Here is a 229,639-nt window from a genome sequence, read left to right on the forward strand (position 1 = left end):
CGTCTTCTCGAGCGCGGTGAGGTGCTCGGTGACCTCGCCCGCCATGCCCTCCGGCTCGTGCCCCCCGGCGAGATAGGCCCGGCAGGCCTCCGTCGTGATCGTGAACCCCGGGGGCACCGGCAGCCCCAGGTTCGTCATCTCCGCGAGGTTGGCGCCCTTGCCGCCCAGCAGGTCCTTCTGGTCCTTGTCGCCCTCGGCGAAGTCGTAGACGAACTTCGTCATGGTCACCGTCCCCTGGTTCCCCTGCCGCCCCTGCCGACGGCACCCGACGACGCTGGCACCTTCCGGCACGAGACACCATGGCCGAACGGACCAGTCCCGGCCGACCTACTCGATCCAGAAGCCGGGGGAACCCTCACACGGGTGGGGCGGGAGTGGCGTCCTTGGGCAGGAGGACCTCGCCCTCGAGCCCGTCCGGGTCGCGGAAGAACATGCTGTACGCGCCGCCGAAGTCGTTCACCGTGCCGTCGGAGGCACCGTGCGCGACGAGCCGCTCCCGGATCGTCGAGAACGCCTCGGCCGAGGCCGCGTGCAGCCCGAAGTGGTCCAACCGGCCGCGGTGCCACATCGGCGTCTGGCGGTCCGCCCCGTCGCTCGAGGGCACGGTGAACACGTTCAGCTCGGTGTGCGGGCCGATGCGGAAGACGGTCATCGTCTCCTCCCCGTGCATGCCGTGCGGGACGGTCTCGCCGATCTCCGCCTCGAACACGTCCCGGTAGAAGGCCCCGAGGCGCGCGGCGTCGTGGCTGAGGGTCGCGATGTGGTTGACGCCGTCGAGCAGCACGCCGACGAGGGTCCCGCCGCCGCACCGGTGTGGCAAGCGATTGCGCGAGCGGCCCGACGACGGCGTGGGCACCTTCCGTCGCGGAGGTCCAGACGGCAGGGTGGAACTCCCCGCATCACGCGCCGCGACGACGCGGACCTGAGCCCAGGAGGGTGCTGCATGGTCGACGACCGGGACGACACGGACCCCGACCCCGCCGGCACCGAGGAGTGGCGGGAGGCGCTCGAGTCGGTCCTGGCGGTCGAGGGCCCGCAGCGTGCGCACGACCTGCTCGACGAGCTGATCGGCCAGGCCCGGAGCGCGGGCGCGCCGGTGCCCTACTCGGCGACCACGCCGTACGTGAACACCATCCCGGTCGACGCCGAGCCGCCGCACCCGGGGGACCGGGCGATCGAGCACCGCATCCGGTCGGCGATCCGCTGGAACGCGGTGGCGACGGTGCTGCGCGCGAACAAGGAATCGTCCGAGCTCGGCGGGCACATCGCGAGCTTCCAGTCGGCGGCGACGCTCTACGACACCGGGTTCCAGCACTTCTGGCACGCGCCGTCGGAGGATCACGGCGGCGACCTGGTGATGATGCAGGGCCACTCCTCGCCGGGGATCTACGCGCGGGCGTTCCTCGAGGGGCGGCTGACCGAGGAGCAGATGGACTCCTTCCGGCAGGAGACCGGGAGCCAGAAAAAGGGACACAGCGGGCTCTCGTCGTACCCGCACCCGTGGTTGATGCCGGAGTTCTGGCAGTTCCCGACGGTGTCCATGGGGCTCGGCCCGCTGATGGCGATCTACCAGGCGCGGTTCCTGAAGTACCTGCACGGCCGCGGGCTCGCCGACACCGCGAACCGGCACGTGTGGGCGTTCCTCGGCGACGGCGAGATGGACGAGCCGGAGTCGCTGGGTGCGATCTCGCTGGCCGGGCGCGAGCACCTGGACAACCTGATCTTCGTCGTGAACTGCAACCTGCAGCGCCTCGACGGCCCGGTCCGCGGCAACGGCAAGATCATCCAGGAGCTGGAGGGGATCTTCCGGGGTGCGGGCTGGAACGTCGTCAAGGTCATCTGGGGCAGCCGGTGGGACGAGCTGCTCAAGCGCGACTCGACCGGCCGGCTGCACCAGCTCATGGAGGAGTGCGTCGACGGCGAGTACCAGACGTTCAAGTCCAAGGACGGCGCGTACGTCCGCGAGCACTTCTTCGGGAAGTACCCGGAGACCGCGGCGATGGTCGAGGACTGGACCGACGCCGAGATCTGGGCGTTGACCCGCGGCGGGCACGACCCGTCGAAGATCTACGCGGCGTACTCCGCGGCGGTCAACGAGCCGGACCACCCGACGGTGATCCTCGCCAAGACCGTCAAGGGCTACGGGATGGGCGAGGCCGGCGAGGGCCAGAACATCTCGCATCAGCAGAAGAAGATGGCGGGCGAGCAGCTCAAGATCTTCCGGGACCGCTTCGACCTGCCGATCGGCGACGACGGCATCGACGCGCTGCCCTACCTGCGGCTCGGGGCCGAGGAGGCGGAGTACCTGCACCGCCACCGCGAGGCGCTGGGCGGGTCGCTGCCCGCGCGGCGGCGGCGCTCGGAGTCGCTGGAGGTCCCGGACGTCTCGGCGTTCGGGGCGCAGCTCGCCGGCTCCGGGGAGCGTCGGATCTCGACGACGATGGCGTTCGTCCGGGTGCTGAACACGCTGCTGCGGGACAAGAAGATCGGCAAGCGGGTGGTGCCGATCGTCCCCGACGAGTCCCGGACCTTCGGCATGGAGGGCATGTTCCGGCAGTTCGGGATCTACTCCCGCGTCGGTCAGCTCTACACGCCCGAGGACGAGGGCCAGCTGATGTCCTACCGGGAGGCCCAGAACGGGCAGATGCTGCAGGAGGGCATCAACGAGCTGGGCGCGATGTCGTCGTGGATCGCGGCGGCCACGTCGTACTCGACCAGCGACTGCCCGATGATCCCGTTCTACATCTACTACTCGATGTTCGGGTTCCAGCGGGTCGGTGACCTGGCCTGGGCGGCGGGCGACCTGCGGGCCCGCGGGTTCCTGCTGGGCGGCACGGCGGGGCGCACGACGCTCAACGGCGAGGGCCTGCAGCACGAGGACGGGCACTCGCACGTGTTCTCGTCGGTGATCCCGAACTGCGTGTCCTACGACCCGACCTTCGCCCACGAGGTCGCGGTGATCGTCGCGGACGGCCTGCGGCGGATGTACGTCGAGCAGGAGGACGTCTTCTACTACCTGACCCTGATGAACGAGAACTACGAGCACCCGCCGATGCCCGAGGGGGCCGAGGAGGGGATCGTCCGGGGTCTCTACCTGCTCGATGAGGGCTCGCCGGCGGTGAAGGCCGGGGCCCGGAAGTCGCGGTCGAAGGCGGCGGCCAAGCCGCGGGTGCAGCTGATGGGGTCGGGGACGATCCTGCGCGAGGTCCAGGCCGCCGCGGAGCTGCTCGCGTCCGACTGGGGCGTCGTCGCCGACGTCTGGAGCGCGCCGAGCTTCACCGAGCTGCGCCGCGACGGCCTCGACGTCGAGCGCTGGAACATGCTCCACCCGACGTCGGAACCCCGACGGTCGTGGGTGGAGCAGCAGCTCGCGACCCGTCCCGACGGGCCGGTGGTGGCCGCGACGGACTACGTGCGCGCGTTCCCCGACCAGATCCGGCAGTGGGTGGTCGGGCGCCGCTACGAGGTGCTCGGCACCGACGGCTTCGGCCGCTCGGACTACCGCCGGGCGCTGCGCGACTTCTTCGAGGTCGACCGCCGCTACGTCACCGTCGCCGCGCTCTCGGCGCTGGCCCGGGACGGCGTCGTCGAGCCCTCGGTGGTCGCCGACGCGATCGCGCGCTACGACATCGACCCCGAGCGGCCCGCGCCGGCCCACGCCTGAGACCCGATCGGAGACCACCCAGAGATGTCGGCCCCCGCCGCTACGCAGGTCACCGTCCCCGACATCGGGGACTTCTCGGACGTCCCGATCATCGAGGTCCACGTCTCGCCCGGGGACGTGATCGCCGTCGACGACCCGTTGCTCACCCTGGAGTCCGACAAGGCGACGATGGACGTGCCGTCGTCGCACGCCGGGCTCGTCACCGAGGTTTTGGTCGCGGTGGGCGATGCGGTCAGCAAGGGCACGCCCGTCGTCGTGCTCGACGCGGGGGAGGGCGAGGCGGCCGAGGACGCCCCGTCCGCCCCGGCCCCGGCTCGCGGACGCGAGGTCGCCGACGCGGAGGTGGCCGCGCAGGAGCCGCCGACGGAGACCGCGCCCGCCCCGTCGCCGACGGCGTCACCGGCTCCGTCCGCGAACGGCACCTCGGAGCTGCCGCCGCACGCCGGGCCGAGCGTGCGCAAGCTGGCCCGCGAGTTCGGCGTCGACCTCGCGACGGTCCCCGCCTCCGGGCCGAAGGGGCGGATCACGAAGAACGATCTGCTCTCGTTCGTGCGAGGGGCGAGCGGAGCGACGGGGCAAGGTCAACACAGTGGGGACGGAGCGGTCGCGCCCGCCGCACCGGCGCCGTCGGGAGGCATGGGGATCCCGGAGGTGCCGGCGCAGGACTTCTCGGTGTTCGGCCCCGTCGAGACCCAGCCGCTCTCGCGGATCACCCGCATCTCCGGACCGTTCCTGCACCGGTCGTGGCTGAACGTCCCGCACGTCACCCACAACGACGACGCCGACATCACCGACACCGACCGCTACCGCAAGGAGCTCGACACCGCGGCCAAGGACGAGGGCTACCGGGTCACGCTGCTGGCGTTCCTGATGAAGGCGAGCGTGTCGGCGCTCAAGGCCTTCCCGACGGTGAACGCGTCGCTCACGCCCGAGAAGGACGCGCTGATCCTCAAGCGCTACTACCACCTCGGGGTCGCCGTCGACACGCCCGGCGGGCTCGTCGTGCCGGTCGTCCGCGACGTCGACCGCAAGGGCCTGGTCGAGCTGTCGCGCGAGCTCGGCGAGGTCTCCGCCCGCGCCCGCGACGGCAAGCTCACCGCCGACGACATGCGCGGCGCCACGTTCACGATCTCCTCCCTCGGCGGGATCGGCGGCACCGCGTTCACCCCGATCGTCAACGCCCCGGAGGTCGCGATCCTCGGCGTGGTGCGCTCGCGCGTGGCGCCGGTGTGGGACGGCGAGGCGTTCCAGCCGCGCACCCTGCTGCCGCTGTGCTTCTCCTACGACCACCGCGTCATCGACGGCGCCCTGGCCGCCCGGTTCACCCGCCACGTCGCGCACGTGATGGGTGACGAGCGCCGTCTGCTCCTGTAGGTGCGGTTTCGCGCTCGTGAGCACTGATCCGTGCCAGAGCACGGATCAGTGCTCACAAGGCCGAAGGCCACCTACCGACCGAAAGGACATCTGGCTATGGCCGGCGAGATCGTCGTCGAGGTCCCCGACATCGGGGAGTTCTCCGACGTCCCCGTGATCGAGGTCCACGTGACGGCGGGCAGCGAGATCACGCTCGACGAGCCGCTGCTGACCCTGGAGTCGGACAAGGCGACGATGGACGTGCCGGCCGAGGTCGCCGGCACCGTCACCGAGGTCCGCGTCGCGGTGGGGGACCGGGTCTCGCGGGGCACGCCGGTCCTCGTCCTCACCCCCACGGACGCGGACGCGTCCCCGACACCGCCGCCGACGCAGAAGAGCACCACGAGCCGGAAGCCGGCGGCCGCCCCCTCGACTCCGGCCCCGGGAGCGAGCGCCGACGGCGCCGAGGACCGCCACGTCGGGCTGCTCGTGCTCGGCGCCGGCCCGGGCGGCTACACCGCGGCGTTCCGCGCCGCCGACCTCGGCCTCGACGTCATGATCGTCGACGCCCGCGACACCCTCGGCGGGGTCTGCCTCAACGTCGGCTGCATCCCGTCGAAGGCGCTGCTGCACGCGGCGAAGGTCATCGCCGAGACCAAGGAGATGTCCGAGCACGGGCTGAGCTTCGCGGCCCCGACCATCGACCTCGACAAGCTGCGGTCCTGGAAGGACGGCGTCGTCGGCAAGCTCGTCGGCGGGCTGGCGGGGCTCGCCAAGCAGCGCACGGTCGCGACGCTTCAGGGCACCGGCCGGTTCCTCTCGCCGCACCGGGTCGAGGTCTCCGGCGCCGACGGGACGACGACGGTGGTCGGGTTCGACCAGGTCATCGTCGCGTCCGGGTCCGAGCCGGTGCGGCTGCCGTTCGTCCCGCACGACGACCCGCGGGTCCTCGACTCCACCTCCGCGCTCGACCTGGCGGGCGTGCCGGAGCGGCTGCTCGTGCTCGGCGGCGGGATCATCGGGCTGGAGATGGCCACGGTGTACGCCGAGCTCGGCTCGAAGATCACCGTCGTGGAGCTGATGGACCAGCTCATCCCCGGCGCCGACCCCGACGTCGTCAAGCCGCTGGCCCGCCACATCGGCCGCCGCTACGAGAACGTGTACCTCTCCACCAAGGTCACCGACGTCCAGGCCCGCGACGACGGCCTCGTCGTCAGCTTCGCGGGGGCGAAGGCGCCGGCCACCGACACGTTCGACGCCGTGCTCGTCGCCGTCGGGCGGGTGCCGAACGGCTCGGGGATCGGTCTCGACGCGGCCGGGGTCGCGGTGACCGACCGCGGCTTCGTCCCGGTCGACGAGCAGCTGCGCACGAATGTCTCCCACGTGTTCGCGATCGGCGACGTCGTCGGCCAGCCGATGCTCGCGCACAAGGCGGTCCACGAGGCCAAGGTGGCCGCCGAGGTCGCGGCCGGGAAGCCGAGCGCGTTCGACGCCCGGGTCATCCCGTCGGTGGCCTACACCGACCCCGAGGTCGCCTGGGTCGGGGTCACCGAGACCGAGGCCAAGGCCCAGGGCCTGTCCTACGGCAGTGGCACCTTCCCGTGGGCAGCGTCCGGTCGCTCGCTGTCGCTCGGCCGCTCCGAGGGCTCCACCAAGGTCCTCTTCGACACCGAGACCGACCGCATCATCGGCGCCGGGATCGTCGGACCCGCGGCGGGCGACCTCATCGCCGAGGCCGCCCTGGCGATCGAGATGGGCGCCGACGCCACCGACATCGGGCTGACCATCCACCCGCACCCGACCCTCTCCGAGACGATCGGGATGGCGGCCGAGGCGTTCGAGGGCACCCTGACCGATCTCTACCTGCCGAAGAAGAAGCCCGCGCGGTCTTGACGGCCGTTCGCCCTGCCGAGGTGATGGTCTCCCTGCGTCGGATGGAGTAGGACTTCCCGGGTGAGCGGAGCGGTGGCGCGCGGGAAGGGCCGGACGGTGACGTGGCTCGTCGTGGCGCTCCTGCTCGTCACGGTCGCGGCGGCCTGCGGGACGAGCCCGGCTCCGCCGCCGTCGGGCGCCGTCCGGGCCGACGTCGTCGGGCCGCCGCAGATCACCGCGAACAGCGCGACCGCGGCGCTGCCCGCGGGGACCCCGGGAGCGGGGAAGCCAGCCGTCGTGATCGGGACGAAGGACTTCTCGGAGCAGTTCCTGCTCGGCGACCTCTACACCCTGGCGCTGCGCGCGAAGGGCTTCACCGTGAACCTCGACCAGAACGTGGGCGACACCGAGATCATCGACTCGGCGTTCGCCGCGAACCAGATCAGCATGTATCCCGAGTACCTCGGGGAGATCGCCTCCGGGCTGGCGAAGGCGCCGGCCGGGGCGTCGGCGCTGGAGACCTACCAGCAGGCCGCGCAGTTCGAGCAGTCCCAACGGTCCGCGACGCTCCTGCTGCAGACGCCGTACCAGAACACCGACGTCCTCGTCGTCCGTCGGGATCTCGCCGACCGCTACGGCCTGCGGTCGGTCCCGGACCTCGCGAAGATCGGGCCCGGCGGCGAGGGCGTCCGGGTCGCCGCGCAACCGCCGTTCCGGACGCGGCAGAACGGCCTCGTCGGGATGGCGCAGGTGTACGGGCTGAACAACGTGCAGTTCCTGGCCGTGGGACCCGACGAGACCTACGGCGCGCTGGAGGCCGGCCAGGCCCAGGTGGCCGACGGCTTCAGCACCGACGCCCAGCTCACCTCGGGCGACTTCGTCGAGCTCGACGACCCGCAGAACATCTTCGGGTTCCAGTACGTGGCTCCGGTGGTGAAGCAGGCGACGCTCGCCGCGGAGGGTCCGGCGTTCGCCGAGACCTGCAACTGGGTCAGCGCGCAGCTCACCGTCTCCGAGATCCGCGCGATGAACCAGCAGATCCAGCTCGGCGGCGCCGACGAGGCGACGGTGGCGGCCCAGTTCCTGGCCCGGCACGGTCTGCGATGACCGCGGTGCTCGGGCCGGACCCGACGACGGAGCAGCGGGGGCCGTCCCGGTGGCGCAGGTTCGTCGCGGGCGGCACGACCCCGGGGCGCCTCTGGCGGTGGGGCGTCGCGCTGGTGCTGGCCTGTCTGCTCACGGCGACGGTCAGTGCCTTCTCCGGCTCGACGCGGACGAACGCGGCCGGTGACGACGGCATCCGGCTGGCCTCGCTGGACTACGACACCGCCGAGCTCTACGAGGCGCTCGAGGGCGCCAACGCGTCGGCGGCGACCGGGATCGGCGCGGACCGGACCACCTCGCCGACGGCGCTCGCGAGCTACGGCAGCTACGTCACCAGCGCCTACCTGCGCCTCGACCACGCCAGGGGGCAGCTCGAGGCGGACGGGCCGGGAGCGGCCGACGCCGAGTCGATCGCCTACGCGCTGCCCCGCTACACCGCGGGGGTCGACGCGGCGCAGGCCCTGCGCACTCTCGATCCCACCCAGGCGCAGCTCGACCTGGCCACCGCCAGCCAGCTCATGAGCTCCACGATCCTGCCCACCGCGGACGATCTCCAGCGGATGCAGCGGGACGCCCTGGCGGCGGACTACCGGCAGGCCGGTGGGTTCCCGGTCGCGCTGACCGTGCTGGGCGTCCTGACCCTGGTCGGGCTCGTCGTCGTGTCGGTCCGGGAGGCCCGGCGCACCCGGCGGGTGCTGAACCTCGGACTCGTCGTGGCCGTGGTCGCGACGGCGGTGGCCCTGCTCTGGTGGGCGACGGCGTCCGTGGTCGCGACCGGGCACGTCGACGACGCCGCCGAGCACAACGCGACCGCCAGCGCGCTCGCCCAGGCCCGCATCGTCATGCTGCAGACCCGCGGCACCGAGACGGCCGCGCTGCAGGCCGGCACCCCCTCCGCAGCGGTGACGGCGAGCGCCACGGCACAGTTCGCCACCGACTTCGACCAGGTGCTGCGGCCCGGGGGGCTGCTCGACGCGGCGCAGTCGAGCCCCGACGTCGGCGCGATCCGGAACGCGGTGACCGCGTGGCAGACCGCGCTGCGGGTCCAGGGCGCGGGCACCGACGGTTCCCGGGTCGCGTTCACGCAGGTCACGTCGGTGCTCGGCGACGCGATCGACTCCGAGCGCGGCGAGCGCACCGACGCCCTCGCCGCCGCCTCGACCGCGCTCACCGGGCTGGCCGCCGGCCCGGCCGCGCTGCTGGTGCTCGCCGCGCTCGGGACGGCGCTGGGGATCCGGGTGCGGCTCCTGGAGTACCAGGGTCCGCGCGGGTCCCGGGCGGCCCGCGCCACCTAGATCCCGCGGCAGCGCCACCGGTGCGTCGGGCGCCCGATTCGTGCTGAACTGCATCCCGTGATCGACGACCCCCCGCGACCCGCCGAGCGACGGCTGGTCCACGTGCTGTTCGTCGACCTGGTCGGGTTCACCTCGCTGGTCGAGGATCTCGACGCCGAGGACGTCGCGCTGCTGCAGGAGCACTACTTCACCCAGGTCGCCGGGCTCGTCGCGGCGGCCGGCGGGCAGGTCGAGAAGTACATCGGCGACGCCGTGCTGGCGACGTTCGGGCTGCCGGTGCTCCGCCCCGACGACGCCGGGGCCGCGGTCCGGGCCGGCCTCGCCGTCGTGGAGTCCCTCGCCGCGGTCGAGGCACGGCTCGGGCTGCCCGTCGGGACGCTGCGGGCGCGGGTCGGGGTGCACACCGGGGAGGTCGTGGTCACCTGGGCGGCCGACGGGACCTGGCGGCTCTCCGGCGACGTCGTGAACACCGCCGCCCGCCTCCAGACGGCGGCCGAGCCGGGCACCGTCGTCGTCGGGCCGGACACCGCGCTCGCCGTCGAGGGCACGCTCGAGCTCGTGCCGCTCGGGGACGTCCCGCTGAAGGGGAAGGCGGAGCGGGTCGGCGCCTGGCGGGTCGCGGGCCGGCGTACCGGGCCGGTGCACGACGGCGGGCCCTTCCGCGGCCGGGCCGCCGACCTCGCGGCCCTCGGCGCCGCCCACCGCGGGGCCCGCGGCGCGGAGCGGATCACCGTCCTCGCACCACCCGGCGTCGGGCGCAGCCGCCTCGTCGAGGAGTTCGCCGCGCGGGCCGCCGGGCCGGCGTGGCTGGTGCGGGTGCGGGCCGACGAGCCCGGCTACGCCCCGGTCGCCGGCCTGCTGCGGGCCGCCGGCGCCGACCCCGCCCGGCTCGCCGACCGCCTCGCCCGCCACGGCCACACCGGGCCCCGGGCGGCGGTCTCGGCCCGGCACACCGCCGCGCTGCTGGCGGGCGAGGAGCCGTCCGGGACCCCGCAGGAGCTGTGGGCGTCGTGGACCGCCGTGCTCGACGCCCACGGCGACCCCGGCGGGCCGACCCCGGTGTGGATCCTCGACGACGTCCACCTGGCCTCCGCCGACCTGCGGGCCTTCCTCGAGCACGCGATCGCCGCCCCGCACCGCACTCCCCGCCTCCTGGTGACCACCGCGCGCCCGGGTGAGCAGGCGCCCACCGGAGCGGTGCTCACCCTCGACCCGCTCACCGACGACGACGTGGCCGACCTCGTCGCGGATCGCGTCGGCCGCGGGGTCCTGCCGACAACCGTGCTCGCCGCCCTGCAGACGGCCGCGGGCGGCAACCCGCTGTTCGTCGTCGAGCTGCTGCGCGTGTGGGAGCGCACGGGCGCGCTGACCGGCGACGGCGACCCGACCGCGCTCACCGTGCCCAGCACCGTCCGGGCCATCTACCTCGGCCAGCTCGACGCCCTCGCCCGCCCGGTGCGCGAGGTCCTCGGCCGCGCCTCGGTCACCGGCACGACGCTGCCCGCGTCGGCGCTCCCGGAGCTCGGTGCTCCGGAGCCCGACGCGCCGCTGCGCGACCTCACCGGCGCCGGGCTGCTCGTCGGGCCCCGACCGGAGCCGCTCGACCCGTCGTCGTACACCTACCGCCACGCGCTCGTGCGCGACACCGCGTACGCGACGCTGCCGCGCGTCCGGCGGGCCGCGCTGCACCTGCGCTTCGCCGACTGGATCGACGCCCGCCGCCCGGAGCGCGGCGCCGAACAGGCCGGCCGGCACCTGGCGGCGGCGTGGGAGGAGGCGCCCGCGCTGGGCGGACCGGTCGACGGCCGGCTCACCCGCGTCGACCTCGCGGACCGGGCGGCGCAGCGGCTGACCGAGGCGGGGGAGGCGGCGCTCGGGGCGGAGCCGCTGCACGCCGCGGAGCTCTTCGAGCGCGCCCGCGATCTCGGGGTGGCCGCCGATCCCGGTCCGTCGGAGGAGCGGGCCCACCGGACGCTGCGGATGGCCGAGGCGCTGCGGCGGGCCGGTCGGCTGCCCGCGGCGATGGACGCGTTCGCGCAGGTCACCGACGCCGCCGCCCCCCTGACGTTCGCCTCGCGCGCCGCCGCCGCGCTCGGGTACGAGGACGCCCTGTTCGACAGCCGGCTGCCCCGCGAGACCTGGGGCGCCCGCGCGCTGGGACTGCTCGACGACGCGCTCGGCCTCGTACCCTCCGCCGCGCCGGCCGTGCGGTCCCGGCTGCTGGCGGCCGCGGCCCGCGCCCACGGCTACGGCGGCGAGATCACCACCGCGACCACCCTGGGCGACGAGGCCGTCGCGACCGCGCGCCGCGCCGACGACCCGGGCGCCCTCGCGTACGCGCTGCTCGCCCTCCGGCCGCTGCTGGCCGCGCCGGCCCGGCTGCCGGAGCGGCTGCGGGCCGACGACGACCTGATCGCCGCCACCCGGGCCGCCGGCGACCCGGAGCGGGAGTTCGAGGCGCTGCGGCTGCGGATGGTCGACCTGCTCGAGGCGGGGGAGACGCCGGCCGCCGAGGCTCTCGCCGACGAGGCCGGAGCCCTCGCGCTGCGCCTCGGCCGGCCGCTGCACCTCTGGTACCCCGCGATGTGGCGGGCGATGATGCTGCTCCACCACGGCGACCTCGACGCCGCCGCCGACGCGGTCGAGCACTTCCGCCGCGAGGGCGAGCGCTGGCACTACGGCGACGCCGGGCAGGTCCACAGCGTCCAGCTGCTGACACTGCACACCGCCGCGGGCACCCCGGAGCTGGCGCTGCCGACGCTGCACCGGGTGGCCCGCGAGGTCGGTGGGCGCACGTGGATCCACACCGCGGTCGGGCTGGCCCGCGCCGGCCGGCTCGACGAGGCGGCGTCCCTGCTGACCGAGGCGGCGGCGGGGGAGTTCGCGGTCGTCGGGAACGACGGGGCGCGCTGCTTCCTGCTGGGGGAGGCGGCCGAGACCGCGGACGCGGTCGGCGATCCCGCGTCCGGTGCCGTGCTCCACGGCCTGCTCGCGCCGTGGGAGGGGCTCGTGACGGTGGTCGGGTCCGGGGCGCTCTGCCTGGGCGCGGCCGACCACGGGCTGGGCCTCGCGGCCCGCGCCGCCGGCGACCACGAGGCCGCCGTCGCCCACCTCGCGAACGCGATCCGGCTCAACGACGCCACCGGTGCCGTCCGCGCCGCCGCCCGCTCGCGAGCCGCGCTGGCCCGCACCGATCACATCGAGGAAGGACGTTCGCGATGCTGACCGCCGAACAGGCCCGGACCGCCGTCGCCCGGGACTGGGCCCGCACCCTGGCGGTCCTCGACGAGCTGGGCGACGCGGGCGACGCCACCCCGACCCGCTGCGCCGGCTGGACCCTCACCGACCTCGCCCGCCACGGCGCGTGGGGCACCTCGATGGAGGCCGACGCGCTGCGCCGGGCCCGTACCGGTACACCGGGCACCGCCGAGGGCCGGGAACCGGACGGCGGCGCGGCGGCGGTGACCGCGGCCCTGCGGGCGTCGGTGGCCGACCTGGACGCCGAGCTCGCCCAGGCCGGAGACATCGCCGAGGGCACCTCGCTCGAGCTCCCCTTCGGCCCCGTCCCGGCGGCGTTCGGGCTCGCGGTCTTCACCATGGAGGCCGGGTTCCACGCCGACGACGCCGTGGCCGCGGCCGGCCGGGACGAGGCGCTCGGCGAGGACGTGGTGGGTGCGACGACGACCGTGCTCCCGCTGGTGCTCCCGGTGCTCGCGGCGGCCGCCGGGTCGGCCCCGCCGGCCGAGGGCACCGTCCTCGCGCTGCGCGGCCCGGCGGTGGAGCTGCGCTTCGCCGTGGTCGACGGTGCCTGGGCGGCCGCCGCCGAGGCGAGCCCCGCGGGCACCGTCACCGGCACCGACGACACCGCGGTGCTGCGCTTCGCCCTCGGCCGGGCGGGCACGGACGACCCACGGCTGACCGTGGACGGCCTCGCGGCCGAGTTCAAGGCGTGGTTCCCGGGACCGTGAACCGGTCGTCAGTGCCTCGTTGTGTCGCATCGGTGACACTGCGGGGGTCGGCGGTGAGGCGGACATCGGGACGGAACCGGGCGAAGGTCCTCCCATGGAGCACACGATGGACGCCCACGCCCTCGCCGAGGCGGTCTTCGGCCGGCGTCTCTCCCCGCTCGAGCGCGGGGAGCTCGACCGCTTCTGGCGCACCGACTTCTCGACCCACCGGCTCGTCCTCGACGACGACGCGGACCGCTCCCTCGCCGCCACGGCGATCGCCTTCGGCACCCCGGTCCTGCACGGCAGCGGCCCGGGCTACGCGCTGACCTGCCACCCCGACCGCGAGGTGGTGCGCGCGGTGCGTCTCGGCCTCGGCCGCCCGGAGTCCTGGGTCCCGGCGGTCACGACGACGCGCTCGGCGCTGCGCTCCGTCGTCGACACCGAGCTGCTGGACCCCGCCGCGCTGGACGAGCGCCTCGCCCGCGGGCCGGTGGCGCTCACCCTTCCGGCAGCGCCCGACGTCCCGGCGCACCTGACCACGCGGGTCGACGGGGTCGCGAGCCTCGAGGTCGTCGTGCCCGGTACCCGCTGCCCGTCGGCCGGCCTCGTCGCCGCGGCCCTCGACCGCGCCGGGACCAGCCTCCTCGCCACCACCCGCCCCTACGCGACCTGCGCGACGACGGGTCGGCGCGGCCCGGTGCTGGACCGGGTCGCCGACGTGCAACGCACCTTCGGGCGGATGCGGCCCGGCGCGGTCGTGCTGGCGCACCGCAGCGAGTGGCGCGCCCGGCGGCGCCACGCCCCGCTGCACGGGGGCGCCTGAGCTCACCCGACCCCGGTGGGCTCCCACCAGGGGTCGACGTGGTCGGGCGTCGGGAGCAGGCCGGCGTCGTAGGCGGCCACCACGGCCCCGCGGCGGTCGCCGACCCCGAGCTTGGCGTAGATCGCGCCGACCTGGGTCTTCACCGTGTTGACCGAGACCTCGAGCTCGCCCGCGATCTCGCTCATCGTCGCCAGCGAGGGCAGCAGGCGCAGGACGGCGGTCTCCCGCTCGCTGAGGGCGTCGACCGGTCCGGCCCGCCGCCCGGAGGGCCCGGCCGCCAGCGCCCGGCGGACGAAACCGTCGGTGTCGCCGAAGGTGCCGACCTGGTGGGCCATGAGGCGCCGGACCGGCCCGGGGGAGTGGGCGAACGGGCGCACGAGGCCGAGGGGCGCGGCCCGGTCGAGCGCGCCGCGCAGCGACGCCCGCGCGCCCGCCGGGTCGGCGACGACCTGCCCCGCGCCGATCTGGCGCAGCCGGGCCTCGATCTCGCTCTCGGCCAGCAGGGTCAGGACCGAGCCGTCCACGAGCGGGCGCAGCGAGGACCCCGTCGACGGTTCGGCGAGGGCCGCCATGAGGAGCACGTCGCCGGTGGTCCCGACCCGGCCGGTGATCCACCGGCGGACCGCGCGGGCCTGCTCGGGTCGCCCCGCGGCGACGGCCATCTGGTGCTCCAGCGTCGCGACCAGGATGGCCTCCCGGCGCGCGAGCGGACGGTCCGAGAAGGCGGCCCGCGCCTGCCGGGCCTCCTCGAGGCCCTCGACCGGCCGCCCGCCGTCGGCCTCGGCGGCGCCGTGGACGGTGTGCAGGAGCAGCCGCGCCGCCGGATGGGCGGTCTCCCCGGCCGCCGTCAGGCCCTCGGCCGCGTGGTGGCGGGCGTCGTCGGGCCGGGCCCGGAGCAGCGCGGCGTACGCGAGCACGACCCGCGCCGAGACCGCCGCGGCGCTGCGGCGGTCGCCCTCGGCCGCGGCGTCGACGGCCAGCGCGGCGTGACGCTCCATGCCCGCGGTGTCGGAGTCCACCAGGTCGGCCGCGGCGAGGAGCGCCGCGCAGCGCATCGTGAGAGACGACCATCCCCACGCCCGGGCGGTCGCCAGCGCGTCCTGCAGCGGGCCGCGGGCCGCTGCGGGGTCCCCGCGCAGGAGCAGCACCCGCGCGCCCTCGCACGCCGCGACCATCGCCTCGACCGCGGCGGCCCGGACCTCCGGGACGGGCTCGAGCCCGGCCACCGCGGCGTCGTCGCCCGGCCGGATCGCCCGGATACGGTCCCGGAGCGCGCGCAGGCCGGCCATCTCGCCGTCCGGGTCGCCCATGCCGCCCCCGTCCGCGGTCCCGGCCGCCGCGAGCAGCTCGCCCGCGGCACGCAGCCGCCGGTCCCGGGCGACGGCCGCCGTCCCGAGCCGGCGGAGCCCGGCGCGCAGGTCCCCGTGGTGCCCGGTCAGGACCAGCGGGATCGCCCAGCCGCGGACGAGGTCGGCGACGAGGTCGCGGTCGTCGGTCTGGCGGGCGTGCTCGAGGGCCCGGACGGGATCGCCGGCCGTGGCGAACCACCGTGCGGCACGCCCGTGCAGCGCGGCGGCGCGGGTGGGGTGGCGGCGCGCCATGTCGGCCCGCAGGTGGCGGCGCACCAGCGGCTGGATGTGGTGCCGACCGGGCTCCGGGCCGTCGGTGACGAGCCCGAGGACCCGCAACCGCGCCAGCACGGACGGCGCGTCGTCGCGGCCGGAGAGCTCGACGGCGAGGTCGGTCGGGACCGGGTCGGCGATGCTGACCGCGGCCAGGAAGGACCGGTCGCCCTCCGGCAGCCGCTCGAGCAGCCCGCGGGCGAGGCGCCCAGCACCCGGGCCGTCCGCCCCGGCGAGCATGGCGAGGACGTCCTCCAGCCCGATCGGTCCGCCGGCGGCCGTGTCGGTGGCCAGGCGCAGCGCCGTCGCCCAGCCGGCGGTGAGGTGGTGCAGCCGGTCGACCTCCTCGGGCCGGACGGGCAGCCCTGCCCCGGCCACGAACGCCGCCGTCTCCTCGCGGGTGAAGGTGAGCGCGTCGCCGTCGATGTCGACCAGGTCGCCCTGCACACGCAGGCGCGCGAGCGGGAGCGGCGGCTCGGTCCGCGACGAGAGGACCAGGCGCAGCCGGCTCGGGCGGTAGCGGATCAGGGTGCGGAGCTCGTCGAGCACCGCCGGGTCGGTCAGCTCGTGCAGGTCGTCGAGGACGAGGCGGACCTCGTGTGGCAGCCGGTCGAGCACGGCGATCACGCCGCCCGCGGTGATCGGCTCGACCCGCCGCCCGGACGGCAGGCTGAGGTCGGCGGCGAGTCGGGGGACGCTGTGGGCCACGGCCGCGGCGACCACGGCCCAGAACCGGTCCGGCCGCCGGATCGTCGCGTCGAGTGACAGCCACGCGGTCGTCGCCGTGCGGGCCCAGTCGGCGAGCATCACGGTCCGCCCCTGCCCGGGCTCGGCGCGGAGCAGCGTGATCGCCGCCCGCCGGGTGCTCGCGTCGAGCAGCGACCGGAGCCGGGGCCGGCGGACGAGGCCGTCGGGGACGCGCGGGGCCACGGTCGCTTCCCCGGCTGCGGGGCCGGGGATGACGCACGTCGACACTGGGGGCCTCCTCGGGCGGACATCGCCGATCTCGGGGGGCCGGGAGATCATGTCGGGCCGGGGGGACCGTCGGCCGACGACGTCGACGCTAGCCGCGTCCCGGGCGCGGTCCAGCCCCCGAGCGGGGCAACCCGGCCTCAGAGGTCAGCGCCTGCGTGCGAAGGGAGCAACCCGCGCGTCCGGGCCGTCTCGACCGCGGCCCGGCGGTTCGCGACCGCCAGCTTCGCGTAGATCATCCGGACGTGGGTCTTCACGGTGCTCACCGAGACGCTCAGGGCCGCGGCGATGTCGTCGGAGGACATCAGGGACGGGAGCAGCGCGAGGACGGCGAGCTCGCGCTCGCTGAGCAGCGGGTTCGCGGCCGGGTCCTGGATCCGCCGGTAGGCGTCGAGCGCCCGGGCGGCGAACGTCGCGGCCGGCTCCGGGCGCGGCGGGAGCTCGGCCAGCAGCGCGCCCACCTCCGGCCCGCCCAGCGCGAACGGCCGCAGCAGGTCGAGGTCCTCGGCGGCGGCGAGGGCGGCACCCAGCGCCCGCCGGCCCGCCTCCGGGTCGCCGGCGCGGACCGCGAGCGTCACCGCCACGAGGTGGGCCTCGACGAGGGTGTGGGGCATGACCGCGGTCGCGGTCCCGCGCAGCACCGGCCGGATGCGGTGGCTCGCGGCGTCGAGGTGGCCACTGCCGAGCTCGGCCCACGCGGCCATCAGCGCCGCCTCGCCGGGGGCGTCGAGCCGGTCGGCGAGCTCGCGGGCGGCCTGCGCGGCCCCCACCGAGTCCCCGAGCCGCAGCGCGGCCCGGTTCTCGAACAGCGCCGCCGCGGCCGCCTGGTCGGCGACCACCGGCAGCCCCTCCAGCTCGGTCCGGGCCCGGCGCATCTCCGCGAGCCCGGTCGCGCGGTCACCGAGATCGCCGAGCGCCGCGCCGCGCACGATCCGCAGGGCGTGGCGCAGCCGTGGGTCGTCCCGCTCGGGTGCCCGGTCGAGGGCCTCGAGCGCCTCGGTGGCCTCGGCGCGCGCCTGTCCGGGCTCGGCGCGGTACAGCGCCGCGTAGGCCCGCAGGGTGCGACCGAGCGTCGACCAGGCCGACGGCTCCCACCGGTGCTCGATCATCGTCGACACCGCCTCGTCGGCGCGGGCGACCACCGTCCGGAAGTCACCCCGGACGGCGGCCACCGCGGCGAGGACGACCTGGGCCTGCATCGCGACGAAGTCGTACCCGTGGTCGCGGGCGAGCTCCAGGGCTCCCTCGAGCTCCCCGATCGCGGTGTCCGGATCGAATCCGGACACCAGGCCGTCGACCCCGCGGCCGAGGGCCCGCAGCGCGCGGACGGCGGGTCCCTCGTCCGGGCCGGGCGCCGGCAGCGCCCGGATCGCCTCGTGCAGGGCCGCGACGTCGCCGCCGACCCGGGCGAGCGCGGTGCCGACCGTCGCGGAGAGCCCGGCCGTCACACCGGTGACCGGCAGCGCGCGCCGGAGCGGGGCGTGCTCGCCCGCGAGGGCGAGGCGCAGCCCGAAGCGGTCGGCCAGCCGCGCGGTGATGCCCTCGTCCGCGGCCCGCGCGGCGTTCTCCAGGGCCGCCGCCGGCTGGTCCTGGTCGGCCCACCAGAGAGCGGCCCGCCCGTGGAGCTCGGCGGCCAGCGTGGGCCGGTGCCGGTGCAGGTCGGCCGCCAGGTAGGTCCGCAGCAGCTCGAGAAGACGGTACTCCCGCGCGCCGGTCCTGCGGTCGACGAGCAGACCACTGACCAGGGAGGTCTCGCGCTCGACCCGGTCGAGCACCGCCGCCGCGTCGGTCCGGCCGGTGAGCAGCACCGCGAGCTCCGCCGGCAGCGGGTCGCCGATGCTGGCGAGGGTGAGGAACTCCAGGAGGTCGTCGGGCAGCGTGGCCAGGACCTCGCCGACCAGGTAGTCGGCGACGGCGCGGTCCTCCCCGGAGAACTCGGTGAGGAACGTCGACGGGTCGGCCCCGCCGCGCATCGCCTGGACCGCCAGCCGCAGCCCGGCCGGCCAGCCGCCGGTGCGCCGGTGCAGCTCGCCGGTCTGCTCGGTCAGGAGCGCGAGCCCGGCCTGCCGCGCGAGCACCTCGGTCTCGGTCCGGGTGAAGGCCAGCCGGTCCGCCCGCAGTTCCCACAGCTCCTGCCGGTCCCGCAGCGGGGAGAGGACCACCGGGGGGTCGAAGCGGCTCGCCAGGATCACCCGCAGGCCCTCCGGGCGGTGGTCGAGCAGCGCCCGCACCTCGCCGAGGGCGGCGGGGTCGTCGAGCTCGTGGAGGTCGTCGAGGACCAGCGTGAGCGGGGCGGTCCGCGTGCCCAGCCCGTCGCGGAACCGGCTGAGGAACGCCAGCCCGCCCGGCTCGTAGGGCGCCGTCAGCTCCCGCAGCCCGCTCCCGGGCGGGAGCGCGGGGCAGCGCGTCAGCGCGGCGAGGATCGCGGTCCAGAGCCGTCCGGGGTCGTCGCTGCGGTCCACGGTCACCCACGCGGTGCCCGGGTCGCGCGCCGCGTGGTCGGCCAGCAGCAGGGTCTTGCCGAACCCGGCCGGGGCGACGACGAGGCCCACCGCGGGACCGGGCAGCTCAACCCGGGCCGCGAGGGCCGGGCGCGCGACCAGGTCGACCGGCACCTCCGGCGGGGTCACCTTGCCCCGCGGGATCCGATCCAGCGTGATCCACCTCCTCGAGTCCGGACACAGTCGTCACCACAGTCCGGACGCCCGGCGGCCCCGGGCATCACCCGGAGCGGATGAGTGGCCGTCCGTCGGCGCGCGGACACCGGGAGACACCGTCCTCACGGGGTGATGACCGGGCCCCTCCCGGTCGGGAAGCGTGCGCGCCCGTGAGTGTGGACGTCCTCGTCCTGGGCCTGGCCAGCGTCGTGCGCCCGACGTCGGTGGCCGCGGTCTACGCGTTCCTCAGTGCGCGGTCGCCGACGCCGCTGCTGGTCGCCTACCTCGTCGCCGGGCTGGCCCTGAGCCTGTCCGTGGGGGTGGCCGCGGTGGCGGTCGTCCACATCACCCCGCCCCCGGCGCCCGTGACCACCACCGGCCGCGACATCGCCGACGTCGTGCTCGGTGTCCTCGCGCTCGGGGCGGCCGTCTGGTACGGACTGCGGACACCGCCGGACCGGCCCGCGCCGCAGCGCCCGGCGCGGGAAGCGCTCCGGCGCCGGCTCAGCCAGCCCACCGTCCGCCACGCCGCGGTGGCCGGGGTGGCGACCCACCTGCCCGGGGTCTTCTACCTCGGTGCCCTCGCCGCGATCGTGGCGAGCCGGCCCGGCCTCGTCGGGGGTCTGCTCCAGGTCGCGCTGTACAACCTGTTCTGGTTCGCGATCCCGCTCGCCGCGCTGGCGTCCTGGACCTTCCACCCGGAGACGACGCGCGACAGCGCGGCCCGGCTCACCGCCCTGGTCCAGTCCCACAAGAAGAACATCGTCGTCGTGGTGTTCGTGCTGGTCGGCCTCTACCTCCTCGGCGTCGGCCTGTACGACCTGCTGACCGGGTGAGTGCCGGGGGCGATTCATCCTCCACGAGTGAGGCGTCCGGTCCCGGGGCCCCGCACGCTTCCCCGGTGACCGCACCGCTGGAATCCGCCGCGTCCGCCGAGGGCCCCCGACCGGCCGTCGTGACGCCGTCGGGCAACGGGACCTCCCGTCGGCCGACCATGCCGACCGCCCGGGGCGGGATGCCCCGTGCCCTGATCCTGCTCTTCGGGGCCGCGGCCTCCGTGATCACGGTCGCGGGGATGATGGCGACGGCGTGGCTGATCGGACCCGTGTTCCTGGCGCTCATCATCGTCATCGCCGCCCACCCGGTGCAGCGGTGGCTGCGGGCCCGGGGCTGGCCGATCTGGGCCGCCAGCCTCGCGCTGCTGCTGGTCGTCTACGTCGGTCTGCTCGCGCTGGCGCTGATCCTGGCGGTCTCGGTCGGTCAGCTGGCGACGACGCTGCCGCAGTACTCGGCCCAGTTCGACGCCCTCATCGCGTCGGTGCAGCACACGCTCGCCGGGTTCGGCATCGGGCCGACCCAGATCCAACAGGCCACGCAGTCGGTCAGCCTCAGCTCGGTGGCCGGCGCCGTCGGGGGCATCGTGTCCGGGGTCTCCGGGACCGCGACCGTCATCGTCCTGATCCTCGCGCTGCTGCTGTTCTTCATCGCCGACGCGGCCACCTTCGGCAAGCGCCTGGAGAGCATCGCGGCCGAGCGTCCGCACATCGTCAGCGCCCTCGAGAGCTTCGCGAGCGGTACCCGTAACTACCTCGTGGTGACCACGGTGTTCGGCTTCATCGTCGCCGTGCTCGACGGCATCGCGCTGGGGATCCTCGGGGTGCCGCTCGCGGTGCTGTGGGCGGTCCTCGCGTTCATCACCAACTACATCCCGAACATCGGGTTCATCTTCGGCCTGGTGCCCCCCGCGCTGCTCGCGCTGCTGACCGGGGGTTGGCAGCTGCTCGTCATCGTGGTGGTCGTCTACTGCGTCCTGAACCTGGTGATCCAGTCGCTGATCCAGCCCCGCTTCATCGGCAACTCGGTCGGCCTCTCGGCCACCGTCACGTTCGTGACGCTGCTGTTCTGGGCCTGGGTGCTCGGTGCCCTGGGAGCCCTGCTGGCGATCCCGCTGACCCTGCTGGCCAAGGCGCTGCTCGTCGACATCGACCCGCAGGCCCGCTGGGCCGACGCGCTGCTGCGCACCGACGCGGAGGACCCGGCGATCTCCGCCCCGGAGCCGGAGCCGGAGCCGGACCCCGACCTCGATCCCGACCCGGAGGCGACGACCGTCGACGAGGCGACGGCGGGGGCGCCCGGCCAGCACCGGGCGCTGTCGTGACCGCCGTCGTGGCCCGCGGGGGATGAGCCGCCTGCGCCGCTGGCCCGGGCCGTCCGACGACGGGCACTACGGGGTTGTGCTCGCCATGCTGGTGGCCGGCTACCTGGGGACCGCGCTGGCGGCGAGCACCCTGGTCAGCGTGCTCACGGTGCTGCTCTACGCGGGCGCGCTGGTCCTCGCGATCCAGGCGGCGCGGCTCGCGGGCAGCCGGGTGTGGGCCCTGCGGGCCGCGCTGACCATCGGGTCGCTCGTGACCGTGGTCGCGCTCGTCGTGGGCGGCGGGAACATCGTCCGCGGGGTGGCGTCGATGTGGCTCGCGCTGGTGCTCGGCGCCACCGTCGTCCTCGTCGTCCGGCACATCCTGCGCCACCCCGTCGTCACGCTGCAGACGATCGCCGGGGCACTGAGCGCCTACCTGCTGATCGGGCTGATGTTCGCCGAGATCTTCACGGCGATGTCGCGGCTGGACCCGCAGCCGTTCTTCGCCGGCGGCCAGCTCGCGGACCCCGCGACGGTGCAGTACTTCAGCTTCACCACGCTCACCACCCTCGGGTACGGCGACTTCACCGCCGGCCACGACGCCGGGCGCGCGGTCGCCGTCCTGGAGGCCCTCCTCGGTCAGATCTTCCTGGTCACCCTCGTCGCGCGGCTGGTCTCGAACTTCTCCGGCCGGACCCCGACGCCCGACGAGGAGCGCGAGCCCTGAGGAGGGCCGATTCATCCGCGCGGGGTGACGTGCCCGCGGCCGGGGCGCACGAGCATCGCCGACACCCGGCACCTCGGTCGGGCAGCGGGACACCCGACGAGCCGGAGGAACGAGACGATGACGGACGACGCCCCGGAGATGGGTCCGGTCGACTACCTGGTGATGGAGTTCGCGACCGAGCGGATGACCGGCGAGAGCCTGCCGATGCTGGTCGACCTCGTCGAGGCGGGGACCATCCGCGTCCTCGACCTGGCCTTCGTGCGCCGGGAGCTCGACGGGACGGTGGCCGGCCTGACGATCGACGAGGTCGACGCGGAGGAGGGACTCGACCTGACCGTCTTCGAGGGCGCCGGGTCGGGGCTGGTCGACCGCGACGACCTGGACGAGGCGGGCCGGGTCCTCGAGCCGGGCCGGGCGGCGGTGCTCGTGGTCTACGAGAACACCTGGGCCGCGCCGCTCGTCGGGGCGCTGCGGCGCAGCGGGGCCCAGGTCGTGGCCGGGGGCAGGATCCCCCACGACCTCCTCCTCGACGCGATCACCGCCGCCGAGATGCCGGCCTGACCGGACCACACGAGAGAGAGGACCTTCCGACCATGCCCGGTCTGCTCCGCGGGATCGCCCGCACCGCCGTCGTCGCCGGCACCGCGACCGCCGTCTCCAACCGCGTCTCCCGCCGCCAGGCGGGCCGTTGGGCCCGGGAGGACGAGCAGCAGATGCCGTCCGCCCCGCCGCCGGCCGCAGGGGGCGACGACGTGATCGCCCAGCTCAAGGACCTCGGGGACCTCAAGGCCCAGGGCGTCCTGTCCGAGGCCGAGTTCGAGGCCCAGAAGCGCCGCATCCTCGGCTGAGGAGTCACCTCACGACGGCGGCGCCTCGCGCGTCGTCGGGTCCACCGGGTCGGCGACGACCCGGTGGAACGAGGTCACCTCGAGCCCGAGGGAACGGCACAGCGCGAGCAGGCCGTGCAGGTCGGCCTCGTCGACGGCCTCCCCGGAGATCACCGTCTCGGTGGGCGCGATGTCCACCGTCATCGTCGGGAACGCCCCGCGGGCCCGGTCCGAGAGTCGTCCGGCCACCCGCAGCTCGTACCGGTACCCCGACATCGGACCGCCTCCTCGAGCGTGCGGCCCTCAGGCCGGATCCTGGCGGAGGGCCGCCGCCACGACGGTCGCCCGCTTCTTCACCTCGTACCGGACGAGGATCTCGCCGATCACCCCGACGAGCAGTCCCCACGAGGCCACCACGAACAGCCACGTGCCCGCCCGGGTCAGCGCCGGGCTCAGGAAGAACAGGCTCCCGATGACGAACGCGAGGTTCCCGACCAGCGCCACGCCCAGGTGCACCCACGGGACGTCGTGCGCGAAGCGCCGGATGTGCCGGACGTAGATGAAGAGCAGCATCTCCTCGCCTCTCTCTCGGGCCCGCGGCCTGTCGTCAGGTCCCGGGCTCGTCCTCGTCCGGGCGCAGGACGGCCGGGACCCACCGGGACGGCTGCCACCCGAAGGCGAGCAGGAACCCGATCCCCACCATCACCACGAGCAGGGCCTGCCCGGGGAGCTCCAGCCACAGCAGCCCGACGACCAGGACGACCATCACCACCGTGACGGCGACCCGCCGCCCGCGTCCGTCTCCTCGTCCCCAGCCCCGCTGCATCCGCCGCACCAGCTGGGGATCGTCGCGGGCCAGGTCCCGCGCGGTCTCCTCGAGCACCGTGCGTTCGTCGTCGTCGAGCATCGTGGTGTCCTCTCCCGGACCGCTGCCGGGCCTCGTCCCCGCCACGCCCGGCGCACCTGCGAGGGTCGTCCCCGCCGCCGCGGCGCGGCTCACCCCGGCGGGATGATTCAGGTCGACGGCGGCGCCGGGTCGGGCAGCCGCAGCGTGAGCACGTAGGACACCACCACCCCGACGATCACCAGCGGGATCACCGCGAGACCGGTGCTGCCCAGGAAGAGCGTGGCGAGCAGCACCGAGGTCATCGGCAGCCGCAGCATCCCGACGGTCATGGCGCCCATCCCGATCGCCGCGCCGGAGAGCGCGTCGATCCCGGGCAGGTGGGCCAGGGCGGTGCCCCCGACCGCCCCGATGAACATCGCCGGGAACGTCGGCCCGCCGCGGAAGGCGGCCAGGGCACCCGCGTAGGAGAGGCCCTTGGCCACGATGAGCAGGAGCAGCGCCCCGACGCCGTAGACGGCCGGGTCCCGCAGCAGCGGGGCCAGGGCGTCCTGTCCGGAGAACAGCACCTCGCTGACCGAGTGCCCGGTCAGCGCCGCGTAGCCGATGGCGAGCGCCGCGATCACCAGCCCGACGACGGGCGTGAGCAGCACCGCCCGGCGGGCCACCACCGGACGGATCCGCAGCGCGACCGCGCGGATCGCCCAGCAGAGCAGCGCCGAGGCGACCCCGGCGGCCACCGCCCAGCCGAACGACGCGATCGTCGGCGTCCCGACGGCGGGCAGGTTCGAGACGGCCAGGGAGAAGGTGCCGTGCCCGGTCCAGGAGTCGAGCCCGAGGAAGACCAGGGACCCGATCCCGGCGCCCAGGAGCCCGGGCACGAGCACCATCGTCGCCGTCGCGCCGCCGAGCCCGGAGGCCTCCATCATGAGGAAGGCGCCGGCCAGCGGGGACCCGAAGAGGGTGCTGACGGCGGCGAAGCTGCCGGTGGCCGCGACCACCGACGCCACGCTCGCGGGCACGGCGCCGCGCCGGGCGAGGCGGACGGCGAGCACCGCCAGCCCCCCGCCCAGCGCGATCAGCGGCGCCTCCGGGCCGACGACGACGCCGAGCCCGATGGCGGCGACGGCCGCGAGCGCGATCCCGCCCAGCTCGGTCGTCCCCGGGTAGCCGCCGGCGTGGAAGCCGTCGACCGGCGATTCGCCGCCGCGCCCGGGGACATACCGGACGACGAGGCCGACGACCACGCCGGCCACCCCGAGCGGGATCAGCGGCCACCACAACGGCGGGGTGGCGAACCCGAGACCGGCCGGGATCGAGGTGAACGTCCACCGCTGCATCGCGCTGACCAGGGCGAGGAACCAGTAGGCGATCGCCGAGATCGGCACGCCGAGCACCGCGGCGAGCGCCAGCATCCCCAGGTACTTCCTCGACCGCAGCACGGTCATCGGGTCGGCGGGCCCGTCGGCGGCCTGCTTCGGTGCGACGTCGGTGGTCACGATCCTGCGCCCCGGGGTGGTACGGGCCTCAGACCGCGTGGGCCTCGTCGAACACCTCGCGGAGCTGCTTCTCCTGGTCGGCGGACAGGTTGGTGTGCAGCACCTCGCCCTCGACACCCTTGAAGGCCTCGGCGATCTTGTCCGGCACCCCGTCGGAGGTCAGCGCGAACAGGGCCGACGTGCCGGGGGTGACCTTCTCGCGCACCTCCTTGATGAAGTCGTCGTCGATGCCCGCGTCGGCCATCGACGCGGTCGCGGCGCCCACGGCCGCGCCCACGAGCAGGCCGAGGATCGGGACGAAGAAGATGAGGCCGAACAGCAGCCCCCAGAAACCGCCGCCGAGCGCACCCGCCCCGGCCAGGTGGTGCAGCTGGCGGGTCTTGGGCTTCTTCGCGCCGTCGGGCCAGGAGACGATCGCCCCGTCGTGCACGGTGATCGAGCCCTCGCGCTGCAGCTTCTCCAGGATCTGCAGGGCCGCGTCGGCCCCCGACGGGCTCGGGAACTTCACCGCACTCAGTGTCGCCATCGGTCGTCACTCCTCGTGATCCGTGCGTGCGCGGCGCTCCGGGCGTCGCCGTCCGATGGACTCTCACCCGGGGCGGGGGCGGCGGACATCACCTGCCCGGGATGAGTCGTGGACCTTCAGGCCCGGGCCGCGACCGGCAGCGTGTGCGCGGTCGAGGCCGCGGCGGCCGCGTAGTCGACGGCGTCCGGCTTCGGCGGGCGCCGCCGGGCGAGGACGGCGAGGGCGATCCCGGCCGCGGAGAAGATCGCGAGGGCGATCGACGCGTGGGACAGCCCCGCGGCGAGGGCGTCGGCGGCGGCGCCCCCGGTGGCCTGCAGACCCACGTTCGTCGAGGCGTAGATGCCGGCGACGACCGCCGTCATCACCGCGCCGCCGACGTAACGGGCCATGTTCGAGATGCCCGACGCGGCGCCCACCTGGTCCACCGTCACCGACGCCGTCGCGATCGACGACGCCGGGCCGTTGGACAGCCCCAGCCCGAGCGCGATCGCGATCAGCGCGGGCAGGAACGCCGGGTACGACCAGGACGGGCTGACCAGGGCGAGCAGGACGAAGCCCGCGGTGAGCAGCACGAAGCCCGCGAGGATGACGGGACGCGCCCCGAAGCGGGACGCCAGCGGGGTGACCGCCGGGGCGACCGCGATGACGAGCGCCGCCACCGGCAGGGTGGCGAGTCCGGCCTGCAGGCTGCTCATCCCGAACACCGCCGGGTCCTGGAAGTACAGGCTCAGCAGGAACCCCACTCCCGCGATGGCGCCCGCCCCGATGAGGATCGCGGCGGTCGAGCCCACGAGCAGCCCGTTGCGCAGCAGCCGCAGATCCACCAGCGGGGCGGCGACGCGGCGCTCGACGGCCACGAAGCCGACCGCGGCGAGGACGGACACCACCAGGCAGGTGATCGTCGGGACCGAGAGCCAGCCCAGCTTCGAGCCGGTGGTCATCGCGAAGACGAACGGGGCGAGGACGGCCGCGACCAGGACCGTCCCGGCGAGGTCGATGGAGCGCGGCCGGTCGGGGTCCCGGGACTCCGGCACCGTGCGCAGCGCCCACGGGACGCAGACCAGGGCGATCGCCGCGTCGATCCAGAACAGCCCCTGCCACCCGGTGGCGTCGTTCAGCACCCCACCGACCAGCGGCCCGGCGGCGGCGCCCGCCGCGGACGCCGCGCCCCACAGCGCCACCGCGCGCATCTGGGCCGCTCCGGTCATCGCGACCGAGAGCAGGCTCAGGCCGGACGCGAGGATCGTCGCGCCCGCCGCGCCCTGGATGATCCGGCCCGCCACGACCATCCCGCCCGTCGTGGCGAGCGCGATCAGCACGCACGAGGCGATGAAGAGCACCAGGCCCCAGACGAACAGCTTCCGGCGGCCGAACACGTCACCGAGTGCCCCCGAGGTGACGATGACGGCGGCGCCCACCAGCAGGTACCCCGTCACCGCCCACTGGAGCAGGTCGAGCGAGGCGTCGAGGTCGATCGAGATCGACGGGAGCAGGATGCTCACCGCCGAGGTGTTGGCGTTGACCACGAAGGTCGAGACACAGCTCGTGCCGAGCACGCCGCCGGTCGCGACACCCGCGGCGGCCCTCGAGGTCGTCATGCCGATCAGCGTCCGAGGCGCCCGCCGGACCCGCATCGTCCATTGCGGATGAGCCGGGCCTCCAGTCATCCGCCGCGGGTGACGCGACCGGGCAGCGGTCGGCCAAGACTTGGCCGCGGCCCCGCCGTCCGGGCGGGGTCGAACGCGGCGCACCCTGCCGCCGAGCGCCGAGGAGACCGACGTGACCGAGACCGGACGTACGCCCGCCATGGGGGCACAGGCGGCCTACATCATGGAGCCGCAGCACTACGGCAGTGACGACCCGGACGACCGGAAGAGCGGCTGGATCTCGTTCGCCGGGATCATGATGATCCTGCTCGGCGCCTTCCAGATCATCGAGGGCCTGGTGGCCCTCTTCCGCCCCGACTACTACCTGGTCGGCAGCCGCGGGCTCGTGGTGTCGCTGTCCTACACCGGCTGGGGCTGGTTCCACCTGATCCTCGGCATCGTCGTGCTCGCCGCGGGGTTCGGGGTGATGGCCGGCGCGGCCTGGGCCCGGGTCGTCGGGGTCGTGCTCGCGCTGCTCAGCGCGATCGCGAACCTGGCGTTCATCGCGGCCTACCCGTTGTGGTCGATCGTCGTGATCCTGGTCGACTGCGCCGTGATCTGGGCGCTGACCAGCGGGTATCCGCGGGTACGGGCCGTCTGACCCCGGGCGCCGGACCCGGGCCCGCGATGCGCGGACCCGGGGCCGTCGCGCGCCCGTCAGGACACCGGCACCCCGGCACCGTCGGTCGAGGTCTGCCGCGGGATCGACGGTGCCGCTCCGGCGGGCAGCGGGTCGCGCCAGGCGCCCAGGCCCGCCGACCTCGCGGTCTGGGCGGCGCCGTAGGCGTGCCGGGCCAGCTGGGCCGGCGTCATCTCGGTGCGCTGCTGCCACCGCCGACCGGCGCCGATCACCGCCGCGCTCACGCACGCGAGCCCGGCCGCGGCGAGCGTGCCGCCGACGCCGGTGAGCACGGCACCGCTCAGGAGCAGGCGGGTGTTGACGGGCCGATCCGACTGGGTCGAGGACATGGGGGCCTCCGGTGGGTGCGGGAGCGACCACCGTCGGCCGGTGCGGGCCACAGGCGCATCACCCGCATCAGATGACCGTCACCGGCGGCGCCACACGCGCCCGAGGCTCGCGAGGCGTGGCGGTCGCGCGGCGTCCTGCCCGAGCCGCCGCGCCTCCCACCGTCCGACCCATGCGGGCATGTGGGCGGCCAGCAGTGCCTCGGCCTCCACGTCCCGGCCGAGGCGGAGGGTGTCGGCCAGCGCGCGGTCGGCGCCGAGGAGCGCGGCGAGGGCGCGCGGCGGCACGTCGGACCGGTGCACCGCGACGCCGTAGCGGCGGGCCAGCGCGGCCCGCTGCTCGGCGGCGATCCCTGGCCCGGTGACGAGGAGCCGCGGGTACCCGCGCGAGGCGCGCCACCCGCGGGTGCCCTCGACGACCTGTCCCCACAGGGCGACCACGCCGAGCACCTCGTGGTCGGACGGCCCCCACTCGAGGACCGCCGGGTCGGCCACGGCGTAGAGCCCGCACGGGCAGGTGTCGCCGGGCGGGGTGTGGCTGCGCGACCCGCACGAGGCGATCAACGGCCGGGCGGCGGGCCACGGGGTGCCCGCGAGCGGCGCGATCAGTTCGGTGCGCCGCTGCGCCCGTCGGCCCACCCGCCACGTCCGCCAGCCCAGGACGGCGTCGGGGACGTCCGGGACGCCCGCGGCCGTGGTGTCGGCGGCCCCGTCGCGAGCCGGGACGGTCACGGGTGGTCGGACCGCCCGCTCGTCGTCGGGATCGCGTCCTGTTCGGCGGCGACGGGCTCGCGCTCGAGAGCCGACGGCTCGTGCACCGACTCGGCCTCGCCGGGTACGGGCGAGCCGGCCGGCTCGGCGGTGAAGCGCCGGCGGACGGGACCGATCTCCATGGGAGGTCACGCTGCCACGTCGGGGGTCGCCGGACCAGCGTCCGTGGCCGACGGATCGGCCCCCGAGATCAGAACGGGACCTCCTGGGCGAGCAGGCCCTCACCCGGCAGCCGGCCCGCGAGGGTCCGGCAGAACCCGACGGCGTCGAGGGTGAGCTCCGGCCCGTCGTCGCCGTGGGTGAACTCGCCGCCGGCCGGCCCGGTCAGGTGCAGCCGGAACGGCTGCCCGTGCCGCCGGGCCCATTCCGCGACGACGTCGGCGACGATGCGGCCGTCGTGGTCGGACGTGAGCTCGAGCGGCCGTCCCGTCGCCGTCGCGACGTCGACGCGGTGCATCCAGGTGTCGCGGGTGAGGATCACGTCGAGGAGGAACGCGAACCGCCAGGTCTCGGTGGTGCCGTCGTGCAGCTCGTTGGGCAGCGGCATCCGGCGCAGCAGCCGCCTGCTCCCGCGCCACCGTGCCTGGGACGGTCCGGCCGCGCCCATCCGGCTGATCAGCTCGCCGGTCGTGAGCGACGCGTTCGCCCGCACCTGGCGGGCCGTCAGGGTGTCGATGAACGTCGTCCCGCGCTGCTGGGCGCGGCCTGCGCCGATCATCGTCCGGGCCATGACCGGCAGGCCCGTGAACGTCTCGGTCATGCCGAGGACGTGGCCGGCCAGCGCCCGCACGTCCCACTCGGAGCAGTCCGTTCCGAGCCCCCATTCCGGGGGCCGCAGGTCGCGGAGCAGGGCCACCATCCGGGAGGTCTCGGCGCGGGCGAGCTCCACGGTCTCCGGGCGCTCGAGCGGCCGGAGCTCCCCGACCCGCGTCACGACGGGATCGTCCTCCCGCGCGCTCACACCGCGCTCCCGACGGCCAGCCGGGCCTCGTAGGCGTCGGCGAGATCGCGCAGCGCGCCCGCGCAGTCACCGGCGAACGCCGGACCGTGCATGAGCGCGAGGGTGCGGGGCTCGAGGTCGGCCAGGCGGCGCAGCGTCGGCGCGGTCGAGGCGGTCAGGGCGGTCGCCCCGAACATGTCCTCGGTCGCCATCGCCGGCCCGATCAGGTCGGCGTCGTGGACCATGGCGGGCCCGTCGCCGAGCTGGGTGAACAGGTCGCCGCAGAACAGGGTGCGGGTGGTCTCGTCGAAGAGCACCTGCGCGTCCCACCCGTGTGGCACGTGCGGGGTCAGCAGGGCCCGCATGTGGTGCCCGCCCAGCTCGTAGGTCCCGTCGTCGATCATGTTCCGCGGCGGCCGGTCGGCCAGGTCGGCGACCGAGACCTGGCACCCGAGCTCGTTGAACACCACCTCCGCACCGGGCACGGCGTCGAGCCAGGAGTTCATGGCGCCGCACTCGTCGGACTCGACGTGGCCGAAGGAGAGCCACCGCAGCCGCTCGATCGGCAGGACCTTCCCGACCGCCTCCGCGACCAGCGGGAACATCCGCCGGGGACCGAGGTGGAAGAGCAGAGGCTCGTCGGCGTCGATCAGGTACTGGTTGAAGGTCAGGCCGCCGGGAGCGGCCTCGGGGACACACGTCGAGAGGCGATGGACGCCCTCGGCGATCTCGTGGACCGATGTCTGCATGTGACGAGCGTGGGTCCGGCGGGCGCCGGGCGGATCGGGCCGGGCACCCCCAATCAACACCGGGCCGTCACCCATCCACGACGCCGTGGGTCCGGGCGAGGTCCCCCAGGGCCCCGCGGTTCCGGACCCCGGTCCGGTCGAACAGGCTGCTCAGGTGGCGCTCGACGGTCTTCGTCGAGAGCTGCAGCGACGCCCCGATCTCCCGGGTCGACCGGCCCTGCGCGACCAGGCGCAGCACGTCGAGCTCCCGCCCGGTGACCCCGAGCGCCCGCAACCCGACGGGGACGTCCGACGTCCCGGGACCGCGGCGCGGCACCGGCGCCCCGGTGGCACCGAGCAGCGCCCGGCAGCGTCGCGCGGTGCGCTCGTGGCCGCTCGCGGTGAAGAACGCCTCGCACTCCCGCAGCCACGTGGCCGGCTCGCCCCAGCCGTCGCGGGCGGCGGCCCGCGCGACGAGGAGCTGTTGGGCGTGGACGAGGCCGGAGCCCAGCGGGGCGGTCCGGAGGCCGGCGTGCGCGGGGGCCATCAGCGCGGCGGCCCCGTCGGCGTCGCCCCGCCGGCCCCGGGCGATCGCCTCGACGACGTCGAGGGCCTGCGTGAACAGCGGCACCCCGAGCGCCGGGGCCGTCTCGGCGAACTCGGCGCGGGCCGCGGCACCGAGGTCGTCGTCGGAGATCGCGTGCACCGTCACCCACAGCGCCCGGCCGGGGTAGATCGACTTCCGGGGCGGGGCGACACGGACGTGCTCCATCATCGTGTCGAGCACCCCGGGCAGGGCGTCCAGGTCGTCGGCCACGAACGCCCGCGTCGCCAGCACCCGGCCGTAGAGATCGCCGAGGATGCGGGGGTCGTGCGGATCGCGGGCCAGGGCGTCGTCGACGGACGCCTGCATGGCCGCGTCGTCACCGGCGAGTGCATACGCGCCGGCGAGCCAGAGGTGGGCGACCGGCCCGGTGGCGAGCCCGTACCGCTCGCTCGCCGCGGCGCAGGAGCGGGCGGCGGTCAGGGCCCCCTCGCGGTCGAAGTTCGACAGCGCGACGTCGGCGAGGCTGAGGTCCATCACCGCCGTGGTGATCAGCGCGCCGTACCGCTGGGCCAGATCGCGGGTTTCCCGCAGCGGCGCGAGCTCGCCGCGTCCCCACCGGGCCAGCGCGATCTCCTGCCGGGCCCGCAGGTGCCGGTCCGCCAGCCCGTGGCGCTCGGCCACGTCGGAGGCCCGCTGCAGCCAGGGGATCGCGGCGTCGGGCCCCCGGGCGGCGGCCACCCGCCCCAGCACCTCGAGGGCCTCGCACTCGACGGCGGGCTGGGCGGTGTCGGCCGCCGCGTCGACCGCGGCGCGGGCCAGGGCGGCGGCGTCGCCCGGCCGGTCGTCGTCCAGCGCGACGTGGGCGGCCACCGCGTCGATCCGGGCTCCGAGCGCCTCGTCGAGGTCGCCGGCGGAGGCGGTCCGGGCGGCGTCGACCTGCGCGACGGCGGCCGCGGTGTCGCCCGCGGCGAGCGCGGCCCGCGTGAGCACGACGAGGAGGTCGGCCCGCCGGTCGGGATCGTCGGCGAGCAGACCCGCCAGCTCGTGCCCGACGGCGAGCGCATCGCCGGGCTTCCCGGCAGCCACCAGGACATGGAGCAGCATCTCGTCGGCGGCCAGCGCCACCGGACTGTCGTCCGGCGCGAGCCGGCGGGCGCGCCGGGCCGTCGCCTCCGCGGTGACCAGGGCGCCGGAGCTCAGCGCGCGCCGGGCGCTCTCGACGAGGCGGTCGGCGGCCTCCTCCGGGGCGCCCGCGGCCTCGGCGAGCTCGGCCGCCTGCTCGCAGACGGCGCCGGACAGGCCGGGATGCGCCCGCTCGATCGCGGGCCAGGCCCGTCGGGACAGGTGCATCCGGTCGGGCGGGAGGACCTCGGCGAGCACCGCCTCGCGGGTCAGGGCGTGGCGGAAGGCGAACCCGGTGCCCTCGACCTCGATGAGCTGCTCGGCGAGCGCGGCCCGCAGCCCGTCGACCACGTCGCGGCCGTCGACCTCGGCGATCCCCGGCAGCAGCTGCCAGTCGAAGCGCCGTCCCAGCAACGCGGCGGCGTCGACCACCCGCCGCGTCGTCGGGTCGAGCGCGGCCAGCCGCCGCCGGATCGACTCGCGCAGGCTCCCGGGCACGGTCGGGACCAGCTCGCCGCTGCTGGACCAGCGGCCGTCGTCGAACGCGAGGGTGCCCGAGGCGACGAGCCCCGCGAGGAGCTCCTCGACGAGGAACGGGATGCCCTCGCTGTGGGTGCGGACGAAAGCCTCCAGCCCCGACGGTGCCGCGACCGTGTGCAGGCAGGCGGACACCATCCGGTCGACGTCGTCGGGTGGCAGGGCGGACACCGGGATCGTCGAGTCCGGGTCCCGCCGGGTGAGCCGCTCGACGAGGCCGGACGCGGCACCGTCGGGCCGGGCGGTGGCGAGACACAGCACGGGGGAGTCGTGCAGCGCGTCGGCGAGATGGTCCACGGCGTCGAGGGTCTCCGGGTCGGACCAGTGCAGGTCCTCGAGGACGAGCAGGCAGCCCCGATCCCGGCCGAGCACGGTGAGCAGCCGCGCCACGCCCTCGCCGAGCAGGACCGGCGAGTCGTCGAGGCCGGTGGACGCGGTGTGCCAGGCGGGCACCAGCCGCCCCAGATGACCGTGGAAGCCCGCGAGCTCGGGGGAGTCGAGAGCGACGCCGGTGCGCGACGCCGCGAGCAGCGCCTCGGCGAGCGGCCGGTAGGCGACCGGGTGGGCACCGGGCACGGCCCGGCCGGACAGCACCGTCGCGCCCACGTCCCGCGCGGCCGTTGTTGCCTCGCGGACCAGCCGGGACTTCCCTGCTCCGGCGTCCCCGACGAGGACGACCACCCCGCCCGTGCCTGCCGCGGTCGCCGCGAGCCGACGGCGCAGGACGGCGGCCTCGGCGTCGCGCCCGATGAGCTCCGCGCAGACGAGCGACGGCCCGGCGGGCACGAACGACGTCCGACCCTCGTGCGGCACGTCGACCATCGGACCCCCACCCACCGACGGGGGTGGAGTCTAGCCCGGTCGGGCCGGATTCCCGTCTCAGCGCGACGGGGCGATGACCTCGTCGGCGACCCAGCGCGCGACGTCGGCGGGCCACGGTGCGGGAAGCCCGAGGACGACGTGGGTGAAGCCGCCGTCGAGGGCCTCGGCGATCGCCTTGCGCGTGGAGCCGGGGTCCTCGTAGGAGACACCCAGGTGGATCGAGCGGGTGATCGCGGCCGGGTCGCGTCCGATCTCGGCGCAGTAGCGGTCCAGCATCGCGCTGCGGGCGACGACGTCGTCGATGTCCCCGCCGGGGATGTTCCACAGGTCGGCGTGCTCGGCGACGATCCGCAGCGTCGCGGCCGCGCGGCCGCCGATCATGATCGGCGGGTGCGGGCGCTGGACCGGCTTGGGGTTCCCGAACGCGCCCGAGAGCTGCACCTGGGAGCCGGCGAAGTCGAAGGGCTCGTCCTCGGTCCAGAGGCGCTTGATCACCGTGCACGCCTCGGCGAGGCCGGCCACGGCGTCCGCGGTGTCGAGGTAGGGGAGACCGTGCGCCTCGTACTCGCGGCGGGCGATCGGGTGGCTGGGGCGGGAGCCGACGCCGATCCCGAGGTCGAGCCGCCCGTCGGACACGATGTCGACGGTCGTGGCGATCTTGGCGAGCACGGCCGGCGGCCGGAAGCGGTTGCTGGTCACGAGGACGCCGACCCGCAGCCGCCGGGTCTGCGCGGCGAGGGCCGAGAGCAGCGTCCAGCCCTCGAAGATGGGGCCGTCCGGGGCGCCGAAGATCGGCAGCAGGTGGTCGAACAGCCAGGCGTGCTCGATCTCCGGGACGGTGTCGGCCTCCCGCCAGACCCGCTGGAGGTCGGGGTAGTCGACCTGCTGCGGGGCGGTGGCGATCCCGAAGCTGGGGGCGGGGGTGTGCGACATGGCGGTGTCGCCTCTCTCGGGCGTATCTAGCGGAACCTTGTTCCGAAAAAGATACGGAACAGGGTTCCGCTAGGCAAGCGCCGACCCCCGCGGGACCGCTCAGTTGTGGGCGGCGATCGGGTTGCTGCAGCTGCCGGTGTTCGCGCTCGAGTTGCCGCCGCCGCCGTGTGAGTCGCCGGCCTTCGAGAGGATCGGCAGGTTCAGCCCGAGGTCCTGCAGCGGCACCTGGACGCCCGCGGCGTTGACCGGGACGTCGTTGCCGCACAGGTCGCCGGTGGTGTTGGGGGCGAAACCGCTGACGTTGACCAGCCCCTCCTGGACCGTCTTCCCGTGGCCGCCGTCGCCGCCGTGCTCGGTGGCCATGGCCATGCCGGCGGTGGAGACCAGGCCGGTCGAGATCATCGCCGTGGCGAGGACGGTCTTGCGCAGGGTCGCCATGAGTGGCGGGTCCTTCCTGGGGGGAGCTCGGCCGCCCGGATCAGGCGCGGACGACCGTTGGATGACGTGTCGACAACACCGGCGGCCGTGCTCCGGTCACGGGGTGGGGCGCGCGTTCATCGCTTCGGGTGACGGCCCGGGGTCATCCGATCGCGAGTTCGACGCAGTCGGCCCCGCACGCGCCCCCGCCCGCCACGTCGTGGTCGTTGCCCGGACCGCGCCGGTGCAGGACGGCCCGTTCGGGCCGGACGAGGCACCCGTCGTCGTCGGGGATCCCCGGGCCGTCGACGATCAGCGTGTGGTCGTCGGGGTCGCCGGTGGACCAGACGACGGTGACCGCGCTGCCGGCCGTCAGGTTCGCCCGGGTGCGGCGCCCGACGTCGGCGATCTCGACGATGCCGCCGTGCCCGACGACGGCGGTCGTCGGCGCGACGTGGGCCCGCCCGTCGGCGCCGACGGTCACCACGTAGACCGAGCAGCCCGCGGGCACGGCCTGGGACAGCGGGCGGGTCACGCCTGCTCACCCTGCCCGCTCGCGGCGGCCGGCGGAACCGCCCGGGCGGCGAGCATCGACGACACCCACGACACCCTCGGATGCGCGTCGACCAGCAGCGCCTTGACCAGCAGCGTCAACGGCACCGCCAGCACCGCGCCGAGCGGCCCGAGCATCCACGCCCAGAACCCGAGCGACAGGAACACCACCGTCAGCGAGAGCCCGACCGCGTCGCCGATGTAGCGGGGCTGCACCAACGAGCAGAGCACGAAGTTGACGACGACGTAGATGACGACCACGAGCACGAACCGCGTCCAGCCGCCCTCGAGCAGGGCCAGCACCGCCGGCGGGACGATCCCGATGAAGAACCCGACGTACGGGATGTAGTTGGTGATGAACGCCAGCACGCCCCACAGCAGGGCCAGCGGTATCCCGAGGGCCAGCAGGGCGACGGTGTCCACGACCGCGGTGAGCAGACCGAAGATCGTCGTGACGACGAGGAAGCGCCGGGTGTTGACGGCGAACGCCTCCAGGGCGGCCGCGGTGGCCGGCCGCGCCTCGGCGAGGACCGCGAGCTTGGCGCGGAAGCCGCCGGACTCGATGGTCAGGAACAGCATCACCGACAGCAGGAACACCACGTTCCCGGTGAGCCCGACGACCCCGCCCAGCACGGTCGCCAGCACGCCCGCGACGCGCCCGAGGTCGAGCGAGGCGGCGATCTCGGCGAGCGGTACCGGCCCGATGCCGTGCTCGCGCAGCAGGGCGAACACCGAGCCCAGCAGCTCGTAGGCCTCCGCGCGATACCCCGGGAGCAGGGTGATCAGGCGCGCCACCGACGCGACGATCCCGCCCGCCAGCACGACGATCACCGCGTAGACCAGCACCAGCAGCACCAGGCCGGCCGCCCAGCGGGGGAGCCCGCGTCGGTGCAGCCAGCCGTGGACGGGCCGCACCGTGATCACGACGACGAGCGCGAGCATGACGGGGGCGATCAGCCACCCCACCGCCCGCACCCCGGTCGCCAGGATCACCGCGGCCGCGCCGCCGACGAGCAGCACCACGATCGACCCCGTGCCGCCGCGCCGTGGCGCCGGGTCCGCTGCGGAAGTCACCACTGCACCCCTCTCGAGAGCCCCCACCAGAACCCCCGAGCGGTGTGCCGGGTCGCTACCTTATCGCCGGACGAGACGATGATCGACGGATTCCGGCCTCGCCCGGGTCGTCGTCACCGAGGATCGCCGGGAGGCCGGGATGAGCACGGAGGCCGCGCTGCTCGGCGTCATCAGCGCCTTCCGCGCGACCCCGTTGGCCGTGATCTACGGCCTGCTGCTCGCCCCGAGGCCGGCGCGGCTGCTCCTCGCCTACACCCTCGCCGGCCTTTTCGTGAGCCTGGCGGTCGGGATCGCGGTGGTGGCGGGCTTCCACGAGAGCGCGCCGAGCCGGGACGCCGGCACGACGCGCATGGTGATCGACCTCGTGCTCGGCGTCGTCGCGCTGGGCTACGCGGCGGGACGTGCCGCGGGCCGTTTCGCGGGCGACCCGACGAGCTCGCGGGACCCGCTCGGGGGAGCGCTCGGCGCCCGGTTGCGCCGGCCCTCGACGCTGGTCGCCGGGGCGGCGGGCGGGCTGACCAACCTCCCGGGCCTGTTCTACATCGCGGGCCTCGTCGCGATCCTGCAGACCGAGCCGAGCGGGCCGAACGGCGTCGTGCAGGTCCTGATCTACAACGTGCTGCGGTTCGCGGTGCCCCTCGCCGCCCTGGTCGCGGCCTCGGTGAACCCGGCCCGGACCCGGGAGCTGACCGACGCGCTGCACGCGTGGGGCACCCGGCACAGCGGTCGGCTCGTGGTGGGCGTGTGCGCGGTCGCCGGTCTGTTCCTCGCCGTGAAGGGGCTGACCGGCCTGCTGGGCTAGAACCCGGCGGACCCGCGGTGGGCCAGCCCGGCCGCATCGAGCACCACGATGCGCCCGCGCCGCAGTTCGAGCAGGCCGTCGGCGGCGACCGAGCGCAGCACCCGGTTCACGGTCGCGCGGCTGGCTCCGGCGAGCGAGGCCAGCTCGTCCTGGGTCAGCGGGATCTGGGTGGGCGCCGCGCCGGAGCGGTACTGGCGCTCGAGGTCGGTCAGCCGCCGCAGCACCCGGGTCTCGACCGGCAGGTGCAGCGCCTCCACGAGCAGGCCGGACAGGCGCCGGACGTCCGCGGCGAGCGTCTGCAGGACGAACGCGTCGGCGCCGGCGTTGGTCCGCCGCAGCCGGTGGAACGTCTCGGCGGTGAACGACCACGCCTCGGTGGCCTCCAGCGCGATCACCGATGCACTGCGCCGCGCGCCGCTCTCGATCAGGGCGAGCTCCCCGACGACCTCGCCCGGACCGACCACCGCGAACGTCACCGAGTCGCCCAGCGGCGTCGCGGCGCGCACCGCCATCCGTCCGACGTCGACCAGCAGGAACGTGTCCGCCGGATCGCCCTCGTGGAACACCACCTCCCGGGGCGCGAACCGCCGCCGGCGTCCGCTGGCGAGCACCTGGCGCCGGTCCTCGGCCGACATGCCCGCGAGCAGCTCCACGGAGCGGAACAGTAGTCGGGACGAACTGTCGCGGGGGTGACAGACGCACCGTCACCGGCGGGACGGACATCCCGGCGGACCGGGGCGATTCTTCACGGGTCGATGCCGACCGATCCCCGGAGCGTGAGTCCCATGACCGTCACCAGCCCCACCACCCCCGGCGCCCGCCACCAGCTCGCCCCCGAGACGTCAGCGGAGTCCGGCACCGAGTCGTCCCCACCGGGCCGGGTGTACCCCCTGGCCGCGAGGGGTGCCGCGATCGTGCTGCCGCTCGGGGCGGTCCTCGCCGCGGTGAGCACGGTGTTCGACCCGCACTCGACCGAGCCCGAGCCGCGCGGCATGTACGTCGCCTACGGCGCCGACCCCGCGGGCGCCGATGTCGCGGCGACGGTGCTGCACTACGGGTTCCTCTCCCTCGCCGTCGGGCTGCTGCTCGCCGGGTTGGCGCTCACGTCCCGACGGGGCCGGGCTCTCGCCGTGGTCGGTGGGTTCCTGGGCTTCCTCGGCTTCGCGAACCTGTCCGGCGCCGTGACCGAGGACTGGTTCGACGCGCAGATGGCCGCCGCGCTCGGTCCGGACACCGCGATGGCGCTCAGTCAGAAGGCACTCGCGATGCCGGCGCTGACCGCGGGCTGGATGGTCCCGATGATGCTCGGCTTCTCGCTCGGCCCGGTGCTGCTCGTCGCCGGCCTGGCCCGCGCGCGGGTGGTGCGCTGGTGGGTGCTGGTCCTGCCGGTGGCCTGCACGGTCATGTTCACCGTCGGCGACGGGCTCGGCCCGGTCGGCTTCCTCGCCACGCTCGCCGCGTGGGCGGTCTTCGGCCTGATCCTCGGGCGGGCGTTCTGGACGGCGCCCGCCCGGGACTGAGGGCTCAGGCGGCCGGGACCTCGACGGTCGTGGCCAACAGGGCGCCCTCGCGGGCCGCGCGACGGTTGTGCTCCAGGAAGTCCGGCGCCGCGCACAGGTAGAGCGTCCGGCCGTCGGAGCCGCCGAGCCCGCACGCGAACACGCCGGTGCCGGGGGAGACCTCGTCGACGATCTCGCCGCCCTCCCGGACCCGCAGGGCCCGGCCGCCGAGGGCGTCGGCGATCCAGAGGCAGCCCTCGGCATCGAGCGTGCACCCGTCGGGCGCGACCGACAGCTCGGCGAGGGCCTTCTCCTGAGCGGTCTCGGTGGGCACCGGGCCGAACGACGCCCACGTCCGGCGCCGGCCCAGCCCGCCGTCGTCGGCGATGTCGAACGCGGAGACGCGGTTGCCCAGGGTCTCGTCGACGAGCAGCGTCTTCCCGCCCCCGGTCACGACGCTGCCGTTCGGGAACCACAGGTCGCTCGCCGCCAGATGGACGCTGCCGTCGGGGTCGACCCGGTGGAGCGCGGTCGTCGCGATGGCTGCCCCGCCCATGAGGTCGAAGCCGAAGTTCCCCACCCAGGCCCGGCCGGTCGTGTCCACGACCATGTCGTTGAGCTGCGAGGACACAACGTGGGACAGATCGGCGTGGGTGGCCAGCGTGCCGTCCGCCTCCCGGCGCAGGATCCGCTGGTCGCGCTGCGAGACGACGAGCAGCCGGCCGTCGGGCAGCCAGCCCAGGCCCGAGGGCTGCTGCTCGACCTCGGCCTCGGTGCGCAGGTCGCCGCCGTCCTCGGTGACCGAGAGGACGCGCGCGGTGTAGAAGTCGACGAACCAGAGGCGCCCGTCGTGCCATCGCGGGCACTCGGTGAAGGTCAGCCCGTCGATCACGGTCCTGATGTCGCGGCTCATCCCGGCCTCCGGTGTCGTCGGGGCCACCCCGGTGCGGCCCGGGGCACCCTAACGTCGGGGTCGGGCCGTCAGAACCGGCGCGGTCCGAAGCGCCCGGCGAGCAGGAACACGATCGGGAAGAACGCCAGGCCGGCGGGCTGACCGCCCACCACGACGAGCAGCACGATGCCGATCACGGCCAGCAGCGGCAGGAGCGCCATCGCGGTGTGACGGTGGCCCAGCGGATGGCGGTCGGGTGCCTTCTCGGGGACCGCCGGCGGGCCCGCGGCCGGGGAGAACTCCGGGTGCGGCGCCGGGAGATCGGTGAACAGTTCCTCGAGCTCGTGGCGGTGGGTCGCGGTCCCGGCCACCCCGGAGCGCTCGCCGTACTCGGTCACGTCGAGGCGGCCGGCCTCGAAGTGGGTGTCGAGTGCGCGCATGGCCGCCGCCCGCTCCTCGTGGCCGACCCGGAGATCCGGGGGCTCGGCCGGTACCCGGCCCGCGTCCTCACTCATCACCCCATGGTGCGCCTTCCGCGGCGAAGCGGTGGTGAGAAGCGGGCCGTGGGATGCGGATCAGCCCGGCACGATCCCGGCCGCGCCGTAGACGCCGACCGGGGCCGCCGCCCCCGGCGCGGGCCACTCGGCGACGTCCACGAGCCCCGGCGGCACCAGGTCGAGCCCGGCGAAGAACGCGGCCAGCTCGGCGCGGGTGCGCAGGGTGAGCTCGGTGGCGCTCCCGCGCATCGCCTCGGCGACGCCGTGCAGTGCCGCCGCGAGGGCCGGGTCGTCCTGGTCCTCGCTGTTGTGGCTCATCGCGACGACGCTGCCCGGTGCGAGCGCGTCGCGGTAGCGCCCGACCAGCGCGGCGGCGTCGTCGGTCACGAAGTGCAGGAGCGCCACCATGAGCACCCCGATCGGCCGCGCGAGATCGAGCAGGCCGGCGACCCCGGGGCGGCGAACACCGACTCCGGGTCGCGGACGTCGGCCCGGGTCACGGTGACCGAGGGCAGGTCGGCGGTGATCTCCTGGGCGTGCGCGACCGCGACCGGCTCGAAGTCGACGTAGGCGATCCGCACGCCCGGGTCGATCGCGTGGGCGATCTCGTGGACGTTCCCGACCGTCGGGACCCCGGAGCCCAGGTCGAGGAACTGGTCGATGCCGCGCTCGAGGCACCAGCGCACGACCGACCCGAGGAACGCGCGGTTCGCCTGGGCCGAGCGCGTGATGTCGGGGTAGGCGGCCATGGTGCGGGCCGCCTGCTCGCGGTCCACGGCGAAGTTGTGCGATCCGCCGAGGATGTAGTCGTAGATCCGGGCGGCGTTCGCCCGCTCGAAATCGATCCCGGCCTCCAGGAAGTCGTCCCCCACGGCGCAACGCTAGCGACGACGTCCGCGCCGCTCCCGCCCCCGTAGAGTGACACCCCGGTCACATCGGGAGGTGTGCGTGCCCGGAGGTCCGGCGCGGCGAGGCCGCTACCACCACGGCGACCTCGCGGCGACGCTCGTCGACGCGGGCCTTGCGCAGCTCGCGGAGACCGGGGTCGCGGCGTTCTCGGTGTCCGAGGTGGCGCGCCGGGTCGGCGTCAGCACGGCCGCGCCCTACCGGCACTTCGCCGACCGCGACCGCTTCCTGGCCGCCGTCGTCACCCGGGCCGCCGACGCGCTCGCCGCCGGGATCGCCCGCGCGCTCGACGAGGCCGGGCCGGACCCGCGGGAGCGGCTCGCCGCGGCGGCCGGGGCGTACACCGAGACGGTGTCCGTGCACCGCGTCGGCTTCGACGTGATCTTCGCGCCCGGGCTGCGGGAGCTGCGCGACGAGGAGCTGGCGCGCGCGGGGCGCGAGCTGACCGGCCTGCTGTTTCCTCCGGCGCTCGACCTGGCCGGTCCCGACGGGGCGCTGCGGCTGGTCGAGCAGGTCGTCGTGCTCGCGCACGGGTACGCGACGCTCGACGCCGACGGGTTCCTCTCGTCCGACCGCGTCACCGACGAACCCACGGCGGTGCGGGCCCGTCGGGCGGCAGCCGCGCTCATCGACGGTGCCGTCGGGCGTGGTTGACCCAGCGTCACCGTCCGCTGGTTCGTGGTTGCCCCGGAAGCACCAGGACGACCGTTGAATCGCGTGGCAGTGCTCACTTACAGTCGCACCATCGACCCTCGACGAGACGAGGACACATGGCCGACGACGACCCACGCGCCGACGCCATCGGACGGCTCAAGCACCGGCAGAGCTTCCAGCAGAACGCACTCATCTTCGCCGGCGTGGCGGTGCTGCTCGTCGTGATCTGGGCGATCAGCGGCGCCGGGTACTTCTGGCCGGTGTTCCCGATCGTCGGCCTGGCGATCGCGCTCGGCGCCCAGGCCTTCCAGCTCTACGGGCAGCGGCCGATCTCCGAGGACGACATCCAGCGCGAGATGCGGCGGCGGCCGACCGACGCCTAGGCCACGTGCCGGATCCGGGCCACGACGGCGGGCAGGTCGACCAGGTCGCCGACCGCCTGGCCGGTCGCGGCGGCGTGGTCGGGGTTCGTGACCCGTCCGCGGTAGGTCGACTCCACCAGGCTCTCCATGCGCCACGACGGCCCGGTGAAGGCGCCGGTGATCGCGTCGTCGTCGATCTGCGGGCCGAATCCGGGGCCGCGGGTCGACAGTGCGAGGACCACGACCTGTCCGCCGGGGACGACGGCGCCCGTCAGCGCCTCGGCGTAGCGGGCCCGGTCCTCGGCGTCGAAGACGTGGAACAGCGCGCTGTCGAGCACCGTGGCGTACCGCCCGAGCTCACCCGGGTCCATGGCGTCCGCGACGGCGAACTCCGCGGGCACCCCGGCGGCCTCCGCCCGGGCGCGCGCCCGCTCGACGGCGGCCGGGGCGGAGTCCGCGCCGAGCACGCGGTACCCGAGGCGGCTGAGCAGGATCGTGTGCTCGCCCGTGCCGCAGCCGAGGTCCAGGACCGGCCCGGTGATCCCGCCGGCCCGCTCCAGTTCCACGACGGCGGGTTGCGGCTCGCCGATCACCCACGGCGGCTCACCGGTGCGGTAGAACTCCTCGAACCTGTTCGGCGAGGTCATGGTGTCCCCCGGCTACTCGAAGTGAATGTTCTGTCCTGATTGGCGAATGGTGTTCGGCCATCAGAGCGAGCGATGCTGCCGATCACTGGGGCGAGCGTGACATTCTGTCATGTCCAGCGACAGAGGAGTCGTCCATGAGCGTCGTCATCACGGTCAAGTTCCCCGTCAGTGCGGACACGATGGAGCGGGTCGTCACCGCGAACGCCGACACGATGCAGGCCATCGCCGCCGACGGTCGGCGTCACGGGACCATCCACCACCAGTTCACCGCCGACCCGGACGGGAATGCGGTGGTGATCGACGAATGGCCGGACGAGGATTCCTTCCACCGCTTCTTCGACGCGCAGGACGACATCAAGAAGGTCATGGCGGAGGCCGGCGTGACGGGTCCGCCCGAGGTCACCGTGTACCGCACCCTCGACACGCCGGACCGTTTCTGACCCCGGAGGTCATTCGGCCGCGGTGGCGCGGCTGCGATGCGCGCGCACGCGGCGGCGCACCCCGCAGATCGCGGCCGAGCACCACCGGCGCCGCCCGCTGACGTCGTCGAAGAGCATGCCGCAGTCGTGGTCGTCGCAGGTCCGCAGGCGCGCGGCCGTCGGTCCGGCGAGGTGCTCCGCGGCCTGGCGCGCGATCCGGCCGAGCGCGGCCGTCGTCGTCGGCGGTCGGTGGTGTGGCGGGGCTGCACCAGGCCGCGGTGGCCGGGGTCGCCCTGGCCGCGGTCGGGGTGGGGCTGGTGAGTCGTTCCGAGCGCCGGGCATGACGAAGGGCGCCCCCCTGGTCGGGGGCGCCCTCGTCGTGTCGGGGTCAGACCGACGCGGCCTCCGGGGTCGGCGTGACCTCGAGCTGGTGCACGACGCGCTCCGTGGTCACCTCGTGGGCGACCAGGTCGGCGACGCCGAGCACGACCGCGGCCACCGCGCCGGCCACGATCAGCCAGCTCAGCGTGGCCCCGGTGAAGACCAGGGTCGCGACGAGCGACCAGATGCCCACCGCGGCGAGCAGGCCGTGGGTGAGGTATCCGGTGGCGTGGTGGTCGAGGATGACGCCGAGACCGCCCAGGGCGATCAGGCCGATGAAGATCCCGAAGGCGATCCAGGTCGATACCGGTGCGGCGAACGCGAAGACGGCGGTCGACAGGAAGGCTCCGGCGATCAGCGCGGTGGTGTCGATCGCGAAACGGCTGGTGAGTGCCATGACGGGCGCTCCTCTCATCGATGTGATGTCGAGAAGCGAGTCGGGCGAGGCGCGGCTCGGGAGGCCGGGTCGTGCTCTGCGGCTCGCCGACGGTGTCCGGGGGCACTGCCTCCGTCGCCGTCATACGGATCAAACACCCGACGGTCGTGGCCTGTGCCGTTCTGTGGGTCACACCCCGCGGTCAGCCGGCGGCGCGCCCCGGTCCCTCCAGCTCGGCCCGGACGCCGGCCAGGGTGAGCCCGCGGGCGCGCAGGAGATCGCCCGCCGCACCGGTCTGCGGATGCAGGAAGCCGAGCAGCAGGTGCTCGGTGCCGACGTGGCCGTCGCCCCGGCGGATCGCCTCGCGCAGGGCGAGCTCGAGAGTCTTCTTGGCGTCGGCGGTGAACCGCAGGTGGCCCCACGCCCGACGGCGGGCGCGGCGGCCGGCCGCGCGGGTGCCCTCCAGGGCGCCCGGCCCGAAGGTCTCCTCCACGCGGCGGCGGATCTCGTCGAGGTCGATGCCGAGGTCGGCGAGCGCCTCGGCGTCGGGGAGACGTGACGCCGCTCCCGCCGTGCGGGCGGCGGTCCGGGCGTCGTCGCCGGTGATCCCGTGCGCGGCGAGCAGCGTCGCGGCCGGGCCGTCGGTCTCGCACGCCCCGACGAGCATGTGGATCGACCCCACCTCCTCGGCGCCGAGCATGCGGGCATGCTCCTGGGCGAGCACCACCACGGCGCGGGCGGGCTGGGTGAATCGTTCGAACACGGGCATGTCCCCTCAGATCAGTCCCCGGTGCTTCTTGTGCACCGCCTGCCGGCTGACGCCGAGGGCGTCGGCGATCTGCTGCCAGGACCAGCCCAGTCGTCGGGCCCGCCCCACCTGCAGCTCCTCGAGTGATTCGGTGAGCGTCCGCAGGGACGCCACCGCCGCCAGTCCGACCGCCGGGTCCGTCGAGGACGCCGACGTCGCCATCGCCACAGCATCAGCCACGAGTGTCAACCTAGGCTGACAGGCTTGACGGTGTCAACCTGCATTGACACGCGCGGGCAGGTGAGGGGCACGCGGAATCAAGAGTCCGGCCGCGACGTTGACACCGTCACAGTTGAAGCGACAACTGAAGAGGGAGGACCCGATGACCACCGACCGCCGCTGGGACGTGGCCACGTACCACGCCGAGCTGGGGCAGTGGATCGAGGCGGCGCAGGTGCTGGTCGACCTCGTCGACGAGGAGCTCGACGCCTCGGCTGCCCGCCTCCTGCTCGCCCGCGCCTACTTCCACTCCGCCCAGCTCGGGCGCGCGGAGGAGCAGGCCCGCGCGCTCGTCGAGGCCAACCCGGCCGACGGGTACGCCCAGCTGCTGCTCGGCCGCGCACTGTCGAGGCAGAGCCGGCACGACGAGGCCGCCGCCCCGCTGAAGCTGGCCGCCGCCCTCGGGGTCAGCTGACCGTCCAGTCGAGGGTCGTGGTGTCGAGCGAGTCCAGCAGGTCGAACTGCGGGCCCGTCCGCGGCAGCTCGAAGCGGAAGAAGTACCGGGCGGCGGCGCGCTTGCCCTCGGCGAACGCGCCGCCGCCGTCGGCCCCGTCGCGGGCGTCGACCGCGAGGAGCTGCTCGAGCCAGATCCACGCCACGACGACGTGCCCGACCGCCTCCAGGTAGACGCTCGCGTTGGCCAGCGTGACGTCGGGATCGCCGGCCGCGTGCAGCGTCGTCGTGGTCTTCTCGACCCGGACCAGCGCCGACTCCAGCGCGGCGGCGTACTCCGGATAGGCATCGGCGCGCCCCACGGTCGCGCGGATCGTCGCGAGCAGCAGCTCCAGCCCGGCGCCGCCGCGCATCACCGCCTTGCGCCCGAGCAGGTCGATGGCCTGGATGCCGTGGGTGCCCTCGTGGATCGGGTTGAGCCGGTTGTCCCGGTAGAACTGCTCGACCGGGAAGTCGCGCGTGTAGCCCGACCCGCCGAGCACCTGGATCGCGAGGTCGTTCGCGGTGAGGCACCACTGCGACGGCCAGCTCTTGGCGATCGGGGTGAGGACGTCGAGCAGGAGCGCGGCTCGGGCCCGATCGTCGTCGGAAGGAGCGGTGTCCTTCTCGTCGACCAGCCGCGAGCAGTAGAGCCCGAGCGCCATCCCGGCCTCGGCGTAGGCCTTCTGCGCGAGCAGCATCCGCTTGACGTCGGGGTGCTCGGCGATCGGGATCATCGGGGTGGTGACGTCCCGCCCGCCGACCGGACGGCCCTGCGTGCGAGTGCGCGCGTACTCGAGCGAGTGCAGGTAGCCGGTGACGCCCAGCGCGGCCGCGCCCATCCCGACCCCGACCCGCGCCTCGTTCATCATGTGGAACATCGCCGCGAGCCCGCCGTGCTCGGCGCCGACGAGCCACCCGACGGCGCCGCCGGATTCCCCGAAGTTGAGCAGCGTGTTGACGGTTCCCCGGTAGCCCATCTTGTGGTTCACGCCCGCGAGCACGACGTCGTTGCGCGCGCCGTCGGAGAGGAACCGCGGCACCGCGATCAGGCTGATGCCCTTCACCCCGGCCGGACCGCCGGGGATCTTCGCGAGGACCAGGTGGACGATGTTCGGGGTCAGCTCGTGCTCGCCGCCGGAGATCCACATCTTGGTCCCGACGACGCGGTAGGTCCCGTCGGGCTGCGGCTCGGCCCGCGTCGTGATGTCGGCCAGCGACGACCCCGCCTGCGGCTCGGAGAGGCACATCGTCCCGGAGGCGCGGCCGTCGAGCATCGGCGGCACCCACGCCTCGATCTGCTCGGGCGTGCCGTGGGCGAGCAGCAGGTTGGCCGCGCCCGTCGTCAGGAACGGGTAGGACGCGGTCCCGATGTTCGCGGCCTGGAACCACGCCAGGGCCGCCCGCGCGACGGTGAACGGCAGGCCCGTCCCGCCCTGCTCGGCCGGGACCGACGCGCCGATGAAGCCGGCCCCGGCGAACGCGGCGATCGCCTCGCGCACGCCGTCGACGACGACCACATGACCGTCCGGGCCGACGTGCGGCTCGGCGACGTCGGCCGCCCGGTTGTGCGGGGCGAACCGCTCGGTGGCGATCTGCTCGGCCAGCTCGAGGACGGCGTCGACGGTGTCGCGGTCGTGCTCGGCGAACTCCGGACGGCCGAGGAGATCGTCCACCCCGAGCCAGTCGTGGAGCAGGAAGTCCAGGTCGGCGCGAGAGAGGATCCGCTGCTCGGTCACCTCCCCAGGGTGGCACGGTCGCCGTTCCCCGCCGGGCAACAGAGCACTGGAACGCCCGGGACCTCACGCGGCAGGCTGAGCGGCGTGGCCGGACCCGATGGACCCGAGACGCGCGTCGTGCTCCTGCGGCACGGGGAGACCCACGGCTACTTCGACGACGTCGGGCTCACCGACCTCGGCGAGTCCCAGGCGCGCGAGGCGGGGCGGGCGCTCGGGAAGGATCTCGCCGCGACGACGGCGCCCGGGGAGCGGGTCCGCCTCCCGCACGCACCGACCGCCCGCGGGACCGCCACGGCCGTCACCCTCCGCGCGAGCCTGGTCGCGACCCTCGACGAGGAGCTCGGCGACGGGCACGGCATCGTCGTCGGCGACCTCGAGCCCGACGCGCACTTCGACAGCCTGCAGTTCCTGTACGACGGCGAGGCCCGCGAGTCCTCCGTCGTCGCGGCCCGCCGCCTCGCGCTCGACCCCGACCGGCCCGCCCCGGACTGGGCACGCGAGTACGACCGCTTCGACGCCAACTACGGCGAGGCCTCCAAGACCGGCGGCCCGATCGACCGGTGGCTGACGACCACGACGCGGTACTTCGAGCCGCCGCAGATCGCGGTCTACCGGCTGTGGGCGGGTATCCAGGTGCTCGCGGCGGAGCCCGAACGCGGCCGGGTCGCGGTGGTCAGCTCGCACTCCGGGCCGATGCGCGCCTTCGCCGCGGCCGCGATCGGCCACGATCCCGGGGAGCCCGCGAACCTCGAACAGGTCGACGTGCGCGTCGCCGGCGACACCGCGACGGTCGGCTTCCGCGAGCACCGGGTCGCCGTCGTGCTGCCCACCGTGATCCCCCCGTGGATCGACCCGGCCTACCTGCACGGCAACCGGAACGCGCAGCAGAACGGGCGGTGACCGGTAGCCTCGCGGTCGCGGGAGGTGAGCGTCCGATGATCGTCACGAGGTCCTCGGCCCTGCTCGCGTGCCTCCTGGCCCTCCCGACGCTGCTCGGCGTCCTCCCCGGGCTGGTCACCGGACCCGACCCGGCCGCCGTCGTGGGAGCCGTCCTCGCCCTGACCGTCGCGGCGGTCGCCGTGGCCGCGGTCGCCGTCTCCGTCGCGGACCCGGCCGCGCGGGCCGTCGTCGGGATCAGTGGCCGGCAGGCCCGGGAGCAGGGGCGCCGGGGCGCGTTCCGTCGTCAGACGGCGCCCACCACCGACGGCCGCCCCCGGCCGAGAGCACCCGGGCGGGCCTGACCCGCGCCGACGTCCCCCTCTGTACAGGGCCGGCGCGGGCTGCTGCCCGTCCAGCAGCCGTGCCGCGGTGACGCCTACCCGTGCGCGGCTCCCTCCGGCCCGATCCGAGGTCACCCGTGCTCGCCTGGTTCCACCTGCCCGTCTCCTATCTCCTCGCCGCCTGGCACGAGGCCGCCGCGCTGCTCACCGGACCCGCTTCCGGTCTCGGCTGGGCGCTCGCCGTCGTCGGGCTCGTCGTCACCGTCCGCGCGATCCTGCTCTGGCCCGCGGTCGCGCAGATGCGCACCGGCCGGGCCGTGGCCCGCCTGCAGCCGGAGCTCGCCGCGCTGCGCGAGCGCCATCGCGACGACCCGATGGCCCTCGCCCGGGCCACCACCGACCTGCAGCGCGCCCACGGCGTCCGTCCGTTCGCCACGCTCGGACCGCTGCTCCTGCAGATCCCGATCATGCTCGGCGCGGTCGGCGTGCTGCACGGCTTCGTGCCCGGGGCGACGTCGAACGGCCTCTTCGGCGCCGCCGACGTCGCGTCGTTCCTGCACGCCCGCCTCGGCGGGGCCGGCCTGGTGCAGACGGTCCTCGGCGGTGACGTCCAGGGCTTCGCGATCCTCGGCCACTGGTCGTTCTCGCCCGCGGTGCTCGCGGTGGCGGCCCCGGTCGCACTGGTCGCGGCTCTGGCGACGCACCTGACGGCGCGGCTGGCGCGACGACGTCAGGCGCCCGACGGCTCCGGTCTCGCGACCGCGATCGGGATGTGGCTGATCCCGGTCGGCACGGTGCTGGGGGCGCTGGTGCTGCCGCTGGTCACGGAGGTCTACGTGCTGGCCCACAGCGTCTGGACGCTGGGCCAGCAGTACCTCGTCGGGCGGTACCTGGACGCCCACTGAGTCAGGTGAGGCCCATGGTCCGGGCGGCCATCCCGGCGAGCGCCGGCTCGACTGCGGCCCGCGCCGCGGCGGGGTCGTCGGCCGCGGCGATCGTCAGGGCGGCCTCGATGACCGAGGCGAACAGCAGCGGGGCGAGGACGGAGGCCGGCGCGGGCAGGGCGACCCCGGCCTGCCCGGCCGCCTCGAGCCGGTCGACGATCACCCCGAGCGCGTAGGCGTTCTCGATCTCCCGCCAGGTCTGCCAGCCGAGGACCGCGGGCGCCTCGACGAGCCCGATGCGACGCACCTCGGGGCGCTCGCAGATGTCGAGGAACCAGCCGACCGCGCCGACCAGCGCGACGATCGGGTCCTCGACGGTGTCGAGCCGGCCGACGAGCTCGTCGCGCAGGTCGGCCTCCATCCGCTCGTAGACCGCGCGGAAGAGGTCCTGCTTGTTGGCGAAGTGGTGGTAGAGCGCGCCGCGGGTGACCCCGGCCGCCGTCACCAGCTCCTCGGCCGAGACACCGTCCACCCCGCGCTCGGCGAAGAGTGTCCGGCCGGCCTCGAGCAGCGCCTCGCGGGTCGTCTCACGACGCTGGGCCTGGCTGCGTCGCGCGGCTCGGGTCCCGTCGGGCGGCTGGCTCGTCACGCACGAACTCCCGGATCAGCTCGGCCAGGCGGTCGGGTCGATCCTGCGGCACGAAGCAGAAGCTGTCCTCGACGGGGGCGATCCGCGCGTTCGGCAGGCGCGCGGCGATGCGGTGGGCGAGCGAGATCGGGAACACCCGGTCCTCGACCGCCCAGGCCAGGAGTACCGGGAGATCGACCTCGCCGAACCGGTCCGCCGCGGCGAGCGTGTGGCGGCGGTCGACCCCGCGCAGGAACCGGCCGGCGTCGGCCCGGATGCGCCGATCGGTGGCGGTCGGGGTCATCCAGCGGCGCAGCCGGTCGTCGCCCAGCGGGTGCTTCGCGAGCGCGGAGAACCCGACCGGGAGCCGGTTGATCGCCGGGAAGCGAGCCGCGGGTTTCGCGAACGACGCCAGCGCCCCGGGAATGTGCGCGAGCAGCGGCAGGAAGGCGAACCGCGGCGGGAAGAAGGCCTCGAACGAGTCCGACGGGGTCAGCACCACTCGACCGACGCGCTCCCGGGGCGTCGTCGCCAGCAGGATCTGGACCAGCCCGCCACCCGTGTCGTTGCCGACCACCGTCACGTCGTGCAGGTCGAGTGTCCCGAGGAACTCGTCGATCACCGCGGCGACCCCGGGTGGACTGAGATCCATGTGCGGCACGGGGACGCGGTGGGCGCCGAGCGGCCAGGTCGGCGTGATGCAGCGCAGGCCGGCGTCGACCAGCACCGGCACGACGCGTGCCCACAGCGTGGCGTCCACCAGCGCGCCGTGGACGAACACGACGACGGGCCCTGACCCGGCGTCGTGATAGCGGATCGTCCCGTCGCGCAGGGCGACCTCGCGTTCCGGTCCGAGCTCGTCGTCGTCGGCGTTCATATCGACATACATACAGTACGTATGTCGATGCCTCAACGGATGCACAACTCCGTCGCGCGCCATTGACCGCTGGGTGTGCGCGCCGTCACAGTGGGTCCAGATCACCACCACGGCGGAGGGCGAGCACCACCATGAGCGGCGAATCCCTGTACGAGCGTCTGGGCGGCACCTACGCGATCGCGGGGGCGGTGGACGTCCTCGTCGACCGGCTCTTCGTGAACGCGGAGGTGAACGCGAACGAGGGGGTGCACGCCCACCACGGCGACCCGGCGAACGCGCCCGGCTACAAGTTCCTGGTCACCGCGTGGTCGATCGAGGCCGCCGGTGGGCCGAAGTGCTATCCCGGCCTCAGCATGGTCGAGGCGCACGACACGCTGGCGATCACGAACGACCAGTTCGACTCGGTCGCCTACGAGATTCGCGGGACGCTCAAGTACCTGGGGGTCCCGACCGCGGAGCAGGACGAGTTCATGGAGATCATCGAGCACTACCGTCCGGAGGTCATCGAGCAGACCCCGGTCGCCCAGGAGGGGACGCTGGAGCCCGCGGTGGCGCAGGCCTGACGGGTCACGCCATCAGGTCGCGGACGGCCCGCTCCAGCAGGTCGACGCCCGGCCCGAGCACCGACTCGTCGAGGTCGAAGCCCGGGGTGTGGTGCGGCCCGGCGAGGTCGGAGCCGACCGCGAGGTAGGTGGCCCGGCCGCCGCGGGACTGGACGCGGCGCATGAACGCGGTCGCGTCGTCGCTGGCCACGCCGAGCTCGGCGGTGGGCGTGACGACGTCGAGCCCGGTGGCGCGGGCGGCGGCGGCGACGGCGGTGGCGATCTCCGGGTCGCCGGTCGCCGTCGTCACCGCCCCGGTCCGCTCGATCTCGACCGTTCCGCCATAGGTGGCGGCGGCGCCCTCGAGGGCCGCCCGGACGCGGGCCTCGATCTCCTCGTTGACCTCGCCCTCGTCGGCGCGGGTCTCGAGGAGCATCGTCGCGCGGTCCGGGACGATGTTGCTCACCGTCCCGCCGTGCAGGGCCCCGACGGCGACCCGCGTCTCGTGCCCGGGGAACGGCGGCATGGTGTGGACGGCGAGGGTGGCCGCCGCGGCCGCGAGCAGCGCGGAACGGCCCTCGTGCGGGGCCATCGCCGCGTGGGCGGCGCGGCCGTGGAAGATCGCGCGGAGCTTGGTGTTGGCGAGCAGCCCGTCGACGGCGGCCGCGACGGTGCGGCTCTCGAGGCCGATCCCGAGGTGCGCGGCGAGCAGCACGTCGACGTCGTCGACGACGCCGGCGGGCACCATCGCGGCCGCGCCGCGCCCGCCCTCCTCGGCGGGCTGGAGCAGGATCGTCACGCGCCCGTCCGGCGGGTCGGCGCTCAGCCGTTCGGCGAGCTCGATCGCCATCCCGACGTGGCCGTCGTGCCCGCAGGCGTGCATCTCGCCCTCGCGGGTGGAGCGGAACCCCTGCTCGTGCGGCACGTGGCCCGCGGCGGTCGACTCCACGATCGGCAGCGCGTCCATGTCGGCGCGCAGCGCGACGTGCCGGCCGGGCCGCCCGATGTCCAGGGTCGCGACGACGGCGGTGCGTCCCCCGCGCATCGGGGGGAGGAAGCGGTCGTCGCCGGCCCGATCGGTGTCGCCGGCTGCCGCGGTGAAGGCCCGGTCGAGGGCCTCGTCGTCGGGCACTCCGAGCCGCGCGCCCGGGTCCAGCGCGGCGGTGCCGGTGCGGATGTCCCAGCCGAGGTCGGCGAGCCGACCCGCCACCCGGGACGCCGTCCGGAACTCGGTGAACCCGACCTCGGGGTGGGCGTGGAGGTCGCGGCGCCAGGCGGTCGCGGTCCTGCCGGTGCTCGGGGTGGCCACCTCCCCCATGATGCCCGCCCACCTGTCATCCCGACCGGCGTCAACGTCGCGTCAATGTCGGGCTCCGGCGGCGCCGCGCTGACGACGGGTGAGGGTGTCCGGGGCCAGGATGGGGGACGTGGAGAGCGAGCGGGACGAGCCGCGGCGCGGTGAGCTGCGCGTCCACCTGGGCGCGGCCCCCGGGGTCGGCAAGACCTACGCCGCGCTCTGCGAGGCGCGGCGACGGCTCGACCGGGGCACCGACGTCGTCGTCGGGCTCGTCGAGACGCACGGGCGGGCCCGCACCGCGGAGCTGCTCGCCGGCCTCGAGATCCTCCCGCGCCGGACCGTGACCCACCGCGGCACGACGTTGCACGAGCTCGACGTCGACGCCGTGCTCGCCCGGGCGCCGCAGGTCGTCGTCGTGGACGAGCTGGCCCACTCCAACGCCCCGGGCAGTCAGCACGCGCGGCGCTACGAGGACGTGGAGGAGCTCCTCGCGGCGGGCATCGACGTCATCTCGACGGTGAACGTGCAGCACCTGGAGTCGCTGCACGACGTCGTCGAGCGCATCACCGGCACCCGCCAGCAGGAGACGGTGCCCGACGAGGTCGTCCGCGCGGCCGAGCAGGTGGAGCTGGTCGACATCACCCCGGAGGCGCTGCGCCGACGCCTCGCGCACGGCAACGTCTACCCGGCCGAGCGGATCGACGCCTCCCTCGCGCACTACTTCCGGACCGGGAACCTCATCGCGCTGCGCGAGCTGGCCCTGCTCTGGGTGGCCGACCAGGTCGACGTCGCGCTGCGCCGCTACCGCACCGACGAGGCGATCGACGAGGTGTGGGAGGCCCGCGAGCGGGTCGTCGTGGCCGTCACCGGTGGTCCGGAGAGCCGCACCGTGCTCCGTCGGGCCGCGCGGATCGCGCGCCGGGCCGGGGCGGCGGACCTGCTGTGCGTGCACGTCCTGCGTGGCGACGGGGTCGTGACCCGCAGCGGCGGCCGAGGGTCCGGACGGGAGCTGCGCCAGCTCGCGAAGGAGGTCGGGGCCTCGTTCCACACCGTGGTCGGGGACGACGTCGCCGCCGCCCTGCTCGACTTCGCCCGCGGCGCGAACGCCACGCAGCTGGTGCTGGGGACGTCGCGGCGCTCGCGGCTGGCCCGGCTGGTCGAGCCCGGGATCGGGGCGCGGGCCGTCGCCGCGGCGGGGTCGATCGACGTGCACCTCGTGCCGCACACCGAGACCGAGGAGTCGGCCCCGGACGACGGCCGTCGTCGTCGGGTCGGGTCCGTCCTCGGGCGTCGGTGGGCCCTGGGGCTGCCCACGGCGGTCGTGCTCCCGGTCCTCGCCACCGTCGGGGGTCTCGCCCTGCCCGGCGGGCTGTCCACCCACACCGTGGTGTTCTTCCTGGCCACCGTGCTGACCGCGCTCGTCGGTGGCCTGCTGCCCGCCGTCGTCGCCGCGCTGTTCGGCGGGATGCTGCTCAACTACTTCTTCACCCCGCCGCTGCACACGCTGACGATCGCCCGCGCCGAGGACCTCGTGGCGGTCGTGACGATGCTGGTGGTGGCGGTCCTCGTCGCGGCGGTGGTCGACCGGGCGGACCGCCGGGCCGCCCAGGCGGCGCAGGCGCGGGCCGAGGCGACGCTGCTCGCGTCGTTCGCGCGGGTGGTCATCGCGCGCTCCGACCCGCTGCCGCGGCTGCTCGAGCGGGTGCGCGAGGCGTTCGGGTTCAGCGCGGTCGCCGTGCTCGAACGGGGGCCGAAGGCGTCGTGGACGGTCACCGACCAGGTGCCGGCGGACGCGTCGCTGGTGGCGTCGTCGGTCCCGTCGGCCGTCGAGCCCGGTGAGGCCGATGCCGACGTCGAGATCGACGAGGGGTCGCACCTGGTCGGGTACGGGCGCACCCTGGCCGCGGCCGAGGCCCGGTTGTTCGCCGCCGTCGGTGGCCCGGCGATGCTGGCGCTGCGCAACCGCCGGATCAGCGCCGAGGCCGTGGACGCCGCCCGTCGTGCGGAGGCTTCCGGGTTGCGGACGGCGCTGCTCTCGGCGGTCGGGCACGACCTGCGGACCCCGCTCTCCGCGATCAAGGCCGCGGTGTCGAGCCTGCGCGACCCCGGGCTGGCGCTCGCTCCCGACGACCGCGAGGACCTGCTCGCGACGGTCGAGGAGTCGGGCGATCGCCTGGTCGCGCTGGTCGACAACCTCCTCGACTCCTCCCGGCTGGCCACGGGGGCGGTCACTCCGCACCGGACGACGGCGAGCCTCGTGGAGATCGCCGAGGCCGCGGTGGCGGCGGTGCCCCGTGCGGAGGACCGGGCGCGGGTGTGTCTCGTGCTCGGGACGCCCGTCGATCCCGACGACGACCTGGGCGCTGCTGCCGACGGCGCTGCTCCCGACGTTGCTGCTCCTGACGAGGTGCCCGCTGACGAGGTGTCGGCCGACCCGGGCCTGGCTGAGCGGATCGTCGCGAACCTCATCGACAACGCGCTGCGCCACGGCGGCGACGGGCGGGTCGCGATCCGGACGAGCGCCCACGGGGACCGGGTCGAGCTGCGGGTGGTCGACACCGGGCCCGGCGTCGGTCGGGACGCCGAGCTGTTCACCGCCTTCCAGCGGCTCGGCGAGCACGACTCGGCACCGGGCGGACTGGGCCTCGGTCTGCACGTGGCGCGAGGGTTCGCCCAGGCCATGGGCGGGACGCTCGACGCGGAGGAGACCCCGGGCGGCGGGCTGACCATGGTGCTCTCGCTGCCTCGCGCAGCGGTCCCTGACCCCGTGGCCACCGTCCCGGCGGTCGCGCGATGAGCCGGGTCCTGGTCGTGGACGACGACCCCCACCTGCTGCGCACCCTGCGGATCAACCTCACCGCCCACGGGCACACCGTCGTGCCGGTCGCGACCGGGGGCGGGGCGCTGCGGGCGGCCGCCGACCGGCCCGCACCCGACGTCGTCGTGCTCGACCTCGGACTGCCCGACGTCAGCGGCCTCGAGGTCCTGGAGGGCATCCGGGGGTGGAGCGCGATGCCGGTGATCGTGCTCTCCGCGCGAACCGACGCCGGGGACAAGGTGGCCGCGCTCGACGGCGGCGCGGACGACTACGTGACGAAGCCCTTCGGCATGCCCGAGCTGCTCGCCCGCATCCGGGCAGCGGTGCGGCGCGGCGTGACGGTGCCGTCGGAGGGGGAGCCGCGGGTGACGACCCCGGACTTCGAGGTCGACCTGGTCGCCAAGAAGGTGGTCCGGGACGGCGTCGAGGTGCATCTCTCGCCGACCGAGTGGGGCGTGCTCGAGCACCTGGTGCGCCACCCCGGGATGCTCGTGACCCAGCAGCAGCTGCTCCAGGAGGTGTGGGGCCCGGCGTACGGGACCGAGGGTCACTACCTGCGCGTCTATCTCGGTCACCTGCGCCGCAAGCTGGAGCCCGAGCCGTCCCGTCCGCGCTACCTGGTCACCGAGCCGGGGCGCGGGTACCGGTTCGAGCCGCAGGGCTGAGCCCGCTCCGGTCCGTGCGGCGACGGAAGGCGAGCACGGGGTCGGGCGTGCTCGTCGACGAACCGGTCCGGGCCCGCCGTCATGTGCAGCCACCAGACCGTGATCACGGCGTCGACGGTGCGCGGGCCGAGCGGTAGGTCGTTCTCGGCGTCGGCTCGGACGACGCGGCCGGGGAGATGACCGGCGGCGGCCGTCGTGAAGGCGGGGGCGTGGTCGAGAGCGACGACCGTGCCGCTCAGGTGCCGGGCGACCGAACCTGGCCCGGCGGCGAGGTCGAGGACGCGCCGGTCCTGTCCCAGGTGCTCGTCGAGCAGGGCGTCGAGGGCGGCCGCGGCGTCGCGTGCTCGGACTGGGCCGCCATGCGCGTCGTCGTAGTCGTGAGCCGCCTGCTCGGCGTCGGTCATGTGTCGATCGTGCCGGTGCAGCTGCCGGAGTCATCTCAGAAGTCGGGGTCGTGGTTGTAGCGGCTGGGTGGGTGTTCTTGCTGGTGGCGGTTGGTGAGGGCGAGGCGGGTGGCGGTGTCTCGGGCTTCGGGGGTGATGCGGCCGTCGCGGGTGCGTCGGGGTGTCCAGTCCTCGCGGGCGGGCTTGTGCGCGGTGGTCGGGGTGATGGCGTGGCCGGGTGTCAGGGGCGCCGGGCGGGGGTGGGTGATGCGGCTGGTGATGTGGTGGCGGGTGCCGGTGGGGTCGGTGATGACGAAGCGGCCGGGTTGGGGTTGGTCGTAGTGCCAGCCGGCTTGGTGTTTGGCGCGGTGGTCGTGGCGGCAGAGCGCTTCGAGGTCGCCGGCTTCGGTGGTGCCGCCGTGGAGCCAGTCGAGGGTGTGGTCGAGGTCGCAGCCGTCGACGGGGCGGGTGCAGGTGGGGACGACGCAGGTCTGGTCGCGGGCGCGGACGTATTCGGCGAGCCGGGTGCTGGGGAAGCGGCGGTCGCGTTCGCGGGTGGTGGTGGCCGGGTGGTCGTCGGGGTGGGCGGTGTCGGCGCGGATCAGGGCGTCGCGGGCGCGGGCGAGCCATTGAGTGATCTGGGCGTCGAGCAGCACCGGGCGCGCCCCGGCGAGGGCGTCGGCGTCGGTGGTGGCGTCCGGGTCGAGGGCGTGGAGCAGCGCCGCCGGGGCGGTGAGCTGCACGGTTTGGCGGCGGTAGCGCGGATCTCGGGCGGCGTCCGGCGGGGCGCGCAGCGTCAGCAGATGCTGGAGGTGGCCGTGCTCGTCGTGGACGAGGATCTTCCACCCGGCCGCGCCACGTGCGAGGGCGGCGGTGCGGGCTGCCTCGCTGGGTACCGGGCCGATGTCCGACAGGGCGCCGGGGGCGTCGTCGAGGCCGAGCAGGGTCGACAGCGTCAGGCGCACGCCGATCCCGGGCGCGAACACCACGCATCGCCCGGCCGCGCCGGACTCGGTGGGTGGTTGCTCGGGGCTCGGGTCGCTCGCCGGACCTGGGTGGGGCTCGCCGTCGGCTGCCGGTCCCTGCGGATCGTCGTAGTCGGCTGATCCGCGCTCGTCGGTCTGCTCGTCACCGGCGGGGACCTCGCCGCCGAGGCCCGGCATCCCGCCCGGGGAAGCTCCAGGCCCGCCGTCGTCCCCGTGGGGACTGGAGCCGGGCCCGCGGTCGTCGTTGCCGGGCCCGAGCTCGTGGTCGCCGAGGCGGTCCGGTTCGTCGCGGCCGCCGTCAGGGCCGCGCTCGGGGCTGTCGCCGGGCGAATTGGGTCCACCGTCGCCGGGCGAGTCCGGCCCGCCGTCGCCGGGCCAGTCCGGGCCGCCGTTGTCGTCGGGGCCGGGGCCGCCGCTCGGGTGGGGTCCACCGCCGTCGTCGCCGCTCGGGCCGGGCCCGTCGTCGCCACCCGGGGAGTCCGGGCCGTCGTCGGGGGTGTCGGGCCCGTCGTCGGTGGGGTTGGTGCCGGTGTCGTCGGTGGCGGTGAGTTCGCCGGTGACCGCGTCGATGACCGCGGTGTCGTCGGCGGCGCCGGCCTGGGTGCCGTCCATGAGCCGGATGAACACCCGCGCCTCGACGAACCCCAACGCCACCTTCCGCCCCGAGGCCCGCAGCCGGGCCCGGACCGCCAGCGCCAGCGCGCGCAGCCGCAGCTTCGCGGCCTGGGCCAGGTTCGGGTCGAGATCCCGGCCGCACAGATCCACCGCCCCCGACGGCGCGGTCTCGGCGCTGACCCGGGCCCGGGCGGTCGCCGCCGCCAACCGGGCCGCGGCCCACACCGGGTCGACGGCGTAGGCGGCATCGAGGATGCGTTCCCGCAGCGCGGAGAGCCCCAGCGCGGCGATGTCGGGCAGCACCGCGTCCACGACCCGGCGGGCCTGCTCGTCGGACAGGCCCTCCAGCCCGGTCACGAACGCCGACGCTTCCCCTACCTCCAGCTTCCCGGCCCGCATCGCCGCACCGAGCGCGGGCATCCGCTCCAGCACGCCGTGGGCCAGGTGCAGCCGGGCAGCGGCCATGGTCGCGGTCCAGCCCAGTGACGCCGCGGGGATCTTCGGGGTGAACTCGTCGGGGTCGGCGCGCACCGTGGTCCCGGCCCGGGCACCACTGGCTTCGCGCAGCGTGACCAGCAGGAGCCAGTCGGCGTGGTTGCGGACCCGGAACGCGCCGCGCAGCCACGCCGCGGCCACCTCACCGACCAACGACGCGGGGTCGACCGCCTCCAGCGCAGCCGCCAGCTCCGGTCCGGCCGGCAGGTCGTCGAACCCGCCGGCGCTCTCCACCGTCACCGCCGCTGTCATGGATCGAACACTAGTTCGACCCCCTGACAATCACGGCCGGAATCGGACACCTAGACTAGACCGGACGAGTGAACTTCCGCGCTACCTCACCACGCGAGCCAGCAGGAACCCGTCCCAGCCCTTCGCCCCGACCGTCTGCATCGCCGTGGCCTCCAGCCGGGGCTCGGCGGCGATCAGCTCGGTGACGTTTCGCGACCCGACCACCGCCGCCGAGTCGTCACCGAGGTCGGCGACCGCCCCGTGACGAACCACGTTGTCCACGACGATCACCGTCCCCGGGTGGGAGAGCCGCAGCGCCTCGCGGACGTAGGTCGCGTTGGAGGGCTTGTCGGCGTCGACGAAGACCAGGTCGAACGGCCCACCGAGCCGGGTCATCGTCTCCGCCGCGGTCCCGACCACGACCTCGACCCGATCGGCGACGCCCGCGTCCTCGAACACGCCCCGTGCCACGTCCGCATGATGCTGGTCCACCTCGAGGGTGACCAGAGACCGGTCAGAAGGGAGCGCACGGGCGATCACGGTGCCCGAGTAACCGCCCAACGTCCCGACCTCGAGCACCCGCCGGGCCCCGACCATCTGTACGAGCAGCGCCAGGAACTCGCCCTGCAGTGGCGAGACGGCGATCTCCGGCAGTCCCTCGGCCCGCGCCCGCTCCAGGGCCCGGGTCAGGACGTCGTCGCCGATCCCCAGCGTCGTCTCGAAGTACGCGTCGACCTCGCTCTCGTTCGCCATGTCCTCATGGTGCCTGCGGGAGGCCCGTGCCCGGTCGATCTTGGCCACGGCCACCCGCCGATCCGCTTGGGCCGCTTCGGCGCGAACGTCCGGACCTTCGACGTCCTCAGCCCCGAGCGCACCAACGACTCCGCCACCGTCACCGCCGCGGGCACGCCGTCCACCACCGGCACGCCCGTCCGGTCCCGGACCGCCTCCGCGAGCCCGGCCATCCCGCCGCAGCCGAGCACGATCACCTCGGCCCCGCCGTCGGAGACCGCCGCCGACGCCTGTCCCGCGATCATCTCGCCGGCCGCAGCAGGCGCGGCCTCCAGCTCGAGCACCCCCGATCCCGACGCCCGCACCGAGGCGCATCGCGCCGAGAGCCCGGCCAGCATCAGCCGGTCCTCGATCAACGGCACCGTCCGGTCCGGCGACGTCACCACCCCGTAGCGGCGCCCAGGAACATCGCCGTCGACGCCGCCGCATCCGTGATGTCCACGACCGGCACCACGAGCGCCTCCTGCAGCGCCTCGCGGCCGTGCTCCCCGAAACCCGCCTGGATCACCGCGCGTAGGTACCGCAGCACCGCATCGAGCACCCCGACCGCGGACAGATGGCTCTCGACGTTGCCCTCGGTGGACTCCGCCCCGAACCGGGGCGTCACCCCGACGATCTCGGTCCCCGGCAGGGCGACGGCCGCCGCCTTGGCCGCGATCGCGTCGGTGACGGCGGCGGTGGTGTTGACGTTGACGACGAGGATCCGCACGGGGTCACCGTGGGACGCGGATGAGCACCTCGCCGTGGGGGATCGAGAACCAGCCGTCAGGATGCTCCGCCCACGCGCGCCAGGCGTCGGCGATGTCGGCGAGCTCGTCCGGGGTCGCGAAGCCGCCGGCCACGGCCCGCTCGGCGATCGTGGAGTCGACGATCCGCTCGGCCCACTGCCCGCCCCACCAGGCCCGCTCCTCGGGGGTGGCGAACGACCAGATGGACGCACTGGCCGTCACGTCGGTCGCGCCGGCGGCGTGTGACCACGCGAGTTCCCGACGGCCGGCGTCGGGCTCGGTCCCGTGCGCGTGGGCGACGGCCCGGTAGATCTCCAGCCAACGGTCGAGCCGCGCGTCGTGGGGGTGGTGGACGATCCCGGCGTAGTCGCAGTCCCGGGTCGCGACGACGCCGCCGGGTCGCGTCACGCGGATCATCTCCCGCAGCGCGGCGACCGGGTCGACCAGGTGCAGCAGCACCTGGTGGGCGTGCACGACGTCGAAGGGCGCGCCGGCGTCGGAAAGATCCAGTGCATCCCCGACGACGAAGCGCACCCCCTCGGCGTTCGTCCGCGCCCGCTCCAGCACCCCCGCGTCCGGGTCGACGCCCACGACCTCACCCGGCGCCACCCGACGGGCCAGGTCCGCGGTGATCGTCCCCGGACCACACCCGACGTCGAGCACCCGCATCCCGGGCGCCAGGTGCGGCGCGAGGTAGGCGGCGGAGTTCTCGACGGTGCGCCACGTCTGCGAGCGCAGCACGCTCGCGGCATGACCCTGGCTGTACGCGGTCACGGTGATTCCCATCATGTGAGACGATTAATCCGGATGTTGGGAAGCATGCTAACGCGGCAGGTAGCGTCGGGGTCGTGAGTACGGCACTCGGAACCCCGACGCTCGAGGACACCTACGCCCAGGCGGTGCCCGACCTCGTCGTGCCCTGGGCGGCCGCACCCGTCCGGGACCCGCAGGTGGTCGTCCTCGACGAGGAGCTCGCCGCCGAGCTGGGCCTCGACCCGGAGACGCTGCGGACCTCCGGACTGCTCGTCGGACGGGTGCCGGAGGGTGTCCGGACCGTGGCGCAGGCCTACTCGGGGCACCAGTTCGGCATGTTCCAACCACGCCTCGGCGACGGGCGGGCGGTCCTCCTCGGCGAGATCGTCGCCCCCGACGGCACCCGGCACGACCTGCACCTCAAGGGCTCCGGCCGCACCCCCTTCGCACGCGGCGGCGACGGCAAGGCGGCGCTCGGCCCGATGTTGCGCGAGTACGCCATGGGCGCGGCGATGCACGCGCTCGGCGTCCCCACCAGCCGCGGCCTGGCCGTGAGCACCACCGGCGAGAAGGTCGACCGCGACGGCGGCGCGCTGCCCGGCGCCATCCTCGCCCGGGTCGCGTCAAGCCACCTGCGGGTCGGCACCTTCCAGTACGCCGCCGCCCACGAGGAGCCCACGCCGGTCCGCGCGCTGGCCGACCACGCCATCGCCCGCCACTACCCGCACGCCGCCGATGCGGACGAGCCCTACCTGGAGCTCTACCGCTGCGTGGTCGACGCCCAGGCCTCGCTCGTCGCGCAGTGGTTGCTCGTCGGGTTCGTGCACGGCGTCATGAACACCGACAACACCACGATCTCCGGCGAGACCATCGACTACGGGCCCTGCGCCTTCATCGACGGCTACGACCCGACGACGGTGTTCAGCTCCATCGACCACGCCGGCCGCTATGCGTTCGGCCACCAGCCGATGATCGCCCGCTGGAACCTGGCGCGGCTCGGCGAGTGCCTGCTGCCGCTGATCGACGCCGACAGCGACACCGCGATCGAGAAGGCGACGACGGTCGTGCAGTCCTTCACCCAGAGCTACGACGGGTACTTCGCCGACGGCATGGCGGCCAAGATCGGCCTCGCCGAGCCGGACTACCAGCTGATCGCCGACCTGCTGGCGCTGCTCGGGACGGAGAAGACCGACTGGACGACGTTCTTCCGGGCCCTCTCCCAGGGCACCGCGCGCGACCTGTTCCTCGACCGCGAGGCCTTCGACTCCTGGGCGGCCCGGCGGGATGCGCTCACCGACCCCGCCGCGGTGGCGGCGATGGACCGGGTCAACCCCGTCTACATCCCGCGCAACCACCTCGTCGACGAGGCCCTGACCGCCGCCGAGGCCGGTGACCTCGCGCCGTTCCACGAGCTGCTCGACGTCGTGCGCCGTCCCTTCGACGAGCGGCCCGGCCTGGAGCGCTGGACGGAGCCGGGCACCGGGCCGTTCGTCACCTACTGCGGGACCTGATGACCACCGTCGAGCGGGTGGTCGCGCGCCCGGTCCTCGCCCCACTCGACCCGCCGCTGCAGACGGCGAGCGGCGAGGTGCCGACGGCGCCGCTGGTGCTGATCGACATCACCACCGACGACGGCATCACCGGCCACGGCTACCTGTTCTGCTACACGCCGATGGTGCTGGCCGCGCTGACCAGCCTGGTGACCGAGCTGGGCGAGGCCGTCGTCGGGACGTCCGCCGCACCGCGCGCCGTCGAGGCGACGCTGCGGGCCCGGTTGCGGCTGCTGCGCCCGCAGGGACTCGGGACGATGGCGATCTCCGGGATCGACATGGCGCTCTGGGACGCGCTGGCCCGGCGCGCGCAGCTCCCTCTGGTGCGCGTGCTCGGCGGCGAGCCCCTCCCGGTCCGCGCCTACGGGAGCCTCCGGTCGATGGCCCCCGACGACGTGCGGACCGAGGCCACCCGCCTCGCCGACCAGGGCTTCGACGCCTACAAGGTCAAGGTCGGCGCCGCCGGGCTCGCCCGCGACCGCGAGGTCATCCACGCGCTGCGCGCCGCCGTCGGGCCCGATGCCGACATCGCGATCGACTACAACCAGACGCTGCCCGTCCCCGAGGCGATCCGGCGTATCAACGCCCTGGCCGACGAGCACCTGCTCTGGGTCGAGGAGCCGACCCGCGCCGACGACGCGGCCGGGCACGCCCGCATCCGGACGTCGGTGTCGACGCCGATCCAGCTGGGTGAGAGCTGGTGGGGGGCCGACGAGATGACCGCGAGCATCACCGCCGGCGCGGGTGACCACGCGATGCTCGACGTCGCTCGCATCGGTGGCGTCACCGGCTGGCTGCGGGCCGCGCCGCTCGCCCGCGCCGCCGGGTTGCCGGTCTCCAGCCACTTCTGGCCGGAGATCAGCGCCGCGCTGCTCACCGTCTCCCCGGGCGCGTTCCTGCTCGAGTACCTCGACGTGGCCGCCGGGGTGCTGCAGGAACCGGCCCGCGTCGTCGACGGCGCGGTGGTGCTGCCCGACGAGCCGGGTAGCGGCGTCGCCTGGGACGAGGACGCCGTCGCGCGCTACCGGGCCTGACGGACCAGGCCCTCGCTACCGGGCCTGGCGCACCAGGCCGAGGCCGACGACGGCGCTCAGCACACCCGCCGTCGCCAGCAGCGCCGGCAGGCCGAGCGCCGGTGTCAGACCCCCGACGGCGACGGGCGCGAGGATCGCCCCGACCGCGCCCACCACCATCGTCGCGGTGAGCGCCCGGCCGGGGTCGGTGGGAGCGACGGCGGACGTCCACACCGCGAGCGTCGCGGCGCCGATCATGTACACCGGCGCGAAGACCGCGGCGGCCAGCAGCGCCAGCGCGGGCGACCGGTCGCCGACGGCGAAGAGCGCCAACGCCACGCCGAGGACCAGCAGACAGCCGGCCGCGACACGACCCGGACCGAGCCGGGCGGACAGCGCCCCCGTCGCCAGACCAGCGAGTCCCAGCACCCCGATGATCACGAACAGCACCGGCCTGGCGTCGGCGTCGAGGCCCGTCGTGCGGGCGACGTCGGCGGCGTAGGTGAACCCGAGCGCGGTCGCCGCCTGGTAGACGACCGCGTACCCGGCGGGTGCGACGAGGGCCGGCCACGGCAGCCGCCGGGTCTCGCCACCGGAACGGGCCGGGAGCGTCGGGACCCACGCGAGGTTCAGCAGCGCCGCGGCCACCGAGGCCAGCGCCGTCGCCGCCCACACCGCCCGCCAGTGCTCCCCGGCGATGATCGCCACCACCCCGGTGAGGACCAGCCCGCCCGAGGTCCCGGTGCTGATTGCCGAGAGCAGGCCCGGCCGGACGACGGGTCGGGCGAGGGCCTCGACGATGTCGGAGTAGGGCGCCCAGACCCAGCCGGCGGCGCTCCCGGCGAGGACCGCGCCTGCCGCGAGCTCGCCGGGGGAGCCGGCCAGCACGACGAGCAGCGCGCCCACCGCCCCGCAGACCCCGCCGACGGTGGTCGGCGCCCGCGGCCCCCGTCGGGCGGCCAGCAGCGGTGCCCCGACGATGCCGGCGAGGAACCCCGCGAAGGTGCCGCCCGCGATGAGCCCGAGGAGTGGGTCGGGCAGACCGGTGGCCGAGAGCGAGGGATCGTCGCGCAGACCGGGCAGGGTGAGGCCGAACGTGAAGCGCCCCATGCCGAAGGCCACCCCGACGACGGCGGCCCCGGCCGCCCCGACCCGCCACTCCGCCGCCCGCACCGCCCGATCATGAGGGCGCGGACCCTCGGCCGCTCGCCACCCGCCGTCGTACCGGCATCGCACCCGACCGCACGACGACCGCCGCCAGGAGTGTCGTCACCGGCACCGCCGCGACGATGCCGATCGAGCCGACCAGCGTGCGCAGCACCTCCTGGGCCACGTCCTCGGCGGTCAGCAGGTCGCCGAGCCCCCGTCCGGAGAGCGAGAACAGCAGCAGCAACGGCAGCGCCGCGCCCGCGTAGGCCAGCACGAGGGTGTTCACGGCCGACGCCACGTGGTCGCGGCCCACCCGCATCGCGGCGGCGTAGAGGGTGCGCGTCGGGGTCCTCGGGTCGGCGCGGTGGAGTTCCCACACGGTCGACGTCTGGGTGACGGTGACGTCGTCGAGGACACCCAGCGCGCCGATGATCACCCCGGCGAGCAGCAGGCCCCGCGCGTCTACCCCTGCCCCGAGCACGCCGACCAGCTCCGAGGCCTGGTCGTCGAGCCCGGACAGCTCGGTCGCGGCTCCGAAGAGCACCGCGAGCAGCCCGATCAGCCCGAGGCTCACGAGCGTCCCGAGTGCGGCCGCGGCGGTGCGCGCCGAGAACCCGTGCGTGGTCGGGAACACCGCGGCGACGACCAGCCCGGCCGCCACCAGCGCGACCGGGACCGGGGCCGATCCGGTGAGCAGCGCCGGCAGCAGGAACACCCCGAGCACGGCGAGCGTGATGCCGAGGGCGCCGAGCGCGGCCAGTCCCCGCCACCGGCCCAGCGCGACGACGGCCGCCGCGAACACCCCCGCGAGCAGCCACAACGCACCGCTGCGCTGCCGGTCGACGACCTGGTACGAGCCGGCGTCGGCCGGGTCCCCGCCGGAGAACGCCACGACGACGGCGTCGGCCTCGTCGAACCGCGGTGCCGCCGGCCCGGCCGGGACGAGCGTCTCGATCTCCCGGCCGGGCGCGGGTCCCTCGTCCAGGCGCACCCGCAGCGGATAGCAGCCGCTGCCGGGCTCGGAGGCCGCGAGCGCGGCGTCCGAGCAGTCCGCCTCGGCGCCGGCGCGCGTGACGGTGCCGTCGAGGGGTGTGGTCGCGGCCGCGGCTGCTGCGCCCGACCCGGATGACGCCGCGGCGTGGCTGCCGTCGAGCACCGCCCGGTACTCCGCGGGGGAGGGGGCGAGGAGGACGACGCCGACGATCACGGCGAGGGCGCACGGGACGAGCACCGCGACGAGCACGCGGCGCACCCGCGGGTCGACCGGAGGTGCGGCGCCGTGCCCGTGCCCGGGAGGCACCACCAGGGGAGTGGTCGCCGGCTCCGTGCCGCGCGCCCGGGCGCGGCGGCGCCCGGTCACGACGCCGGGTCGACCCGGTAGCGGATCAGCCGCGACGAGTTCCCGACGACGGCGACCGACGAGGCGTTGTGCAGGATCGCCGCGGCCACCGGGGAGAGCGCCCCACCGGCCGAGACGACCAGCCCGACGGCGTTCACCGCGATCGACATCCCGTAGTTCTGCCGGATGACGCCGACCCCGCGGCGGCCGAGATCACGCAGGTCGAGCAGCGCGGAGAGCCGGTCCCCGGCCAGCGCGACGTCCGCGGTCTCGACGGCGACGTCGGTGCCCGCCACGCCCATCGCGATCCCGAGGTCGGCGAGGGCGAGCGCGGGCGCGTCGTTGGTGCCGTCGCCGACCATCGCGACGACGTGGCCCTCGGCCTGCAGGTCGCGGACCACGTCCTGCTTGTCGGCGGGCATCACCTCGGCGCGCCATTCGTCGATGCCGAGCTCGGCGGCGACCGCGGCGGCGACGTCGGGATGGTCGCCGGAGAGCATGACGATCCGGCGGACCCCGTCGGCGCGCAGCGCGGCGAGCACGTCGGCGGCCTCGGGGCGCACGGTGTCGCGCAGGCTGACCAGCCCGGTGAGCGTCCCGTCGACCGCGAGCAGCAGCGGGGTCTCGGCCTGGCGCTGCAGCCGACGGACCCAGTCGTGGGCCTTGCGGGAGACGGCGACCTTCTGCTCGCGCAGGAACGCCCGCGAGCCCAGCAGCAGCGTCCGGCCGTCGGCCTGCACCCGCATGCCCTGCCCGAGCAGCACCTCGCACTCCTCGTGCGGCGGGATCTCGATGCGGCGCTCCTCGGTGGAGCGGATCACGGCCTGCGCGAGCGGGTGCCGGGAATGGATCTCCGAGGACGCGGCGAGCGCGAGGACCTGCTCGGGGGAGCAGGCGTCGTCGAAGGACACCACGTTCGTGACGACGGGCCGTCCGGCGGTCACCGTGCCGGTCTTGTCGACGACGACGGCGTCCACCCGACCCGCCGTCTCCAGATGCGAGCCGCCCTTGATCAGGATGCCGCGCCGGGCCCCGTTGCCGATCGCCGCCGAGATCGCGGTGGGTGTGGACAGCCCGACCGCGCACGGGCAGGCGACCAGCAGCATCGTCATGGCCCGGCGCAGGTCGCGGGTGACGACGAGCGTCGCGGCCGAGAGCGCGAACGACAGCGGGACGAAGCGGCGGCTGAAGTTCTCCCCGACGGTCTGGATCGGGGCGCGGTCGGCCTCCGCGGCCTCCACCCGCTCGAGGATGCGGCCGACGGCGGTGTCGGCGCCGACGGCGGTCGCGCGGACCACGAGCCGGCCGCGCAGCAGCACCGATCCGGCGTGCAGGTGGTCGCCGACGTCGACCTGGACGGGCAGGTTCTCCCCGGTGATCGCGGCCTGGTCGACGAGGCACCCCTCGGCGGCGGTCTCGACGACCTGGCCGTCGACCGGCAGCACGACGTGCTCGTGCACGACGACCTCGTCGTCGACCCGGACCCGCTCGATCGGCACCTCGATCTCGACGGCCTCGCCGGCCGGGTCGGCGGCCGCGACCCGCATCCACGTCGTCGTCCGCGCGCCGGTCAGCAGGTCGGAGATCGCGCGCCGGCTGCGGCGCAGGGTGAGGTCCTGCAGGTACTCGCCGATGTTGAGCAGCCAGAGCACGGTCAGCGCCACGACGTTCTCGCGCAGCACCAGCGAGGCGATCGTCGCCGCCGAGACCAGCGCGTCGGTGCCCGCGCCGCGCCCGCCGGTCAGGGAGCGGACGGCCCCGCGCAGGAAGGGGTAGCCGGTGATGATCGTGACGCCGGTGGCGACGGTGCGGCCGCCCGGCCCGAGCACCGGCGGACGGCGCAGCACCCACCGGCGCCCGCCGAGCAGGAGCAGGGCGACGCCGCCGAGGGCCATGCGCAGCAGGTCGCCGTTGCCGACCTCCGCCGACCGCGGCACCCGGGCGGGCCGCTCGCCGGGAGACGTCGTCGCCAGGGCGCTCCGATAGGCCGCGACGAGGTCGGCCGAGCCGCAGACCGCCCGGTCGTACCAGACGACCAGCGCCCCGGTGCGGGGGAACGCGTGGACCTGGCGGACGCCCTCGACGTCGTCGAGCGCCTCCTCGACGCCGACCGCACGACCCGGTTCCGCCCGGAGATCGGGCGCGTCGAAGCGCACCCGGCCCGCGGCGTCGGATACGACGCGCAGCGGCGGGGCCTCGGCGTCGGGCAGCGTCACGCGGTCAGCGCTCGTGATCGTGCTGCTCGACGGTCCCGGGCGCCGGGGCCTGCTCGCCGAGGCGGTCGCGGGCCTCCGCGACGACGTCGGCGGTGCCCAGCCGCACCTTCTCCGCGCCGGCCTCGGCCGCGCGGGCACCACGCAGCCCGAGCGTGGTGACGGCGACCGCCGCCTCGTGGGCGGCGCGGCCGCCGGACAGCTTCTTCGCGCCCTCGACGACCGCGACACCGGCGACGCCGCTCGCCACGGCCCCGGCCGCCTTCGTCACCAGCGCACCCCACGCCACCATCGTTCGTGGTCCTCCCGTTCTTGCGCCCGACGTGGTGTCGGGCGGTGATCGACACTAACCGAGGGTGAGAGATCCGGACCCGGAGCGGGACCGGCGTCACTCTGATTGAAAACGATTCCCGTGTTCGGGTATACCGTGCACCCGAACGGGGGGCGGCGGAACCCGTTCGGGGGCGATGGGCCACGATCTGCACGTGGAACCGGACACCCGGAACGGCGCGGACTCCGACGTCGTCGCCGACGAGGTCCGGTCCGCCCCGAGCGACGAGCCGGCTCCGGAGCCGGGTGCGGTCGCGACGCTGGAGCCCGCCTCCGACCCGGCGTTGCCCGCTTCGGACCCGGCCCCGCCGGCCACGGTGGCGGAGCGGTTCGACCTCGGCGAGCGACTCGGCCGGGGTGCCGCGGCCAGCGTCTACCGCGCCCGGGACCGGCTGCTCGGGCGCGAGGTCGCCGTCAAGCTCTACGCCCCGGGTATCGGGACGCTCGAGTCGGCCTCCGTGCGACGGGAGATGCAGGCGACCGCCCAGGTCGCCCACCCCGGGGTGCTCGAGGTCTTCGACGTCGGCGAGGTCGACGACCGCGTCTTCCTCGTCACCCGGCTGGTGCGCGGCGGGTCGCTCGCCGACGCGCTGGAACGCGGGCCGCTGCCGGTGGACGTCGTGGTCGGGCTCGCGGGCGAACTGCTCGCCGCGCTCGCGCACGTCCACGCGCTCGGGATCGTCCACCGCGACGTCAAGCCGGGGAACGTGCTGCTCGATCCCGACGACGTCGAGGACCCGGCGGACCCCGACGACCCCGGCCCGGCGCGTGTCCACCCGGTGCTCGCCGACTTCGGGGTCGCGGCGATGGCGACCGCGACCACCGTGCACGGGCAGGTCACCGGGACCGCGGCATACCTGGCGCCGGAGCAGGTGCGCGGTGAGGACGTCGCCTCGCCCGCGGACGTCTACGCGCTCGGGCTGGTCCTGCTCGAGTGCCTGACGGGGAAGCGGGAGTACCCGGGCGGGCCGGTCGAGTCGTCGGTGGCGCGCCTGCATCGCGACCCCGTCGTGCCGGACGATCTGCCCGAGTCGCTGCGGGTGCTCCTCGCGGGGATGACGGCCGCGGCGCCCGTCGACCGGCCGAGCGCCCAGGAGGCGCGGGATCTGCTGCGGGCGCTGGCCGAGCCGTTGGGGCTGGACGAGGAGACGCTCGCGGTCCCGGCCGCGGTCCTGGCGGCGGACGCGGCGCCGGCCGCCCGGTCATCGATCGTGCTGGGCGCGGCGCCGGCGCCTCCCGTCCCGCCCGCTCCGGTCGAACCGCCGACCGGCCCGGTCGGGACGCAGACCCCGCCGCCCCGGTCGAGCACCCTGCGCCGCGGGCTCCTGGTCGGCGTCGTCGCGCTCGTCCTCGCGGGCGGCGTCGTCGGCGGGGTGGCGCTGACCAGCGGATCCGCCCCGCTCACCGCCGGACCCAACACCCCGCTGCCCAGCGCTCCGGCCGCCCGACCACCGGCGCCGCTCCCGCCACCGCCATCCGGCACGAGCCCGGCAGCCGGACCGCAGGCCGACCCGGGCACCGTCGCGCCCGCTCCGGCGGCGCCGGCCGACCCCGAGGATCCCGACGGCGGCGACGCCCCCCTGCCGGTGCCGCCCGCACCCGCGCCGAGCACTCCCGGCACGCCGCCCGCCCCGGCACCGTGCCGCAGCGTGGTGTCCTCGTCGGCCGGGACCGGCGCGACCGCGCGGATCGTCTTCACCAACCGCGGCGACGCCGCCTGCACCCTGGTGGGCTTCCCGGCGGTGCGCTGGGTCGGCGCCGGGGGCAAGGCCGTCGGCGACCCGGCCACCCACGCCGGCACGCGCGGTCCGACCCTCACCCTCGCGCCCGGGGGGTCGGTCGCGGCGACCCTGCGCATCGTGCCGGTCACCGAGTTCGACCCGACGAACTGCGCCGCCGTCGCCGTCCGCGGGCTGACGGTCCGGGCGCCGGGCACCACGACGGCGGCCACGCTGCCCCGCGCCGGGAAGGCCTGCTCGGGGAACATCGCGAAGCCGCAGCTGGCGGTCAGTCCGGTCGCGGCGCTGTGACGTCCGGCCCGTTCTGACCCCGCGCCCGGGCACGCCGGGCGACGGACGCCATGGCGTTGACCACGAGGCCGAGCACGAGCAGGTCGGCGACGATCTGAGCGGTCACGAGGTCGCGCGCGGGATCGGAGACCGCGGTGATGTCCCCGAACCCGACCGTGGCGAACGTCGTCACCGTGAAATACAGCGCGGTCGACCGGTCCAGGTGCTCGGAGAACGCCGCCGGGTCGGCCTCCGACCAGCGCAGGTACGTCGCGGCGAAGAGCAGCAGGAAGAGTGGGATCGCCACGGCCAGTGCCTCGCCGGCGCGCAGCCCCGGGTGTGGGGACCGGTCGATCGCGACGAACTGGCTGACCACGAGGGCGATGAACAGCAGGAGCCCGATGATCAGCGCGGCCAGCGCCACGGCCGGCGACGCCGCCGTCAGCGGCAGCGTCTCGTAGAGCAAGAGCAGCACCGCGATCGCGAGGATCGACCGCGCCGTACAGGCCGCCACCGTGCGCCACGGCGACGGCCCGTTCGCGGGCGGACCCGACGTCACGCGCTCTCGGCGCCGTCGAGGGCGGCGGCCACGATCCCGTCGGCGTCGATGCCGTGCAGGGCGTAGGCGCTCGCGAGATCCGAGGACTGCCCGAAGGTGGTCACCCCGAGGTGGCGGGCATGGACGCGGTGCACGCCCGCCAGGAACGCCAGGGTGTGCGGGTGACCGTCGAGGACGGTGACCAGCGGGGCGGCGCGGTCGGCGGGGAACGCGGTGTCCAGGGCCCACCGGTCGCCGCCCTGGACGGCGCGGAAGAGCCGGTCGGGGCTGGTCACGACGACGACGTCGGCGGGCACTCCCAGCGCGTCGAGCCGGTCGGCGGCGGCGAGCGCGGCGGGCACCGTGGCGCCCATGGCGGCGAGGGTCACCCGCGGGGTGGTCGAGGCGCGGCGCAGCAGGTAGGCGCCCCCGACCACGCCCCGACGACGGCGGGCGCGGGCGGCGGGGTCGGTGGGCACGGCGGCCAGCGACTGGTCGACCGGAGCGGTCGAGAGGCGCAGGTAGGTCGACGAGCCGTCGGGACGGCCGAGACGGCCGAGCCCGTCGAGCAGGCACCAGGTCACCTCGACCGCGAACGCCGGCTCGAATGCCACGCAGCCGGGCTGCTCGAGCCCGATCGACGGCGTGGTGATCGACTGGTGCGCGCCGCCCTCGGGCGCCAGCGACACCCCGGACGGGGTCCCGACCAGGATCGACTGGCCGCCCGCGTACATCCCGAACGCCCAGGGCTCGAGGGCGCGGGCGACGAACGGGTCGTAGAGCACCCCGATCGGCAGCAGCGGCTCGCCCCACCGTGACCAGGTCGCGCCGAGCTCGCCGAGCAGCCCGACGAGGTTGGTCTCGGCGATCCCGAGCTCGATGTGGCGCCCGGACGGGCGTTCGCGCCAGTGCAGGATCGTCTCGGCGTCGTCGTCGAACCAGTCGCGGCGCTCCCGGACCGACCAGGTCCCGACCTTGTTCAGCCAGCCGCCGAGGTTGGTCGAGGACGCCACGTCCGGGGCGACGGTGACGACGCGGGCGGCCACGTCGGGGGCCTCACGGGTGAGGTCGAGCAGGGCCCGGCCCAGGGCCTGCTGGGTGGTGCCTGTGCCCGAAGGGGTGCGCCCGGCGTCGGACGGCACGACGGGGGCCGACTCGGCACCGTTCGTCGGATCCCGTTCGAGGCGGGCGGCGGTCTCGGCGCACAGCCGGGCGGCGTCGGAGTCCGGGGGCAGCGGGCGCCACGGGTCGTCGAGGTCCGCGCCGACGTGCTCGGCGAGCTCGCGCATCTGCGTCTCGGACAGCAGCGACGAGTGGTTCTGCGGGTGCCCCTGGCTGGCCAGGCCGTAGCCCTTCACGGTATAGGCGAAGATCACCGTCGGGCGGGTGTCGTCGATGGCGTCGAAGGCGTCGAGCAGCGCACCCAGGTCGTGGCCGCCGAGGTTGCGGATGGCGGCGTGGACGGCGTCGTCGTCGATCGTCTCGAGCAGCGAGGAGATCTTCCCGGGGTCGTCGGGGTGCTCGCTCGATCCCTCCCCGGGGACCCGTTCACGGAGCTGGGCCGGGGTGCAGCGCAGCAGCCGTTGGTACTCGGGGTTGGTCATCCCGTCGATGCGGCGCCGCAGCGCGGACCCGCCGTCGCGCGCGTAGAGGTCTTCGAGCAGCCGGCCGTACTTCACCGTGACGACCTGCCAGCCCGCCGCCTCGAACAGCCCGTGCAGGCGGGTCACCGAGATGTCCGGGACGACCCGGTCCAGCGACTGCCGGTTGAAGTCGACGACCCAGCAGACCTCGCCGAGCTCGCGGACCATCGGGTCGAGGACGGCCTCCCACACGGCGCCCTCGTCGAGCTCGGCGTCGCCGACCAGCGAGAACTGCCGCCCGAGGATGCCGCGGCTGTTGGCGCGGGCCCCGACCCCGTGGGCGTAGCGCCGCGCGATCGCACCCCAGATCGGGGCGGTCGCGCCGATGCCGACCGAGCCGGTGGAGTAGTCGACCGGGTCGGGATCCTTCGAGCGCGACGGGTAGGACTGCAGCCCGCCCTTCTCGCGCAGCGTGGTCAGGTAGCGGGCGTCGAGGCGGCCCAGCAGGTGGTTGATCGCGTGCAGCACCGGGCTCGCGTGCGGCTTGACCGACACCCGGTCCTCCGGGCGCAGCGCCCCGAACCACAGCGCCGTCATGATCGAGGTGATCGACGCCGACGACGCCTGGTGCCCGCCCACCTTCAGCCCGCCCGGGTTCGGGCGCACCCGGTTGGCGTGGTCGATGATCGCGGTCGAGAGCCACAGCACCCGGTCCTCCACCGCGCGCAGTGCCTCCAGGTCCGCCGCCCCGGTCGGGGCGGGGGCGGGCATCGTCGTCGACATCGGGTCCCCTCGATCGGCTGGCGACCAGTCTCGCCCGGCGGCGCGTTCGCGGCTACGCCGCACGTGCGTGCGTTTCCGTGCTCCAGCACGGAAACGCACGCACAAGGGCGAAGCCCTAAGGTGCGGTCCGATGCGCGCCCTCGCCCACCACGCCCCGTCCGGACCGTTCACCGAGATCGAGCTGCCGGAGCCGACACCCGGACCCCGCGACCTGATCGTCGACGTGCGGGCGGTCTCGGTGAACCCCGTCGACACCAAGGTCCACGCCGGCGACCCGGAGGGCGGTCCGAAGGTCCTCGGGTACGACGCGGCCGGCGTCGTCACCGCCGTCGGGGAGGCGGTGTCGCTGTTCTCGGTCGGCGACGAGGTCTACCACTCCGGCTCCATCGCCCGGCAGGGCACGAACGCGCAGCTCCACGCCGTGGACGAGCGCATCGTCGGGCCGAAGCCGCGGACGCTGTCGTTCGCCGAGGCCGCCGCGCTGCCGCTGACGACGATCACCGCGTGGGAATCGCTGTTCGACCGGTTCCGGGTGGCCCCCGACGACACCGGGACGCTGCTGGTCATGGGCGCGGCGGGCGGCGTCGGGTCGATGATCATCCAGCTGGCGCGGGCGCTCACCGGCCTGACCTTGATCGGGACGGCGTCGCGCGAGGAGTCCCGGGCCTGGGCGACCGACCTGGGCGCCCACCACGTCATCGGCCACCACGACCTGGTCGCCGACACCCGGGCGATCGCTCCGAACGGCGTGGACCGGATCTTCTCGCCGTTCACCGCCGGCATGATCGAGACCTACGCCGAGGTGATGAGCACCGGCGGTGGCATCGTGGCCATCGACGAGCCGGAGGGCCTCGACACCCTGCCGCTCAAGGACCGGAGCCAGTCCCTGCACTGGGAGCTGATGTTCACGCGGCCGCTGTTCGAGCCGCCGGACATGGTCGTCCAGCACGACCTGCTCGCCCGCACCGCCGAGCTCGTCGACGCGGGGGCCGTGCGCACCACGCTGACCGAGCGCCTCGACGGCCTCACCCCGGAGAACCTGGCGCGGGCGCACGAGCAGGTCGCCGACGGGCACATGGTCGGCAAGGTCGTGATCACGGCCTGACGGGCGGGCGTGGCGCCGTTGCGGTCGGCCCGTACGCTGCGACGACGTCGGTCTGACCGGGTGACGAGAGGCGATCGTGGCGACGCTGTCGGTGACGGATCGTGAGCAGGCGGAGAGCCCCGGTGCGGGCGAGCCCGTGGCGCGGTGGCCGGTCCTGTCGCCGCGGGCCGGCCGGTGGCTCGCCGCCGGGCTGGGTGGCCTCGCCGGCGCGGTGCTCTTCTACGCCGCGCACCGGGGCATGCCCGACGACTCGTACATCACGCTCGACTACGCCCGGAACCTCGCCCTGCACGGCCACTGGGGCCTGACCGAGTTCCGCAACTCGAACACGGCGACCTCGCCGCTCAACGTCTGGCTGCTCGCCGCGGGGATCCTCGCGACGGGCGGTCGTCCCGTGGTGGCGGCCGGGCTCGTGCTCGTACTGGCCACGGCCCTGGCGGGCGGGTGGTCCGCGGCGCTCGCCGACATCCTGGGGCGCCGGCGCTCGGTGGTGGCCGGCCTCGTCGTCGGGCTGCTCGTGACCTCTCCGATCTTCGCGAGCGTGGTCGGGATGGAGTCGTTCCTCGGCGCCGCACTGATGGTGGGTGTGGCGCGCTACGCCGCGCAGCGGCGCGCGGTCGCGGCGGGCGTCGTCACCGGTCTCGCGGTGCTGTGCCGGCCCGACCTCGCGGTGCCCGCCGTCGTCGTGCTGGCCGTGCTGTTCGTGGGGGTCGCGCCGCGCGCCCCCCGCCGGATGTTCCTCGCTGGGGGCGTCGCCGCCGTGGTCGTGCTGCCCTGGCACGTCTGGTCGTGGTTCGTGCTGGGCGGCTTCGTGCCCGACACGCTCGTGATCAAGACCGGGGGAGCGTTCCCGAACGGCGAGGTCTTCGGCAACGGGCCGCTGTTCTTCGTCGACCGGTGGCCGGTGGCGATGGCGCTGATCTCCGCGGTCGTCGTGGCCGGGCTCGGGGCGCTGGTCGCATCGGTCCTCGCGTGGGCGCGCGGCTCGGGGCGGCTCGCCGACCGCGTCGTCGTCGCCTGCGGGGTGGCCGGGCTCGCGCACTACGCGGTCTACGCGGCGATGGGCGTCTCGTCCTACCTCTGGTACTACGCCCCGTCGCTGGGGCTGATCACGGTGTGCGCCGCGCTCGGCGCCGCCGAACTGAGCTCCCGCCGGATCGGTGCGCTCACGGCCGCGCTCGCCGTCGTCGCCGGCGCAGGCATCGGGCTGCAGACCGCGCTCGGTGTGCCCTGGGCGCAGCCGGCCCTGTTCGGCAACTGGGCGACGTCGGGTCAGTACCTCGCGGCGGGCGAGCAGCTCGGTCGGACGGTGCCACCGGGGCGATCGGTGCTGGCCCCCGGCGAGATCGGTGCCCTCGCGTACGGCTGCGGCTGCGACATCGTCGACGGGTTCTCGGACCACGACCGACTGATGGCCCTCGTCGCCCAGCGCGAGGCGACGTCCGGCCCGGTCGGGCGCTTCCTGCTTCGCCTCGACACCCTGCACGCCGACCGGTCGCCGGTGCGGCGTACCGACCACGTGCTGCGTTACGTGGCGGGCACCGGGCCCGGCTGGCCGACCGACGTGCCCGGGCGCGGTCCGGGCCGGCTGGTGCTCGACCCGCCGGGCGCCGACGCGGCGGCGGTGTCCCTCAACGGGGAGTGAGGCCTGCGGCCTCGTGCGTGGATGTGGTCGCCCCGACGACCAATTCCACTCACGTGGCGCGGAGCGCCTCGATGGCGTCGTGCACATACTGCGCGAGCCCCGGCTCGAGGTCATCGTAGTACGCCGTGAACCGCTCGTCGGCGACGTACATCCGCGCCAGGCAGAGGTGCATCTCGGGGGAGAGGTCGTAGAAGCGGTCGTGGATGTGCCGGCCGTGCGCGTCCGCCGCCGCGAGCCCGGCCTCGGAGTCCGGGGCCGCCCCGGAGCGCTTGGCCGCGACGAACGCGTCGTTGACGGCGTCGGTCTCGGCCTTGATCGCCTCCCAGTCGGCCTTCGTGTACTGCGCCGTCCGGGCCTGGGACTGCTTCCACTCCTCGGTGTCGCCCCAGCGCTCCCGCGCCTCGGCCTGGTACTCCTCGGAGAAACCGTCGCCGAAGAGTTCCTGCTGCTCCTCGCGCGTCAGTCGTATTCCGGACATCTCGGCCTCCAGGGCTCGGTCGATGGCCACGACGAGGCCGGAGAGCTCGTCGAGCCGGGACATGACCGCGTCCCGCTGGCGCCGCAGGTGCGATGCCACGTCGGCGTCGGGGTCGTCGAGGACCTCGGCGATCTCGTCGAGGGCGAACCCGAGCCGGCGGTAGACGATGACGTGCTGCAGCCGGGTGACGTCGGCGTCGGTGTAGAGGCGGTAGCCGGCCGCGGTGCGACGGCTCGGGCGCAGCAGCCCGATCTCGTCGTAGTGGTGCAGGGTCCGCACCGTCACCGCGAAGCGCTCCGCCACCTGGCCGACCGTCATTCCTGCTTCCGTCACCCCGGTCATGGTGAATCAGCCTGCGACCTCACGCGGCGTGAGAGTCAAGTCCTTACGCTGGGTCGATGACCTGGGAGATCCGGGACGCGGAACCCGCGGACCTCGACGTCCTGGTCGACGTGTGGCGGCGCGCGGTCGAGTCGACCCATCACTTCCTCCGTCCGGGCGAGGTGGCCGAGCTCGAGCCGCAGGCCCGCGCCGAGATCGCGCGCGCGGCCGTCCGCGTGGCGACGGGGCCCGACGGGCCGGTCGGCTTCCTCGGCGGGAGCGGTGGCGTGGTGGACATGCTCTTCGTGGACCCGTCCGTGCACGGGCGCGGCGCCGGGAGCGCGCTCGTCGACGAGGCCGCCGCCCACCACCGGGTGCTGACCGTGGACGTCAACGAACAGAACACGGCCGCGAGTGCCTGGTACGCGCGCCGGGGGTTCGTGCAGACCGGCCGTTCGGAGACCGACACCGAGGGCCGGCCGTACCCGTTACTGCACCTGCGCCGGGTGACCCCGCCGAGCCCGGCCACGCGTCCGACGCTCCAGAATGACGGTACGAGGGCCCAGCGGGGGGAGCGGGCGCCTCGGGTGAGGGGGCAGGGAACGACATGAGCAACATCGTGACCGCCGATCTGACGCCGCCACGGGCGTTCGACCAGGCCTGCCACATGGTGGTCGACTACCTGGCGGGGTCGCTGCCGATGGGGGCCTGGGCCGTGACACGCGTGGCGGGGGAGCGGCAGACCGTCCTGGTGAGCGACGACCACGGGTTCGGGCTGGAGCCGGGCGTCGAAGGCAAGTGGACGATGTCGATCTGCCGGACCATGGTCTCCGGTGAGACCCCGCGCGTCGTCCCGGACACCGGCTCCGAACCCGCGCTGTGCGACGTCGTCGCGACGGCCGCCGAGAACGGCATGCCGGTCGCGGCCTACGTCGGCACCCCGATCCTGTTCCCCGACGGCGACCTCTTCGGCACCGTCATCGGGATCAACCCGGAGCCCCTCGACGCCGGGTTCGTGACGAACGAGAGCCTGCTCGACCTGCTCTCCAGCCTGCTCTCCAGCGTCCTCGAGGCGGACACGAACGCGGTGCAGTCCGCCCGCGAGCTCGAGCGCGCGGTGTCCGACTCCGAGACGGACTCGCTGACCGGGCTGCTCAACCGGCGCGGCTGGGAGCGCTGGCTCTCCCGCGAGGAGGAGCGGTTCCGCCGCTTCGGCGACCCGGCCTGCGTGGTGATGATGGACCTCGACGGGCTCAAACGGGTCAACGACACCGAGGGCCACGACGCCGGCGACGTCTACCTGCGCCGCACCGCCGAGACGCTGCGCTCGGTCACCCGCCGGGGCGACCCGCTCGCCCGGCTCGGCGGGGACGAGTTCGCAATGGTGGCGACGGTGGGGCCCGAAGACGCCGGCCCGCTCGTGGCGCGCCTGCAGGAGGCGCTCGACGCGGCGGGGACCCCGTGCTCGGCGGGGGTCGCCCACGTCGGCATCGCCAGCGGGTTCGCCGAGGCCGTCGCGGAGGCCGACGCCAGGATGTACGACGACAAGCGGGCTCGTCGCGTCAGTCGGTGATCGGTGCTCGGCGGGCATCGCCGGCGCATGATCAGGAGCACTGGAGGCAGCTTTCGTCCCAGCTGGGTCTGCGTGGAGTGCTCCTCGTCGCAGCGCTCAGCAGCCGCCGCTCAGTCCGCCGCGGAGAGCTCCAGCAGGTAGGCCGCGTCGGGGTCGACGTCCGCCTGCTCGGGGAGGCGCTCGATGCTGTGCGGGTCGTCGCCGTCCCCGACACAGCGAACCTGCCCGACCCGCCACACCTGCCGGCCCGCGGGCACGGCGCGGGCCAGCGCGCCCCCGGCCGCCCACAGGTAGGGCTCCGCCGTGAGCCAGCCGGAGGCGACGACGCACTCACCCGCGCTGAGCGGGCTGGCCGCGAACGGCACCACCGCCCAGGCGCCGGAGCAGAGCACGGTGCCGACCCGCGCACCGTCGGGGTCCTGCGGGCACTCCACCCGACCGGTGACCGTGGTGAAGCCCGGCTGCTCGTCGGACTGTTCGAGGCCGACCGTCGCGGCCGGTGCCACGGTCGCGTCGATGACGGCGAGCGCGAGCCCCGTCGTCACCCGCTGGCCCACCGCCAGCCCGACGTACGCACCGTCCGCCAGCATCCACGCGGGCACGATCGCGACCACCTGCACGGGCGCCAGGATAGTGTGGATCACAGTCTCGCCGCGTCAATCGACCAGCGGAAACGTCCCCGTGTCGTGGGTACTCAGCGGGAGCAGGCGGGCGACGAGGACGGCGTCGGCGGGCGGCGGGTCGGGTACTGCGGGGATCTCGACGGGCGGGCCCGGTGACCACCCGCCGCGTGGTGCGCGCAGGAGCGCGGTGACGCGGTAGCGCTCGCGGCACAGCGCCACGACCTCGCCGTGCTCGGTGCCCGCCGCGAGATCGGGGTCGAGGTACAGCGCGCCCCCGATGCCGGTGCGGCCCTCGACCGGCGGGGCGGTCGACCAGTACAGCGGGAAGAGTCGCCCGCCCGCGTCGAGCACGCTCACCGGCCCGGCATCGCCCTCCTCGGTCCCGCCGGGCAGCGACGTCAGCACGGTGCCCACCGCGTCGACGATCCCGAGGTCGTCGACCGACCACCCCTGCGGACCCGGCGGGGAAGGGCTGACGGCCGCGACGAAGATCGCGGGCGCCACCTCGATCTCCTCGCCCACCACGAGCCGGGGCAGCGAGCCGCTCTCCAGGAACGGCGGCGGGAGCTGGACGGTGAGCTCGCCGTCGGGGTGCTCGGTGAGGCGGGTGGCCTCGCGGGCGGCGTGCAGCGCCGCCTCCCACCGGCGCCGGTCGGCCTGCTCGAGGCTCCCGGCGACCCGCACCGGGCGTCGTCGGGGACCCGTCCGCCGTGCCCGCCTCACACCGGCTCCAGGTCGACGACGTAGCGGGCGGCCGGGTCGGCGTCGTCGCGCGAGGGGAGCGTGGCCAGCGGGACCCCGGCGCGACCGGGGGCGTAGCGCCGCCAGCTCCGCACCCGCCACGTCCGGGACAGCTGCGCGGCGCGATCCCCGCCCGTCACATCGAGGGTGCCCGCGACCTCGATGCGGGTGCCGGGGCGGGCGTCGACGCCCTCGGTGAGGGCCCACCGCCGTCCCAGGACCTCCATCGCCCCGGGGGAACAGGCGGGGCCGACCCGGACGAAGGTGCCCCGGGCGTCGAGCCGGCCCCGTTCGTCGGTGCGCCACCGGTCGGCGCCGACGAACGCCGGCACGACCTCGCGGTCGAGGATCGCCAGGGCCAGCTCGGCGACGTCCCCGCGGCGCAACCGGCGCAGCGTGGTCATCGCGCCCGGCTCGACGCGGGCCGTCACGCCGAGGCCGTCCCATCCGGGCAGCGGGAGGGGGTACCGGCTCGGGCCGAGAGCCGGCTCCGCGGGCTCGCGGGCCGTCGCGGTGCGGGTGGTCGTCATGAACGCCTCCGGGGAAGGGTGCCTGCACTCCCTTGGAGGCCCCCGGGGCCCGATCGGTTCCCTCTCAGGCGCGCCGGATCGTCGCGCCCCGCAGCCGCAGGCCGCCCGGCCCCTGACTGGCGGGCCCGGTCACGACGACCTCCTGGCCGAGCAGTCGCGCGACGGCGGCCGGATCGGGGTCGGAGCCGAACAGCGCCGGGTCGGAACCGGCGACGACCCCCTCGACCAGGACGTCGTGCCCCGCGTCGTCGAGCACCCGCACGATCCCGCGCCGCAGGTCCACCCGGTCCAGCGTGCCCCGCACCGTCCGGGCGTCCCCGTACGTGCGGGGCGGGTCGGCGCGCGGCCACCGGGTGCGCGAGAGGTCGCCGGGCCGGAAGCTCGCGTCGCGGAAGCGGCTGCCGCCGAGGGTGGCGGTGCGGGAGGTCCGGGCCAGGGCGTCGAGCAGGTCGACGCACGCGTCCCCGAGCAGCGACGTGGTCCAGGCGGGCGGCGCCTCGTTCCAGAGGCCGCGGACCAGTTCGAACACCGCATCGGTGATCTCGTGCTCGAGCCCTTCCCCGAGCATGTCGTCCTCGCCGACCGCGAAGCGCAGCACCGTCGCGCCCGCGTCGAGACCGACCAGGCGCAGCCGCGCGGCACGCTCCACGACCCCGGCGCTGCGCCCCGGCCGGGCCTGCTCGACGAGGTGGCGGGCGACGCGCGTCGCCAGCAGCTGCAGGGCCGCGACGAGCGCGACGAGGCCGTCGGCGTCGATCTCCCCGTCGCGGTCGGGCCCGCCGTGGAGGCAGACGACGAGATCATCGGCCACGGCGGCGGTCCCGGCTTGCCAGCACGGCCTGCCCGCGCGGGGACAGCTCGTAGCCGACCGGCAGGGAGTGGGTCAGTCCGAGCGCCTTGAGCTTGCGGACGTCGGCCTTGAACGGCGCCGTCTCGCGCCCGAACGCCGCGGCGAGGTCCGGGGCGCGACGACCCGGCTCGGCGGCGATCGCGCGCAGCGTCGCCCAGGCCCACGGACCGTGTCCGCTGCGCCGGTCCATGGCGTCCAGCTTCACGGCCACGTCGCCCGCCTCCGACGACGACGGCGGGGTCGCGGCCAGGGTGCTGCGGGGATCGGGCTCGTCGAGGCGGTGGAACCGCACCCGGAAGAGCGGCGTGCCGTCCTGCGCGTGCCGGCCGGCCTCGGTGAGCAGCGCGTCGACGGTGTCGAACCCGGCGCGGCGGGCCTCGTCTGGGGTGATCCGCTCGGGCGCGACCTCGTCCACCTCGTCGACCTCGAGACGACCCACGAGCGTGCGGTACGGCCGGCCGGGGCGCACCTGGGGCCGCTTCCAGCGCCGGAACGTCAGGTCGACCTCGCCGCGGGCGATCGGCTCGGCGAAGCGCTGGGCGAACAGCACACGACCATCATCGCGCACCTACGCTGGATCCCGTGGCACGGACGGGAGACGTCGGCGCCCGGACACCGGACGTCGTCTGGAACCGGCTGGCCCGGCAGCGAGGTGAGCTGTTCAGCCGTGAGCTCGCGCCCGAGCGGCACGCCTACTGGTGGGCCCGGCGTCACGACGGGGCCCTGGGTCGGCTCAACCGCTGGGTCGACCGCCTCCGCGACACGACCCTCGAGAACGTCCCGTACGTCGACCCGACGGCGGCCGGCGAGGGCGCCCGGGTCCTGCTGCTGCTCCACGAGCCCGCGGGCGACGCCGAGGACGGCTGCGGGTTCGTCAGCCGCTACGCCAACGACGCGACCTCGGCGAACCTCTACCGCGCCGCCGACCGGGCCGGGCTGGAGCACGAGGTCACCCTGCACTGGCACCTCGTCCCCTGGTGGATCAGCAACCCCGGCCACGAGCCCCGCCGACTCGCGGGGGAGGCGGTGCGCGCGTCGCCCCGGCTCGGGGAGTTCCTCGACCTGCTCGGCCCGTCGCCCCGCGAGGTGGTGCTGCTCGGCGCGCCGGCGGCGAAGGCCTGGGAGGTCCTGACCCGGCGCGGCCGCGTCCCGTGGCAGCTGAGCACGGCGACCGTGTCCCGCGCGCCGCACCCGAACCCGCTGGTCAACGACCGGACCGACCCCGTCTCCGGACGCCGCAACGGTGATCGGCTGGCGGAGGTCCTCCGGGACGCCGCCCGGCGCGCCCGCGGCGAGCTGGTGCGCCCGGCGCGGGTCCCGGGTGTCGGGCGACGGCCGTTCTGAGCTACCGGGCCCGCGAACGGTCCGCGGCGGGGTCACGCTCGGCGACCAGCCGGACCACCTCGTGGGCGGTGCCCCAGCACAGCGAGAGCCCACTGCCGCCGTGCCCGTAGTTGTGCACGACGAGGCCGTCGCCGCGGTGTTCGGCCTCGACCCGGGTCGTCGGGCGCGACGGCAGGATTCCGGTGTCGATGCGCAGCACCCGGGCGTCGCGCAGCCGGGGTTCCGCCTCGCGGCAGCGGTGGAGGATCTCGCGGGCCTCCTCCCGGTCCGGGGTGGCGTCGGTGCGCCCCGGCACGCGGACACCACCGAGGTGGACCCGGTCGTCGTGCGGGATGATCGACGTCCAGCGGCGGGAGTCGGAGATCTCCACGAGGAGCTGCGTGATCCCCGGGTTGTCGGTGACCACGTACTGGGAGAACAGCGGCCGGACCGTCGGGTCGTCGGCGAGCTCGCGCGAGCCCAGCCCGGCGGCGACCACCACGACGTCGGCCTGCCCGAGCGGCTCGTCGACCGACTCGACGTGCCGCGTCTCGACCTTCCCGCCCAGCTCGGTCAGCCGGTCGACCAGCCACCCGACGTGGCGGGGGAGATCGACGATCGGCGACCGGTGACGCAGCCCCCGGTCGAACCCCGCCGGGAGCTCGGCCGGTGGTTCGGGGCTCAGGGCGGGCAGCAGGCGCAGCTGGGCCGGGAGGGCGTCGCGGTCGGGGACCTCCCCGACGGTGACCGAGTCGACCATCCGTACCCCGGTCCCGGGCAACGCCGCGAGCCGGAGGTACTCCTCGAGCGAGCGGGCGGCCCGGGCGAGCGATCCGGCGAGCGGAGCCTGGTACGTGGGCTTCCAGACCCCGCCGGCGTGCGCCGAGGTCGTCGCCGTCGGGTCGTCCGCGGACCAGACCCGCACCCGGTGACCCGCCTCGGCGAGGGTGAGGGCGCTGGTCAGCCCGGCGATGCCCGCGCCGAGGACCACGACATCCGCCGGCGAGGCGGTCGGATCCTGTTCGGGCACGTGCGGACGGTAACCGCCGTGGTCATCAGGCGCGGACTGGTCGGAAACGCATCACCCGAACAGACCTGCGCGAGCCGGTGGCGGCGTCTGGGCGTGACATCCGCACGGTCCGGGTGCGCCGTGACCGTACGACGACGGCGCCCGGGCCCGAGTGGGCCGCGGGCGCCGTCGCGGGCAGCGAGGGATCAGGACTTGAAGGCGTCCTTGATCTTCTCGCCCGCCTGCTTGACGGAGCCCTTGGTCTGGTCGGCCTTGCCCTCGGCCTCGAGGGACTCGTTGCCGACCGCGCTGCCGGCGGCCTCCTTGGCCTTGCCCTTGAGCTCCTCGCTCTTGTTCTCGACCTTGTCCGCGTCGCTCACGGCGTTCCCCTCTCGGACGGTGTCCGCGGGTCCGGTACGACCCGCTCGTCCCGTGGGTTGCCGATCACCGGCCCGGGCCAACCGTGGGATCTCGTGCCGCGGCTCACGATCCGCCCGGGCGTCGCCGGGTGCGCTCCCACACGCCTCCAGGGCGCCCGCGGAAGGCACCCGCTCCCCGGAGAACCACGCCGGCTCGGTGCCCTCGTCCTGCCAGGTCCCCACGATCCGGCCGCCGTGGACGACCACGCGGCGACCTCGTGCGGCGTGCCCGCCGGCGGACCGGCCAGGAAATGACGTCGGTACGCCGCGCCAGGACACGGCGCCACGTGGTCGACGACGGAGGCACGAGGTCAGCTCACCACGACGCCGGGCCGGGCCTCCACCGGCGACGCGCGGGCGTCAGCGCTGGTCGAACCCGGTGTGGCCCTCCGCAGGGCGCTCCTGGACGTCGACGTGGGTGACCTCCGCGCGGCTCGGCCCGCGGCCCGCCCACTCCAGCATCCGGTCCACCGCCCCGTCGTCCCCCTCGAGGACGAGCTCCACGGTGCCGTCCGGCAGGTTGCGGACCCAGCCCGCCACCCCGAGGCGCGCCGCCTCCTGCTCCGCGCTCGCGCGGTAGAACACTCCCTGGACCCGGCCGTGGACGACGGCATGCCTCGCGCTCATGCCCGGACCGGTACCCGCCGGAGCTCGCGTACCCACCCGGTGGTCCGGGACTTGCCGATCGTTCGAACGTGTGTTCGACTCTACTGCATGACAGCCGTGTTCACCCCCTCCTTGTTCGACGTCGACCCCGAGGAGTCCGACGTCGGGTCCGGCGGGGCAGCGGAGGTCTCCTGGACGGGGGCGCACCGGACGCAGCTCGACGAGCGCTCGTGGGCCGACGTCGTGCCCGGCTGGCTGCCGCGCTCGGACGGGTGGTTCTCGGAGCTGGTCGGCACCGTGGCGTGGAACCAGCGCCGCCGTCGGATGTTCACCCAGGTGATCGTCGAGCCGCGGCTCACCTGCGGGTGGGGGCTGGCCGAGGCGCCGTCACCGAGCGAGCACCTCGCGGCGGAGCTGGTGGCTCGCTACCGGGTGCCGTTCGATCGCGTGTCGGCGAACTTCTACCGCGACGGGGCGGACTCGGTCGCCTGGCACGGGGACCGGGTGCGGTTCGTCCATCCCGCGCCGGTGGTCGCGATCGTCTCGCTCGGGGCACCGCGGCGCTTCGGGCTGCGGCCGCTCGCGGGCGGCGGGACACGCTGGCTGACGCTGTGCGGTGGAGACCTGCTCGTGATGGGCGGGCGCTGCCAGCACGAGTGGCAGCACACGGTGCCCAAGGAGCCGGGTGCGGGCCCGCGGATCAGCGTGACGTTCCGTCACGGCGACCCCGGCCCGGTCGCGGCCCGGTCGGAGCGGGCACGGGACGTTCCCGAGTGGGCGCTGCGCTGAGCCCGCCCGGGTGGAGCCGCCTCAGATCGGGATCTCGGACTCGTCGCCCTCGGCGCGGGGACCGTGGATGCGGCGCTGCGAGGCGTCGATGCGCAGGTCGTTGATGCTGGCCTCGCGGCGGCGCATGAGCCCGTTCTCCGCGAACTCCCAGTTCTCGTTGCCGTAGCAGCGCCACCACTGGCCGTCGGCGTCGTGGCACTCGTACTGGAAGCGCACCGCGATCCGGTTGCCGGCGTACGTCCACAGGGCCTTGCGCAGCGCGTAGTCCAGCTCGCGCTCCCACTTCGCGGTGAGGAAGGCGACGACCTCCTCGCGGCCGCTGACCCACTGGTCCCGGTTCCGCCAGACGGTGTCGGCGGTGTAGGCGAGCGAGACCTTCTGCGGGTCGCGCGTGTTCCAGGCGTTCTCGGCCGCGCGGACCTTCTTCGCGGCCGACTCGGCGTCGAAGGGCGGGAACGGGGGCCGAGGCTCCTCGGCGGGCTGCGGGGTGCTCATGACGATCAGCTCACCACGTCCGCCGAGGTGGTGGCGCGTCGCCGTCCGGGAGCGGTCGGGCCGGTCGGTAGCGTGCCCGCCATGCGCGTGCTGGGAGTGGACCCGGGGCTGACGCGGTGCGGTCTCGGGGTCGTCGAGGGCACGGGCGGGCGCTCGGTCCGCGCCGTCGCCGTCGACGTGGTGCGCACCCCGCCCGACGACGAGGTCGCCGCGCGCCTCGCCGCCGTCGCCGACGCCGTCGAGCAGTGGATCGCCGAGCACCGACCCGACGTCGTCGCCGTCGAGCGGGTCTTCAGTCAGCACAACGTCCGTTCGGTGATCGGCACGGCGCAGGCGGGCGGGGTCGTCGCCCTGATCGCCGGCCGCGCCGGGCTCCCGGTCGCGTTCCACACGCCGTCCGAGGTCAAGGCCGCGGTCACCGGCTCCGGGCGCGCCGACAAGGCGCAGGTGACCGCGATGGTGCGCCGGGTCCTCGCGCTGGAGTCCGCCCCCCGCCCGGCCGACGCGGCCGACGCCCTCGCGCTCGCGGTGTGCCACTGCTGGCGGGCCCCGATGGCGGCCCGCATGGCCGAGGCCGAGGCGCGCGCCGCGGAGGTCGCCCGCACCCACGCCTCCCGCCTCGCGGCCGCGCGCAAGGCCTCCAAGGCGGCGGCGACGAAGGCCGCCGCCCAGGCCGCGGCACAGGCGGCGGCCCGGCAGGCGGAAGGGCCCGGCACCGAGGGGAGAGCGGCCGGGAAGGCAGCCGGGAAGGTCGTCCGGCCGTCCCGCGCCCCCCGTCGCTGACGCGCGATCGGGGCTCCGGGGGTCCCGGTCGGCGTGGCACCGGGGAGACCGTCGGACCCTCGCGGTAGCGTCGCGGATCGAACAGGTGTTCGCCGGGAACGCCGTCGGTAGGGGAGGTGCGTCGTGATCTCGTCCGTGCGCGGTGAGGTCCTCTCGGTCGGTCTGGACCACGCGGTGATCGAGGTCGGCGGCGTGGGGATGGCGGTCCAGGCCACGCCCACCACGCTCGCGGGGCTGCGCCGCGGTCAGAGTGCACGGCTCGAGACGGCGCTGGTGGTGCGGGAGGACTCGCTGACCCTGTTCGGCTTCGCGGACGCCGCCGAGCGGGAGCTGTTCGGCCTGCTCCAGACCGTGAACGGCGTGGGGCCGCGGGTCGCGCTGTCGACGCTCGCGGTGCTCGACCCGACGGCGCTGAGCCGCGCACTGGCCGACGGGAACCTGACCACCCTGATGAGCGTGCCGGGCATCGGGCGCAAGGGCGCCGAGCGGCTCGTCGTCGAACTGCGGGACAAGGTGGCGCCGCCGGAGACGTCCGGCACGCAGGTCGAGGACGCGGCCGTTCCGTCGGTCGTCGCGAGCGGCACGATGCGGGACCAGGTCGTCGAGGCGCTCGTGGGCCTCGGCTTCGCGGCCAAGCCGGCGGAGAAGGCGGTGGACGAGACGGTGGGCGACCTCGGCGAGGGCGCGGGCTCCTCGGCCGTCCTGCGGGCCGCGCTGCACCGGCTGGGTCCCGCCCGATGACGGCCGGGGGAGTTCCGTGAGCGGCGGCGACGAGCTCTCGGCCGACCTGGAGCGGGCACTCGCGGCCACGCGGGAGGTCGGCGAGTCGGACCTCGAGAACCGCCTGCGTCCGGCCCGGCTGGCGGAGTTCATCGGTCAGCCCCGGGTCCGCGAGCAGCTCGACCTCGTGCTGCAGGGCGCGCTGCGCCGGGGCCGGCCGCCGGACCACGTGCTGCTGTCCGGGCCGCCCGGCCTGGGCAAGACGAGCCTCGCGATGATCATCGGGACCGAGCTCGGCAGCGCCGTGCGGATCACCAGCGGCCCGGCGCTGGAGCGGGCGGGCGATCTCGCGGCGATGCTGTCGAACCTCGTCGAGGGCGACGTGCTGTTCATCGACGAGATCCACCGCATGGCCCGGCCGGCCGAGGAGATGCTCTACCTCGCGATGGAGGACTTCCGGGTCGACATCATCGTCGGCAAGGGCCCGGGCGCCACGTCCATCCCGCTCGACGTCGCGCCGTTCACGCTGGTCGGCGCCACGACGCGGGCCGGGTCGCTCACCGGGCCGCTGCGGGACCGGTTCGGGTTCACCGGGCACATGGAGTTCTACGACCCCGAGGATCTCGAGCTCGTCGTGGCCCGCAGCGCCGAGATCCTGGAGGTCGACCTGCGGCCCGACGGCGGCCGGGAGATCGCGCACCGCTCCCGGGGCACCCCGCGCATCGCCAACCGCCTGCTGCGCCGGGTGCGGGACTACGCGGAGGTGCGCGCGGACGGCTCGGTCACCCGGGAGGTCGCGCGCGCGGCGCTCGCGGTGTACGACGTCGACGAGCTCGGCCTGGACCGGCTGGACCGGGCCGTGCTCGGAGCGCTCGTGCGTTCCTTCGGCGGCGGGCCGGTCGGGGTGTCCACGCTCGCGGTCGCCGTCGGCGAGGAACCGGGCACCGTGGAGGAGGTCTGCGAGCCCTACCTGGTGCGAGCGGGGATGCTCGCGCGTACGCCACGAGGACGAGTCGCTACCCCCGCCGCGTGGCGTCATCTGGGTGAGAAACCCCCGGATCGACAGAATCCGGACGAAGAAGACGAGCAGGGCCCGCCGACGCTGTTCGGATGAGCTGGCAGACTCGAGGTGAGTACGTACGACGGATCGCGGGTAGTGCGGTCGGTCGGACCGCACGGATCCGAACGGAGCGAGATGGACTTCCTCTTCCCTCTGCTGATCATCTTCATGATCGGCATGATCTTCTTCTCGAACCGGCAGCGGAAGAAGCAGCAGAACCAGCAGGAGAGCCTGCAGAACTCGATCGTCGTCGGTGACGTCGTCGTCATGACCTGCGGGGTCAGCGGCACGGTCGTCGACACCGACGACGAGAAGACCATCGACCTGGAGATCGCCCCCGAGGTGATCACCACGTGGCTGCGCGCCGCGGTCCGCGAGAAGCTCTCGACCGACGCCGACACCGCGTTCGCCGACGGCCCCGAGGGTCACGAGGAGCTCCCGGGCGACGTCCCGGAGCACTCGACCACGGCGACGGCGTCCGAGGCCCCCACGGTGTCGACCCCGGAGCCGAAGGACAGCCCGCGGGCGTCCGCGTCCGAGGCCGACGGCGGGTTCTCCGACCCGACGGCCGCCCCGAGCAGCAACGGCGTCTCGGCCGGTTCGAGCACCCCCGGGGACACCCGCCCCCCGTCCTGACGGCGTTCCCACGCCCGAGCCGACGCTGCCTCGGCGCTCGTCCTGAGCGCCGGGGCAGCTCTGCGCGGGGTGGGGGCCGTGCCGGTGGCGTCCTACCGCATGGTGCCGGGCGGATCGTGACGGGCCGGGTGCGTCCGTGCTCAGGGCGTCGGCCTACCCTGCGATCTGGTCCTCGGCGCGCGCCGCCCGCTGTCTCTCAGGGGCGCGGCACCGGCGACTCCGGCGTCCTCAGTGGCACCGGCGTCGTGGTTCCGTCGCCGGAGCGCAGTCCGGGCGTCTGCGGCGAGGACCTCCTCCGAGGACCCGACCGTCGCCCGACCCTGGAGTACGCAGCGTGGCCCCTCCCACCGTCCGGTTCCGGCCGGGCCGCTATCTCGCCGCCTTCGCGGCGATCGTGGTGGTCCTCTACGGGCTGGTCTTCCTCACCGGGGACCGCTCGCCGACCCCGAAGCTCGGGATCGACCTGCAGGGCGGGACCCAGGTCACGCTGACCGCCCGCACCGAGAGCGGCGCCGCGCCCACGCCCGACCAGCTCAACCTGGCCCGGCAGATCATCGAGCAGCGCGTGAACGGGCTCGGCGTCTCCGGCGCGGAGGTCGTGCAGAACGGCAACAACCTGGTCATCACGGTGCCCGGGCAGGCCGGGGACCAGGCGCGCAGCCTCGGCCAGACGGCGCGGCTGTACTTCCGCCCGGTCATCGCTGGCCCGCTGGCCGCGCAACAGCCGACCCAGGCCCCGCCCGGGCAGAGCCAGCCGGGCCAGACCGGGGGCGGCGCCGGCGGCGGCACCCCCGGCAAGGCTCCCGCCGGTCAGAGCGTGCAACTGCCCACCCAGGCCCCGACCCCGCCCGCGCCGCCCGGCGGCAACGGCGGCGCTCCGGCCGGCGGAGGGACCTCGCAGGATCCGCGCCAGGTGGCGGCGATCGCGGAGGCCAAGGCGACCCGCCAGAGCACCGACCAGGCCGTCCAGGCCAAGGCGGTCCAGTCGCTGAACTGTGCCGCCGAGGATCCGCTGCGCGGGTACGACGACCCGACGAAGCCGCTGGTCGCCTGTGACCGCAACGGTCAGGCCAAGTACGTCCTCGGCCCGTCGATCCTGTCCGGCACGGAGGTGGCGAACGCGACCGCGTCCCCGAACCAGCAGGGTGCGGGCTTCGTCATCAACGTCGACTTCAAGTCGACCGGTGCCGGGATCTGGGGCCAGTACACCGGGGCGAACATCGGCAAGGCCGTGGCGTTCGCGCTCGACTCGCAGGTGGTATCGGCCCCGACCATCCAGGCCGCCCAGCCCGGCGGCAACTCGCAGATCAGCGGCAACTTCAACCAGCAGTCGGCGACCGACCTGGCCAACGTGCTGAAGTACGGCTCGCTGCCGCTGTCGTTCGACACCTCGGACGCCCAGACGATCTCGGCCACCCTCGGCCTCGCCTCGCTCGAGGCAGGCCTGATCGCCGGCGTGATCGGCCTGGCGCTGGTGTTCGTCTACTCGCTCTTCTACTACCGCGCCCTGGGCGTGCTGACGATCCTCTCGCTGATCCTCTCGGGACTGATCGTCTACGCGGTCCTGGTCCTGCTCGGTCGAGGCATCGGGTTCACCCTCGATCTCTCGGGCGTCGCGGGCTTCATCGTGGCGATCGGCATCACCGCGGATTCGTTCGTGATCTTCTTCGAGCGGATCAAGGACGAGATGCGCGAGGGCCGAAGTTTCCGCTCCGCGGTTCCACGCGGATGGGTCCGCGCCAGACGCACGATCCTCTCCGGCGACGCCGTGAGCTTCCTCGCCGCGGTCGTGCTCTACGTGCTCGCCGTCGGCCAGGTGCGTGGCTTCGCGTTCACCCTCGGCATGTCGACGGTCCTCGACCTCGTCGTGGTGTTCCTGGTGACCCATCCGCTGCTCTCGATGGCCTCCAACTCGCAGCTGTTCGCGAGCCCGGCCTGGTCCGGGCTCGGCAAGGTCGCCTCGCAGACCACCACCCGCACCGGCCCCGGTGGTCGCGGCGGCGGGACCGGCACCACGCCCCGCCCCGGCGCCCGTCCGAGCCAGACCCGCCGTCCCGCCGCGAGCAGCGGCCGGTCGCAGCGCAGCGGCTCCGGCCGCGGAGGTACCCGATGACCCGCCCCACCCGCCGCGCCGGACGCCCCGCGAGCCGCCGCGACGACCCCGAGCCCGAGGACCTCGAGGACGACCTCGCACCGGGCGAGATCGACGACGAGGACGAGACCGACGTCGACGCGCCGGACGCCGACCCCGCGCCCCGGGGCTCCGCCCGGGTGAAGCGCAGTCGGCTCGACAAGCTCTACGAGGGCAACGGCGGCATCGACATCGTCGGCCGGTCGCGCACCTGGTACGCGGTCTTCGGCGTCATCGTGCTGATCTGCCTGCTCTCGATGGTCCTGCGCGGGTTCAACTTCTCGATCGACTTCGAGGGCGGGACCTCGGTGCAGTTCCCGGCCCGCGGGGCGACCGGCGTCGCGAGCACCAGCCAGGTCGAGCAGGCCTTCGACAAGGCCGTGGGCCGTCCGGCCGAGTCGGTGCAGACCGCGGGCACCGGCAACTCCGCGACCATCGTCATCAAGTCCGAGTCGCTCTCGCAGTCCGAGCAGTTCGCGCTGAACCAGGCCCTGTTCCAGCAGTTCCAGCCGCTGGGCAGTTCCGGCCAGCCCGACCAGGAGGCGATCAGCGACAGCGCCGTCAGCGCGAGCTGGGGCGGGGAGATCACCCGTCAGGCGATGATCGCCCTGGCGGTCTTCCTCGTGCTGGTGACCGCCTACCTGGCGTTCTACTTCGAACGCCGGATGGCCGTCGGGGCGATCATCGCCCTGATCAACGACATCATCGTGACGGCCGGCGTCTACTCGTTGGTCGGCTTCGAGGTCTCACCCGCGACCGTGATCGGGCTGCTGACGATCCTCGGGTTCTCCCTCTACGACACGGTCGTCGTGTTCGACAAGGTCCGGGAGAACACCCGCGGGCTGAAGGGGCTCACCCGCCGCACCTACGCGGAGGCGGCGAACCTTGCGGTCAACCAGACCCTGATGCGCTCGCTCAACACCTCGCTGATCGCGGCGCTGCCACTCATCGGCCTGTTCGTGGTCGGCGTGATCCTGCTCGGCGTCGGTGTGCTCGGCGACCTCGCGCTCGTCCAGCTCGTCGGGACGATCATCGGTGCCGCGTCCTCGATCCTGCTCGCGACCCCGATCGTCGTCGACCTGGCGATGCGCGACCGCGTGTGGGCCCAGCAGGCGCAGCGCGTGGCCGCGCGGCGGGAGAAGAACGCCCGGCGCGCCCAGGCCCAGGACGGCGGGACGGCGACGGGGGAGTCGACCGACGTCCTCGACACCCACGCGGTGGCCGCGGCCGCGGGCGGACCTGGCACGGCTCCGGCCACCCGGCCCGCGCCGCCCTCCGACCGGACCGGCGCCGCGCCGCGTCCCGGTGCCCGGCCGGCGGGCAAGTCCGGTCGCCCGAGCGGGAAGCGACGCCGGTGACCGCTGCCGGCCCGGAGGCGGACCGCGCCCTCGTCGCGGACCTGCTGCGCGCGGTCCCCGACTTCCCGAAGCCGGGCATCCGGTTCTGGGACCTCACGACGGTGCTCGCGGACGCGCGCGGGCTGGCCGCGACCACGCGGCTGCTCGGCGCGTCGCTCGCGGACGGTCCGGCGGACGTCGTCGTCGGGATCGAGGCCCGCGGCTTCCTGCTCGGCGCCGCCGTCGCCCAGGAGCTCGGGCTCGGCATCGTCCCCGTCCGCAAGCAGGGGAAGCTGCCCGCGGTCGCGGCGTCACGCTCCTACGAGCTCGAGTACGGCTCGGCGACGCTCGAGCTGCCCGCCGGCGTCCTCGAGCCGGGGGCGCGGGCGCTGCTCGTCGACGACGTCCTCGCCACCGGCGGCACGGCGGAGGCCGCGTGCGGGCTGGTCGAGGAGAGCGGGGCCACGGTCGCCTCACTGGCGGTGGTCCTCGAGCTGCCCGAGCTCGACGGGCGCGGCCGGCTCGCCGGACGCCCGCTGCACACCGTGCTGCAGCGCTGAGCGCGGTCCCCGACGCCCGGGACCGTGACCCCGGCGAGGGACTGCGGAATCCGCCACATCTCGCTCTCCGGAACTGGTTCGTCCCCCGACCGATGGTTCGCACAGCTAACATCATCGGTGGCGAACCAGAGGGAGGACGATGACTGTCACGTCGACCGAACGGCGTCAGGGCAGCAGACCCGTCGAGCGGAACGACCACGCCCAGGTCGTCATCCACGGCGGGACCCCGGGGGAGCGCGGCACGGTCGCCCGCATCTCCTGGCGTGACCGGCTCCTCGCCTCCGACCCCGGCAACGTCCGGATCGCGCTCGCGACGCGGGCGGCGCTCTCGCTCGCCGTCGCGCTCGGCGTGGCCGCCCTCCTCGCGAACGGCCTCGGCCTGCAGGGCATCGCCGCGATGATCGTCCTCGTCCTGGGCGCCGTCCTGACGATGATGACGACGTTCACCGCGTCCGACCCGACCACCGGCGGCCGCGCGATCACCCAGCTCTGCCTGCCGGTGGCGCTGCTGGCCGGGATCACGCTGAGCACGCTCGTCGACAAGCACCGGGTGCTGTCGCTGTCGCTGTTCGTCGTCGTGATGTTCGTGGTGGTCTGGGTCCGCCGCTTCGGCCCCCGCGCGTTCGCCTGCGGGATGGTCGTCTGGATGGGCTACTTCATGGCCCTGTTCCTCCAGCTCAGCTTTGCGCAGCTGCCGGTGGTGCTGCTCGCGGTCGCCAGCTCAACCGTCCTCCTGCTGATCATCGGGCTGGTCGTCGCCCCGCAGCGCCCGGCCCGGCGGACGCGCCGGATGGTCGACGCGTTCGCCGCCCGGGTGCGGATCGCCGCTGCCGAGCACCGCGACGCCGAGGCCCGCTCGCCCTGGCAGCGCTGGACCGGGCGGATCGGCACCGCGGACCGCGCGCTGCTGCGGGTGAACGAGGTCGCGGTGCTGCTCGACGGGCAGCTCGCCGTGCCCCACGCGGTCGCCGATCCACGCCACGCGCCGCAGGCCCGGGCGGCGATCCTGCGCACTGAGAGCGCGCTCGCCCGCCTGCTCGACACCACCCCCGACGAGGTCGTCCCGGCCGACGTCGACGCGGTGGAGCGGGCCCTGGACCAGCTCCGCGGAGTCCTCGCCGACGACCGCGCCGGCACCGACGATCCCCGCGACGCGACCGGCGAGGCCGGCGAGGCCGGCGTTGCCGGGCCCGCCTTCACGCCCGCCGCCGAGCTGTTCGCGGGCTTCCTGCCCGGCAGCGCCGTCACCGTCGGCCCCATGGTCGCTCCCGAGGGCGCGGCGAAGCTGCTGCTCACCACGCGACAGGCGCTGCAGATCGCGCTGGCCGGCGGGCTGTCGATCGCGCTCGGGGACGCGCTGTCCGGTCAGCGCTGGTACTGGGCGGTCCTCGCCTGCTTCCTCGCCTTCACCGGTACCGCGACCGCGGCGGAGACCATCCGCAAGGGGATGCAGCGCACCGTCGGGACCGTCGTCGGGGTGGTGGTCGCCCTCGTCGTCGTGCCGCTGCTCGGGCACTCGACGGTGATCTCGCTCGTCGTCATCCTCCTGGCGATCTTCGTCGGCTTCTACCTGTTCCGGGTCTCCTACACGTGCCTCGCGTTCGCGATCACGATCATGATCGCGGAGCTGTACGAGCTGCTGGGGACCTACAGCGAGGGGCTGCTCGCGCTGCGGGTCGGGGAGACCGCGCTGGGTGCCGTGATCGGCGGGGTCGTCGCGGTGTCGTTCCTGCCCACCTCCGCGACGTGCGCCCTCGAGGCGGCGCGCGCCCGGCTGGCCGAGGAGCTGCGGGCGGCGACCGTGGACGTGGCGGCGGTGCTGCACGGCCGCGGGGCCACGGCGGGGGAGGACGGCGGGCCCGTCGACCTGCACGCCCGGGTCCGGTCGCTGGACTTCGCGATCCACCAGCTCGCGCTGATCGGTGTCCCGCTCTCGCTGCGCACCGCCCCGGGCTCCGGGGCGCGCAAGGACGCGGTGAGCGGCCGGCTGTCGGCGTGGGTGCGCTGTGCCGCCCGGGTGCGGGCCGTGATCCACGCGGTGGAGGATTCGCGCTCGCACCGCCACGAGGCCGTCCAGGGCGCGATGACCGCGGTCGGGGGGCTCGTCGACGCCCTCGCCGAGGGCCGCAGCCCGGGTCGGCACGCGGACCGTCCCGACACCGACCCGGACAGCCCGGAGACGCTGCTCGCGGAGCTGTCCTCGCTGCACGGTGCGCTCATCGCGCTGCACGAGATCGACCCGACCGCGCCGATCCCCGAGGACGCGAGTGCCTCCGAGGCCGCCGTCGCCGCCGACCCCGCCGCCACGACGTGTACCGCGGTCCGCGGCCGGGTGACCGAGGGCGGGGGCCGCGGTCTCGACGCCGTCGTGACGGCGGTCGACCCGCACGGGCGCCAGCTCGGCCGGGTCCGGACGGACGCGGGCGCCGGTGGCAGCTTCGCCGTCGCGGTCGGGGCGGGCACCGGACCGTGGCTGGTCGTCGTCGCGGCCGCGGGCTTCGCGCCGCACGCCGGGCGGGCGTCGGCCGGTCCGGAGCACCACGTCGTGCTGGAGCCCGCCCGCCAGACCGCCACCATCCCCCTGTGAGGGACCGTTCACCGACGGCCGGACCGGCCCGCCGCGCGATCATCACGGGCGGGCGACGGCTGATGACCTCTCGTCCCGTCCGACGCCGCGGAACCCGACACCGCCGCAACCGGTGACCTAAGCTGGAAGGATTCCGGATCCGGACCAGTTCCGGGTCCCGCGACGAGACGCGAGGCGCGCGGCGGCTCGACCTGCGGAGGTGCTCAGTGAGCCAGGACCTGGGGCCGGCCACCGACACGGCCGAGCGCGCCGAGTCGGACTCGGACGGGGCGCCGACCCTGGGGTCGAGCGAGCCGCGCGAGGCGCAGCGACTCGAGCACGGCTCGACCGACGCCGGCGGCACACAGAGCGGACGGCCGCGTTCGGCGACCCGGCGGGTCCGCGCCCGGATCGCCCGGCGGATCACCGCCCAGCGCACGGGGCCGGTCAAGCCGGTCCTGGAGCCGCTCGCCACGGTGCACCGCGAGCTGCACCCGAGCGCCGACCTCTCCACGCTGCAGCACGCCTACGACACCGCGGAGGCCTTCCACGAGGGCCAGATGCGCAAGTCGGGCGACCCGTACATCACCCACCCGCTCGCCGTCGCGACGATCCTCGCCGAGCTGGGCATGGACACGACGACGCTGGTCGCGGCGCTGCTGCACGACACCGTCGAGGACACCGACTACTCGCTGGAGAAGCTCTCCACCGACTTCGGCGCCGAGGTCGCGCACCTCGTCGACGGCGTCACCAAGCTCGACAAGGTCCAGCTCGGGGCGGCGGCCGAGGCGGAGACGATCCGCAAGATGGTCGTCGCGATGGCCCGCGACCCCCGCGTGCTGGTCATCAAGCTCTCCGACCGGCTGCACAACATGCGCACCATGCGCTTCCTCAAGCCGGAGAAGCAGGCCAAGAAGGCCCGCGAGACCCTCGAGGTGCTCGCCCCGCTGGCCCACCGGCTGGGGATGTCCACGGTCAAGTGGGAGCTCGAGGACCTCGCGTTCGCGATCCTGCACCCCAAGCGCTACGACGAGATCGTCCGCCTGGTGGCCGACCGGGCACCGTCGCGCGACACCTACCTGCGCACCGTGATCGACGAGGTGTCCGGCCAGCTCGAGGCCGCGCGGGTCAAGGCCGAGGTGCTCGGCCGCCCGAAGCACTACTACTCGATCTACCAGAAGATGATCGTCAAGGGTAAGGACTTCGACGACATCCACGACCTGGTGGGCGTGCGCATCCTCGTCGAGGACGTCCGCGACTGCTACGCCGCGATGGGCATGGTCCACGCGCTCTGGCAGCCGATGCCCGGGCGCTTCAAGGACTACATCGCGCAGCCCCGGTTCGGGGTCTACCAGTCGCTGCACACCACGGTGATCGGGCCGGACGGGCAGCCCCTCGAGGTGCAGATCCGCACCCACGAGATGCACCGCACCGCCGAGTACGGCATCGCCGCTCACTGGCGGTACAAGGAGACCAAGGGCTCCAACGGGACCGGCAGCCTCGAGCTCGACGAGATGGCCTGGATGCGCCAGCTCCTCGACTGGCAGCGGGAGGCGGCCGACCCGGGCGAGTTCCTGGAGTCCCTGCGCTACGACCTCGCCACCCGCGAGATCTTCGTGTTCACGCCCAAGGGCGACGTGATCACGCTGCCGCACGGGTCGACGCCGGTCGACTTCGCCTACGCGGTGCACACCGAGGTCGGCAACAAGTGCATCGGGTCGCGGGTCAACGGCCGGCTCGTCGCGCTGGAGCGCCAGCTCGAGAACGGCGAGGTCGTCGAGATCTTCACCTCGAAGGCCGAGGGCGCGGGGCCGTCGCGGGACTGGCTCGGCTTCGTCTCCTCGCCGCGGGCCAAGCAGAAGATCAAGCAGTGGTTCGCCAAGGAACGGCGCGAGGACGCGATCGAGGGCGGCAAGGACGCCATCACCCGCGAGGCCCGCCGGACCGGCCTGCCGCTGCAGCGCCTGGTCAGCGCCGACTCCATGGGCGCGCTCGCCCGCGAACTGCGCTACGCCGACGTCTCGGCGCTCTACGCCGCCGTCGGGGAGCACCACGTCTCCGCGCGCCACGTCGTGCAACGGCTCGTCGCCCTGCTCGGCGGGGTGGAGCAGAACGAGGACGAGCTCGCCGAGCGCGCCACCCCGTCGACCGCCCAGCGGCGCCGGGGCACCGGGGACGTCGGGGTCGTCGTCAACGGCATGGGCAACGACGACGGCGAGTCGTCGGATCTCTGGATCAAGCTCGCCCGGTGCTGCACGCCGGTGCCCGGCGACGAGATCCTCGGCTTCGTGACCCGTGGTGGCGGCGTCAGCGTCCACCGCACCGACTGCACGAACGCCGACGACCTGCGCTCCGAGCCGGAGCGGCTGGTCGACGTCAGCTGGGCGTCGTCGTCGACGGCGGTCTTCCTCGTCGCGATCCAGGTGGAGGCGCTCGACCGGCACCGGCTGCTCTCCGACATCACGAAGGCGCTCGCGGACGAGAAGGTCAACATCCTGTCGGCGTCGGTGACGACCTCGCGCGACCGCGTCGCGGTGAGCCGATTCAGCTTCGAGATGGGCGACCCGAAGCACCTCGGGCACGTGCTGCGCGTGGTGCGCAACGTCGAGGGCGTCTACGACGTGTACCGGGTCACCTCGGCGAGCTGATCAGTCCTTCGGCGGGGCCATCCGCACGACGGGTCCGGCGAACTCGGGGCGCGCCGAGCGGGGGTCGAGCGGGTTCACCGACGCCGGGTCGACGTCGGCCTCGGAGGACCGGGTCAGCGAGCGGACGCCGTTGTCGAGCACCGTGACCAGCGGGACGGCGAGCAGCGCGCCCGGGATCCCGGCGACGACGAGCCCGCAGGCGATCGGCAGGACGACCGCGAGCGGGTGCAGCTTGATCGACTTGCCCAGGAACAGCGGCTGGAGGATGTAGCCCTCCAGGTTCTGCACGGCCAGCAGCAGCGCGACGACCAGCAGCATGTCGGTCACCCCGCCGCTGACGAGCGCGACCAGCGCGGCGACGGCCCCGGAGACCACCGCGCCGACCGTCGGGACGAACGCCCCGAAGAAGATCAGCGCCGCGAGCGGGACCGCCAGCGGCACCCCGATCGCCCACAGGCCCAGGCCCGCGGTCACGGCGTCGATGAACGCGACGACGACGATCGCGCGGGTGTAGCCGACGAGCGACGCGAACGCGCGCCGCCCGGCGAGGTCGGCGCGGGGCCGCGCCCGCCGCGGGACCGCCTGCAGCAGGAACCGCCAGATCGTCCCGCCGTCGTGCACCAGGAAGATCACGGTGAACAGGGCGAGCAGGCCTTCGGTGACCAGTTCGCCCACGGTGCTCACGGCGCCGAGGGCGCTGCTCGCGATCGTGGCCTGGCTCTGCTGCACGCCGGTGAGGATCTGGTCGCCGATGGCGGTGAACTGCTGGTTGTTCAGCCCGAGCGGGCCGGAGCGCACCCAGTTCTGGATCTCGGAGAGGCTGTTCGTGAGCTGGCTGGTCAGCTGCGGGAGGCCGGAGATGAACGCGAACACGACGCCGGTGAAGACGCCGCCGACCACCGCGAGACCCCCGACGACCACGATCGCCGTCGCCACCGCGTGCGGCAGCCACCGCACCCGCGTGCTCATCAGGTGCGCCTCGGGCGCCAGCAGCGAGGCGGCGATCAGCGCGAGGACGACCGGGATGAGGACGACCGAGAACGTGCCCGCGAGGTAGATCACGACGAACGCGGCGGCGGCGATCAGGAGCAGCCGCCACGCGAGCCCCGCCGCGACGTCGAGCCCGCGCGGGATCTCCCAGGGGTCGGGAGTCTCGGGCGTGTCCGGTGGCGGGTCGGGTGAGGGGAGCGCGTCGCCCGGAGCCGTGGGCCCCGTGTCCGTCTGGTCGTGCCGTGCCCCCACGACGGCCACCGTAGTCGGAGTGTCCGACCCGGCCCGGCGGTCGGGCCCGGCGGCCGGAACCGGCGGAACCCCAGAGGTGTGTCCCGGCCCTCCTGGATCGGTGCAGCCCGCCGTACGATGGAGCCGTGAGCCGTCGCGCCAAGATCGTCTGCACCCTGGGCCCGTCGACGTCGTCCCCGGAGCGGATCCGGGCCCTGGTCCGGGCCGGGATGGACGTCGCCCGGCTCAACTTCTCGCACGGGGAGCACGCGCAGCATGCCGAGGTCTACGAGCGGGTGCGTGCGGCCGCGGACGCCGAGGGGCGCGCCGTCGGCATCCTCGCCGACCTGCAGGGCCCGAAGATCCGGCTGGGGACGTTCGCCGACGGGCCGCAGACATGGGCGACGGGCGAGACCGTCCGGATCACCACCGACGACGTCGAGGGCACCCACGACCGTGTGTCGACCACCTACGCCGGCCTCGCCGACGACGTCCGGCCGGGGGAGTCGCTGCTCATCGACGACGGCAACGTCGCGATCGAGGTCACCGACGTCGAGGGTAGTGACGTGGTGTGCCGCGTCGTCGAGGGCGGCCGGGTCTCGGACCACAAGGGGATCTCGCTGCCCGGCACCGTCGTGTCGGTGCCCGCGATGAGCGAGAAGGACGAGGCGGACCTGCGGTTCGCGCTCGGCCTGCGCGTCGACATGATCGCGCTCTCGTTCGTGCGCTCGCCGGCCGACGCCGAGCTCGTCCACAAGATCATGGCGGAGTACGACGCCCACCTGCCGGTGATCGCCAAGCTCGAGAAGCCCGAGGCGGTCGACGCGCTCGAGGCGATCGTGCTCGCCTTCGACGCGGTCATGGTGGCCCGCGGTGACCTCGGCGTGGAGCTGGCCCTCGAGGACGTCCCGCTGGTGCAGAAGCGCGCGGTGCAGATCGCGCGGGAGAACGCCAAGCCGGTGATCGTCGCGACGCAGATGCTCGAGTCGATGATCCACAACTTCCGGCCGACGCGGGCCGAGGCGAGCGACGTCGCGAACGCCGTTCTCGACGGCGCCGATGCCGTGATGCTCTCCGGGGAGACCTCGGTCGGCGACTACCCGATCGAGACGGTGCAGACGATGTCGCGCATCGTCGAGGCCGTGGAGAGCGGCCCGGCGTCGGTGCCCGCGATCCAGCACGTGCCGCGCACCCAGCGGGGCGTGGTGACGACGGCGGCCCGCGACATCGGGGAGCGCCTCAACGCCCGCGCGCTGGTGGCGTTCACGCGCTCCGGGGACACCGTGCGGCGGCTGGCGCGGCTGCACACCCGGCTGCCGGTGCTGGCGTTCACCCCGATGCCCGAGATCCGGTCCCAGCTCGCGCTCTCCTGGGGCGTGGAGACCTTCCTCGTGCCGTGGGAGGAGACGACCGACGCGATGATCCACCGGGTCGATGAGTCGATCCTGGCGATCGGGCGCTTCGCGCCGGGCGAGCTCGTCGTCATCGTCTCCGGCTCGCCGCCCGGGACCGCGGGGAAGACCAACCTGCTGCGCGTGCACAAGCTGGGCGAGGACACCCGCTAGTCGGCCCGCTCGTCCGGAGCACCCTGCCCCGATCGGAGCACCCTGCCCCGATCGGAGCACCCTGCCCCGATCGGGAGCCCTGCCCCGAACGGCACGAACGGCGCGTTCGTGACGCTTGATGGCGACGAACGCGCCGTTCGTCCGGTATGGAGCTGGGCCGGACGGGCCGCAAGGGTGTGATCATGGGGGCATGGCGCATCCCTTCGACTCGCTGACCGCCGACGCGATGCGGGCGGGCGGCAGCTGGAAGTGGTCGACCCCCGGCACCGACGCGCACGGCCGCGGACTGATCGGCGCGTTCGTCGCCGAGATGGACTTCCCGCCGGCGCCCGCGGTCGCCGAGGCGGTGCGGGCCTGCGCCGACGGCAACCGGTTCGGCTATCTCTCGGACGCGTGGGTGGCCGAGATGGCGGACGCATGCGCCGCGTTCTGGTCTGACCGCTTCGGCTACGCGGTCGACCCGGCGTGGATCCGGCCGCTGCCCGACGTGCTCACCGCGCTCACGTCCGTCGTCGAGCACTTCACCCCGCCCGGGTCCCCGGTCCTGCTGCCGACCCCGGCCTACATGCCGTTCCTGACGGTGCCCGGGATGCTCGGCCGGGAGCTGGTGCGGGTGCCGATGGCCCACGACGGCGGGTCCTGGTCGCTCGACCTGGACGTTCTCGACGCGGCGTTCGCCAGCTCGGGGTCGAAGCTGCTGGTGCTCACGAACCCGCACAACCCCACCGGCCGGGTCCTCACCGAGGCCGAGCTGGCCGCGGTGACGGCGGTCGTCGGGCGCCACGGCGCGCGGGTGTTCGCCGACGAGATCCACGCGCCGCTGACGTTCGACGGCCGCGTGCACCGGCCCTACGCCGCGTCGTCCGAGACCGCGGCGGCCCACACCCTGACGGCGACCTCGGCGTCCAAGGCCTGGAACCTGCCCGGGCTCAAGTGCGGGCAGCTGATCCTGTCGAACTCCGCGGACGCGGCGCGCTGGACCGAGGTCGGCTACCTGGCCGAGCACGGCACCGCGACGCCGGGCGTGCTCGCGTCGACGGCCGCGTACCGGGACGGCCGGGAGTGGCTCGACGACGTGCTCGGCTATCTCGACGGGAACCGGGCGCTGCTGCGCGGCACCGACCTGCCGGGGCTGTCGGTGACCGTGCCCGAGGGGACCTACCTGGCCTGGTTGGACGCGACCGGTCTCGGGCTCGACGAGCCGCCGTCGGCCTTCTTCGCCCGCGAGGCCGGGGTCGTGATGACCGACGGCGCGGCGTGCGCGGGGCCGGGCGGGATGCGGCTGAACCTGGCGATGGCGCGCCCGGTGCTCGCGGACGCACTGGAGCGGATCTCGGCGGCGCTCGCGTGAGTGTCAGCGATGCGGCGTCGCTGACGTTCAGTGTCCGTAGCTCCACATCCTCGACGCGGCGTCGCTAGGGTCTGCACCCATGGGCCTGGAGTTCTCCGAGGAGCCCGAGGCCGGCCTCGTGGCGGTGACGCTGACGAACGACGACGGCGAGGTCGTCCAGACACGCGTCGTGGCGGCTGACGAGCTGGCGCGGATCGCGGCCGCGGCCCGGCGGGCCAGCGCGCGGGCGGCCGAGCGCGGTGAGCCACTGTTCGTCACGCTCGATGAGCTGATCGACGGACCGCCGGACTAGGTGCGCTCCGCGCCTGTGAGCAGTAACTGAGGCCAGAGCCTCAATTACTGCTCACGGGCGCGACAGCGCACCTGGCTGGGCACCCTCGAGATCGTGAGCGACGACGTCTACGACCCGCCCGCCGACCTCGCGGCCCGCGCCAACGTCACGGCCGCCGACGACGAGCGGCTGCGCGCCGAGGCGAACGCCGACCTGGACGGGTTCTGGCTCGCCCGCGCGCGGGAGCTGGACTGGGAGCGCGAGCCCACGGTGGGCTACGACGGCACCGAGCACCCGTTCGTCACGTGGTTCGCGGACGGTCGGCTCAACGTCGCGCACAACTGCGTCGACCGGCACGTCGCGAACGGCCTCGGGGACAAGCCCGCGCTGCTCTGGGAGGGTGAGCCCGGTGACGAGCGCCGCCTCACCTACGCGGATCTCCAGCATCAGGTGGCGCAGACCGCCCACGCCCTGACCGCGCTCGGTGTCGAGCGGGGCGACGTCGTCGTCGTGTATCTGCCGGTGCTGGTCGAGACCGTCGTCGTCATGCTCGCGTGTGCCCGGATCGGCGCGCTGCACAGCCTGGTCTTCGGCGGGTTCTCGGCGGAGGCGCTGCGCTACCGGGTCACCGACGGGCGGGCGAAGCTCGTCGTCACCACCGACGGGCAGTACCGGCGCGGCCGGGCGGTGCCGGTCAAGGAGAACGCCGACAGCGCCGTCGAGGGCCTCGACCACGTCGAGCACGTCCTCGTGGTGCGCCGCACCGGCCAGGACGTGCCGTGGACCGAGGGCCGCGACGTCTGGTGGCACGACGCCGTCGCGGGCCGACCCACCCACCACGACGCCGAGGCCTTCGACGCCGAGACGCCGCTCTTCCTCATCTACACCTCGGGGACCACCGGCAAGCCCAAGGGCCTCGTGCACACCATGGGCGGCTACCTCACCCAGACCGCCTGGACCGCGTGGGCCTGCTTCGACCACCGCCCCGACGACGTCTACTGGTGCCAGGCCGACCTCGCCTGGGTCACCGCCCACACCTACGAGGTCTACGGGCCGCTCGCCAACGGCGTCACCCAGGTGCTCTACGAGGGCACCCCGGACACCCCGCACCGGGGCCGCCACTTCGAGATCCTCGCGAAGTACGGCGTGACCGTCTACTACACGGCGCCCACGCTCGTGCGCACCTTCATGATCTGGGACTCTGACGACGAGCCCCTGACGGCGGGTCACGACCTGTCGTCGCTCCGGCTCCTGGGCAGCGTCGGCGAGGCGATCAACCCGGAGGCGTGGCGCTGGCTGCACGCCCACGTCGGCGGCGGGCGCTGCCCGATCGTCGACACCTGGTGGCAGTCCGAGACCGGCGCCGCGATGGTCGCGCCGCTGCCGGGGGTGACCCCGCTGAAGCCCGGCTCGGCGACCCTCCCGCTCCCCGGCATCAGTGTCAGGGTGGTCCGCGAGGACGGGACCGACGCGGACCCCGACGAGGGTGGCCTCCTCGTCGTCGACCGCCCGTGGCCCGGCCAGGCCCGCACCGTGTGGGGCGACCAGGACCGCTACGTCTCGAGCTACTTCCAGAAGTTCCGCTCGCGGCGCTGGTACACCGCCGGCGACGGTGCCCGCGTCGACGCCGACGGCTACGTCTGGCTGCAGGGCCGCGTCGACGACGTCATGAACGTCTCGGGGCACCGGCTCTCCAGCATCGAGCTCGAGTCGGCGCTGATCAGCCATCCTCGGGTGGGGGAGGCGGGCGTCATCGGTTCCCCGGACCCGACGACGGGTCAGGCGATCGTCGCGTTCGTCGTGCTGCGGGGCGACGACGACCACGACACCGACCTCACCGCCGACCTGCGCGCCCACGTCGGGCAGGTGCTCGGGCCGGTCGCGCGCCCGAGCGCGGTCCACGTCGTGTCGGTGCTGCCGAAGACCCGCTCCGGCAAGATCATGCGCCGCCTGCTGCTCGACCTCGCGTCCGGCCGCGAGCCCGGCGACACGACGAGCCTGGTCGACCCGACGGCGTTGGCCGAGGCCAGAGGTGCGCTCTCGCGCCTGTGAGCACAAATTGACGCCCTGGCATCAATTACTGCTCACGAGCCGGAGGCACCTATGCGGACCCGCCCGGTCAGAGCCGTCGACCCCGGCACCCGCCGCAGCACGTCCGCGATCACCACGGACCCGACCACGGTGCCCAGGTAGAGCGCCGCCAGAGTCAGCCCGGACCCGACCGCGTCCACCCACCCGCCGGAGATCGTCAGCAGGCCGGCCAGCACCAGCGGATGCGCCAGGAAGATCCCGAACGACCGGTCCGACGCGTACGCGAGCACCCGCCGGGCCGGCCCCCCGGGACGCCAGCCGGCCGTGGCGACCAGGCTGAACGTGTACAGCCCGAGCACCGCCACCAGGAACCACGCGATCGTCGTCGGCTCGAACACCGCGGACGCGACCACGGCCGCGGTCCCGCCGTCGACCCGCAGCACGTAGACGACCTCGCTGGCCACGACCGCCACGACCACGAGCCCCGCGATCCACCACCGGAAGCGCAGGACCGCCGCCTGCACCTGGTCGAGGTGCAGCGCCGCGACCGCGCCGAGGACCGGGTACAGCAGGTAGGAGGGCAGCAGGGCGAAGCCGTGCGCCGTCACGAACGCCCCGAACCCGTTCGCGGGCGGGTTGCTGATCAGCACGCACACCGCGATCTGCAGGGCCAGCGCGACCCCGAGCACGACCAGGTGCCCGGTCCGGCCCAGCCGCCGCAGGCCCGCGACCAGCACGGGGAAGACCAGGTAGAGCTGCAGCGTGACGAGCAGGAAGTACAGGTGGTACCAGGCCGTGCCCTCGAGGGCGTTCCACCCCATGGTCGCCAGCTCCTGCGACACCGTCGGCTCCGCCGTGCCCGGCGCCCGGGTCCACACCGCGAGCAGCGAGTAGACGACGGTCCACGTGAGGTAGGGCGTGAGCACGAGCGGGATTCGCTTGCGCCAGAACGGCAGCGGGCGCTGCGGGCGGCGCAGCATCTGGAACGTCAGGACGAACCCGGTGAGGGTGAAGAAGGCCTCACGGGTGAAGTGCAGGAGCAGCTGTCCACCGTTCGAGGGGACGTCGTCGGCCGTGGTCGCGGCGGAGAGCACGTGCACGCCGATGACCGAGGCGAAGGTGAGCAGCCGGAAGAGATCGACCTCGTGCAGGTGCCGCCGGTCGGACGCGGGGGCGGGCCCCGCCGTCGTCGTCGCCACCTCCACCGTGGGTCGCACCGGGCCAGGTTCCTCCCCGTTCCTGGGAGTCGACTGTGCGGGGGGTCAGGACGGCGTCAGGTGCCCGGACGGGTGGGGGGCCGGTGGGGCGGGCGGCGTCCCGGAGCACGTCCCGGGGCCGGCGACGCCCGCCTGCGTGAGCCCGTCGAGCACGTGGCCGGCGAGGAGTCGCTGGCCCACCGCGGTGGGGTGCAGGCCGTCCCCGACCCGGGGGAACGACCAGCCCTGGACCAGCGGGTCGAGCACGATGACCTGGGGGTCCGCCCGCCGCGCCGCGTCGACGATGGTGGCGTCGGTGGAGCGCGCCTCGGCGGTCGGGACGCCGACGTGGGCGAACACCGTGATCAGCGCGAGCGGCGTGCCCGGCACCTGGTGGCCGACGTCCTGGACCGCGGTCGTGACGGCCGCGCGGAGCTTCGGCTCCGGCGCGCCGATGTCGTTGTGACCCGCCTGCAGGACGACCAGCGACGGGTGGAGCCGGGCGAGATCGGCCTCGCGGAGCAGCCGCGCGACCGGGCCGCGCTGGCCGCGCCCGGGCGTGACGTAGCCGCTGCCGGGTACGGCCCCGACGACGACCCGGCGTCCCAGGCAGCGTCCGACCAGTTCCGGCCAGGCCTGCTCCGGGCTGCTGCCGGTGCCGGCCGAGATGGAGGCCCCGAGCACGACGATCGGGTTGTCGGCGGGCCCGGGGCCGACGGCCGGGGCGATCGCCGGGGGAGCGGGCACCGGTGCCGCGGTGGTGGTCCCGACCACCAGCAGCCCGACGACGACGGCGGTCGCGAGCCCGACCGTCAGGGCGATGAGCACCCGGCGGCCCTGCAGCCGCCGGAGGGTGTCGACCACGGCGCGCCTCACCCGACGCGGACGACGGCGAACGACTCCGGGGCCAGGGTCACGGCAGCTTCCGAGACGCCCGCCCCGAGCGGTGCGGCGAGGCATTCGTGGGCGCCGTCGACGGCGACCGTGCGCTCCGCGGCGGCGAGGTTGACCACCAGGCGGACGTTACCCCGGTGCAGGACCAGCGTCCGTGAACCGGGATCGGCGTCGCAGTGCACCCGGTCGAGCCGGGGGTCGGCGAGCTCCGGCTCGGCGCGGCGCAGCGCGATGAGCGAGCGGTACACCTCGAGCAGCCAGGCGTGCTGGCCCTCGTCGGGCTCGGACCAGTCGAGGCGGGACCGTTCGAAGGTCCGCGGATCGGTCGGGTCGGGCACCTCGGCCGCGCCCCAGCCGTGCTCGGCGAACTCCTCGGCCCGCCCGGTCCGCACCGCCTCCGCGAGCACCGGGTCGTCGAACCCGACGAAGAACGCCCACGGCGTCGACGCGCCCCACTCCTCGCCCATGAACAGCATCGGCGTGAACGGGGAGCAGAGCACCAGCGCCGCGCCGCAGGCCAGCAGCTCGGGGGAGCAGGTCGCGGAGAGCCGGTCGCCGGCGGCACGGTTGCCGACCTGGTCGTGGTCCTGCAGGTAGGCGAGGAACCGGTACCCGGGCGTCCGCGCGAGGTCGACCGGCCGTCCGTGCGTGCGGCCGCGGAAGCTCGACCAGGTCCCGGCGTGCACGAACGCCTCCCGCAGCACCGCCGCGAGGGTGTCGAGCCCGCCGAAGTCGACGTAGTAGCCCTGGGTCTCGCCGGTGAGCGTCGAGTGCAGCGAGTGGTGGACGTCGTCGCACCACTGCGCGTCGAGCCCGTAGCCGCCCGCCGCGCGGGGGGTGACCAGCCGCGGGTCGTTGAGGTCGGACTCCGCGATGAGCGTGCACGGCCGCCCCAGGCCGACCGCCAGCCCGTCGGCGGTCACCGCCATCTCCTCGAGCAGGTGCGTCGCGCGGGAGTCGCGCAGCGCGTGGACGGCGTCGAGGCGCAGCGCGTCCACGCCGAAGTCGGTGAACCACATCGCGAGGTTCTCGAGGATGTAGGCGCGCACGGTGTCGGATCCGGCGCCGTCGAGGTTGAGCGACGGGCCCCAGACGTTCGTCCCGAGGAAGTACGGCCCGAACCGGTCGAGGTAGGCCCCGGACGGGCCGAGGTGGTTGTAGACGACGTCGAGGACGACGGCCAGCCCCCGCTCGTGGCAGGCCGCGACGAAGCGCCGGAACCCGTCCGGGCCGCCGTAGTTCTCGGTGACCGCGAACCACAGCACGCCGTCGTAGCCCCAGCCGCGGGTGCCGTCGAACGCGTTGACCGGCAGCACCTCGACGTGGGTGATCCCCAGCTCGGCGAGGTGGTCCAGGCGCTCGGCGGCGGCGTCGAAGGTGCCGCCGGGGGTGAACGTCCCGACGTGCAGCTCGTAGATCACCGCGCCCGGCAGGCCCCGGCCGGTCCAGGCGGAGTCGTGGTGGGCCGGCGCGGTCGCCGGGTCCCACACCCGCGACGCCGCGTGGACCCCGGCGGGCTGCCACCGCGAGCGCGGGTCGGGCAGCGGGTCGGCGCCGTCGAGGGCGTAGGCGTAGTCGCTGCCGTGGCCGGCGCCGTCGACGTGGGCACGCCACCAGCCGGTGTCCTCCCTGGTCATCGGGTGCGCCGTCCCGTCGACGACGACCGCCACCGAGCCCGCCGCGGGTGCCCACACCGCGAACGTCCCGTCCGTGCCCAGCCCGCCGGAGCCCGCCGTCGTCATGCTCCGGATCATCCCGTCGTGGGCCCGACACCGCGAACGCGCTGCACCGGCGCGCCGCCGGGTAGCGTCTCCTCCACGCTCAGGGAGCTCGACAGCAGCCGGCCGAACGGAAGTCCCGATGTCGCAGACGGGAGATGCGCCGATCCCGGACGGCGTGGACCCGATCTTCGCGGGCCGGGGCGGGGTCGCCCGCGACATGGCGGCCGTCGACTGGGCCGCGACCCCGATCGGCCCGCCGTCGCAGTGGCCCCAGCCGCTGCGCGACGTGGTGCGCGTGCTGCTGACCTCGCGCTTCGCCATGTGGATGGCGTGGGGCCCCGAGCTGACGATGTTCTACAACGACGCCTACCGGCACGCCACGCTCCGGCGGAAGCATCCCTGGGCCCTGGGGCGGCCGTTCGACGAGGTCTGGGCCGAGGTCCGGGACGAGGTCGGCCCGCAGGTCCGCTCGGTGCTCGAGGACGGCGAGGCCACGTGGAACGAGGACCTGCTCCTCTTCCTGGAGCGCGACGGCTGGCCCGAGGAGAGCTACCACACCTTCTCCTACAGCCCCCTCCACGACGAGGACGGCCGGGTGAAGGGCCTGCTCTGCGTGGTCGCCGAGACCACCGAGCGGGTGCTCGCCGAGCGCCGGATGGCCTTCCTGCGCGACCTGGCGACGGCGATGACCTCCGCCCGCTCGATCGAGGACGTCGCCGGTGCGGCCCGCGAGGTGCTCGGCGGCGGCATCCGGGACCTGCCGTTCGGCCTGGTGTACCTGCTCGACGGGGGAGCGGGCCGGACCGCGCGGCTCACCGCGGCGGTCGGGGTCGACCCCGACGGGCCCGCCGCGCCGACGACCCTCGAGCTCGGCCTCGCCGCCGACGCGTGGCCCGCGACGGGGGTCCTCCCGACGACGACGGTGCTGCCGCTCGACGACTCCGCCGCGCTCGAGGACTGCGACCGGGTCGCCGTCGTCCCGCTCTCCCCGGCCACGACCTCCGGGGAGGAGATCGGGCTGCTGGTGGTCGGGCTCTCGCGCTACCTGGCCTTCGACGAGCGCTACCGCGACTTCGTCGACCTCGTGGCCGGCCAGGTCACCGCCGGGGTGATCGACGCGCGTGCCGCCGAGGCCGACCGTCGGCGGGCGGAGGGGCTCGCCGAGGTCGACCGGGCCCGCCGGCGGTTCTTCGCCGACGCCAGCCATGAGCTGCGCACCCCGTTGACACTCGTCGCGGGCCCGGTCGACGACCTGCTCGCCGACGGCGAGGTCGACCCGGTGCGCTGGCGGGCCGAGCTCGAGGTCGTCGCCCGCAACACCCGGCGGCTCGCCCGCGTCGTCAACGACCTGCTGGAGGTCTCCCGACTGCAGGCGGGCGGGGTCGAACAGCACGGCGAGGTGGTCGATCTCGCGCGGCTGACCAGCGAGGTCGCGGGGATGGTGGCCTCGGCGATCGAACGGGCCGGGCTGGAGTACGTCGTCCGGGCGCCGTCCGAGCCCCTCCCGGTGGCCATCGGCCGGGACGGCTGGGAGCGCATCGTCCTCAACCTCGTCGTCAACGCCCTGAAGTACACCCGCGAGGGCCGGGTCGAGGTGCTGCTGCACCGCGACGGGGACCGGGCGGTGCTCACCGTGTCCGACACCGGGATCGGGATCGCCGCGCAGGAGCTGCCCAAGCTGTTCGACCGGTTCCACCGGGTCGACGGCGGGTGGGCCCGGTCGGCGGAGGGCAGCGGCATCGGGCTCGCCCTGGTCCACGAGATCACGACCCACCACGGCGGCGAGGCCGCGGTGACCAGCGAGCCCGGCGTCGGCACCACGTTCACCGTCGAGCTGCCCGTGGCGGCCCAGGCCCCGGAGCAGGCCGCCGGGCCCGCGGAGCCCGGGGGCCGGACCCGGGCGCTCATGGACGAGGCGTCGCGCTGGGTCCCCGAGGAGGCCTCGGCGGCGGCGGAGGCCCCGTCGCGCCCCGAGGTGCCCCACGACGGCGAGGTGGCCGGCCGGGTGCTCGTCGCCGACGACAACGCCGACATGCGCGCCTACGTCGCCCGGCTGCTCGAGCCGCGGTGCACCGTGATCACGGTCGCCGACGGCGGGGCGGCGCTGGCGAGAGCCCTGGCCGACCCGCCGGACATGGTCGTCACCGACGTCGTCATGCCGGGGCGCAGCGGCCTCGAGCTGCTCGCCGCCCTGCGGGCCGACCCCCGCACCGCGCGGATCCCGGTGCTGCTGCTCTCCGCGCGCGCCGGGGAGGAGGACGCCGTCGAGGGGCTCGCCGCGCAGGCCGACGACTACCTCGTGAAGCCGTTCTCCGCCGCCGAGCTGCAGGCGCGGGTCGCGGCCCATCTCCAGCTCGGGCGCGCCCGGCGCGAGGCGGAGGCCCGCTTCAGCGCGGTGGCCGACCTGGCGCCGGTGATGATCTGGGTGGCCGGCCCGGACGGGTCGCGGCTGTTCCTCAACGCCGGGTGGTCCCGGTTCACCGGTCTCGACCCCGCCGACGAGCTGGGCCACGGCTGGTTCGACGGCGTCCACCCCGACGACCGCGCGACCTACCGCACGACCGCCGAGCGCGGCCGCGGCCGGCGCGAGGGCTGGGAGGTCGACTACCGGCTCCGGCACGCCGACGGCACGTACCATCGGGTCGTCGAGCAGGCCGTCCCGGTTCCCGGGCCCGGCGGCGACGACGGCGGGGGCGTGGCCTCCGGCTGGGTCGGCAGCTGCGTGGACGTGCACGCCCGGCTGCGCGACGCCGACCGCGCGAAACTGCTCGCCGCGGTCGGCGAGGCGATGGAGGGCTCGGAGACCGTCCCGGAGCGGCTGGCCGAGCTGGTGCGGGTGCTGCGCGACGCCCGGCTGGGCGACCACGTGAGCGTCGCCGATCCCGGACCCGGCGTCCGCCGGGAGGACGGCACCCACCGGATCCGGCGGCCGCTGGTGGTCCGGGGCCGGACGGTGGCGGTCCTCGAGATCGAGCGGGACCCGTCGTCAGAGCCGTGGTCGTCGGACGACCGCACCCTGGCCGACGAGGTCGTCGTGCGGACGATGCCCGCGCTCGAGAACGCTCTGCTGCGGACCGAGGAGCGCGTCGCCGGCCAGCGCCTGGCCCTCGTGCACCACGCGACGGCGGCGTTCTCCGCGGCGGCCACCCCGTCGGAGGTGGCCGAGGTGGCCGCGACCCACGTGGAGCAGCTGCTGGGACCCGCGCTGGAGTGCGGTGTCTTCGAGTACGACGAGGCCACCCGGCAGCTCTCGGTGCTCACCCGCCGGCCCCCCGAGCGCGATCCGCGCTCGAGCGGGGACGTGCAGTCGGTCGACGTCGACTCGATCCTGACCCGGGCGGTCCGCGACGCGCACGCCGTCTGGGTCCACGAGCCCGTGCCCGGGGAGTCGCCCGACGAGCAGGACGCCTCGCTGGTGGCCCTGCTGCGTGCGCGGGGGATGACGAAGGCCGTGTCGCTGCCGCTGATCGCGGCGGGTCGGGTCATCGGGGCGCTGGGCGTCGGGTTCACCGGCCGCGGCCGCCTCGACGACGGCGAGCGGACGACGCTGCAGGCGCTGGCCGAGCCCTGCGGGGTGGCGCTCGACCGGGCCCGGCTCTACCGCGCCGAGCACGAGATCGCCCAGACGCTGCAGCGATCGCTGCTGCCCCAGGCGCTCCCCGAGGTCGCGCGGCTGCCGATCGCGGTGCGCTACGTGCCCGGCGCGGTCGGCACCTCGGCGGGCGGCGACTGGTACGACGTCGTCGAGGTCGACGACACCCACGTGGCCGTCGTCGTCGGCGACGTCGTGGGCCAGGGCACTGCCGCGGCGGCCGTCATGGGGCAGCTGCGGACCGCGCTGTCGGGCTACCTGCTCGCCGGGCACGGGCCGGGGCCCGCCCTCGACCTGCTCGACGGGCTCGTCGCCCGCGTCCCCGGGGCCCGGGCGTCCACCGCGGTGTGCCTCGTCGTGGACACCGTGACCGGGGACGTGCGCTGGTCGCGGGCGGGCCACCTCCCGGCGCTGCTCGTGCCCACGGACGGCGAGCCGCGACTGCTGACCGACCCCGCCGGGCACGGCCCGCTGCTCGGACTCGCCCACACCCGCTCCGACCCCCGCACCGAGGGCACGACGACGATCACCCCCGGGGCCTCGCTGGTGCTCTACACCGACGGCCTCGTGGAGCGCCGGCGCGAGTCGCTCGACGAGGGACTGGACCGGCTGGTCGCGGTGACCGCGGCGTGCGAGGACCGGACGCCCGAGGGCATGGCCTCCGCGCTGCTCGCCGGGCTCGCCCCCGCCGAGGCCATCGACGACGTGGCGGTCGTCGTCGTCCGGCTGGCCCCGGCGCCGCTGGAGATCCGGTTGGCCGCCGACCCCGCCCGGCTCGGGCCGCTGCGCCGGACCGTGCGGTCGTGGGCGCGGGAGGCCGGGGTCGGCGAGGACGTCCTCGAGGACCTGCAGCTGGCGCTCGGGGAGGCGGCCACCAACGCCGTCGAGCACGCCTACGGGCCGGTCCCGCCCCGGGGATCCGAGGTGGTCGTGCGGATCGCGACCCGGGCCGACGGCGGTGTCGCCGTCCGCGTCCGCGACCGCGGCTCGTGGCGGCGGGCCGCCCCCGACCCGGGCCACCGGGGCCGGGGCCTGATGCTCATCCGGGCGCTCGCCACCGACGTCGTCGTGCAGGGCGGGTCCGACGGCACCGTGGTCATGTTCACGGTCCCGGCGGCGCGCAACGGTCGCGCCGACGGCGAGCCGGTGGGGCAGGAGGCCCCGGTCGAGCGCACGGTGCGGATGGAGACGGTCGCCGACCCGGACGGACTCGTCGTGCGGCTGACGGGCGACCTCGACCTCGCCGGCGCCGACGAGGCCCGGCGCCTGGTCGAGCAGCGCCCGCCGGACGGGCCGTGGACCCTCGACGTCACCGGGGTCGGGTACCTCGCGAGCGCCGGGGTCGGCCTGCTGCTCGAGGCGGCCGAGCGCGGCGCCGAGCTGGTCCTGCCCGAGAGCGGGCCCGCGGCCCGGGTGCTGGCGCTCAGCGGACTGGCGGCGGCGCCCCGCGTGACCGGGCAGGCCTGACGGTCCTGTTCCGGACGGTCGTGCAGTGGGCACCCGGCACCCATGGAGTACCGCCAGCTCGGCCGGTCGGGACTGAAGGTCTCGACGATGACCATGGGGACGATGACCTTCGGCGGCGAGGGAGGCTTCGCCAACGTCGGGAACACCGACATCGACGAGGCACGCCGGCTCATCGACGTCTGCCTGGAGCGCGGGGTCAACCTGATCGACACCGCCGACATCTACTCGCAGGGCACCTCGGAGCGGATCGTCGGCGAGGCCGTGAAGGGCCGCCGCGACGACACCCTGATCGCCACCAAGGTCCGGATGCCGATGGGCGACGGGCCGAACGACGCCGGGCTCTCCCGCGAGCACATCGTGCGCGGGTGCGAGGACTCGTTGCGCCGCCTCGGCGTCGACCACATCGACCTGTACCAGGTGCACGCCTGGGACGGCGTGACCCCGCTCGAGGAGACCCTCGAGGCGCTGGACACACTGGTCCGCAAGGGCAAGGTCCGCTACATCGGCTGCTCGAACTACTCGGCCTGGCACCTGATGAAGGCGCTCGGCGTGTCGGCGCTGACCGAGACCCAGCGGTTCGTCTCCCAGCAGATCCACTACACGCTGCAGGCCCGCGAGGCCGAGTACGAGCTGATCCCGGCGACGATCGACCAGGGCCTCGGCGTGCTCGTCTGGTCGCCGCTGGCCGGTGGGCTGCTCTCCGGCAAGTTCCGCCGCGGCAAGGACGCCCCGGAGACCTCCCGCCACCTCACGCAGTGGGACGAGCCGCCGGTGCGCGACCAGGAGAAGCTCTACGACATCGTCGAGACCGCGGTGCAGATCGGCGAGGCGCACGGCGTGTCCGCGGCCCAGGTCTCGCTCGCGTGGCTGCTGGCGAAGCCGGGGGTGACGTCGCTGGTGGTCGGCGCCCGCAACGAGGACCAGCTGGCCGACAACCTGGCCGCGGCGGAGCTCTCGCTGTCCGACGACGAGGTGGCCCGGCTCGACGAGGTGTCCGCGCCGCCGCTGCTCTACCCCTACTGGCACCAGCGCAAGACGGCGGCCGACCGCCTCTCGCCGGCCGATCGGACGCTCCTGGGTGGCTGACGGCTCATGAGCACTCATTGACGCCATGGCGTCAGTGAGTGCTCACGGGCGCGGAGCGTCCGACCCCTGCGACGTCACACCGTTCTCATCCGTCATCCTGGGGACGGCGACGTCGGTGGAGGTGACGTGGTGGCAGCCGGGCCCGGGACACGCGCCCCGTCGGCGCGTGCGACGCAGAAGCGGGCGCAGCACGAGACGAACAAGCGGCTCATCGTCGAGACGACGGCGTGGATCACGGCGATCGCCGCCGCGTTGACCGTCGGTCTCATGGCCGGGATCTCGGCGACCGCCACCGCACCGGACGTCCCCCGCGTCACACCCGTCGAGTACCAGTACTCCCGCTGACACCGTGCTCCAGCTCTGGTTCGTCTCCCGTGCCCTCGGCGCGATGGCGCTGCTGCTGCTCAGCCTCGTCATCGTGCTGGGCATCCTGCACAACACCTCGGTCGTCAAGAACGCCGAGCTCGGGCTGCCCCGGTTCGTGCTGGTGGCGCTGCACCGCAACCTGTCGCTGATCAGCGTCGTCTTCATCGCGCTGCACGTGATCACGGTGATCGTCACCGACTACGTGCACCTGCGCGTGGTCGACGTGTTCGTCCCCGGCATCGCGGCATTCAACCCGGTCGCCGCCGCGTTCGGCACCGTCGCGACCGACCTGACCCTCGCGATCGTGCTCACGTCGATGCTGCGCTCGCGGTTGTCGCGGCGGGTGTGGTTCTGGGTGCACTGGACGTCGTACCTGTGCTGGCCGATCACGGTGGTGCACGCGGTGCTCAACGCGTCCTTCCGCGGGACGACCTGGTGGACGCTCGCGGTCCCGCTGATCTCGATGGTCGCGATCATCGTCGCCCTGGTCTACCGGCGCCGGGACCGCCGTCGGGTGGGGGTGCCGGTCGCCGAGCGCGGGAAGGTCACCGACGTGGCCATCAAGCAGGTGACGGGCGAGCTCCCGATCGCCCGGCCCGCCCCCCGCGCCGAGGACCTCGAGGCGGCGACGGAGGTCATGGCCCCCGCGTCGCCGGTATCTGCCCATCCGGTGCCTGCCCCGGGCCGGCACCAGGCAGGCCCGGGTCCCGGTGCGCTGCCGGCCGGTGCTGACGCGAGCCACGGTGGTCGGCATCGGCCGGCGGACGACGCCCTCGACGCGGAGACCGAGACGATCCGCGCCGTCGAGCGCCGTCCCTCCCCGGGGGTCGTGCCGCTCGAGCCACGGTCGACTCGCCGCTGAGCGGCCGGCTGCCCCGTTCTGAGCGAAGGGCACCTTCGCTCAGTACGGGACAGGGCGGGGCAGCGCCGGGTCAGGCCGGCCGGACGAGCAGCGCCACGGGGTAGCGGGCGAGCAGGTCGGACAACCGCGGCGCCGACCCCTCGACCGGGGTACCGGTGACCATGTCGGTCCAGTCGGCGGCGCCGCCGGGCAGCGGGAGCACGGTGTCCCGCCAGCCCCCGTCCGCCTCGAGCCCCGCCGGCAGCCGGGTCGCCACGGCCACCATGTGCTCGCGCCCCGCGGGCCCGCCGCGCGCGAACGCCACCGCGTGCTCGGCGGCCGGGCCGGAGACGGGCACCGGGGCGTACCCCCAGAACAGCTCGGGCCGGAACCGCCGCAGCCGCAGGCCCGCCGCCGTGACGAGCAGCTTGGTGCCGCGGACGTCGTCGGATTCCGGGTCGTCGCTCTCGCCGGGCAGCCAGCCCCCGTCGAGCCGCGCCAGCAGTTCCCGACGGCGGGTGAAGTCGACCGGGCGGCGGTTGTCCGGGTCGACGAGCGAGTACTCGAACAGCTCGGTGCCCTGGTAGACGTCCGGCACCCCGGGCCCGGCGAGCTGCAGCAGCTTCTGACCGAGGGCGTTGGACCGGCCGAAGCGGTCGATCAGCCGCACGAACGCCTCGATGTCGGCGACGGTCTCCCGGGATCCGAGCACCGCCGCGGGCCACGCGGCGATCGCCTCGTCGACCTCCGGCACCGGATCGACGTGCGAGGTGACGAGCTTGGCCTCCTTCGCCGCCTTCGTCAGGTAGCCGCCCAGCCGCTCCGCGGTCAGCGGCCACGCGCCCACCACGGACTGCCACGCCAGCAGCTCCAGCGACGGTGACGGCAGCGGGTGCCGGGCCGAGAGCTTGCGCAGGAACGCGCCCCACTCCGCGGTGAGCTCCGAGAGCACCGCGAGGCGGGCCCGCACGTCCTCGGAGCGCTTGGTGTCGTGGGTGGAGAGCGTGGTCATCGCGGCCGGCGACGACGCGTCGCGGCGGGCGTTCGCGGCGTGGAACTCCGCGGGCGTCACGCCGAAGCGGTCGGGTGCCCCGCCGACCTCGTTGAGCGCGACGAACCGGTTCCACCGGTAGAAGGTGGTGTCCTCGACGCCCTTGGCGGTGACCATCCCGCTGGTCTGCTCGACGCGGCGGGTCAACTCGCGGTCCGGGTCGGCCAGCATCGCGGTGCGGATCCGCCGGATCACGTCCGCGAGCTCGGGGCGGGCGGCCGACGCCGTGTCCACCGCCCGCTCGAGGTCGGCCCGGCCCTCGGGCAGGTAGGAGCGGTACACCGGGTAGGCACCCAGCAGCTCGGCCACGGCATCACGGACGACCTCGGGCTCGTCGCCCGCCGCGGGCACGAGGGCCGCGATCCGCCGGACCTCCGCGACCAGGATCTCGTCGGTGACCAGCCGCTTCGCCGCGTGCTCGGCCACCGACAGCCGCTCCCGCGTGCCGGTGTGCTCGGCCGCCACCTGCTCGACCAGCGACTCCCCGCGCGGATCCACGAAGAGCCCGCACAGCTCGCGGAGCGCGTCGTAGCCGGTGGTGCCGTCGGTGGGCCAGGACGCGGGGAGTGCCTCGGTGGTCCCGTCGGCGCGCTGCGAGGTGATCTTCTCGACGAGCAGCCACGCCTCCTCGCCCAGACCGGTCTCCGCCAGCCGGGCGCGCAGCCGCCGCAGGTACGCCCCGGGCGCGGTGAGCCCGTCCGGATGGTCGATGCGCAGCCCACTGATCACGTCCGGGTCGGCCGCGACCCAGCGCAGCACCTCGGCGTGCGTGGCGTCGAAGACCGCCGGGTCGTCGACGCGGACGGCCGCGAGGTCGGAGACGTCGAAGAACCGCCGGTAGGTCAGCTCGGCGTTGCCGCGGCGCCAGTGCACGAGCCGGTAGTGCTGCCGCTCGTGCACCTCCTGCGCGGTGCCCTCGCCCGTGCCGGGCGCCACCGGGAAGCGGTGCTCGTAGTAGCGCAGCTCGCTGCGGTCCTCGGACAGCGACAGCTGGGCCACGTCCTCGGGCGAGCCCAGCACCGGGACGAGGAGGGGGACGCCGAGGTCGACGTCGTACCAGGACGCGTACGCCGACCCGCTCCCGTCGCGGAGCAGGGACCACCACGACGGGTTGGCGGCGGGCACCGCGACGCCCATGTGGTTCGGCACCAGGTCGAGCAGCGCCCGCATCCCGGCCTCGCGCAGCGCGGCGACCAGGGCGACCCGCCCGGGCTCGCCGCCGATCTCGTCGTTCGCGTGGGTCGGGTCGACGACGTCGTACCCGTGCGTCGACCCCGGCGCGGGCTGCAGCAGCGGCGAGCAGTACAGGGCGCCGACCCCGAGCTCGGCCAGGTAGGGCACCAGCTCGGTCGCCGCCGCGAGGTCCTGGGCCGGAGAGAGTTGCAGTCGGTAGGTGGAGGCAGGAACGCGCAGCGAAGCGGAGCCGGACCCGACAGGTGAGTTCACGATCAGGCGTCCGTGCGCTGCAGGAGGAGCATCGAGCGGGCGGTGACGGTGAGCGTCTCGCCCCCGCCGAGGGTCTCGAGACTCTCGGGGAGCTCGTCCACCGTGGTCACCGCCGAGGTCCGGGCCGTCCCGACGACGACGCTGCCGGTCACGGTGTCGAGCACCGTGCCCCACCGGTCGGCCACCCCCGAGCCGGGCAGCGTGACCTTCACGTCCTCGTAGTGGGCGTTGAAGACCAGCAGGAACGAGTCGTCGACGACCCGCTGGCCCCGCTGGTCGGACTCCGCGATGCCCTCGCCGTTGAGGAACACGGTCACGACGGAGGCCGCGCCGCCCTCCCAGTCCTCGTCGCCCATCTCCTCGCCGGAGGAGGTGAACCACGCGATGTCGCGCTGGTAGTCGTCGTCGGTCCCGGCCTGGCCGGGGGCCGCGGGCCGGATGGTGCGGCCGTTGAAGAAGCGGCGTCGTCGGAAGACCGGATGCGCCGCGCGCAGCGCCGACACCAGCCCGGTGTAGGCCATCAGGTCCTGGTCGGCCTTCTCCGGCGTCCACTCCATCCAGGAGATCTCGGAGTCCTGGCAGTAGCCGTTGTTGTTGCCGCCCTGGGTACGGCCCATCTCGTCGCCGTGCAGCAGCATCGGGACGCCCTGCGAGAGGAACAGCGTGGCGAGGAAGTTGCGCCGCTGCCGCTGCCGGAGCGTCAGGACGGCCTCGTCGTCGGTGGGGCCCTCGACGCCGCAGTTCCAGGAGTTGTTGTCGTCGGCGCCGTCGTGGCCGCCCTCGCCGTTGGCCTCGTTGTGCTTCTCGTTGTAGGAGACGAGGTCGGCCAGGGTGAACCCGTCGTGCGCGGTGACGAAGTTGATCGACGCGTACGGCCGGCGCCCGTCGTCCTGGTAGAGGTCGCTCGATCCCGTCAGCCGCGACCCGAACTCGCCGAGCGTGCCGGGGGTGCCGCGCCAGAAGTCGCGCACGGTGTCGCGGTACTTGCCGTTCCACTCGGTCCACCCGGGCGGGAAGTTGCCCACCTGGTAGCCGCCCGGCCCGACGTCCCACGGCTCGGCGATGAGCTTGACCTGCGAGATCACCGGGTCCTGCTGGACGAGGTCGAAGAACGTGGACAGCCGGTCGACGTCGTAGAACTCCCGGGCTAGCGTCGAGGCGAGGTCGAACCGGAAGCCGTCGACGTGCATCTCGGTGACCCAGTACCGCAGCGAGTCCATGATCAGCTGCAGGGTGTGGGGCTGCCGGACGTTGAGCGAGTTCCCGGTGCCGGTGTAGTCCATGTAGTACTGCGGGTCGTCGTCGACCAGCCGGTAGTACGCCTGGTTGTCGATGCCGCGCATGGACAGCGTCGGGCCCTGGTGGTTGCCCTCGGCGGTGTGGTTGTAGACGACGTCGAGGATCACCTCGATGCCCGCGGCGTGCAGGTCGCGCACCATCGCCTTGAACTCCTGCACCTGGGCGCCGGGCGCGGGTGCCCCCGTCGGCCCCGGGCTCGCGTAGCCGAAGTGCGGCGCGAAGAACGCGATCGTGTTGTAGCCCCAGTAGTTGCGCAGCCCGCGCTCGATCAGCGCGTCGTCGTGCACGAACTGGTGCACCGGCATGAGCTCGATCGCGGTGACCCCGAGCCGCTGCAGGTGCGAGACCGTCGCCGGGTGCGCGACCGCCGAGTAGGTGCCGCGCATCTCCTCCGGGATGTCCGGGTGCAGGTACGTCAGGCCCTTGACGTGGGCCTCGTAGATCACCGTCTCGTGGTACGGCGTGCGGGGCGGCCGGTCGTCATGCCAGTCGAAGAACGGGTTGACGACGACGGCCTTGGGCAGGTGCTGCGCCGAGTCGTCGTGGTTGACCTCGTCGGCGTTCTCGAAGTGGTAGCCGAACAGCGACTCGTCCCACCCGTAGGTGATGCCGAGCGACCCGTCGACCGCCTTGGCGTAGGGGTCGATGAGCAGCTTGTGCGGGTTGCAGCGCAGGCCCTGCTCGGGCTCGAGGGGCCCGTCGACGCGGTAGCCGTAGCGCTGACCGGGCACGACGCCGGGCAGGTAGCCGTGCCAGACGAAGCCGTCGCGCTCCGGCAGGGCGACGGCGTGCTCGGTGCCGTCGGCGTCGAAGAGGCAGAGCGTGACCGCGGACGCCACCTCGCTGAACAGCGCGAAGTTCGTCCCGGCGCCGTCGTACGTCGCGCCGAGGGGGTAGGACGTGCCCGGCCAGGGCTGCATCGATTCTCCTATTCCGATGGTCCGGCTCCGCTTCGCTGCGCGTCCTGTCGTGACCGCGGTCCGGCGGGATCACACGCTACCGGCCGCCCCTGACAGCGCCGGGTCGTTAGGGTGACCGCGTGGCGACGGTCTTCACCAAGATCATCAACGGCGAGATCCCCGGACGGTTCGTCTGGTCGGACGACCAGGTCGTCGGGTTCCTCTCGATCAACCCGCTCGGTCCGGGGCACACGCTCGTGGTGCCCCGCGAGGAGGTTGACCAGTGGCTCGACGCGCCAACCGGCCTCTTCGAGCACGCGATGACGACGGCCCGCGCGATCGGCTCCGTGGTCCGTGACCTCTGGCAGCCGCCGCGGGTCGCGCTGATGATCGCCGGCTTCGAGGTGCCGCACCTGCACGTGCACGTGCACCCGGCCTGGGGCCTGGAGGCGTTCGACTTCTCGCAGGCCGCGACCGACCCCGACCCGGCCGAGATGGACGACGCCGCGCGCCGCATCCGGGAGGGCCTCACGGCCGCCGGGCACGGCGCGTCGGTCCCGGCGAGCTGAGCGCGCCTCGATGCAGCTCCTCCTCGTCCGCCACGGCGAGCCCCTGGCGGTCACCGACCAGGCGGGCGGCGCCGACCCGGAGCTCTCCCCACAGGGCCACACCCAGGCCGCCGCGCTCGGCGCCTGGGCCGCGGGCCTGACCGGCGAGAAGGTCGTCGAGGTCGTCGTCTCCGGGATGCGCCGCGCGCAGGAGACGGCGGCCCCCGCCGCCGCCGCGCTCGGCCTCGAGCCGGTCGTCGACCCCGATCTGGCCGAGTTCGACGTCGGGCGGCCCTCCTACCGGCCGGTCCACGAGCGGCTCGGCTCCGAGGATCCCGACTGGCAGCGGATCACCGCGGGGTACCTCCCCGAGTTCGTCGACGCCGAGGCCTTCACCGCGCGGGTCCGGGGCGCGTTCGGGCGGATCGTGGAGCGCCACCGCGACGCCGGACGCGAGTCGGTGCTCGTGGTCTGCCACGCCGGGGTGATCAACACCTACCTGGCGCTGCAGCTGGGGCTCGACAAGCCGCTGTACTTCCCCCTCGACCACGCCGGGCTCTCCCGCGTGCTCGTCTCCCGGGGCGGGCGGGTGCGGGTGCGCTCGGTCAACGAGACCGGCCACGTGACGGAGGTGCTGTGACCGGCGCCGGGCCGAGCGGCGCCAAGCCCGAGGACCGCCTGCCGCGGGCCGAGCGCATGGTCGCGTTCACCGACGCCGCGGTGGCGATCGCGCTGACGCTGCTGGTCCTGCCGCTGGTCGAGCTGGTGCCCGAGGCCGTCCACGCGAACGAGCCGGCCAGCTCGGTCGTCACTCACAACCTGGTGGCGATCGGCAGCTTCCTGCTCAGCTTCGTGGTGATCGCGCGGTTCTGGACGGTGCACCACCGGCTCTTCGGCTTCTCGGTCCGGCTGACGCCCGGCCTGGTGCGGCTGAACCTGCTGTGGGTGCTGACCATCGCGGTGCTGCCGTTCCCGACCGAGATGATCTCGTCGTTCGAGAGCGACCACTTCGCGCCGCCCTTCTACCTCTCGGTGCTGCTGGTCTGCAGTGCCACGTTGTCGGCGATGACGATCGTCATGCAGCGCACCGCCGCCCGTGACGGTGACGAGGACGGCGTGCCCGAGAGCTTCGTCGTCGGCTCGCTGGCCTCGACGTCGACGATGGTCGCCGCCCTCGTCGTCGTCCTGATCTTCCCGGACCTCGGGGCGTGGGCGTTCCTGGTCCTCATCGCGGACCCGGTGTTCGAGCCGGTCATCCGCCGGCTCCGCGGCGACCGGAAGAAGCCCCGGGGCGTCTCCGGCTGAGTGCCCGGCGACGGGCCGCACTGTGCTGTCCGGGTGACGTTCGGGCGCCGGAAGGATGACGTTTCGTCCGATTCCGCCGCGTCCGGTGGACCATCGCCGGCCAGGGAGCGGGGTCGGGGCATGGGATCAGCGGTGGTCGCGCGGGGCGGCGAGTGGCTGGACCTCGTCGCGGACCTGATGGGGCGCCCGCTGTCCCGATGGCCCGCCGAGCCGGTGATGCGGCAGCTCACGACGACCTTCGACGCCCCGGCCGGTGCGTTCGACGACCGCGGGCCGGGCCGGGTGACCAGGCAGGAGATCTGGCCGCCGGACTTCCACGGCCGGGACCTCGCCGAGGTCGTGCGCTGGAGCCGCGAGCGGGCGCCGGAGGAGCACCCGCTGCTGCGGTACTACCTGGCCATCGGCCGGGCCGACGTCATGCAGGTGGCCGAGGTGCCGGACCGGGTCGCGGATCGGCGGGTCCGCCAGCGGTGGCACGCAGTCTGCGAGGACCTGCTCGGCCCCGAGATCGTGTCCCAGATCTCGCTGCCCCTGGGGCCGTGGACGAACCGGGCGTTCCTCGTCGGGCGCGCGGAGGCCTTCTCGGCGGAGGAGATGGTGCTGGCACGACGGGTGCGGGCCGTGCTCGCCGGCCTGGACCGGCAGATCGCGGCCCACGCGCGATGGTCCGGGCGCAGCGGGATGCTCGCGGTCGCCACGGCGGGGGACGTGGGTCTGACCCCGCGGGAGAGCGCCGTGCTCGACCTGCTCGCCTCGGGAGCCACCGCCCGCGTCATCGCCCGACGCCTCGCCGTCGGGGAGCGCACGGTGCAGAAGCACCTCCAGCGCGTCTACGCGAAGCTCGGCGTGGCGGACCGCCTCGGAGCGGTGCAGCGCGCGCAGTGCCTCGGGGTGATCCCGTCGCCGCGTGAGATGCGTACGTAGTTCCCGGCCCTGTCGGGATCCTCGCCCCTGGGTGCGAATGGGGGCACGCGACCGGGTTGTCCGGGTCGCGGACCACCACGACAGGGGAGACACCATGCTCGCGACCACCGACATCGACAGCAGGCTCGGCGAGGTGAAGGCCACGACCGAGGCGGCGCTGCGTGCCAGCGAGGCCGACCCGGGCGCCTCGCCCGTGACGGTCGCCGTGGTCCGGGAGTTCGACACCAAGGCGGCCAAGGCCGGGCGTCACGCCGACGACGCCGTGTCCGCGCGCGACTCGGTGATCGAGCTCGAACAGGCCGGCGACAGCGCGAAGGCGGCCGCCGCGGCCGACGCGTCGCTCGGCGCATCCGCGCGGGAGGCCGTCGAGGCCGCGCACCTGGCCATCTGCATCCTCAAGACCGAGGTGTGACGGCCCGGGGCGCGCTCAGGTCACGTCCACCCGTCCGTCGGCGACCCGGACCGCCCGGGGTGTCAGTCCCCGTTCCGCCGGCCCCTGCGCGACGCTGCCGTCGGCCAGGTGGAACCGGCTGCCGTGGCAGGGGCAGTTGATGGTGCCGTCCGCGACGGCGTTCACCGCGCAGCCCTGGTGCGGGCAGGTGGTGCCGAACGCGGTGAACGTGCCGGCGACCGGCTGGGCGACCACCGCGCCCTGGCCGGCGAGGACGACGCCACCACCCACGGGCACATCCGATGTCGCGACGCTCACCGGCAAGGTCGGTGCCGGCGCCGCCGCCCCGTTGCCGTACTCCGCGCACCCGGCGAGCCCGAGGGCCGCCAGTCCCGCGCAGCCGGTCAGGAGGACGGTGCGCCTGCCCGGCGTGAAGGGCGCCTCCCCGGCCGTCACAGGTGCACGCCCTGGTCGGTGAAGAGCCAGAGTGCAGCCGTCAACCACAGCACGATCAGCGCGCCGAAGACGAGCCCGCCGACGACGGGCAGCGTCCACCCCGGCAGCCCGCGACGGGGCAGACAGAGCATCTTGGTCACGAAGGCGCCGTAGAACAGGCACCCGGCCACCGAGTGCAGGAGGACCCGGGTGCGGTCGTACTCGAAGCCGAGGGCGTAGAGGCAGTGGACGACGACCGGCACGGTGAGCAGCACCGCCGCCCGCCCGGCCCAGCGGTGCACGGACGGGGCCCACGCCGGCGACCAGTTCCCCAGCCGTCCGTACATCGCCTGCGCCGTCAGCAGCTGCACGACGGCGAGCAGCGCGGCCGCCGTCGTCAGCCACGCCTTCACGTACGCCGGGCCGGAGAAGCCGGCGACGTCGACCGCGATCGCGCCCGGCTCGTGGAGCCGGCCGTAGACGCCGAGCGCCACGGCGACCCCGACGCCGGCCACGACCGGCACCAGGAGCCCCGCGCGCCCAGTGGCGACGGCGGCGGCGGGGAAGGGGCCCACGGGACCGGTCGGCGGCTCGTCGTCGGCGGTCGCGCCGGCGGACCCGGGCTCGGTGGTGCTCATCGGGGCTCCTCGGGTTCCGCTGGTCAGGACGTGGCGAGCACGTCGGTGGACCCGTCCACGGGCACGACCCCGGCCGGGAGCGGGCCGTCGAGCGGGAGCGGGGGCGCCGGGCTGACCGCGCCGGTCCCGTCGTGGCTCAGCCCCACCTGGCCGCCGTCGCCGCGCACGATCCATCCGGTGGTCCGGCCGTTGCCGCCCGACCGGTAGATGCCGGCCTGCGTACCGGTGGCGGGTGCGGCCGTGAACGACGCGTCCGGCCGTCCGGCGAGCGAGACCGTGCCGGTGAGCCGGCCGCCGTCGAGACGGCCGGTCATGTGGTTGCCGTGACGGCCGGTGCCGTCGACCGCGTCCGTCGTGGCGCCGCCCTGCAACCACGCCTCGGTCTGATGGCCGTCGCAGACGTAGGCCTTGCTCCGGTCACCGTCGACGGTGACCGCGATCGGGATGCTGGCGCCCTGGGACGTCACGTCCCCGACGTAGCGCACCCGCCCGGCCGGGAAGCTCTCCGGGGCCGGGGCGGCGGCCGGTGCCGGAGCGGCGCTCACCGCGGGGACCGCGGCCGGGGGCGCCGGCGGTGCGGCCGGGTGCTGGACGGCCATGTCCACGCCGACCAGCACCAGTCCGAGCACGACGACGGCCGCGAGCGTGACGAAGGGTGAGCGGACCATGGTCCCTCCCGAGGCCGCCGGAATCTGTCCGGAGACATTGTTCGAGCGCCGGAGCCGGGGCACCCGAGTAGTCGCTACTCGGTTGCCGGTCGAGGACTACTCGATCTCGGAATGGGATCAGAAACGGACGTTCGAGCCCGAACAGGTCGTATCAGCATTCATTCGGACAATTCCCATGAGCATATTTACGTAGTCGACTACGGTCGACCTGACGCCTTTCCTGCGCCACTGTGTGCCTCCGGAGTCGGTCGGCTCGACCAGGACCGGTTCCCAACCACCCGTGCGGGGGCTGTGGTGGTTCCTACCGCCGTAGCCCGGGGAGCAGGGGATGGGTCGACAGTGGCCGTTCGTGGGCCGCGAGCGGGAGCTGGCCGCGGTGCGCAAGGCGCTCGACGACGCCCATCTCACCGGCGTCGTTCTCGTCGGCCCGCCCGGGGTGGGGAAGACCCGCCTGGCCCGCGCCGTCGCCGACCGCGCGGAGGCGGGGGGCGCCGCGGTGCGGTGGGTGATGGCCACCCGTTCCGCGTCCGGCATCCCGCTCGGCGCGATGGCCCAGCTGCTGGCGAGCTGGGAGGGCCCGGGCGCCCACGCCGTCCACCTGCTGCCCCACACCGCGCGGCACCTCGTCGAGGGCGCCGGCGGGCGCCGGCTGCTGCTGGCCGTCGACGACGCCCATCTCCTGGACTCGACGTCGACCGCCCTGATCCACCACATGGCCGTGACGGGGGCGGCCACCGTCGTCGTGACCGCCCGCACCGGCGTGACCGTGCCCGACCCGATCTTCGCGCTCTGGAAGGAAGGGCTGGCCGAGCGCATCGACATCCACGGGCTCGCGCGCACGCAGGCCGACGAGCTGGTGCGTCAGGTGCTCGGGGGCCAGGTCGACGGCGCCACCCTGCACCACCTCTGGGAGCTCAGCCTGGGCAACACCCTGTTCCTGCGCGAGCTCGTCGAGGGCGGGCTCTCCAGCGGCGCGCTCGCGCTCGACGACGTCTGGCGCTGGAACGGGCCGCTGGTCCCGTCGCCCCGGTTGACCGAGGTCATCGACGCCCGGATGGGCTCGCTCGAGCCCGACGAGCAGACCGTCCTGGAGCTGCTGGCGTTCGGTGAGCCGCTCGGGTCGGACACCCTGGAGCGCCTCGTCGGCTCCGAGGCGCTGTCCGCGGTGGAGCGCAAGGGCCTGATCGTCTCCGAGCGTCTCGACCGCCGGGTGGAGCTGCGCCTGGCCCACCCGCTCTACGGGGAGGTGCTGCGTCAGCGCACCTCGCCCCGGCGCGAGAAGTCCCTCTACCGGCAGCTGGCCGAGTCGCTCGAGGAGTCGGGGGTGCGCCGCTCCGGGGACCGCCTCCGCGCGGTGACCTGGCGGCTGGCTGCGGGGCTCCCCACCGACGCGGAGATGCTGCGGGTCGCCGCGGAGCACACCATGAAGGTCGACTTCCGGGCGGCCGAGCGGCTCAGCCGCGCCGCGGTGGAACAGGGCGGCGGCTATCCGGCGTCGGTCGTCCTCGGGCAGGTACTCATCGGCCTGGGTCGCTCGGCCGAGGCGGAGGACCTCTTCGCCGGGCTGTGGTTCCGCGCCGACACCCCGGAGCGCCGCACCCAGCTGGCCGTCACCCGGGTGGCCAACCTCTACTGGGGCCTGGGGCGGCCGGGACGGGCGGCCACGGTGCTGCGCGACCTCGGATCGGATCTCACCGAGGAGCCCTCGGCGCCCGAGCTGGTCACGCTCGAGTCCGCCCTCTCCCCGCCCTACGACGGCGCCGAGCAGGCCCTCGACCTGGCCGGGAACCTGCTGGGCCCCGACGGCGCGGTCGACGCCACGGCGCTGCAGGCGGTCGCCGTCGCGTCCGACGCCCTGCGCCGGGCCGCCCGCTACGACACCAGCGAACGGGTGGCCGAGCGGGCCCGCGAGGCGATCGAGGGTGCCTCGACACCGCTCGCCGCGGCGCGGGCGCTGCTGCAGCTCGACACCGGCCGGTGCGAGTCCCACGTGTTCACCGGCCGGCTCGACGAGGCCGAGCGGCTGGCCCGGGCCGGGTACCAGAGCGCGGTCGCCGACGGCCGCGCGACGGCGAAGGCCCTCTACGCCGGCTGGCTCGGCGTGACGGCGGGCCTGCGCGGCACGATGCGCACCTCGCTGCACTGGCTGCGCGACGCCACGGCCGGTCTACGTCCCGACGCCCTTCCCCTGCTCGCCGTGATGTGGTGCGGGATCCTCCAGTCGGCGGTGGCGACCGGCGACCTCGAGGCCGCGTCGGGCGCGTCACGGCAGCTGCAGCGGGTGCTCAGCGAGGGCGGGAACGCCTACGCCCCGTGGGCCGGGCTGGCCCCGGTGTGGATGGCGGTGGCGGGCGGCCGGCTCCAGGAGGCCGAGCGGGCGTGCCTGGCCGCCGCGGACCACGCCGAGCGCGACGGCTTGCTGCCCGCCCATCTCGAGGCGCTGCACACCGCGGTCCGGCTCGGCACGACGGTGCCGCTGGCGGACCGGCTGGAGTCGGCGGCCTCCGGGGCCGAGGGCGAGCTGGTCGTCGCGTACGTCGACCATGCCCGGGCCCACGCCAAGGGCGACGCCGAGGCCCTGGACGAGGTCGCGAGCCGGTTCGCCGGCCTCGGCACCCACCTGCTGGCCGCCGAGGCGGCGGCCCAGGCGTGCCAGCTGCACCGGGCGCGCGGGGGCCGTGGCGCCGGGAACGCCGCCGCCCTGCGCGCCCGCGGGTGGGCCGAGGAGTGCGAAGGCGCGCGCACCCCGGCCATCGCGGACCTCGACTCCGCCTCGGAACTGACGCGGCGCGAGCACGAGATCGCCGCACTCGCGGCCTCGGGACTGACCAGCCGGGCCATCGCGGAGCAGCTCGTGGTCTCGGTGCGCACCGTCGACAACGTGCTGCACGTGGTCTACAGCAAGCTCGGACTGAGCGGTCGTCGCGACCTCGCATCCGTGGTCAGCAGGGGGAGTAGGGAGTTCTCCGAGTAGTTCCCGGACGCGCTCGGGGTGAAAGCCGAGTAGCGCGCTACTCAGGACTCCCGGCGCCGGACCGCCAACACTTCTCGTCAGGACGGCGTCGGCGCGAGCGTCGATGAGGGATTCGCACCATCGAGGCCGGCCTGACACGCAGTTCCAGCAGGACCCGAGGGACCTCTCGGCGCGACCAGGTGTCGCTGCGCGAGGTCCCGACCAGGCGGACACAGGGTCCGCCCGACGCACTTCGAAGACCCGGCCTCGCCGGGAGGGAACGACAACCAGGCCGGCGAGGCCGGCGGACAAGGAGAAGGAACCGTGAACGTGGACGGTCGGATCGTGGACCAGCACAACGGCGGCGGTGCCGGCGGTGGCGGGGACATCAACCAGGGCGGAGACGTCTTCGGCGACGAGGGCGGCGCCGGCAACATCGACGGCCGCATCGTGGACCAGCACAACGGCGGGCTCGGTGGTGGCGGGGACGTGAACCAGGGTGGGGACGTCTTCGGTGGTGAGGGCGGGGTCGGCAACGTCGACGGCCGCATCATCGACCAGCACAACGGTGGTCTCGGCGGTGGCGGCGGCGACGTGAACCAGGGCGGCGACGTCTTCGGTGGTGGCCGCGGGGTCGGGAACGTGGACGGCCGGATCGTGGACCAGCACAACGGCGGGCTCGGTGGTGGCGGTGACGTCAACCAGGGCGGGGACGTCTTCGGTGGTGAGGGCGGGGTCGGCAACGTCGACGGCCGCATCATCGACCAGCACAACGGCGGGGCCGGCGGCGGCGGGGACATCAACCAGGGTGGCGACGTGTTCGGCGCCGGTCGTGGGACGAACGTCGATGGCCGGATCGTGGATCAGCACAACGGTGGTCTCGGTGGTGGCGGCGGTGACGTGAACCAGGGTGGCGACGTGTTCGGCGCGGGCCGTGGGACGAACGTCGACGGTCGGATCGTGGATCAGCACAACGGTGGTGCCGGTGGTGGCGGTGACGTCAACCAGGGCGGGGACGTCTTCGGTGGTGGCCGCGGCGCGGGCAACATCGATGGCCGCATCGTCGACCAGCACAACGGCGGCGCCGGTGGCGGTGGCGACATCAACCAGGGTGGCGACGTGTTCGGCGCCGGCCGTGGGACCAATGTCGACGGTCGGATCGTGGATCAGCACAACGGTGGTGCCGGTGGCGGCGGGGACGTCAACCAGGGCGGGGACGTCTTCGGTGGTGGCCGCGGCGCGGGCAACATCGACGGCCGCATCGTCGACCAGCACAACGGCGGCGCCGGTGGCGGCGGGGACGTCAACCAGGGCGGGGACGTCTTCGGTGGTGGCCGCGGCGCGGGCAACATCGACGGCCGGATCGTCGACCAGCACAACGGCGGCGCCGGTGGCGGTGGCGACATCAACCAGGGTGGCGACGTGTTCGGCGCCGGCCGTGGGACCAATGTCGACGGCCGCATCGTCGACCAGCACAACGGTGGTGCCGGTGGCGGCGGGGACATCAACCAGGGTGGCGACGTGTTCGGCGCCGGCCGTGGGACCAATGTCGACGGTCGCATCGTCGACCAGCACAACGGCGGTGGCGCCGGCGGTGGCGGCGACGTCAACCAGGGCGGCGACGTCTTCGGTGGCGGTCGCGGCACCAACGTCGACGGACGTATCACCGACCAGCACAACGGCGGCGCCGGCGGCGGTGGCGACGTCAACCAGGGCGGCGACGTCTTCCGGGCGGCGCCGCAGCACCAGGGCGGCGGCGGGGGCCACTTCCAGGGCCCGCCGAAGCACCAGGAGCACCAGCAGCACGACGGCGGTCACCACGACGGCGGCGGGCACGAGCAGCTCAACGTCGACCACCGGATCACCGACCAGCACAACGGCGGGCACGACGGCGGCCACCAGGAGCAGCAGCACCACGAGGAGCCGGTGTTCCACGAGCACGAGGCGGCCCACGCCGACCACGGTGGCGACCACGGTGACCACCACGCCCCGGTGGACCACGGCCACCACGGCTGATCAGGCCCGCTTCGGGCAGCACGGCTGAAAGACCGGAAGAAGGAGCAGCAGGTGTCGGGTACCGGTGTCCAGTTCGCGGCAGAGACCCTCGACCTCGCGGTCAAGGGAGCCACCGCCTACGAGCGGGAGGACCTCGTCCAACGACTGACCGGTGCCCGGCACCTGCTGTCCGACAACGCCGTCACGGTGTACGTCGTCGGGGAGTTCAAACAGGGGAAGAGCTCGTTGATCAACGGGCTGCTGACCGCACCGGTCTGCCCGGTGGACGACGACATCGCCACGGCGGTCCCCACGAAGGTCGGTTACTCGCAGCAGGTGCGTGCGGTGGCGAGCTTCGAGTCCGCGGCCGGGAACGAGGCCTCCCCCTGGCAGGAGGAGGTCCCGGTCGCGGAGATCGCCTCGTACGTGACCGAGCGCGGGAACCCCGGCAACCACCGGCGCCTGCGCTCGGTCACCGTCGGCATCGACCGCCCGCTGCTCGCCTCCGGGCTGACCCTCGTCGACACCCCCGGTGTCGGCGGGCTGGGATCGGTCCACAACGCCGTGACCGTCGGCTCCCTGCCGCAGGCCCACGCCGTCGTGTTCGTCTCGGACGCCTCGCAGGAGCTGACGGCGGCCGAGATCCGGTTCCTGCGGACGGTCAAGGAACTGTGCCCGACGATCGTCTTCGTCCTCACCAAGACCGACCTGTACCCGGAATGGAAGCGCATCCGGGACATCGACGTCGAGCACCTGGCGCGGGCCGGCCTCTCGGTCGACGTGCTCGAGGTGTCCTCCGAGCTCCGCAACACCGCGGCCGCCGCGGGCGACCAGGAGCTCAACGTCGAGTCCGGCTTCCCCCCGCTGGTCCAGCGCCTCCAGGACATCGTGCGCGACGCCGAGCGCGTCGCGCTCCGCTCCGTCGGCAGCCACGTCCTCTCGGTGGTCGGCCAGCTCGAACCGGCGTTGCAGTCGCGCGCCGCCTCCCTGACGACCCCGCAGCGGTCCGCGGCCCTCGTCGCCGATCTCACCCGGGCCCGGGAGCGCGCCGAAGCGCTGCGCGAGCGGTCGTCGCACTGGCAGCAGGTGCTCTTCGACGGGTTCGCCGACATCAGCTCCGACATCGACTTCGACCTGCGCCAGCGTTCCCGCGAGGTGCTCCACGACGCCGAGAAGGCGATCGACGAGGGCGACCCGGCCAAGGACTGGCCGGGTTTCGAGCAGTGGATGCGCCAGCGGCTGGCCGGGGAGGCCCTCGAGAACTACGGCCAGTTCGCGCGCCGGGCCCGGGAGCTCGCCGAGCGGGTCGCCGAGCAGTTCGACCTCGCCGCCGACCAGGCGGTCGCGCCCGTCGGGATCGCGGCGCCGGTCGAGGTGATCGAGGAGATCGACATCGACTCGTCGTTCAGCATCGCGCCGAAGAAGTTCGCCGGCGGGATGGCCGGCTTCCAGAAGGCCTACGGCGGCTTCATGATGTTCACGCTGCTGACCCACATGGCGGCCATCGCGCTGCCGGGCCCCGTGGGTCTGGGGCTCGGCCTGCTCATGGGCAAGTCCGGTCTGGGCGAGGAGCGCAAGCGCCAGCTGGAGAAGCGCCGGGCCGGTGCCAAGGCGGCCGTGCGCCGGTTCGTCGACGAGTTCAACCTGCAGGTCGGCAAGGACTCCCGGGACGCCCTGCGGCGCATCCAGCGCGAGATGCGCGACGCCTACACCCGCCGGGCCGAGGAGCTGCAGCGCTCGACCAAGGACGCGCTCGCCGCGGCCCAGAAGGCGGTCACCAGCAGCGAGGCCGAGACCGACGAGCTCGCGCGGCTGCAGTCGGACCTCGAGTCGTTCGCCATGGTCCGCGACCGCGCCCGGGAGGTCCTCGCGCACGCGAGCCGGCCCGCGGTGACCTCGGCGGGCAGCCGATGAGCCCGGAGGCGACCGGGGTCGTCCCCGCTGTGGGTGCGCTGCTCGCCGAGGCGGTCCGCGTCTACGCCGGCAGCCCGGCCGAGCGGGAGCTGCGCGCCGTCGCCGCCCGGATCCGCGAGCCGCTGCGCGTCGCGATCGCGGGGCGGGTCAAGGCGGGCAAGTCGACGCTGCTCAACGCGCTCGTGGGCCAGGAGCTGGCCGCGACGGACGCGGGGGAGTGCACCCGGCTCGTGACCTGGTACGTGGACGGCACCGCCTACCGCGTCGACCTCCAGCCCTACCGCGGGGCTCCCCGGCAGCTGCCGTTCCGGCAGCGCCACGGCTCCCTCGACATCGACCTCGGGGACGTCCGTGCCGAGCAGGTCGAGCGCCTGATCGTCACCTGGCCCTCGCCCATGCTGCGGCGGACCACGCTGATCGACACCCCAGGCATCGGGTCGGTGAACACCGAGGTCTCGGACCGCAGCGAGCGCGTCCTGGCCCCCGAGGACGGCGAGGTGACGGCCGCCGACGCCGTCGTCTACCTGATGCGCCACGCGCACGGCGACGACGTCCGGTTCCTCGAGGCCTTCCGCGACGGCGCGGTCGACCGCCGCACCGTCAACACCATCGCGGTGCTCTCGCGCTGCGACGAGATCGGGCACGCGCGCCCGGACGCGCTCACCACCGCGGCGCGGATCGCGGACCGCTACCGGCTCGACCCGCGGGTCCGCGCCCTCTGCCAGACCGTCGTCCCGGTCGCCGGGCTGCTGGCCTCCTCCGCCGCGTCGTTGCGCGAGGCGGAGTACCGCGCGGTCGTCGCGCTCGCGGCCGCCGAGGACACCGACCGGATGCTGCTGTCCGCGGCGCGCTTCGAGAGCGCCGACTCGGACACGGTCTCGACCACCGAGCGGACCACCCTCCTCGCGCGCTACGGCATGTTCGGCGTGCGCACCGCGATCCGGCTGGTCCGCGAGGGCGGGGTCACCAACGCCACCGACCTGGCGCGGGAGCTCACCAAGGCCAGCGGCATGCGCGAGCTGCAGCACCTGCTCGCCACGCAGTTCGGCGCCCGGGCCGACGTCCTCAAGGCACGCTCGGCACTCTCGGCCCTCGACGGCGTGATCCGGCGCCATCCCGTCCCCGCGGCGCGCGGGCTCGTGCACCAGGTGGAGCGGGTCCAGTCCGGCGCGCACGAGTTCGCCGAGATCGCCCTGATCGACGACCTCCGCAGCCGGCGCGTGCTCCTGCCGGAGTCCGAACTGCACGACGCCGAGCGCCTGCTCGGTGGCGAGGGCATGGACGCCGCCACCCGCCTGGGCCTGGACGCCCAGGCCGACGGGGAGACCGTGCGACGCGTGGCGGCCGAGCAGCACCTGCGCTGGCAGCGCCGGGCGGAGAACCCCGCGGCCACCCGTGAGCGCGCTCAGGCGGCACGCGTGCTCGTCCGGACGTGCGAGGGGATTCTCAGCCGGCGACCCGCTGAGTACTCCGCCGCGGCGCCCGCCCCAGGGGGAGTAGGGCGCTACTCATGACTTCCCGCCCCGCTGATCGCAGGGTGGAACCGTGAGCGAACAGGGAGGTGACGGCCCCGCCGACCGGGCCATCCGGGCGGTGGAGGGCGTGCGCGCCGTCGAGGCCGCGACCGAGGGTGGCGCGACGCCGCCGACCCGGTGGCAGGCCCACGCGCCGCTGCTCAAGCTCGCGGGCGCCGTCGGAGCCGCCGCGTACGCCGCCGGAGTGGGGTACGGCCTGTCCGAGGGGACCGCATCGGCCGAGCTGGTCGACCACCAGACCCCGCTCGGCCCGGGCGACGGCCCCGCCGCGGGAGCGGACGGCCCCGGGCCGGCCGGAGGCGGACCGGGCGACCCGGGCGGTCCCGGGCCGGGGGCGCCGGGTGCACCGGGCGGCGCCGAGGGCGGCGGTCACGTCACGGTCGAGCAGGAGGTCGGCGGGGCGGGGGTGACCCCGGACCACGTCTCGAGCTCGGTCGGGCACGGCGCCGACGGCTCCGTCGTCGCGAGCGTCTCCAGCAGCTACCACGTCGGCGGCTCCGGAGGCGCGCAGCACGGCGGGGGCGGCCCGACCGGTCGCGGCCACGAGGGCGGCGGACAGTCCGGGGCCGGCCAGCAGGGCGGGCACGACGACGGCGGGATTCTCGTCCAGCAGTACGAGACGGTCGTCGTCAAGGAGGACGCCGCGGGGAACTTCGTCGTCGACAGCCACCTCGTCGTCGTCGTGCACTACGGCGGGCACGAGTACAGCTACGACGGCCACGACGTCTACACCGTGAGCCCCTCCGAGCACGCCGACCTGGTGGTGCACCAGCACGAGGACGTCGTCGTCCACGAGCGGCCGGACGGCAGCTACTCGGTCGCCGTCGACGCCCACACGACGGTCGCCGTCGTCCCCGACACCGACGGCCACTTCGACGCGAACGTCACCCAGGAGGAGTCGACCACCGCCGACGGCGGGCACGGCCACGGGCAGGGCCACGGCGACGGGCACCTGACCACCGACCAGTACGAGGGCGCGGACGACCGCGGCGGGCACGGCACGATCACCCAGATCGAGCACACCGACGGCCACGGCACGCAGACCGAGGACGCGGACGGCCGCGGCACCGGGGACGTCACCCAGGACCAGGACGGCGGCGACGGCGTCGACCAGACCCAGAACGCCGACACCCGCGACGGCGGGCACACCACCCAGAACCAGTCCGGCGGCAAGGGCTCGCACCAGGAGCAGAACGACGACGGCCGCGGTGGGCGGGGGAGCTCGCAGAACCAGAGCGGCGGCAAGGGTTCGCACCAGACCCAGAACGCCGACGACCGCGGCGGCGGCCGCTCGACCCAGAACCAGTCCGGCGGCAAGGGCTCGCAGCAGGAGCAGAACGCGGACGACCGCGACGGCGCGGGGAGCTCCCAGAGCCAGGCCGCCGGGCGGGGCTCGCACCAGGAGCAGAACGCCGACGACCGCGGCGGCGGCGCGGGCACCCAGAGCCAGACCGCCGGGGCCGGGTCGCAGCAGTCGCACCGCCTCGACGAGCGCGACCTCCCGACCGGGACCCCCGGCGGCACCCCGGTCCCGACGACGACGGGTGCGGCTCCCGTCGGCGCGGCCGGCGCCGGGGCGCCGGTGGAGGCCGCGAACGGAGCGGTCGCCGCGGCCGCGACCGGGCTGGACACGGCCGGAACCGGCGCGGCGGCCCACGCCGGCACCACGCTCCCGGAACTGCAGAGCTTCGCGCGTGTAGCGGACACCTCCGGCACGGCAGGTGGTCAGGGGACCGGTCAGGCGGCGAGCGACGCCCTGCACGCCCCGCCGCCGCGCGGGCTCGACGACGGCCCCCTGGTCGGCGTCCCGTCCCACGGCCCCGATGGGACCCCGGTCGTCGGGACCCCGCCGACGGCCGCCGGGGCCGGCGTGCCGACCACGCCGACGGGTGTCGACCCGCCCGCGCAGACCGGGCACTTCGGCGCCGCCGGGGATCCCGCCCCGACCACACCCTTCGGGGAGCATCCCGCCACGGGGGGCACCGCGACGCGGGCCGGGGACACGCCGGCGACCCACCCCACCGAGGACGGGAGCGCCGCCCACGACACCCACACCGCGGCCACCACCCCCGAGCACCCGACGCCGACGCACGACACCACGAGCGCCGACACCGCGACCGACACGCACGAGGCCCAGCACGCGCACGACGCCCAGGACGGGCACGACGCGTCGGCCCACCCCGCCCCCGACCACGCCCTCGCACACCATGCGTAGCTGGAGCAGACGATGACCTTCGGACTCGGCGTCGACCTGGGGACGACGTTCACGGCGGCCGCCGTCTCCCGGGCCGAGGGCCTCGACATGGTGACCCTGGGGGACCGTTCCGCGGCCATCCCCTCGGTGGTCCTGGTCCGCGACGGCGACACCGCGCTCGTCGGCGACGCGGCGAACCGTCGCGCGGCGGCCGAGCCGGCTCGGGTCGCGCGCGAGGTGAAGCGCCGGCTCGGCGACCCCACCCCGCTCATCCTGGGCGGCGAGCCCCACTCGGCGGCCCAGATCATGTCCCGGCTGCTGCGCTCCGTCGTGGACTCGGTCGCCAAGCGCGAGGGCGGCCGCCCGGACGCGCTCGTGCTCACCCACCCCGCGAACTGGGGCCCCTACAAGCGGGAGCTGTTCGCATCGGTGCCGCGGCTCGCCGACCTCAGCGCGGTCACGATGGTCACCGAGCCGGAGGCCGCCGCCGCCCACTACGCGTCCACCGCGCGGGTCCCCGAGGGGTCGCTCGTCGCGGTCTACGACCTCGGCGGCGGCACGTTCGACGCCACCGTGCTGCGCCAGCTCGAGGACGGGTTCGAGTTCCTCGGGCCGCCGGAGGGCATCGAGGGGCTCGGCGGGATCGACTTCGACGAGGCGGTGTTCGCGCACGTCGACCGCAGCGTGGACGGCGCCCTGTCCGAGCTCGACCTCGACGACCCGCAGGCCGCGGCGAGCCTGGTCCGGGTGCGCCAGGACTGCGTGCTGGCCAAGGAGGCGCTCTCCGCCGACACCGAGACGTCCGTGCCGGTGATGCTCCCCGGCCTGCACACCGAGGTGCGTCTGACCCGGGCCGAGTTCGAGGAGATGATCCGGGCACCGATCGAGGCCACGGTGTCGGCGCTGCGTCGTGCGCTGGCGGCCGCCGAGGTCACCCCGGAGGATCTCAGCAACGTCCTGCTGGTCGGCGGGTCCTCCCGCATCCCGATCGTCTCGCAGATGCTCTCCGCCGAGCTCGGGCGGCCGACCGCGGTGGACACCCACCCCAAGCACGCGGTCGCGCTGGGCGCGGCGCTGCTGGCCGGGCGCCGGCGCGCGGCCCGGCGGCCCGCGGGCCCGGGGACGCCGTCGCGGGGGCGCCCGGCCGGGCCGCCGCCCGGGTCGACCCGCGGGCGCAGCGGTGCGCCCGCCCCGTCCGCTCCGTCGTCGACGCCGCCGGGCGGGATCCGTACCCCGGGGCGCGGTCCCGGGGTCCCGGCCGCGGCCGCCGGGGCGGCGGGGGCCGGGGCGGCCGCTGCAGCAGGGGCGGCCGCGCTCGGAGGCGGGAAGGCGGCGGACTCCACCGAGACCGTGGTGTCCTCGCCGTCGCGCACGGGCAGCCGGTCGAGCTCGGACTCCACCGAGACCGTCGTCGCCTCCCCGTCGCGACCGAAGGAGCGGCCGAGCACGGGGTCGGGTCCCCACTCCGGGCTCCTGCCGGTCGTCGGGCCCTCGTCGAGCGGGGTGCCGGTGACGCGGCCGTCGAGCGGTGCCGTGCCGATGCCGGCACCGTCGCGGCCCTTCCGCGCGACGCCCCCGACCGGTCCGGGCCCGTCCCAGGGGAGCCCCGGCGGTCCGGGTGGCCCGGGCGGTCCGGGTGGTCCGTCGCGGCCGAACGGGATGAACGGGGTGCCGGAGCCGTCCGGCGCCTCGGCGGCCGGCAGCGCTCCGCCCACCCTCGGGAAGCACGATCAGGCCGGCGCCGAGACCCGTCGTCGCCGGATCCGGATCGCCGTGATCTGCGCGGCGGTCGCGGTGGTGCTCGGGGTCGGCGGTGTCGCCACCGCGGCGGCGCTCACCGACAAGAGCGGACTCTCCTCGACGGTCCCGCCTCCCTCGCCCGCCGTGGCGACGCCGACCGTGACCAGCACGGCGGCGCCCGACAGCGGCGGCGGCGCGGCCCCCGTGGCGCACGCGCCGGCGGAGCAGCCGGCCGACACCCCGGGGCACGCGGCGACGCACAGCCGGGAGCACCCGACGACGACGGCACCGCCCACGACGACCTCGAAGGCGAGCTCGTCGGGCGGGGGCAGCACGAACGGCGGGGGCCAGGGCGGCGGCTGACCGCGGTCAGGGGTGGGCGGCGCCGAGGGCGTGGAGGCTCACGGCATATCCGCCGCCGTCGTAGGGCTCGGTGGCGTCCCAGTCCGCGGTCCGGGTGCGCAGGGTGAGCCCGGCGCCGACGCAGGCGGTGTCGTAGGCGACGAGGTCGGGGAACGCGACGCCGTCGGGGAGTGTGAACGGCACGTGCGCGGCGTCCAGTCCGAAGCCGAGCAGCAGCAGGCCGCCCGGGCGCAGGTGCGCGGCCAACCGCGCGATCACCCGCGCGTGGGTGCCCGGCGTCAGGAGCGGCCAGAGGTTGCCCGCGCCGACCACGAGGTCGAAGCGGCGGCCGAGGTCGAGCCGCGCGAGGTCGGCGAGGTGCCAGTCCAGCTCGGGGCGCGCCCGGCGGGCCTCGGCGAGCATCGATGCGTCGAGGTCCGTGCCGACGACGTGGTGGCCCAGGTCGGCCAGGTGGGCGGCGACCCGGCCGGTGCCGCACCCGGCGTCGAGCACGTCGCCCGGGTGGCGCCCCGCGGCGGTCAGGAGCCGGTCGACGCGCCGGGCCTCACCGTGCAGGTCGGCGCCCTCGGCGGCGAGGGCCTCGAAGCGGGCGGCGTAGCCGGGGCCGGCGGTGCCGCCGGTGACGGCGAGCCAGGGGTTCTGCTGGGTCACGGACCCGGACCCTACGTCCGGAGGCGCCGGTAGACGCGCTGCTCCGGCGGGTCGACGGGGTTGTCGGGCTCGACCCGCGCGACGGTGACGAACACGAACCCCGCCTTCTCGAGCACCCGCTGCGAGGCGACGTTGCCCGCGGCGACCGGGACGAGGAGCTGCCCGCAGGTCGGGTGGCCGGCGAGGGTGTCGTCGGCGAGCGCCCGGACGAGCGCGGAGCCGCGGCCGCGCCCGACGTCGGCGGGGTCCCCGACGAGGTAGTCGATGGTCATGGCGTCCGGCGGGACCAGCAGGAACGGGGCGAACTCGGCGACCTCGTCCGGATAGGAGGCCCAGAACGAGCGCTGGCAGAGGCCGAGCGGCCGGCCGTCGTCGAGGGCGATCAGGTCCTCGTTGGGCTCCTCGCCGCGCACCGTGGGACCGAAGTCGCGCTCCACCGCCTCCGGGCCGGTCTCGTGCGCCCACCACCGGGCCACGTGCGCCTGGGCGAGCCAGTGCCCGATCAGCCCGAAGTCGTCCCTGGTGACGGGGCGGAAGGTGATCCCCACGGGCGTCCACGCTAGTCCGGCGCGGCCCGGCACCGTGGAACGATCGCTGCCCGCCGGTTCCTGGAGCACGACGACGTCGGCCCCGTCCCCGTGCTGGGGGCGGGGCCGACGTTCCGCGAGGATCTACTTCCGGCAGCCGCAGTGGCCGTCGTCGCCCTGGTCCTCGTCGCCCCAGCTCCCGCCGTGTCCGTGGTCGTCGCCGGAATGACCGTCGCCGCCCCACTGCCCGCCGCCGTGTTCACCGGGGGTCCCGGGGTGGGTGGTGGGAGTGCTCGGCGACGTGGGCGGCTCGGTGACCGGCGGGACGATCACCGGCTTCGTCAGCTCGAAGTCGTACGTCGTGCTCGGCGTGGTGATGAGGTCGACCGCCGACTCGAGGCCCGGGTTACCCGAGCCCTGGTTGACGTAGACCGCGTTCACGATGATGTCCGGGTCCGCCGCGATGTAGTCCGAGAGCGGCTTCGCGCCGTCGTTCGAGCACGAGCGCTGGTCCTCGGTGATGACGCCCGGGATGGCACGCGTCGAGCACCACTTGCCCGCCCCCGCCTGGTAGCGGTGCCATTCGCCCGGTGTGAGGCTGTCGCCGGTGTTGTAGACCGGCTCGTAGGTGAGTGTCGAGAAGCCACCGTCGGCCGCGCCGTTGTAGTCGACGACGAGCTGGAGGCTCGGGAACTGCTGGGCCTGGTCGGCCTCGCCCTGGTAGGCGGAGTAGGCCGCGGCGGGGATCCAGTCGGCGAGCGGGGTCCCGGCGTCCTCGGTCGTGTAGTAGTTGACCTTGTCGGACGCGCCCGGCGTGGACAGGCGCAGCGCCGCCTTGCCGCCGCCGGTCGGTGCGCCGTACTCGTCGGACACCTCGGCCTTGCCCGCCCCGCGGTTGTCGTCGGCCTTGAACGGCGCCAGATCCGGCAGCACCGTCGTCGTGGTGGTCCCGGCCGTCAGGGCGTCGAGGACGTCCGCGTTGCCGGTACCGATCATCGTCGCGGTCGCGCCACCGATCACGAGCGCCCCGGCCGCCGCGAGCGCCGCGATCCCCCGGCGCCCGAGCGTCACCCTGTGCTTGGCCATATGTGTCCCGCCCTTCCCCCATGGAGTGGCGGAGCTCTCCTCCGGCCACGGGGGAGTAACGAGGAGGACTCGACTGGGTGACGTCGGCTTTACCCTCGACTGGAGGAATCGGCGCCAGGTCTCCGGCGTCATGATCGCCAGGATGACGAGGATTTGGACGCCCAGGCCTCAGGAGCTCGTCATCTTGGTGATCATGGTCGGGTGGCCGGGGTCCCGGTGTTCATGGCCCGGGTGACGGCCCCGGGCGGCCGACCGTGACACGCGACCCTCGCGATTCCACATGCGCATCCGTGCATGTATGGTCGCGCCCATGGGGCAGGGAGGCCACGACGCGCACGGCCACGGACACGGCGGTCATGCGGGCCACGCCCACGGGGCCGACGCCGACGGCCGACGACTCACCGTCGCGCTCGTCATCACCGCGCTGGTCCTGCTCAGCGGGGCGGTCGGCGCCTGGGTCACCGGGTCGCTGTCGCTGCTCGCCGACCTCGGTCACCAGGTCACCGACGTCGCCGCGCTGCTGACCGCCGTCGTGGCCGCGCGGCTCGCGCAGCGGCCCCCGAGCGCGCAGCGGACGTTCGGGCTCGGGCGGTCGGAGGTGCTCGGCGCCGCGGTCAACGCGCTCCTGCTGCTGGCGGTGACCGTCTGGGTCGCGGTCGAGGCCGTCGAACGGCTGCTCGCGGACACCCCACCCGAGATCCCGGGCCTCGCGCTGCTGCTCTTCGGCGCGGTCGGCCTCGTCGGGAACCTGATCTCGCTGGCGGTGCTCTCCGGGGGCGATCGGGGCAACCTCAACGTCCGCGGCGCCGCTCTGCACGTGCTGGGCGATGCGCTGGGCTCGGTCGCGGTCATGGTGGCCGCCGGGGCGGTGCTGCTGACCGGCTGGCCCTACGCAGATGTCGTCGCGTCCCTCGTCATCGTCCTCATCCTGCTGCCGCGCACGCTGGCGCTGTTGCGGGCGACCGCGCACGTGCTGCTCGAGGGCGCGCCGCCCGGGATGGACGTGGAGGAGGTCCGCGCCGCCCTCGCCGAGGTCCCCGGCGTGCGCGAGGTGCACGACCTGCACGTGTGGGTGATCAGCGACCGGGTCCCCGCGGCGTCGGCCCACCTCGTCGTCGAGGACCACGCGACACCGCACTGCGAGGGGCGCGCCGCCGGCGGGAGCGTGCTCGACTGCGCCGCCGAAGCGCTGCGCGAGCGCTTCGGGCTCGAGCACTCGACGCTGCAGATCGAGACGGTCGACCACGCCGACCACGAGGAGCACTGTGCTCCTCCGGCGGTCGTCCAGAGTCCGTTCCGGTGATCGCGGGCCGATCCAACGGCTCTGACTCCACGCGTTAACGAAGCGGTGACATCGCGGCAAACGCCTTCACCGACTGCTCACGCAGGATGCCTGGGTGGTTGCCCCGGACGGGGTGCCGACCCGGTCCAGGGCGTGGAGGAACACCAGCGTGTCACAGGATGTGGAGCCCGCGGCGGCGCAGTCCGCGCCGCCGACCGGCACACGGACGAAGGCCAACGAGACCCTCGAGGACTACACCCTCCGGTTCGCGCCGCGCAGCTACCGGAAGTGGTCGGTGGGGGTCGTCGCGACCTCGGCGCTCGGCGGCATCGCCTACCTCGCCGACTTCGCGATCGGCGCGAACATCGGCATCTCCTACGGCACGGTGAACGCACTGTGGGGAATCCTCGTGTTCGCCGTCGTGATCTTCCTGTCGGGCTTCCCGCTCGCCTACTACGCGGCGCGCTACAACCTCGACCTCGACCTGATCACCCGCGGCAGCGGCTTCGGCTACTACGGCTCGGTGGTCACGAACGTCATCTTCGCGACGTTCACGTTCATCTTCTTCGCGCTCGAGGGCTCGATCATGGCCCAGGGCCTGGAGCTCGGGCTCGGGATCCCGCTCTGGATCGGCTACGCGGTCTCGACGATCATCATCTTCCCGCTGGTCGTCTACGGGATGAGCCTGCTCTCCACACTGCAGCTCTGGACGACGCCGATCTGGCTGATCCTGATGGTGCTGCCGTTCGTCTACCTGCTCATCAGCCACCCGGACTCGGTCTCCACCTTCTTCGCCTACCAGGGTGAGAAGGGCCAGGGCTCAGCGAGCCTCGGGTCGGTCATGCTCGCCGCGGGCGTCTGCCTCTCGCTCATCGCGCAGATCGCCGAGCAGATCGACTACCTGCGCTTCATGCCGCCGCGGACGCCGGAGAACTCGCGGCGCTGGTGGTGCGCGATGGTCCTCGCTGGGCCCGGCTGGGTGATCTTCGGGGCCGCGAAGCAGGTCATCGGCCTGTTCCTCGCCGTCTACCTGATCGCGAACGTCGCGGGCGGCGCCGGCTTCGCCAACGAGCCGGTGCAGCAGTTCTTGATCACCTACACGAACATCATGCCCGCGTGGCTGGCGCTGACCCTCGCGGTGATCCTCGTCGTGATCAGCCAGATCAAGATCAACGTCACCAACGCCTACTCCGGCTCGCTGGCCTGGACGAACTCGTTCACGCGGATCACCAAGCACTACCCGGGCAGGCTGGTGTTCCTCGGCGTGAACCTGGTGATCGCGCTGATCCTCATGGAAGCGAACATGTTCGACTTCCTGAACACGATCCTCGGCTTCTACGCGAACTGCGGCATGGCGTGGGTCGTCGTCGTGGCCTCGGACATCGTCATCAACAAGTACGTGCTCGGCCTCTCGCCGAAGCAGCCCGAGTTCCGGCGCGGGATGCTCTACGCGGTCAACCCGGTCGGGTTCGGCTCGATGATCATTGCCGCGGGTGTCTCGATCCTGGCGTTCTTCGGGGTGCTGGGCGAGACGCTCGCGTCGTACTCCCCGCTCGTCGCGATCGTGCTGGCGTTCGTGTTCCCGCCGATCATCGCGCTGGCCACCGGGGGTAAGTACTACCTGCGGCGCACCGACGACGGCATCGAGCACGCGATGCACGACGAGTACGGCAACCCCTCGGGCGAGACGTTGCGCTGCGAGGCCTGTGAGCAGGACTTCGAGCGCCCGGACATGACCGCCTCGGGGACCGGGGCCGGGTACGTCTGCTCGCTGTGCCTGTCCACCGACCGCGCCGGGGCGCACGTCCTCCCGGAGCAGACCGCTGCGCCGTAGTTTGTCTGGCCGACATGTGCGTGCGTTTCCGTGCTGGGGCACGGAAACGCACGCACGAGGCGAAGCCGAAGGAGTCGACACCGGTGCTGCTCTCGCCGCACGAACAGGAGAAGCTGCTGCTGCACGTGGCGGCGAACCTGGCCCGGGAACGCCGGGGCCGGGGGCTGCGCCTCAACCATCCCGAGGCGGTCGCCCTGATCAGCTCCTGGATCCTCGAGGGCGCCCGGGACGGTCGCACCGTGGGGGAGCTCATGGACGGCGGTCAGCACGTGCTGACCCGTGACGACGTCATGGATGGCGTGCCCGAGATGCTGCCGAGCGTCGCGGTGGAGGCGACCTTCCCGGACGGCACGAAGCTCATCACCGTGCACGAGCCGATCCAGTGAGCGCGCCCGGACCTGGTGCCTTCCTCCCCGGCGACGGCGGCGACGTCGTCGCGGGGGAGGGGGCCGCCGTCCTCACCCTCACCGTCACGAACACCGGCGACCGGCCGATCCAGGTCGGCTCGCACATGCACTTCGCGTCCACCAACCAGGCGCTCGACTTCGACCGCGAGGCCGCGACCGGGATGCGCCTCGCGATCCAGGCCGGGACCTCGGTGCGCTTCGAGCCAGGCGTGGAGTCCGACGTGACGCTCGTGGCGCTGGGCGGGCACGGGGTGGTGCCCGGCGGGCGACTCGACGTGCCCGACCCGGCCGGTGCCTCGTCGGGAACACCCGGCAGCGGCTGGACGGTGGGCCGCGAGGCGTACGCGGCACTGTTCGGCCCGACGACGGGTGACCGGGTCCGGCTGGCCGACACCGACCTGACGATCCGCGTCGAGGAGGACCGCAGTCGCGGTCCGCGGGGCGGCGACGAGGCGGTGTTCGGCGGCGGGAAGGTCATCCGCGAGTCGATGGGCCAGTCGCGGGCCACCCGCGCGGAGGGCGCGGCGGACCTGGTGATCACCGGCGCGCTGGTCCTCGACCACTGGGGCGTCGTCAAGGCCGACGTCGGGGTGCGCGACGGGCGCATCGTCGGGCTGGGCAAGGCGGGGAACCCGGACACGATGGACGGGGTCTCGCCTGAGCTCGTCATCGGGCCGTCGACGGAGATCCTCGCCGGGAACGGCCTGATCCTCACCGCCGGCGGGGTCGACTGCCACGTCCACCTGATCAGCCCGCAGCAGCTGCCGGAGGCCATCGGTTCCGGGGTCACGACGATGATCGCCGGCGGCACCGGGCCCGCGGAGGGCACCAAGGCGACGACGGTGACGCCCGGGTCCTGGTGGCTCGCGCGAATGTTCGAGGCGCTGGACTCGTCGCCGCTGAACTTCTCGCTGCTGGGCAAGGGCAACACCGTCGGCGCCGACGCGCTGCGCGAGCAGGTCCTCGCCGGCGCGTCGGGGTTCAAGGTGCACGAGGACTGGGGCGCGACGCCGGCCGCGATCGACGCCGCGCTGCGGGTGGCCGACGAGACCGGGGTGCAGGTCGCGCTGCACACCGACACGCTCAACGAGGCGGGCTACGTCGACTCGACCCTCGCCGCCATCGCCGGCCGCTCCATCCACGCGTACCACACCGAGGGGGCCGGCGGCGGGCACGCGCCGGACATCATCACCGTCGCCGGGCAGCCGCACGTGCTGCCGTCGTCGACGAACCCCACGCGGCCGCACACCGGCAACACCGTCGACGAGCACCTCGACATGCTCATGGTCTGCCACCACCTCTCGCCGTCGATCCCCGAGGACCTGGCGTTCGCGGAGTCCCGGATCCGGGCCGCGACGATCGCCGCCGAGGACCTGCTGCACGACCTCGGTGCGATCTCGATGATCGGCTCGGACTCGCAGGCGATGGGCCGGGTCGGGGAGGTCGTGCTGCGGACGTGGCAGACCGCCCACGCGGCCCGACGGCGGGTGACGGGCTCCGGGGTGTCGGTCGACGGCGACGACAACGACCGCGCCCGGCGCTATGTCGCGAAGTACACGATCTGCCCGGCGATCGCGCACGGGCTCGACGGCGAGGTCGGGTCGGTCGAGGTCGGGAAGCTCGCCGACCTGGTGCTCTGGGACCCCGCGTTCTTCGGCGTCCGGCCGAACACCGTCCTCAAGGGCGGGATGATCGCGTGGGCCCGGATGGGCGACGCCAACGCGTCCATCCCGACGCCGCAGCCCGAGCTCTCCCGGCCGATGTTCGGGGCCGCTCCGGCCGCGGCCTCCTCGTCGTCGCTGTTCTTCGCGACGCAGTCCGCGCTCGACGCCGGGCTCGCGGGCTCGGTGGACGTGCGCCGCCGGTTCGCGCCGGTGCGCTCGCCGCGCGAGGTCCGGAAGGTCGACATGCCGCAGAACGCGGCGACCCCGGACATCACCGTGGATCCGGACACGTTCACGGTGCGGATCGACGGGAGCGTGGTCGACCCCGACCCGGTGCGCGAGCTGCCCATGGCCCAGCGCTACTTCCTGTTCTGAGTGTCGGTGGGTTCTGCGAGGGTGCCTGGTGTGACGACGACACATTCGGTGTGTAGCCATTCCGTGCACGACAGCCCGCTCGGCCCGCTGACGCTCCGCGCGCGGGACGGCGTGCTCGACGGGCTCTACATGGTCGAGCATCGGCACGGGCCGGCGGCAGAGCAGCTCGGGGAGCGGGTGGCCGATGCGGTGCCCGCCGCCCGGGAGCAGCTCGCCGCCTACTTCGCGGGCGAGCTGCGCGAGTTCTCGCTCGAGGTCGCACTGCGGGGCACCGAGTTCCAGCAGCGGGTGTGGGCGGCGCTGCGCGAGATCCCCTTCGGTGAGACGTGCAGCTACGCCGAGCTCGCGGTGGCGATCGGGCAGCCGACCGCGGTGCGCGCGGTGGGGCTCGCGAACGGGAAGAACCCGGTGAGCATCGTGGTGCCGTGCCACCGGGTGGTCGGGTCGAACGGCTCGCTCACCGGCTACGGCGGCGGGACGGACCGCAAGCGGGCGCTGCTCGAGCTGGAGGGGGCGGGCGTCGTGTGTGGTGAGCCCGCGCTGTTCGCCACGTGAGCGGACTCTGGCTGCTCGCCGACTCCCGGCTGCCCACCGGAGGGCACGCCCACTCCGGTGGGATCGAAGCCGCGGTGCGCCGGGGTCTGGTGAGCGCGCCGGACGACGTCGCGGGCTGGCTCGGCGGCCGGGTCCCGACGGCGGGTCTGGTCACCGCGGCGCCGTCGGCGGCGGCGTGCGCGCTGGCCGCCGCCGCCCCCGCCCCCGCCCGCGCACTTTCGGCACGAGGGGAACCCTCGGACGCTCTAGTCGATCGAACCTTCCCCTCGCGTACGGGGGTCTCGGAGCGAGGGGAGGAATCCGCCGCTCTAGCAGGCCGAGGGTTCCCCTCGTGCGGTGAGCTGCGGAGCCCGGACTGGGCGCGCTGGGACGCCGCGATCTCGGCGCGCACCCCGGTCGCGGCGCTGCGGGAGGTCTCGCGGACCCAGGGGCGCGCGATGCTGCGGACCGTCCGCTCGGCCTGGCCGGACGCCGCGATCGACGGTCTGGGTGCTCGTCCGCATCAGGCGCTCGTGCTCGGGGTCGCCACGGCCGCAGCCAACGGGTCACCCCACGACGCGGCCGCTCTCGCCGTCCACCACCTCGTCGGCCAGGTGTGCTCGGCCGCCGTCCGCCTGCTGGGGCTCGACCCGCTCGCGCTCGCCGGCGTCCACGCCCGCGCCCTCGACGAGCACCGCGACGTCATCGACCGGGCCGCCGACGCCGGGACCGATGCGGCCGCGCTGGACGACCCGGACCACCTGCCCTCCGCGACGACGCCGTTGCCCGAGGTGCTCGCCGTCCTGCACGCCCGATCCGAGGGGGCCCTCTTTGCTTCATAGACTCGACGATCAGGACCTCGGCGGCGGGGCGCACGATCATCCGCCGCACCGGGGGCGGGCCGTCCGGATCGGGATCGGCGGGCCGGTGGGGTGCGGCAAGACCGCGCTGGTCGCCGCGCTGTGCCGGGCGCTGCGCGACGAGCTCTCGGTCGCCGTCGTCACCAACGACATCTACACCACCGAGGACGCCGACTTCCTGCGCCGCGAGGCGGTGCTCCCGACCGAGCGGATCGTCGCCGTGCGGACCGGGTGCTGCCCGCACACCGCGATCCGCGACGACATCACCGCCAACCTCGACGCGGTCGAGGATCTCGTGGACCAGTTCGACCCGGACGTGGTGCTCGTCGAGTCCGGCGGCGACAACCTCACCGCCACGTTCAGCTACGGGCTGGTCGACCGGCAGATCTTCGTCGTCGACACGGCGGGTGGCGACGACGTGCCGCGCAAGGGCGGTCCGGGCGTCGCGGGCGCCGACCTCCTGGTGATCAACAAGGTGGACCTGGGCCCGCTGGTCGGGGCCGACACCGAGCGCATGGCCGCCGATGCGGAGCGGGTCCGCGACGGCAAGCCGACCGCGCTGACCTCGGTGCGGACCCAGCCGATCACCGAGGTCGTCGACTGGGTGCGCGCGCAGGTGCCGGTGGCGGCGTGACGCCGGTGGTCGGCGGCCCGGCGGCCGGCAGGTCGGCGGCCGAGAGCTCGCCGGCCGTCGACACCACAGCCGGCTCAGCGGTCGGGGGAGGGGCCGTCGAGGCGACCGCCCGGCTGCGGCTCGTCGACGGCCGCCTGACCTGGGCCTCGGCCCCGCCGATCGTGCTCCGGCGGACCGGGCATCGCCGGGTGCACCTGGTCGCGGTCGGTGGAGGGCCACTCGGCGGGGACCGGCTCCGGCTGGAGGTGGAGCTCGGGCCCGGCGAGCGGTTGTCGCTGCACAGTGCCGCCGCGACAGTGGTCCAGCCGGGCCGGGATCCCGGGCGGACCGCGTCGATGGCGGTGACGGCCTCGCTGGCGACCGGGTCCGCGCTCGACTGGCGCCCCGAGCCGACCGTGGTGTGCGACGCCGCGGCCTGGGAGCCGTCGGTGCGGCTCGACCTGGCCGACGGCGCCCGGGCGCGGGTGGTCGAGCAGCTGGTGCTCGGCCGCAGCGGGCAGGTCGGTGGCCGGTGTGCCTCGACGATGAGGGCGGCGGTCGGCGGCACGCCGATCCTCGCGACGACGACCGTGCTCGACGGCGCGGACGCCGCCCTGATCGGCCTCGGCGGCACCGGGGGCGCTCGCTCGGTGGGCTCGGTGCTCGTCGTCGGGACCGACTCCGACCGGTGCGACGAGGACGCCGGCGAGGACGGCGAGGTCACCTGGGCGCGCAGCCCGCTCGCCGGGCCCGGTGCCCTGACCACGGCGGTCGGCAGCACCCGGGCGGTCGCGGCCCTGCTCGCCCGGGAGGGTGGAGCTCAGCCGCCCTGGTGGTGACCGTTCGACGGCGGCTCCTCGCGGGCCTCCTCGGGACGGTCGAAGCCGCCGTCACCGCTGCCGGTCACCGGCTCGAACCACCCCGCGACCTGCGCCTTCGCCCGGTTCACGACACCGGAGCGCTCCGCGGGATCGGGCTCGCCCGCCTCGGACCCGGACGCCGGCGCTTCGGACGCGGGCGCCTCGGACGTCTCGGAGGCGCTCGTGGGGGTGCCGCCGACCCCCTCCTCGGCGACCGGGGTCCCGGCCGCCCGGGACACCGTGGAGGCGATCTCGCCGGTGTCCGGGCGGGGCGTGCCGAGGCCGTTGCCCGGGGGTGTCGTGGGTGTGCCGGCCGGTACCGCAGCAGGTCCGCCGGCCGAGGTGGCGGCCGGTGCAGCGTGGGACGGTCCGCCGGGCCGGGTGGCGCCCGGCGCTGTCGGTGACGCGCCGGCCGACTCCGCGGTCGGGCCGGTGGGCGCCGCGGAGGCGGGTCGGAAGAGATCGTCGCCCGGAGCCGCACTCTGGGCCGTGGCGCCCGCCTGCCGGTCGGACCGGGCCGCGTCCGGAGCACGGACCGAGGAGTCGCCTGCCGGGAGATCGTCGTCGGCCGCCGCGTGCCTGCTCGGGTCGTGCGCGTCGGAGCCCTCGCCGGGCTCGTCGGCGGCGTGGGTCGGCACCCCGCCGAGTGCTCCCTCGTCGACGCTCACCGGGCTCGGGTCCGGGGGCGGGTCGGCCGCCACCGCGGGCGTACCGCCGACCGCCGCCTCGTCGACGCCCGCAGCACCGGGCTCCGATGCCTGCTCGGTCACCGCCGGAGTGGGGCCGGGCGCCGTCGCACCGGGCCGGTGCAGGGTCTCGGTCGCGGCGTCGTCGTCGGCGGCGCGGCCCGCGGGACCGGAGCCGGCTCGCGTCGGGTCCCGGGTCTCCTCGGGATCGTGACCGGCCGGGGTTCCCCCCACCGCCGCGTCCGCGGCCCCGGAGCCGGCGACGGCGGCCGCGCCCGTCAGACCGGCCGCTCCAGCGGCGCCGGCGATTCCGGCCGCTCCGGCCAGGGCTCCATGCCCGGGACCCGACCCGGCTCCGGCCGAGCCCGCCGTCGGCACTCCGGTCGATCCCGGCGCCGAGCCTGCCGCCGACGCCGACCCCGCGGCCGGCGCGGACTCTGCCGCCGGACCCTCGGCCTCCGTGCTCGCGCCGGTGGGCACCCCGCCCACGGCCGCCTCGGCGACGCCCGCCGGGCCGTCCTCGGCGACCGGCACCGCCTCGTCGTCGGGAGCAGCATCGCCGGGAACAGCATCGCCGGCAACAGCGGCGTCGGAGCCCGTCGTGGTGCGCGGGTGACCGATGATCGGCACCGCCTCGGTCGGCATCTCCTCGGCGTGCCCAGCATGGTCGGAGTCGCCCTCGCCGGACGCGGCGAGCCCACCCGCCACGCCGGCGGCCGCGGCCCCGCCGCCGATCGCGGTCGCCCGCGGGGACAGGCGGACCCCTTCCTGCGCGACGACCTGCTGGCCGCGTTCGTCGAGCAGGGCGTGCCGCCCGGTCGGGGCGTCGTCGCCGGGCGGCTGCTGCCAGGCCGGCGCAGCGGGGGCGGGCGGCGCGGGCGTCCCGGCGGCCGGGGTGGGCGCGGACACCGCCGTGGGCGCCGTGGCCGGCAGCCGCCGGAACAGCGCCATGAGCAGCAGCACCCAGCCGAGCACGTTGAGGAGAGCCGTGAGGATCCCGATCAGGCTGGAGGCGGTGTACACGGTCTCGGGGGTGGACCCACTGCTCAGCAGGGCGGGCAGGACCACGACCGTCGACGCGCTGAGCAGCACCGCGACCAGCAGCAGGGCGAGGCCCCCGATGGCGGGCGTCGACACCGCGGGCAGCACGCGGCGGCGCTGGACGGCCAGCACGAGGCCGACCACGATCGCCACTCCCGCCGGGAGGAAGGCGAAGGCGAAGCGGAGACCCGAGTCGAGCATGCGCCGAACCTAACGAATCACCCCGACACCCCGAACCACGTGCCACCGATCACCGCACTCCGGACGGCCGACCCGGCCCCTCGGAGAGGGCCGAACGGGTGAGAGCCACGTCCCGGAGGAGCGTCCGGGACGATGGATACATGGCCGGCGACCTCACCATCGGGATCGACGACGTCGTGGCCCTCGAGGGCTTCTTCGGGCTGGCCACCGGCCCGGCCGAGGGCGCCGACCCGTCGTGGCGGCCGTTCCACCAGTTCACCGGTGCGCCCCTCGACCAGCGCATCGACCAGGTCGCCGAGCAGCTCGGCGGGGTGCCGCGGCGGATCGCGGGGTCGCTGCTCTCGCTGTCGGTGTCCGCGCGGATCACCGCCCTCGTCCTCGGGACCGGCGCCCTGTACCGCACCGTCCCGCGGCTGCACGACCGGCTGCACTGGCGACCCTGGTCCGGCGGCCCGGCGCCGATGTGGATCGAGCGTCCGGAGGCCGTCCCGCACGACGACGATCTCCCCGCCGCCGCGGCCCGCGAGCTCGACGCCACGCTGCGCCCGGTGCTCGACGCGGTCGGCGCCCAGGCCTCGGTCTCGAGCCAGGTGACCTGGGGAAACGTCGCGTCCTCGCTCGGCGGGGCCCTCCGGATGCTGCTGACCCAGCGCCCGGACTCGTCGTCGGAAGCCCTGGCCCTCGCCGTCGGGATGACCGAGGAGCCGCCGCTCGCCGGGCTCGGCGGGTTCGTCCACGAGCCGTCCCATCCCACCGGTGTCGGGTTCGCCCGGAGGACCTGCTGCCTGTTCTACCGGGTCCCCGGCGGCGGGACCTGCGGCGACTGCGTCCTGGGCCGCTGAGACCCCGACATCTCAGCTCAACGGGGGCCAGGACAGCAGCAGGTTCCCGGAGATGATCAGCGAGATCACGCCGATCAGCGAGTACAACGCGATGAAGATCCCCGCCGGGACGCCGGTGAGCCGTTCGAGCTGGTCGGGGTCGGAGTCCGCGGCGCGGCGCCCGGCGCGCTTGCGCTGCACCTCGAGCACCGTCTTGAGCCCGCCGACGATGAGGAACCACGTGACGAAGCAGGCGAAGCCGTACTGCACCGTCGGGGTGCCGTAGGCGATCACCACGGCGACGACGGCGCCCGTCAGGACCACCGACGCGACGCCGTAGACGTTGCGGATGAGGACGAGCGTGCCGAGCAGCACCATGATCGTCAGGCCGAGCATCGTCTGCACGGCGCCGCCCGCCACCAGCGCGCCGGCCCCGAGGCCCAGCAGCGGCGGCGTGGCGTAGCCCGCGAACGCCGTCGCGGCCATCCCCGGCCCGTCCCGGCGGCCCTTGGAGACCGTGACGCCCGAGGTGTCGGAGTGCAGCAGGATGCGCGTCAGCGTCCGGCCGGAGGCGATCGCGACCAGCGCGTGCCCGCCTTCGTGGGCGATCGTCACGACGTTGCGCGCGACCCGCCACGTGGCCCCGCCCGCGATGACGGACAGCGCGACGAGTCCCGCGGCGATCACGAGCGCGACCTGGGTCTGGGCGGCGGTCAGGTCGCCCACGGGTTGGATCTGGACAGGCGTGGTCGAGGTGAGGGCGGCGATGCGGCGAACCGTAGCGCGCGGGTGTGGGCCTGCCGTCATGCTGGGCGGTGTGAGCAGCGAGGAGCCGGGGCAGGGCGCCGCGGATCTGCGGTTGGGGTCGCCGGCGGGCCGGTGGGTCCTGGCGACGACGGTGCTGGGTTCGGGTCTGGCGATGCTCGACTCGACCGTGGTGAACGTGGCCCTCGAACGCATCGGGGCCGACTTCGGGGCGTCCTTCGCCGGCCTGCAGTGGACGATCAACGCGTACACGCTGACCCTGGCCGGGTTCATCCTGCTGGGCGGTTCGCTGGGGGACCGGTTCGGCCGCCGGCGGATCTTCCTGGTGGGCGTGGTGTGGTTCGCGCTCGCCTCGGCGCTCTGCGGGTTCGCGCCGTCGATCGAGGTGCTGATCGCGGCGCGGGCGCTGCAGGGGATCGGCGGCGCGCTGCTCACGCCCGGCTCGCTCGCGCTGATCTCGGCGTCGTTCCACGGTGACGACCGCGCGGCGGCCATCGGGGCGTGGTCGGGTCTCGCGGGCGTCGCCGGTGCGGTCGGGCCGTTCGTCGGGGGCTGGCTCGTGGAGTGGAACTGGCGGGCGGTGTTCCTGATCAACCTGCCGGTGGCCGCCGTCGTGGTGGCCGCGGCGCTGCGCCATGTGCCGGAGTCGCGCGACCCGCAGGCCGTCCCACACCTCGACATCCCGGGCACCGCGCTGGCCCTGCTCGGGCTCGGGACGCTGACGTGGTCGCTGACCGAGGCCGGGACGTCGGGGGCGTCGGTGGGAGTCGTCGCGACCGGGGTGGCCGGGGTGGCCGCGCTCGTGGCGTTCGCGTTCGTCGAGCGGCGGTCCCGCTCCCCGCTGGTCCCGACCGACCTGTTCGCCAACCCCCGCTTCACCGCGCTCAACGTGGTGACGCTGCTGGTCTACGCCGCGCTCGGGGTGCTCTTCGTACTGCTGGTGCTCCAGTTGCAGGTGGTTGCGGGGTTCTCCCCGTTGGCGGCGGGGGTGTCGACGCTGCCGATCACGGTGATCATGCTGCTGCTCTCCGCCCGTGCCGGACGGCTCGCCACGAAGATCGGGCCGCGGATCCCCATGACCGTCGGCCTCGTCACGGCGGCCGCCGGCATGCTCCTGCTGCTGCGGGTCGGCGTCGGGGCGTCGTACCTGTTCGACGTGCTGCCCGCGGTGCTGCTGTTCGGCCTGGGCCTCGCCGCCACGGTGGCACCCCTGACGGCGACGGTCCTCGACGCCGCCGACGACCGCCACGCCGGCGTCGCCTCGGGCGTCAACAACGCGGTGGCCCGGGCGGCCGGGCTCCTCGCGGTGGCGGTGATCCCGGCGGCGGCGGGGATCGCGGGCGCGGACTACACGAACCCGGTCGCGTTCTCGGCGGGCTACCACCGCGCCGTCGTGATCGCCGCGTGCCTGCTGCTCGGCGGCGCGCTGCTCTCCGGGCTGCTGCTGCGTCCGCTGCGGCCGCGTCCTCCTGGCGAGGTGAACGTGTCCGAGTGCGCCCACTGCGGCGTCAGCAGTCCGCAGCAGTCACCGCGGTCGTGAGCTCCTCGGGGGAGTCGGACCTGGCGGTGCTGCTGGCCGGGATGACCCCGCGGTTGCGTCCCGGCCGGTACCTGTACGCCGCGGTTCCCGACGGAGGCCCGGTGCCGTCGGGCGCGGTGGTGACGGTCGCCGAGGACGAGGGGACCACCGTCGTCGTGCGGGACTCCGAGGCGGCCGGGCTCGAGGCCGAGTACCCGTGCGCGTGGATCACGCTCGAGGTGCGGTCGTCGCTGGCGGCGGTCGGGTTCCTCGCGGCGGTGTGCGCGCGGCTGGCCGAGGCCGGGATCAGCGTGAACCCGGTGAGCGGGTTCCACCACGACCACCTGTTCGTCCCGTGGGAGCGACGGGACGAGGCGCTCGCCGTGCTCGAGCGGCGGGCGACCGGTCCATGATCACGACGGGTGCGGCGGTACGCGTCAGATCTGCGCTGTTCCGCCGCGCGGAAGTCGATCAGGGCCGGGCCCAGGGGCTGACGGCGTCGTCGGGCACCCCCTCCGATGTCAGCGAAGGGCCGTCGCTGACGTCGGCCGGGCCGTCCTGCCGACCGACCAGCCAGCACAACGGCACCGCGATCAGCGGCCCGGCCGCGAGCGTCACGAACACCGCCGGGAACGATCCGCCGCTCGCCGCGAACACCACCCCGACGGCGGCCGGCGCGAGCACGCTCCCGACCTGCCACACCCCGTTCGCCAGCCCGGCCGCCGCCCCGACCATCGCGTCCGGCATCACCTCGGTGACCATCGAGTTCATCAGCGGGCTGTAGCCGAACGCCACGACCCCGAGCAGCGGGGCCGCGACGAAGAACGCGCCCGGCGTCGTCAGGAACCCGAACCCGACCAGCCCAGCCGTGAACAGCGCCAGGATCACGACCATCGGGACGACGCGGGCGGCCCCGAGCCGGTCGCACACCGCACCGATGATCGGCTTGGCCACCACCGCGCCCAGCCCGAACGCCGAGACCACCAGCCCGGCACGCGAGGGGCTCAGGCCGTGGCCGAGGACCATGAGGTTCTGCATCCAGGTCGTCGTGCCCCAGGTCCCCCACAGCGCGCCGAATCCGCCGAGGGCGAGCAGCAGCCAGCGCGGCGACCGGGTCAGGGTCGGGAGCGCCGCACGCCAGGCGGGCCGCTCCACGTCAGCCGCGGCGGCCACGTCGGCCGCAGCGGCCACGTCCGTCACGACGACCCGCACGGCGACCGCCACCAGCAGCGTGACCGCCCCGAACACGACGAACACCCACGTCCACGAGCCGAGCCCGGTCAGCGGCGCCGCCACCAGCCCGACGACGAGCACGCCGGCCGACGACGCCATCATCAGCACGCCGGTCGCGCTCGCCCGGCGGGCGCGCTCGAAGCGTTCCGCGAGCAGCCGCATGCAGGCCGCGAAGTCGACGCCCGCCGCGAGCCCCATGAGCAGCTGGATCGCCGCGCCCGCGGCCGCCGACCGGACGAATCCGAACCCGATCGTCAGCAGCCCCAGCGGCACGAGCGCCGCGACCAGCGTCCGCCGCGCGCCGAACCGGTCGACCACGAACCCGCCCAGCAGGCTCGACAGCAGATACCCGACGAAGAACAGCGAGGTGAAGACGCCGAGCGTGGCGACGGGCAGCCCGAAGTCGTCGGCCGCCGTCGTCGCGACCCCGGACCATCCGAGCCGGTCGAGGAACGAGACGAGGTACGCGAGGGTGGCCACGACGACCACCACCCAACGGCCGCGGTCGGTGCGCATGCGAAGCACCCTGACACGGCTGCGTGCTTGGCGCCGTTCGCTCCCCGGACGACAGCGACGCGCCCGTGCTGACACCCGGTGGGCGACGTGTCATCGCGCCCGCGAAGGGGCAGGCTGGGCCCCGTGACCGACACCCCGCCGACCGTCTTCGTGCTCTTCGGCGCCAGCGGCGACCTCGCGGCCCGGCTCGTGCTGCCCGCGTTCTACCGGCTGGCCCAGGAGCGTCTGCTGCCCCCGCGATGGGTGCTGGTCGGCAGCGGGCGTCGACGGCTGTCCGACGACGAGTTCCGCGAGCACGTCCACGGCGTGCTCGACCAGTTCGGCCCGAAGCCGGCCGAGGGCCCCTGGGAGGAGTTCGCCCCGCGGCTGCGCTTCGCCGGCGACGGGTTCTCGGTCGACGACCCCGGGCAGCTCCTGGACCGGGTCGGGGAGGCCGAGGACGAGATCGGCGACGGCGACCGCACCGCGGTCCAGCGGGTGCACTACCTCGGTGTGCCCCCCACCGCGTTCGAGCCGATCACGAACGCCCTCGGTGCGCACGGCCTCGCCGAGCGCTCCCGGGTGGTCTACGAGAAGCCGTTCGGCACCTCGCTCGCGGCGTTCCGCACGCTCGACGTGGCCGTGCACCGGGTCTTCGACGAGTCGGTGATCTACCGGATCGACCACTTCCTGGGCAAGGAGGCCACCCAGCAGCTGCGGGCGCTGCGCTTCGCCAACGGCCTGTTCGGGTCCGCGTGGGACCGGAACCACGTGGCGGCGGTCCAGATCGACGTCCCGGAGACCCTCGACGTCGCCGACCGCGCCTCGTTCTACGACGGCACCGGCGCCGTGCTCGACATGCTGGTCACCCACCTGTTCCAGGTCGCCGCCGAGATCGCCATGGAGCCCCCGCGCAGTCTCGGCGCGGACGACATCGCGCAGGCCCGCGCGGACGCGGTCAAGGCATTCCGGCGGCTCGCCCCCGACGAGGTCGTCCGCGGCCAGTTCGCGGGCTACCGCGACATCGACGGCATCGCCGACGACTCGGACACCGAGACCTTCGTGGCCGCGAAGATGTTCGTCGACTCGGAGCGCTGGCGCGACGTCCCGTTCCTCATGCGGACCGGCAAGATGATGGCCGAGAGCCACCAGAAGGTCACCCTGGTCATGCGCGATCCCGACGACGGGCCCTACCGGGCCGCCGGTGGGTCGGGCGGCGGCGCCGACATCCCGGTGCGCGGCAACGTGGTGTGCTTCGACCTCGCCGGCGACGGCGCGCTGGCGATCTCGATGAACATCGAGGTCCCGGGCAGCCAGTCGGAGCTCACGACGCAGTGGACCCAGATCACGCTGCACGACGTCGACGGCGGCGATCCGCTCCCGCCCTACGTGCGGCTGATCCACGACATCCTGCTCGGCGACCGCGCCCTGTTCACCCGGCCGGACGGCCTCGAGGAGGTCTGGCACGCTGCCGGCGCCGCCCTCGACCGCTCCGGCGCGCTGTACCCGTACCAGCCCGGCACGTGGGGCCCGGCCGAGGCGCTGCGCCTGGCCGAGCCGGTGGGGTGGGCCCTGGGTGGCTGACGCCTTGTGAGCAGAAATTGACGCCAGGACGTCAATTTCTGCTCACAGGCGCGACAGCGCACCCAGCAAGAGCTCCACGTCGGCCTCGGTGTTGTGCAGGTGGAACGCCACGCGGGTCGCGCCCGCCCGGGGCGCGCAGTGGATGCCCGCGGCGGCCAGGCGGTCCCCGGCGTCCGGCTGCGGGACGGAGACGATCGGCGACGCCGAGGGCGGCAGGTCGAGGCCCTTGCGGACGAGCGCGGCCAGCCCGACGCCGTGGTCGTGGACGGCGGCGCGGTCGAGCGACGCGTGCCAGCCCAGCGAGGCCGCGGCGCCCACGAAGGACCCCCACGCGGGCGAGACGTCGAGCCGCCGCGCCCCGGATGCGAGCCCGAGCGGGAGGCCGTAGCAGCGCTGCCAGCGGTCGTCGCCCGCGTACCAGCCGGCGTTGCTCGGGGTGACGCGCTCGAGCAACCGACCCGAGCACGCCAGCCACGACGCGCCGCGCGGAGCGAGCAGCCACTTGTAGCCGCCCGCGACGACGGCGTCGGCCCACGAGAGGTCCGCGGTCGACCAGCCGATCGACTGGGTGCCGTCGAGCACGACGAACGCCGCGCCGGCCGAGGTCCGCAGCGCCTCCAGATCGACCAGCGCCCCGTCCGCGGACTGCGCGACGCTCACCGCGACGACGTCGTACTCCCCGGCCCGCGCCGGGACCTCGCCGAGCGGGACCTCGTCCACGACGTGCCCGCACGCGGCGAACGGCCAGCTCACGCTGGTGAACTCCCGCTCCGCGGTGAGCACCCGGGTCCCGGGCGGGAACGCCGCCGCGATCGGTCCGAGCAGCCCGGAGACCGACGCGCCGACCGCCACGTCGTCGGGACCGAACCCGGTGAGCTCCGCGAATGCGGCCCGGGTGGCGTCCACGGGGGCGTCCATGGCGACCGCGGAGATGCCGCCGTGCGCCCAGTCGTCGACCCACCCGCGCACCGCCTCGACGACATGGCGTGGCGGGATGCCGACCGAGGCGGTGTTGAGGTACCCGGGCTCGACGTCGAACGACGCCCCGAACGCTGCGACGGTCATGCCCCGATGCTGCCCGCGATCACCCCGCGAACGCGACCAGGATCCCGCCCGCCACCGAGGCCACGGCCAGCACGACGGCGACCACGGCGGCGCGGGCCCGCAGCGGATCCCGGAGCACGGGGTCGCCGGGCGAGAACACCGGGACGATCCAGCGCAGGTAGTAGACGAGGCTCGCGACCGAGTTCAGCACCGCGACGGCCGCCAGCCACGTCATGCCGCCGTCGACGGCCGCGGTGAACCCCGCGAGCTTGCCGGCGAACACCACCGTCGGCGGCGTCCCGACCAGTCCCAGCAGCCCGACGACGAGGGCCACCGCGAGCGCCGGGTGACGCCGGCCGAGGCCGCGCTGATCGGCGATCTCGAGCGCCTGCGGACGGGCCGCGACGACCGCGAACACGGCCAGGTTGGTCACCGCGTACGCCGCCAGGTAGCCGAGCAGCGCCGGCAGCGCGAGCGGGGTCCGGGCGGCGACGGCGACCGGGACCAGCAGGTAACCGACCTGGCTGATCGTGGAGTACGCGAGCAGGCGCCGCAGCGAGGTCTGCGCGAACGCCGCGAGGTTCCCGAGCGTCATCGAGCCCACCGCGAGCACCGCCACCAGCAGCGGCCAGGGCACGGCCGCCGTCGGGACCGCGACCAGCAGCCGCCACGCCGCGACCAGGCCGCCGACCTTCGCCGTCGTCGTGAGCACCGCCCCGGTGACCGGTGACGTGCCGTCGACGGCGTCCGGCACCCAGAAGTGGGCGGGGACGCCGCCGATGGTCATGAGCAGACCGGCCAGCACGAGGAGGACGGCGACGGCTGCCGGGAGCGGCGTGGTCACGCGGCTCAGGTCGGAGTACGACGTGGCCCCGGTCAGGCCCAGCAGCACCGTCACCCCGGTCAGCAGGACCAGCCCGAACAGCGCCGAGGACAGGAAGTACTTGAGCGCCGCCTCGGTGGACCGCCCGTCGCGCACGAGCCCGGCGAGCGCCGCCAGCGGCAGGCCGGCGAGCAGGACGGCGGCGGCGAGCACCAGCAGGTCCGACGCACCGCCGAGCACCATCGCGCCGACCGCGGCGAGCTGGACGAGCACGGCGAACGCGGTCTGGGTGCGATGTGAGGATGGCGCCGTTCTGACGTCTGCTGTCAGCGAAGGACCATCGCTGACGGGGCGGTCGCCCGCCAGCACCATGATCACCACGACGGCCAGCGCGACGACGACCCGCACCGTCGTCGTCGCCGCGTCGACGGTGAACGTCCCCCCGAACGCCGTCGGCTCGCCCCGCACGGTCAGCGCCACGACGGCCGACCCCAGTCCCGCGACGATCCCCACCCCGCGCACCGCACCCTCACGTCCCGGCGGCAGGAACGAGCCGACGCACAGCCCGACCACCGCCCCGAGCGCGAGCACGATCTCCGGCAGTAGCGCGAGGGCGTCGGCGGTCATCGGCTCACCAGGGACACCACCTGCGCGGCGGCCGGGGCGATCGTCGTCGTGAGCAGGGCCGGCGCCACGCCGATCGCGACCGAGCACGCCAGCAGCAGCCCCACCGCCGTCGTCTCGGCGACCCGCAGGTCCGGCGACGACGGCGCCCGGAACCGGGAGAGCCGGGCGCGGGGCGTGGGCGGGCGCTCGGCCGCGGGCGGGAGGTGCCGGTCGCCCAGCAGCATCGACTGCAGCGCGCGCAGGAAGAGCGCCGCGGTGATCGCCAGACCGAGCGCCGCGAGCACCGTCGCCACCGGGACCGCCGGCAGCGACCCGGCCAGCAGCGAGAACTCCCCGACGAAGCCCGAGAGCCCCGGCAACCCGAGCGAGGCGAACGCGGCGAGCGCGAACGTCCACGAGAACCGGGGCATCGGCCCCGCGACGCCCGACCACGACGCGATCTCCGAGGTGCCCCCGCGGTCGCGCAGCACCCCGGCGAGCAGGAACAGCGCCGCGGTGACGAGCCCGTGGCTGACCATCTGCACGGTCGCGCCGGTGACGGCGAGGGTGCGCGCCTCCGGCCCGGCGGCGACGATCCCGGCCGCGCCGACGGCGAGCACGACGTAGCCGAGGTGCGTCACCGAGGTGTAGGCGATCATCCGCTTGAGGTCGCGCTGCGCCAGGGCCACGAGCGCACCCCAGAGGACGGACACGACGCCGAGCACCACGAACACCAGCGCCGCCGAGCGCCACGGCCCCGGCAGCAGCGGCATCGCGATCCGGACGAACCCGTACGTGCCCATCTTCAGCAGCACGGCGGCGAGCACCGCCGACCCGGCCGCGGGCGCGTCGGTGTGCGCGGGCGGCAGCCAGGTGTGGACGGGCCAGACCGGGGTCTTGATCGCCAGCCCGATCCCGATCGCGACCAGGGCGAGCACCCCGGCCGGACCGCTGCCGGCGAGTGGGTCCCGGGCGGCCAGCGTCGGGATGTCGAAGGTGATCCCACCCCGCCCGCCCACCGCGAGCACCAGGAACCCGAGCAGCATCACCACCGAGCCGAGGAACGTGTACAGGAAGAACTGCAGCGCCGACGCCGCCCGCGAACCGGACCCCCACCCGGCGATCACGAAGTACATCAGCACGATCGACAGGTCGAAGAAGACGAAGAAGAGCACCAGGTCCAGCGCGAGGAACACCCCGACACACACCGCCTCGAGCGCGAGGAAGAGCACCACGAACGCCCGGGTGCGCCCCGCGTCCTCGTCGGTCGGGCGTCGCAGCGAGTACAGCGCCACGGCCAGGAACACCACCGTCGTCATCGCGACCAGCGGCGCCGAGAACCCGTCCGCGCCCAGGTGGTACCCGACCCCGAACGCCGGGATCCACGGCAAGGACACCTCGTCGGCGAACCCACCCGCACGAGGCACCGCCGTCCACACCACGACGGCCCCGGCGACCTCGACCACCGCGAGCACCACCCAGAGCCCCAGCACCACCTCCCGCCGCGCGGCCGGGATCGCCGCCACCACCGCGGCGACCAGCAGCGGCGCGACCCACAGCGCGGTCAGCATCAGCGCACCCCCGTGACCACGAGGACCGCCACCAGCGCCGCCAGCGTCCCCAGAGCCACCAGCCCCTGCGCGTAGTACTGGTGCTGCTGCCCGGTCTGCGGTCGCCGCGCCAGGTCTCCGAGGCGCCGCACGCTCGACCCGAACCCGACGACGGCGGCCGCGAGCGGGCGTTCGCCGCGCTCGGCCAGCATCCGGGCCAGCCGGGGCACCGTCGCCGCCGCCCGCGGGAGGGCGGTCCCGAGGGCCCCGTCGGCACGATCCAGCGCCCGGGCGAGTGCCAGGACCGGACGCACGACGACGGCGCGGGTCGCCGCCTCGAGCCCCAGCCAGCCGCGGGCCGCCGACGCCAGGCGGGGGAGCACGGAGGAACGTAGCCGGATCGGGTGGGTGTGCAGCGCCCAGGTCGCGACGACGGCGAACAGGGCCACCACCCCCGTCGTCACCAGCTCCCCGACGTCGGCCCGCGGCACCAGCCCGGTGAGCACCCCGACCCCGCCGACGGCCGCGGCCGGCACCGCGAGCACCACCAGCGCGACGGTGATCGCCAGCGGGACGTGGCGCCGCGGCCGGTCGCTGCCCCGGCGGATCGACGGCGAGCGGGTGGGCCGCCACACGAACCACGCGGCGCGGGTGGCGTAGACGGCGGCCACCGCCGTGGCGAGCAGCCCGGCCACCGTGAGCAGACCCGCTCCTCTGAGATCCGGGCTACCCAACGGCACCCCGTCGAGCACCGCGTCCTTGGGCCACCAGATCGACAGCGGCGGCAGCCCGGCCAGCGCCGCCGCGCCGACGGTGAACGTCACCCCGACCACCGGATGACGCCGGGCCGCCCCGCGCAGCACCGGCAACGACCGCGTCCGGAGCACCAGCAGCCACCCGCCGGCGGCGAGGAAGAGCAGCGCCTTCACCGCCGCGTGCGCGACGAGCAGCCCGGCCGCACCCGCCGTCGCGCCCACCCCGGCGCCCAGCACCATGAGCCCGACCTGCGCGCACGTCGACGCGGCCAGCAGCTGCTTGAGGTCGCGCTGGGTCGCGGCGATCACCCCGAGCACGACGGCGGTGAGCGCGCCGACCCAGGCGACGACGCCGGCCGCCCAGCCCGTGGCCGCGAGCAGCGGGGCGACGCGGATCAGCAGCACGGCGCCCGCGGCCACCATCGTCGCCGAGTGCAGCAGCGCCGAGACCGGGCTCGGCCCGACCATCGCGCTCGACAGCCAGGGTGAGAACGGCAGCTGGGCCGACTTGCCGAGCGCGGCGACCACCAGTCCGGCGGCGATGAGCGAGCGCCAGCCCTCCCCGGCCTGAGCGGTGGCGCCGAGCGCGAGGCCGGGTACCCCCGCGGCCAGCGCGGCACCGGTGGCGACGTAGAGCCCGACGTCGGCGGTGCGCGTCGTCAGGAACGCGCGGGTGGCGGCCGGGCCGACGACGCGGTCGCGGCGGTCGAAAGCGATGAGCACCCAGCTCGCGGCGCCCATCACCTCCCACGGAGCGAGCAGCGCGGGCAGCGTCGCGGCGGTGACCGTCCCGAGCATCGCGGCCAGGAAGATCAGCATCGACCCGACGAACCGGCCCTCCCGCAGCCGGGGCTCCGCCGCGGCGGCGAGCAGCACCAGGGCACCGATCACCGTGACCGTCACCGCGAGCACCGCCCCGAGACCGTCGACGGTGTACCGGAAGGTGATCTCGCCGAGCAGCGGCACGACGAGCGTCGGGGCCACCGGCGCGCGGGTCACGACCGCGGCGAGCTGGGCGGCCAGCACCGCGGTGACCACGGCGGCGACCAGCCCGGCGGCGACCACCCGCGCCCCGCCGGCCCGGGGGAAGCCGGTGACGAGCACGAGCCCGGTGAGCAGGGGGAGGGCGAGCAGCAGCGCGAGGAGCAGGGTCATTACCGCGCCAGCTCCGCGGCGTCGTCGGTGAGGTCGACGCGGCGGGCGCGGTAGAGCGCGAGCGCCACCGCGAACCCCATCGCCATCTCGACGGCCATCACGGTCACCAGGACGACGACGAGCACAGACGCGTTGCCCGGGTGCCCGCCGGACCACCAGATTCCGCCGGCCGCGAGGATCAGCCCGTTCACGACGAGCTCCAGCCCCATCATGATCATCACGATCGACTGCTGGGACAGCGCGCCGTAGACCCCGGTCGCGACGAGCGCGGCGGCGACGACGAGCACCACCCGCAGTGTCACCTCGGTCATCGCCGGCTCCCCGGGGAGACCGACAGCGCCACCGTCCCGACGATCGTCGCCAGCAGTGCCAGCCCGAGCACCGTCATGGTCAGCATCTGCGGGCCCATGAGGTCGGCGCCGAGGGCCGTCGTCGGGTCGCCGGGTGCCGCGGGCCGCGTCGGCCAGGGGACCAGCAGGGCACCGGCGGCCAGGACGACGAACACGGCCAGCGCGATCACCCGCGACCCGGCCCGGTTGTGGACCATCGTCATCGGCTCCAGGCCGGCCGGGTTCATCATCAGCATGACCATGAAGACCACCATGATCATCATTTCGATCGTCATCATGAGCACGACGACGATCCCGAGGTAGGCCAGCCCGAACGCCAGCAGCAGGACCGCGACCGCGACGAACGACGCGAGCAGCAGGAACGTCGCCCGCGCCATCGAGTCGACGACGAACACCGCGATCCCGGTGACGACGGCGACCGCGCCGAGCGCCGCGGCCATGATCAGCAGCGTCATACGAGCACCACCACGGTGACCACCAGCGCCTGCGCCACGGCGAGCGGGATCAGCACGACCCAGGCGAGCGTCGCGAACCGCTCCATCCGCAGCACCGGCATCACCCGCCGCAGCCCGAGCAGCAGCGCCAGGACCACGAGCAGCTTGATCGCGAACCACGACCACGCCGGGCCGCTGAACGGATCGGGCCCGGTGATCGGCGGGGGAGCACCGCCCCCGAGGAACAGCGGCACCGCCATCGCGGCCGCGGCGACCAGCAGCATCCACCGGCCCGCGTGCAGCAGGAGCCGGTCGAGCCCGGCGTGCTCCGCTCCTGCCCCGCCCGCGAGGTCGCGGCCCAGCGGCGCGGCGAAGGGTCCCCAGAACGCCATCGCCGCCGTCGAGACCAGGTACAGCAGGAACGCCACCGGCATCCACACGGCGTACCAGAGTCCGTGCTGGGCGGCGGAGATCCTCGCCGGGTCGAGGGAGCCCGCGGCGATCGCCGGGGTGATGATCGCGAGCATGTGCGGCAGCTCGTAGGCCAGCCCGAGCGGCAGCGTCCGGTAGCCGCCGACCAGCGCGGTGACGGCGTTCGGTCCCCACCCCGCCGTCCACACCGCGAACCAGGCCAGGACCTCCATCGCGTTGAACCAGACGACCCCGACCTCGAGATCCACCGGCGCGCCCGTGCCCGGCAGGCCGACCGGGACGACGGCGAGCGCGAGGACCGCCGCGACCGGGAGCACCGTGAGCCCGATCCGGGCGAGCAGCGGATCGTCGGCCGGCGTCCGCCGCCGTTGCTTCGTCAGGAGCCGGAGGGTCTCGACGACGGGTGCCGTGGCCCGGTCCCCGCTGGTCACCGCACCTCCCGCGGCGGCGAGACCCGCGACGACGACGAGGGCGGGGGCGAGCAGGAGGAGCGGGAGGAGGGTCGCCGGGTCAGCCATGGTGCTCGTGGTGATGGTGCTCGTGTCTCTCCGCGGGGCGGAACGGCTCGACCGGACCGGCGCCGAGCGCGGTGTCGGGATCCATCGCGGCCAGGGCGAGCCGCGCGGCGCCGAGCTCGAGTCCGACGAGCGCCGCCGCGGCGCGGTGCGGGGCGGGCCGCACGGGCGGGGCGAGGCTGCCACCGAGGCCGGCCGCGAGTGCCCGGACGCGGGCCTCGACCGTCGGCTCCGGGACGGCGACGTGGTCGGTCGCCGCGAGCGGGATCCCGCCCAGGGTCCAGGCGAGCGTGCGGGACCGGGCGAGGCGGTGGCCGAAGGCGGCGAGCTCACCGGGCGCGGGCTCGCCGTCGCGCAGGGCACGGGCCCGTGCGGCGGCCCGGTCGGCGCCGGCGAGGCCGAGGACGCGGACGAGCGAGTCGAGGCGGACGTGGTCGGGTGTGTACGCGTCGCGGCGGCGGGTGACCTCGCGGGGGCCGGGGACGTCGAGGACCTCGGCGCGGGCGTCCGTGACGAGGTCGCCGGCGAGGAGGGCGTGCACGACGAGCGCGGCCGGCCAGTGGGGGAGGACCGGCCCGAGCGCGACGTGCAGTGCGTCGAGGGCGAGCCCGTCGCGGTCGTCGTCGGCGAGCCCGGCCATCACGGGCGCACCGGCCCCGCCCATGATCACCCCGGGTGGACCGTCGTTGTCGTCCGTGAGATCGACATCGGCACTGCGGGCCCACTCGACGCGATCACGGTCCGAGGAATCACCCCCGCGTGCGAGCCGCTCCTGAGCGCTGTCCAGCCCCGGCCCCAGCTCGCCGGCCGACCGGACCGTCACGAGCACCCGCGGCCGCGGCACCGTCGCCCACACGGAGCGCACCAGCGCCGTCATGCGCCGGCCCAGCCCACCGGCCACGAGCACCACGTCGGCGTCGGCCGGGGAGTCGGCGACCGGCCAGCCACGGCGCGCGATCTCGGACTCGGCCGCGAGCCGGACGGCGAGGAGGTCGTCGGTGACGGGGGCGGGCGCGATCGTGAGGACGTGCGGGCGCCGGGCGGCGATCCGCGGCAGCACGCTCACGACCACCGGAACGCCCCCTCCCGCCACGCGTAGAGGACTCCCACGAGCAGCACCCCGAGGAACGCGAACATCTCGACCGCGGCGCTCGGCCCGCTGCGCGCCAGCACGAGCGTCCACGGGTACATGAAGATCATCTCCATGTCGAAGGCGAGGAAGACCAGCGCGATCGTGGACCACCGCACGTGGAAGCGCGAGACCGCGTGCTCCACCGGGGGGAATCCACCCGAGTGCGGCCACGCGACCAGCGGCCGCCGAGACACCCGTACCAGCCATGACGCCGCGACGACCAGCCCGACCCCGACGACCGCCGCTCCGGCGACGACCGCGAGGCCGAGCAGGGCGGTCACGCGCGGGCCTGCGGGGCGAACCGGCGCAGCCGCAGGCTGTTGCCGACGACGAACACGCTCGAGAACGCCATCGCGGCGCCCGCGACCATGGGGTTGAGCAGGCCGGACGCGGCGAGCGGGATCGCGGCGACGTTGTAGGCGAACGCCCAGAACAGGTTGCTCTTGATCGTCGCCAGGGTGCGTCGCGCCAGCCGCAGGGCATCGGGAACGGCGCTGAGGTCCTCCCGGACCAGCGTCACGTCGCCGGCCTCGATCGCCGCGTCGGTGCCCGCGCCCATGGCCAGCCCGAGGTCGGCGCGGGCGAGCGCCGCGGCGTCGTTGACCCCGTCGCCCACCATCGCGACGACGTGCCCGTCGGCCTGCAGCGCCGCGATCGCGTCGGCCTTCTGCTCGGGCAGCACCCCAGCGTGCACCTCGTCGATCCCTGCCCGGGTCGCCATGGCGCGGGCGACGGCCTCGTGGTCGCCGGTGAGCAGCACCGGCCGCACCCCGAGAGCGCGCAGCGACGCGACCGCGCCCGGCGCCGACCCGCGCAGCGTGTCGGTCACGGCCAGGACCTCGCGGGCCTCACCGCCCCACCCGACGACGACGGCCGTCGCCCCACCGGCGCGAGCCGCCTCGATCCGCGCCGAGAGCTCCGCCGGCACCGGCATCCCGCGCTCGGCCAGCAGGGCGGGGCGACCGACGACGACGTCGTGCGCCGCCTCGCCGTCGTGCACCGTCCCGGTCACGCCGAGCCCGTCGACGGTGCGCGCGCCGGTCACGGGGGGCAACGCCCCGGATCCCCGGGCGGCCTCGGTGATCGCCCGCGCGATCGGGTGGGTCGATCCGTCCTCGACCGCTCCGGCCAGCCGCAGCGCCGTCGGGTCGACCCGGTCGGGCTCGGCGAGGCGCATCACGCCGGTCGTGAGCGTGCCGGTCTTGTCGAGCACCACGGTGTCGACCCGGCGGGTGGACTCCAGCACCTCCGGGCCCCGCAGCAGGATCCCCAGCTGGGCGCCGCGTCCGGTGCCGACCATGAGCGCGGTCGGCGTCGCGAGACCGAGCGCGCACGGGCAGGCGATCACCAGGACCGCGACGGCGGCGGTGAACGCGGCGGTCAGCCCGCCGCCGAGCAGCACCCACCCGGCGAAGGTGAGCACCGCGATCACCACGACGACCGGCACGAACACCGCCGACACCCGGTCCGCGAGCCGCTGGACCTGCGCCTTGCCGTTCTGCGCCTCGGCCACCCGGCGGGCGATCCGCGCGAGCTGGGTGTCGGCACCGACCCGCCTCGCGCGCACCACCAGCCGCGACCCGACGGCCACCGTCGCCCCCACGACCTCGTCGCCGGGCGCCACCTCCACCGGCACCGACTCGCCGGTCACCGTGCTCGCGTCGACCGCGCCGACCCCGTCGACGACGACGCCGTCGGTCGCCACCCGCTCCCCGGGCCGCACCACGAACTCGTCGCCGACGACGAGCTCGTCGACCGGGACCCGGTGCTCGAGACCGTCGCGCAGCACCGCCACGTCCTTCGCCCCGAGGTCCAGCAGCGCGCGCAGGGCGGCGCCGGCGCGGCGTTTGGCCCGGGCCTCGGCGTAGCGCCCGGCGAGCACGAACGTCGTCACCGCGGCCGCGGTCTCGAGGTAGATCGCGTCGCCCGAGGTCGGCGCAAACGTGAACGGGTGCCGCATCCCGATCATTCCGGCGTCGCCGAACACCAGCGCCCAGACCGACCAGGCGAGCGCGGCGAGCGTGCCGAGCGAGATCAGCGTGTCCATCGTCGCCGCGCCGTGGCGCAGGTTCACCGCGGCCGCCCGGTGGAACCGCGCACCGCCCAGCAGGACCACCGGGGCCGCCAGGACCAGCGAGACCCACTGCCACGCGGGGAACTGCCAGGCGGGGACCATCGCCAGCGCGACGACCGGGACGGACAGCACCAGGCTCATGACGAGCCGGGTGCGCAGGACGTCGGTGTCCTCCTCGTCGTCCGCGTCGTCGGCGGCCGGCCGGGCGGCGCCGTAGCCGAGGTGCTCGACCGTGCCCACGAGGTCGTCGACCGCCACCGAACCGGGGTGGGAGACGTGGGCGTGGGCGGTCGCGTAGTTGACGGTCGCGGTCACGCCGTCGAGCCGATTGAGCTTCTTCTCGATGCGGGCCGCGCAGGACGCACACGTCATCCCGGTGATCGCCAGCTCGGTGGTGCTGCGCCCGTCGGTGGGCACCGCGGCCGTCGTCATCGTCGCTCCCTCCGGTGAACCGCACCAGGAATACCCCGAGGGGGTACCGACGTCAACGCCCGGAGGGATACCCCACCTGGGTATGATGGCAAGCGTGACCGAGACACCGGACGAGGCCCCCGCCCCGCCGCACGGCTACTCCCCGCACAAGGAGGCGCACCTGCGGCGCCTCAAGCGGGTCGAGGGCCAGGTCCGCGGGATCGCACGGATGATCGAGGACGACAAGTACTGCATCGACGTGCTCACCCAGGTCTCCGCGGTGAACGGCGCGCTGCAGACCCTCGCACTCTCGCTGCTCGAGGAGCACATGGGATCGTGCGTGGTCGACGCCGCGAAGGCGGGCGACGAGCAGGCCAAGGAGAAGGTCGCGGAGGCCTCGGCCGCGATCGCGCGGCTGGTGCGCTCCTAGGAGGTCAGAGCGTCGACCCGGGTGCGCAACTGGGCCGCCAGGTTCTCGACCCCGCCGAAGCGCCGGTCGACGACGAACTGGCCCAGGCACCCGAGCAGCACCGCCGGCCAGTCCATCAGGCCGACGAGGCCCGCGCCCACGAAGAGCCCGTAGAGCAGCAGGCTCTCCGGCTCGGGGGTGTGGGCGACGATCCAGGCGCGGACCGCCTCGTCGTCCCCGGCGTCCAGCGCGGCGAGCAGGTCCGGGGCCGTCTCCGGCGCACCGTGCCGCTCCGGGGGCAGGGCGGGGGCGGCGTCGGCCTCGGCCGCCCAGGCGGCCGTCCCGGTCGGGACACTCGTCAGCGCGCGGTCGGCCATGCGGTCCTCCGGAAGGTCGGTGGATCAACCACGCTACCCGGCGTCCACCTCCGATGTCCCTGCTCGAACCCGCGATGTCACCGGGCCGTCACGTGGCCGGGTCCCACACCTCGCGCAGCGCCGCGCGGCGCTCGGGGCGGTCCCGGCCGCGCAGGTCGGCGACGCCGTGCTCGGTGACCATGACGTCGACGTCGTGGCTCGCCGTCGTCACCGGGCGGGAGAGGTGCTCGACCAGGGTCGGGACGCCGCGGTGGGTGCTGGCGAGCGCCACCACTGACAGGCCGCGCCGCGAGCGGGTGGCGGCCGCGGCGTAGTCCGGGTGCCCGCCGACGCCCCCGACGACCGCCCGCGCGGTGCCCTCCACGTTGATCTGCCCGTCGAGGTCCACCTCGACGGCGGTGTTCACCGCGACCAGGGGAGGGTCGGCGGCCAGCCGGACCGGGTCGTGGGTGTGCTCGACACCGTGCAGGACCGGGTGCCCGGCGCGGCCGCGGGCATCGGCCCAGTCGTAGAGCCGACGGGTGCCGACGAGGTAGGTGGCGACGGCGTCGGAGGCCAGCAGTCCCGCGTCGTCGAGGTCGACCACGCCGTCGCCGAGCAGGCCCGAGTCGACGTGCACCGGCCGGCCGCGCTCGAGGACCGCGCCGACCACGGCCTGTCCGAGCTGGCCCGGCGCCCACTGCAGCCGCGCGCCGTCGGGGAGGAGTCGGGCGACGTGGCGCCCGATCGCCCGGTGCTCGTCGCTCGGCTCCCCGGCGGCCGGGACCTCGTTCGGGCCGAGCCGGGCATGCCCGATCACGTGGGTGTGGTCGTCGGGCAACGGTGACCCGGCGGCAGCGCGGGGGAGTGCCTCGTCGACGACCGCCGCGATCGGTACGCCCGCCTCGATCACCGCGCGTACCCACGACACCTCGCTGCCGAGCACCAGCCCGCGGGGGTCGGGCGCCGCGCCGACGAGCAGCAGGTCGGGGCGCAGCGGACCGGTGACCAGCGCGGGCGTGGCCGAGAGGCGTGCCGGGACGGAGCGCACGTGGCCGTCCGCGACCCCGTGGCGCAGGCCCCACCCGGGCATCACGGTGCGTACGTCGGCGAATGCGGCGAGGTCCAGCCCCTCGGGGAACGCGGGCATCCACCCGAGGAGCAGCCGCAGATCACCCCGGTCCCGGGCCAACGCCGACAGGGCGGCGAAGGCGGCGCGGGGCGTCCCGCAGCCGTCGGCGATCGCGATGCGGGCGCCGGGACGCACCAGCGCCGCGAGCGCGGCGGCGTCGATGGTTCCGGGCGAGGACGGTTCGGTCACGGACGAGTGCTCCGGAAAGGTGTGATGGGGCGGGACATCGGCGCACCGTGATCATGCCGGACGGGTGCCGTACTGCTCGGGTGGTCCGTGGGACACCTGTGAGTGAGAGTGCGTGGCGCGACGCCGCCATGTCCGATTCGGTTCCTAGCGTGCGCCCACATGGGGGTTCAAACTCGTCCGAACGGGCGCACCCGGCGTCGCCCGCTGCTGGTGCTCGCCGTCGCGACCGCCGCAGCCATCGTCTTCGCGGTCGGCACGGCCGCGCTGGCGGCCCCCGCACCGGTCGTCCCGACGACGGGTTCGTCGGGCTCCGGTCCCCGGGCGGCGGGTGCCGGCGGGCGGGTCCCGTCCTCGCTGCCCGTCGCCGTGGCGCGCTCGGCGACCGCGAAGGTCGCGGATCTCGTCGGGACGGGATCCGCGAACGACACGGGCCGACGGTACGGCGTCGAGGGCACCGACCTCGGGCACATGTTCATGGTCGGGTCCCGGATGGCGATGGTCTTCGGCGACACCTACGGCGGCCCGCCCGCCCAGAACTTCTACTCGGTTCGCCACGGCGACTGGCGGTCCAACGCGATCGCTTCCATCGACCCGCCCGCGACCCCCACCGGCGGCCTGCCCTTCCGCGGGATGATCACCGACCGCCCCGGGCACGCCAAGGAGCTGATCCCCTCCCGGAAGGTCAAGGGCGTCCAGGAGACCGTGATCCCCACCTACGGGATCGCGACCGGCCCGAAGAACGCGACGATGGCCCTGCAGTACATGTCGGTGCAGTCGTTCGACGGGCCCGGCCGCTGGCGGCTCACCGGCTCGGGCATCACCACCTCGAACGACGGCGGCGTCACGTGGGTGGACCAGCCGACCGCCCGGTGGCCCGCGACCTCGAAGTTCGGCCAGGTCGCCTACGTCCGCCCTGGTGGTCCGGACGACCCGAGCTCACCCGTCCCCGACGGGTCGTCGCCCGGCGGCACGGTCTACGTCTACGGCATCCCCGGCGGGCGCTACGGGGATCTGTCCCTGGCGAAGGTCCCGGCCGCCCAGCTCACCGACGCCTCGGCCTACCGCTACTGGAACGGCTCGGACTGGGCGGCGGGCGAGGCGAACGCGACGCCGGTGGTCAAGGGACCGGTCGGCGAGCTGTCCGTGCGCTGGTCGTCGTACTACCAGCGCTGGATCATGATGTACCTCGTCGACGACACCGGCGAGATCGTCCTGCGCACGGCGCCGTCGCCCACCGGACCGTGGGGGCCGGCGCAGACGGTCACGACGACCAAGGACTTCCCGATGGCCTACGCGCCCTACCTGACGCCGCGCTGGACCGACGGGCCCGACATCTGGTTCACGATGTCGCAGTACACGAGCTACCGGGTGGAGCTGATGAAGACCCGGCTCTCGCCGCTGACGGCCGGTGGGTCGGCGCCCGCGTCGGTGCTGCCGCAGTCGTTGCCCGCGCGGTCGGGGTCGCTCTCGGCGCCGCCGGTGCCCGTGACGACCGTGCCGACGAGGTCGCCGGCGACCTCGCCGACCCGGAACCCGCCGCGGTCGACGCCGTCGAGCGCGGCACCGACCTCGACCGGCTGATCCCGGGGGCCGGTCAGCCGTCGGTCGCGTCCGCGTCCGGGTCGGGGGTGACCGTGACCGTCGGGAGCGCCGGCCGGGTCACCGGGGCCGTCGCGGCGGGCGCGGGCGTGGCCACCAGGGGCTTGGTGACCGGGGCCTTGGTGACCGGGGGCTTGACGACGCTCGTGCGGCTGCGCTTGTGGGCGGTGGGTCCCGGGTGGTGCACCGCGGTCGGGTCGCCGGACTTCACGACGACGGGCGCCTTCGTCGTGGGCTGAGCGCCGGTGCCGGTGCCGGCGGTGTTGCTGCTGCCGCCAGCGCCGGTGCCGGCGTTGCTGTTGCTCGTGCCGGTGCCGGCGTTGCTGTTGCTCGTGCCGGCGCCGCCGGTGTTGTTGCCGGTGCCGTTGTCGGTGACGGGGGCCTTCGTCCCGGTCCGGGTGACGCTGCCGGTCCCGGAGCCGCCCGTCGCCGCGCGCGAGCGGGCCGAGCCGGTGGCGGGAGAGGTCTTGTTGTTCCGCGTCGCCGTCCTGTCCACGGCCGTCCCGTCCGTGGTCGTCCGGTCCCGGACGGTCGAGCTCCCGGACCCCGATGTCTCGCGCACGGAGACGTCGCGCGTCTCCCGCGACGGCGTGACCGTGCGGCTGGAGGCGGCGGCCACCGCCTCGGTCCGCGGCGCGGGCGTGACCGTGCTCCTCACCCGGGTCGCCTCGGTCCGCTGCTCCAGCAGGGCCTGGCGGACCATCGGCGGGATCAGCAGGGGCAGCGGCCCGGGCAGGTCCGGATCGGCGGACGAGGTCGCCACCGTGGCGCCACCCGCGACGGACTCCGGAGCGGCGTCCGAGGGATGCACGAGGAACGTCCCGAGGGCGAGCGCCGCGGCGACGGCGAGCCCGCCGAGCGCCGCGATGGTCGGGGCCGCCCGCTCGGTCGCACGGGGGCGCCGCAGGACGACCACCCGCTGGCCGGTGGGGGCCGGCGACGGCGGGTTGGTCGGCGCCCCCAGCAGCCGCAGCACCTCCTCGGTGGAGGGGCGGTCGGCCGGGTCGTCGGCGCGCATCCGCCGCAGCAGCGCGACCAGCGGGTCGGACCGGGGCAACGGTTCGGCGGCCTCCGCGAGCAGTTCCCCGAGCGCGAAGACGTCCGTGGCCGGGGAGATCTCCCGCTCGGCCAGCTGCTCGGGCGCGGGGTGGCGCGGATGGTCCTCGACCTGGGCCCAGTGCGCGAGCCACTCGCCCACGCCGAGCCCGGCCACCGTCACGCGCTCCGGTCCGAGGACCACCGTGTCGGCCTCGAGGGCGCCGTGCGTCCAGCCCCGGCGGTGGGCGGGCAGGAGGGCGCGGGCGATCCCGGCCCCGAGCTCGCGGACCTCGTCGGCGCTCAGGTGGTGCCGGTCCAGTTCGTCGGCGAGCGTCCCGGCCTCGGGAGGCTGGGTGATCAGGTACAGCGTGCCGTGGTCGTCCCCGCCGTCGTAGATCTCGCCGAGTCCGGGGCCGTGCCCGTGCTGCGCGCTCGTGGGCAGCGGGAGCGTCGTCGGGATCGCGATGCCGTGCTGCGGCGTCGCGAGGGTCACGCTCACCGCGCGTCGCAGGAGGGCGTCGTGGCCCTCGTGGATGCAGCACCGTCCGTCGGTCCGGACGAGGGAGCCGACGCGGTAGCGCCCACCCGCCAGGTCGGCGCCGTGCGCGCACGTTCGATGGAGGGCGGGGGCGGGCCGTTGGCCTCGCTCCCGGGCGCCGCTGACCATGCCGACCCCCTGACTGCGACACACCGACGAGACTCGCCGAGGTCCAGGGCGCCTTTCTGCTCCCCACGTTACCGCCGTGACGGTGCTCCGCGCACCGACGGAACGGTTGCCGGTTCCACGGACGCGCGGCTAACGTGGCCGCCGAATCCCCCGACGGCAGCCCCAGCCCCCGGTGACCGCGGGTCACGGAACGACATGGCTGGAGCACCGGGGACATGACCGCCCAACACGTCGCCGTGGGCGCCGGCCCCGGTTCATGTCGTGCGGCGGCCCCGTACCGCACCGCGCGTCGGTGACTCCGCACGCGCGTCGGTGACGGAGCACCCGTCGGTGACGATCGTCGGCGGGGGATCGATGAGACCGGCGGCGGCCACACGTCGGCCGTCGCGGCCAGGGGGAGGGGGTGTGGGCGCGCAGGGGGCGGGCGTCCACACCCCCGGGCCGGCCGGCCCGGGGGTGGAGATCGGCTGTCCGCCCCCGCGGATCACGCCTACGAACCGGTCAACGGATCCGTCGGGACGGAGCCGTCGACGACGCCCCGGGCGAGTCCCGTCAGCTGGGTCCGGGTCCGCCGCGCGTAGCCGCGCAGGATCACGAACGCCTCGTCGACGGAGATCCCGGCCCGCTCGGCGACGACCCCCTTGGCCTGCTCGATGACGATGCGACTCGTCAGCGCGGACTGCAGTTGTTCGGTCAGCAGCTCGCGTTCCCGGGCGCTGCGGTCGGAGAGGATGGCGATCGTGGCGACGTCGGCCAGCGCCTGGCCGACGCCGAGCTCGCTCGACTGCATCGCGTGCGGCCGGCGGTGGAACAGGTTCAGCGCCCCGATCGTCTCGCCCCGCAGCCGCATCGGGAGGGCGTGCACCGCGGCGAACCCCTCCTCGACCGCGCGCCGGGCGAAGAGCGGCCAGCGGCCGTCCCCGTCGAGGTCGCTCGACCGGACCTGGGTGCTCGTGCGGAAGCACTCGAGGCACGGACCCTGGTCGGCCTGCAGCGCGAAGAGTTCGACGAGGTGCGCCTGTTCGGTGGAGGCCGAGACGACCTGCAGGCTCCCGCGCTGGTCGGAGATCAGGAGCCCGGCGGCGTCCGCGCCGAGCAGGTCGACGCAGTCCGTGCACAGCCCCTGGAAGAGATCGATGACGTCGAAGTCGGTCACCAGGGTGTCCGCGAGGCGGACGAACGCCTCGAGGAGAGCCTGTTCGGAGCTCGCGGCAGGTGTGGTCATGGATCCCCCTTGCTCGACGCCGGCCCGGCCGGGTCCTCGTGATCCGGCAGGCCGATGCCCCTGTCGCCCGTGCCGGTCGTGTCGTCGGTGGTACTGGCCTCGCCGTCCTCCCCGCCCAGCCAGATCCCGTCGGGATCGAGCCGGAGCCGGCGGGCGAGGACGTCGCCGGCGATCGCGGTGATGGGTCGTTCCTGGGTGAACGCGGCCGCCCGCAGCCGCGCCAGCGCGGCCGGGGGTGGCACGCCGGCCTGGGCGCAGAGCATCCCGGTCGCCTGGTGGACCTCCGCCCGGGCCAGTCCGTGGCCGGCGAACCAGCCCTCGGCGCCCTCGTTCCCGGCCGTTCCGTCGTCCGCGTCGGTGCCCCGTTCGCCCTGGTCCAGCAGGGTCCACACCGCGGCGTCGGCGGCGCGCAGCGCCCCGGCGAGCTCGTCGACCGCCAGCGGTCCCGGCGTGTTCCGGTAGCAGTCCAGGACCCCGATCCTGGACGCGCCGACATGCAGCGGGAACACGTACAACCCGCGGGCCCCGGCGGCGGACGCCGCGGCCGCGAACATCGGCCACCGGCCCTCCGCCGGCGCGGCGATGTCGTCCACGAGCACGGCGCGCCCGGTCGTGAACGACTCCACGCACGGGCCGTCACCGAGGCTGAACTGCAGCTCGTCGATGCGCGCCGCGCCCGGATCGGTGGCGCACACCGGCTCCTGGGCTCCCTGCAGCTCGGACATGATGGTGATCGCGACGCCGGTCATCGGCAGCCAGCTCACGCACGCCCGGCACACCTTCAGCGACGAGTCGGGAGTCCCGGCCCGGACCGCGGCGACGAGAGCCCGGTCGAGCCGGTCGAGATCAACCACGCGGACCGCCGCTCGCCTCACCGACCCGCGTCATGGCGGCTGCTCCGGTGCGAGCGGACACGGCCTGCCTCTCCCGTGGGTGGATGGTGCGAATGGCTGGTCCACGCCCGACAGGGTCTGGGTCGAGCACCCGCGGACCCGGGATCACGCCCGGGTGCACGGACGGGCGAACCGTACACCCGGACGGCGTTCCGGTAGGGGTTCCGCGGCCACACCGTGTCCGTTTCTCCGCGATTGCGCCAGGATCGTCGTCGACCTGATCGACCACACGACGGGGCAGCCGCATGCGCTACGACGACGACGCCCAGCTCGACACCTCCGAGGTGACCGACACCCGGGGCGAGGGCGGCGGCGGGCCGGTCGGCCTGGGCGGGGGAGGGCTGGGCGGCGGGCTCCTGCCGCTGCTCATCGGCTTCCTGTTCCGCGGGCGCAGCGGGAAGGCGAGCTGGGTGGTCATCCTCGTGGCGGTCGTCGGCTTCGTCGCGGTGCAGTACCTCGGTGGCGGTACCGGGTCGTCGTCCTCGGTGGCCGGCGGGTTCGGGGCTCCGGGCGGACCGGGGCGCGCGGGCGCCTCCGACCTCGCGAGTGAGTGCCGCACCGGCGCGGACGCCAACGCCAAGCTCGACTGCGCGATCGTCGCCGACATCAACTCCATCCAGGCCTACTGGTCGGGCGGCGGGTACGCCCAGATCGCGCCGACGGTGCGCGGGGCGGCGCCGCGCTACCAGAACGTCGACACGGTCTTCTTCTCCAACTCCGTGAACACCCGCTGCGGCAGCGCGAACTCCAGCGCCGGCCCGTTCTACTGCCCGGGCGACCACCTCGTCTACATCGACCTGAGCTTCTACGACCAGCTGAAGTCGCAGTTCGGGGCCGAGGGCGGGCCGCTGGTGAACGCCTACGTCCTCGCCCACGAGTACGGCCACCACGTGCAGGACCTGCTCGGGACCGAGGCGAAGCTCCAGACGCTGAAGGGTGCCTCGTCGGACTCGGTGCGCCTCGAGCTCCAGGCCGACTGCTTCGCGGGAGTCTGGATGAACCACGCGTCCCAGCCGGTCGGTGGGAAGCCCGCGCTGATCAGCGACATCACGCAGGCCGACCTGAACAGCACCGTGGACGCCGCTCAGCGCATCGGCGACGACTACATCCAGGGCAAGCTCGGCGGCGGGACGGTCAACCCCGACTCGTTCACGCACGGGTCCTCCGCCCAGCGCAAGAAGTGGCTGACCACGGGGTTCACCACCGGCGACGCCCGGCGCTGCGACACGTTCAGCACGAACAACCTGGGCTGACCCGCTCAATGATCACACCGGGAGGACCGGCATTGCGGATGTGGATCACCATACCGACAACGCCCGTCCTCTCGACGCGATCAGGGACGCCAGCCACGAGCCCGGAGCTCGGCGAGTGCTCGCGCCGCCACCCCGTCGAGATCACGCATCTGGTCGGCCATCACGCGCAGGACGAGCCAGCCCATCGCGCGCAGGCGATCATCGCGGTCGATGTCGCGCGCTCGCCGTTCCCGGCTCAGGTGGACCTCGCCGTCGTACTCCAGCGCGAGCCGGAACTCCCGCCATGCGAGGTCCGGACGGGCGATCACCACCCGCCGACGGTCGAGGACCCGGAGCTGAACGGTCGGTTCGGGCACCCCGCGCAGGACCAGGCCGACACGGAGCCTCGATTCGGGGAGGGACTCCGCTCCGGGGCGAACCAGACGGGCGACCTCGAAGACCCGACGAACGCCACGCACGCCCGGATGCGCCCACCCGAGGTCACGCAGCCCCGCGCCGGTGACGGGATGCCACCGCCCCAGGGCGTCCGCCATGGCCACGCCGTCGACGACGGCGAGGCGACGCGCCAGATCGAAGGCCGTCCGCTCCGGTGACGTCACGAGGACACCGTCGACCTCGCAGACCTCGCCCGGGGCCAATGCGTCCCGACGGACCCGGACCGACGGATGCCGGAGGCGACGGTCCGGCCGGACGACGACCTCGACGAGCTCGTCCACGGTCGGGGCGCCGTACGCGTCCGCGGCGAGCGCGCCGCCCACGACGGCGTCCGGGCCGAGCCACTCCCGCAGCGCGAGGCGCCGCACCGCCAGGGTGACCAGCGCGAGCGAGCCGACGTAGGTGTCCGGGTAGAGCGGGACGAAGCTCGGCCCTCGGAGCGCTCCGAGCGTCACCCGGCCCTCGCGGCGGGCGTGGGAGCCCCGGAAGGGGACGGCGGTGCTCGCGTCGAGGGACGTCACGGGGCATGGACGTGGCCCGCCCGCGCGTCGGTTCCCCGTGCCGGTAGGTGATCGTGCCGAGAGGACCGGCATTGCGGATGTGGATCACCACACCGACAACGCCGGTCCGCTCGACGCGATCATGCAGGCTGGGCTGACCCGCTACCGCACCCCGCGCATCGCCCGGCGCACCCACGGCGCCAGCAGCACGAGGACCCCGGCCAGCACGAGGGCCACGATCCCCAGCGTGGAGAAGTAGGTGCCCTCGACCGAGGGGTCGTAGTAGTCGGCCAGCGTCCCGGCGAGCGCGGACCCGAGCGATACGGAGAGGTAGTACAGCGCGATCGTCTGCGAGCGGAAGAGCTCCGGGCCGATACGGGTCGAGAGCGACAGGCCGACCGGCGACAGGTTGAGCTCCGCCAGCGCGAACACCAGCATGATCAGGACGATCGCGAGCACCGGCGTCGTCGGGCCCGATCCGCCGGCCCACGGCAGGAACAGCAGGAACGCGACGCCCATCCCGCCGGCGCCGAGCGCGAACTTGATCGGCGTCGACGGCGCCCGGGTCCCGAGCTTGGTCCACATCAGCGCGAACAGGGGCGCCAGCACGATCACGAAGAACGGCTCGAGGGAGTTCACCCACTCCGTCGGCATCTCCCAACCGCCGAGCACCCGGTTCAGCCGCTCGTCCGCGTAGAGCTCGACGACCGTGAACTGCTGCTGGAAGAGCGACCAGAACACCACACTCGCCAGCCACAGCGGGATGAACGACCGGACCCGGCTGCGCTCGTCGGCGGTCACCCGCCCGTTGGTGAGCAGCAGGACGAAGAGCCCGAGGGCGATGAGGGCGACGACGATCGCGACGGCCGTCGACAGGTTGTCCGGGGTGAGCACGCCGAACACGAACAGCAGCACGACGACGACCGCCGCGACCACGACGCCGACCACCGGACGGATCCAGGCGCCGGGCGTCAGCGGGTTGGGCACCGTCGACGCGGTGACCGGGAGGTTCCGCCGCCCGGTCACGTAGATCCCGAGCCCGATCGCCATCCCGACCGCGGCCAGCCCGAACGCGAAGTGGAAGCCCAGCGTCTGCCGGGTGAGCCCGGTGAGCAGCGGGCCGACCAGCGCGCCGATGTTGACGCCCATGTAGAAGATCGAGAAGCCGGCGTCGGCGCGGGGGTCGTCGCGACGGTAGAGCGACCCGACGACGGCGGTCGCCGCGGTCTTCACCCCGCCGGAGCCGAACGCGACCAGCACGAGGCCGACCGCGACGCCCCCGAGACCCGGGATCAGCGCCAGCGCGATGTGCCCGAGCATGACGGTGCACGCCGCGAAGAAGAGCGTGCGCTCGGCGCCGAGCACCCGGTCGGCGATCCAGGCGCCCGCGACGCACGCCAGGTACACCATCCCGCCGTAGGCGCCGATGATGCTGGTGGCCTCGCCCTTGTCGAGCGCGAGTCCGCCCTGGGTGACGCTGTAGTAAAGGTACAGCGTCATCACGGCCTGCATGCCGTAGAAGCTGAAGCGCTCCCACAGCTCGACCGAGAACAGGTTGGCCAGCGCGAGCGGGTGGCCGAAGAAGCGGCGATCGGCGGAGAAGTCCTCGCCGGCGTGCGGGGTGCTGGTCGCGACGGAGCCGTCGGCGGGGTCGTCCGCCGTGGGGCCGTCCGGGGAACCGGGGGTCGTGGTCACGGGCGCACAGCGTGGCCCATCCGAGAGGTCCGCACCAGTGGTCGTCACCGAAATGTCACTGCGCGTGGGTGGACGGGACCGCCGTGTCACGCCGTCGGGGTCGTCTCGGCCAGCGGAACGCGGCTCGACGTGGCCGGGTGCCTCCGTCAGGATGCGGCACGCGTCACATTCGTCACCGACCGAAGTCGCGACGACACGGAGGGCTCCATGTACGTCCAGCAGTACGCGCCGGTACTGGGTTCGCTCGGCTGGAGCTCACTGGTCGCGGCGTTGCCGCTCCTGGTGCTGTTCGTGCTCCTCGGCGGCCTGCGGGTGCGGGCGTGGCTGGCATCGCTGATCGGCCTCGCGGTGTCGTTGCTGGTCGCGGTGCTCGTGTACCGCATGCCGGTGGGACAGGCCGTCCTGTCCGGCACCGAGGGCGCCGCGTTCGGCGTCTTCCCGATCCTCTGGATCGTCGTCAACGCCCTGTGGATCTACCGCATGACGGTGCGGAGCGGCCACTTCGACGTGCTGCGCCGCTCGTTCGGTTCGGTGTCGGACGACCAGCGGGTCCAGGCGGTCATCATCGCCTTCTCCTTCGGCGCGCTGCTCGAGGCGCTCGCCGGGTTCGGGGCGCCGGTCGCGATCTGCACGATCATGCTCATCGGGCTGCGCTTCGCCCCGCTCAAGGCGGCGGTGGTGGCCCTCGTCGCGAACACCGCGCCGGTCGCGTTCGGTGCGATCGCGGTGCCGATCACCACGTTGGCGCAGGTCACCGGCCTGCCGGAGGACGCTCTCGGCGCGGTGATCGGGCGCCAGACCCCGGTGCTCGCGGTCTTCGTGCCGTTCGTGCTGATCGCCCTCGTGGACGGGACGCGCGGGCTGCGGCAGGCGTGGCCGGCGGCGCTCGTCGGTGGGCTGTCCTTCGCCATCGCGCAGTTCCTGGTGTCGAACTACCTGTCCGTGCCGCTGACCGACATCGTCGCCGCACTGGTCTCGGCGGGCGCCGTCGTCCTGCTGGTCCGGGTCACGACGACGACCGCCCCGGCGCCGGTGACGGTGCCCGCTGGCGCCGACGGCGCCGTCGTCGGGAACGCCGCCGTCGGGAGCGGTGGCGGCGGGACCGGTGACGTCGGGAGCGCTCGCGGCGGGAGCGGTGGCGACGGCCCCGTCGTCGGGGACGACCTCGACCGGCACGACGACGACGTTCTGGACCGGCCGGCGCGCGACTCGCGCCGCGACGTGCTCCTCGCCTACCTCCCGTACGTGATCATCATCGTGCTGTTCTCGGTGCAGCAGATCCCGGCCGTGACGAAGGCCCTCGGCGCCGTGACGGTGAAGTTCGGCTGGCCCGGGCTGGACGTCCGCACGCCGTCGGGCTCGCAGGCGTCGTCGGTGGCGTTCTCCTTCAACTGGCTCGCCGCGGCCGGGACGATCCTGCTGATCGCGGGGGTGCTCACCGCGCTCGCCCTGCGGGTGCGGGGCGGCGACGCGGTCCGCGCGTACGGGGAGACCCTGCGTGAGCTCCGGGCCGCGATCGTGACCGTGATGGCGGTGCTGGCGCTGGCCTACGTCATGAACCTGTCCGGCCAGACGATCACCATCGGGCAGTGGCTCGCGGCGACCGGAGGGTTCTTCGCGGTGCTCTCCCCGGTGCTGGGGTGGTTGGGCACCGCGGTCACCGGATCCGACACGTCCGCGAACTCGCTGTTCGGCGCGCTGCAGACCGCCGCCGCACAGCGCTCCGGCCTCGACCCGGTCCTGCTGGCGTCCGCGAACTCGTCGGGCGGGGTGCTCGGCAAGATGATCTCGCCGCAGAACCTCGCGATCGCCGCGGCGGCCGTCGGGATGGCCGGGAAGGAAGGCGAGATCTTCCGACGGGTGCTCCCGTGGAGCGTGATCTTCCTGGCCGGGATGTGCGTGCTGGTGTTCCTGCAGTCCACGCCGGTGCTGGGCTGGATGCTCCCGGGGTGAGCTCGTCAGGGCGTGCCGACGCGGTGCAGCGCCAGCATCCCGTCGGCCGGCCCGGTCGGGGCCCAGGCCCCGGAGGCCGCCGTCCACGTCTGGCCGTCGTAGGTCACCCGGTCCAGGGCCAGCCGCGTGGAGTGCCCGACCAGCCACGACGCGATCGACCACCCCGCGGCCGGCTCCTGGCGCCCGGAGAGGCGGGCGTTGCCCAGCTCGGAGCTCGCCAGCTTGACCACGGACTCCTGCGGCGGCGCGGAGAGGCTCAGCGCCGAGCAGGTCAGCGCGCCCGGCGCCTGCCCGAGGAACGCGAGGGCGAGGGTCCGCGCCTCGGGTTCGTGGTCGGCGTAGGCCTCGGGGTAGCCGCTGCGCTGCACCTGCTGCGCGGCCTGGGTGACGTCCATGGTCGACCAGCCCGGGATGGCGAGCAGGGCGTCGTAGAACTTCGTCGTCGCCGTGACGGTGTCGGTGAGCTGCGCGACGGTGCCCCAGCCCTGGCTCGGCCGCTGCTGGAAGAGCCCGACCGAGTCGCGGTCCCCGCCCGAGAGGTTCGCGAGCCCGGACTCCTGGATCGCCGTCGAGAGCGCGATGGTGATCGCACGATCGGGCGCGCCGAGCTTGCGGCCGACCCCGGCGATGGTCGCCGCGTTGTCCATCTGCTCGGGCGAACCGCTCCACGACGCCCGCAGCCCGGGGGAGTTGGGCGGCGCGGTGACGGTGCACTGCGGGCTCGCGATGACTCCGGACACCCCGTTCACGACCGCGACGATGATCCCGACGATCGCGAGGACCACCACGACGCCCAGCGCGACCGGGAGGAGCCACCGCGGCCGGCGGGCCCACAGGTCGCCGGGTCGCGTCGTTCCGGTCACTGTCGGCCCCCGGGTCGTCCTCGCACTCGGTGATCCGCAGTCTGTCATCCTCGCCGGTTCTGTCCGTGCGAGGCGGGGCCGTCGGGGCCGCCCGGCACCGTTCATCGCACGGCGGACGGCCCAACGACCACTCGCCGAACGGCCCACACCGTGCTCCCACACCACTCGGCGTCCGCACAGGGTGCGCACAGCGAACGCCCAGCCCGCGGTGATGTGCCCCCCTGATGGTCGGGGCCCGTGACCACCTCCGTGATCCACGCGCCGCCCGTCGACCCGGCGTCCCCGCAGCAGTCCCGGGCCACCGCCCGATGGTTCCGACCAGGGTTCGCCGGCGTCCTGGTGCTCGCCGGCCTCGTCGACCTGTGGGACCTCGGCGCCAACGGCGACGCGAACACCTTCTACGCCGCCGCGGTGCAGGCCTCGACCCGCAACCCGGTGGCCTGGCTGTTCGCCGCGGTCGACGCTCCCGGGTTCATCACCGTCGACAAGCCGCCGGCCGACAACTGGTGGATGGGCCTGTGGGCGAACCTGCTCGGGTTCTCACCGTGGTCGATGCTGCTGCCGCAGGCGGTGCTCGGGATCGCCTCGGTGGCGCTGCTGGTGCTCACGGTGCGCCGCTGGTCGGGCCCGGGCGCGGCGCTGACGGCGGGCGTCGTGCTGGCGCTCACCCCCGTCGCGGTGATCATGTTCCGGTTCGACGACCCGGAGCCGATGCTGACGTTCCTGCTGGTCGCGGCCGCCTACGCGCTCGTGCGGGCGGTCGATGCCGCGGACCGCGCGGCCGGGACCTGGTGGCTCGTCGGCTGCGGGGCGCTCATCGGGCTCGGGTTCCTGGCCAAGATGGGCGTGGCGATGCTGGTGGTGCCGGCGTTCGCGCTGGTGCACCTCGTCGCGTCCGGGGTGTCCTGGCGGCGCCGCATCGGGCAGCTCGCCGCCGGCCTCGCAGGCATCGTCGTGGGCGCCGGGTGGTTCCTGGCGCTCGTCGACCTCTGGCCTGCCTCCTCGCGCCCCTGGATCGGCGGTTCGACCGACAACTCCCTGCTCCAGCTCGCGGTCGGCTACAACGGCCTGGCGCGCATCGTCGGGCGCTCGGGCGGCGGTCCTGGTGGGGGCGGAGGTCCCGGCCGGGGTGGTCCCCCCGAGGGGTTCGGTGGCTTCGGCGGTCAGGCCGGCCTCGGCCGGATGTTCTCCGCGGAGTTCGGCGGTCAGATCGCGTGGCTGCTGCCCGCGGCGCTGCTGGCGCTGGTCGCACTGCTCTGGGTGACCCGCCGGGCCCCCGCGTCCGACCGGCTGCGCGCCGCCGCCGTCCTGTGGGGCGGGTGGCTCGTCGTCAGCACCGCGGTCTTCTCCTTCATGGAGGGGATCGTCCACTCCTACTACACGATCGTCATGGCGCCCGCGATCGCCGCGCTCGTCGCGATCGGGGCCCGGGAGGCCTGGCAGCGGCGTGAGGACACGGTGGCCCGCGCGGTGCTGGCCGTCGGGATCCTCGGTACGGCCGTGTGGTCGGCCGTCCTGCTGTGGCGCAGCCCGACGTTCCTGCCCTGGCTGCCCGCGGCGGTCCTCGTGGCCGGCGTGCTCGCCGCGGCCGTCGTCGTGCTCCCGACGGTGCTCGCGCGCCGCGCCGGGATCGTCGCGGCGGTGGTGCTCGGCCTCGTCGCAACCCTCGGCGGGGCGAGCGCCTACGCCGTCGAGACCGTCGTGACCCCGCACGCCGGCGCCGAGGCGAGCGCCGGGCCGACGGTGCGCGACTCCCGCACGGCCCGTTTCGCGGCGATGATGCGGGGCGGTCAGCCGGGCCAGCCGGGTCACGGCGGCGGCTTCGGTGGGTTCCGCCAGGCCGACCCGCAGGTGGCGTCGCTGCTGCGCGGCACGACCACCGAGTGGTCCGCGGCGACCCCGACGACCATGGCCGCGGCCGGGCTCGAGCTCGGCAGCAACACGTCGGTCATGGGCCTCGGCGGGTTCTCCGGCTCCGACCCGACGCCGACGCTGCAGCAGTTCCAGGCCGACGTCGCCTCCCACCAGGTGCGCTACTACGTGGCGCCGGCGGCGAACGGTCGCGGTGGTCGCGGCGGGTTCGGCGGGTTCGGTGGCCGCGGCGCCGCGGTCGCGCCGATCCAGTCGTGGGTGCAGGCGCACTGGGCCGGCCGCCCGGTCGGCGCCGACACCGTCTACGACCTGGCGGTGGCGCCTCATTAGGTGCGCTGTCGCGCTCGTGAGCAGTAATTGACGCCAGAGCATCAATTACTGCTCACGAGCGCGGAGCGCACCTACGGCATGATCGGGAGGTGACGCTCGCCCGGATCGCGCTCGGCACGATCGGGGCCGCCGGTGGGGTGGCGCTGCTCGTCGTCGTGGTGGGGACGTTCCTGCCGCGCATCCCGGTGATCGGGTTCCTGGGGTCGTTCGTCTCCGGCCAGTACCCGGTGCACGTCGTCGCGGCGGCGTGCGCCGGGGTCGGGGTGGGCCTCGGGCTGATCGCGCTGGACGTGCCGCGGCTCGGGGTGGTCGTGGCCGTCGTCGCCGGGATGGCCCTGGTCGGCGGGCTCGTCGTGCTCGGCGCGCTGCAGGCGACGGCCCGGGCCGAGGGGGTGCGGATCCACTGGCTCGAGGCCCTCACGGCGGTCGACCAGTCCGGCGCGGCCCCCGACGCCACGGTGCGCTACCGGCCCGGTCTCGACCTCGACGTCACGCTGCCGCCCGGCCCGGGCCCGCATCCGGTGATGGTGTGGGTGCACGGCGGCAGCTGGGTGCGCGGCGAGCGGACCGACCGCGAGCGCAGCAACCGCTGGTACGCCGACCACGGCCTGGCGGTGGTCTCGGTGCAGTACCGGCTGCCCGGCGATCCCGGACTGCCCGGCGCCACCCTCGGCGAGGCCCAGCGCGACGACGTGGCCGCGGCGCTCGCGTGGGTCCGCGGTCCGGGTCAGGAGTACGGGCTCGATCCGGCGGCCGTGACGTTGGCGGGTCAGTCGGCCGGGGCCACGCTGGCGCTGTCGACGGCGGCGGCGCTGGTCGGGGTGCCCGGCGCGACCCTCCCGACGTCGGCCCCGCCGCAGCCGCCCGCCGCCGTCGTCGCCTTCTACCCGGTCGTCGACATGCGGCTGATCGCGCCCGGACTGCAGGACGCCGTCTTCGGCGGGCCGGCGGGGTCCGTGCCCGCGCTGACCCGGGCCGCGTCGCCCACCGACCTCGTCGCCGGGAACCTGCCGCCGACGATGCTCGTCGTGGGGGCCGCGGACAACTTCATCCGCGCCGACCTCGTCCGCGGCCTCGACGCCGACCTGCGCGCCGCGGGCGTTCCCGGCCGGCTGCTGCAGATCCCGTACGCCGACCACGTCTTCGACCATCCCTACGGCTCGCCGGGCGGCCAGATCGCCCGCCCCGCAGTGATCGCGTTCGCCAGGAGGTGCGCTCCGCGCCTGTGAGCAGAAATTGATGCCATAGCGTCAATGTGTGCTCACGAGCGCGCAGCGCACCTACGTCGAGACCTCAGGAGGAAACCGCATGACCAGCCCCGTCCTCGTCACCGGTGCCCGCGGCACGGTCGGCTCCGGCGTCGTCGCGGGCCTGCGCGCCGCCGGGGTCGCGGTCCGCGCCGCGGGCCGCGACCCCGAGCAGCTCGAGGTGCCCGACGACGTGGCCCGGGTCCGGCTCGACCTCGCCGACCCGACGTCGTTCGGCCCGGCGCTCGACGGCGTCCGCGCGGTGTTCTGTTACGTGACCGGGGAGCTCGACGGCTTCGCCGCGGCGGCCGCCCGGGCGGGGGTCGAGCACGTCGTCCTGCTGTCCTCGGAGTCGGTGCTCACCGAGACCGACCCGGTCCCCGGCGGGCTCGCCGCCCATCACGCCGACGCGGAGGTCGCGCTGCGGGGCGCGGGGCTCCCGACGACGGCGCTGCGCCCGGGCGCGTTCGACCGCAACACCTTTCAGTGGTGGTCCGGGATCCAGGCCGGCGTGGTGGAGCTGCCCTACCCGCACGCGTCGACGTCCCCGATCGACGAGCGCGACATCGCCGACGTCGCCGTGGCGGCCCTGCTCGGCCCGCCCGCGGACGAGTCGCCGCACCTGACCGGGCCGGAGTCGATGACCTTCGCGGAGCAGGTCGGGATCGTCGCGACCCACCTCGGCCGGGCGGTCGAGGTCCGGGACGAGGGCCCGACGGCGGCCCGGCAGCGGATGACCGCGTTCGTACCCGGGCCGGTGGTCGACTCGCTGCTCCGCTACTGGGCGGAGTTCGCCGACGGCCCCGCTCCGATCACCACCGAGGTCGCCGAACGCACCGGTCACCCGGGCAGGAGCTACGCCTCCTGGGTCGCCGACACGCTGTGATCGCGACGCGCCGGACCGCTCACGTTCACTATCCGGTAACCCTTGACGCTGTCCGGCCAACGAGTAGTGTCGGCCCGGTCGATGTGGTCCCGATCACATGGTTTGAGCCGATACCGAGAGTCCGTGGATCGACCGCAGAGGCTGGCCGAGAGCCCCGACGAGGAGGCAGGTGATCCATTGATCGCAGGGACCATCCCGTACCGGACCGGCCAGTCACGCTCGTCGGAGCCAGACCGCCCGTAGCCCCCGAGGCACGGAAGCGGCACGCCCACGAGAGCGCAACCCCACGAGCGGTGGGCCGGTGACCTGGAACGGGTCCCGAATCCGAACGTTCCTCCGAGAACGGGACGGCGTCACCCCGACACGGGGAGGCGCCGTCCCGGCATGTCCGGGGTCGTTCGCCTCAGTAGTGCACGACGCCGGGCTGCCCGCCCCCGGCGCCGATCGAGTCGCCGTTGACCGCGACCGAGCGCGGCGAGGCCAGGAACGTCACGACGTCGGCCACTTCCTCCGCGGTGATCAACCGCTTCAGGCTCGTCGAGGCCGCGAGCCCACTCCGCACCTCGTCCTCCGAGACCCCCCGTGCGGCCGCCTGGTCGGCCAGCAGCTGCGGGATGCGCTCGGTCTCGGTCATCCCCGGGTGCACGCAGGTCGCGCGGACGCCGTGCGGGCCGAGCTCGTCGGCGAGGTTGGCGGTGAGCGCGGCGACCGCGACGTTGCGGATGGTCCCGGCGATCGACCCGGTCCGGCGCGCGTTGAGCCCGCTGATGTTCACGATGTGCCCCGCGCCCTGGGCGATCATCGAGGGGGCGACGGCGCGGGCGGTCCGCAGGTAGCCCATCACCTTCGTGTCGAACTCGGAGGTCACGGCGTCGTCGGAGAGCTCGGTTAGCGGCGGGATCGGGCCGCCACCCGCCGGGCGCGCCGCTGCGTTGACCAGCACGTCCACGCCGCCCCACTCGCCGACCACCCGCGCGACCATCGCCCGCACCGCCGCATCGTCGGTCGTGTCCGCGACGGCGGTCAGCGTGGTGCCGTCCACCGACGCGGCCGCCGTCGCGAGATCGTCCGCCGAGCGGGCGACGAGCGCGACCGACGCGCCCTCCGCGGCGAGCGTCCGGGCGCACGCCAGCCCGATCCCGCGCGACGCTCCCGAGACGATCGCCCGTGCACCAGCCAGTCCGAGGTCCATGCGCCCCGCCTTCCCCGGCGGGGCCCGTCTCACGCCCCGACGATCGTGCCCTCGCCCGGATCCTCGTCGGCGACCTCGCTCGCGGGCAGCAGGAGCGTGACGGTGGTGGGCGCCGACGATCGCAGTCGCAGCCGCCCGCCCTGGGCCTCGGCCAGCCGGCGGGCCAGCGCCAGCCCGATGCCGTGGCCGTCCGAGTCGCCGGACCGGTTCGCGAACAGCGCGGTCTCGTCCTCGGCGAGCGAGCCCTCGTCGGCGACGTCCACCGCGACCGCCGGGCCCGCGTCCCGGACGGTCACCGTCACCTGGCCCGATCCGTGGGTCAGGGCGTTCTCCATCAGGACCGCGAGGATCTGACGGACGGCGGCCGTCGAGGCGCGGGCGCGCAGGTCCGGGTCCTCCGCGGCCGCCGCGATCGAACGGCCGTCCGGGACGCCGTCCGCGCGAACCTCGGCGGCCACCCGCTCCACCAGGTCCTGGACGTCGAGCTCCTCGGGCGGCGTCCCGGCCGGTTCGCGGGCCAGGCGCAGGAGCTCCTCGACGGTGCGGTCCAGCCGGTCGGCGGCATCGAGCGCGCCGTCGACGGCGGCCGCCACCTGCGGGGAGCCGGGCGGGAGGCTGGCCGCCTCCTCGAGACGCAGTCGCAGTCCCGCGAGCGGGGTGCGCAGCTGGTGCGACGTCTCGGCGGAGAACGCGCGCTCGCGGGTGAGCAGCTCGTCGAGACGGGTCGCGGTGACGGCGAGGGAGTGGTGCACCGCCGCGATCTCCGGGACCGGGTCGCGCCGGCCCGCCGGGACCGGCTCGGACACGGTGAAGTCGCCGTCACCGAGGCGCGCGGCGTCGGCGGCGAGCACCTCGAGCGGCGCGGAGAGCCGGACGGCGAGACGCCGCGCCACCAGGCGGGAGCCGCCGACCGCCGCGGCCGCGAGGACGACCATCACGCCCCACGTGACGGCGGTGCGCTCCTCGGCCTGGTTCTCCTCGTGGGACGCGCGCAGCACGCCCACGCGCCGGTCGCCGACGAGGATCGGGACGGCCACGACGTACTCGCCGCCGGCGCTCGCGCGGACCACCCGCCCGTTCAGCGCCCCGGCGAGCGCCGGGGCGAGCCGGTCCGGCCCGTCCCCGGTGATCTTGTGTCCGTCGAGTCCGTACACCGCGCCCGGGCTGTCGGCCGAGACGGGGGAGACGTTCAGTGGGACATTGCCCGCCGCGAGCAGCGGCGCGACGCCGTCGGCCGCGGCCTGGGCGTCGTCCTCGAGCCCGCTCTGCTCGTCGACGACGTAGTACCGCGCCGCGCCGATGGCCAGCGGCAGTCCGAACACCGCGATCGCGACGAGCGAGACCACCATGGCGAACCGGATGATCCGCGCCTGCACCTCAGCCCCCCGGCCGCTCGAGGCGGTACCCGTGCCCGCGCACGGTCGCGATCGTCGGCTGAGGACCGAGCTTGCGGCGCAGCGCCGCGATGTGGACGTCGAGGGTCTTCGTCGACCCCGCCCAGTGCTCGTCCCACACGTCGCTCATCAGCGTCTCCCGGGTGACCACGGCACCCGCCTCGGCGGCGAGCCGCGCGAGGAGGTCGAACTCCTTGGCCCGCAGTCCCAGCTCGGCGCCCTCACGGGTGACGGTGCGGGCGGCCACGTCGATGATCAGATCGTCGAGCACGATCCGCCCGCCGCGGGCGGATCCCTCGGGCAGCGCCGCACCCGCCCGCCGCAGGTGCGCGCGCAGCCGGGCGGTCAGCTCGGTGTAGCGGACCGGCTTGGTGAGGTAGTCGTCGGCGCCCGCCTCGAGGGCCACGACGACGTCCATCTCGTCGGCGCGCGCGGTGAGCACCACGATCACGGTCTCCGGGTGGGCGAGGCGTAGCCGGCGACACACCTCGGCGCCCTCCAGGTCGGGGAGCCCGAGGTCGAGCAGCACCAGATCCGGGCCCGGGAGGGAGCGGTCCAGGGACGAGCCGCCGTCCGCGAAGGAGCGCACCCGGTGTCCCTCGGCCTCGAACCGGGACGCCAGTACCCCGCGGATGGTCTCGTCGTCCTCGACGACCCACAGCTCGGCCACAGCGGACCACCGTACGGTCGCGGGTCGTCTTGCCGACCGTTAACCCGGCCCCGGCCACGATCTCGCCGTGATGTCCCGACGACCGGCGCGGTTGCCCCTGCGGGCCCGCGCCGCGGTTGCCCTTGCCCGGCTGGTGGGAGGGCTGGCGCGCTCCGCGGGCCGCCACGGGGCGGTGATCGGCGGCCGGGTCGCGACGATGCTCGACCGTCGCGTGCTCGCCCGCCTCGCGGCCGGTCGGACCGTGGTCCTGGTCACGGGCACGAACGGCAAGACCACCACCACCTCGATGATCGCCCGGGTGCTCGGCGGCGCGGGCCGCGAGCTCGCCACCAACCACCTCGGCGCCAACATGCCCGACGGCATCACCACCGCGCTGCTCGACACCTTCTCGGCCGTCGACGCCGGGCCCTCACCGGTGGCCGTCATGGAGGTCGACGAGTCCTACCTCGGCGAGGTGGCCGCGGCGACCGACCCCCGCGTGATCGTCCTGCTCAACTTCAGCCGCGACCAGCTCGACCGCGTCGGCGAGGTGCGCACCGTGGCCCGCCGCGTCGGCGACGCGGTCGAGGCCCAGCCGGGAGCGCGGGTCGTCGCGTTCGCCGACGACGTGCTGTGCGCCGGCGCCGGGCTGCGCGCGGCCGCCCCGCTCTGGGTGTCCTCGCCGACCCGCTGGACCGGCGACGCCGGGGTGTGCCCCCACTGCGACGGCGCGGTCACCCACACCGGGACGCGCTGGGCGTGCTCGTCGTGCGGGCTCGCCCGCCCGGACGGCGACTGGACGCTCGTCGAGGACGACGGCGGCGTCGCCACCGTGCACGGGCCCGACGGCGACGCCACCTCGCTCGACCTGCAGCTGCCCGGCCACGCGAACCGGCTCAACGCGGTGTTCGCGCTGGCGGTCGGCGCCGAGCTCGGCGTCACCCCGGCGGTCGCCGCCGCCCGGCTCCGCGGCCTCGAGCAGGTCGGCGGGCGCTACCGCACCGTCACCCGGCCCGGCGGCACCACGCGGCTGCTGCTGGCCAAGAACCCGGCCGGGTGGGCGCAGGTCCTGGACCTGCTCGACGAGGGTCCGCCCCGACCCGTCGTCGTCGCCGTCAACTCCCGCGAGGCGGACGGGCGCGACGTGTCCTGGCTCTGGGACGTGCCCTTCGAGCGGCTGGAACGCCATCCGCTGGTGGCCGCGGGCGAGCGGGCCGCCGACGTGTCGGTGCGCCTGGCCTACGCCGGGGTCGGTCACCGGATGGCCGACGACGCGGTCGCCGCGACGCGGGACACCGTCGGCGAGGTCGACCTCGTCGGCAACTACACGGCCTTCCACGACGCCGCCCGGGCCCTCACGTGAGCGCCCCGGTCACCGTCGTCCTGCTGCTGCCCGAGGTGCTGGGCACCTACGGCGACGCCGGCAACGCGGAGGTCCTCGCCACCCGGCTGCGCTGGCGCGGCATCGAGGGGCGCGTGCTCACCGTGGGCTGGACCGACGCGGTCCCCTCGGGCGGCGACGTCTACGTGCTCGGCGGGGGAGAGGACGCGGCCCAGGTCCTCGCCTGCGACCGGCTGCGCGACTCCATCGGCCTGCGCCGCGCCCTGGACCGCGGCGCGCCGACCCTCGCGGTGTGCGCGGGGCTGCAGATCCTCGGCACGGCGTTCACGATCGCCGACGGGACCCGGGTGCCCGGGGTGGGCGTGCTCGACGTCGAGACCCGGCCCGGTGGCGGACCGCGCCGGATCGGCGACGTCGTCGCGGACCCGCTGGTCGACGGGCTGGACGTCCCGCTGGAGGGGTTCGAGAACCACGGCGGGATCACCGAGCTCGGGCCGGACGCGGCGCCGCTGGCCCGGGTGCGAGAGGTCGGGCGCGGTCCCGGCGGCGCGGGCAACGGGACCGGCGACCGGCTGGAGGGCGCGGTCTCCGACCGGGGCCGCGGCACCGTCGTCGGGACCTACCTGCACGGTCCCGTCCTCGCCCGGAACCCGGCGCTGGCGGACCTGTTGCTCACCAAGGCGGTCGGCGAGCTGCCCCCGCTGGAGCTCCCGGAGGGCATGCCGGCGGCCACGGCGGCGCGGCTGCGCGGCACCGGCGACGACCTCGGCGTCAGGACAGGCGCTCGGCGACGTGCGGGGGCATGAGGACGGCGCTGCGGGCCAGGAGGGCCACGAAGCGTGACGTGAGGGTGTCGGGCTCGGCACCCGTCGTCGCCGCCAGCTCCCGCTCGACCGCGGGGACCGGGCGCGCGATCCGCCCGCTGAACGAGGACGGCACGATGCCCGCGGGCACCAGCGCGGGCCCGATCCCGGCGTCCACGAGCTGCGGGGCCATGGCGGTCTGCTCGGTGCGCACCGCGACCTTCGGCCGGAACCCGGCCGCCTGGGCCGCGGCGTCCAGCTCCGCGGAGAGCTCGTGGCCCGCGCCGTACTGCACCCATGCCACGTCGGCGAGGCGCTGCAGCGCGATCTCGTGGCCCCGGATGTCCGGCGGCCCCTGCGCGGGGAGGAGCACGACGAGCTCCTCGGCGCCCAGGACGCGGACCCGGCCGCGCCATCCGGTCGGTGTCGGACCGATTCCGACGTCGGCCTGCCCGCCCTGCATCGCGGCGGTGAGGGTCTCGGCGGTCCGGTGCTCGAGCAGCCGGACCCCGACCCCGGGGTGGTCGGCGCGCCACCGGGTGAGCACCCCGGGCAGCAGGCCGAGCCCCACCGAGTAGACCGCCGCGATCCGGAGCTCGCCGGCCGACGTGCCGGCGACCGAGCGCGCCGCCGTCGTCGCGCGGGCGGCCGCGTCCACCGAAGCCCGGGCGTGGGGGAGCAGCGCGCGGCCGGTCGGGGTGAGGCTCACCGAGCGGGGCAGCCGGCTGAACAACGAGGCCCCCAGCTCGCGCTCCAGGGCCGCGACCTGCTGCGACAGCCCCGGCTGGGAGACCCCGAGCTGTTGCGCGGCGCGTGTGAACGAGCCCTCGTCGACGACCGTGAGGTAGGCCTCGAACTGGCGGAGCGTCGGCATCTGACCAGTGTGGATCAGCCCAGCTTATGAACTCAACGCCTGAGGTTCTTCGACTTATGGCTCGCAGCGTCGAACCATGGTCCACAGCGTTGCTGGATCGATCCCGAAAGGACCTGCCGTGCTCCCCTCCCACCTCGTCGACGCGCTCCGGCCCGGTGGTGACCGCACTCGTCTCCCCGTGGGCCTGTCGCTGTTCGCCCTCGCCGTCGGCACGTTCGGCATCGGCACCACCGAGTTCGTGATCATGGGACTGCTGCCCCAGGTCGCTGCCGGGCTCGGTGTCACCGTGACCGAGGCCGGCCACCTGATCTCGGCCTACGCGCTCGGCGTCGTCGTCGGCGCGCCGCTGCTCGCGGGCGCCACGGTGTCCTTCTCCCGCCGCACCCTGCTCATCGCGCTGATGGGCACGTTCGCGGTCGGCAACCTGCTCTCCGCGCTCGCCCCGGAGATGGGCTCGCTGCTGCTCATCCGCTTCCTCACCGGGCTGCCGCACGGCGCGTTCTTCGGCGCCGCGTCGGTGGCCGGGGCGTCGATGGTGACGCGGTCGCACCGGGCGCGGGCCGTCTCGAAGGTCTTCCTCGGCCTGACCATCGCGAACGTGGCCGGCGTCCCGCTCGGCACGCTGATCGGCCAGGTGGCCGGGTGGCGCGCGACGTTCGCGCTGATCGGCGTGATCGGGCTGCTCGCGGTCGCCGCGGTGTGGGCGTTCGTGCCCGACGCCGCCCCGGTCGAGGGCGGCCGTGCCGCGCTGAAGAGCGAGCTCGGCGCGATGCGGAACCCGCAGGTGCTGCTCGCGCTCGGCGCCGTCGTGTTCGGGTTCGGCGCGATGTTCGCCTGCTACTCCTACGTGACCCCGATGCTCACCCAGGTCGGCGGCTTCTCCCCGTCGATCGTCACGGTGCTGCTGGCCGTCGTCGGGCTGGGCATGACCGCCGGCTCGGTGCTCGGCGGGCGGTTCTCCGACCGGGCGCCGCTGAAGACGCTGTGCGGCTGCCTGGTCGCGCTCGCCGTGGTGCTCGCGACGTTCCCGCTCACCGTCGGCACGCCGTGGCTGGCCGTCCTGTCGCTGTTCGGGGCCGGGATGTTCTCGCTCGCCCTCGGCCCGGCCATCCAGACCCGGATCATGGACATCGTGGGCGAGGCCCCGACCATGGCCTCGGCGGCGATCCAGTCGGCGTCCAACGTGGCCAACTCGCTCGGCGCCTGGCTCGGCGGCATGGTGATCGCGGCCGGGTTCGGGCTGCTGGCGCCCGCGCTGGTCGGGGCGGCACTCGCCGTCGTCGGGCTCGCCGTGCTCATGGTCAGCGGCGGACTGCAGGTGCACGCCCGGCGGGTGCGGCGCCGTGAGGCGGGGGTCGGCGCCGTGACGCTCGCGGCGGCCTGACCTCCCGGCACGTTCTGAGCGAAGGGCACCTTCGGTCGATCTGGTCGACCGAAGGTGCCCTTCGCTCGTGTCCGGGCGGGGACCGCGTTCTGGCGAGGGGCGCCCCTGGCCCATCTATTCGACCGAAGGTGCCCTTCGCTCAGAACGGGGTGAACGGGGTGAGCGGGCTCGGCGGAGATCCACTCACGACGCCGTCCACCCCGACCAACGCTCGACGCTCACCTCGATCACCGGGCCCTCCGGCGGGTCGGCCACGTGCTGGGGGTACCGCGATCCCAGCGCCGACCGTGCCTCGGCCAGCGCCTCGTCGTCGTCACGCACCACCGCGGTGCCGTCGACCCGGACCCACCACAGCTCCGACCAGTCCTCGTCGTACTCGTCGGCGAGCAGGCACACGGCGGGGTTGTCGGTGATGTTCGCGAGGCGGCGCAGGGCCCGCGTGCGCTTGGGCTTGCCGTCGATCGCGACGAGCACCCGGTGGTCCACCACCGCGAACACCACGGGCACGAGGTGCGGCACGCCGGCGCCCGAGACGGTGGCCAGCCGGGCGACGCGCGCCGCGGCGAACCGCGCCCGCGCGTCGTCCCGCTGCATGGTCGGCACCTGGACTCAGCTCCGCACCAGCGGCGCGAGCTCGTCGAGCTCCTTGAGCACGGTGTCGCGGTCGGACGAGCTGACCCCGTAGATCACGCGGTCCATCCCGACCCGGTGGTACCCCTCGATCGCCTCCTTCGAGGTCTCCCCACCGAAGAGCGACATCGGGATTCGGCCGCGCCCGGCGTCGGCGGCGCGCTGCTGCAGGGTGTCCGCGCGCTGAGCGAACTCGTCGATGTTGTCCGGTCCGACCCGCTGGGGCATCCACTCGTCGCCGTAGTCGAGGATGCGGTCCTCGACGCCGGGGCCCATGCCGCCGATCAGCACCGGCGGGTGCGGCGCCGTGACCGGCTTGGGCCACGACCACGAGCGCGAGAAGTCCACGAACTCGCCGTGGAACTCGGCCTCGTCCTGGGTCCAGAGCTCCTTCATGGCCTTGACCTGCTCGGCCATCAGCCGCATGCGGGTCTTCGGGTCGGTGCCGTGGTCGGCCATCTCCTCACGGTTCCACCCGGCGCCGATCCCGAACAGGAAGCGCCCGCCGGAGAGCCGGTCCAGCGACGCGACCTCCTTGGCGGTGTGGATCGTGTCGCGCTGGATGACCAGGCAGATGCCGGTCCCGACCTTGAGCGTCGTCGTCGCGCCCGCCGCGGCCATGAGGCCGACGAAGGGGTCGTAGGTGTGCACGTACATCCGGGGCAGGTCGCCGCCACCGGGGTACGGGGACGTCCGCGCGACCGGGATGTGCGAGTGCTCGGGGAACCACAGCGAGTCGAAGCCGCGGTCCTCCACCTCCTGGGCGAGGCTCGCCGGGTCGATCGCGTCGTCCGTCGGAAACATCATGATGCCGTGATCCACGCCGGGGGAGTTCCCCGCGCGGGCCTCCGGCCACACGGAACGCGGCGTCGTGGTCCATCATGCGCGCGTGGCCTGGGACGAGACGCTCACCGAGCAGGAGGCGCGACGCGCGCGCGAGCAGCTCGAGCAGCTGCTGGAACGTCAGGCGCGGATGGGGACGGCCGACGTCGTCACCTACCACCCGCCGGAGGCGATCTCGCAGCGCGACCTGTTCGCGCTGGCCGGCACGCATGTCGACGGCACCCAGTGGACCGTCGGCGACTGTGACCACCGCTTCCCGCTCCAGTCGATCTCCAAGGTGTTCACCTACGCGCTGGCCCTGGAGGACAACGGCCGCGAGGCGACCCTGTCGCGCGTCGGGGTCGAGCCCTCCGGCGACCCGTTCAACTCGCTGGCCTTCGACGAGGTGAACCGCCGCCCGCACAACCCGATGGTCAACGCGGGGGCGCTCGTCGCGGCGGACATCGTCGGCGGGGCGGACGTGGAGGAGCGGGTCGGGCGGCTGCTGGAGCGGATGCGGCTCTACACCGGGAATCCCGATCTCGAGGTCGACCAGGAACTGCTCGACGCCCAGCTCGCCGACGCCGACCGCAACCTCGGCATCAGCTACTACATGCGCTCGCTGGGGATGCTCGTCGGCGAGGTCGCCGAGATCCTGGCGGTGTACCTCTCGGCCTGCTCGGTGATGGTCACGACGGCGGAGCTCTCCGTCGCGGCGGCGACGCTCGCCCACGGCGGGATCAACCCGCGCACCGAGGAGCGGGCGATGCCCCGGACCTACGTCCGGGACGTCATCGGCGTGATGTTCACCTGCGGCATGTACGACGCGGCCGGGCAGTGGGCCAACGACGTCGGCATCCCCGCCAAGAGCGGCGTCTCCGGCGGGATCATGGCGAGCATCCCGAACCAGGTGGGGCTGGGGGTGTTCTCCCCGGGGCTCGACGTCCACGGCAACTCGGTGCGCGGGGTCAACGTGTGCCGGGAGCTCTCCGACCGCTTCGGTCTGCACATCTTCGCCGACCCGGGCGAGACCCAGCTCGGCCGCCTGGGCGGCCGGGTCTGGCCCGAGCCGGAGCCCGAGCCCGAGCCGGGCGCGCTGGATCCCCGCGAGGAGGACGAGGAGCGCGCTCCCGACGACGACGGCGCGGTGCCCGCCGTCGTGGACGCCCCGGCGTAGGGACGGGCCTACGGCCTAGGGTGCCGGGCGTGGGCATCCTCGATCGTTTCCGACTGGACGACCGCGTCGCGATCGTCACCGGCGCCTCCTCCGGGCTGGGGGCGACGTTCGCGCGCACCCTGGCCGAGGCGGGGGCCGATGTGGTGCTCGGTGCCCGGCGCATCGAGAAGCTCGACGAGACCCGGGCCGCCGTCGAGAAGCTCGGCCGACGCGCCGTCGCGGTGCGCACCGACGTCGCCGAGCCCGACGACTGTCAGACCCTCGTCGACGCGGCGATGACCGAGTTCGAGCGCGTCGACGTCCTGGTCAACAACGCCGGCATCGGCACCGCGGTGCCCGCCACCAAGGAGACCCCGGAGCAGTTCCGGCAGGTGATCGACGTCAACCTCAACGGCTGCTACTGGATGGCGCAGGCGGCGGCGAAGGTGATGGCCCCGGGCAGCTCGATCGTCAACATCTCCTCGGTGCTGGGCCTCACGACGGCGGGGCTGCCGCAGGCGGCGTACTCGGCGTCGAAGGCGGGGCTGGTCGGGCTGACCCGCGACCTCGCGCAGCAGTGGACTCCGCGCAAGGGCATCCGCGTGAACGCCCTGGCGCCCGGGTTCTTCACCTCGGAGATGACCGACGGCTACCAGGAGGGCTACCTGGACTCCCAGCTGCCGCGGATCCTGGCCGGCCGCATCGGCGACCCGGAGGACCTGGCGACGGCGCTGATCTTCCTGTGCTCCGACGCCGGGTCCTACGTGACCGGGGTGACGCTGCCGGTCGAGGGCGGACTCCTCACGTCGTAGGTGAACGAATCTGGTCGCCTGGACGACCAGATTCGTTCACATGGCGCGGAGCGCCTTCGCCGCCTCGAGCAGGCTCGGCCCGTACCAGGTGAGCAACCGGCCGCTGAACAGCGCCGACGGCGCCGCGAAGGCCTCCGGGCCGTCGTCGGCGGTGAAGGTGTACGGCTCGTCGGGCAGGACGACGAGGTCGTGCGGCGGCAGGTCGTCGATGTCGATGCGCGGGTAGCGCTCGGCGGTCGGCCCGCCGTCGGCCAGCGCGTTGTCGATCCCGAGGCGGTCGAGGATCGCGCCGGTGAAGGTGTCGCGCCCGACCGCCATCCACGGCTTGCGCCAGATCGGGACGATCGCGCTGCGGCGGTCGGCGGACGCGACCCGTGGCAGGTCGGCCCAGGCCTTCTCCGCGCCCTCGAGCCACGCCGGGCGCTCCAGCCCGCAGGCGGCGAGCATGCCGTCGAGGCTGGCGAACGCGCCGTCGACGGTGCGGACGTCCGTCACGTAGACCGCCAGGCCCGCGTCGCGCAGCGCCTGCAGGTCGCCCGGTCGGTTCTCCTCCTCGTTGGCGACGACGAGGTCGGGCGCCAGGGCGACGATCGCCTCGACGTCGGGATTCTTCGTGCCGCGGATGCGGGCCGGGGGAACCGAACCGGCGTCGTCGAGGTCGAGCGGGTGGGTGCACCAGTCGGTGACCCCGACGAGCAGGCCGGGCTCGGTCACGCCGATCGCCTCGGTGAGAGAGGGGACGAGGCTCACCACGCGCCGGACCCGGGTGGGGACCGGGACCCGGGTCCCCAGGTCGTCGCGGACGGTCTCGCGCGTCGTCTGCTCGGCCATGCCCTCGATCGTGCCAGGGCTCGAGGCCCTGCGGGGCGGCATGGCAGAGGTCACCCGGTACCGTGCGTCCCTCACACCTGGAGGGGTTTCGATGGATCGGTGGGCGTCGGGCATCGACACGGCGTGGTTGCAGCTCGAGCGGGAGACCAACCGGATGGTCGTGCACGGGCTGCTGTTCTGCGACGGGCCGGTCGACCTCGCGGCGCTGCGCGAGCGCGTGGCGCAACGGTGGGTCGCGGTGTACCCCGGGCTGCGGCAGCGCCCGACGTGGCCGGCGGGTCCGGCCGGGCCGGCCCGCTGGGTCGACGCGCCGCCGGACCTGACGCAGCACGTCACGACGATGGCCCTCCCCGAGCCCGGCGACGACGCGGCTCTGGCGGACCGGATCGGTGCGCTGATGTCCCGCTCGCTGCCGACCGACCGGCCGTGGTGGCGGATGGAGCTGGTGACCGGGTACGAGCGCGGCACCGCGGTGCACGTCGCGATCCACCACGGCCTCGCCGACGGGGTGGCGCTCAACCACCTCTTCCACGCCCTCGCCGACCCGGTCTCGGACCCGCGCACGCCCGCCGCCTACGCCGACCCGCCGCGGCATCCGGCGCGGGTGCACGACCTGCGCCTGCTGCACCGCGAGATTCGTGACCGGGCGTCGTCGTTGTGGGAGACCGCGAAGCGCGTCGGCACGCCGGACGGGGCGTCCGAGCTCGCCGCGACCGGGCGGGCCGTGCGGTCGTCGGCGGCGCTGCTCGCCCGACCGCCGCGCGAGGTCCCGTCGGCGTTGCAGGGACGTCCCGGGGTCGCGAAGGCGGCCCGCTGGACCTCCGCCGTCGCGCTCGACGACGTCCGCGCCGCGGGCAAGGCGGCGGGCGGCAGCGTCAACGACGTCGTCTGCGCGGCCATCGCCGGCGCGCTGCGGACCTACCTGGGTGACGGTGCGCCGCGGCTCCGCGCCGTGATGCCGAGCAACCTCCGGCCCCTGGACCGTCCGATCTCGGACGAGCTCGGCAACGAGTTCGGCCTGGTCCTGCCGCCGTTGCCCACCGACGAGCCCGATCCGGCCCGCCGCGTCGAGCGCATGCACCGGGCGATGGCCACGATCAAGCGCACCGACCAGGCGCTGGCCACCTTCGCGGGGATCGCCGGCGCGGGGCTGGCCTCGGCGTCGTTCACCCAGGGCCTCGTCCGGCGCTACGCCCGGGCCGCGTCGTTGATCATCTCCAACGTGCCGGGCCCCCTGGAGGAACTGACGCTCGGCGATACGCGGGTGCGCGACGTGATGTTCTGGGTGCCCTGCTCCGGCGATCTCGGGCTCGGCGTCTCGGTGCTGTCCTACGCGGGGCGGATTCGGCTGGGCGTGGACGCGGACCTCGGGCTGCTCGGCGGCGAGTCCGGGGTCGATCGGTTCGTGGCGGCACTGGAGGCGGAAATAGGTGGCCTTCGGCCTTGTGAGCACTAATTGACGTCATAGCGTCAATTAGTGCTCACAAGCGCGGAGCACACCTAATACTCCGTCACCCCGGCATCCGGCGCGATCTCGTGCGCGGTGATGAATCGCGACTCGTCGGAGGCGAGGAAGAGCACCGTCTCGGCGACGTCCTCCGGCGCGGTGATCTCGACCGGCAGCATGTTGGTGAACATGGCACCCGGGCGCGGGTTCTCGGCCATCGCCTCCCCGAGCGCCGCCTGCATCGCGCCGCTGCCCATTCCCGTCGCCATTCCGGTCGGGTGCACGCTGTTGACGCGGATCGAGTGCTGCGCGAGCTCCGCGGCGAACGCCTTCGCCATCCCGCGGACCGCCCACTTGCTCGCCGTGTACGGGACCATGAACGGCTGCACCTTCAACCCGGCCGCCGAACTGATGACGATCACCGAGCCGCCGCCCGCCGCGACGAGGTGCGGCGCCCCGACCATGATCGTGTTCCAGGCGCCCGCGACGTTGACGTCGAGGGTGTCCCGGAAGATCTCCGGCGTGATCCGGTGCCAGGCCCGCGGGATGCAGATGCCGGCGTTCGCGACGACGACGTCGAGTCGCCCCAGCTGCCCGACCGCGCCGTCGACGACGCTGCGCAGGGCGTCGAGGTCCCGGACGTCGGCCTGTCCGGCGACGGCGCGCCGGCCCTGCTGCTCGACGAGGCGGACCGTCTCGTCGAGGTCGGCCGGGGTCGCCGAGGCGTAGTCCACGCCCGGGAGCGGCCCGCACACGTCGACCACGACGACGTCGGCGCCCTCCGCGGCGAGGCGCACCGCATCCGCCCGCCCCTGCCCGCGCGCCGCCCCGGTGACCAGGGCGACCTTGCCCGCGACCCGACCAGCCATGTCCGCTCCTCGCTCGTCCGAGAGGTCTACCTCTTCTGACACTTGCTGCCAGAAAAGCTACCTCCGTTCGGGCGCCGAGAGTGGCGCGACGCTGGGCCATGCGAGTGGTGGTGACGCCGATCACGTCACACGCCGTCACACTGACGAAGATTGGCGAGGAGAGGGGCGGCTCTCATGGTCAGGGGTCGAACGCACGACGACGGGGCACGGCACGGACCCGGGCACGTCGGCGCACGGAGGCGGCCGGGCTTGCTGCTGATCCTCCTCGGCGTGCTGCTCGCCGCCGCCTGCTCCTCACCACCGCCCACGAGCGCACCACCGGCCGGCACCGCGGCCGCGCCCTCGGCCCCGGTCACGGCGATCCCCGCGGGGACCTACCGGAACGCCATCGTGCCCAGCGGGCCGCAGTCGCTCGTCATCGGCGCCGGGTCGAGCTACACGCAGGTGATGACCAGTACCGGGCAGAGCATCCAGGGCACCCTCGGCCAGGACGCCCAGCAGCGCGTGACGTTCACGAGCGTCGCCGGCGCGCCGTGTGCCGGCCAGGTCGGGACGTACAAGGCGTCCGTCGACGGGACGACGCTGCACCTGACGGCCGTCGCCGACCCCTGCCAGAGTCGTGCCTCGGCGTTCGTCTCCGGGCCCTGGACGTCGTAGGTGCGCCGACGCGCCCGTGAGCAGAAATTGATGTCAGAGCGTCAATTACTGCTCACGAGCGCGGAGCGCACCTACATGGACCGCCGGTACTGCCCGCCCACCTCGAAGAACGCGTCGGTGAGCTGGCCGAGCGAGCACACCCGCGCGGCGTTCATCAGCTCGGCGAACACGTTCTCCCCGGCGGTCGCGGCGTCCTGCAGGCGCCGGATCGCCTCGGCGGACTCGGTCGAGTGCCGCGCCTGGAAGTCGTCCAGCCGCGCCAGCTGCGAGGACTTCTCCTCCTCGGAGGCCCGCGAGAGCTCGATCTCCTTGGGCGCCTCGCCTTCCGCGTCCGGGGGCGCCAGGAACGTGTTCACGCCGATGATCGGCAGCGAGCCGTCGTGCTTGCGGCCCTCGTAGAGCATCGACTCGTCCTGGATCTTGCCGCGCTGGTAGCCGGTCTCCATGGCGCCCAGCACGCCGCCGCGCTCGGCGATCCGGTCGAACTCGGCGAGCACGGCCTCCTCGACGAGGTCGGTGAGCTCCTCGATCACGAACGAGCCCTGGAGCGGGTTCTCGTTGAGCGAGAGGCCCCATTCCTTGTTGATGATCATCTGGATGGCCAGCGCCCGGCGCACCGATTCCTGCGACGGCGTCGTGACGGCCTCGTCGTAGGCGTTGGTGTGCAGTGAATTGGCGTTGTCGTACAGCGCGCAGAGGGCCTGCAGCGTGGTGCGGATGTCGTTGAACTGCATCTCCTGCGCGTGCAGCGACCGCCCCGAGGTCTGCACGTGGTACTTCAGCTTCTGCGAGCGCTCGTTCGCGCCGTAGCGCTCGCGCATCGCGACCGCCCAGATCCGGCGCGCGACCCGCCCGATCACCGAGTACTCGGCGTCCATCCCGTTCGAGAAGAAGAACGACAGGTTCGGGGCGAAGTCGTCGATGTCCATACCGCGCGCGAGGTAGGACTCGACGTAGGTGAACCCGTTCGAGAGCGTGAACGCGAGCTGCGAGATCGGGTTCGCCCCGGCCTCCGCGATGTGATAGCCGGAGATCGACACCGAGTAGAAGTTGCGCACTTCGTGCGCGATGAACCACTCCTGGATGTCGGCCATCATCCGCAGCGAGAACTCGGTCGAGAAGATGCAGGTGTTCTGGCCCTGGTCCTCCTTGAGGATGTCGGCCTGCACCGTGCCGCGGACGTTCGCGACGGCGTGGGCCACCAGCTCCGCACGCTCGGCGTCGTCGGGCTCCCGGTCGTGCTCCGACCGGAACGTGTCGACGACCTGATCGATCGCGGTGTTGAGGAAGTACGCGAGCAGGGTGGGCGCCGGCCCGTTGATCGTCATCGACACGCTCGTCGTCGGCGACGTCAGGTCGAAGCCCGAGTACAGCACCTTCATGTCGTCGAGCGTCGCGATCGAGACGCCGCTGGTGCCGACCTTGCCGTAGACGTCCGGGGGAGTGGCCGGGTCGCGGCCGTAGAGGGTGACCGAGTCGAACGCCGTCGAGAGCCGCTTCGCCTCGGAGTCCTCCGAGAGGTAGTGGAACCGGCGGTTCGTGCGGAACGCGTCGCCCTCGCCGGCGAACATGCGGGCCGGGTCCTCGCCCTCGCGCTTGAACGCGAACACCCCGGCGGTGAAGGGGAAGTGCCCCGGCAGGTTCTCGACCCGCAGGAACCGCAGCACCTCCTCGTCGGCCGAGAACCGCGGCAGCGAGACGCGGTTGACCTTGGAGCCGGACAGCGTCTCCCGGGTCAGCCGGGTGCGGAGCTCCTTGTCGCGGACGTGGACCACGAGCTCGTCGCCCGCGTAGTCCTCCTTGGTCTGCTCCCAGCCGTCGATCAGCTCCGCGGCCTCGCGCGGCAGGTCCTTCTCGGCCTCCTCGAGCACGGCGGGCAGCTCGCCGGCGTCGCGGTCGCCGAGGGCCTCGCGGGCCTGCCGGAGGGCGGAACGACGGCGGGCCGCGGCGACCATCGACTCGGTCTCGTCGTGGTAGGCCCGGACCGTCGCGGCGACGTCGGCCAGGTAGCGCTCGCGGTCGGCCGGGATCGCCGAGCCGCTGAAGGTCGACACCGTGGTGTCCGGGATGTCGAGCCGGCCCTGTCCCTCCGCGAGGCCGTGCTCGCCGAGCAGCGTCATCAGCTTGCCGTAGAGCGCGGTGACGCCCTCGTCGTGGAAGGTCGCGGCGCTGGTCCCGTAGACCGGCATCTCCTCCCACGAGGAGCCGAACGCGTCGCGGTTGCGCAGCAGCTGCCGGGCGACGTCGCGCCGCGCGTCGTCACCGCCGCGCCGCTCGAACTTGTTGATCGCGACGACGTCGGCGAAGTCCAGCATGTCGATCTTCTCGAGCTGGGACGCGGCGCCGAACTCCGGCGTCATGACGTAGAGCGACACGTCGGCGAACTCGACGATCCCCGCGTCGCCCTGCCCGATGCCGGGGGTCTCGACGACGACGAGGTCGGCGCCGGAGGCGCGCAGGACGGCGATGACGTCGGCGAGGCGCTCGGGGAGCGCGGTGCCCGAGCCGCGGTTCGCCATGGAACGGAACGAGATGGGGCCGCCCAGGGCGTTCATGCGGATCCGGTCGCCGAGCAGGGCGCCGCCCCCACGACGACGGGTCGGGTCGACAGCGAGGACGGCGACCTTGAGCTTGTCCTCGCGGTCCATGCGGGTGCGGCGGACCAGCTCGTCGGTCAGCGACGACTTGCCCGAGCCGCCGGTGCCGGTGATGCCCAGGACCGGGACGTGGCGCTCTCCGTTCGCGGCGTCGATGCGCTCCCGGACCTCGGTGGGCAGCTCGCCGGACTCGGCCATCGTCACCGCGCGCGCGACGACCGCGCGCTCGCCGGTGAACAGGCCCTCCCAGCTCGTGGGGGGCTTCGCGCCGAGGTCCTCGTCGCACTCCCGGATGATGGTGTTGATCATCCCCGGCAGGCCCATCGTCTGGCCGTCCTGCGGGGAGAAGATCCGCGCCACCCCGTGGGCGTGCAGCTGGTCGATCTCGCGCTGGACGATCACGCCGCCGCCCCCGCCGTACACGCGGACGTGCCCGGCGCCGCGCTCGCGCAGCAGGTCGACGAGGTACGTGAAGTACTCGACGTGCCCGCCCTGGTAGGAGCTGATGGCGACCGCGTGCGCGTCCTCCTCGACGGCGGCGGACACCACGTCGTCGACGGAACGGTCGTGTCCGAGGTGGATCACCTCGGCGCCCTGTCGCTGCAGGATCCGCCGCATGATGTTGATCGCCGCGTCGTGCCCGTCGAACAGGCTCGCCGCGGTGACCACGCGGATCGGGTTGCTCGGCACGTGCAGGTCGCTCTGCTGGGCCATGAGGTGGGTCGTCCTCGCTGCTCGACGAAGGCGTCCGGGTGACGCAGGCCCCAATATAGTAGGACGTCCGACTATTGGCGAGATGTGGTGCTCTCCGCCACGTACTGCAGCAGGCCGACGAGGGTTCCCGCGCCCAGCAGTTCACCCGCGCCGGCGAGCCGGACGACGTCGGAGACCGGCACCCACCGGGCCCGGCCGGGCTCGTGGCGGTCGAGGGGTTCGCCGGTCGGCTCGGCGTCGCGCCACAGGTGCACGTGCACCGTCGTCGACACCCCGCCGGGCAGCGGTTCGAACTCGATGAGCGGGCGGCGATGGCCCCGCGGTCGCCAGCCCGTCTCCTCGGCGGCCTCGCGGGCCGCGGCCATCCAGGCCTCCTCGCCGTCGTCGACGCCGCCGCCCGGGAGCTCCCAGCCGTAGCGGTTCACCGGATAGCGGTACGTCCGGAGCATGAGCACCTCCTCGCCCGACTCGCCGTTGCGGACGACGAGGGCGACGGCCACCCGGGGCAGGTGCACGACGGGGTAGTCGAAGCGGTCGCCCTCGGGGGCCGTGACGTCGTGGACCTCGACCCGGACGCCGGCGTCGTCGGCCGGACCGGACGCCGCCCAGGCGGTCGATGCGGCATGGGTGGTCCAGGAGTCGGCCGGAGTCACGTCGGTCACTTCTGTCTCAGGTTGCGACGAATCGTGATCACCAAGATCGCCTGAACCGGTGAGGTGGGATTTCCGAGTGTTCACGACGTCACGCTCGGGTATCAGTGAGCACCGGCCGTCCGGTCGGAGAGAGACGAGGGAGTTTCATGATCATCCTCGGCGTCATCCTGATCATCATCGGGGCCGTCACGGGCATCTCGATCCTCTACACGATCGGCGCAATCCTGGCGATCGTCGGTCTGGTGCTGACCATCCTGGGGGCTGTCGGCCGCGGGATCGGCGGCCGCAAGACCTACTTCTAGACGCCCCGACCGTCCAGCCGCCCGTCCCTGGCGAGAGGGACGGGCGGGGTCGAGGGCGGCAGTAGCGCTCCGTCACGAACCGTAGCGATATTCGCCAGATTCCTTCCCTCGTTGTACACGTAGAGTTAGCGTAAGCGCGTGACTTCGCCTGTGTACTCCGGACGACCCGCCACGGCGCCCTGGTCTCTGACGGCTGACGCGCCGGGTGCCTGGCCGATCCCGCCGTCGGCGTCGTCACGCCCCTCCACCGTCGCCGCCGTCTTCTGGGTGGCCGTGGCCCAGGTGGTCTGTTCCCTCCTCGGCGCGGGCGCCCTCGCCACCATGCTGCTCGCCGTCGACAACCATCCCCGTGAGGGCATGGCCGCCGCGGCCCTCCTGCTCGGCGTCACCGTGCTCGTCGACATGTGCTGGCTCGGCCTCGCCTGGATGGTGCGCGGCGGCAGTCAAGTAGCCCGTGTGACGTTGGCCGTGCTGACGGCGATCGGCGCGCTGGTCGCCCTGGCGTTCTGCCTGGTCGCGTGGGCGGTGGTCGTGCCCCTGCTCGGCTTCGTCCTGCAGGGCGCCGTGCTCGTCCTGCTCTTCGCGCCGTCCACCAACGCCTGGTTCGCCGGGCGCTGACCGACGGGCTACACCAGGCCGCGCACCACATCCGCCACAGGGATCGCCGCGGCCTTCCGGAAGTGAATGCCGGCCCAGAGGTGGAGCCGGTCGGTGTCGCCCGCCGCCGCGGCGGCCGTCCGCATCGGCCGGGTCAGGTGGTGCACCTCGGGGTAGGCCGCGGGGGCGGCCGGGCCGTGCTCGACCGCGAACCGCGTGGTCAGCGCCCGGGCCGGACGTCCGGTGTAGGCGCGCGTGACCAGGGTGCCCGAGAACGACGGGTCGGCGAGCGCCTCGCGGTGCGTCGTCGAGGTGCCGGCCTCCGGGCAGCGCAGCAGCGCGGTGCCCAGCTGCACGGCCACTGCTCCGGCCTCGAGCGCGCGCCGGGCGGTCGCGGTGTCGGCGATCCCGCCCGCGGCGATCATCGGCAGAGTCGTCGCGCGGCGGATCGCGGCGAGCAGGTCGAGCGTGTCGGTCTCGTTCGGGGTGGCGGCCTCGTCGTGCGTGCCCCGGTGCCCGCCCGCCTCGGCGCCCTGGACGCAGAGCCCGTCGAACCCCGCCTCGGCCGCCGATCGGGCCTCCTGGACGCTCGTCACCGTCGCGACCAGGGTGGCTCCGGTGGCGCGCAGGGCCGCGAGCCGTGTCGGGTCGGGCAGCGCGAACGTCACGCTGATGGCGTCCGGGGGATCCTGGGCGAGCACCGCGATCTTCTCGTCGAGCGCGTCGCCGGAGTCGGGGTCCTCGGCGGGACGGGGGTTCCCGAGCTCGGCTCCGAGGGCGGCGGCCTCCGGCGTCAGCCGTCGCGCGTAGGTGTCGACGGCCGCGTCGCGACGTTGCTCCTCGCGGTCGGTGCGCGGCCGGGTCGGGGGCAGGAACAGGTTGACCCCGAACCGGCCCGTCGTGCGCTCGCGGAGCTCGGCGAGCTGGGCGTCGAGCTTCTCCGCGGTCAGGTACCCCCCGGCGAGATAGCCGTACCCGCCTGCTTCGGTGACCGCCGCGACCAGCGCCGGCGACGACGGGCCACCCGCCATCGGCGCCGCGACCACCGGCAGCGAGCCCGGTCCCTCGGCCCTCACGCGTCAACCTTCACTCGACCCCGTCCGCCGCCCACGAACGGTGACGCTATCGCCCGACGTCGTCCGATTCGCGACGACGGTGCCGGGCGCGGGTCGATCAGGGGACCGGTCCGACGAGCCACCCGGCCGGGTCCTCCCACGCCTGCAGGGTGCGGCGGCTGTGCACGACGCGGCGCTCGCCGGAATCCGGATCAGGCCAGCCCAGCGTCGCGGCCAGGAGCTGCAGCGGGGTGCGGAAGTCGTCGAGGGGGACGTCGCGCACGGTCGGGTAGAACGGGTCGCCCAGGATCGGGACGCCGAGCGAGGCCAGGTGCAGGCGCAGCTGGTGGGTCCGGCCGGTGTAGGGCGTCAGCCGGTAGCGGGCGATCGGACCGAGGAGCTCGTCGTCGCGGTGATCGAGCAGCTCGATCCCGGTCGCGGCGTTCGGCTCGCCCGGGATCTCCTGGGCGGTGACGATCCCGCGTTCCTTGACGATCCGGGACCGGACCGTGGTCGTCGTCGGGAGCCCGGGGTCGTAGCGGGTGACCGCGGTGTAGGTCTTGTCGACGCGGCGGTCGCGGAAGAGGTTCTGGTACGCGCCGCGCCGTTCGCGGCGCACGACGAACAGCACCAGCCCCGCCGTCACCCGGTCCAGCCGGTGGGCGGGGGAGAGGTCCGGCAGCCCGTGCTCGTCGCGCAGCCGGACGAGCGCGGTCTCCCGGATGTGGCGCCCGCGCGGGATCGTCGCGAGGAAGTGCGGCTTGTCGGCGACGAGGACGTCGTCGTCGCGGTGGGCCACGTCCACGGTGAACGGGACCGGTGCCTCGTCGGGCAGGTCGCGGTGGAACCACACCGACCCGCCGCTGACGTAGGGCGCGTCGACGGCGAGCGGGCCGTCGGCGTCGTGGAAGCGGCCGGCCGCGAACATCGCGTCGATCTCGGCGGCGGAGAGGGGGACGCGGCCGACGAGGTGGTCGCGGATCGTCGGCCACTCGTCCGAGACCGGCAGCCGCATCCGCGCGGGGTCCAGCCCGAACCGCGGGGGGAGTGAGGCCGGGGGACGCATCCCGCCCATTGTGAGCGAGAGGCCCCTTCGCTCGATCCATCCACCCAAGGGCGCCCACGGCCGGCGGGGGTCGGTGGTCTCCGTTCGGCGGCGTGTGCGTGACGCACACGGTGGCGGCGGTCGGGGTTCTCCGTGCGGCGGCGTGTGCGTGACGCACACGGTGGCGGCGGTCGGCCTCCGGTCTCCCGCGGCGTGGGTGTCGCGCACACGATCCGGCGGCCGCCGCCGGCCGGCCGTGTGCGTCGCGCACCGGTGCGCTCGCCTGGTTGGTGTCGTCGGCTGACCGTGTGCGTCGCGCAACGAGACGCGGGAGAACCGGCGGCTGAGTCCGCGCCGGACGAGCAGCCGCGTCGTCCGCCGTCAGCGGCATCCTCGCGCGCCGCCTCTCACCAGTCGTGGACGGTCCCGTCCGGTCGCCGCGCGATCGGCAGGTAGGCCCGTTCGTACGGGAACCGCGCCGCCACCTCGTCGTCGTAGGAGACCCCGAGCCCCGGTTCCTCGGACGGCCGCAGCCCGCCGTCGTCGAACGTGAACCGCGGGGAGAACACCGCGTTCGTCTCCGCCGAGTGGAGCATGTACTCCTGGATGCCGAAGTTGTGCAGGGCCAGGCCGAGGTGCAGCGACGCCGCCATGCCGACCGGCGAGACGTCCGTCGGGCCGTGCATGCCCGAGCGGACCTGGTATTGCCCCGCGAGGTCCAGGATGCGGCGCAGCCCGGTGATCCCGCCGGCGTGGGTCACGGGCGAACGGACGTAGTCGATCAGCTGCTCGGCCAGCAGCGTCCGGTAGTCCCAGACGGTGTTGAAGACCTCGCCGATCGCGAGCGGGGTCGTCGTGTGGTGGCGGACGAGCCGCAGCGCCTCCTGGTTCTCGGCGGGCGTGACGTCCTCGAGCCAGAACAGGTCGTAGGCCTCCAGGGACTTCCCGAGCCGCGCGGCCTCGATGGGGGTGAGCCGGTGGTGCGCGTCGTGGAGCAGCATCAGCTCCGGCCCGAACTCCTGCCGGACCGACTCCATCACCGACGGCACGTGGCGCAGGTAGGCCCGCGAGTCCCAACGCTCCTCGGCCGGCAGCGCACCGCGGCGGGCCGGCTCGAAGTCGTAGCGCTCACCACCCCCGGCCGACGACGCCACGCCGTACACCGGCCCCAGCCCCGGCACCCCGGTCTGCACGCGGATCGCGCGGAAGCCCTGCTCGCGGTGCGCGTGCACCGACTCGATCAGCTCGGCCACGTCGACGCCGCTCGCGTGCCCGTACGCCAGGCAGCGCTCGCGGGACGCGCCGCCGAGCAACTGGTAGAGCGGCAGCCCCGCCACCTGCGCCTTGATGTCCCAGAGCGCGACGTCGACCGCCGCGATCGCGCTCATCGTCACCGGCCCCCGCCGCCAGTAGGCGCCCCGGTAGAGCAGCTGCCAGGTGTCCTCGATCGCGTGCGGGTCGCGGCCCTCGAGCAGCGGCGCCACGTGCTCGGACAGGTAGGCCGCCACGGCGAGCTCGCGGCCGTTGAGCGTGCCGTCGCCGAGCCCGACGACGCCGTCGTCGGTCGTGATCCGCAATGTCACGAAGTTGCGGCCCGGGCTCGCGACGAGGACCTCGACCTCCCGGATCCTCACGAAGCCACCAACCCGACCGGGCGCCCCGTCGACGCCGACTCGTACATGCCGAGGATCAGCGCCAGCGCTGCCCGCGCATCGTCGGTCGTGACCCGCGGACGACGGCCGGTGGCGACGGCGTCGGTGAAGTCCCGCAGCTGGGCGATGTGGGCGGCGCCCATCGCCAGCTCGCGCGGCTCCGGCCGGTCCTCGCGCGTGAGCTGGTTCAGCGACGCCCCCGACTCGCTCATCCGGATCTCGGGCGGCGACCCGTCGGTGGTGTGCAGGAACGTCAGCTCGTCGTCGGTCACCACCGCCGACCCGCCGGTACCCATGACCCGTAGCGACGTGTCCAGGCCGGGGTAGGCCGCCGTCGTGCCGTGGACCGTGGCCAGCGCGCCGGTCGCGAACCGCACGACCGCGACCGCGGTGTCCTCGACCTCGATCCGCTCGTGGGCGAGCAGCGCGGTGTAGGCGAACACCTCGACCGCCTCGCCGAGCATGGAGAGCAGCAGGTCGATGACGTGGATCGACTGGTTCATCGTCGCGCCGCCGCCGTCGAGCGACCACGTGCCGCGCCAGGCGCCGGAGTCGTAGTAGCTCTGCCCCCGCCACCAGGCGCAGGACGCGTTCGCGCTGGTCAGCGTGCCGAGTCGGCCGGCGTCGAGCTCGGCGTGGAGGCGCTCGGCGGCACGGTCGAAGCGGTGCTGGGAGATGACCGTCGCGACCTTCCCCGACGACGCCTCGGCGGCCCGGATGCGGTCCGCGGCGGCGAGCGAGACCTCCAGCGGCTTCTCGACGACGACGTGCTTTCCCGCCTCGAGCGCCGTCACCGCCGGGTCGGCGTGCGCCCCGCTCGGGGTGCAGATCGCGACGGCGTCGACGTCGTCCGCGGTGAGCGCGGCCGCCACGTCGGTGCTCCAGCGGGCGGCGCCGTGCGCGGCGGCGACCTTCTCGGCGCGGACCGGGTCGAGGTCGACGACGACGACGAGCTCGGCGTCGACCGACGGATCCGCGAGGCACCGGGCGTGGACGTCGCCGATGGTGCCCGCGCCGACGACCGCGAAGCGCAGCCCGGTCACGAGAACTCGATCCCTTCGTCGTCGAGCAGGCGGGTGAAGGTCTTCGTGGCGCGGACGAACTCGTCGACCCCGGAGAACCCGCCGAACGCGTCCTGCGCCGCGAGGTGCGGCTCCATCGAGAAGAACCCGTCGAAGCCGTCCGCCCGCAGCGCCCGGACCGTCTCGCGGATCTCTCCGTCGCCCTCGCCGGCGGCCACGACCGAGGCGTCGGCGAGCAGCGCGTCCTTCACCTGCACGTAGTCGGTGTACGGCCGCAGCGCGGCGTAGGCCTCGGTGAAGGGCCGCACGCCTACCTGGACGTAGTTGGCGGCGTCCCAGGCCAGGCGCAGGTGCTCGGAGGAGACCGACTCGACGACGTCGAGGGCCCGCGACGGCACGTCGCCGTAGATCTCCTTCTCGTTCTCGTGCAGCAGGGTGATCCCGGCGTCGCGGGCGCGTGCGGCATAGACGGCGAGGCGGCGGATCACCTCGTCCCGGTGCTGCTCCGGCGGGGCGCCGCGCAGGAAGAAGGAGAAGAGCCGCAGGTAGGGGGCGTCGAGCCGCCGGGCGACCTGCAGTGCCCGGTCCAGCCGCGCGAGATCGTGCTCCGGCGGGTCGGTGATCGCGACCTTCCCGCACGGCGAGCCGATCGACGACACCCCGATCCCGTGCGCGGCGAGCGTCGCCCGCACCCACTCGACCTGGTCGTCGTCGAGGTCGACGACGTTCACCGACCAGGCGCTGCGCAGTTCGAGGAAGCGGACGCCCAGGTCGTCGAGCACCGCGCACTGCTGATCCAGGTCGGGCCCGATCTCGTCCGCGAAGCCGGACAGGGTCCACATGGGGCGGACGGTAGGAAGACCGCCACGGCGCGGCAATCGGTTGCCGTAAGTTGCCGAGCCGGATCGGGGGTGCGGGATGGGCGAGCGGGGGCCGACCATCTACGACGTCGCGCGGCACTGCGGGGTCGCGGCGTCCACCGTGTCGCGGGTCTTCTCGCGCCCGACGCGGGTCGGGGCCGACACCCGACGTCGGGTGCACGCCGCGGCGGCCGAGCTCGGGTACCGGCCCCGGCCGCTCGCCCGCGACGACGGTCCGGAACGCGTCCGGACCGTCACGCTCGTGGTCAGCGACATCGCGAACCCCTACTACCCGCCGCTGATCAAGGCGGTGCAGGCACGGGCCGCGCAGCTGGGCCGGACCACGATCGTGACCGACAGCGACGAGTCCCCGGAGGTGGAGGCCGGCAACCTGCGCCGCAGCCTCGCGACCTCGGCGGGCGGGATCCTGGCGACGTCACGCCTCTCCGACCGGGCCGTGCTCGAGCTCGCCGAGCACCGTCCGCTGGTGGTGCTCAACCGACGGATCGACGGCCTGTCCTCGCTGGTCGTCGACACTCCCGCCGGGATGCGCGCCGCGGTCCGGCACCTCGTCGCGCTCGGGCACCGCCATCTGCTCTACCTCTCCGGACCGCGCAACTCCTGGGTCAACTCCCGCCGGTGGGCGGCGGTCCACGACGAGGCCGGGGCTCACACGACCCTGCTCGGGCCGTTCCCACCGACGCGGCGCGGCGGGCACACGGCAGCCGAGGAGATCCGGGCCCACCCCGGCGCGACGGCGGTGCTCGCCTACAACGACCTCATCGCGATCGGCGCGATGGAACGCCTGGCCGCACGGGGTGTGCGGGTGCCGGAGGACCTGAGCCTGATCGGGTGCGACGACGTGTTCGGCGCGGACCTCGTCGTTCCCGGCCTCACGACCGTCGCCGGCCCGACCGGCCGACTCGGCCGGCGGGCCGTCGACGTGCTGGAGGCGGGGCTGACGGACCCGACGGCGGAGCCCACGACGGTGACCCTGGGCGCCGACCTGGTCGTGCGGGGGACGACGGGACCGCCGCCCGGCAACTGACGGCAACCAGTTGCCGCCGTCGGCCGCGGCTGCGCAGGCTCGACGGTCATGGGCGTCCCGCTGGCTCCGCACCCGGACCGGCTGTTCCCACCGGACCCCGCCGACCGCGGGATCGCGCGCGAACTGCACGCCGCGGTCGCCGAGCTGCCGATCGTGAGCCCGCACGGCCACGTCGACCCGGGTCTGCTCGCGGAGGACCGGGCGTTCGGAGACCCGGCGTCGTTGCTGGTCACCCCCGACCACTACGTCACCCGGCTGCTGCACGCCCACGGTGTCCCGCTCGAGCGCCTCGGACTCACCGACGCCGACGGAGCGGTGGCCGCGGCGCCTCGCGAGGTGTGGCGGGAGTTCTGTGCGGGCTGGCCGCTGTTCCTCGGGACGGCGACCCGCGGCTGGCTGGAGCAGGAGCTGGCCGAGGTCCTCGGAGTGACCGAGCAGCCCTCCGCCGACCACGCCGACGCGCTCTTCGACGAGCTCACCGCCCGGCTCGCCCGGGCGGACATGCACCCCCGTGCGCTGTTCCACCGGTTCCGGATCGACGCGCTCGCCACCACCGACGACCCGGCCGACGACCTGCGCCACCACCGCGCCCTCGCGGCCGACCCGAGCTGGACCGGCCGGGTGGTGCCGACCTTCCGCCCCGACCGCTACCTCGACGCGACCTCACCCGGCTGGCCCGCCGCGCTGGACCGCCTCGGCGAGGCCGCCGGGATCGCGATCGGGAGCTACGACGACCTCGTGGCCGCGCTGGAGCGCCGGCGCGCCTACTTCGCCGAGCACGGCGCGACCGCCACCGACCACAGCGCGCCGACCCCGCGCGCCGCATTCCTCGACGTCGCCGACGCCCGTCGCCTGTTCGACGCGGTCCGCTCCGGGTCGGGCACGCCGGCGGACGCGACGACGCTGTCCGAGCAGCTGCTCGGCGAGATGGCCCGGATGTCGACCGAGGACGGCCTGGTGATGGCGCTGCACTGCGGGGTGCGGCGCAACCACCACCCCGGGACGTGGCGCCGGTTCGGGCCCGACACCGGTCACGACATCCCGGTCCACGCCGAGTTCACCGCCGCCCTGGCCCCGATGCTCGAGCGCTTCGGCACGCACCCACGCTTCCGGACCGTGTTGTTCACCCTCGACGAGACGGTGTTCTCGCGGGAGCTCGCCCCGTTGGCGGGGTTCTACCCGTCGGTGTTCGTCGGTGCGCCGTGGTGGTTCCTGGACGCGCCCCGGGCGATGCGCCGTGCCCGGGACGCGATCACCGAGACGGCCGGGTTCTTCCGCGGCTCGGGGTTCGTCGACGACACCCGCGGCTTCTGCTCGATCCCGGCCCGCCACGACACCGCGCGGCGGGTCGACGCCGGATACCTCGCCGGGCTGGTCGCCGAGCACGTCATCTCGCTCGACGACGCCCACACGGTGATCCGGAACTGGGTGCTCGACGCGCCGCGGACGGCGTTCGGGCTGTGATCACGGCGGTGCACCTCGGGCTCGGTGCGTTCCACCGCGCCCACCAGGCGGCCTACACCGCGGCGGACCCGGAGGCGGGGATCGCCGCGTACACCTTCCGCAGCACCGCGCTCCCCGAGGCGCTCACCGCCCAGGGCGGTCGGTACCACCTGCTGATCCGCTCCGACGACGGCCCGGAGCTCCGGGAGATCGCGTCGATCGTCCGGGCGCGCCCCGGGACCGACCTCGAGAGCTGGCGACGCGACCTGTCGTCGGGCAGCGTCTCGGTGCTCACCCTGACGATCACCGAGGCCGGGTACGCGGATCCGGCCACGATCGGCCGGGTGCTCGACGGACTCGCGGCTCGCCGTACCGGCTCGGGTGCTCCGATCGCGCTCGTGCCCTGCGACAACCTGCCCGGCAACGGGTCGGTGCTGCGCGACGCGCTGCTGCGCGTCGCCGAGCCGGGGCTCGGTGCCTGGATCGACGAGCACGTGGGGTTCGTCGACACGGTCGTCGACCGGATCACCCCGGCGACGACGGCCGACGACCTCACCGAGGTCGCGCGGCTGCTGCCCCGCGGGGTCCGGGACGACGTCCCCGTCGTCACCGAGCCGTTCTCGGAGTGGGTGCTCGCGGGGGAGTTCCCGCACGGGCGCCCCGCCTGGCCGGCGCGGTTCGTCGACGACGCCGCCCCGTACGCCCGGCGCAAGCTCTGGTTCCTCAACGGCGCGCACAGCCTGCTCGCGTACGTCGGCCCGTCGCGCGGCGCGGCCACCGTCGACGAGGCGGTGCGGGATCCGGAGGTCGCGCGGTTGATGGAGTCGTGGTGGGACGCCGCCGCCCGTCACGCTCGGGTCGACTGCCTCGACGACTACCGCGGGGCCCTGCGCACCCGGTTCGCCCAGCGTGGCATCCGGCACCGGCTCGCCCAGATCGCCCGGGACGGATCGGCGAAGATCCCGGCGCGGATCCTGCCGGTGCTCGCGCTGGAGCGTGCCGCCGGTCGTCTTCCCGACGGTGCCGTGGGGGCGTTGGCGGGGTGGGTCGCGCACCTGCGGGCCGGTGAGGTGCACGACCCGCGAGCGGCCGACCTCGTCCCGGCCGCCCGGTCCGGGGGAGCGCGCGCCGTGCTGGGGGCGTTGGGCTCGCCGGACGCGATCGCGCTGGCGGGCGACGACGAACTGGTCCGAACCGTCGACGCCTCAGCCCCCTGAGCCTGCCGTCGCGCCGATCACCGTCGGTAGCCACCACCCGCCCGGAGACCGATCACCACCCGAGTCGCTAGGCCGAGGTGGATCGACCCCACGGCGGACGACGACCACGGTGCGTCACACGACTCGTCAGGCCTCCGGGATCAGCGCATCCGAGACGATCTTGCGCTGGATCTCGGACGTCCCCTCGAAGATCTTGGTCAACCGGGCGTCCCGCCAGTACCGCTCCACCGAGTACTCCGTCGTGTAGCCGTTGCCGCCGAAGATCTGCAGCGCCTGGCTCGTCACCTGCTCGGCCATCTCGGAGGCGAACAGCTTGGCCTGGGAGGTCTCCACGTCCGCCGATTCACCCGAGTCCACCAGGTACGCCGCATGCATCCAGAGCTGGCGTGCCGCCTCGACCTGCGCGGACATGTCGGCGAGCGCGTGGCGGATGACCTGCTGGTCGCCGATCGGGTGCCCGAACTGCACCCGCTGCCGGCAGTACGCCACCGCGTCCTCCACGGCACCGCGCGCCAGCCCGACCGCGCGCGCCGCCGTCTGCACCCGCGCCGGTCCGAGCCAGCGCAGGCTGTCCTTGAAGCCCTGGCCCTCCGCCTGTCCGGTGTCCTGGAGCGCGTCGGCGGGCAGGCGGAGGCCGTCGAACCGGAGCTCCCACGTCGTCAGGCCGTAGTAGCCGATCTTGTCGATGGGAGTGCCGGAGACGCCGTCGGGGAACGAGCCGCGGGGCTTCTCCACGAGGAAGAGCTCCAGTCCGTCCGAGCGCCCCTCACCCTCGTGCGGCTCGCGCGTGCGGGCGAGCAGGTGGAGGAAGTCGGCCCGCTGCGCGTGGCCGACCCAGCGTTTGGTGCCGGTGATCACCCACGATCCCCCGGAGCGCTCGGCCCGGCACTCCACGTTCGCCAGGTCCGACCCCGCCTCCGGCTCGGAGAACGCGATCCCGCCGATCCAGCCACCGGCGGCGGAGCGTCGGAGCAGTTCGGAGCGTCGGTCCGCGTCCGGCGACGCGCACCCCGTACCGTTGCCGCGCGCGATGATGCTGGCGACGCTCATCCAGCCCCGCGCCAGCTCCTCGCAGATGAGGCAGTACTCGAAGACCCCGAGACCGAGCCCGCCGTGCTCACGGTCGATCATGATCCCGAAGTAGCCGAGCTCGGCGAGCCGGCGCAGGAGCGCGTCGGGGATCTCGCCACGCTGCGGGTCGAGCTCGTCGGCGAGCGGGAGCACCTCCTCCATGGCGAAGGTCCGCGCGGTGCGTCGAATATCCTGCCGCTCGGGCGTGAGATAGACGCTCGTCGTCGGCGCGATCGTCTCGACGTCCTCGAGGTTCTTCCGGCTCCAGGTCACGCCCTCCAGTCTTCCCGATCATCACCGGGCTCAGACGCGGTCGGCGCCCGCCCGCAGCGCGCGGAACTTCTCCCAGACGACCGTCGGGTGGACCTCGGGCTGGTAGCTCGCCCGCGATGAGAACCCGCAGTCGGCGCCCGCGATGACCTGCTCCCGCCCGACGGCATCCACGTAGTGCCGCAGCATCTCGGCGACCAGGTCCGGGTGCTCGACGTAGTTCTGGGCGTGCCCGAGCAGGCCGGGGATGAGGATCGCGTCGCCGAGGCGCTGCTTCACCGCCGCGTCGTGCCAGATCGTCCACTCGTGGGAGTGCCGCGGGTTCGCGACCTCGAACGAGTACGCCCCCGCCCGGATCGCCAGCATCGGCCCGACGACCTCGGCCATGGTGATGTCGTGGACCCGCGGGCCGTGGTTGAGGCCGTAGCAGGTGTGGAGCCGGATCGTCTCGGTCGGGATGTCGCGCAGCGCGTGGTTGACGATCTCGGCGTGCTCCGCCGCGGTGCGCCGCCGCTCGTCCGGTTCCAGGGCGGGGTCCGAGAGGATCTCGATGAGCCAGGGGTCGTCGATCTGGAGCAGGAACCCGGCGTCGACGATCGCCAGGTACTCCTCCCGCAGCGCCTCGGCGACGGCGGTGTAGTACTCGGTATCGGTCGCGTAGTACTCGTTGCGCCCGAACCCCCGCGGTGAGGTCGACGGCATGAACGCCTCGGTGTGCTCGACCCCGACCAGCGCCGTGCGCAGGTTCTCGATGTCGGTGCGCAGCTGCTCCTGGCCGGTGTAGGAGACCGGTCCGACGCAGGCCACTGTCACCATCGGCGCGACCGTCTTCGAGTACTTGCCGAGGTACTGCTCGTAGTACTCCGGGAAGGCGTCGATCTCGAGTTTCCACGAGGGCGGCAGCAGCCGCTCCCCGCTCGACGGCGAGAACCCGTCCAGGCGGTCCTGGACGTAGGTCGCGAAGCTGACCTTGCCCATCTCGCCGTCGGTCACGACGTCGAGCCCGACCTCGGCCTGCTTGGCGACGACGTCGGCCACCGCCTGCGTGACCTGCTTCGCGAAGCCGGCCTCGTCGTAGGGCCGGCCGTGCTCCTTCTCGCGCATGGTGTCGAGCAGGGCCTCCGGACGGGCGAGGCTGCCGACGTGGGTGGTGAGGATCCGCTCGCTGCTGCGCTGCATGGGCCAGACGCTAGGAACGCCGCGCTCGCGGGGGCACCGTCGTGTTCGCGGGACCGGAACGGTGTTCGAGGGCGTCGAGGAACTCGCCCTGCCGGTCGACGAGTGCGCCGGCGGCGTCGCGCAGCGGGACGAAGCGGCAGAGGTACACCAACCCGCGGTCCTCGCCCTCGCCCTCGACGGTGTGCTGCCACCGGTCCCGGGTCTCGGTGTCGTGAGCGCGGAACCATGACGTCCCGGTGATCACCGCCGTCGTCAGCCGGCCCGCGCACCTTCCACCGCGCGGCGGATCGCGATCACCGCGCGGTCCCGTTCCGCCACGAGGTCGGCGAACGACCGCGCCCCGGCCTCGTCCGTCGTGCCGCGCACCATCGCGTCACGCAGCTCTCCCGTCAGCTCCGGCGCCCCGAGCCGGGTCCATGGCGCCTTCAACGACGGCCCGAAGTGATCGAGCATGTGGGCCATCCCGCCCTCGCCACCCGCGAGGTGGAACGTCAGGCACGGCCCGTGAACCGGCCAGCGCAGCCCCGGGCCCTCGGTGATCGCGGTGTCGATCTGCTCGACCGTCGCCTCACCGTTCGCGACCATGTGCAGCGCCTCGCGCCAGAGCGCCTCCTGCAGCCGGTTCGCGACGAACCCGGGCAGCTCCCGATCCATCTCGATCACCGACTTGCCGATCGACCGGTAGAACTCCGCCGCCTCCTTCACGACGGTGGGTGCGGTCGCCTCGCCGCCGGCCACCTCCACCAGCGGGATCAGGTACGGCGGGTTGAACGGGTGCCCGACGACGAGCCGGGACGGGTCCGCGGCCTCGGTCGCCATGTCCGTCATCGGGAAGCCCGAGGTCGACGAGGCGACGATGGTGTCCGGCCCGGTCGCCGCGACCAGGTCGGCGAGCAGGCCGCGCTTGAGCTCGAGGTCCTCCGGTGCGCTCTCCTGGACGAACGCGGCTTCCGCGCAGGCCTCGGCCAGGGATGCGGCGACCCGCAACCGGGACCGGTCGGCCCCGTCGTCGAGACCGAGCTCGGTCAGGGCCGGCCAGGCCGCGTCGACGGTCCGACGCAGCCGGGCCTCGGCGTCGGGGGCGGGGTCCCACGCGACGACGTCGAACCCGCGCGCCAGGAAGTAGGCGGCCCACCCGCCGCCGATCACGCCGGCGCCGATGCACGTGATCGGGCGGCTCACCGGGCGGCACCCAGACCGAAGATCTCGCGGGCCTGGTCGGGGGTGGCCACCGAGGCCCCGAGCCCCTCGACGATCGTCACGGCGCGCTCTACGAGCTGCGCGTTCGTCGCCTTCACCCCGCGGGACAGATAGAGGTTGTCCTCCAGCCCGACCCGCGCGTGCCCGCCGAGCAGCACCGACTGCGCCACCCACGGCAGCTGGTCGCGGCCCAGCGCGAACGAGGTGAACCGGGCGTCCGCCGGCAGCAGGTTGACCATCGCCTGCAGCAGGCCGGGGTCGGCCGGCGCGCCGTACGGGACGCCCATGCAGAGCTGCACGAGCGCCGGCGGGTCGATCAGGCCCTCGTCGTGCATGACCTTCGCGAACCAGAGCTGGCCGGAGTCGAACACCTCCAGCTCGGGCTTCACCCCCAGCTCCTGGAACCGCTTCGCGCCGGCGCGGAGCATGTCCGTCGTCGAGACGTAGAGGGCACCGCCGTCGCCGAAGTTGTAGGAACCGCAGTCCAGCGTCGCGATGTCGGGCAGCAGCTCCTCGACGTGAGGCAGCCGGTCCATGGCGTTGACCAGGTCGGTGCCGTCGACGGGCTTGAGCGGGTCCTCCTCGTCCATCACGAGGTCGCCGCCCATCCCGGCGGTGAGGTTCAGGACGACGTCGACGCCGCTCTCGCGGATGAGGCGGACGGCCTCGCGGTAGAGCGCGACGTCGCGGGAGCGGATGCCGGTCTCGGGGTGCCGGACGTGCACGTGGACGACGGCGGCTCCGGCGCGGGCGGCCGCGATCGCGTCGTCGGCGATCTGCGCCGGGGTCACCGGCACGTGCGGGCTCTTGCTGGGGGAGTCGGCGGCGCCGGTCAGGGCGCAGGTGATGACGACGTTCCTGGTCATCGGGCGGGGTCCGGTCACGGGTGGTCTCCTCGGACGATCGTGTGGTCGACGAAGTCGCGCAGGGCGGCCCGCATCTCGGCGACGTCCGAGGCCCGGGTCATCACCCCGATCCCGAGCCCGTCGACGAGTGCGGTGAGCTGCCGGGCGCGCAGCTCCTGGTCCCCGGCCCGGAACGCCCCGGCCTCGGCGCCGTCGTGCAGCGTCATGAGCACGGTGCGGAACCAGCGGTCCTGCGCCTCGCGGTAGAGCTCACGCCGGCGCTGGTCGTCGGGCGCGGCGTCGAGCACCGCCTCGACCCAGACCTGCATCCAGATCGACCACTCCGGCTCGAGCACCGGCCCGTCGGGCATCTGCAGGTCGAGCAGGCGCAGCAGCCGCGCATGCGGGTCGGGCAGATCGGCGAGGGCGGCCGACTGCCGGTCGAACGCCAGTTCGACGTTGTGGCGCAGCGCCTCGCCGAGCAGCGCCTCCTTGCCGGGGAAGTGGTAGTGCACCGCGGCGCTGCTGGTGCCGGCGGCGTTCGCGACGTCCGCCACCCGGACCTGGTGGTAGCCCCGCTCGGCGATGAGCGTCCAGGCGGCGTCGAGAATCCGCTTGCGGGCGCCGTCGGGGTCGTCGACGGGCGCCGGCCGTACCGACGGACCCGGCGTGGCCGTGACGACGGGCCGGACGAGCTCGGTCAGGGGAATCCCGACCCGGGCGGCGATCGCGGCGAGCTCGTCGGTCGTGAACCGCCGCCTCCCCGCGAGCGACTTCGACAGCTTCGTCTCGTCGAGCCCGATCCCGGTCGCGAACTCGCGCCGGGTCGCGCCGCTGCGCTCGATGGCGCGGCGCACCCGGTCGGGGACGGAGTCGGTCACGGCTCCGGACGGTACGGCGGCGCTTGCTCGGATCGCAAGTGACTGACTGGCGGATCAGTCAGCACTCTGGAGGTCATCTCCCCGGGGTGCCATCCTCGGCGCATGGCGTACGCGAACGACGTCGGCGGCATGCACGGCTTCGGCGATCTCCCGGAGGAGCACGGGCCGCTGTTCGAGTCGGTCTGGGAGGCGCAGACGTTCGTGCTGAACCAGGCGTTCGTGGCGGCCGGTGCGTACACGCTCGACGAGTTCCGGGCGACGATGGAGCGGATTCCGCCGGGCGAGTACTACGCGATGCCGTACTACGAGCGCTGGCTGACCGCGCTCGAGACGCTGGTGGGGTCGTGAACGTCGGCGACCGGGTGCGGGTCCGGACGATGAACCCGCCCGGCCACAACCGCGCGCCGCGCTACGTGCGGGGTCACGTCGGCGAGGTGGTGCGGTTCGTGGGCGACGGGCGGTTCCCGGACGAGTCGGCCGTCGTCGGATCCGCGGCACACCGGGAGGACATCGTGACCGTCGCGTTCCCGAGCGCGGAGCTGTGGGGCCCGGACGCGCACTCCGGCGACCGTGTCCACGTGGACCTCTTCGTCAGCTACCTGGAGCAGCCATGAGCGCTGACCACCATCGCAACGCCGAGCTGCAGGCTCGCGTGAACCGCCTGCTCGACGTGGCCGAGGCGCGCGGGGTGATCACCCGGGCCGGAGTCGATCAGCGGATCGAGGCCTTCTCGGACCGCGTCACCGCGCGCAACGGCGCCGAGATGATCGTGCGGGCCTGGAACTCGCCCGAGTACCGGGAGCGGCTGCTGGCCGATGCGGGCGCGGCGGCGGCCGAGCTGGGACACGTCGGCGGCGGGTTCAGCTCGGACATCCGGCTGCACGCGGTGGCGAACTCAGCCGAAGTGCACAACGTCATCGTCTGCACCCTCTGCTCCTGCTACCCCGTGGCGTGGCTGGGCCCGCCGCCGGCCTGGTACAAGAGCGAGGCCTACCGCTCGCGGGTGGTGCGCGACCCGCGCGGGGTGCTGGCCGAGTTCGGGCTCGTGGTGCCCGACTCGACGGAGGTCCGGGTGTGGGACGCCAGCGCCGAGGCCCGCTACATCGTCGTTCCCGAGCGCCCGGAGGGGGCCGAGGCGCTGTCCGAGGCCGAGCAGGTCGCGCTCGTGACCCGCGACTGCCTCATCGGTACGGCGCTCCCGACGGTTCCGGCGCGGGTCCGGGAGGTCACATGAGCAAGCGCACGGTCGCGGCCCGGGCCCTGGTGGGGCTGGTCGGTGCGATGACGGCCGGTGGCGCGCTGGCGGCGGACGCCCTCGTCCCGGAGACCGCCCGTCGGCACCTGCGCAACCCGCGCTGGCCGGGGCACGCCAAGTTCCACGACGCCCAGTACATCGTCATGAGCATGCTGCTGGGCGGCTATTCGCTGCGGCTGGTCACCAGACGTCGGGGCGACCCGGACCGCAACCTGCTCGCGGCCGCGGCGATCTCCTCGACCCCGTGGCTGGGCATGTACGGCGCGGCGGCATTCCCGGGCACCGAGCTGGTCGACGAGGAGTTCGACACCCCCAAGGTGCTCGGCCTCGACCCGAACATCTTCGTCGCGACCAGCTGTCTCGCCGTGCTCGGGACGGCCGTGGGGCTGGCCCGATCCGCGCGTTGAACCCGTAGGGCCCCTCATGATCGCGACGACCGTGAGGGACCGTTCGGTCCTCGCCCACTCTCCTCACACGGATCGCGATCATCCGTGCGGGTCTAGGCTCCCGCCCGGCCCAGCGCCGACGTGATCCGCTCCGCCGCCCTTCGCACGCCCTGGACGACCGCGGGCTTGCGCGGCCCGAGCATCCGCGACGTCGACCCGACGACCGAGACCGCGGCCACCGCCCGCCGTCCCGACCGTTCGTTGCCCGAGAGGATCGGCGCCGCGATCGAGGACCAGCCGAGGTCGTACTCGTCCCGGCAGGTGGCGTAGCCCTGCTCGCGGGTCTGCACCAGCGTGCGGCGCCAGCGCTGCGGGTCGACGACGGTGAAGGGCGTCCGCCGCTCCAGCCCGCGCTCCAGGATCGCCAGCGTCAGCTCCCGGTCCGACGCCGCGAGGACCCGCCCGATCGACGACGAGTGCGCCGGGTTGCGGTGGTAGTCGGTGCGGAACCGCAGCCCCGCGCCCGCGGTCTCGAGGCGCTCCAGGTAGAGCACGTCGGTGCCCACGGCCACGCCCAGCTGCACCGTCTCGCGCACGGTCTCCCGGAGCTCACCGAGCACCGGCATCGCGACCTCGCGCAGCAGCAACCGGTCCACCGCGAGCTGGCCGTACTCGAACAACCGCAGCCCGAGCCGGTAGCGCCCGGACCCGGAGCGCTCGAGCAGCCCGCCGGCCGCGAGCGCGGCGAGCATCCGGCACGCGGTCGACTTCGCGATCCCGAGCCGCGCGGCCACCTTCGTCGCCCCCAGTTCCGGCTCGGCGGCGAAGCAGTCGAGGACCGCGACCGCCGTCGACACCGACCGGAGCGGGGAGTCCTCGGCGTCGTCGGCGAGCACCGGCGAGAACGGCAGGACGGTCATCACGCCTCCCAGTCGGGGAACTCGTCCGCCGGAGGCACGTTCACCTCGGTGACGCGGTTGCGGTACGACACGAAGGCGGACCGGCCGCCCTCGCGCATCTTCACCCGGATCTCCTCGGTGTTGAGGGGCTCGCCGGGGTCGTAGCCGTGGGCCCACGTCGCGAACGCGCGCATCGGGCCGGAGTGCGTCGCCGCGAGGATGCGGCGGTGGGTGAGCGAGCCGTCCGCGCGACGGGACTCGTCCATGAGCCGGTGGAACCCGCGCCAGAACCGTCGGACACACATCGCGGGCGGCTCGAAGTACATCATCGGGACCGTCAGCCACTCCTGGATCGGGTCGGCCCCGCCCAGCTGGGTGCGGTAGAAGCGGTCGATCTCGACGAGCCACCGCGGCCGGTCGCCGACCGCCAGCCGCTCGAGCGTCTCGTTGGTCGCCTGGTACTGCCGGAACGCCGAGGTGACGTCGCGCAGCCCGTCGGGCGTCCACACGCCGAAGTTGCGCAGCTCCGGGATGGGCTCCGGGTTGGTGACGTCGGCGTCGATGCCCCACATCGACAGCCCGTCCTTGGCGCCGCGGAAGAGCTGGTCGGCGGTCTGGCGGGCGCGGTTGGTGTCGGCGCACACCAGCCGGACCTGGTCGCCGGGGTCGAAGCGCCGCGCGAGCTCGTGGCCGCGCCGGTGGGCCTGCCACGCGCCCATGGGGGTCAGCCCGGCGTCGGTCGAGTACCCCTGCGTGATGCCGTGCCGGATGATCGAGATCTCGCAGACGATCTTCTCGCTCGCCTTGCGCTCGATCGGTGCCGCGATCTCCTTGCCGCGGCTCGCCTCGGCGAGCGCGGGGGTGAACCGCTGGCCGTCGTAGGAGACGCTGGTGTCGATCGCACTTCCCGACGACGTTGCTCCCGACGACGGCGGGTGCGCGTCACCAGCTGTCGTCGTGCGCTCCCGGAAGCGGCGCAGGTAGAGCGGCGTGCCGTCGGACCCGCCGTCACCACCCCCGTCGTCGGGGACGGCCTGCCGTCGGGACCGGTACTTCGAGAGGTAGTCCGGCGTCTCGTAGCGGTCGACGGACCGCGGGTCGCGGGCCATCAGGAGTGCACCGTGAAGAAGCGCTCGTTGACCTGGCGGTGGTAGTAGAAGATCGCCCGGCCCATCTCCTCCTCGGTCCAGGTGATCGGTTCGAAGTCGGGGTCGACCCAGTAGCCGCCGGTGAACAGTTCGTTGCGGTTGCCGGCCGGGTCGAAGAAATAGGTCGTGTAGCCGCGGGTCACGCCGTGCCGCGTCGGCGCCACGTCGATGTTCACGCCGTGATAGGCGAGGGTGTCGGCGGCGTCGCGGATGCCGTTCCAGTCGTCCATCCAGAACGCGAAATGGTGCAGCGCGCCGTTCGGCCCGGTGATCACCGCGATGTCGTGCGGGGTGTGGGAATGCTCGAGGAACGTCGCGAGCTGGTGCCCGTCGTTCGCGAGGATCTGTTCGGTGAGCCGGAACTCGAGCAGTTCGCAGAAGAACGCGGTGAAAGCCTCGACGTCCTCGGCCATGACGAACAGGTGGTCCAGCCGGGGCGGCGCGATCCCGACGAGATCCATCGGCCGGGGCGGCGGGTTCGTCTGCGGGAGCATGTTCCCGACCCGCTCGGTCCCGTGGGTGAGCTCGACCAGGTGCCCGGACGGTGCCTCGAAGCGGATCGCCTCACCCCAGCCCGGACCGAGCTCGCGCAGCGCGAACCGCTTGACCGGCACCCCGGCGGCCTCGAGCTTCGCGGTGAAGTGGTCGAGGTCCTCGGGCGAGTGGAGCTTGAACGACATGTGGTCGAGGCCGTAGGTGGGCGCGGCGCGGAGGATCACCGAGTGGTGCTCGCGCTCGTCCCAGCACTTGAGGAAGACGCGCTCGGCGCCGTCGCGCTCGTCGCGGGCGGTCTCGACGAGGCCCAGCACCTCGGTGTAGTACGCGGTGGCGAGCTCGAGGTCGGGAACGCGGACCTCGACGTGCTGGAGTCGGAGGATGCGATCGGAGGTCGAGTTGGTCGGCATTCGAGGCTCCTCAGGTGTGCATGCGCAGGAAGCGCTGGCTGACGACGTTCTCGTAGTAGAAGAGGCCCTTGCCGAAGTTGTCCTCGGTCCAGGTGAGGATCTCGGTGTCGGGGTCGACCCAGTAGCCGCCGGTGAAGACCTCGTTGCGGATCCCGAGCGGGTCGAAGAAGTAGATGGTGTTGCCGCGGGTCACGCCATGACGAGTCGGGCCCTGGTCGATCTGCACGCCGTTGTAGGCGAGCGTGTCGGCGGCCTTGCGGACGTGGTCCCAGTCGTCGAGCCAGTAGGCCCAGTGGTGCAGCGCGCCGTTCGGCCCGTTGACGATCGCGATGTCGTGCGGTGAGTTCGTCCGGCCGGCGAGCCAGACGCCCAGCTGGTGACCGTTCCCGTCGAGCACCTGCTCGGTCAGGCGCAGCCCGAGCACCTCCATGAAGAACCGCGCGGACTCGGCGACCTCCTCGGCGTTGACCAGCATGTGGTCCATCCGCGGCGGCGCGATGCCGGGCAGGTCGGGCGGCGGGACGGGCGCGGGGTTGTGCTTGCCGAGCAGGTTGCCGGTCTTCTCGATGTCCCAGACCAGCTCCATGATCTGGCCGGACGGGACCTCGAACCGCAGCGACTCGCCCTGGCCGACGGCCTCCCCGCGGCTGACCCGGCTGGTGGGGCAGCCGTAGGCCTCCACCTTGTTCTCGAAGTCGGCCAGGTCGTCCTCGGCCTCCACGCGGAACGTGAAGGAGTCCAGCCCGGTGCGCGGGTTGTAGCGCATCCGCAGCGAGTGGTGGTCCTCCTCGTCCCAGCACTTGAGGTAGACCGCGTCCTCGGTCCGGGCGACCTGCTGCAGGCCCATGACCTCGGTGTAGTACGCGGTCGACAAGTCCAGGTCGGGGGTCCGCACGTCCACGTGCGCGAGTCGCAGGATGCCCACGTCCGGTCCTCTCGGGTGGGGTGCCGGCGGAAGGCCGGTGTGCTTGACGTCACGACGCTAGCCGCCCTAGCGTTCCGGAGAGAAGAGCAACCGTTCCGGCTTCCGGAACGGTTGGCGCGGAGCGCATGTGCGTGCGTTTCCGTGTCAGGACACGGAAACGCACGCACATGCCGGAGGCGAAACGTGGCCGACCCGATGGCGATGCGCCGCGCGGTCGCGGGCTACGTCGAAGGCATCCACCGGGCCTACGCCCAGCAGGCCTCGACGTTCCCGCCGGCGGTCCGCGGCCGGATGCCGCTGCTGGCCGCCGGACGGTTCACCGTCGTCGCCGCCGGGGCGCGCAACCTGCACGTGCTGGCGACGACGGAGCCCCTCGGCCCGCTGCAGGGCGAGGAGGTCGAGCTGCCGGGATCGCTCGACGGTCTCGAGTGGACGGTGCGCTTCTACGACCCGGTCGTCCTCCCCGCGCTCGGCGTGATCGACGAGGGTGACGCTGCGCGGCCCGACGAGGTCCGCGGCTGCCTGGGAATCTCGACCGTGCTCTACCACCTGGTGACCCAGCCCGGGTCGGGTCTCTCGCCGCATCACGCGGGCCACGTCGGGTCCGGTCTGGCCAGCGGTCACTCCGCTGCGGCCCGCGACTTCGACACGCTCCGCTCGCGGGCCCGCGGCCGGGAGGCGCTGGTCGACGAGATGCAGGGCGCCGCGGTCGCCGGCCTCGCCCGCGCCCAGGTGCTGCTCGCCCGTGCGATCGCCCCGCACAATCCCGCCGTCGGTGAGGCGGTCGACTCCGCGCTGCGCCCCGGAGCCGACCTCGACCCGGACGGCGTGCGCCGGGTCCTCGTCGGCGCCCTCGGGGGTACCGCGGCGAGCACGGTCGGGGCGGTCTGAGTGGACGCTCCGCTGCACTCGGTCACGAACGCCGCCCGCCTGCTGAAGGCGTTCCTCTCCCGGGAGGAGACGCTCGGGGTCTCGGAGCTCTCCCGCCGACTCGGGCTCGGCAAGAGCGCCGTGCACCGGCTGCTGGCGACGCTCGCCGCGGAGGGCCTCGTCTCCCGGGACGCCGACGGTGGGTACCGGCTCGGCCTGGTCGTGTTCGAGCTCGGTGAGGCGGTGCGCTCGCACATGGACCTGCACGCGGCCGCCGGCCCGGTCCTGGTCGAGCTGCGCGAGCAGACCGGGGAGTCCTCGCAGGTGGGGGTGCTCGACGGCGACGAGGTCGTCTATGTCGACCGGCTCGAGAGCACCCACTCGCTGCGGCTGTTCCACGAGACCGGTCGCCGGGTCCCGCTGCACTGCACCAGCTCGGGGAAGGTTCTGCTGGCGTCACTGCCGGTGGAGCGGCGCGAGCGGATCCTCGCCGCCGGGCTGCGCGAGCACACCCCGCACACGATCGTCACCCCCGACGCCCTGCGCGCCGAGCTCGCTGCCGTGCAGGAGCGGGGGTGGGCGGACGCGGTGAACGAGCGCGAGCTCGGGGTCGCCTCTCTCGCCGCTCCCGTCCGCGGTCCCGGTGGTGCCGTGGTCGCGGCCATCAGCGTCGGCGCCCCGATCACCCGCTTCCGGGCCATCCCGCGCCAGCGTCTCGCGCGCTGGGTCGTCGAGGCGGGGGAGGCGGTGTCGCGGCGCTTGGGCTGGTCGCCGGAGACGGAGCATCAAGGGGAGCACGCCGATAGGGTGAGTCGACCATCCAGTACGGAGTGCGAACAGCCTGACCGCAGCGGCCCGCCGTCGTCGGGAACGGAGACCGAACGACGCGACCGCAGCGACCCGCCGTCGTCGGGAGCAGGATCGTCGTCGTCCACCGTCCGCACGCCGAACGGCCAGGAGGCCGCGCATGCCCGTGTCTGAATCGCTCGATGCCCCGGGCAAGGCCCGCGCGCTCTACGAGGCGCGCCGCACCCGCGTCCCGATCGCG

General features: G+C 74.4%; 210 protein-coding genes and 3 pseudogenes (2 of these 213 only partly in view). 101 read left to right on the plus strand and 112 right to left on the minus strand.

Features of this window, described 5'->3' with window-relative positions; genetic code table 11:
• On the minus strand, positions 1-222 hold the 5' end (the start) of the coding sequence (gene ppdK / locus LQ327_RS18715) for a pyruvate, phosphate dikinase (RefSeq protein ID WP_230736497.1). Its footprint begins 2,451 nt before the window's first position; only the first 222 of its 2,673 coding nucleotides appear in the window; the start codon lies at positions 220-222; the stop codon falls past the left edge of the window.
• 133 nt (positions 223-355) lie between these two features.
• Positions 356-784 (minus strand): VOC family protein, encoded by a 429-nt coding sequence (locus tag LQ327_RS18720; RefSeq protein WP_230736499.1) that lies wholly within the window; start codon positions 782-784, stop codon positions 356-358.
• Between the two features lie 159 nt (positions 785-943).
• Here LQ327_RS18720 and aceE point away from each other — a divergent pair, with 159 nt between their 5' ends.
• The 8 genes from aceE (at position 944) to LQ327_RS18760 (ending at position 14,061) form a co-directional block, all read left to right on the plus strand.
• Positions 944-3,664 (plus strand): pyruvate dehydrogenase (acetyl-transferring), homodimeric type, encoded by a 2,721-nt coding sequence (aceE, locus tag LQ327_RS18725; RefSeq protein WP_230736501.1) that lies wholly within the window; start codon positions 944-946, stop codon positions 3,662-3,664.
• A gap of 24 nt (positions 3,665-3,688) precedes the next feature.
• Positions 3,689-5,038: a 2-oxo acid dehydrogenase subunit E2 gene (locus LQ327_RS18730; protein WP_230736502.1), complete on the plus strand. Its 1,350-nt coding sequence runs from the start codon at positions 3,689-3,691 to the stop codon at positions 5,036-5,038.
• Positions 5,039-5,134: 96 nt separating this feature from the next.
• Entirely contained in the window at positions 5,135-6,910 is a 1,776-nt protein-coding gene (gene lpdA / locus LQ327_RS18735) for a dihydrolipoyl dehydrogenase (protein ID WP_230736504.1), read from the plus strand.
• A 60-nt stretch (positions 6,911-6,970) separates the two neighbouring features.
• A complete protein-coding gene (locus LQ327_RS18740) occupies positions 6,971-7,996 on the plus strand; it encodes an ABC transporter substrate-binding protein (protein WP_230736507.1) in 1,026 nt (341 codons plus the stop codon).
• Positions 7,993-9,288, plus strand: coding sequence for a GlnX family signal transduction membrane protein (locus tag LQ327_RS18745; RefSeq protein WP_230736508.1), 1,296 nt, complete (start codon positions 7,993-7,995; stop codon positions 9,286-9,288). The genes LQ327_RS18740 and LQ327_RS18745 overlap by 4 nt, the downstream gene beginning before the upstream one ends.
• 57 nt (positions 9,289-9,345) lie before the next feature.
• Positions 9,346-12,513, plus strand: coding sequence for an adenylate/guanylate cyclase domain-containing protein (locus tag LQ327_RS18750; protein ID WP_230736510.1), 3,168 nt, complete (start codon positions 9,346-9,348; stop codon positions 12,511-12,513).
• Positions 12,507-13,256, plus strand: a complete 750-nt coding sequence (locus LQ327_RS18755; RefSeq protein ID WP_230736512.1) for a maleylpyruvate isomerase family mycothiol-dependent enzyme — start codon at positions 12,507-12,509, stop codon at positions 13,254-13,256. Before LQ327_RS18750 ends, LQ327_RS18755 begins: the two co-directional genes overlap by 7 nt.
• A 94-nt stretch (positions 13,257-13,350) precedes the next feature.
• Positions 13,351-14,061, plus strand: coding sequence for a hypothetical protein (locus LQ327_RS18760; RefSeq protein WP_230736514.1), 711 nt, complete (start codon positions 13,351-13,353; stop codon positions 14,059-14,061).
• Between the two features lie 2 nt (positions 14,062-14,063).
• Here LQ327_RS18760 and LQ327_RS34855 read toward each other — a convergent pair whose 3' ends face one another.
• Both LQ327_RS34855 and LQ327_RS34860 read right to left on the minus strand, forming a co-directional pair.
• On the minus strand, positions 14,064-16,613 hold the full coding sequence (locus LQ327_RS34855) for a winged helix-turn-helix domain-containing protein (protein WP_230736516.1): 2,550 nt from the start codon (positions 16,611-16,613) through the stop codon (positions 14,064-14,066).
• 182 nt (positions 16,614-16,795) lie between these two features.
• On the minus strand, positions 16,796-19,270 hold the full coding sequence (locus LQ327_RS34860) for a winged helix-turn-helix domain-containing protein (RefSeq protein WP_230736518.1): 2,475 nt from the start codon (positions 19,268-19,270) through the stop codon (positions 16,796-16,798).
• 212 nt (positions 19,271-19,482) lie between these two features.
• Here LQ327_RS34860 and LQ327_RS18775 point away from each other — a divergent pair, with 212 nt between their 5' ends.
• From LQ327_RS18775 to LQ327_RS18795, 5 genes are all read left to right on the plus strand, one after another.
• Positions 19,483-20,148, plus strand: a complete 666-nt coding sequence (locus LQ327_RS18775; RefSeq protein WP_230736520.1) for a GAP family protein — start codon at positions 19,483-19,485, stop codon at positions 20,146-20,148.
• A 65-nt stretch (positions 20,149-20,213) separates the two neighbouring features.
• Complete coding sequence (locus LQ327_RS18780; protein ID WP_230736522.1) at positions 20,214-21,470, plus strand: AI-2E family transporter; 1,257 nt, start codon at positions 20,214-20,216, stop codon at positions 21,468-21,470.
• A 22-nt stretch (positions 21,471-21,492) separates the two neighbouring features.
• The gene (locus LQ327_RS18785; RefSeq protein WP_230736524.1) at positions 21,493-22,176 is read left to right on the plus strand and encodes a potassium channel family protein; all 684 of its coding nucleotides are present in this window, start codon (positions 21,493-21,495) and stop codon (positions 22,174-22,176) included.
• A gap of 117 nt (positions 22,177-22,293) precedes the next feature.
• Positions 22,294-22,737, plus strand: a complete 444-nt coding sequence (locus LQ327_RS18790; RefSeq protein WP_230736526.1) for a DUF6325 family protein — start codon at positions 22,294-22,296, stop codon at positions 22,735-22,737.
• Between the two features lie 32 nt (positions 22,738-22,769).
• The gene (locus LQ327_RS18795; protein ID WP_230736528.1) at positions 22,770-23,024 is read left to right on the plus strand and encodes an SHOCT domain-containing protein; all 255 of its coding nucleotides are present in this window, start codon (positions 22,770-22,772) and stop codon (positions 23,022-23,024) included.
• Between the two features lie 9 nt (positions 23,025-23,033).
• Here the strand turns inward: LQ327_RS18795 and LQ327_RS18800 are convergent, their stop codons facing one another.
• From LQ327_RS18800 to LQ327_RS18825, 6 genes are all read right to left on the minus strand, one after another.
• Positions 23,034-23,279 carry a DUF8691 family protein gene (locus LQ327_RS18800; RefSeq protein ID WP_230736530.1) on the minus strand — a complete coding sequence of 82 codons (246 nt, stop codon included), beginning with the start codon at positions 23,277-23,279 and terminating at the stop codon, positions 23,034-23,036.
• Positions 23,280-23,306: 27 nt separating this feature from the next.
• Entirely contained in the window at positions 23,307-23,576 is a 270-nt protein-coding gene (locus LQ327_RS18805; RefSeq protein ID WP_230736532.1) for a YrhK family protein, read from the minus strand.
• 34 nt (positions 23,577-23,610) lie between these two features.
• Complete coding sequence (locus LQ327_RS18810) at positions 23,611-23,910, minus strand: DUF3040 domain-containing protein (RefSeq protein ID WP_230736534.1); 300 nt, start codon at positions 23,908-23,910, stop codon at positions 23,611-23,613.
• A 107-nt stretch (positions 23,911-24,017) separates the two neighbouring features.
• Positions 24,018-25,346, minus strand: coding sequence for a chloride channel protein (locus LQ327_RS18815; RefSeq protein ID WP_230736535.1), 1,329 nt, complete (start codon positions 25,344-25,346; stop codon positions 24,018-24,020).
• A gap of 28 nt (positions 25,347-25,374) precedes the next feature.
• Positions 25,375-25,872 carry a DUF1269 domain-containing protein gene (locus LQ327_RS18820; protein ID WP_230736537.1) on the minus strand — a complete coding sequence of 166 codons (498 nt, stop codon included), beginning with the start codon at positions 25,870-25,872 and terminating at the stop codon, positions 25,375-25,377.
• Positions 25,873-25,988: 116 nt separating this feature from the next.
• Positions 25,989-27,470, minus strand: a complete 1,482-nt coding sequence (locus LQ327_RS18825) for an MFS transporter (RefSeq protein WP_230736539.1) — start codon at positions 27,468-27,470, stop codon at positions 25,989-25,991.
• Between the two features lie 181 nt (positions 27,471-27,651).
• Between LQ327_RS18825 and LQ327_RS18830 the strand changes: the two genes are divergently transcribed.
• On the plus strand, positions 27,652-28,119 hold the full coding sequence (locus LQ327_RS18830) for a DUF7144 family membrane protein (RefSeq protein ID WP_230736541.1): 468 nt from the start codon (positions 27,652-27,654) through the stop codon (positions 28,117-28,119).
• A 56-nt stretch (positions 28,120-28,175) separates the two neighbouring features.
• Here the strand turns inward: LQ327_RS18830 and LQ327_RS18835 are convergent, their stop codons facing one another.
• The 10 genes from LQ327_RS18835 to LQ327_RS18880 form a co-directional block, all read right to left on the minus strand.
• Entirely contained in the window at positions 28,176-28,487 is a 312-nt protein-coding gene (locus LQ327_RS18835) for a hypothetical protein (RefSeq protein ID WP_230736543.1), read from the minus strand.
• A 78-nt stretch (positions 28,488-28,565) separates the two neighbouring features.
• Positions 28,566-29,216, minus strand: a complete 651-nt coding sequence (locus LQ327_RS18840; protein WP_230736545.1) for a hypothetical protein — start codon at positions 29,214-29,216, stop codon at positions 28,566-28,568.
• Positions 29,213-29,377 (minus strand): hypothetical protein, encoded by a 165-nt coding sequence (locus tag LQ327_RS18845; protein ID WP_230736546.1) that lies wholly within the window; start codon positions 29,375-29,377, stop codon positions 29,213-29,215. The genes LQ327_RS18840 and LQ327_RS18845 overlap by 4 nt, the downstream gene beginning before the upstream one ends.
• 68 nt (positions 29,378-29,445) lie before the next feature.
• The gene (locus tag LQ327_RS18850; protein ID WP_230736548.1) at positions 29,446-30,216 is read right to left on the minus strand and encodes a maleylpyruvate isomerase family mycothiol-dependent enzyme; all 771 of its coding nucleotides are present in this window, start codon (positions 30,214-30,216) and stop codon (positions 29,446-29,448) included.
• Complete coding sequence (locus LQ327_RS18855; RefSeq protein ID WP_230736551.1) at positions 30,213-30,944, minus strand: oxygen-binding di-iron domain-containing protein; 732 nt, start codon at positions 30,942-30,944, stop codon at positions 30,213-30,215. Before LQ327_RS18855 ends, LQ327_RS18850 begins: the two co-directional genes overlap by 4 nt.
• Positions 30,945-31,011: 67 nt before the next feature.
• Positions 31,012-33,942, minus strand: coding sequence for a helix-turn-helix transcriptional regulator (locus LQ327_RS18860; RefSeq protein ID WP_230736553.1), 2,931 nt, complete (start codon positions 33,940-33,942; stop codon positions 31,012-31,014).
• Between the two features lie 66 nt (positions 33,943-34,008).
• On the minus strand, positions 34,009-34,884 hold the full coding sequence (locus LQ327_RS18865) for an LLM class flavin-dependent oxidoreductase (protein WP_230736555.1): 876 nt from the start codon (positions 34,882-34,884) through the stop codon (positions 34,009-34,011).
• A 99-nt stretch (positions 34,885-34,983) separates the two neighbouring features.
• Entirely contained in the window at positions 34,984-35,322 is a 339-nt protein-coding gene (locus LQ327_RS18870) for a hypothetical protein (RefSeq protein ID WP_230736556.1), read from the minus strand.
• A gap of 142 nt (positions 35,323-35,464) precedes the next feature.
• On the minus strand, positions 35,465-35,836 hold the full coding sequence (locus LQ327_RS18875) for a hypothetical protein (RefSeq protein WP_230736559.1): 372 nt from the start codon (positions 35,834-35,836) through the stop codon (positions 35,465-35,467).
• A complete protein-coding gene (locus tag LQ327_RS18880) occupies positions 35,833-36,927 on the minus strand; it encodes an AI-2E family transporter (RefSeq protein WP_230736560.1) in 1,095 nt (364 codons plus the stop codon). Before LQ327_RS18880 ends, LQ327_RS18875 begins: the two co-directional genes overlap by 4 nt.
• Positions 36,928-37,066: 139 nt before the next feature.
• Between LQ327_RS18880 and LQ327_RS18885 the strand changes: the two genes are divergently transcribed.
• Complete coding sequence (locus tag LQ327_RS18885; protein ID WP_230736561.1) at positions 37,067-37,729, plus strand: GAP family protein; 663 nt, start codon at positions 37,067-37,069, stop codon at positions 37,727-37,729.
• Here the strand turns inward: LQ327_RS18885 and LQ327_RS18890 are convergent.
• Positions 37,726-38,382: a Crp/Fnr family transcriptional regulator gene (locus LQ327_RS18890; RefSeq protein ID WP_230736562.1), complete on the minus strand. Its 657-nt coding sequence runs from the start codon at positions 38,380-38,382 to the stop codon at positions 37,726-37,728. The genes LQ327_RS18885 and LQ327_RS18890 overlap by 4 nt on opposite strands.
• Positions 38,383-38,514: 132 nt before the next feature.
• Between LQ327_RS18890 and LQ327_RS18895 the strand changes: the two genes are divergently transcribed.
• Entirely contained in the window at positions 38,515-39,249 is a 735-nt protein-coding gene (locus LQ327_RS18895; protein ID WP_230736563.1) for a hypothetical protein, read from the plus strand.
• A gap of 4 nt (positions 39,250-39,253) precedes the next feature.
• Here the strand turns inward: LQ327_RS18895 and LQ327_RS18900 are convergent, their stop codons facing one another.
• The 3 genes and pseudogenes from LQ327_RS18900 to LQ327_RS35260 form a co-directional block, all read right to left on the minus strand.
• Positions 39,254-40,141 (minus strand): SMP-30/gluconolactonase/LRE family protein, encoded by an 888-nt coding sequence (locus tag LQ327_RS18900; RefSeq protein ID WP_230736564.1) that lies wholly within the window; start codon positions 40,139-40,141, stop codon positions 39,254-39,256.
• Positions 40,142-40,209: 68 nt separating this feature from the next.
• Positions 40,210-40,635 carry a DUF1707 SHOCT-like domain-containing protein gene (locus tag LQ327_RS18905; protein ID WP_230736565.1) on the minus strand — a complete coding sequence of 142 codons (426 nt, stop codon included), beginning with the start codon at positions 40,633-40,635 and terminating at the stop codon, positions 40,210-40,212.
• Positions 40,636-40,695: 60 nt separating this feature from the next.
• A pseudogene (locus LQ327_RS35260) lies at positions 40,696-41,489 on the minus strand (SAM-dependent methyltransferase).
• A 76-nt stretch (positions 41,490-41,565) separates the two neighbouring features.
• Here LQ327_RS35260 and LQ327_RS18920 point away from each other — a divergent pair.
• Positions 41,566-42,177, plus strand: coding sequence for a TetR/AcrR family transcriptional regulator (locus tag LQ327_RS18920; RefSeq protein WP_230736568.1), 612 nt, complete (start codon positions 41,566-41,568; stop codon positions 42,175-42,177).
• Positions 42,178-42,293: 116 nt separating this feature from the next.
• The gene (locus LQ327_RS18925) at positions 42,294-42,560 is read left to right on the plus strand and encodes a 2TM domain-containing protein (RefSeq protein ID WP_230736569.1); all 267 of its coding nucleotides are present in this window, start codon (positions 42,294-42,296) and stop codon (positions 42,558-42,560) included.
• Here the strand turns inward: LQ327_RS18925 and LQ327_RS18930 are convergent.
• Positions 42,557-43,186, minus strand: coding sequence for a class I SAM-dependent methyltransferase (locus LQ327_RS18930; RefSeq protein ID WP_230736570.1), 630 nt, complete (start codon positions 43,184-43,186; stop codon positions 42,557-42,559). The genes LQ327_RS18925 and LQ327_RS18930 overlap by 4 nt on opposite strands.
• A gap of 134 nt (positions 43,187-43,320) precedes the next feature.
• Between LQ327_RS18930 and LQ327_RS18935 the strand changes: the two genes are divergently transcribed.
• Positions 43,321-43,626 carry an NIPSNAP family protein gene (locus LQ327_RS18935; protein ID WP_230736571.1) on the plus strand — a complete coding sequence of 102 codons (306 nt, stop codon included), beginning with the start codon at positions 43,321-43,323 and terminating at the stop codon, positions 43,624-43,626.
• Between the two features lie 9 nt (positions 43,627-43,635).
• On the opposite strand, the gene LQ327_RS18940 is transcribed toward LQ327_RS18935, so the two are convergent.
• From LQ327_RS18940 to LQ327_RS18955, 4 genes are all read right to left on the minus strand, one after another.
• On the minus strand, positions 43,636-43,821 hold the full coding sequence (locus tag LQ327_RS18940) for a CGNR zinc finger domain-containing protein (protein ID WP_308286352.1): 186 nt from the start codon (positions 43,819-43,821) through the stop codon (positions 43,636-43,638).
• Between the two features lie 172 nt (positions 43,822-43,993).
• The gene (locus LQ327_RS18945) at positions 43,994-44,383 is read right to left on the minus strand and encodes a hypothetical protein (protein ID WP_230736574.1); all 390 of its coding nucleotides are present in this window, start codon (positions 44,381-44,383) and stop codon (positions 43,994-43,996) included.
• A 181-nt stretch (positions 44,384-44,564) separates the two neighbouring features.
• Complete coding sequence (locus tag LQ327_RS18950; RefSeq protein WP_230736576.1) at positions 44,565-45,125, minus strand: Clp protease N-terminal domain-containing protein; 561 nt, start codon at positions 45,123-45,125, stop codon at positions 44,565-44,567.
• 12 nt (positions 45,126-45,137) lie between these two features.
• Positions 45,138-45,332 (minus strand): helix-turn-helix domain-containing protein, encoded by a 195-nt coding sequence (locus tag LQ327_RS18955; RefSeq protein WP_269070541.1) that lies wholly within the window; start codon positions 45,330-45,332, stop codon positions 45,138-45,140.
• Positions 45,333-45,492: 160 nt separating this feature from the next.
• Between LQ327_RS18955 and LQ327_RS18960 the strand changes: the two genes are divergently transcribed.
• Positions 45,493-45,804 (plus strand): tetratricopeptide repeat protein, encoded by a 312-nt coding sequence (locus LQ327_RS18960; protein WP_230736580.1) that lies wholly within the window; start codon positions 45,493-45,495, stop codon positions 45,802-45,804.
• Here LQ327_RS18960 and LQ327_RS18965 read toward each other — a convergent pair.
• Entirely contained in the window at positions 45,797-47,560 is a 1,764-nt protein-coding gene (locus tag LQ327_RS18965; RefSeq protein ID WP_230736582.1) for an acyl-CoA dehydrogenase, read from the minus strand. The genes LQ327_RS18960 and LQ327_RS18965 overlap by 8 nt on opposite strands.
• Positions 47,561-47,644: 84 nt before the next feature.
• On the opposite strand from LQ327_RS18965, the gene LQ327_RS18970 reads away from it, so the two are divergent.
• From LQ327_RS18970 to yidC, 3 genes are all read left to right on the plus strand, one after another.
• The gene (locus LQ327_RS18970; protein ID WP_230736583.1) at positions 47,645-48,460 is read left to right on the plus strand and encodes a histidine phosphatase family protein; all 816 of its coding nucleotides are present in this window, start codon (positions 47,645-47,647) and stop codon (positions 48,458-48,460) included.
• A gap of 35 nt (positions 48,461-48,495) precedes the next feature.
• Complete coding sequence (locus LQ327_RS18975; protein ID WP_230736585.1) at positions 48,496-48,801, plus strand: DUF6412 domain-containing protein; 306 nt, start codon at positions 48,496-48,498, stop codon at positions 48,799-48,801.
• 116 nt (positions 48,802-48,917) lie between these two features.
• Entirely contained in the window at positions 48,918-49,685 is a 768-nt protein-coding gene (gene yidC, locus LQ327_RS18980) for a membrane protein insertase YidC (RefSeq protein WP_230736587.1), read from the plus strand.
• A gap of 1 nt (position 49,686) precedes the next feature.
• Here the strand turns inward: yidC and LQ327_RS18985 are convergent, their stop codons facing one another.
• Positions 49,687-50,313: a TetR/AcrR family transcriptional regulator gene (locus tag LQ327_RS18985; RefSeq protein ID WP_230736589.1), complete on the minus strand. Its 627-nt coding sequence runs from the start codon at positions 50,311-50,313 to the stop codon at positions 49,687-49,689.
• On the minus strand, positions 50,252-51,181 hold the full coding sequence (locus LQ327_RS18990; protein ID WP_230736591.1) for an alpha/beta fold hydrolase: 930 nt from the start codon (positions 51,179-51,181) through the stop codon (positions 50,252-50,254). The genes LQ327_RS18985 and LQ327_RS18990 overlap by 62 nt, the downstream gene beginning before the upstream one ends.
• A 119-nt stretch (positions 51,182-51,300) precedes the next feature.
• Here LQ327_RS18990 and LQ327_RS18995 point away from each other — a divergent pair, with 119 nt between their 5' ends.
• On the plus strand, positions 51,301-51,732 hold the full coding sequence (locus LQ327_RS18995) for a group I truncated hemoglobin (protein WP_230736592.1): 432 nt from the start codon (positions 51,301-51,303) through the stop codon (positions 51,730-51,732).
• 4 nt (positions 51,733-51,736) lie between these two features.
• On the opposite strand, the gene LQ327_RS19000 is transcribed toward LQ327_RS18995, so the two are convergent.
• The gene (locus tag LQ327_RS19000; protein WP_230736594.1) at positions 51,737-53,020 is read right to left on the minus strand and encodes an amidohydrolase; all 1,284 of its coding nucleotides are present in this window, start codon (positions 53,018-53,020) and stop codon (positions 51,737-51,739) included.
• Positions 53,021-53,129: 109 nt separating this feature from the next.
• On the opposite strand from LQ327_RS19000, the gene LQ327_RS19005 reads away from it, so the two are divergent.
• Positions 53,130-55,805 (plus strand): sensor histidine kinase, encoded by a 2,676-nt coding sequence (locus LQ327_RS19005; RefSeq protein ID WP_372460705.1) that lies wholly within the window; start codon positions 53,130-53,132, stop codon positions 55,803-55,805.
• Entirely contained in the window at positions 55,802-56,491 is a 690-nt protein-coding gene (locus LQ327_RS19010; RefSeq protein WP_230736598.1) for a response regulator, read from the plus strand. Before LQ327_RS19005 ends, LQ327_RS19010 begins: the two co-directional genes overlap by 4 nt.
• Here the strand turns inward: LQ327_RS19010 and LQ327_RS19015 are convergent.
• From LQ327_RS19015 to LQ327_RS19035, 5 genes and pseudogenes are all read right to left on the minus strand, one after another.
• Positions 56,440-56,895: a class I SAM-dependent methyltransferase gene (locus LQ327_RS19015; protein WP_230736600.1), complete on the minus strand. Its 456-nt coding sequence runs from the start codon at positions 56,893-56,895 to the stop codon at positions 56,440-56,442. The genes LQ327_RS19010 and LQ327_RS19015 overlap by 52 nt on opposite strands.
• Positions 56,896-56,930: 35 nt before the next feature.
• Positions 56,931-59,222, minus strand: a complete 2,292-nt coding sequence (locus LQ327_RS19020; protein WP_230736602.1) for a DUF222 domain-containing protein — start codon at positions 59,220-59,222, stop codon at positions 56,931-56,933.
• 81 nt (positions 59,223-59,303) lie between these two features.
• Positions 59,304-59,954: an O-methyltransferase gene (locus LQ327_RS19025; protein WP_230736604.1), complete on the minus strand. Its 651-nt coding sequence runs from the start codon at positions 59,952-59,954 to the stop codon at positions 59,304-59,306.
• A pseudogene (locus LQ327_RS19030) lies at positions 59,888-60,702 on the minus strand (aspartate/glutamate racemase family protein). The gene LQ327_RS19025 and the pseudogene LQ327_RS19030 overlap by 67 nt, the downstream one beginning before the upstream one ends.
• Positions 60,703-60,706: 4 nt before the next feature.
• Positions 60,707-61,495, minus strand: coding sequence for a methyltransferase domain-containing protein (locus LQ327_RS19035; protein ID WP_230736607.1), 789 nt, complete (start codon positions 61,493-61,495; stop codon positions 60,707-60,709).
• A 74-nt stretch (positions 61,496-61,569) separates the two neighbouring features.
• Here LQ327_RS19035 and LQ327_RS19040 point away from each other — a divergent pair, with 74 nt between their 5' ends.
• On the plus strand, positions 61,570-62,985 hold the full coding sequence (locus tag LQ327_RS19040) for a protein adenylyltransferase SelO (RefSeq protein ID WP_230736609.1): 1,416 nt from the start codon (positions 61,570-61,572) through the stop codon (positions 62,983-62,985).
• Positions 62,985-64,058, plus strand: coding sequence for an enolase C-terminal domain-like protein (locus LQ327_RS19045; protein WP_230736611.1), 1,074 nt, complete (start codon positions 62,985-62,987; stop codon positions 64,056-64,058). Before LQ327_RS19040 ends, LQ327_RS19045 begins: the two co-directional genes overlap by 1 nt.
• A 15-nt stretch (positions 64,059-64,073) precedes the next feature.
• On the opposite strand, the gene LQ327_RS19050 is transcribed toward LQ327_RS19045, so the two are convergent.
• The 4 genes from LQ327_RS19050 to LQ327_RS19065 are packed head-to-tail and all read right to left on the minus strand — an operon-like array spanning position 64,074 to position 69,030.
• Positions 64,074-65,210, minus strand: coding sequence for an MFS transporter (locus LQ327_RS19050; protein ID WP_230736612.1), 1,137 nt, complete (start codon positions 65,208-65,210; stop codon positions 64,074-64,076).
• Positions 65,211-65,217: 7 nt separating this feature from the next.
• Positions 65,218-66,546 (minus strand): YibE/F family protein, encoded by a 1,329-nt coding sequence (locus tag LQ327_RS19055; RefSeq protein WP_230736614.1) that lies wholly within the window; start codon positions 66,544-66,546, stop codon positions 65,218-65,220.
• Positions 66,543-68,741, minus strand: coding sequence for a heavy metal translocating P-type ATPase (locus tag LQ327_RS19060; protein WP_308286342.1), 2,199 nt, complete (start codon positions 68,739-68,741; stop codon positions 66,543-66,545). The genes LQ327_RS19055 and LQ327_RS19060 overlap by 4 nt, the downstream gene beginning before the upstream one ends.
• A 4-nt stretch (positions 68,742-68,745) precedes the next feature.
• Positions 68,746-69,030, minus strand: a complete 285-nt coding sequence (locus LQ327_RS19065; RefSeq protein ID WP_230736616.1) for a DUF1490 family protein — start codon at positions 69,028-69,030, stop codon at positions 68,746-68,748.
• 193 nt (positions 69,031-69,223) lie between these two features.
• Here LQ327_RS19065 and LQ327_RS34090 point away from each other — a divergent pair, with 193 nt between their 5' ends.
• Positions 69,224-71,098 (plus strand): protein kinase domain-containing protein, encoded by a 1,875-nt coding sequence (locus LQ327_RS34090; protein ID WP_308286343.1) that lies wholly within the window; start codon positions 69,224-69,226, stop codon positions 71,096-71,098.
• Here the strand turns inward: LQ327_RS34090 and LQ327_RS19085 are convergent.
• Complete coding sequence (locus LQ327_RS19085) at positions 71,076-71,636, minus strand: potassium channel family protein (RefSeq protein ID WP_230736618.1); 561 nt, start codon at positions 71,634-71,636, stop codon at positions 71,076-71,078. The two genes, LQ327_RS34090 and LQ327_RS19085, sit on opposite strands and share 23 nt — an antisense overlap.
• Positions 71,633-73,981 carry a thiamine pyrophosphate-binding protein gene (locus tag LQ327_RS19090; RefSeq protein ID WP_230736620.1) on the minus strand — a complete coding sequence of 783 codons (2,349 nt, stop codon included), beginning with the start codon at positions 73,979-73,981 and terminating at the stop codon, positions 71,633-71,635. The genes LQ327_RS19085 and LQ327_RS19090 overlap by 4 nt, the downstream gene beginning before the upstream one ends.
• Before the next feature lie 130 nt (positions 73,982-74,111).
• On the opposite strand from LQ327_RS19090, the gene LQ327_RS19095 reads away from it, so the two are divergent.
• Positions 74,112-75,086 (plus strand): zinc-binding alcohol dehydrogenase family protein, encoded by a 975-nt coding sequence (locus LQ327_RS19095; protein ID WP_230736622.1) that lies wholly within the window; start codon positions 74,112-74,114, stop codon positions 75,084-75,086.
• A 76-nt stretch (positions 75,087-75,162) separates the two neighbouring features.
• A complete protein-coding gene (locus tag LQ327_RS19100; RefSeq protein ID WP_230736623.1) occupies positions 75,163-76,731 on the plus strand; it encodes a glycosyltransferase family protein in 1,569 nt (522 codons plus the stop codon).
• Between the two features lie 49 nt (positions 76,732-76,780).
• Here LQ327_RS19100 and LQ327_RS19105 read toward each other — a convergent pair whose 3' ends face one another.
• Complete coding sequence (locus LQ327_RS19105) at positions 76,781-77,551, minus strand: MerR family transcriptional regulator (protein WP_230736624.1); 771 nt, start codon at positions 77,549-77,551, stop codon at positions 76,781-76,783.
• Positions 77,552-77,607: 56 nt separating this feature from the next.
• Between LQ327_RS19105 and LQ327_RS19110 the strand changes: the two genes are divergently transcribed.
• Positions 77,608-78,141: an acetyltransferase gene (locus tag LQ327_RS19110; protein ID WP_230736625.1), complete on the plus strand. Its 534-nt coding sequence runs from the start codon at positions 77,608-77,610 to the stop codon at positions 78,139-78,141.
• Positions 78,138-79,103 carry a sensor domain-containing diguanylate cyclase gene (locus LQ327_RS19115; RefSeq protein ID WP_230736626.1) on the plus strand — a complete coding sequence of 322 codons (966 nt, stop codon included), beginning with the start codon at positions 78,138-78,140 and terminating at the stop codon, positions 79,101-79,103. The genes LQ327_RS19110 and LQ327_RS19115 overlap by 4 nt, the downstream gene beginning before the upstream one ends.
• A 110-nt stretch (positions 79,104-79,213) precedes the next feature.
• On the opposite strand, the gene LQ327_RS19120 is transcribed toward LQ327_RS19115, so the two are convergent.
• From LQ327_RS19120 to LQ327_RS19140, 5 genes are all read right to left on the minus strand, one after another.
• Positions 79,214-79,723, minus strand: coding sequence for a hypothetical protein (locus LQ327_RS19120; RefSeq protein WP_230736627.1), 510 nt, complete (start codon positions 79,721-79,723; stop codon positions 79,214-79,216).
• Between the two features lie 36 nt (positions 79,724-79,759).
• The gene (locus tag LQ327_RS19125) at positions 79,760-80,410 is read right to left on the minus strand and encodes a hypothetical protein (protein WP_230736628.1); all 651 of its coding nucleotides are present in this window, start codon (positions 80,408-80,410) and stop codon (positions 79,760-79,762) included.
• A gap of 35 nt (positions 80,411-80,445) precedes the next feature.
• On the minus strand, positions 80,446-80,997 hold the full coding sequence (locus tag LQ327_RS19130) for a hypothetical protein (RefSeq protein WP_230736629.1): 552 nt from the start codon (positions 80,995-80,997) through the stop codon (positions 80,446-80,448).
• Between the two features lie 64 nt (positions 80,998-81,061).
• A complete protein-coding gene (locus LQ327_RS19135; protein ID WP_230736630.1) occupies positions 81,062-81,808 on the minus strand; it encodes a hypothetical protein in 747 nt (248 codons plus the stop codon).
• Positions 81,798-82,397: an ASCH domain-containing protein gene (locus LQ327_RS19140; protein WP_230736631.1), complete on the minus strand. Its 600-nt coding sequence runs from the start codon at positions 82,395-82,397 to the stop codon at positions 81,798-81,800. Before LQ327_RS19140 ends, LQ327_RS19135 begins: the two co-directional genes overlap by 11 nt.
• A 32-nt stretch (positions 82,398-82,429) precedes the next feature.
• Between LQ327_RS19140 and LQ327_RS19145 the strand changes: the two genes are divergently transcribed.
• Positions 82,430-83,191 carry a uracil-DNA glycosylase family protein gene (locus tag LQ327_RS19145; protein ID WP_230736633.1) on the plus strand — a complete coding sequence of 254 codons (762 nt, stop codon included), beginning with the start codon at positions 82,430-82,432 and terminating at the stop codon, positions 83,189-83,191.
• Position 83,192: 1 nt separating this feature from the next.
• Here the strand turns inward: LQ327_RS19145 and LQ327_RS19150 are convergent, their stop codons facing one another.
• From LQ327_RS19150 to LQ327_RS19160, 3 genes are all read right to left on the minus strand, one after another.
• Entirely contained in the window at positions 83,193-84,200 is a 1,008-nt protein-coding gene (locus tag LQ327_RS19150) for an FAD-dependent oxidoreductase (protein ID WP_230736635.1), read from the minus strand.
• A 185-nt stretch (positions 84,201-84,385) separates the two neighbouring features.
• Positions 84,386-84,559: a CsbD family protein gene (locus LQ327_RS19155; RefSeq protein ID WP_230736637.1), complete on the minus strand. Its 174-nt coding sequence runs from the start codon at positions 84,557-84,559 to the stop codon at positions 84,386-84,388.
• A 399-nt stretch (positions 84,560-84,958) separates the two neighbouring features.
• Positions 84,959-85,225, minus strand: a complete 267-nt coding sequence (locus LQ327_RS19160; protein ID WP_230736639.1) for an acylphosphatase — start codon at positions 85,223-85,225, stop codon at positions 84,959-84,961.
• Positions 85,226-85,312: 87 nt separating this feature from the next.
• Here LQ327_RS19160 and LQ327_RS19165 point away from each other — a divergent pair, with 87 nt between their 5' ends.
• Positions 85,313-85,993 carry an alpha-ketoglutarate-dependent dioxygenase AlkB gene (locus tag LQ327_RS19165; RefSeq protein WP_230736641.1) on the plus strand — a complete coding sequence of 227 codons (681 nt, stop codon included), beginning with the start codon at positions 85,313-85,315 and terminating at the stop codon, positions 85,991-85,993.
• A gap of 21 nt (positions 85,994-86,014) precedes the next feature.
• Here the strand turns inward: LQ327_RS19165 and LQ327_RS19170 are convergent, their stop codons facing one another.
• A complete protein-coding gene (locus LQ327_RS19170; protein WP_230736643.1) occupies positions 86,015-86,488 on the minus strand; it encodes a nuclear transport factor 2 family protein in 474 nt (157 codons plus the stop codon).
• An 81-nt stretch (positions 86,489-86,569) separates the two neighbouring features.
• Here LQ327_RS19170 and ruvC point away from each other — a divergent pair.
• From ruvC to LQ327_RS19215, 9 genes and pseudogenes are all read left to right on the plus strand, one after another.
• Positions 86,570-87,136: pseudogene (gene ruvC / locus LQ327_RS19175) on the plus strand (crossover junction endodeoxyribonuclease RuvC); the annotation flags it as partial.
• Between the two features lie 258 nt (positions 87,137-87,394).
• The gene (gene ruvA / locus LQ327_RS19180) at positions 87,395-88,012 is read left to right on the plus strand and encodes a Holliday junction branch migration protein RuvA (protein ID WP_230736644.1); all 618 of its coding nucleotides are present in this window, start codon (positions 87,395-87,397) and stop codon (positions 88,010-88,012) included.
• Positions 88,013-88,028: 16 nt separating this feature from the next.
• Positions 88,029-89,105 (plus strand): Holliday junction branch migration DNA helicase RuvB, encoded by a 1,077-nt coding sequence (ruvB, locus tag LQ327_RS19185; RefSeq protein WP_372460706.1) that lies wholly within the window; start codon positions 88,029-88,031, stop codon positions 89,103-89,105.
• A gap of 81 nt (positions 89,106-89,186) precedes the next feature.
• On the plus strand, positions 89,187-89,687 hold the full coding sequence (gene yajC / locus LQ327_RS19190) for a preprotein translocase subunit YajC (protein ID WP_230736646.1): 501 nt from the start codon (positions 89,187-89,189) through the stop codon (positions 89,685-89,687).
• 334 nt (positions 89,688-90,021) lie between these two features.
• The gene (gene secD / locus LQ327_RS19195) at positions 90,022-91,800 is read left to right on the plus strand and encodes a protein translocase subunit SecD (protein WP_230736648.1); all 1,779 of its coding nucleotides are present in this window, start codon (positions 90,022-90,024) and stop codon (positions 91,798-91,800) included.
• The gene (gene secF, locus LQ327_RS19200; RefSeq protein WP_230736650.1) at positions 91,797-93,176 is read left to right on the plus strand and encodes a protein translocase subunit SecF; all 1,380 of its coding nucleotides are present in this window, start codon (positions 91,797-91,799) and stop codon (positions 93,174-93,176) included. Before secD ends, secF begins: the two co-directional genes overlap by 4 nt.
• Positions 93,173-93,715 (plus strand): adenine phosphoribosyltransferase, encoded by a 543-nt coding sequence (locus LQ327_RS19205; protein ID WP_230736653.1) that lies wholly within the window; start codon positions 93,173-93,175, stop codon positions 93,713-93,715. The genes secF and LQ327_RS19205 overlap by 4 nt, the downstream gene beginning before the upstream one ends.
• A 139-nt stretch (positions 93,716-93,854) precedes the next feature.
• Positions 93,855-96,302: an FUSC family protein gene (locus LQ327_RS19210; RefSeq protein ID WP_230736654.1), complete on the plus strand. Its 2,448-nt coding sequence runs from the start codon at positions 93,855-93,857 to the stop codon at positions 96,300-96,302.
• A gap of 206 nt (positions 96,303-96,508) precedes the next feature.
• On the plus strand, positions 96,509-98,929 hold the full coding sequence (locus LQ327_RS19215) for a RelA/SpoT family protein (RefSeq protein ID WP_230736656.1): 2,421 nt from the start codon (positions 96,509-96,511) through the stop codon (positions 98,927-98,929).
• Here the strand turns inward: LQ327_RS19215 and LQ327_RS19220 are convergent, their stop codons facing one another.
• Complete coding sequence (locus tag LQ327_RS19220) at positions 98,930-100,171, minus strand: AI-2E family transporter (protein WP_230736658.1); 1,242 nt, start codon at positions 100,169-100,171, stop codon at positions 98,930-98,932.
• A gap of 125 nt (positions 100,172-100,296) precedes the next feature.
• Here LQ327_RS19220 and pyk point away from each other — a divergent pair, with 125 nt between their 5' ends.
• The 4 genes from pyk to acs all read left to right on the plus strand — a co-directional run bounded on the left by pyk (position 100,297) and on the right by acs (position 105,389).
• A complete protein-coding gene (pyk, locus tag LQ327_RS19225; protein WP_230736660.1) occupies positions 100,297-101,715 on the plus strand; it encodes a pyruvate kinase in 1,419 nt (472 codons plus the stop codon).
• A 190-nt stretch (positions 101,716-101,905) separates the two neighbouring features.
• The gene (locus tag LQ327_RS19230; protein WP_230736662.1) at positions 101,906-103,066 is read left to right on the plus strand and encodes a MalY/PatB family protein; all 1,161 of its coding nucleotides are present in this window, start codon (positions 101,906-101,908) and stop codon (positions 103,064-103,066) included.
• A gap of 79 nt (positions 103,067-103,145) precedes the next feature.
• Entirely contained in the window at positions 103,146-103,358 is a 213-nt protein-coding gene (locus LQ327_RS19235; RefSeq protein WP_230736664.1) for a hypothetical protein, read from the plus strand.
• A gap of 93 nt (positions 103,359-103,451) precedes the next feature.
• Positions 103,452-105,389, plus strand: coding sequence for an acetate--CoA ligase (gene acs, locus LQ327_RS19240; RefSeq protein WP_230736666.1), 1,938 nt, complete (start codon positions 103,452-103,454; stop codon positions 105,387-105,389).
• Between the two features lie 32 nt (positions 105,390-105,421).
• On the opposite strand, the gene LQ327_RS19245 is transcribed toward acs, so the two are convergent.
• The 3 genes from LQ327_RS19245 to treZ are packed head-to-tail and all read right to left on the minus strand — an operon-like array spanning position 105,422 to position 109,200.
• Positions 105,422-106,585: an acyltransferase gene (locus tag LQ327_RS19245; protein ID WP_230736668.1), complete on the minus strand. Its 1,164-nt coding sequence runs from the start codon at positions 106,583-106,585 to the stop codon at positions 105,422-105,424.
• A gap of 45 nt (positions 106,586-106,630) precedes the next feature.
• The gene (locus LQ327_RS19250) at positions 106,631-107,428 is read right to left on the minus strand and encodes an SGNH/GDSL hydrolase family protein (RefSeq protein WP_230736670.1); all 798 of its coding nucleotides are present in this window, start codon (positions 107,426-107,428) and stop codon (positions 106,631-106,633) included.
• An 8-nt stretch (positions 107,429-107,436) separates the two neighbouring features.
• The gene (treZ, locus tag LQ327_RS19255) at positions 107,437-109,200 is read right to left on the minus strand and encodes a malto-oligosyltrehalose trehalohydrolase (protein WP_230736672.1); all 1,764 of its coding nucleotides are present in this window, start codon (positions 109,198-109,200) and stop codon (positions 107,437-107,439) included.
• Between the two features lie 118 nt (positions 109,201-109,318).
• On the opposite strand from treZ, the gene LQ327_RS19260 reads away from it, so the two are divergent.
• The 4 genes from LQ327_RS19260 to LQ327_RS19275 all read left to right on the plus strand — a co-directional run bounded on the left by LQ327_RS19260 (position 109,319) and on the right by LQ327_RS19275 (position 116,552).
• Positions 109,319-114,238 (plus strand): SpoIIE family protein phosphatase, encoded by a 4,920-nt coding sequence (locus LQ327_RS19260; protein WP_230736674.1) that lies wholly within the window; start codon positions 109,319-109,321, stop codon positions 114,236-114,238.
• Between the two features lie 42 nt (positions 114,239-114,280).
• The gene (locus LQ327_RS19265; protein WP_230736676.1) at positions 114,281-115,324 is read left to right on the plus strand and encodes an aldo/keto reductase; all 1,044 of its coding nucleotides are present in this window, start codon (positions 114,281-114,283) and stop codon (positions 115,322-115,324) included.
• 126 nt (positions 115,325-115,450) lie between these two features.
• Positions 115,451-115,669, plus strand: a complete 219-nt coding sequence (locus tag LQ327_RS19270; RefSeq protein WP_230736678.1) for a hypothetical protein — start codon at positions 115,451-115,453, stop codon at positions 115,667-115,669.
• Positions 115,670-115,673: 4 nt separating this feature from the next.
• The gene (locus LQ327_RS19275) at positions 115,674-116,552 is read left to right on the plus strand and encodes a ferric reductase-like transmembrane domain-containing protein (protein ID WP_230736680.1); all 879 of its coding nucleotides are present in this window, start codon (positions 115,674-115,676) and stop codon (positions 116,550-116,552) included.
• 70 nt (positions 116,553-116,622) lie between these two features.
• Here the strand turns inward: LQ327_RS19275 and treY are convergent, their stop codons facing one another.
• Together treY and glgX are read right to left on the minus strand one after the other, a co-directional pair.
• Entirely contained in the window at positions 116,623-119,028 is a 2,406-nt protein-coding gene (treY, locus tag LQ327_RS19280; protein WP_230736682.1) for a malto-oligosyltrehalose synthase, read from the minus strand.
• A gap of 2 nt (positions 119,029-119,030) precedes the next feature.
• Entirely contained in the window at positions 119,031-121,247 is a 2,217-nt protein-coding gene (glgX, locus tag LQ327_RS19285; RefSeq protein ID WP_230736684.1) for a glycogen debranching protein GlgX, read from the minus strand.
• Between the two features lie 119 nt (positions 121,248-121,366).
• Here glgX and LQ327_RS19290 point away from each other — a divergent pair, with 119 nt between their 5' ends.
• The 5 genes from LQ327_RS19290 to LQ327_RS19310 all read left to right on the plus strand — a co-directional run bounded on the left by LQ327_RS19290 (position 121,367) and on the right by LQ327_RS19310 (position 124,415).
• On the plus strand, positions 121,367-121,795 hold the full coding sequence (locus tag LQ327_RS19290) for an HIT family protein (protein ID WP_230736685.1): 429 nt from the start codon (positions 121,367-121,369) through the stop codon (positions 121,793-121,795).
• Positions 121,796-121,805: 10 nt separating this feature from the next.
• Positions 121,806-122,414: a histidine phosphatase family protein gene (locus LQ327_RS19295; RefSeq protein WP_230736687.1), complete on the plus strand. Its 609-nt coding sequence runs from the start codon at positions 121,806-121,808 to the stop codon at positions 122,412-122,414.
• The gene (locus LQ327_RS19300) at positions 122,411-123,079 is read left to right on the plus strand and encodes a TMEM175 family protein (protein WP_230736689.1); all 669 of its coding nucleotides are present in this window, start codon (positions 122,411-122,413) and stop codon (positions 123,077-123,079) included. The genes LQ327_RS19295 and LQ327_RS19300 overlap by 4 nt, the downstream gene beginning before the upstream one ends.
• A 120-nt stretch (positions 123,080-123,199) precedes the next feature.
• Positions 123,200-124,003, plus strand: a complete 804-nt coding sequence (locus tag LQ327_RS19305) for a response regulator transcription factor (RefSeq protein WP_230736691.1) — start codon at positions 123,200-123,202, stop codon at positions 124,001-124,003.
• Positions 124,004-124,097: 94 nt separating this feature from the next.
• Positions 124,098-124,415 carry a hypothetical protein gene (locus LQ327_RS19310; RefSeq protein ID WP_230736693.1) on the plus strand — a complete coding sequence of 106 codons (318 nt, stop codon included), beginning with the start codon at positions 124,098-124,100 and terminating at the stop codon, positions 124,413-124,415.
• A 15-nt stretch (positions 124,416-124,430) separates the two neighbouring features.
• Here LQ327_RS19310 and LQ327_RS19315 read toward each other — a convergent pair whose 3' ends face one another.
• Genes LQ327_RS19315 through LQ327_RS19325 form a run of 3 tightly spaced genes read right to left on the minus strand, consistent with a single transcriptional unit; the run spans position 124,431 to position 126,135 of the window.
• Complete coding sequence (locus LQ327_RS19315) at positions 124,431-124,850, minus strand: Rieske (2Fe-2S) protein (RefSeq protein WP_230736696.1); 420 nt, start codon at positions 124,848-124,850, stop codon at positions 124,431-124,433.
• A complete protein-coding gene (locus tag LQ327_RS19320; RefSeq protein ID WP_230736698.1) occupies positions 124,847-125,467 on the minus strand; it encodes a DUF6529 family protein in 621 nt (206 codons plus the stop codon). The genes LQ327_RS19315 and LQ327_RS19320 overlap by 4 nt, the downstream gene beginning before the upstream one ends.
• A gap of 23 nt (positions 125,468-125,490) precedes the next feature.
• Positions 125,491-126,135, minus strand: a complete 645-nt coding sequence (locus LQ327_RS19325; protein ID WP_230736700.1) for a hypothetical protein — start codon at positions 126,133-126,135, stop codon at positions 125,491-125,493.
• Positions 126,136-126,463: 328 nt separating this feature from the next.
• Here LQ327_RS19325 and LQ327_RS19330 point away from each other — a divergent pair, with 328 nt between their 5' ends.
• The 6 genes from LQ327_RS19330 (at position 126,464) to LQ327_RS19355 (ending at position 138,829) form a co-directional block, all read left to right on the plus strand.
• Complete coding sequence (locus LQ327_RS19330; protein WP_230736703.1) at positions 126,464-129,109, plus strand: helix-turn-helix transcriptional regulator; 2,646 nt, start codon at positions 126,464-126,466, stop codon at positions 129,107-129,109.
• A 303-nt stretch (positions 129,110-129,412) separates the two neighbouring features.
• Complete coding sequence (locus tag LQ327_RS19335; RefSeq protein WP_230737536.1) at positions 129,413-131,104, plus strand: hypothetical protein; 1,692 nt, start codon at positions 129,413-129,415, stop codon at positions 131,102-131,104.
• Between the two features lie 51 nt (positions 131,105-131,155).
• Complete coding sequence (locus LQ327_RS19340; protein WP_230736705.1) at positions 131,156-132,997, plus strand: dynamin family protein; 1,842 nt, start codon at positions 131,156-131,158, stop codon at positions 132,995-132,997.
• On the plus strand, positions 132,994-134,511 hold the full coding sequence (locus tag LQ327_RS19345) for a dynamin family protein (RefSeq protein WP_230736707.1): 1,518 nt from the start codon (positions 132,994-132,996) through the stop codon (positions 134,509-134,511). The genes LQ327_RS19340 and LQ327_RS19345 overlap by 4 nt, the downstream gene beginning before the upstream one ends.
• Positions 134,512-134,542: 31 nt before the next feature.
• Positions 134,543-136,747, plus strand: a complete 2,205-nt coding sequence (locus LQ327_RS19350) for a hypothetical protein (protein ID WP_230736710.1) — start codon at positions 134,543-134,545, stop codon at positions 136,745-136,747.
• A gap of 12 nt (positions 136,748-136,759) precedes the next feature.
• On the plus strand, positions 136,760-138,829 hold the full coding sequence (locus LQ327_RS19355; RefSeq protein ID WP_230736712.1) for an Hsp70 family protein: 2,070 nt from the start codon (positions 136,760-136,762) through the stop codon (positions 138,827-138,829).
• Between the two features lie 6 nt (positions 138,830-138,835).
• On the opposite strand, the gene LQ327_RS19360 is transcribed toward LQ327_RS19355, so the two are convergent.
• From LQ327_RS19360 to LQ327_RS19370, 3 genes are all read right to left on the minus strand, one after another.
• A complete protein-coding gene (locus LQ327_RS19360) occupies positions 138,836-139,480 on the minus strand; it encodes a methyltransferase domain-containing protein (protein WP_230736714.1) in 645 nt (214 codons plus the stop codon).
• Positions 139,481-139,491: 11 nt separating this feature from the next.
• Positions 139,492-140,028, minus strand: coding sequence for a GNAT family N-acetyltransferase (locus LQ327_RS19365; protein WP_230736716.1), 537 nt, complete (start codon positions 140,026-140,028; stop codon positions 139,492-139,494).
• Between the two features lie 123 nt (positions 140,029-140,151).
• Positions 140,152-141,093, minus strand: a complete 942-nt coding sequence (locus tag LQ327_RS19370) for a hypothetical protein (RefSeq protein WP_230736718.1) — start codon at positions 141,091-141,093, stop codon at positions 140,152-140,154.
• Positions 141,094-141,403: 310 nt separating this feature from the next.
• Between LQ327_RS19370 and LQ327_RS19375 the strand changes: the two genes are divergently transcribed.
• The 8 genes from LQ327_RS19375 to LQ327_RS19410 all read left to right on the plus strand — a co-directional run bounded on the left by LQ327_RS19375 (position 141,404) and on the right by LQ327_RS19410 (position 149,501).
• On the plus strand, positions 141,404-142,396 hold the full coding sequence (locus tag LQ327_RS19375; RefSeq protein ID WP_230736720.1) for a cation diffusion facilitator family transporter: 993 nt from the start codon (positions 141,404-141,406) through the stop codon (positions 142,394-142,396).
• 148 nt (positions 142,397-142,544) lie between these two features.
• Positions 142,545-144,209 (plus strand): purine-cytosine permease family protein, encoded by a 1,665-nt coding sequence (locus LQ327_RS19380; protein WP_230736722.1) that lies wholly within the window; start codon positions 142,545-142,547, stop codon positions 144,207-144,209.
• Between the two features lie 83 nt (positions 144,210-144,292).
• Positions 144,293-144,595, plus strand: coding sequence for an urease subunit gamma (locus LQ327_RS19385; RefSeq protein ID WP_230736724.1), 303 nt, complete (start codon positions 144,293-144,295; stop codon positions 144,593-144,595).
• Complete coding sequence (locus LQ327_RS19390; RefSeq protein WP_230736726.1) at positions 144,592-146,655, plus strand: urease subunit alpha; 2,064 nt, start codon at positions 144,592-144,594, stop codon at positions 146,653-146,655. The genes LQ327_RS19385 and LQ327_RS19390 overlap by 4 nt, the downstream gene beginning before the upstream one ends.
• Before the next feature lie 48 nt (positions 146,656-146,703).
• Positions 146,704-147,210 carry a methylated-DNA--[protein]-cysteine S-methyltransferase gene (locus LQ327_RS19395; RefSeq protein ID WP_308286344.1) on the plus strand — a complete coding sequence of 169 codons (507 nt, stop codon included), beginning with the start codon at positions 146,704-146,706 and terminating at the stop codon, positions 147,208-147,210.
• On the plus strand, positions 147,207-148,031 hold the full coding sequence (locus LQ327_RS34865; protein WP_230736728.1) for an urease accessory protein UreF: 825 nt from the start codon (positions 147,207-147,209) through the stop codon (positions 148,029-148,031). Before LQ327_RS19395 ends, LQ327_RS34865 begins: the two co-directional genes overlap by 4 nt.
• Positions 148,021-148,683, plus strand: coding sequence for an urease accessory protein UreG (gene ureG / locus LQ327_RS19405; protein WP_230736730.1), 663 nt, complete (start codon positions 148,021-148,023; stop codon positions 148,681-148,683). The genes LQ327_RS34865 and ureG overlap by 11 nt, the downstream gene beginning before the upstream one ends.
• Positions 148,680-149,501: an urease accessory protein UreD gene (locus LQ327_RS19410; RefSeq protein WP_230736732.1), complete on the plus strand. Its 822-nt coding sequence runs from the start codon at positions 148,680-148,682 to the stop codon at positions 149,499-149,501. The genes ureG and LQ327_RS19410 overlap by 4 nt, the downstream gene beginning before the upstream one ends.
• Here the strand turns inward: LQ327_RS19410 and LQ327_RS19415 are convergent.
• A complete protein-coding gene (locus tag LQ327_RS19415; RefSeq protein WP_230736734.1) occupies positions 149,483-151,450 on the minus strand; it encodes a hypothetical protein in 1,968 nt (655 codons plus the stop codon). The genes LQ327_RS19410 and LQ327_RS19415 overlap by 19 nt on opposite strands.
• Before the next feature lie 140 nt (positions 151,451-151,590).
• On the opposite strand from LQ327_RS19415, the gene LQ327_RS19420 reads away from it, so the two are divergent.
• Complete coding sequence (locus LQ327_RS19420) at positions 151,591-152,292, plus strand: (2Fe-2S)-binding protein (RefSeq protein WP_230736736.1); 702 nt, start codon at positions 151,591-151,593, stop codon at positions 152,290-152,292.
• 12 nt (positions 152,293-152,304) lie between these two features.
• Here the strand turns inward: LQ327_RS19420 and LQ327_RS19425 are convergent, their stop codons facing one another.
• The gene (locus LQ327_RS19425; RefSeq protein ID WP_230736738.1) at positions 152,305-152,997 is read right to left on the minus strand and encodes a M50 family metallopeptidase; all 693 of its coding nucleotides are present in this window, start codon (positions 152,995-152,997) and stop codon (positions 152,305-152,307) included.
• A 91-nt stretch (positions 152,998-153,088) separates the two neighbouring features.
• On the opposite strand from LQ327_RS19425, the gene LQ327_RS19430 reads away from it, so the two are divergent.
• Both LQ327_RS19430 and LQ327_RS19435 read left to right on the plus strand, forming a co-directional pair.
• On the plus strand, positions 153,089-154,576 hold the full coding sequence (locus tag LQ327_RS19430; RefSeq protein ID WP_230736740.1) for an MFS transporter: 1,488 nt from the start codon (positions 153,089-153,091) through the stop codon (positions 154,574-154,576).
• Positions 154,573-154,968, plus strand: coding sequence for an ACT domain-containing protein (locus LQ327_RS19435; protein ID WP_230736742.1), 396 nt, complete (start codon positions 154,573-154,575; stop codon positions 154,966-154,968). Before LQ327_RS19430 ends, LQ327_RS19435 begins: the two co-directional genes overlap by 4 nt.
• A 58-nt stretch (positions 154,969-155,026) precedes the next feature.
• Here the strand turns inward: LQ327_RS19435 and LQ327_RS19440 are convergent, their stop codons facing one another.
• Complete coding sequence (locus tag LQ327_RS19440; protein ID WP_230736744.1) at positions 155,027-156,304, minus strand: MFS transporter; 1,278 nt, start codon at positions 156,302-156,304, stop codon at positions 155,027-155,029.
• Between the two features lie 123 nt (positions 156,305-156,427).
• Between LQ327_RS19440 and LQ327_RS19445 the strand changes: the two genes are divergently transcribed.
• Positions 156,428-157,867 (plus strand): glucose-6-phosphate dehydrogenase, encoded by a 1,440-nt coding sequence (locus LQ327_RS19445; protein WP_230736746.1) that lies wholly within the window; start codon positions 156,428-156,430, stop codon positions 157,865-157,867.
• Positions 157,868-157,909: 42 nt separating this feature from the next.
• On the opposite strand, the gene LQ327_RS19450 is transcribed toward LQ327_RS19445, so the two are convergent.
• Genes LQ327_RS19450 through LQ327_RS19495 form a run of 10 tightly spaced genes read right to left on the minus strand, consistent with a single transcriptional unit; the run spans position 157,910 to position 169,169 of the window.
• On the minus strand, positions 157,910-158,932 hold the full coding sequence (locus LQ327_RS19450) for an aminotransferase class V-fold PLP-dependent enzyme (protein ID WP_230736748.1): 1,023 nt from the start codon (positions 158,930-158,932) through the stop codon (positions 157,910-157,912).
• Between the two features lie 19 nt (positions 158,933-158,951).
• Positions 158,952-160,361, minus strand: a complete 1,410-nt coding sequence (locus LQ327_RS19455; protein ID WP_230736749.1) for an NADH-quinone oxidoreductase subunit N — start codon at positions 160,359-160,361, stop codon at positions 158,952-158,954.
• Entirely contained in the window at positions 160,358-161,911 is a 1,554-nt protein-coding gene (locus LQ327_RS19460) for a complex I subunit 4 family protein (protein WP_230736751.1), read from the minus strand. Before LQ327_RS19460 ends, LQ327_RS19455 begins: the two co-directional genes overlap by 4 nt.
• Entirely contained in the window at positions 161,911-163,800 is a 1,890-nt protein-coding gene (locus LQ327_RS19465) for a proton-conducting transporter transmembrane domain-containing protein (RefSeq protein WP_230736753.1), read from the minus strand. The genes LQ327_RS19460 and LQ327_RS19465 overlap by 1 nt, the downstream gene beginning before the upstream one ends.
• Positions 163,800-164,102, minus strand: a complete 303-nt coding sequence (locus LQ327_RS19470; RefSeq protein WP_372460716.1) for an NADH-quinone oxidoreductase subunit NuoK — start codon at positions 164,100-164,102, stop codon at positions 163,800-163,802. Before LQ327_RS19470 ends, LQ327_RS19465 begins: the two co-directional genes overlap by 1 nt.
• A 5-nt stretch (positions 164,103-164,107) precedes the next feature.
• Positions 164,108-164,605 carry an NADH-quinone oxidoreductase subunit J gene (locus LQ327_RS19475; RefSeq protein WP_230736757.1) on the minus strand — a complete coding sequence of 166 codons (498 nt, stop codon included), beginning with the start codon at positions 164,603-164,605 and terminating at the stop codon, positions 164,108-164,110.
• Positions 164,602-165,534 (minus strand): NADH-quinone oxidoreductase subunit H, encoded by a 933-nt coding sequence (locus tag LQ327_RS19480; protein WP_230736759.1) that lies wholly within the window; start codon positions 165,532-165,534, stop codon positions 164,602-164,604. Before LQ327_RS19480 ends, LQ327_RS19475 begins: the two co-directional genes overlap by 4 nt.
• Positions 165,527-166,597, minus strand: a complete 1,071-nt coding sequence (locus LQ327_RS19485; protein ID WP_230736761.1) for a hypothetical protein — start codon at positions 166,595-166,597, stop codon at positions 165,527-165,529. The genes LQ327_RS19480 and LQ327_RS19485 overlap by 8 nt, the downstream gene beginning before the upstream one ends.
• Positions 166,594-166,944: an NADH-quinone oxidoreductase subunit A gene (locus tag LQ327_RS19490; RefSeq protein ID WP_230736763.1), complete on the minus strand. Its 351-nt coding sequence runs from the start codon at positions 166,942-166,944 to the stop codon at positions 166,594-166,596. The genes LQ327_RS19485 and LQ327_RS19490 overlap by 4 nt, the downstream gene beginning before the upstream one ends.
• Positions 166,941-169,169, minus strand: coding sequence for a heavy metal translocating P-type ATPase (locus LQ327_RS19495; protein ID WP_230736764.1), 2,229 nt, complete (start codon positions 169,167-169,169; stop codon positions 166,941-166,943). The genes LQ327_RS19490 and LQ327_RS19495 overlap by 4 nt, the downstream gene beginning before the upstream one ends.
• Before the next feature lie 94 nt (positions 169,170-169,263).
• Here LQ327_RS19495 and LQ327_RS19500 point away from each other — a divergent pair, with 94 nt between their 5' ends.
• Positions 169,264-169,578 carry a metal-sensitive transcriptional regulator gene (locus tag LQ327_RS19500; protein WP_308286345.1) on the plus strand — a complete coding sequence of 105 codons (315 nt, stop codon included), beginning with the start codon at positions 169,264-169,266 and terminating at the stop codon, positions 169,576-169,578.
• Here LQ327_RS19500 and LQ327_RS19505 read toward each other — a convergent pair.
• Together LQ327_RS19505 and LQ327_RS19510 are read right to left on the minus strand one after the other, a co-directional pair.
• Positions 169,575-169,934, minus strand: a complete 360-nt coding sequence (locus LQ327_RS19505; protein WP_230736766.1) for a hypothetical protein — start codon at positions 169,932-169,934, stop codon at positions 169,575-169,577. The two genes, LQ327_RS19500 and LQ327_RS19505, sit on opposite strands and share 4 nt — an antisense overlap.
• A gap of 88 nt (positions 169,935-170,022) precedes the next feature.
• Entirely contained in the window at positions 170,023-171,234 is a 1,212-nt protein-coding gene (locus LQ327_RS19510; RefSeq protein ID WP_230736769.1) for an acetyl-CoA hydrolase/transferase C-terminal domain-containing protein, read from the minus strand.
• 159 nt (positions 171,235-171,393) lie between these two features.
• Between LQ327_RS19510 and LQ327_RS19515 the strand changes: the two genes are divergently transcribed.
• Positions 171,394-172,815, plus strand: coding sequence for a glycoside hydrolase family 183 protein (locus LQ327_RS19515; RefSeq protein ID WP_230736771.1), 1,422 nt, complete (start codon positions 171,394-171,396; stop codon positions 172,813-172,815).
• Between the two features lie 13 nt (positions 172,816-172,828).
• Here LQ327_RS19515 and LQ327_RS19520 read toward each other — a convergent pair whose 3' ends face one another.
• The 3 genes from LQ327_RS19520 to LQ327_RS19530 form a co-directional block, all read right to left on the minus strand.
• Positions 172,829-174,364: a hypothetical protein gene (locus LQ327_RS19520; protein WP_230736773.1), complete on the minus strand. Its 1,536-nt coding sequence runs from the start codon at positions 174,362-174,364 to the stop codon at positions 172,829-172,831.
• 664 nt (positions 174,365-175,028) lie between these two features.
• On the minus strand, positions 175,029-175,763 hold the full coding sequence (locus LQ327_RS19525) for a GAF and ANTAR domain-containing protein (protein WP_230736775.1): 735 nt from the start codon (positions 175,761-175,763) through the stop codon (positions 175,029-175,031).
• Positions 175,760-176,617, minus strand: a complete 858-nt coding sequence (locus LQ327_RS19530; RefSeq protein WP_230736777.1) for a GAF domain-containing protein — start codon at positions 176,615-176,617, stop codon at positions 175,760-175,762. The genes LQ327_RS19525 and LQ327_RS19530 overlap by 4 nt, the downstream gene beginning before the upstream one ends.
• A gap of 284 nt (positions 176,618-176,901) precedes the next feature.
• On the opposite strand from LQ327_RS19530, the gene ypfJ reads away from it, so the two are divergent.
• Positions 176,902-177,909 carry a KPN_02809 family neutral zinc metallopeptidase gene (ypfJ, locus tag LQ327_RS19535; protein WP_230736779.1) on the plus strand — a complete coding sequence of 336 codons (1,008 nt, stop codon included), beginning with the start codon at positions 176,902-176,904 and terminating at the stop codon, positions 177,907-177,909.
• An 80-nt stretch (positions 177,910-177,989) separates the two neighbouring features.
• Here the strand turns inward: ypfJ and LQ327_RS34870 are convergent, their stop codons facing one another.
• Both LQ327_RS34870 and LQ327_RS19545 read right to left on the minus strand, forming a co-directional pair.
• A complete protein-coding gene (locus tag LQ327_RS34870; protein ID WP_230736780.1) occupies positions 177,990-178,865 on the minus strand; it encodes a DUF559 domain-containing protein in 876 nt (291 codons plus the stop codon).
• Between the two features lie 141 nt (positions 178,866-179,006).
• The gene (locus LQ327_RS19545) at positions 179,007-180,539 is read right to left on the minus strand and encodes a peptide MFS transporter (protein WP_308286346.1); all 1,533 of its coding nucleotides are present in this window, start codon (positions 180,537-180,539) and stop codon (positions 179,007-179,009) included.
• Positions 180,540-180,746: 207 nt separating this feature from the next.
• Between LQ327_RS19545 and LQ327_RS19550 the strand changes: the two genes are divergently transcribed.
• Positions 180,747-182,492 carry an L-lactate permease gene (locus tag LQ327_RS19550; protein WP_230736782.1) on the plus strand — a complete coding sequence of 582 codons (1,746 nt, stop codon included), beginning with the start codon at positions 180,747-180,749 and terminating at the stop codon, positions 182,490-182,492.
• A 5-nt stretch (positions 182,493-182,497) separates the two neighbouring features.
• Here the strand turns inward: LQ327_RS19550 and LQ327_RS19555 are convergent, their stop codons facing one another.
• Positions 182,498-183,355: a hypothetical protein gene (locus tag LQ327_RS19555; protein ID WP_230736785.1), complete on the minus strand. Its 858-nt coding sequence runs from the start codon at positions 183,353-183,355 to the stop codon at positions 182,498-182,500.
• Between the two features lie 237 nt (positions 183,356-183,592).
• Here LQ327_RS19555 and LQ327_RS34105 point away from each other — a divergent pair, with 237 nt between their 5' ends.
• The 3 genes from LQ327_RS34105 to LQ327_RS19570 all read left to right on the plus strand — a co-directional run bounded on the left by LQ327_RS34105 (position 183,593) and on the right by LQ327_RS19570 (position 187,690).
• Positions 183,593-185,557 (plus strand): ArnT family glycosyltransferase, encoded by a 1,965-nt coding sequence (locus LQ327_RS34105; protein WP_308286347.1) that lies wholly within the window; start codon positions 183,593-183,595, stop codon positions 185,555-185,557.
• An 89-nt stretch (positions 185,558-185,646) separates the two neighbouring features.
• Positions 185,647-186,786, plus strand: a complete 1,140-nt coding sequence (locus tag LQ327_RS19565; RefSeq protein ID WP_230736786.1) for an alpha/beta hydrolase — start codon at positions 185,647-185,649, stop codon at positions 186,784-186,786.
• 79 nt (positions 186,787-186,865) lie between these two features.
• Complete coding sequence (locus tag LQ327_RS19570) at positions 186,866-187,690, plus strand: NAD(P)H-binding protein (RefSeq protein ID WP_230736788.1); 825 nt, start codon at positions 186,866-186,868, stop codon at positions 187,688-187,690.
• Positions 187,691-188,093: 403 nt separating this feature from the next.
• On the opposite strand, the gene LQ327_RS19575 is transcribed toward LQ327_RS19570, so the two are convergent.
• Genes LQ327_RS19575 through LQ327_RS19585 form a run of 3 tightly spaced genes read right to left on the minus strand, consistent with a single transcriptional unit; the run spans position 188,094 to position 190,946 of the window.
• Positions 188,094-188,882 carry an SDR family NAD(P)-dependent oxidoreductase gene (locus LQ327_RS19575; RefSeq protein ID WP_230736790.1) on the minus strand — a complete coding sequence of 263 codons (789 nt, stop codon included), beginning with the start codon at positions 188,880-188,882 and terminating at the stop codon, positions 188,094-188,096.
• A gap of 29 nt (positions 188,883-188,911) precedes the next feature.
• Positions 188,912-190,258: a sensor histidine kinase gene (locus tag LQ327_RS19580; protein ID WP_230736792.1), complete on the minus strand. Its 1,347-nt coding sequence runs from the start codon at positions 190,256-190,258 to the stop codon at positions 188,912-188,914.
• A 1-nt stretch (position 190,259) separates the two neighbouring features.
• Positions 190,260-190,946 (minus strand): response regulator transcription factor, encoded by a 687-nt coding sequence (locus LQ327_RS19585; protein ID WP_230736793.1) that lies wholly within the window; start codon positions 190,944-190,946, stop codon positions 190,260-190,262.
• A gap of 70 nt (positions 190,947-191,016) precedes the next feature.
• On the opposite strand from LQ327_RS19585, the gene LQ327_RS19590 reads away from it, so the two are divergent.
• Positions 191,017-192,288: a MurT ligase domain-containing protein gene (locus LQ327_RS19590; RefSeq protein WP_230736795.1), complete on the plus strand. Its 1,272-nt coding sequence runs from the start codon at positions 191,017-191,019 to the stop codon at positions 192,286-192,288.
• Positions 192,285-193,073, plus strand: coding sequence for a type 1 glutamine amidotransferase (locus tag LQ327_RS19595; protein WP_230736798.1), 789 nt, complete (start codon positions 192,285-192,287; stop codon positions 193,071-193,073). Before LQ327_RS19590 ends, LQ327_RS19595 begins: the two co-directional genes overlap by 4 nt.
• Here LQ327_RS19595 and LQ327_RS19600 read toward each other — a convergent pair.
• A complete protein-coding gene (locus LQ327_RS19600) occupies positions 193,039-193,944 on the minus strand; it encodes a LysR family transcriptional regulator (RefSeq protein ID WP_230736800.1) in 906 nt (301 codons plus the stop codon). The genes LQ327_RS19595 and LQ327_RS19600 overlap by 35 nt on opposite strands.
• Positions 193,945-194,122: 178 nt before the next feature.
• Here LQ327_RS19600 and LQ327_RS19605 point away from each other — a divergent pair, with 178 nt between their 5' ends.
• Positions 194,123-195,328, plus strand: coding sequence for an MFS transporter (locus tag LQ327_RS19605; protein ID WP_230737498.1), 1,206 nt, complete (start codon positions 194,123-194,125; stop codon positions 195,326-195,328).
• Between the two features lie 183 nt (positions 195,329-195,511).
• On the opposite strand, the gene LQ327_RS19610 is transcribed toward LQ327_RS19605, so the two are convergent.
• Together LQ327_RS19610 and LQ327_RS19615 are read right to left on the minus strand one after the other, a co-directional pair.
• On the minus strand, positions 195,512-195,922 hold the full coding sequence (locus LQ327_RS19610) for a TIGR03668 family PPOX class F420-dependent oxidoreductase (RefSeq protein WP_230736802.1): 411 nt from the start codon (positions 195,920-195,922) through the stop codon (positions 195,512-195,514).
• Positions 195,923-195,937: 15 nt separating this feature from the next.
• Positions 195,938-196,780: an LLM class F420-dependent oxidoreductase gene (locus LQ327_RS19615; protein WP_443611916.1), complete on the minus strand. Its 843-nt coding sequence runs from the start codon at positions 196,778-196,780 to the stop codon at positions 195,938-195,940.
• Positions 196,781-196,847: 67 nt separating this feature from the next.
• Here LQ327_RS19615 and glsA point away from each other — a divergent pair, with 67 nt between their 5' ends.
• Positions 196,848-197,957 (plus strand): glutaminase A, encoded by a 1,110-nt coding sequence (glsA, locus tag LQ327_RS19620; protein WP_230736806.1) that lies wholly within the window; start codon positions 196,848-196,850, stop codon positions 197,955-197,957.
• A 29-nt stretch (positions 197,958-197,986) separates the two neighbouring features.
• A complete protein-coding gene (locus LQ327_RS19625) occupies positions 197,987-198,748 on the plus strand; it encodes an SDR family NAD(P)-dependent oxidoreductase (RefSeq protein WP_230736808.1) in 762 nt (253 codons plus the stop codon).
• A gap of 36 nt (positions 198,749-198,784) precedes the next feature.
• On the opposite strand, the gene LQ327_RS19630 is transcribed toward LQ327_RS19625, so the two are convergent.
• The gene (locus LQ327_RS19630) at positions 198,785-199,579 is read right to left on the minus strand and encodes a helical backbone metal receptor (protein ID WP_230736809.1); all 795 of its coding nucleotides are present in this window, start codon (positions 199,577-199,579) and stop codon (positions 198,785-198,787) included.
• Between the two features lie 91 nt (positions 199,580-199,670).
• Between LQ327_RS19630 and LQ327_RS19635 the strand changes: the two genes are divergently transcribed.
• Complete coding sequence (locus tag LQ327_RS19635) at positions 199,671-201,035, plus strand: wax ester/triacylglycerol synthase domain-containing protein (protein WP_230736811.1); 1,365 nt, start codon at positions 199,671-199,673, stop codon at positions 201,033-201,035.
• 44 nt (positions 201,036-201,079) lie between these two features.
• Here the strand turns inward: LQ327_RS19635 and LQ327_RS19640 are convergent, their stop codons facing one another.
• Positions 201,080-201,895: a mycofactocin-coupled SDR family oxidoreductase gene (locus LQ327_RS19640; RefSeq protein ID WP_230736813.1), complete on the minus strand. Its 816-nt coding sequence runs from the start codon at positions 201,893-201,895 to the stop codon at positions 201,080-201,082.
• 249 nt (positions 201,896-202,144) lie between these two features.
• Here LQ327_RS19640 and LQ327_RS19645 point away from each other — a divergent pair, with 249 nt between their 5' ends.
• Entirely contained in the window at positions 202,145-202,552 is a 408-nt protein-coding gene (locus LQ327_RS19645; protein ID WP_230736815.1) for a hypothetical protein, read from the plus strand.
• 71 nt (positions 202,553-202,623) lie between these two features.
• On the opposite strand, the gene icmF is transcribed toward LQ327_RS19645, so the two are convergent.
• Positions 202,624-205,863: a fused isobutyryl-CoA mutase/GTPase IcmF gene (icmF, locus tag LQ327_RS19650; protein WP_230736817.1), complete on the minus strand. Its 3,240-nt coding sequence runs from the start codon at positions 205,861-205,863 to the stop codon at positions 202,624-202,626.
• A 71-nt stretch (positions 205,864-205,934) separates the two neighbouring features.
• Positions 205,935-206,525 carry an NUDIX hydrolase gene (locus LQ327_RS19655; protein ID WP_230736819.1) on the minus strand — a complete coding sequence of 197 codons (591 nt, stop codon included), beginning with the start codon at positions 206,523-206,525 and terminating at the stop codon, positions 205,935-205,937.
• Between the two features lie 137 nt (positions 206,526-206,662).
• On the opposite strand from LQ327_RS19655, the gene LQ327_RS19660 reads away from it, so the two are divergent.
• The gene (locus LQ327_RS19660; protein WP_230736821.1) at positions 206,663-206,818 is read left to right on the plus strand and encodes a hypothetical protein; all 156 of its coding nucleotides are present in this window, start codon (positions 206,663-206,665) and stop codon (positions 206,816-206,818) included.
• 138 nt (positions 206,819-206,956) lie between these two features.
• Entirely contained in the window at positions 206,957-207,436 is a 480-nt protein-coding gene (locus LQ327_RS19665; RefSeq protein ID WP_230736823.1) for a hypothetical protein, read from the plus strand.
• 8 nt (positions 207,437-207,444) lie between these two features.
• Here the strand turns inward: LQ327_RS19665 and LQ327_RS19670 are convergent, their stop codons facing one another.
• The 5 genes from LQ327_RS19670 to LQ327_RS19690 all read right to left on the minus strand — a co-directional run bounded on the left by LQ327_RS19670 (position 207,445) and on the right by LQ327_RS19690 (position 213,031).
• Positions 207,445-208,491, minus strand: coding sequence for an NAD(P)H-dependent flavin oxidoreductase (locus LQ327_RS19670; protein WP_230736825.1), 1,047 nt, complete (start codon positions 208,489-208,491; stop codon positions 207,445-207,447).
• Positions 208,492-208,588: 97 nt separating this feature from the next.
• Positions 208,589-209,536 carry a pseudouridine synthase gene (locus tag LQ327_RS19675; protein ID WP_230736827.1) on the minus strand — a complete coding sequence of 316 codons (948 nt, stop codon included), beginning with the start codon at positions 209,534-209,536 and terminating at the stop codon, positions 208,589-208,591.
• A 386-nt stretch (positions 209,537-209,922) separates the two neighbouring features.
• Positions 209,923-211,149, minus strand: coding sequence for a D-mannonate dehydratase ManD (gene manD, locus LQ327_RS19680; protein ID WP_230736830.1), 1,227 nt, complete (start codon positions 211,147-211,149; stop codon positions 209,923-209,925).
• Positions 211,146-212,210 carry a Gfo/Idh/MocA family protein gene (locus LQ327_RS19685; protein ID WP_230736831.1) on the minus strand — a complete coding sequence of 355 codons (1,065 nt, stop codon included), beginning with the start codon at positions 212,208-212,210 and terminating at the stop codon, positions 211,146-211,148. Before LQ327_RS19685 ends, manD begins: the two co-directional genes overlap by 4 nt.
• Positions 212,207-213,031, minus strand: a complete 825-nt coding sequence (locus tag LQ327_RS19690) for a sugar phosphate isomerase/epimerase family protein (RefSeq protein ID WP_230736833.1) — start codon at positions 213,029-213,031, stop codon at positions 212,207-212,209. Before LQ327_RS19690 ends, LQ327_RS19685 begins: the two co-directional genes overlap by 4 nt.
• Before the next feature lie 76 nt (positions 213,032-213,107).
• On the opposite strand from LQ327_RS19690, the gene LQ327_RS19695 reads away from it, so the two are divergent.
• The 3 genes from LQ327_RS19695 to LQ327_RS19705 are packed head-to-tail and all read left to right on the plus strand — an operon-like array spanning position 213,108 to position 216,757.
• On the plus strand, positions 213,108-214,097 hold the full coding sequence (locus LQ327_RS19695; RefSeq protein WP_230736834.1) for a LacI family DNA-binding transcriptional regulator: 990 nt from the start codon (positions 213,108-213,110) through the stop codon (positions 214,095-214,097).
• 48 nt (positions 214,098-214,145) lie between these two features.
• Entirely contained in the window at positions 214,146-215,561 is a 1,416-nt protein-coding gene (gene uxaC, locus LQ327_RS19700; RefSeq protein WP_230736836.1) for a glucuronate isomerase, read from the plus strand.
• Positions 215,558-216,757 (plus strand): mannitol dehydrogenase family protein, encoded by a 1,200-nt coding sequence (locus tag LQ327_RS19705; RefSeq protein WP_230736838.1) that lies wholly within the window; start codon positions 215,558-215,560, stop codon positions 216,755-216,757. Before uxaC ends, LQ327_RS19705 begins: the two co-directional genes overlap by 4 nt.
• A 126-nt stretch (positions 216,758-216,883) precedes the next feature.
• Here the strand turns inward: LQ327_RS19705 and LQ327_RS19710 are convergent, their stop codons facing one another.
• Genes LQ327_RS19710 through LQ327_RS19735 form a run of 6 tightly spaced genes read right to left on the minus strand, consistent with a single transcriptional unit; the run spans position 216,884 to position 222,203 of the window.
• Positions 216,884-218,101 (minus strand): acyl-CoA dehydrogenase family protein, encoded by a 1,218-nt coding sequence (locus LQ327_RS19710; RefSeq protein ID WP_230736840.1) that lies wholly within the window; start codon positions 218,099-218,101, stop codon positions 216,884-216,886.
• Positions 218,102-218,131: 30 nt separating this feature from the next.
• Positions 218,132-219,277, minus strand: a complete 1,146-nt coding sequence (locus LQ327_RS19715; RefSeq protein WP_230736842.1) for a cobalamin-independent methionine synthase II family protein — start codon at positions 219,275-219,277, stop codon at positions 218,132-218,134.
• Positions 219,278-219,287: 10 nt separating this feature from the next.
• On the minus strand, positions 219,288-219,521 hold the full coding sequence (locus LQ327_RS19720; RefSeq protein WP_230736844.1) for an NUDIX hydrolase: 234 nt from the start codon (positions 219,519-219,521) through the stop codon (positions 219,288-219,290).
• A gap of 8 nt (positions 219,522-219,529) precedes the next feature.
• On the minus strand, positions 219,530-220,459 hold the full coding sequence (locus LQ327_RS19725) for a 3-hydroxyacyl-CoA dehydrogenase NAD-binding domain-containing protein (protein ID WP_230736846.1): 930 nt from the start codon (positions 220,457-220,459) through the stop codon (positions 219,530-219,532).
• Positions 220,456-221,343 carry a beta-keto acid cleavage family enzyme gene (locus LQ327_RS19730; protein WP_230737507.1) on the minus strand — a complete coding sequence of 296 codons (888 nt, stop codon included), beginning with the start codon at positions 221,341-221,343 and terminating at the stop codon, positions 220,456-220,458. Before LQ327_RS19730 ends, LQ327_RS19725 begins: the two co-directional genes overlap by 4 nt.
• A gap of 14 nt (positions 221,344-221,357) precedes the next feature.
• The gene (locus tag LQ327_RS19735; RefSeq protein ID WP_230736848.1) at positions 221,358-222,203 is read right to left on the minus strand and encodes a TetR family transcriptional regulator; all 846 of its coding nucleotides are present in this window, start codon (positions 222,201-222,203) and stop codon (positions 221,358-221,360) included.
• A gap of 102 nt (positions 222,204-222,305) precedes the next feature.
• Here LQ327_RS19735 and LQ327_RS35265 point away from each other — a divergent pair, with 102 nt between their 5' ends.
• The 4 genes from LQ327_RS35265 to LQ327_RS19755 are packed head-to-tail and all read left to right on the plus strand — an operon-like array spanning position 222,306 to position 223,865.
• The gene (locus LQ327_RS35265) at positions 222,306-222,551 is read left to right on the plus strand and encodes an SH3-like domain-containing protein (RefSeq protein WP_230736850.1); all 246 of its coding nucleotides are present in this window, start codon (positions 222,306-222,308) and stop codon (positions 222,549-222,551) included.
• Positions 222,548-222,817 (plus strand): SH3-like domain-containing protein, encoded by a 270-nt coding sequence (locus tag LQ327_RS35270; protein ID WP_230736851.1) that lies wholly within the window; start codon positions 222,548-222,550, stop codon positions 222,815-222,817. The genes LQ327_RS35265 and LQ327_RS35270 overlap by 4 nt, the downstream gene beginning before the upstream one ends.
• The gene (locus LQ327_RS19750; RefSeq protein ID WP_230736853.1) at positions 222,814-223,437 is read left to right on the plus strand and encodes a nitrile hydratase subunit alpha; all 624 of its coding nucleotides are present in this window, start codon (positions 222,814-222,816) and stop codon (positions 223,435-223,437) included. The genes LQ327_RS35270 and LQ327_RS19750 overlap by 4 nt, the downstream gene beginning before the upstream one ends.
• Positions 223,434-223,865: a DUF6640 family protein gene (locus LQ327_RS19755; protein ID WP_230736855.1), complete on the plus strand. Its 432-nt coding sequence runs from the start codon at positions 223,434-223,436 to the stop codon at positions 223,863-223,865. The genes LQ327_RS19750 and LQ327_RS19755 overlap by 4 nt, the downstream gene beginning before the upstream one ends.
• 92 nt (positions 223,866-223,957) lie before the next feature.
• Here the strand turns inward: LQ327_RS19755 and LQ327_RS19760 are convergent, their stop codons facing one another.
• From LQ327_RS19760 to LQ327_RS19775, 4 genes are read right to left on the minus strand one after another with little or no spacing between them, the layout of a single operon-like run.
• On the minus strand, positions 223,958-224,764 hold the full coding sequence (locus LQ327_RS19760) for an IclR family transcriptional regulator (RefSeq protein ID WP_230736857.1): 807 nt from the start codon (positions 224,762-224,764) through the stop codon (positions 223,958-223,960).
• Positions 224,764-225,852 (minus strand): histidine phosphatase family protein, encoded by a 1,089-nt coding sequence (locus LQ327_RS19765; protein WP_230736860.1) that lies wholly within the window; start codon positions 225,850-225,852, stop codon positions 224,764-224,766. Before LQ327_RS19765 ends, LQ327_RS19760 begins: the two co-directional genes overlap by 1 nt.
• Positions 225,852-226,796 (minus strand): catechol 2,3-dioxygenase, encoded by a 945-nt coding sequence (locus LQ327_RS19770; protein WP_230736862.1) that lies wholly within the window; start codon positions 226,794-226,796, stop codon positions 225,852-225,854. The genes LQ327_RS19765 and LQ327_RS19770 overlap by 1 nt, the downstream gene beginning before the upstream one ends.
• A gap of 10 nt (positions 226,797-226,806) precedes the next feature.
• Positions 226,807-227,721 carry a catechol 2,3-dioxygenase gene (locus LQ327_RS19775; RefSeq protein ID WP_230736863.1) on the minus strand — a complete coding sequence of 305 codons (915 nt, stop codon included), beginning with the start codon at positions 227,719-227,721 and terminating at the stop codon, positions 226,807-226,809.
• A 183-nt stretch (positions 227,722-227,904) separates the two neighbouring features.
• Here LQ327_RS19775 and LQ327_RS19780 point away from each other — a divergent pair, with 183 nt between their 5' ends.
• The 3 genes in view from LQ327_RS19780 to LQ327_RS19790 are tightly spaced (each overlapping or abutting the next) and all read left to right on the plus strand, a layout consistent with a single transcriptional unit that may run on beyond the window.
• On the plus strand, positions 227,905-228,612 hold the full coding sequence (locus tag LQ327_RS19780; protein ID WP_230736865.1) for a hypothetical protein: 708 nt from the start codon (positions 227,905-227,907) through the stop codon (positions 228,610-228,612).
• Positions 228,613-229,572 carry an IclR family transcriptional regulator gene (locus tag LQ327_RS19785; RefSeq protein WP_230736867.1) on the plus strand — a complete coding sequence of 320 codons (960 nt, stop codon included), beginning with the start codon at positions 228,613-228,615 and terminating at the stop codon, positions 229,570-229,572.
• Positions 229,559-229,639 carry the 5' end (the start) of a 2-keto-4-pentenoate hydratase gene (locus LQ327_RS19790; protein ID WP_230736869.1) on the plus strand. 768 nt of this gene lie beyond the right edge of the window, so only the first 81 of its 849 coding nucleotides appear in the window; it begins with the start codon at positions 229,559-229,561; its stop codon lies off the right edge, out of view. The genes LQ327_RS19785 and LQ327_RS19790 overlap by 14 nt, the downstream gene beginning before the upstream one ends.

Source organism: Actinomycetospora endophytica (assembly GCF_021026375.1).
Lineage (GTDB): Bacteria > Actinomycetota > Actinomycetes > Mycobacteriales > Pseudonocardiaceae > Actinomycetospora > Actinomycetospora endophytica.

Excerpts from the sequence above, each read along its gene's own strand:
- aceE (WP_230736501.1), top strand. The coding sequence starts at position 944 with ATGGTCGACGACCGGGACGACACGGACCCCGACCCCGCCGGCACCGAG.
- LQ327_RS18730 (WP_230736502.1), top strand. The coding sequence starts at position 3,689 with ATGTCGGCCCCCGCCGCTACGCAGGTCACCGTCCCCGACATCGGGGAC.
- lpdA (WP_230736504.1), top strand. The coding sequence starts at position 5,135 with ATGGCCGGCGAGATCGTCGTCGAGGTCCCCGACATCGGGGAGTTCTCC.
- LQ327_RS18745 (WP_230736508.1), top strand. The coding sequence starts at position 7,993 with ATGACCGCGGTGCTCGGGCCGGACCCGACGACGGAGCAGCGGGGGCCG.
- LQ327_RS18755 (WP_230736512.1), top strand. The coding sequence starts at position 12,507 with ATGCTGACCGCCGAACAGGCCCGGACCGCCGTCGCCCGGGACTGGGCC.
- LQ327_RS18760 (WP_230736514.1), top strand. The coding sequence starts at position 13,351 with ATGGAGCACACGATGGACGCCCACGCCCTCGCCGAGGCGGTCTTCGGC.
- LQ327_RS18785 (WP_230736524.1), top strand. The coding sequence starts at position 21,493 with ATGAGCCGCCTGCGCCGCTGGCCCGGGCCGTCCGACGACGGGCACTAC.
- LQ327_RS18790 (WP_230736526.1), top strand. The coding sequence starts at position 22,294 with ATGACGGACGACGCCCCGGAGATGGGTCCGGTCGACTACCTGGTGATG.
- LQ327_RS18795 (WP_230736528.1), top strand. The coding sequence starts at position 22,770 with ATGCCCGGTCTGCTCCGCGGGATCGCCCGCACCGCCGTCGTCGCCGGC.
- LQ327_RS18800 (WP_230736530.1), bottom strand. The coding sequence starts at position 23,279 with ATGTCGGGGTACCGGTACGAGCTGCGGGTGGCCGGACGACTCTCGGAC.
- LQ327_RS18805 (WP_230736532.1), bottom strand. The coding sequence starts at position 23,576 with ATGCTGCTCTTCATCTACGTCCGGCACATCCGGCGCTTCGCGCACGAC.
- LQ327_RS18810 (WP_230736534.1), bottom strand. The coding sequence starts at position 23,910 with ATGCTCGACGACGACGAACGCACGGTGCTCGAGGAGACCGCGCGGGAC.
- LQ327_RS18820 (WP_230736537.1), bottom strand. The coding sequence starts at position 25,872 with ATGGCGACACTGAGTGCGGTGAAGTTCCCGAGCCCGTCGGGGGCCGAC.
- LQ327_RS18825 (WP_230736539.1), bottom strand. The coding sequence starts at position 27,470 with ATGACGACCTCGAGGGCCGCCGCGGGTGTCGCGACCGGCGGCGTGCTC.
- LQ327_RS18835 (WP_230736543.1), bottom strand. The coding sequence starts at position 28,487 with ATGTCCTCGACCCAGTCGGATCGGCCCGTCAACACCCGCCTGCTCCTG.
- LQ327_RS18845 (WP_230736546.1), bottom strand. The coding sequence starts at position 29,377 with ATGGAGATCGGTCCCGTCCGCCGGCGCTTCACCGCCGAGCCGGCCGGC.
- LQ327_RS18855 (WP_230736551.1), bottom strand. The coding sequence starts at position 30,944 with ATGCAGACATCGGTCCACGAGATCGCCGAGGGCGTCCATCGCCTCTCG.
- LQ327_RS18865 (WP_230736555.1), bottom strand. The coding sequence starts at position 34,884 with ATGTCGCACACCCCCGCCCCCAGCTTCGGGATCGCCACCGCCCCGCAG.
- LQ327_RS18870 (WP_230736556.1), bottom strand. The coding sequence starts at position 35,322 with ATGGCGACCCTGCGCAAGACCGTCCTCGCCACGGCGATGATCTCGACC.
- LQ327_RS18885 (WP_230736561.1), top strand. The coding sequence starts at position 37,067 with ATGAGCACGGAGGCCGCGCTGCTCGGCGTCATCAGCGCCTTCCGCGCG.
- LQ327_RS18895 (WP_230736563.1), top strand. The coding sequence starts at position 38,515 with ATGACCGTCACCAGCCCCACCACCCCCGGCGCCCGCCACCAGCTCGCC.
- LQ327_RS18900 (WP_230736564.1), bottom strand. The coding sequence starts at position 40,141 with ATGAGCCGCGACATCAGGACCGTGATCGACGGGCTGACCTTCACCGAG.
- LQ327_RS18905 (WP_230736565.1), bottom strand. The coding sequence starts at position 40,635 with ATGAGTGAGGACGCGGGCCGGGTACCGGCCGAGCCCCCGGATCTCCGG.
- LQ327_RS18925 (WP_230736569.1), top strand. The coding sequence starts at position 42,294 with ATGGCCGACGACGACCCACGCGCCGACGCCATCGGACGGCTCAAGCAC.
- LQ327_RS18930 (WP_230736570.1), bottom strand. The coding sequence starts at position 43,186 with ATGACCTCGCCGAACAGGTTCGAGGAGTTCTACCGCACCGGTGAGCCG.
- LQ327_RS18935 (WP_230736571.1), top strand. The coding sequence starts at position 43,321 with ATGAGCGTCGTCATCACGGTCAAGTTCCCCGTCAGTGCGGACACGATG.
- LQ327_RS18945 (WP_230736574.1), bottom strand. The coding sequence starts at position 44,383 with ATGGCACTCACCAGCCGTTTCGCGATCGACACCACCGCGCTGATCGCC.
- LQ327_RS18955 (WP_269070541.1), bottom strand. The coding sequence starts at position 45,332 with ATGGCGACGTCGGCGTCCTCGACGGACCCGGCGGTCGGACTGGCGGCG.
- LQ327_RS18960 (WP_230736580.1), top strand. The coding sequence starts at position 45,493 with ATGACCACCGACCGCCGCTGGGACGTGGCCACGTACCACGCCGAGCTG.
- LQ327_RS18975 (WP_230736585.1), top strand. The coding sequence starts at position 48,496 with ATGATCGTCACGAGGTCCTCGGCCCTGCTCGCGTGCCTCCTGGCCCTC.
- LQ327_RS18990 (WP_230736591.1), bottom strand. The coding sequence starts at position 51,181 with ATGTATGTCGATATGAACGCCGACGACGACGAGCTCGGACCGGAACGC.
- LQ327_RS18995 (WP_230736592.1), top strand. The coding sequence starts at position 51,301 with ATGAGCGGCGAATCCCTGTACGAGCGTCTGGGCGGCACCTACGCGATC.
- LQ327_RS19005 (WP_372460705.1), top strand. The coding sequence starts at position 53,130 with ATGGGGGACGTGGAGAGCGAGCGGGACGAGCCGCGGCGCGGTGAGCTG.
- LQ327_RS19010 (WP_230736598.1), top strand. The coding sequence starts at position 55,802 with ATGAGCCGGGTCCTGGTCGTGGACGACGACCCCCACCTGCTGCGCACC.
- LQ327_RS19015 (WP_230736600.1), bottom strand. The coding sequence starts at position 56,895 with ATGACCGACGCCGAGCAGGCGGCTCACGACTACGACGACGCGCATGGC.
- LQ327_RS19020 (WP_230736602.1), bottom strand. The coding sequence starts at position 59,222 with ATGACAGCGGCGGTGACGGTGGAGAGCGCCGGCGGGTTCGACGACCTG.
- LQ327_RS19025 (WP_230736604.1), bottom strand. The coding sequence starts at position 59,954 with ATGGCGAACGAGAGCGAGGTCGACGCGTACTTCGAGACGACGCTGGGG.
- LQ327_RS19045 (WP_230736611.1), top strand. The coding sequence starts at position 62,985 with ATGACCACCGTCGAGCGGGTGGTCGCGCGCCCGGTCCTCGCCCCACTC.
- LQ327_RS19065 (WP_230736616.1), bottom strand. The coding sequence starts at position 69,030 with ATGGTGGCGTGGGGTGCGCTGGTGACGAAGGCGGCCGGGGCCGTGGCG.
- LQ327_RS19090 (WP_230736620.1), bottom strand. The coding sequence starts at position 73,981 with ATGTCGACGACGATGCCCGCCCCCGCCCCGACCGGGGCGGCGGACCTG.
- LQ327_RS19095 (WP_230736622.1), top strand. The coding sequence starts at position 74,112 with ATGCGCGCCCTCGCCCACCACGCCCCGTCCGGACCGTTCACCGAGATC.
- LQ327_RS19105 (WP_230736624.1), bottom strand. The coding sequence starts at position 77,551 with ATGACCGGGGTGACGGAAGCAGGAATGACGGTCGGCCAGGTGGCGGAG.
- LQ327_RS19110 (WP_230736625.1), top strand. The coding sequence starts at position 77,608 with ATGACCTGGGAGATCCGGGACGCGGAACCCGCGGACCTCGACGTCCTG.
- LQ327_RS19115 (WP_230736626.1), top strand. The coding sequence starts at position 78,138 with ATGAGCAACATCGTGACCGCCGATCTGACGCCGCCACGGGCGTTCGAC.
- LQ327_RS19130 (WP_230736629.1), bottom strand. The coding sequence starts at position 80,997 with ATGACGACCACCCGCACCGCGACGGCCCGCGAGCCCGCGGAGCCGGCT.
- LQ327_RS19160 (WP_230736639.1), bottom strand. The coding sequence starts at position 85,225 with ATGAGCGCGAGGCATGCCGTCGTCCACGGCCGGGTCCAGGGAGTGTTC.
- LQ327_RS19165 (WP_230736641.1), top strand. The coding sequence starts at position 85,313 with ATGACAGCCGTGTTCACCCCCTCCTTGTTCGACGTCGACCCCGAGGAG.
- LQ327_RS19170 (WP_230736643.1), bottom strand. The coding sequence starts at position 86,488 with ATGAGCACCCCGCAGCCCGCCGAGGAGCCTCGGCCCCCGTTCCCGCCC.
- yajC (WP_230736646.1), top strand. The coding sequence starts at position 89,187 with ATGGACTTCCTCTTCCCTCTGCTGATCATCTTCATGATCGGCATGATC.
- secF (WP_230736650.1), top strand. The coding sequence starts at position 91,797 with ATGACCCGCCCCACCCGCCGCGCCGGACGCCCCGCGAGCCGCCGCGAC.
- LQ327_RS19210 (WP_230736654.1), top strand. The coding sequence starts at position 93,855 with ATGACTGTCACGTCGACCGAACGGCGTCAGGGCAGCAGACCCGTCGAG.
- LQ327_RS19230 (WP_230736662.1), top strand. The coding sequence starts at position 101,906 with ATGGCGCATCCCTTCGACTCGCTGACCGCCGACGCGATGCGGGCGGGC.
- LQ327_RS19235 (WP_230736664.1), top strand. The coding sequence starts at position 103,146 with ATGGGCCTGGAGTTCTCCGAGGAGCCCGAGGCCGGCCTCGTGGCGGTG.
- treZ (WP_230736672.1), bottom strand. The coding sequence starts at position 109,200 with ATGACGACGGCGGGCTCCGGCGGGCTGGGCACGGACGGGACGTTCGCG.
- LQ327_RS19260 (WP_230736674.1), top strand. The coding sequence starts at position 109,319 with ATGTCGCAGACGGGAGATGCGCCGATCCCGGACGGCGTGGACCCGATC.
- LQ327_RS19265 (WP_230736676.1), top strand. The coding sequence starts at position 114,281 with ATGGAGTACCGCCAGCTCGGCCGGTCGGGACTGAAGGTCTCGACGATG.
- glgX (WP_230736684.1), bottom strand. The coding sequence starts at position 121,247 with ATGCAGCCCTGGCCGGGCACGTCCTACCCCCTCGGCGCGACGTACGAC.
- LQ327_RS19295 (WP_230736687.1), top strand. The coding sequence starts at position 121,806 with ATGCAGCTCCTCCTCGTCCGCCACGGCGAGCCCCTGGCGGTCACCGAC.
- LQ327_RS19305 (WP_230736691.1), top strand. The coding sequence starts at position 123,200 with ATGGGATCAGCGGTGGTCGCGCGGGGCGGCGAGTGGCTGGACCTCGTC.
- LQ327_RS19310 (WP_230736693.1), top strand. The coding sequence starts at position 124,098 with ATGCTCGCGACCACCGACATCGACAGCAGGCTCGGCGAGGTGAAGGCC.
- LQ327_RS19320 (WP_230736698.1), bottom strand. The coding sequence starts at position 125,467 with ATGAGCACCACCGAGCCCGGGTCCGCCGGCGCGACCGCCGACGACGAG.
- LQ327_RS19325 (WP_230736700.1), bottom strand. The coding sequence starts at position 126,135 with ATGGTCCGCTCACCCTTCGTCACGCTCGCGGCCGTCGTCGTGCTCGGA.
- LQ327_RS19330 (WP_230736703.1), top strand. The coding sequence starts at position 126,464 with ATGGGTCGACAGTGGCCGTTCGTGGGCCGCGAGCGGGAGCTGGCCGCG.
- LQ327_RS19345 (WP_230736707.1), top strand. The coding sequence starts at position 132,994 with ATGAGCCCGGAGGCGACCGGGGTCGTCCCCGCTGTGGGTGCGCTGCTC.
- LQ327_RS19355 (WP_230736712.1), top strand. The coding sequence starts at position 136,760 with ATGACCTTCGGACTCGGCGTCGACCTGGGGACGACGTTCACGGCGGCC.
- LQ327_RS19370 (WP_230736718.1), bottom strand. The coding sequence starts at position 141,093 with ATGGCCAAGCACAGGGTGACGCTCGGGCGCCGGGGGATCGCGGCGCTC.
- LQ327_RS19375 (WP_230736720.1), top strand. The coding sequence starts at position 141,404 with ATGGGGCAGGGAGGCCACGACGCGCACGGCCACGGACACGGCGGTCAT.
- LQ327_RS19415 (WP_230736734.1), bottom strand. The coding sequence starts at position 151,450 with ATGCTCGACTCGGGTCTCCGCTTCGCCTTCGCCTTCCTCCCGGCGGGA.
- LQ327_RS19420 (WP_230736736.1), top strand. The coding sequence starts at position 151,591 with ATGGCCGGCGACCTCACCATCGGGATCGACGACGTCGTGGCCCTCGAG.
- LQ327_RS19440 (WP_230736744.1), bottom strand. The coding sequence starts at position 156,304 with ATGCGCACCGACCGCGGCCGTTGGGTGGTGGTCGTCGTGGCCACCCTC.
- LQ327_RS19450 (WP_230736748.1), bottom strand. The coding sequence starts at position 158,932 with ATGACCGTCGCAGCGTTCGGGGCGTCGTTCGACGTCGAGCCCGGGTAC.
- LQ327_RS19455 (WP_230736749.1), bottom strand. The coding sequence starts at position 160,361 with ATGACCGCCGACGCCCTCGCGCTACTGCCGGAGATCGTGCTCGCGCTC.
- LQ327_RS19460 (WP_230736751.1), bottom strand. The coding sequence starts at position 161,911 with ATGCTGACCGCGCTGTGGGTCGCGCCGCTGCTGGTCGCCGCGGTGGTG.
- LQ327_RS19465 (WP_230736753.1), bottom strand. The coding sequence starts at position 163,800 with ATGACCCTGCTCCTCGCGCTGCTGCTCGCCCTCCCCCTGCTCACCGGG.
- LQ327_RS19475 (WP_230736757.1), bottom strand. The coding sequence starts at position 164,605 with ATGACGCTGCTGATCATGGCCGCGGCGCTCGGCGCGGTCGCCGTCGTC.
- LQ327_RS19480 (WP_230736759.1), bottom strand. The coding sequence starts at position 165,534 with ATGGCTGACCCGGCGACCCTCCTCCCGCTCCTCCTGCTCGCCCCCGCC.
- LQ327_RS19495 (WP_230736764.1), bottom strand. The coding sequence starts at position 169,169 with ATGACGACGGCCGCGGTGCCCACCGACGGGCGCAGCACCACCGAGCTG.
- LQ327_RS19505 (WP_230736766.1), bottom strand. The coding sequence starts at position 169,934 with ATGGCCGACCGCGCGCTGACGAGTGTCCCGACCGGGACGGCCGCCTGG.
- LQ327_RS19515 (WP_230736771.1), top strand. The coding sequence starts at position 171,394 with ATGGGGGTTCAAACTCGTCCGAACGGGCGCACCCGGCGTCGCCCGCTG.
- LQ327_RS19525 (WP_230736775.1), bottom strand. The coding sequence starts at position 175,763 with ATGACCACACCTGCCGCGAGCTCCGAACAGGCTCTCCTCGAGGCGTTC.
- ypfJ (WP_230736779.1), top strand. The coding sequence starts at position 176,902 with ATGCGCTACGACGACGACGCCCAGCTCGACACCTCCGAGGTGACCGAC.
- LQ327_RS19550 (WP_230736782.1), top strand. The coding sequence starts at position 180,747 with ATGTACGTCCAGCAGTACGCGCCGGTACTGGGTTCGCTCGGCTGGAGC.
- LQ327_RS19570 (WP_230736788.1), top strand. The coding sequence starts at position 186,866 with ATGACCAGCCCCGTCCTCGTCACCGGTGCCCGCGGCACGGTCGGCTCC.
- LQ327_RS19575 (WP_230736790.1), bottom strand. The coding sequence starts at position 188,882 with ATGGACCTCGGACTGGCTGGTGCACGGGCGATCGTCTCGGGAGCGTCG.
- LQ327_RS19590 (WP_230736795.1), top strand. The coding sequence starts at position 191,017 with ATGTCCCGACGACCGGCGCGGTTGCCCCTGCGGGCCCGCGCCGCGGTT.
- LQ327_RS19600 (WP_230736800.1), bottom strand. The coding sequence starts at position 193,944 with ATGCCGACGCTCCGCCAGTTCGAGGCCTACCTCACGGTCGTCGACGAG.
- LQ327_RS19610 (WP_230736802.1), bottom strand. The coding sequence starts at position 195,922 with ATGCAGCGGGACGACGCGCGGGCGCGGTTCGCCGCGGCGCGCGTCGCC.
- LQ327_RS19630 (WP_230736809.1), bottom strand. The coding sequence starts at position 199,579 with ATGGCCGAGCAGACGACGCGCGAGACCGTCCGCGACGACCTGGGGACC.
- LQ327_RS19635 (WP_230736811.1), top strand. The coding sequence starts at position 199,671 with ATGGATCGGTGGGCGTCGGGCATCGACACGGCGTGGTTGCAGCTCGAG.
- LQ327_RS19640 (WP_230736813.1), bottom strand. The coding sequence starts at position 201,895 with ATGGCTGGTCGGGTCGCGGGCAAGGTCGCCCTGGTCACCGGGGCGGCG.
- icmF (WP_230736817.1), bottom strand. The coding sequence starts at position 205,863 with ATGGCCCAGCAGAGCGACCTGCACGTGCCGAGCAACCCGATCCGCGTG.
- LQ327_RS19660 (WP_230736821.1), top strand. The coding sequence starts at position 206,663 with ATGATCATCCTCGGCGTCATCCTGATCATCATCGGGGCCGTCACGGGC.
- LQ327_RS19675 (WP_230736827.1), bottom strand. The coding sequence starts at position 209,536 with ATGCGTCCCCCGGCCTCACTCCCCCCGCGGTTCGGGCTGGACCCCGCG.
- LQ327_RS19690 (WP_230736833.1), bottom strand. The coding sequence starts at position 213,031 with ATGTGGACCCTGTCCGGCTTCGCGGACGAGATCGGGCCCGACCTGGAT.
- LQ327_RS19695 (WP_230736834.1), top strand. The coding sequence starts at position 213,108 with ATGGGCGAGCGGGGGCCGACCATCTACGACGTCGCGCGGCACTGCGGG.
- uxaC (WP_230736836.1), top strand. The coding sequence starts at position 214,146 with ATGGGCGTCCCGCTGGCTCCGCACCCGGACCGGCTGTTCCCACCGGAC.
- LQ327_RS19715 (WP_230736842.1), bottom strand. The coding sequence starts at position 219,277 with ATGCAGCGCAGCAGCGAGCGGATCCTCACCACCCACGTCGGCAGCCTC.
- LQ327_RS19730 (WP_230737507.1), bottom strand. The coding sequence starts at position 221,343 with ATGACCAGGAACGTCGTCATCACCTGCGCCCTGACCGGCGCCGCCGAC.
- LQ327_RS35265 (WP_230736850.1), top strand. The coding sequence starts at position 222,306 with ATGGCGTACGCGAACGACGTCGGCGGCATGCACGGCTTCGGCGATCTC.
- LQ327_RS19750 (WP_230736853.1), top strand. The coding sequence starts at position 222,814 with ATGAGCGCTGACCACCATCGCAACGCCGAGCTGCAGGCTCGCGTGAAC.
- LQ327_RS19755 (WP_230736855.1), top strand. The coding sequence starts at position 223,434 with ATGAGCAAGCGCACGGTCGCGGCCCGGGCCCTGGTGGGGCTGGTCGGT.
- LQ327_RS19760 (WP_230736857.1), bottom strand. The coding sequence starts at position 224,764 with ATGACCGTCCTGCCGTTCTCGCCGGTGCTCGCCGACGACGCCGAGGAC.
- LQ327_RS19765 (WP_230736860.1), bottom strand. The coding sequence starts at position 225,852 with ATGGCCCGCGACCCGCGGTCCGTCGACCGCTACGAGACGCCGGACTAC.
- LQ327_RS19770 (WP_230736862.1), bottom strand. The coding sequence starts at position 226,796 with ATGCCGACCAACTCGACCTCCGATCGCATCCTCCGACTCCAGCACGTC.